General features: G+C 41.1%; 203 protein-coding genes and 3 pseudogenes (2 of these 206 only partly in view). 80 read left to right on the plus strand and 126 right to left on the minus strand.

The annotated features are described in order from the left end of the window. From A0128_RS18080 to A0128_RS18095, 4 genes are all read right to left on the minus strand, one after another. Positions 1–10, minus strand: the 5' end (the start) of a protein-coding gene (locus A0128_RS18080) for a CopG family transcriptional regulator (protein WP_069608788.1). Its footprint begins 185 nt before the window's first position; 10 of the gene's 195 nt are visible here — the first part of the coding sequence; its start codon is at positions 8–10; its stop codon lies off the left edge, out of view. Then, complete coding sequence (locus A0128_RS18085) at positions 10–558, minus strand: hypothetical protein (protein WP_083244226.1); 549 nt, start codon at positions 556–558, stop codon at positions 10–12. Before A0128_RS18085 ends, A0128_RS18080 begins: the two co-directional genes overlap by 1 nt. A 70-nt stretch (positions 559–628) precedes the next feature. Then, positions 629–2,749, minus strand: coding sequence for a hypothetical protein (locus A0128_RS18090; RefSeq protein WP_069608790.1), 2,121 nt, complete (start codon positions 2,747–2,749; stop codon positions 629–631). After that, complete coding sequence (locus tag A0128_RS18095) at positions 2,749–3,678, minus strand: hypothetical protein (RefSeq protein ID WP_069608791.1); 930 nt, start codon at positions 3,676–3,678, stop codon at positions 2,749–2,751. The genes A0128_RS18090 and A0128_RS18095 overlap by 1 nt, the downstream gene beginning before the upstream one ends. Positions 3,679–3,736: 58 nt before the next feature. Here A0128_RS18095 and A0128_RS18100 point away from each other — a divergent pair, with 58 nt between their 5' ends. Then, entirely contained in the window at positions 3,737–4,708 is a 972-nt protein-coding gene (locus A0128_RS18100; RefSeq protein ID WP_069608792.1) for a metalloenzyme, read from the plus strand. Here A0128_RS18100 and A0128_RS18105 read toward each other — a convergent pair. Continuing rightward, positions 4,705–5,841, minus strand: coding sequence for a tetratricopeptide repeat protein (locus tag A0128_RS18105; protein ID WP_069608793.1), 1,137 nt, complete (start codon positions 5,839–5,841; stop codon positions 4,705–4,707). The two genes, A0128_RS18100 and A0128_RS18105, sit on opposite strands and share 4 nt — an antisense overlap. After that, positions 5,838–7,391 (minus strand): tetratricopeptide repeat protein, encoded by a 1,554-nt coding sequence (locus A0128_RS18110; protein ID WP_069608794.1) that lies wholly within the window; start codon positions 7,389–7,391, stop codon positions 5,838–5,840. The genes A0128_RS18105 and A0128_RS18110 overlap by 4 nt, the downstream gene beginning before the upstream one ends. A gap of 162 nt (positions 7,392–7,553) precedes the next feature. Between A0128_RS18110 and A0128_RS18115 the strand changes: the two genes are divergently transcribed. Both A0128_RS18115 and A0128_RS18120 read left to right on the plus strand, forming a co-directional pair. Further along, positions 7,554–8,216 carry a class I SAM-dependent methyltransferase gene (locus A0128_RS18115; RefSeq protein WP_069608795.1) on the plus strand — a complete coding sequence of 221 codons (663 nt, stop codon included), beginning with the start codon at positions 7,554–7,556 and terminating at the stop codon, positions 8,214–8,216. Positions 8,217–8,326: 110 nt separating this feature from the next. Further along, a complete protein-coding gene (locus A0128_RS18120; RefSeq protein ID WP_156781881.1) occupies positions 8,327–8,596 on the plus strand; it encodes a hypothetical protein in 270 nt (89 codons plus the stop codon). Between the two features lie 26 nt (positions 8,597–8,622). Here A0128_RS18120 and A0128_RS18125 read toward each other — a convergent pair whose 3' ends face one another. Beyond that, positions 8,623–9,405: a prohibitin family protein gene (locus A0128_RS18125; protein ID WP_069608797.1), complete on the minus strand. Its 783-nt coding sequence runs from the start codon at positions 9,403–9,405 to the stop codon at positions 8,623–8,625. A gap of 146 nt (positions 9,406–9,551) precedes the next feature. After that, a complete protein-coding gene (locus A0128_RS18130; protein ID WP_156781882.1) occupies positions 9,552–10,862 on the minus strand; it encodes a sugar transferase in 1,311 nt (436 codons plus the stop codon). A 114-nt stretch (positions 10,863–10,976) separates the two neighbouring features. Between A0128_RS18130 and A0128_RS18135 the strand changes: the two genes are divergently transcribed. Then, positions 10,977–11,738 (plus strand): response regulator transcription factor, encoded by a 762-nt coding sequence (locus A0128_RS18135; RefSeq protein ID WP_069608799.1) that lies wholly within the window; start codon positions 10,977–10,979, stop codon positions 11,736–11,738. Further along, positions 11,728–13,785 carry a sensor histidine kinase gene (locus A0128_RS18140; RefSeq protein WP_069608800.1) on the plus strand — a complete coding sequence of 686 codons (2,058 nt, stop codon included), beginning with the start codon at positions 11,728–11,730 and terminating at the stop codon, positions 13,783–13,785. The genes A0128_RS18135 and A0128_RS18140 overlap by 11 nt, the downstream gene beginning before the upstream one ends. 475 nt (positions 13,786–14,260) lie before the next feature. Here A0128_RS18140 and mtaB read toward each other — a convergent pair whose 3' ends face one another. The 7 genes from mtaB to A0128_RS18175 all read right to left on the minus strand — a co-directional run bounded on the left by mtaB (position 14,261) and on the right by A0128_RS18175 (position 22,568). Next, positions 14,261–15,574, minus strand: a complete 1,314-nt coding sequence (mtaB, locus tag A0128_RS18145) for a tRNA (N(6)-L-threonylcarbamoyladenosine(37)-C(2))-methylthiotransferase MtaB (RefSeq protein WP_069608801.1) — start codon at positions 15,572–15,574, stop codon at positions 14,261–14,263. Next, positions 15,555–16,352, minus strand: a complete 798-nt coding sequence (locus A0128_RS18150; protein WP_069608802.1) for a tetratricopeptide repeat protein — start codon at positions 16,350–16,352, stop codon at positions 15,555–15,557. The genes mtaB and A0128_RS18150 overlap by 20 nt, the downstream gene beginning before the upstream one ends. A gap of 20 nt (positions 16,353–16,372) precedes the next feature. Then, positions 16,373–16,798, minus strand: a complete 426-nt coding sequence (locus A0128_RS18155) for a hypothetical protein (protein WP_069608803.1) — start codon at positions 16,796–16,798, stop codon at positions 16,373–16,375. A gap of 3 nt (positions 16,799–16,801) precedes the next feature. After that, entirely contained in the window at positions 16,802–19,351 is a 2,550-nt protein-coding gene (locus A0128_RS18160) for an ATP-dependent Clp protease ATP-binding subunit (RefSeq protein ID WP_069608804.1), read from the minus strand. A 138-nt stretch (positions 19,352–19,489) separates the two neighbouring features. Beyond that, positions 19,490–20,278 (minus strand): ATP--guanido phosphotransferase, encoded by a 789-nt coding sequence (locus A0128_RS18165; protein WP_069608805.1) that lies wholly within the window; start codon positions 20,276–20,278, stop codon positions 19,490–19,492. A gap of 237 nt (positions 20,279–20,515) precedes the next feature. Continuing rightward, a complete protein-coding gene (locus A0128_RS18170) occupies positions 20,516–21,193 on the minus strand; it encodes an ABC transporter ATP-binding protein (protein WP_069608806.1) in 678 nt (225 codons plus the stop codon). A 1-nt stretch (position 21,194) separates the two neighbouring features. Beyond that, positions 21,195–22,568 (minus strand): ABC transporter permease, encoded by a 1,374-nt coding sequence (locus tag A0128_RS18175; protein WP_069608807.1) that lies wholly within the window; start codon positions 22,566–22,568, stop codon positions 21,195–21,197. A gap of 124 nt (positions 22,569–22,692) precedes the next feature. Here A0128_RS18175 and A0128_RS18180 point away from each other — a divergent pair, with 124 nt between their 5' ends. Together A0128_RS18180 and A0128_RS18185 are read left to right on the plus strand one after the other, a co-directional pair. Next, on the plus strand, positions 22,693–23,730 hold the full coding sequence (locus tag A0128_RS18180; protein WP_069608808.1) for a hypothetical protein: 1,038 nt from the start codon (positions 22,693–22,695) through the stop codon (positions 23,728–23,730). Positions 23,731–23,737: 7 nt separating this feature from the next. Continuing rightward, positions 23,738–24,745 carry an LIC_10230 family protein gene (locus A0128_RS18185; protein ID WP_069609389.1) on the plus strand — a complete coding sequence of 336 codons (1,008 nt, stop codon included), beginning with the start codon at positions 23,738–23,740 and terminating at the stop codon, positions 24,743–24,745. A 466-nt stretch (positions 24,746–25,211) separates the two neighbouring features. Here the strand turns inward: A0128_RS18185 and A0128_RS18190 are convergent, their stop codons facing one another. The 4 genes and pseudogenes from A0128_RS18190 to A0128_RS18205 form a co-directional block, all read right to left on the minus strand. Next, positions 25,212–25,436, minus strand: coding sequence for a hypothetical protein (locus A0128_RS18190; RefSeq protein ID WP_069608809.1), 225 nt, complete (start codon positions 25,434–25,436; stop codon positions 25,212–25,214). Between the two features lie 4 nt (positions 25,437–25,440). Then, positions 25,441–26,193, minus strand: coding sequence for a toxin-antitoxin system YwqK family antitoxin (locus tag A0128_RS18195; RefSeq protein ID WP_069608810.1), 753 nt, complete (start codon positions 26,191–26,193; stop codon positions 25,441–25,443). A 35-nt stretch (positions 26,194–26,228) separates the two neighbouring features. Beyond that, positions 26,229–26,768: pseudogene (locus tag A0128_RS18200) on the minus strand (hypothetical protein); the annotation flags it as partial. A gap of 205 nt (positions 26,769–26,973) precedes the next feature. Then, positions 26,974–27,750 (minus strand): ParA family protein, encoded by a 777-nt coding sequence (locus A0128_RS18205; RefSeq protein ID WP_069608812.1) that lies wholly within the window; start codon positions 27,748–27,750, stop codon positions 26,974–26,976. Between the two features lie 119 nt (positions 27,751–27,869). On the opposite strand from A0128_RS18205, the gene gatB reads away from it, so the two are divergent. The 3 genes from gatB (at position 27,870) to dnaE (ending at position 34,101) form a co-directional block, all read left to right on the plus strand. Further along, positions 27,870–29,330: an Asp-tRNA(Asn)/Glu-tRNA(Gln) amidotransferase subunit GatB gene (gatB, locus tag A0128_RS18210; RefSeq protein WP_069608813.1), complete on the plus strand. Its 1,461-nt coding sequence runs from the start codon at positions 27,870–27,872 to the stop codon at positions 29,328–29,330. 83 nt (positions 29,331–29,413) lie between these two features. Next, a complete protein-coding gene (locus A0128_RS18215; protein ID WP_069608814.1) occupies positions 29,414–29,950 on the plus strand; it encodes a hypothetical protein in 537 nt (178 codons plus the stop codon). A 632-nt stretch (positions 29,951–30,582) separates the two neighbouring features. Continuing rightward, on the plus strand, positions 30,583–34,101 hold the full coding sequence (gene dnaE / locus A0128_RS18220; RefSeq protein WP_083244178.1) for a DNA polymerase III subunit alpha: 3,519 nt from the start codon (positions 30,583–30,585) through the stop codon (positions 34,099–34,101). 214 nt (positions 34,102–34,315) lie between these two features. On the opposite strand, the gene A0128_RS18225 is transcribed toward dnaE, so the two are convergent. Further along, positions 34,316–35,215 (minus strand): M23 family metallopeptidase, encoded by a 900-nt coding sequence (locus tag A0128_RS18225; RefSeq protein WP_069608815.1) that lies wholly within the window; start codon positions 35,213–35,215, stop codon positions 34,316–34,318. A 35-nt stretch (positions 35,216–35,250) separates the two neighbouring features. Here A0128_RS18225 and A0128_RS18230 point away from each other — a divergent pair, with 35 nt between their 5' ends. From A0128_RS18230 to A0128_RS18245, 4 genes are all read left to right on the plus strand, one after another. Then, positions 35,251–36,156 (plus strand): RNA polymerase sigma factor, encoded by a 906-nt coding sequence (locus tag A0128_RS18230; protein WP_069608816.1) that lies wholly within the window; start codon positions 35,251–35,253, stop codon positions 36,154–36,156. Between the two features lie 35 nt (positions 36,157–36,191). Further along, complete coding sequence (locus A0128_RS18235; protein ID WP_069608817.1) at positions 36,192–36,920, plus strand: hypothetical protein; 729 nt, start codon at positions 36,192–36,194, stop codon at positions 36,918–36,920. Positions 36,921–37,066: 146 nt separating this feature from the next. Beyond that, positions 37,067–38,896 (plus strand): CHAT domain-containing protein, encoded by a 1,830-nt coding sequence (locus A0128_RS18240; protein ID WP_069608818.1) that lies wholly within the window; start codon positions 37,067–37,069, stop codon positions 38,894–38,896. 3 nt (positions 38,897–38,899) lie between these two features. Beyond that, positions 38,900–39,586 carry a YkgJ family cysteine cluster protein gene (locus A0128_RS18245; protein WP_069608819.1) on the plus strand — a complete coding sequence of 229 codons (687 nt, stop codon included), beginning with the start codon at positions 38,900–38,902 and terminating at the stop codon, positions 39,584–39,586. A 319-nt stretch (positions 39,587–39,905) separates the two neighbouring features. Here the strand turns inward: A0128_RS18245 and A0128_RS18250 are convergent, their stop codons facing one another. The 11 genes from A0128_RS18250 to A0128_RS22280 all read right to left on the minus strand — a co-directional run bounded on the left by A0128_RS18250 (position 39,906) and on the right by A0128_RS22280 (position 50,155). Beyond that, a complete protein-coding gene (locus A0128_RS18250) occupies positions 39,906–40,229 on the minus strand; it encodes a phasin-related domain-containing protein (RefSeq protein ID WP_069608820.1) in 324 nt (107 codons plus the stop codon). 678 nt (positions 40,230–40,907) lie between these two features. After that, on the minus strand, positions 40,908–42,500 hold the full coding sequence (gene pckA / locus A0128_RS18260) for a phosphoenolpyruvate carboxykinase (ATP) (protein WP_069608822.1): 1,593 nt from the start codon (positions 42,498–42,500) through the stop codon (positions 40,908–40,910). Positions 42,501–42,562: 62 nt separating this feature from the next. Beyond that, on the minus strand, positions 42,563–43,597 hold the full coding sequence (locus tag A0128_RS18265; RefSeq protein WP_069608823.1) for a PIN/TRAM domain-containing protein: 1,035 nt from the start codon (positions 43,595–43,597) through the stop codon (positions 42,563–42,565). A gap of 38 nt (positions 43,598–43,635) precedes the next feature. Then, positions 43,636–44,184 carry a CarD family transcriptional regulator gene (locus A0128_RS18270; RefSeq protein WP_069608824.1) on the minus strand — a complete coding sequence of 183 codons (549 nt, stop codon included), beginning with the start codon at positions 44,182–44,184 and terminating at the stop codon, positions 43,636–43,638. An 85-nt stretch (positions 44,185–44,269) separates the two neighbouring features. Beyond that, positions 44,270–44,944 carry a hypothetical protein gene (locus tag A0128_RS18275; RefSeq protein ID WP_069608825.1) on the minus strand — a complete coding sequence of 225 codons (675 nt, stop codon included), beginning with the start codon at positions 44,942–44,944 and terminating at the stop codon, positions 44,270–44,272. 87 nt (positions 44,945–45,031) lie between these two features. Next, complete coding sequence (locus tag A0128_RS18280) at positions 45,032–45,730, minus strand: hypothetical protein (RefSeq protein WP_069608826.1); 699 nt, start codon at positions 45,728–45,730, stop codon at positions 45,032–45,034. A gap of 141 nt (positions 45,731–45,871) precedes the next feature. Further along, a complete protein-coding gene (locus A0128_RS18285) occupies positions 45,872–46,522 on the minus strand; it encodes a cytochrome c oxidase subunit 3 family protein (RefSeq protein WP_083244179.1) in 651 nt (216 codons plus the stop codon). Next, entirely contained in the window at positions 46,509–48,113 is a 1,605-nt protein-coding gene (gene ctaD, locus A0128_RS18290; protein WP_069608828.1) for a cytochrome c oxidase subunit I, read from the minus strand. Before ctaD ends, A0128_RS18285 begins: the two co-directional genes overlap by 14 nt. A 9-nt stretch (positions 48,114–48,122) precedes the next feature. After that, positions 48,123–49,124, minus strand: coding sequence for a cytochrome c oxidase subunit II (gene coxB / locus A0128_RS18295; RefSeq protein WP_173662779.1), 1,002 nt, complete (start codon positions 49,122–49,124; stop codon positions 48,123–48,125). Between the two features lie 10 nt (positions 49,125–49,134). Beyond that, on the minus strand, positions 49,135–49,974 hold the full coding sequence (locus A0128_RS18300) for an SCO family protein (protein WP_069608829.1): 840 nt from the start codon (positions 49,972–49,974) through the stop codon (positions 49,135–49,137). Positions 49,975–50,002: 28 nt separating this feature from the next. After that, a complete protein-coding gene (locus A0128_RS22280; protein ID WP_156781883.1) occupies positions 50,003–50,155 on the minus strand; it encodes a hypothetical protein in 153 nt (50 codons plus the stop codon). Between the two features lie 184 nt (positions 50,156–50,339). On the opposite strand from A0128_RS22280, the gene A0128_RS18305 reads away from it, so the two are divergent. Then, positions 50,340–51,293 (plus strand): COX15/CtaA family protein, encoded by a 954-nt coding sequence (locus tag A0128_RS18305; protein WP_069608830.1) that lies wholly within the window; start codon positions 50,340–50,342, stop codon positions 51,291–51,293. 18 nt (positions 51,294–51,311) lie between these two features. Further along, complete coding sequence (cyoE, locus tag A0128_RS18310) at positions 51,312–52,181, plus strand: heme o synthase (protein WP_069608831.1); 870 nt, start codon at positions 51,312–51,314, stop codon at positions 52,179–52,181. Between the two features lie 84 nt (positions 52,182–52,265). Here cyoE and A0128_RS18315 read toward each other — a convergent pair whose 3' ends face one another. Both A0128_RS18315 and A0128_RS18320 read right to left on the minus strand, forming a co-directional pair. Further along, entirely contained in the window at positions 52,266–53,393 is a 1,128-nt protein-coding gene (locus A0128_RS18315) for a sensor histidine kinase (RefSeq protein ID WP_069608832.1), read from the minus strand. 111 nt (positions 53,394–53,504) lie between these two features. Continuing rightward, positions 53,505–54,608, minus strand: a complete 1,104-nt coding sequence (locus A0128_RS18320; RefSeq protein ID WP_069608833.1) for an AraC family transcriptional regulator — start codon at positions 54,606–54,608, stop codon at positions 53,505–53,507. Between the two features lie 111 nt (positions 54,609–54,719). Here A0128_RS18320 and A0128_RS18325 point away from each other — a divergent pair, with 111 nt between their 5' ends. Then, positions 54,720–55,895 carry a DJ-1/PfpI family protein gene (locus tag A0128_RS18325; protein ID WP_162274119.1) on the plus strand — a complete coding sequence of 392 codons (1,176 nt, stop codon included), beginning with the start codon at positions 54,720–54,722 and terminating at the stop codon, positions 55,893–55,895. Between the two features lie 118 nt (positions 55,896–56,013). On the opposite strand, the gene A0128_RS22390 is transcribed toward A0128_RS18325, so the two are convergent. Next, positions 56,014–56,415, minus strand: a complete 402-nt coding sequence (locus A0128_RS22390; RefSeq protein WP_069608834.1) for a hypothetical protein — start codon at positions 56,413–56,415, stop codon at positions 56,014–56,016. After that, on the minus strand, positions 56,412–56,939 hold the full coding sequence (locus A0128_RS18335) for an ankyrin repeat domain-containing protein (RefSeq protein WP_083244180.1): 528 nt from the start codon (positions 56,937–56,939) through the stop codon (positions 56,412–56,414). The genes A0128_RS22390 and A0128_RS18335 overlap by 4 nt, the downstream gene beginning before the upstream one ends. A 289-nt stretch (positions 56,940–57,228) precedes the next feature. Here A0128_RS18335 and A0128_RS18340 point away from each other — a divergent pair, with 289 nt between their 5' ends. The 3 genes from A0128_RS18340 (at position 57,229) to A0128_RS18350 (ending at position 60,502) form a co-directional block, all read left to right on the plus strand. After that, complete coding sequence (locus A0128_RS18340; protein WP_069608835.1) at positions 57,229–57,756, plus strand: helix-turn-helix transcriptional regulator; 528 nt, start codon at positions 57,229–57,231, stop codon at positions 57,754–57,756. A 45-nt stretch (positions 57,757–57,801) separates the two neighbouring features. Then, positions 57,802–58,389, plus strand: coding sequence for a DUF4269 domain-containing protein (locus tag A0128_RS18345; protein ID WP_069608836.1), 588 nt, complete (start codon positions 57,802–57,804; stop codon positions 58,387–58,389). 133 nt (positions 58,390–58,522) lie between these two features. Beyond that, positions 58,523–60,502: a M48 family metallopeptidase gene (locus A0128_RS18350; protein WP_069608837.1), complete on the plus strand. Its 1,980-nt coding sequence runs from the start codon at positions 58,523–58,525 to the stop codon at positions 60,500–60,502. 127 nt (positions 60,503–60,629) lie between these two features. On the opposite strand, the gene A0128_RS18355 is transcribed toward A0128_RS18350, so the two are convergent. Then, positions 60,630–61,169 (minus strand): DUF1564 domain-containing protein, encoded by a 540-nt coding sequence (locus A0128_RS18355; RefSeq protein ID WP_069609394.1) that lies wholly within the window; start codon positions 61,167–61,169, stop codon positions 60,630–60,632. A gap of 158 nt (positions 61,170–61,327) precedes the next feature. Between A0128_RS18355 and A0128_RS22585 the strand changes: the two are divergent. The 5 genes and pseudogenes from A0128_RS22585 to A0128_RS18380 all read left to right on the plus strand — a co-directional run. Continuing rightward, positions 61,328–61,540 (plus strand): annotated as a pseudogene (locus A0128_RS22585) (macro domain-containing protein); the annotation flags it as partial. Positions 61,541–61,761: 221 nt separating this feature from the next. Further along, on the plus strand, positions 61,762–63,072 hold the full coding sequence (locus tag A0128_RS18360) for a 3-hydroxyacyl-CoA dehydrogenase family protein (protein ID WP_069608838.1): 1,311 nt from the start codon (positions 61,762–61,764) through the stop codon (positions 63,070–63,072). Positions 63,073–63,092: 20 nt separating this feature from the next. Next, the gene (locus A0128_RS18365; protein ID WP_069608839.1) at positions 63,093–64,358 is read left to right on the plus strand and encodes an acetyl-CoA acetyltransferase; all 1,266 of its coding nucleotides are present in this window, start codon (positions 63,093–63,095) and stop codon (positions 64,356–64,358) included. 1 nt (position 64,359) lies between these two features. Beyond that, positions 64,360–64,797 carry a hypothetical protein gene (locus tag A0128_RS18370; RefSeq protein ID WP_069608840.1) on the plus strand — a complete coding sequence of 146 codons (438 nt, stop codon included), beginning with the start codon at positions 64,360–64,362 and terminating at the stop codon, positions 64,795–64,797. Positions 64,798–65,581: 784 nt separating this feature from the next. After that, positions 65,582–66,439: an LIC13305 family lipoprotein gene (locus A0128_RS18380; RefSeq protein ID WP_069608842.1), complete on the plus strand. Its 858-nt coding sequence runs from the start codon at positions 65,582–65,584 to the stop codon at positions 66,437–66,439. A gap of 63 nt (positions 66,440–66,502) precedes the next feature. Here the strand turns inward: A0128_RS18380 and A0128_RS18385 are convergent, their stop codons facing one another. After that, positions 66,503–67,048, minus strand: a complete 546-nt coding sequence (locus A0128_RS18385) for an MORN repeat-containing protein (protein ID WP_069608843.1) — start codon at positions 67,046–67,048, stop codon at positions 66,503–66,505. A gap of 316 nt (positions 67,049–67,364) precedes the next feature. On the opposite strand from A0128_RS18385, the gene A0128_RS18390 reads away from it, so the two are divergent. Next, positions 67,365–69,347, plus strand: a complete 1,983-nt coding sequence (locus A0128_RS18390) for a gamma-glutamyltransferase family protein (protein WP_069609395.1) — start codon at positions 67,365–67,367, stop codon at positions 69,345–69,347. A 4-nt stretch (positions 69,348–69,351) separates the two neighbouring features. Here the strand turns inward: A0128_RS18390 and A0128_RS18395 are convergent, their stop codons facing one another. Genes A0128_RS18395 through A0128_RS18430 form a run of 8 tightly spaced genes read right to left on the minus strand, consistent with a single transcriptional unit; the run spans position 69,352 to position 77,532 of the window. Further along, entirely contained in the window at positions 69,352–69,774 is a 423-nt protein-coding gene (locus A0128_RS18395) for an acyl-CoA thioesterase (protein ID WP_069608844.1), read from the minus strand. A gap of 1 nt (position 69,775) precedes the next feature. Beyond that, a complete protein-coding gene (pheS, locus tag A0128_RS18400; protein WP_069608845.1) occupies positions 69,776–70,801 on the minus strand; it encodes a phenylalanine--tRNA ligase subunit alpha in 1,026 nt (341 codons plus the stop codon). Further along, positions 70,798–72,195, minus strand: a complete 1,398-nt coding sequence (locus tag A0128_RS18405) for a UDP-N-acetylmuramate--L-alanine ligase (RefSeq protein WP_069608846.1) — start codon at positions 72,193–72,195, stop codon at positions 70,798–70,800. Before A0128_RS18405 ends, pheS begins: the two co-directional genes overlap by 4 nt. Further along, positions 72,192–72,809: a hypothetical protein gene (locus A0128_RS18410; protein WP_069608847.1), complete on the minus strand. Its 618-nt coding sequence runs from the start codon at positions 72,807–72,809 to the stop codon at positions 72,192–72,194. Before A0128_RS18410 ends, A0128_RS18405 begins: the two co-directional genes overlap by 4 nt. After that, complete coding sequence (locus A0128_RS18415; RefSeq protein ID WP_069608848.1) at positions 72,806–73,903, minus strand: hypothetical protein; 1,098 nt, start codon at positions 73,901–73,903, stop codon at positions 72,806–72,808. The genes A0128_RS18410 and A0128_RS18415 overlap by 4 nt, the downstream gene beginning before the upstream one ends. Continuing rightward, positions 73,900–75,870 (minus strand): motility-associated ABC transporter substrate-binding family protein, encoded by a 1,971-nt coding sequence (locus A0128_RS18420; protein WP_069608849.1) that lies wholly within the window; start codon positions 75,868–75,870, stop codon positions 73,900–73,902. The genes A0128_RS18415 and A0128_RS18420 overlap by 4 nt, the downstream gene beginning before the upstream one ends. Beyond that, a complete protein-coding gene (locus tag A0128_RS18425) occupies positions 75,867–76,595 on the minus strand; it encodes an ABC transporter permease (protein ID WP_069608850.1) in 729 nt (242 codons plus the stop codon). The genes A0128_RS18420 and A0128_RS18425 overlap by 4 nt, the downstream gene beginning before the upstream one ends. A 7-nt stretch (positions 76,596–76,602) precedes the next feature. Beyond that, complete coding sequence (locus tag A0128_RS18430; RefSeq protein ID WP_069608851.1) at positions 76,603–77,532, minus strand: ABC transporter ATP-binding protein; 930 nt, start codon at positions 77,530–77,532, stop codon at positions 76,603–76,605. Positions 77,533–78,013: 481 nt separating this feature from the next. Here A0128_RS18430 and A0128_RS18435 point away from each other — a divergent pair, with 481 nt between their 5' ends. Beyond that, a complete protein-coding gene (locus A0128_RS18435; protein ID WP_069608852.1) occupies positions 78,014–78,424 on the plus strand; it encodes a DoxX family membrane protein in 411 nt (136 codons plus the stop codon). Positions 78,425–78,683: 259 nt separating this feature from the next. On the opposite strand, the gene A0128_RS18440 is transcribed toward A0128_RS18435, so the two are convergent. Both A0128_RS18440 and A0128_RS18445 read right to left on the minus strand, forming a co-directional pair. Then, positions 78,684–80,588 (minus strand): AMP-dependent synthetase/ligase, encoded by a 1,905-nt coding sequence (locus A0128_RS18440; protein WP_083244181.1) that lies wholly within the window; start codon positions 80,586–80,588, stop codon positions 78,684–78,686. Positions 80,589–80,630: 42 nt separating this feature from the next. After that, positions 80,631–81,770 carry an AraC family transcriptional regulator gene (locus A0128_RS18445; protein WP_156781885.1) on the minus strand — a complete coding sequence of 380 codons (1,140 nt, stop codon included), beginning with the start codon at positions 81,768–81,770 and terminating at the stop codon, positions 80,631–80,633. Between the two features lie 219 nt (positions 81,771–81,989). On the opposite strand from A0128_RS18445, the gene A0128_RS18450 reads away from it, so the two are divergent. The 9 genes from A0128_RS18450 (at position 81,990) to A0128_RS18490 (ending at position 90,615) form a co-directional block, all read left to right on the plus strand. Next, positions 81,990–83,147 carry an ACP S-malonyltransferase gene (locus tag A0128_RS18450; protein WP_069608854.1) on the plus strand — a complete coding sequence of 386 codons (1,158 nt, stop codon included), beginning with the start codon at positions 81,990–81,992 and terminating at the stop codon, positions 83,145–83,147. A gap of 311 nt (positions 83,148–83,458) precedes the next feature. Continuing rightward, positions 83,459–84,712: a DUF2779 domain-containing protein gene (locus A0128_RS18455; RefSeq protein ID WP_245667260.1), complete on the plus strand. Its 1,254-nt coding sequence runs from the start codon at positions 83,459–83,461 to the stop codon at positions 84,710–84,712. A 90-nt stretch (positions 84,713–84,802) separates the two neighbouring features. Continuing rightward, positions 84,803–85,360 carry a hypothetical protein gene (locus A0128_RS18460; RefSeq protein WP_245667176.1) on the plus strand — a complete coding sequence of 186 codons (558 nt, stop codon included), beginning with the start codon at positions 84,803–84,805 and terminating at the stop codon, positions 85,358–85,360. 293 nt (positions 85,361–85,653) lie between these two features. Beyond that, positions 85,654–86,298, plus strand: a complete 645-nt coding sequence (locus A0128_RS18465) for a hypothetical protein (protein WP_069608855.1) — start codon at positions 85,654–85,656, stop codon at positions 86,296–86,298. A gap of 168 nt (positions 86,299–86,466) precedes the next feature. Next, on the plus strand, positions 86,467–87,678 hold the full coding sequence (locus A0128_RS18470; protein WP_069609399.1) for an argininosuccinate synthase: 1,212 nt from the start codon (positions 86,467–86,469) through the stop codon (positions 87,676–87,678). Then, positions 87,675–88,157, plus strand: a complete 483-nt coding sequence (gene coaD / locus A0128_RS18475; RefSeq protein WP_069608856.1) for a pantetheine-phosphate adenylyltransferase — start codon at positions 87,675–87,677, stop codon at positions 88,155–88,157. The genes A0128_RS18470 and coaD overlap by 4 nt, the downstream gene beginning before the upstream one ends. Before the next feature lie 9 nt (positions 88,158–88,166). Continuing rightward, the gene (locus A0128_RS18480) at positions 88,167–88,580 is read left to right on the plus strand and encodes a nucleoside-diphosphate kinase (RefSeq protein ID WP_069608857.1); all 414 of its coding nucleotides are present in this window, start codon (positions 88,167–88,169) and stop codon (positions 88,578–88,580) included. Between the two features lie 195 nt (positions 88,581–88,775). Beyond that, complete coding sequence (locus A0128_RS18485) at positions 88,776–88,958, plus strand: hypothetical protein (protein ID WP_069608858.1); 183 nt, start codon at positions 88,776–88,778, stop codon at positions 88,956–88,958. 190 nt (positions 88,959–89,148) lie between these two features. Next, complete coding sequence (locus A0128_RS18490; protein ID WP_069608859.1) at positions 89,149–90,615, plus strand: NADP-dependent isocitrate dehydrogenase; 1,467 nt, start codon at positions 89,149–89,151, stop codon at positions 90,613–90,615. A gap of 547 nt (positions 90,616–91,162) precedes the next feature. Here the strand turns inward: A0128_RS18490 and A0128_RS18500 are convergent. From A0128_RS18500 to A0128_RS18515, 3 genes are all read right to left on the minus strand, one after another. Then, positions 91,163–91,552, minus strand: a complete 390-nt coding sequence (locus A0128_RS18500) for a response regulator (RefSeq protein ID WP_069609400.1) — start codon at positions 91,550–91,552, stop codon at positions 91,163–91,165. A 1-nt stretch (position 91,553) separates the two neighbouring features. Then, a complete protein-coding gene (locus A0128_RS18505) occupies positions 91,554–93,092 on the minus strand; it encodes a PAS domain-containing sensor histidine kinase (protein ID WP_069608861.1) in 1,539 nt (512 codons plus the stop codon). A 399-nt stretch (positions 93,093–93,491) separates the two neighbouring features. Continuing rightward, complete coding sequence (locus A0128_RS18515) at positions 93,492–93,725, minus strand: ferredoxin (RefSeq protein WP_069608863.1); 234 nt, start codon at positions 93,723–93,725, stop codon at positions 93,492–93,494. Positions 93,726–93,811: 86 nt separating this feature from the next. On the opposite strand from A0128_RS18515, the gene A0128_RS18520 reads away from it, so the two are divergent. The 5 genes from A0128_RS18520 (at position 93,812) to A0128_RS18540 (ending at position 98,375) form a co-directional block, all read left to right on the plus strand. Next, entirely contained in the window at positions 93,812–94,381 is a 570-nt protein-coding gene (locus A0128_RS18520; protein ID WP_069608864.1) for a hypothetical protein, read from the plus strand. Further along, entirely contained in the window at positions 94,378–95,943 is a 1,566-nt protein-coding gene (locus tag A0128_RS18525) for an FAD-dependent oxidoreductase (RefSeq protein ID WP_069608865.1), read from the plus strand. Before A0128_RS18520 ends, A0128_RS18525 begins: the two co-directional genes overlap by 4 nt. A 155-nt stretch (positions 95,944–96,098) precedes the next feature. Next, positions 96,099–96,830, plus strand: coding sequence for a hypothetical protein (locus tag A0128_RS18530; protein ID WP_156781886.1), 732 nt, complete (start codon positions 96,099–96,101; stop codon positions 96,828–96,830). Between the two features lie 91 nt (positions 96,831–96,921). After that, entirely contained in the window at positions 96,922–97,161 is a 240-nt protein-coding gene (locus tag A0128_RS18535) for a DUF2905 domain-containing protein (protein ID WP_069608867.1), read from the plus strand. Next, entirely contained in the window at positions 97,158–98,375 is a 1,218-nt protein-coding gene (locus A0128_RS18540) for a pyridoxal phosphate-dependent aminotransferase (RefSeq protein ID WP_069608868.1), read from the plus strand. Before A0128_RS18535 ends, A0128_RS18540 begins: the two co-directional genes overlap by 4 nt. Before the next feature lie 110 nt (positions 98,376–98,485). Here A0128_RS18540 and A0128_RS18545 read toward each other — a convergent pair whose 3' ends face one another. The 9 genes from A0128_RS18545 to A0128_RS18585 all read right to left on the minus strand — a co-directional run bounded on the left by A0128_RS18545 (position 98,486) and on the right by A0128_RS18585 (position 106,495). Next, a complete protein-coding gene (locus A0128_RS18545) occupies positions 98,486–99,478 on the minus strand; it encodes a M14 family zinc carboxypeptidase (protein WP_069608869.1) in 993 nt (330 codons plus the stop codon). A gap of 12 nt (positions 99,479–99,490) precedes the next feature. Continuing rightward, complete coding sequence (locus A0128_RS18550; RefSeq protein ID WP_069608870.1) at positions 99,491–99,916, minus strand: LA_2478/LA_2722/LA_4182 family protein; 426 nt, start codon at positions 99,914–99,916, stop codon at positions 99,491–99,493. A 10-nt stretch (positions 99,917–99,926) separates the two neighbouring features. Then, positions 99,927–100,655 (minus strand): OmpA/MotB family protein, encoded by a 729-nt coding sequence (locus A0128_RS18555; RefSeq protein WP_069608871.1) that lies wholly within the window; start codon positions 100,653–100,655, stop codon positions 99,927–99,929. Further along, complete coding sequence (locus A0128_RS18560; RefSeq protein WP_069608872.1) at positions 100,652–101,302, minus strand: FFLEELY motif protein; 651 nt, start codon at positions 101,300–101,302, stop codon at positions 100,652–100,654. Before A0128_RS18560 ends, A0128_RS18555 begins: the two co-directional genes overlap by 4 nt. Then, positions 101,299–102,381: an LIC13341 family surface-exposed protein gene (locus A0128_RS18565; protein ID WP_173662798.1), complete on the minus strand. Its 1,083-nt coding sequence runs from the start codon at positions 102,379–102,381 to the stop codon at positions 101,299–101,301. Before A0128_RS18565 ends, A0128_RS18560 begins: the two co-directional genes overlap by 4 nt. A 119-nt stretch (positions 102,382–102,500) precedes the next feature. Further along, a complete protein-coding gene (locus A0128_RS18570) occupies positions 102,501–103,337 on the minus strand; it encodes a DUF455 family protein (protein WP_069608873.1) in 837 nt (278 codons plus the stop codon). Between the two features lie 2 nt (positions 103,338–103,339). Then, positions 103,340–103,927 carry an ATP-binding protein gene (locus A0128_RS18575; RefSeq protein WP_069608874.1) on the minus strand — a complete coding sequence of 196 codons (588 nt, stop codon included), beginning with the start codon at positions 103,925–103,927 and terminating at the stop codon, positions 103,340–103,342. Between the two features lie 73 nt (positions 103,928–104,000). Then, on the minus strand, positions 104,001–105,566 hold the full coding sequence (gene gltX, locus A0128_RS18580) for a glutamate--tRNA ligase (RefSeq protein ID WP_069608875.1): 1,566 nt from the start codon (positions 105,564–105,566) through the stop codon (positions 104,001–104,003). Then, the gene (locus tag A0128_RS18585) at positions 105,563–106,495 is read right to left on the minus strand and encodes an LIC_13346 family putative lipoprotein (protein WP_069608876.1); all 933 of its coding nucleotides are present in this window, start codon (positions 106,493–106,495) and stop codon (positions 105,563–105,565) included. The genes gltX and A0128_RS18585 overlap by 4 nt, the downstream gene beginning before the upstream one ends. Before the next feature lie 202 nt (positions 106,496–106,697). Between A0128_RS18585 and A0128_RS18590 the strand changes: the two genes are divergently transcribed. Both A0128_RS18590 and A0128_RS18595 read left to right on the plus strand, forming a co-directional pair. After that, a complete protein-coding gene (locus tag A0128_RS18590) occupies positions 106,698–108,086 on the plus strand; it encodes a DNA gyrase subunit A (RefSeq protein WP_069608877.1) in 1,389 nt (462 codons plus the stop codon). Then, a complete protein-coding gene (locus A0128_RS18595) occupies positions 108,083–110,218 on the plus strand; it encodes a toprim domain-containing protein (RefSeq protein ID WP_069608878.1) in 2,136 nt (711 codons plus the stop codon). Before A0128_RS18590 ends, A0128_RS18595 begins: the two co-directional genes overlap by 4 nt. A gap of 490 nt (positions 110,219–110,708) precedes the next feature. Here A0128_RS18595 and A0128_RS18600 read toward each other — a convergent pair whose 3' ends face one another. Then, on the minus strand, positions 110,709–111,359 hold the full coding sequence (locus tag A0128_RS18600) for a TetR/AcrR family transcriptional regulator (protein ID WP_069608879.1): 651 nt from the start codon (positions 111,357–111,359) through the stop codon (positions 110,709–110,711). A 158-nt stretch (positions 111,360–111,517) separates the two neighbouring features. Between A0128_RS18600 and A0128_RS18605 the strand changes: the two genes are divergently transcribed. Next, entirely contained in the window at positions 111,518–112,189 is a 672-nt protein-coding gene (locus A0128_RS18605; protein WP_069608880.1) for a DAPG hydrolase family protein, read from the plus strand. A gap of 135 nt (positions 112,190–112,324) precedes the next feature. On the opposite strand, the gene A0128_RS18610 is transcribed toward A0128_RS18605, so the two are convergent. Continuing rightward, positions 112,325–113,671 carry a flavin monoamine oxidase family protein gene (locus A0128_RS18610; protein ID WP_069608881.1) on the minus strand — a complete coding sequence of 449 codons (1,347 nt, stop codon included), beginning with the start codon at positions 113,669–113,671 and terminating at the stop codon, positions 112,325–112,327. A 473-nt stretch (positions 113,672–114,144) separates the two neighbouring features. On the opposite strand from A0128_RS18610, the gene A0128_RS18615 reads away from it, so the two are divergent. From A0128_RS18615 to A0128_RS18645, 7 genes are all read left to right on the plus strand, one after another. Then, entirely contained in the window at positions 114,145–114,708 is a 564-nt protein-coding gene (locus tag A0128_RS18615; protein WP_083244229.1) for an LIC13354 family exoprotein, read from the plus strand. 60 nt (positions 114,709–114,768) lie between these two features. Beyond that, positions 114,769–115,611, plus strand: a complete 843-nt coding sequence (locus tag A0128_RS18620; protein WP_069608882.1) for an LIC_13355 family lipoprotein — start codon at positions 114,769–114,771, stop codon at positions 115,609–115,611. Between the two features lie 13 nt (positions 115,612–115,624). Then, positions 115,625–116,230, plus strand: coding sequence for a DUF6580 family putative transport protein (locus tag A0128_RS18625; RefSeq protein WP_069608883.1), 606 nt, complete (start codon positions 115,625–115,627; stop codon positions 116,228–116,230). Further along, positions 116,227–117,261: a nicotinate-nucleotide--dimethylbenzimidazole phosphoribosyltransferase gene (gene cobT, locus A0128_RS18630; RefSeq protein WP_069608884.1), complete on the plus strand. Its 1,035-nt coding sequence runs from the start codon at positions 116,227–116,229 to the stop codon at positions 117,259–117,261. Before A0128_RS18625 ends, cobT begins: the two co-directional genes overlap by 4 nt. 47 nt (positions 117,262–117,308) lie before the next feature. Next, entirely contained in the window at positions 117,309–118,061 is a 753-nt protein-coding gene (locus A0128_RS18635; RefSeq protein ID WP_069609403.1) for an adenosylcobinamide-GDP ribazoletransferase, read from the plus strand. Continuing rightward, the gene (gene cobC, locus A0128_RS18640; protein ID WP_069608885.1) at positions 118,046–118,633 is read left to right on the plus strand and encodes an alpha-ribazole phosphatase; all 588 of its coding nucleotides are present in this window, start codon (positions 118,046–118,048) and stop codon (positions 118,631–118,633) included. The genes A0128_RS18635 and cobC overlap by 16 nt, the downstream gene beginning before the upstream one ends. A 121-nt stretch (positions 118,634–118,754) precedes the next feature. Next, entirely contained in the window at positions 118,755–119,789 is a 1,035-nt protein-coding gene (locus A0128_RS18645; RefSeq protein ID WP_083244184.1) for a vWA domain-containing protein, read from the plus strand. A 3-nt stretch (positions 119,790–119,792) separates the two neighbouring features. Here the strand turns inward: A0128_RS18645 and A0128_RS18650 are convergent, their stop codons facing one another. The 7 genes from A0128_RS18650 to A0128_RS18680 all read right to left on the minus strand — a co-directional run bounded on the left by A0128_RS18650 (position 119,793) and on the right by A0128_RS18680 (position 130,548). After that, positions 119,793–121,487: a mucoidy inhibitor MuiA family protein gene (locus A0128_RS18650; RefSeq protein WP_069608886.1), complete on the minus strand. Its 1,695-nt coding sequence runs from the start codon at positions 121,485–121,487 to the stop codon at positions 119,793–119,795. A gap of 1 nt (position 121,488) precedes the next feature. After that, complete coding sequence (locus A0128_RS18655; protein ID WP_069608887.1) at positions 121,489–123,606, minus strand: DUF4139 domain-containing protein; 2,118 nt, start codon at positions 123,604–123,606, stop codon at positions 121,489–121,491. A gap of 99 nt (positions 123,607–123,705) precedes the next feature. Beyond that, positions 123,706–125,007 carry a sterol desaturase family protein gene (locus A0128_RS18660; RefSeq protein ID WP_069608888.1) on the minus strand — a complete coding sequence of 434 codons (1,302 nt, stop codon included), beginning with the start codon at positions 125,005–125,007 and terminating at the stop codon, positions 123,706–123,708. A gap of 211 nt (positions 125,008–125,218) precedes the next feature. Continuing rightward, positions 125,219–126,742 (minus strand): OmpP1/FadL family transporter, encoded by a 1,524-nt coding sequence (locus tag A0128_RS18665; protein ID WP_069608889.1) that lies wholly within the window; start codon positions 126,740–126,742, stop codon positions 125,219–125,221. A 180-nt stretch (positions 126,743–126,922) separates the two neighbouring features. Continuing rightward, entirely contained in the window at positions 126,923–128,797 is a 1,875-nt protein-coding gene (locus A0128_RS18670) for a chloride channel protein (protein WP_069608890.1), read from the minus strand. A 69-nt stretch (positions 128,798–128,866) separates the two neighbouring features. Further along, positions 128,867–129,640, minus strand: coding sequence for a hypothetical protein (locus tag A0128_RS18675; protein ID WP_069608891.1), 774 nt, complete (start codon positions 129,638–129,640; stop codon positions 128,867–128,869). Continuing rightward, positions 129,637–130,548, minus strand: a complete 912-nt coding sequence (locus A0128_RS18680; RefSeq protein ID WP_069608892.1) for a CPBP family intramembrane glutamic endopeptidase — start codon at positions 130,546–130,548, stop codon at positions 129,637–129,639. The genes A0128_RS18675 and A0128_RS18680 overlap by 4 nt, the downstream gene beginning before the upstream one ends. 62 nt (positions 130,549–130,610) lie before the next feature. Here A0128_RS18680 and A0128_RS18685 point away from each other — a divergent pair, with 62 nt between their 5' ends. Both A0128_RS18685 and A0128_RS18690 read left to right on the plus strand, forming a co-directional pair. Beyond that, on the plus strand, positions 130,611–131,531 hold the full coding sequence (locus tag A0128_RS18685; protein WP_069608893.1) for a LysM peptidoglycan-binding domain-containing M23 family metallopeptidase: 921 nt from the start codon (positions 130,611–130,613) through the stop codon (positions 131,529–131,531). Then, positions 131,524–132,606: an SMP-30/gluconolactonase/LRE family protein gene (locus tag A0128_RS18690; RefSeq protein ID WP_069608894.1), complete on the plus strand. Its 1,083-nt coding sequence runs from the start codon at positions 131,524–131,526 to the stop codon at positions 132,604–132,606. Before A0128_RS18685 ends, A0128_RS18690 begins: the two co-directional genes overlap by 8 nt. 5 nt (positions 132,607–132,611) lie before the next feature. On the opposite strand, the gene A0128_RS18695 is transcribed toward A0128_RS18690, so the two are convergent. Genes A0128_RS18695 through A0128_RS18720 form a run of 6 tightly spaced genes read right to left on the minus strand, consistent with a single transcriptional unit; the run spans position 132,612 to position 138,642 of the window. Further along, positions 132,612–134,297, minus strand: coding sequence for an NADPH-dependent assimilatory sulfite reductase hemoprotein subunit (locus A0128_RS18695; RefSeq protein ID WP_069608895.1), 1,686 nt, complete (start codon positions 134,295–134,297; stop codon positions 132,612–132,614). A gap of 42 nt (positions 134,298–134,339) precedes the next feature. Beyond that, positions 134,340–134,942 carry a precorrin-2 dehydrogenase/sirohydrochlorin ferrochelatase family protein gene (locus A0128_RS18700; RefSeq protein ID WP_069608896.1) on the minus strand — a complete coding sequence of 201 codons (603 nt, stop codon included), beginning with the start codon at positions 134,940–134,942 and terminating at the stop codon, positions 134,340–134,342. Then, on the minus strand, positions 134,932–135,735 hold the full coding sequence (cobA, locus tag A0128_RS18705; protein WP_069608897.1) for a uroporphyrinogen-III C-methyltransferase: 804 nt from the start codon (positions 135,733–135,735) through the stop codon (positions 134,932–134,934). The genes A0128_RS18700 and cobA overlap by 11 nt, the downstream gene beginning before the upstream one ends. Before the next feature lie 5 nt (positions 135,736–135,740). After that, positions 135,741–136,991 carry a sulfate adenylyltransferase subunit 1 gene (locus A0128_RS18710; protein ID WP_069608898.1) on the minus strand — a complete coding sequence of 417 codons (1,251 nt, stop codon included), beginning with the start codon at positions 136,989–136,991 and terminating at the stop codon, positions 135,741–135,743. Further along, positions 136,991–137,896 (minus strand): sulfate adenylyltransferase subunit CysD, encoded by a 906-nt coding sequence (gene cysD / locus A0128_RS18715; protein WP_069609405.1) that lies wholly within the window; start codon positions 137,894–137,896, stop codon positions 136,991–136,993. The genes A0128_RS18710 and cysD overlap by 1 nt, the downstream gene beginning before the upstream one ends. Positions 137,897–137,904: 8 nt before the next feature. Further along, positions 137,905–138,642: a phosphoadenylyl-sulfate reductase gene (locus tag A0128_RS18720; RefSeq protein WP_069608899.1), complete on the minus strand. Its 738-nt coding sequence runs from the start codon at positions 138,640–138,642 to the stop codon at positions 137,905–137,907. A gap of 414 nt (positions 138,643–139,056) precedes the next feature. Here A0128_RS18720 and A0128_RS18725 point away from each other — a divergent pair, with 414 nt between their 5' ends. Continuing rightward, on the plus strand, positions 139,057–139,968 hold the full coding sequence (locus tag A0128_RS18725; protein WP_069608900.1) for a CPBP family intramembrane glutamic endopeptidase: 912 nt from the start codon (positions 139,057–139,059) through the stop codon (positions 139,966–139,968). Between the two features lie 338 nt (positions 139,969–140,306). Here A0128_RS18725 and A0128_RS18730 read toward each other — a convergent pair whose 3' ends face one another. Beyond that, positions 140,307–142,157, minus strand: a complete 1,851-nt coding sequence (locus tag A0128_RS18730; protein ID WP_069608901.1) for a hypothetical protein — start codon at positions 142,155–142,157, stop codon at positions 140,307–140,309. On the opposite strand from A0128_RS18730, the gene A0128_RS18735 reads away from it, so the two are divergent. The 7 genes from A0128_RS18735 to A0128_RS18765 all read left to right on the plus strand — a co-directional run bounded on the left by A0128_RS18735 (position 142,156) and on the right by A0128_RS18765 (position 149,889). Next, positions 142,156–143,268: a lipocalin-like domain-containing protein gene (locus A0128_RS18735; RefSeq protein WP_069609406.1), complete on the plus strand. Its 1,113-nt coding sequence runs from the start codon at positions 142,156–142,158 to the stop codon at positions 143,266–143,268. The two genes, A0128_RS18730 and A0128_RS18735, sit on opposite strands and share 2 nt — an antisense overlap. 117 nt (positions 143,269–143,385) lie before the next feature. Next, positions 143,386–144,396 (plus strand): ABC transporter permease subunit, encoded by a 1,011-nt coding sequence (locus A0128_RS18740; RefSeq protein ID WP_069608902.1) that lies wholly within the window; start codon positions 143,386–143,388, stop codon positions 144,394–144,396. Then, positions 144,393–145,436, plus strand: coding sequence for an ABC transporter permease (locus A0128_RS18745; protein ID WP_069608903.1), 1,044 nt, complete (start codon positions 144,393–144,395; stop codon positions 145,434–145,436). Before A0128_RS18740 ends, A0128_RS18745 begins: the two co-directional genes overlap by 4 nt. Next, positions 145,433–146,428, plus strand: coding sequence for an ABC transporter ATP-binding protein (locus tag A0128_RS18750; protein WP_069608904.1), 996 nt, complete (start codon positions 145,433–145,435; stop codon positions 146,426–146,428). Before A0128_RS18745 ends, A0128_RS18750 begins: the two co-directional genes overlap by 4 nt. Positions 146,429–146,437: 9 nt before the next feature. Next, complete coding sequence (locus tag A0128_RS18755; RefSeq protein WP_069608905.1) at positions 146,438–147,400, plus strand: ABC transporter ATP-binding protein; 963 nt, start codon at positions 146,438–146,440, stop codon at positions 147,398–147,400. Then, on the plus strand, positions 147,397–149,445 hold the full coding sequence (locus A0128_RS18760; protein ID WP_069609407.1) for an AsmA family protein: 2,049 nt from the start codon (positions 147,397–147,399) through the stop codon (positions 149,443–149,445). The genes A0128_RS18755 and A0128_RS18760 overlap by 4 nt, the downstream gene beginning before the upstream one ends. 18 nt (positions 149,446–149,463) lie before the next feature. Beyond that, the gene (locus tag A0128_RS18765) at positions 149,464–149,889 is read left to right on the plus strand and encodes an LIC_13387 family protein (protein WP_069608906.1); all 426 of its coding nucleotides are present in this window, start codon (positions 149,464–149,466) and stop codon (positions 149,887–149,889) included. A gap of 219 nt (positions 149,890–150,108) precedes the next feature. Here A0128_RS18765 and A0128_RS18770 read toward each other — a convergent pair whose 3' ends face one another. Together A0128_RS18770 and A0128_RS18775 are read right to left on the minus strand one after the other, a co-directional pair. Continuing rightward, positions 150,109–151,941, minus strand: a complete 1,833-nt coding sequence (locus tag A0128_RS18770) for a MutS family DNA mismatch repair protein (protein WP_069608907.1) — start codon at positions 151,939–151,941, stop codon at positions 150,109–150,111. Beyond that, entirely contained in the window at positions 151,938–152,174 is a 237-nt protein-coding gene (locus tag A0128_RS18775; protein WP_010573237.1) for a hypothetical protein, read from the minus strand. Before A0128_RS18775 ends, A0128_RS18770 begins: the two co-directional genes overlap by 4 nt. 176 nt (positions 152,175–152,350) lie before the next feature. Here A0128_RS18775 and A0128_RS18780 point away from each other — a divergent pair, with 176 nt between their 5' ends. Further along, positions 152,351–152,557, plus strand: a complete 207-nt coding sequence (locus tag A0128_RS18780; protein ID WP_069608908.1) for a hypothetical protein — start codon at positions 152,351–152,353, stop codon at positions 152,555–152,557. A 221-nt stretch (positions 152,558–152,778) separates the two neighbouring features. On the opposite strand, the gene A0128_RS18785 is transcribed toward A0128_RS18780, so the two are convergent. From A0128_RS18785 to A0128_RS18800, 4 genes are all read right to left on the minus strand, one after another. Then, positions 152,779–154,401 (minus strand): caspase family protein, encoded by a 1,623-nt coding sequence (locus tag A0128_RS18785; RefSeq protein WP_069608909.1) that lies wholly within the window; start codon positions 154,399–154,401, stop codon positions 152,779–152,781. Between the two features lie 384 nt (positions 154,402–154,785). After that, positions 154,786–155,676, minus strand: coding sequence for a porin OmpL1 (locus A0128_RS18790; RefSeq protein ID WP_069608910.1), 891 nt, complete (start codon positions 155,674–155,676; stop codon positions 154,786–154,788). Positions 155,677–156,437: 761 nt separating this feature from the next. Beyond that, complete coding sequence (gene ilvC, locus A0128_RS18795; protein WP_069608911.1) at positions 156,438–157,439, minus strand: ketol-acid reductoisomerase; 1,002 nt, start codon at positions 157,437–157,439, stop codon at positions 156,438–156,440. Positions 157,440–157,822: 383 nt separating this feature from the next. After that, on the minus strand, positions 157,823–159,412 hold the full coding sequence (locus tag A0128_RS18800; protein WP_069608912.1) for a methyl-accepting chemotaxis protein: 1,590 nt from the start codon (positions 159,410–159,412) through the stop codon (positions 157,823–157,825). Between the two features lie 313 nt (positions 159,413–159,725). On the opposite strand from A0128_RS18800, the gene A0128_RS18805 reads away from it, so the two are divergent. Next, on the plus strand, positions 159,726–160,172 hold the full coding sequence (locus A0128_RS18805; RefSeq protein ID WP_069608913.1) for an OsmC family protein: 447 nt from the start codon (positions 159,726–159,728) through the stop codon (positions 160,170–160,172). A 13-nt stretch (positions 160,173–160,185) separates the two neighbouring features. Here A0128_RS18805 and A0128_RS18810 read toward each other — a convergent pair whose 3' ends face one another. The 3 genes from A0128_RS18810 to A0128_RS18820 all read right to left on the minus strand — a co-directional run bounded on the left by A0128_RS18810 (position 160,186) and on the right by A0128_RS18820 (position 166,856). After that, complete coding sequence (locus A0128_RS18810; protein WP_069608914.1) at positions 160,186–163,353, minus strand: SpoIIE family protein phosphatase; 3,168 nt, start codon at positions 163,351–163,353, stop codon at positions 160,186–160,188. 191 nt (positions 163,354–163,544) lie between these two features. Continuing rightward, a complete protein-coding gene (locus A0128_RS18815; protein ID WP_069608915.1) occupies positions 163,545–165,005 on the minus strand; it encodes an NAD-dependent succinate-semialdehyde dehydrogenase in 1,461 nt (486 codons plus the stop codon). 72 nt (positions 165,006–165,077) lie between these two features. Beyond that, the gene (locus A0128_RS18820; protein ID WP_069609408.1) at positions 165,078–166,856 is read right to left on the minus strand and encodes a GMC family oxidoreductase; all 1,779 of its coding nucleotides are present in this window, start codon (positions 166,854–166,856) and stop codon (positions 165,078–165,080) included. Between the two features lie 118 nt (positions 166,857–166,974). Here A0128_RS18820 and A0128_RS18825 point away from each other — a divergent pair, with 118 nt between their 5' ends. The 4 genes from A0128_RS18825 to A0128_RS18840 all read left to right on the plus strand — a co-directional run bounded on the left by A0128_RS18825 (position 166,975) and on the right by A0128_RS18840 (position 171,704). Continuing rightward, positions 166,975–168,414: a flavin-containing monooxygenase gene (locus A0128_RS18825; protein WP_069608916.1), complete on the plus strand. Its 1,440-nt coding sequence runs from the start codon at positions 166,975–166,977 to the stop codon at positions 168,412–168,414. Next, entirely contained in the window at positions 168,395–169,432 is a 1,038-nt protein-coding gene (locus A0128_RS18830) for an alpha/beta hydrolase (protein ID WP_069608917.1), read from the plus strand. The genes A0128_RS18825 and A0128_RS18830 overlap by 20 nt, the downstream gene beginning before the upstream one ends. A gap of 114 nt (positions 169,433–169,546) precedes the next feature. After that, a complete protein-coding gene (locus A0128_RS18835) occupies positions 169,547–170,872 on the plus strand; it encodes an alkaline phosphatase D family protein (protein ID WP_069608918.1) in 1,326 nt (441 codons plus the stop codon). A gap of 7 nt (positions 170,873–170,879) precedes the next feature. Beyond that, positions 170,880–171,704, plus strand: coding sequence for an alpha/beta hydrolase (locus A0128_RS18840; protein WP_069608919.1), 825 nt, complete (start codon positions 170,880–170,882; stop codon positions 171,702–171,704). Between the two features lie 7 nt (positions 171,705–171,711). Here the strand turns inward: A0128_RS18840 and mtnP are convergent, their stop codons facing one another. From mtnP to folE, 8 genes are all read right to left on the minus strand, one after another. Beyond that, the gene (gene mtnP, locus A0128_RS18845; protein WP_069608920.1) at positions 171,712–172,575 is read right to left on the minus strand and encodes an S-methyl-5'-thioadenosine phosphorylase; all 864 of its coding nucleotides are present in this window, start codon (positions 172,573–172,575) and stop codon (positions 171,712–171,714) included. A gap of 100 nt (positions 172,576–172,675) precedes the next feature. Continuing rightward, positions 172,676–174,244 carry a methyl-accepting chemotaxis protein gene (locus A0128_RS18850; RefSeq protein WP_069608921.1) on the minus strand — a complete coding sequence of 523 codons (1,569 nt, stop codon included), beginning with the start codon at positions 174,242–174,244 and terminating at the stop codon, positions 172,676–172,678. Between the two features lie 133 nt (positions 174,245–174,377). After that, a complete protein-coding gene (locus tag A0128_RS18855; RefSeq protein WP_069608922.1) occupies positions 174,378–175,946 on the minus strand; it encodes a methyl-accepting chemotaxis protein in 1,569 nt (522 codons plus the stop codon). Between the two features lie 135 nt (positions 175,947–176,081). Next, the gene (locus A0128_RS18860) at positions 176,082–177,191 is read right to left on the minus strand and encodes a poly(ethylene terephthalate) hydrolase family protein (RefSeq protein WP_069608923.1); all 1,110 of its coding nucleotides are present in this window, start codon (positions 177,189–177,191) and stop codon (positions 176,082–176,084) included. A 118-nt stretch (positions 177,192–177,309) separates the two neighbouring features. Next, positions 177,310–178,149 carry a bifunctional helix-turn-helix domain-containing protein/methylated-DNA--[protein]-cysteine S-methyltransferase gene (locus A0128_RS18865; RefSeq protein WP_069608924.1) on the minus strand — a complete coding sequence of 280 codons (840 nt, stop codon included), beginning with the start codon at positions 178,147–178,149 and terminating at the stop codon, positions 177,310–177,312. A 332-nt stretch (positions 178,150–178,481) separates the two neighbouring features. Then, complete coding sequence (locus A0128_RS18875; protein ID WP_069608926.1) at positions 178,482–179,255, minus strand: cobalamin-binding protein; 774 nt, start codon at positions 179,253–179,255, stop codon at positions 178,482–178,484. Between the two features lie 11 nt (positions 179,256–179,266). After that, positions 179,267–181,231, minus strand: coding sequence for an acetate--CoA ligase (gene acs, locus A0128_RS18880; protein ID WP_069609409.1), 1,965 nt, complete (start codon positions 181,229–181,231; stop codon positions 179,267–179,269). A gap of 117 nt (positions 181,232–181,348) precedes the next feature. Beyond that, positions 181,349–181,900 (minus strand): GTP cyclohydrolase I FolE, encoded by a 552-nt coding sequence (folE, locus tag A0128_RS18885; RefSeq protein ID WP_069609410.1) that lies wholly within the window; start codon positions 181,898–181,900, stop codon positions 181,349–181,351. Between the two features lie 192 nt (positions 181,901–182,092). Between folE and A0128_RS18890 the strand changes: the two genes are divergently transcribed. After that, the gene (locus A0128_RS18890; RefSeq protein WP_069608927.1) at positions 182,093–183,304 is read left to right on the plus strand and encodes a glycosyltransferase family 4 protein; all 1,212 of its coding nucleotides are present in this window, start codon (positions 182,093–182,095) and stop codon (positions 183,302–183,304) included. A gap of 124 nt (positions 183,305–183,428) precedes the next feature. On the opposite strand, the gene A0128_RS18895 is transcribed toward A0128_RS18890, so the two are convergent. The 4 genes from A0128_RS18895 to A0128_RS18910 all read right to left on the minus strand — a co-directional run bounded on the left by A0128_RS18895 (position 183,429) and on the right by A0128_RS18910 (position 186,799). Beyond that, a complete protein-coding gene (locus tag A0128_RS18895) occupies positions 183,429–183,626 on the minus strand; it encodes a DUF1289 domain-containing protein (RefSeq protein WP_083244185.1) in 198 nt (65 codons plus the stop codon). A 1-nt stretch (position 183,627) separates the two neighbouring features. Further along, positions 183,628–185,391 carry a cation:proton antiporter gene (locus A0128_RS18900; RefSeq protein WP_069608929.1) on the minus strand — a complete coding sequence of 588 codons (1,764 nt, stop codon included), beginning with the start codon at positions 185,389–185,391 and terminating at the stop codon, positions 183,628–183,630. A 320-nt stretch (positions 185,392–185,711) separates the two neighbouring features. Beyond that, positions 185,712–186,257, minus strand: a complete 546-nt coding sequence (gene hpt, locus A0128_RS18905; RefSeq protein WP_069609411.1) for a hypoxanthine phosphoribosyltransferase — start codon at positions 186,255–186,257, stop codon at positions 185,712–185,714. Further along, the gene (locus A0128_RS18910; protein ID WP_156781940.1) at positions 186,254–186,799 is read right to left on the minus strand and encodes a SixA phosphatase family protein; all 546 of its coding nucleotides are present in this window, start codon (positions 186,797–186,799) and stop codon (positions 186,254–186,256) included. The genes hpt and A0128_RS18910 overlap by 4 nt, the downstream gene beginning before the upstream one ends. A gap of 48 nt (positions 186,800–186,847) precedes the next feature. Here A0128_RS18910 and A0128_RS18915 point away from each other — a divergent pair, with 48 nt between their 5' ends. Beyond that, the gene (locus A0128_RS18915) at positions 186,848–187,528 is read left to right on the plus strand and encodes a hypothetical protein (protein WP_069608931.1); all 681 of its coding nucleotides are present in this window, start codon (positions 186,848–186,850) and stop codon (positions 187,526–187,528) included. Positions 187,529–187,573: 45 nt separating this feature from the next. Here the strand turns inward: A0128_RS18915 and A0128_RS18920 are convergent, their stop codons facing one another. From A0128_RS18920 to A0128_RS18950, 7 genes are all read right to left on the minus strand, one after another. Next, on the minus strand, positions 187,574–188,143 hold the full coding sequence (locus A0128_RS18920; protein ID WP_069609412.1) for a hypothetical protein: 570 nt from the start codon (positions 188,141–188,143) through the stop codon (positions 187,574–187,576). Between the two features lie 34 nt (positions 188,144–188,177). After that, positions 188,178–189,623 (minus strand): M43 family metalopeptidase leptolysin, encoded by a 1,446-nt coding sequence (locus tag A0128_RS18925; RefSeq protein ID WP_069608932.1) that lies wholly within the window; start codon positions 189,621–189,623, stop codon positions 188,178–188,180. 116 nt (positions 189,624–189,739) lie between these two features. After that, entirely contained in the window at positions 189,740–190,861 is a 1,122-nt protein-coding gene (locus A0128_RS18930; RefSeq protein ID WP_069608933.1) for a quinone-dependent dihydroorotate dehydrogenase, read from the minus strand. Between the two features lie 26 nt (positions 190,862–190,887). Beyond that, complete coding sequence (locus A0128_RS18935) at positions 190,888–191,970, minus strand: ABC transporter permease (RefSeq protein WP_069608934.1); 1,083 nt, start codon at positions 191,968–191,970, stop codon at positions 190,888–190,890. Further along, positions 191,967–192,920 carry an ABC transporter ATP-binding protein gene (locus A0128_RS18940; protein WP_069608935.1) on the minus strand — a complete coding sequence of 318 codons (954 nt, stop codon included), beginning with the start codon at positions 192,918–192,920 and terminating at the stop codon, positions 191,967–191,969. The genes A0128_RS18935 and A0128_RS18940 overlap by 4 nt, the downstream gene beginning before the upstream one ends. A 70-nt stretch (positions 192,921–192,990) precedes the next feature. Next, on the minus strand, positions 192,991–193,722 hold the full coding sequence (locus tag A0128_RS18945; protein ID WP_069608936.1) for an SDR family oxidoreductase: 732 nt from the start codon (positions 193,720–193,722) through the stop codon (positions 192,991–192,993). Between the two features lie 61 nt (positions 193,723–193,783). Continuing rightward, on the minus strand, positions 193,784–194,674 hold the full coding sequence (locus A0128_RS18950; RefSeq protein WP_069608937.1) for a fructosamine kinase family protein: 891 nt from the start codon (positions 194,672–194,674) through the stop codon (positions 193,784–193,786). 109 nt (positions 194,675–194,783) lie between these two features. Here A0128_RS18950 and A0128_RS18955 point away from each other — a divergent pair, with 109 nt between their 5' ends. Then, entirely contained in the window at positions 194,784–195,713 is a 930-nt protein-coding gene (locus tag A0128_RS18955) for a glycosyl hydrolase family 18 protein (protein WP_069608938.1), read from the plus strand. Here the strand turns inward: A0128_RS18955 and A0128_RS18960 are convergent. Then, positions 195,710–196,420, minus strand: a complete 711-nt coding sequence (locus A0128_RS18960) for a hypothetical protein (protein WP_069608939.1) — start codon at positions 196,418–196,420, stop codon at positions 195,710–195,712. The genes A0128_RS18955 and A0128_RS18960 overlap by 4 nt on opposite strands. A gap of 344 nt (positions 196,421–196,764) precedes the next feature. After that, a complete protein-coding gene (locus A0128_RS18965; RefSeq protein ID WP_069608940.1) occupies positions 196,765–197,745 on the minus strand; it encodes a GlxA family transcriptional regulator in 981 nt (326 codons plus the stop codon). 159 nt (positions 197,746–197,904) lie between these two features. Here A0128_RS18965 and A0128_RS18970 point away from each other — a divergent pair, with 159 nt between their 5' ends. Beyond that, on the plus strand, positions 197,905–198,291 hold the full coding sequence (locus tag A0128_RS18970) for a DUF1304 domain-containing protein (RefSeq protein WP_069608941.1): 387 nt from the start codon (positions 197,905–197,907) through the stop codon (positions 198,289–198,291). 140 nt (positions 198,292–198,431) lie between these two features. Here the strand turns inward: A0128_RS18970 and A0128_RS18975 are convergent, their stop codons facing one another. The 8 genes from A0128_RS18975 to A0128_RS19010 all read right to left on the minus strand — a co-directional run bounded on the left by A0128_RS18975 (position 198,432) and on the right by A0128_RS19010 (position 208,967). Further along, entirely contained in the window at positions 198,432–199,253 is an 822-nt protein-coding gene (locus tag A0128_RS18975; RefSeq protein ID WP_069608942.1) for an NADH-quinone oxidoreductase subunit B family protein, read from the minus strand. After that, entirely contained in the window at positions 199,250–200,659 is a 1,410-nt protein-coding gene (locus A0128_RS18980) for a hydrogenase large subunit (RefSeq protein ID WP_069608943.1), read from the minus strand. The genes A0128_RS18975 and A0128_RS18980 overlap by 4 nt, the downstream gene beginning before the upstream one ends. Beyond that, positions 200,660–201,868 carry a proton-conducting transporter transmembrane domain-containing protein gene (locus tag A0128_RS18985; RefSeq protein WP_069608944.1) on the minus strand — a complete coding sequence of 403 codons (1,209 nt, stop codon included), beginning with the start codon at positions 201,866–201,868 and terminating at the stop codon, positions 200,660–200,662. After that, on the minus strand, positions 201,865–202,485 hold the full coding sequence (locus A0128_RS18990; protein WP_069608945.1) for a formate hydrogenase: 621 nt from the start codon (positions 202,483–202,485) through the stop codon (positions 201,865–201,867). The genes A0128_RS18985 and A0128_RS18990 overlap by 4 nt, the downstream gene beginning before the upstream one ends. Positions 202,486–202,502: 17 nt before the next feature. After that, positions 202,503–203,390 (minus strand): NADH-quinone oxidoreductase subunit H, encoded by an 888-nt coding sequence (locus tag A0128_RS18995; RefSeq protein WP_069608946.1) that lies wholly within the window; start codon positions 203,388–203,390, stop codon positions 202,503–202,505. After that, a complete protein-coding gene (locus A0128_RS19000) occupies positions 203,357–205,078 on the minus strand; it encodes a proton-conducting transporter transmembrane domain-containing protein (protein WP_069608947.1) in 1,722 nt (573 codons plus the stop codon). The genes A0128_RS18995 and A0128_RS19000 overlap by 34 nt, the downstream gene beginning before the upstream one ends. 21 nt (positions 205,079–205,099) lie before the next feature. Next, positions 205,100–207,109: an alginate export family protein gene (locus A0128_RS19005; protein ID WP_083244186.1), complete on the minus strand. Its 2,010-nt coding sequence runs from the start codon at positions 207,107–207,109 to the stop codon at positions 205,100–205,102. Between the two features lie 193 nt (positions 207,110–207,302). Continuing rightward, positions 207,303–208,967: a SulP family inorganic anion transporter gene (locus tag A0128_RS19010; protein ID WP_069608948.1), complete on the minus strand. Its 1,665-nt coding sequence runs from the start codon at positions 208,965–208,967 to the stop codon at positions 207,303–207,305. Positions 208,968–209,727: 760 nt separating this feature from the next. On the opposite strand from A0128_RS19010, the gene A0128_RS19020 reads away from it, so the two are divergent. Both A0128_RS19020 and purT read left to right on the plus strand, forming a co-directional pair. Then, positions 209,728–210,885 (plus strand): FecR family protein, encoded by a 1,158-nt coding sequence (locus A0128_RS19020; protein WP_069608950.1) that lies wholly within the window; start codon positions 209,728–209,730, stop codon positions 210,883–210,885. Between the two features lie 121 nt (positions 210,886–211,006). Next, the gene (gene purT / locus A0128_RS19025) at positions 211,007–212,170 is read left to right on the plus strand and encodes a formate-dependent phosphoribosylglycinamide formyltransferase (protein WP_069608951.1); all 1,164 of its coding nucleotides are present in this window, start codon (positions 211,007–211,009) and stop codon (positions 212,168–212,170) included. Here the strand turns inward: purT and A0128_RS19030 are convergent. Continuing rightward, positions 212,167–214,590: a 1-acyl-sn-glycerol-3-phosphate acyltransferase gene (locus A0128_RS19030; protein WP_069608952.1), complete on the minus strand. Its 2,424-nt coding sequence runs from the start codon at positions 214,588–214,590 to the stop codon at positions 212,167–212,169. The two genes, purT and A0128_RS19030, sit on opposite strands and share 4 nt — an antisense overlap. Positions 214,591–214,754: 164 nt before the next feature. Between A0128_RS19030 and A0128_RS19035 the strand changes: the two genes are divergently transcribed. Continuing rightward, positions 214,755–215,480, plus strand: coding sequence for an LIC13411 family adhesin (locus tag A0128_RS19035; protein WP_245667261.1), 726 nt, complete (start codon positions 214,755–214,757; stop codon positions 215,478–215,480). On the opposite strand, the gene A0128_RS19040 is transcribed toward A0128_RS19035, so the two are convergent. After that, the gene (locus A0128_RS19040) at positions 215,477–215,848 is read right to left on the minus strand and encodes an LIC13410 family lipoprotein (RefSeq protein WP_069608954.1); all 372 of its coding nucleotides are present in this window, start codon (positions 215,846–215,848) and stop codon (positions 215,477–215,479) included. The genes A0128_RS19035 and A0128_RS19040 overlap by 4 nt on opposite strands. 128 nt (positions 215,849–215,976) lie before the next feature. Between A0128_RS19040 and A0128_RS19045 the strand changes: the two genes are divergently transcribed. Continuing rightward, positions 215,977–216,951 carry an NAD-dependent epimerase/dehydratase family protein gene (locus A0128_RS19045; RefSeq protein ID WP_069608955.1) on the plus strand — a complete coding sequence of 325 codons (975 nt, stop codon included), beginning with the start codon at positions 215,977–215,979 and terminating at the stop codon, positions 216,949–216,951. On the opposite strand, the gene A0128_RS19050 is transcribed toward A0128_RS19045, so the two are convergent. Continuing rightward, positions 216,948–217,391, minus strand: coding sequence for a MarR family winged helix-turn-helix transcriptional regulator (locus tag A0128_RS19050; protein ID WP_069608956.1), 444 nt, complete (start codon positions 217,389–217,391; stop codon positions 216,948–216,950). The two genes, A0128_RS19045 and A0128_RS19050, sit on opposite strands and share 4 nt — an antisense overlap. A gap of 37 nt (positions 217,392–217,428) precedes the next feature. Next, positions 217,429–217,914: a glutathione peroxidase gene (locus A0128_RS19055; protein WP_069608957.1), complete on the minus strand. Its 486-nt coding sequence runs from the start codon at positions 217,912–217,914 to the stop codon at positions 217,429–217,431. Between the two features lie 147 nt (positions 217,915–218,061). Between A0128_RS19055 and A0128_RS19060 the strand changes: the two genes are divergently transcribed. Together A0128_RS19060 and A0128_RS19065 are read left to right on the plus strand one after the other, a co-directional pair. Then, positions 218,062–218,817 carry a type 1 glutamine amidotransferase domain-containing protein gene (locus tag A0128_RS19060; protein WP_069608958.1) on the plus strand — a complete coding sequence of 252 codons (756 nt, stop codon included), beginning with the start codon at positions 218,062–218,064 and terminating at the stop codon, positions 218,815–218,817. 48 nt (positions 218,818–218,865) lie between these two features. Beyond that, on the plus strand, positions 218,866–220,662 hold the full coding sequence (locus A0128_RS19065; RefSeq protein ID WP_069608959.1) for a monovalent cation:proton antiporter-2 (CPA2) family protein: 1,797 nt from the start codon (positions 218,866–218,868) through the stop codon (positions 220,660–220,662). A gap of 698 nt (positions 220,663–221,360) precedes the next feature. On the opposite strand, the pseudogene A0128_RS19075 reads toward A0128_RS19065, so the two are convergent. From A0128_RS19075 to A0128_RS19100, 6 genes and pseudogenes are all read right to left on the minus strand, one after another. Beyond that, positions 221,361–221,991: pseudogene (locus A0128_RS19075) on the minus strand (LA_1326/LA_4305 family lipoprotein); the annotation flags it as partial. 50 nt (positions 221,992–222,041) lie between these two features. Next, positions 222,042–222,296 carry a carbon storage regulator CsrA gene (gene csrA / locus A0128_RS19080; RefSeq protein ID WP_069608962.1) on the minus strand — a complete coding sequence of 85 codons (255 nt, stop codon included), beginning with the start codon at positions 222,294–222,296 and terminating at the stop codon, positions 222,042–222,044. After that, a complete protein-coding gene (gene fliW, locus A0128_RS19085; RefSeq protein ID WP_069608963.1) occupies positions 222,297–222,749 on the minus strand; it encodes a flagellar assembly protein FliW in 453 nt (150 codons plus the stop codon). Positions 222,750–222,797: 48 nt separating this feature from the next. Beyond that, entirely contained in the window at positions 222,798–224,063 is a 1,266-nt protein-coding gene (locus tag A0128_RS19090) for a flagellar hook-associated protein 3 (RefSeq protein WP_069608964.1), read from the minus strand. Positions 224,064–224,102: 39 nt separating this feature from the next. After that, the gene (gene flgK / locus A0128_RS19095) at positions 224,103–226,013 is read right to left on the minus strand and encodes a flagellar hook-associated protein FlgK (protein ID WP_069608965.1); all 1,911 of its coding nucleotides are present in this window, start codon (positions 226,011–226,013) and stop codon (positions 224,103–224,105) included. A gap of 30 nt (positions 226,014–226,043) precedes the next feature. Continuing rightward, entirely contained in the window at positions 226,044–226,571 is a 528-nt protein-coding gene (locus tag A0128_RS19100; RefSeq protein WP_069609414.1) for a flagellar protein FlgN, read from the minus strand. Between the two features lie 364 nt (positions 226,572–226,935). On the opposite strand from A0128_RS19100, the gene A0128_RS19105 reads away from it, so the two are divergent. Beyond that, positions 226,936–227,301 carry an alpha/beta fold hydrolase gene (locus A0128_RS19105; protein ID WP_156781890.1) on the plus strand — a complete coding sequence of 122 codons (366 nt, stop codon included), beginning with the start codon at positions 226,936–226,938 and terminating at the stop codon, positions 227,299–227,301. Between the two features lie 132 nt (positions 227,302–227,433). Then, positions 227,434–228,498 (plus strand): M23 family metallopeptidase, encoded by a 1,065-nt coding sequence (locus tag A0128_RS19110; RefSeq protein WP_069608967.1) that lies wholly within the window; start codon positions 227,434–227,436, stop codon positions 228,496–228,498. A 65-nt stretch (positions 228,499–228,563) separates the two neighbouring features. On the opposite strand, the gene A0128_RS19115 is transcribed toward A0128_RS19110, so the two are convergent. Further along, complete coding sequence (locus A0128_RS19115; RefSeq protein WP_069608968.1) at positions 228,564–229,661, minus strand: hypothetical protein; 1,098 nt, start codon at positions 229,659–229,661, stop codon at positions 228,564–228,566. Between A0128_RS19115 and A0128_RS19120 the strand changes: the two genes are divergently transcribed. Further along, a complete protein-coding gene (locus tag A0128_RS19120; RefSeq protein WP_069608969.1) occupies positions 229,660–230,256 on the plus strand; it encodes a hypothetical protein in 597 nt (198 codons plus the stop codon). The two genes, A0128_RS19115 and A0128_RS19120, sit on opposite strands and share 2 nt — an antisense overlap. A 1-nt stretch (position 230,257) precedes the next feature. Here A0128_RS19120 and A0128_RS19125 read toward each other — a convergent pair whose 3' ends face one another. Then, on the minus strand, positions 230,258–230,587 hold the full coding sequence (locus A0128_RS19125; protein WP_069608970.1) for a hypothetical protein: 330 nt from the start codon (positions 230,585–230,587) through the stop codon (positions 230,258–230,260). A gap of 23 nt (positions 230,588–230,610) precedes the next feature. Further along, positions 230,611–230,686: the end of an ornithine--oxo-acid transaminase gene (rocD, locus tag A0128_RS19130; protein WP_069608971.1), read on the minus strand. It continues 1,166 nt past the right edge of the window; only the last 76 of its 1,242 coding nucleotides appear in the window; its start codon lies beyond the right edge, outside the window — the gene reads right to left on this strand; the stop codon is at positions 230,611–230,613.

Here is a 230,686-nt window from a genome sequence, read left to right on the forward strand (position 1 = left end):
CTCTCGCCATCAGTTTTCCTCTCTCATTTCTTTATCATTCTTGAGATACATTCTAAAATAAATATCGGCGTCCTTCAACTGACCGATCGCTTGATAGATACTCGCGATGTTATAGTTTGCTTCGTTGAGTCGGAAATCATATTTGAAGGACTTTTTAAAAATTTGAATTGCCCTATCGTCTCGGCCCGCATACCACTCCGCCATTGCCCATAAAAAATGCCACTTACCAAGATCGGGATCTCGTGGAGTCGCTTGGGAAAGATATTCCAAAACTTCCTCGAATATCTTCGCTGAGTTAAGATAGTTTTCTCGAATCTTTTTTAGCTTTTCCATTCTCGAAAAAACATCCTCTGCGTGTCCAGGTAATTCCAAATCCTTACGATAAAATAAGGCCCTTGCATACCAGAGTTTAAACGTTAGATCGGATGGATTTTTTTCTACGTATTTCGCAAGATAAGGAATCGATTCGGTCTCTTCTTCCTTCTCATTCATCTTGAGAATTTTTTCTTTAGCCGCCCGATTCCATTCTTTTCGATTTTCCTCGTTGGCAACGAACATTTGAAAAGAAGATAAGTATAGAATCAATAGAATCGCGAAACGAGAAAAGTTCATTGTATCAAAACAAATCTTAGAGATATGTGAACAGATTCTTTCCGTTTCCGGGATAAACATCGACTACAAAATCGTAAGTGTGGCCGGTTTGATCCAAGAAAGAACGAATCTGTCCTTCCAAATCCTTTCTCGTATACATTCCAAAAGCGCCGACTCCGATTCCAAAACACATATCTTCCGGTCCGATGATTTCTGAAATCTGAGCCATCACTTTTTTCCGATACGATTCGAGTTTTTTAAAATCCTTTCCGTGAAATTCCACTTTGAAGGATTTAGTAACTCCTCTTTCTCCATCAGTTGCAATTCTCATCATATGAATTCGAGAAGAAACGATATCGCGTTTGTCGCGAAAAAGTTCCCCCAAAATTTTACGATCGTATTCTTCGAAGGCTTTGATCACGGGTTCCAAAGAATGAAAGATAAGATTTTCGATCTCCTGCGCGTTCTCTTCCGTCGGCGGGTCCTTATAGAATAAGAAAAAGCGAAATGGAATTCCAAAGTTGGAAAGCGGAATCGTCAAAATGGAAATACAGGATTCTAAATCCGCAGGATCGAATTTTTTACGAAAGAATCGATCCGTCTTTCTTTCTTCGGTGATTCCTATCAGAGAATAACTTCCCGATTCTTTCCCTATGTATTGATCGTCATAGAGAAAGATCATGTTTTCCGCGGTTTTTTCCTTCAAACCGTAAGTTACAAAAGGACTATAACTTCCGTTTCTTCTATCGTAATAATGGATCGCAAAACCGCTCAGTTTTAGAGACGAGAATACGGAGATATAGTATTTTAGAATAAATGAATATTCGGATTCCAATCCGTAACCTAGTTCGTCCAAAACTTCCAGGATCTTTCTTCGATCACGAATCGGTAGCGAGGTCAGCCATTTCATATAACCGGGGCCCAAATCCAAATGTTTGTTTTGAACAGGCTCTTCTACCGGAGCTTTGGGTGGAGTTCTCTTTGAAACGTCGGATATCTGTGGAGTTTCTGCGGATGGCGGTTCGTTAACTTTTGAAATCAGAGTTTGTAGTTCGGTATTGAAGATTTCGGATCGTTTCTTTTCGATCTCGGGAGAAACGATCGGATGAACTTTAAATTTTTCGGGATCTCGAAGATATGCCGGAGAAATATATCCTTCTCCTTTGAGTTCAAACGGAAGAACAAAAATAGAGGCGCCACCCTCCCTTTTCACTTCTTGAAGATTGATCGGAAGCGTTTTCAAATCCGTATCCACCTCTTCGGAAGAAAGCGTTCTGATTTCGTCTTGTTTGTCTTTATCGACTAATTCCAAGGCTTTTTGTTTTGCGAGCTGAAGACCGTTCACTCCCTTGGAAATTTGTCCAACGAGATCCTGGATTTCTTTTCCTTCTTTATCCGAAAATAAATCCTTCTTCATTCTCAAAATGCGAATCATAAGATCGATCAGAAATAGAAATCCGAGAAAACCGGATAAGAATAAGAATGGAAGACCTTCGTTTCCCGGCTTTAAGATCAAAATTCCTTTTAGAAATCCATAGGTATTTTCCGGAGTCGCATAATAATATCCGATAAAAGGCGCGGTTCCAATCTGAATTCGGTTTACCGCGTTTTCCGAATGATTCCATCCTTCTATCAACAAAGAAGAAATCTGATCTCCGCTCAAACCGTGGTATTTTTTTCCGGGTTCGATATAACCGCCGAATTTTAGATCCGGGATCAAAATCGATTCCGTTCCGGAAAAGGAAACTCTCAGACGATCCTCTCTCAGTTCGGCAAGAATGAGTCTTTTTTCCGCGGTGACGGGAAGACAAAGAACCAAAAACGGTTTTAAAAAAAATAAACGACTTCCGCCTTCTTTTAATGTTTCCGCTAAAAGTTTCCCATCGGCGTCTTTACGGGTTGCAAGATCGGCCTCGGTGATCAACTTCAATCCGGAAACCATCGGAAATTCCAACTGAAGATTTTCTAAATCGGAAACGGACTTCACATCGCTGAGACCGGATTCTAATCTATGGAGTTCTTCGTTAAAATTTACAAAGATAGAATTGATTCTATTTTTGTAATATACTCCTTCCGGAAAATACGGAACTATCAAATAATAGAAAAATGAAAGTATGGATATCGATAAAAGGGAAATTCTAAGTTTTAGTCCGGTCATCAGCTTTCCCTCCGTAACAACAGCAAAATTCTTAAAAAGACGTCTCTGAGTCTGAGAATTTTTTCCTTATTATCAAACTCTTTTTCCACTACGATGGAATGCACCAATGTGGAAGAAATGATTCCCAATCCGCACACGCCGAGTAAGAAGGCAAAAAACACAAGGACTTGAAAAAGTTGTCTCATTCTCGATCCCTTATCATAGGAAAGAAAAATCGTATTGTTTCCGATTTTGTTTTTTTCCCAGAGAGGACGATCCTTCCATTCTGCGGTTGTTTTATTAAATTCTGCTAATATTTCTTCGATGTTATCCGGATAATCCAAAGATCTTAGATCGTTGGATCCGATCAATGAATCGGTTCCGTTTTTTCCGGATTCGAAAATCCAATACACTTGTTTTTCTCGGATATTAAACGGTAAGGACATATGTTTTCCCAAAGCGAAACCTTTCATCCAGAGAAACCATTCTCCATCCTGGCTTCGATAGATCGGAACACCGGAGCCGTCGAAGTTGATCCCGGAAGGTTCGATTCTTAAATCGCCTAACCGCAAATCGCCGTTAAAAATTTCTTTTGTCTCTTCGCTCGAATAAATCAAACGATAGGAAGAATCATAGATCTTGATCGACTTGAGTTCTAAATTCTTCAATAGACTTTCGCCCAACTCTTTTGCGCTTTTTGGAAGAGGATCGTTTCTAAGTCCGTATTCTATCTTTGAACCTGCTTCAAAAAGCGGAGCCTTTCTCGCTTCCATCCAAACTTTTAGAAAATTTTTCCGTTTTAAGAAATTCTCATTTCCGACCGGGTTGAGCGGAAACGACATCGAGGACTCTTTCCATTCTTCCCTGAAAAAAGGGATGGAAACAGGAATCAGCCCTAATAGAATGAGTGTTAGGGCAAAGACGATTTTTCTGTAAAAGTTGGACGTCACTGTTCTTAGTATCGGCCCTTTTGGTCTAACCTGAAAGAAGAAAACCAGACAGAAAACTATGATCTTTTATATGTTCATTGACGGGATCGGCTTTGGGCCCAATGATCCGGAAAGCAACCCCTTTGCTCGGTACGCAAAATCCTTCTTTTTACCTCTAGCAGACAAACCGATTCCGGAAGAATCTTCCGAGATTCTTAAAAAGACCGTATTTCTCAAAACGGACGCTTCTTTAGGAATCAAAGGTCTTCCTCAGAGCGCCACCGGCCAGACTTCACTCTGGACCGGAATCAATGCCTGTAAGGTGCTCCAGAGACATTTGAGCGGATTTCCGACATTTACTCTAAAGAAGATTATCAGTAAATATTCCATGATCCGGGTCTTGGATGAGCACGGTTTCAAAGTCGATCTTCTAAACTGCTACTCTCCCGCATTTGCAGAACATATCAAAAAAAATCCCCGTCACGTCTCCGCTTCGACTCTCATTCAAATGGCGAGCGACCGTCCTCTCAAATCGATGGAAGATCTGAGAAAAGGCAAAGGCCTTTATATGGACATAACTCACGAATATTTAAGAGAATTCTCGCAAGGGCTTTTGGAAGAATCGGACGACCTCCTTCGTGTTCGCGATCCTTATGAAACCGGAAAGTCGATCATTCAAAATTGTAAGAACGACGATTATACTCTTTGTATCTATGAATTTTTTCTGACCGATAAGGTCGGACATAAGATGAACTGGGAAGCCGCGGAAAAATATATCGGAGAATTGGAATCTTTTTTAAAAGGTGTGACGGAAGCTTTGGATCCGGAAAACGATCAATTGATCATAACTTCCGATCACGGGAATTTGGAAAATCTTACCGTGGACGTCCATACCGTAAATCAGGTGCCGACCGTTCTTTACGGAAAATATACGCAGATCTTAAAGGAAAAAATCAAAGCGATCGTAGATATCCCGCACGCGATCTATGAAATCCTCGGAATTAAAATAGAACTCAAAGACGAAGAATTTATTAAGACGGAAGCTTCTTAGTCGAATCTCTCAGTTTCGAGATCTTCCTTACTCTTCGCTTTGTCCGATTCTTTATAATGAAGATTATCTTCCACTTGATCTAAGGATTCTTTTTTCCAAGCGCTTGCTTTTCTTCCCACTGGAGAATCCGGATATTTATCGGTTGCTTCTTGGAATAACGCGGCAGCCTTTTCATACTTTCCATTCTTAAAATAAACGGTGCCTTTTCGAAAGAGCGCTGTTTGATCCAAAGAACCGTCTTGGTTTCCAAGAACACGATTCAAATATTGAAGTGCGGAATCCGATTTGCCGATGGCTTCGTAACTTTCAGCCATGTAGAATAACGCGTGTTCTTCGGCTTTTGGACTGATTCCCATTTCTAAAGCTTTTTTAAACGTCTCGATCGCGCCGTAATACTGTTTGCGAACATAGAGTTGTCTCGCCTTTTCCAAAATTCCGCTTCTGAATTCGGAACTCACTTTTTCTTTTTCAGGATCAAAGTAGAATCCGGCTTGTGCGTAATCGTCATAGACGTCGTAGGCGGACCAATCTTTTCCCATTCTCCGTAAGGATTTTCCCCAGCGAACCCGTGCCTTTACGTTTTCCGGATCTTCCTGTAATGCGAGTACGTAGTTTTTGCGGGAAAGATCATAGTTCCCTTTCTTCATATAATAATCTGCGATGGCAGATAACGCACTAGAACGAAGTTTTGCTTCAGCGGAAATACGAAGGACTTCTTCGAGATGTCCTTTTCCTTCCTCGTCCCGATTGAGCTGAAGAAGCAGATTTCCCATCGAGTAGGCGACCTTGGATCTTTCGTCCCTGGATAAACCTTCTTTCTGATTCAGTTCTCTATAAATTCCGAGTGCAAGAAGACTATCTTGGTTTCTTTCCAAGGCTCTTCCCATATCGTATTTTACACGAAAGGAATGTTCATCCGGAATTTCGCGAGCGGAAAGTTCGGAGAAAATATCCACGGCTTTTTCCGCGGACTTTGCATTGGATTGTTTTAAGTATTCTTCGCCTTCTTTGATTCTTTCCAAAACGCCTTTTCGTTTAGAATCCTCGTCTTGAATCGTGGTTTGATAAACCCCGGTCAAAAGCCCAGCGCATATAAATAAAAATCCCGTAATGAGTATAATAGAACGATTCATGGATTTCCTCCGGAGATCCGAGACAGACAACGCTTCGACCAGAATTCCGAACGTTCTGCGTTGTAAAATTTACTATCTTTATTGATCAAAAACTTTAGCGCTTCCTTATAATTGCCTTTTCTATAGTGAGAGAGTCCAGTGAAAAATTTTGCCTTCCCTCTTACTTCGGACGAATTTCCGTTTCCTGTGAACGGTTTTAAGTCCTGAATCGCGTCCGTATAAGCTCGTTTCCAATAAGTTTTTTTGAGAACTCGGTCCACTTCGTCGTCGGTTCCCGAAAATTCTTCTTCTTGTTTTTCCGGTTTTTCCTTGTTTTCGTCTTGGACTTTTGTGTTCTCGTTTTCCTTTTTCTCAGTTTCTGGATTATCGGTAGCGATCACATTCGGATCTGCGTCTACAAGTACGAAAGATTCATTTTCAACAAGGTTGAATTCTTCCTTATTCTGACGTTTTACCGTAACTCCGAAGTAGATCGGAACGTTCCGTGATTTTAGGCGAATTTGTGCGGCCGTTTCAGGATGATTCACTTCTCCTAATTTTCGAACGTTTCCGCCGAGAAAAGTTCCCGTTCCGCCGCTCAGAGGTTTGACGGCTTGGTAAATCGTATAAATCGTATTCTCATCCGCTTTCTCGGGCGCCTTCCACTCCAACTTGACGTTTAATTCTGCCGGAGCCGCCGTCAAATCTTTGACGTGCATTTCATCGTAAGGATATTCCGTATTTGTAATATTCTCCGGATTATCCTTATTCGAATTTCCTATATAGAAAAAACGAGTAAAGGATTGTCCATTGACTAACGGAAGAACTTCTTTCGCGCCGGACCGAACGCTGACTCCGTAAAACCAAGTCTGAGACTTTCCGAGATCCTGATCCAAGAACGTAGTCTCCGGATGGCTCAGCTCCGTCAGTTTCTCCGCTTTTCTCATCAATGATAAGGAAGACATAGGTTCTAAGGAACGATAAACCGTATAAACGGTCGCGTTAGGAATCGCTTTATCATAAGGAGACCAGTTTAATCTTAGATACTTTCCTTCTTTCTTAACAGTTAGATCCGTAATTCTTGCATCGTCCGGAAGTTCCGGAGTTTTATTTTCAGTGTTTGTATTTCCGGGAACTAACGCTTGTTCGACGATCACCGGAATCGTAGTAAAGTTTCTTCCCGGAATAAGTTTGACCGTATTCTTTTTTACGTGATGGGCTAAGATGACCGCGTAATAATAAGTTCCCGGTTTGAGATTATAATCAAATATCTGAGTTACTCCGCCTGCGATTCCACTCGGATATTTACCCAAAGAATCGGCGACCATACATTTTTCAGGCGTGTCGATCATGCTCGAAGAACGAGCGATGATGATTTCTCCGGTTTCTCTCGGGGCTTCCCAAGAAATGCGAATCGAGTTCTCGTCCTTTTTTAAAACTTCGGCGTGAATTAAATTGGCAACGCTGTAGTTCTCTACTTGCGTATTATTCAGAACGGAATCCTGAGCTCCCGGAAAGGAAACCAACGCCAAGAATGAAAATAATAGTATGGTCCGGGTTATAATTTTCATAAAAGGAATGTCTTGGTTATTATATCGTCAGCTCAAACCGCGTAATTTAATAAAGAATCCCTTTTGAACCCGTTTTGAGAGAAAGCATCCGTTGAATCGATCGATTTCGGGTTTGACTTTTCTTATCAGATCCATTAGACATAATTCTGAAGTGAGAAACGTATGAGCGACCTGGATTATTATGAAAACCCCGAATATCAGAATTTTCTGATTTCCAGTAAACGGCGTGAACTCACTCCTCCGGAAGTGGTGTTCAAACATTTTAACTTTAAGGATGTCAGTCACCTTGTCGATTTCGGGATGGGTCTTGGCTTCTTTACTTTAGAATTAAAGAAACAACTTCCGAAAGAAGCTTGGATTTGGGGTGGAGAATGTCAGCAAGAGTTGATCGATGAAATTCTTCATTGGAAAAATCGAGACGAGATCTCGAACTTTACGCCCTTCTTTATCGAAAAATCAGATCACCCCCTTTTGCCGGAATGGGTGCCAACACCCGACGCGGTCTTTGCCTCCTTAGTATTATCCACTTTTCCAGATCCTGGTCTTGCAATGGACGGCCTCATTCGTTCTATGAGAAAAGGCGGAAAACTCGTCGTCTTAGATTGGGTCAAAAATGAATTCACGATCGGACCAAAAATCAATGATAAGATTTCTTTGGACAAAATGAAATTTCTCGCCGAGATGTATCATCTTGATATTATTAAGAATGTAAGAATTTCCGAACACGTCTACGGTTTGGAAGTGGTCGCGGGAAAAGATTTTGAATACGGTTTTTACGATCTCAAGGAAGAAGAAGACACAACTGACGAGTTTATTCGGTCTTAGAATAAATCGAATTCATATTCAGAATTTATTATATTTATGAATTCAAATTCATCGATTTCAAACGGATTGCAGTATTCATTATAACTACGATTTCTTCTACCGGATGCAACTTGATATACGATCGAGGCCCCTACTTGTTGCCTCCGATCGCAGTCGAATTCTTTGAATGCCAAAAGTGTAATAGTTACATCGGCGGAATTTTTGGGAAAGGCCCTCTCCTAAAATACAAATCTGAAAACGCGAAACAATGTATTCATCACTGGGAAAAGACGACGGCTTCGAAATTCGAAGAAGAAGTCCGTTCCCATTTTCAAATCGACCTTCAAAAAGATGAATGGTTTCAAAGAATCAAAAGCTCGAATCTTTCGGAAGAAAGATAAACAAACGTCTTCAAACTTGGACTCATTTACTTAATTTGAAATAGTGTATTCGCACCTCCGCCAAGATAAGTGTCCGGATATTTACCGTCCCATTTTTTTATTCGTTCCATCTCGACCATCATCGGCGTAATCTGTTGTGATTTCAGTCTCAAGGTTTCCGCCTCGGCTCTTGCGTTTACGATTTGTTGTTCGGCTTCGATCTTCACCCTTTCCAATTCATTTTTAGCTCGAAGCGCGTCCTGTTCCGCTTTCTGTTTTAACTCGATCGATTCCGAAAACGTTTTAGAAAATTCGAAATCCTTCATAGACACTTCGTCCACGAGAATATAAAACTTACCTAATTTTGTGTGAAGAAGATCGTGAATTTTCAAAGATACGGATTCTCTTTTGATTACAAGATCCGAAGCGGTAAACTGAGCCGTCACGTGTTTCATCGTTTCAAGAATCGCGGGAACGATAATTGTTTCTTCGTAATCCATTCCAATTTCTTGATATAGTTTATTTACCTGGTTCGGAGAAAGATGATAAGTCAGGGTGATCATCGTATGAATTTCCTGCAGATCACTGGAAGGCGCCGTTGAATTCGCGTCCACCTTCTGAATCCGAACGTCGATACTTTTTACCGACTGTAAAATCGGAGCTACAAAATTGATCCCTTCGCCGAGAATTCTGTCCGATACCGACCCGAGATTGGTCACAACCCCTCTGTGACCGGGACCGATACAAACGATCGGATTTACGATCAGAAGTAAAATCAACCCGACTCCTTTTAACCAATGTTTTTTAAAAATCGCAACAATCTGTTCCATAACAGGCTCCTCTTTTGTAAATTCACTGGATTCTCTTCAAGACGTATGTCTAACATCAATCGAAAAAGAGAATCCTAAGAGGATAATCGAAGTAAATTTTCATTTCATTCGATAGCGTGACGAGAAATGTAAAACGCTCAACGAAATCAAAATTCTATTCGAGTAAGAATAGGCAAACGATTTCCGTTTAGCTTCCAATCCAGTCCTTCTATAATAAAATTTTCGGTAGACTTTGCGATTTCTTGAAATTTCTGAAAAGTAGCCCAATTAGAAATTCCTAATACTTTGAATGTTTTTCTGTGATCTAAGATTACCGTAATACAAGCTGCAAACGAAATCAATCTCCAGAGGGTTCTAAAAATAATTTTTGTAAAAAAGTTTCGAACTCGGATTCTAAAAAAATCGCTGTGAAATTTCAGATGTTTTCCTTCGTCTTTAACAACTTCCAATAAAGCCGACTTAACAAAGCCGTTCGGAATTTTATCCGCGAGCCTTTTGTAAAAACAGATTCCGATTACTTCAGCCGCGAGTAAGACCATCAACTTTAATCGAACTCCGAGAAGTCTTCTTCCAAAATAAAACAATCTTTCCGTCCAGTTGGATTCGATCAGTTCTCCTTTGAGCGCTCGAACACATTCTCCTAAAATTCTCGCGTGTCTTCCTTCTTCCTTTACAAAGAGTTTTAAGGCCTCTCTGTAAAAATCATCAATACCGAAAAGGATAGTCTTATCGATTTGTTTTGCGATCCTGCCTTCACCCGCTTCACCCAATTGAAAGATAGCGAGAGAATAGGCGATCGAACTCATTTCATTCGGATTTAATTTTAAAACTTGAGAATCGATTTTTGGAAGAGGACGATTTTCATTTTTCCTAAAATGTTCTCTCCAATGTTTCCAACGAACTGATTGTTTTCTATTTTTAAGAGAAGATTTTAATTTCTCTCTAATTCTCTTTTTTCCGAATACGTTTATCACAAATGTTAAGAGAATAATCCTAAGATCCAAAGCGATACTTCTGCTTTTTTGATAAGAGCAATCAAAACAAAAGGAAACCCGAGAACCCATTCCCGCGTATAACTGCGATAAGCCGGTAATTCCCGGAAGTATGGTCCAACGAATATCGTAGAATTTTCGATTCCAACCCAATCGATCGATATCAAATTGTGTGAGCGGTCTAGGACCTACAATGCCCATGTCACCTTTGAAAATATTCCAGATCTGCGGTAATTCGTCTATGCCGGTAATTCTTAACCAAAATCCGAGATTTGTAATTTCGTCGCTTTTCATCGTTCTGAATTTGAGAATTCGAAACGGCTTTCTGTATAAGCCGACTCTCTCTTGGAGAAAAAAAATCGGCTGGCCGTCGAGGATAAGAACTAACAAACTCACTGCGATAAAAACCGGAGAGAATAACGCAAGAGCAAAGGAGGATAGTGTGACTTCAATGATTCTTTTCATGTTGAAAATCATACAAGGTTTAGAAAGGCAATTCATCCCTCCGAGTGTACAAACCCAAGCACTCAAGTGCTTGACAGAGACATACAAAAAATCTTAGAATCTGCTTCGTCAGTCATGAACTCAAATCCGCTCCAACTATTTATTGTCGAAGATAACGAGAAGTTAAGAAAAGCCCTCGTCGCCGGTCTAAAAGAAACCGGCAAATTCAAAATCGTTCACGAAGGAGCGAGTGGAGAAGAAGCGATCGACGTTTCTTTAAAGAAAGAATTCGACGTGATTCTGATCGACGTTCGTTTAGCCGGAACGTTAAACGGCATTGAAACCGTAGTTGCGCTTAGAAAAGAATTTCCAAGAAAACCCGTCGTAATCTATTCCATTCAAGACAGCGACGAATACTTTCGAACCTTTCGAAAATCCGGGATTCTGAGTCATTACGCCTACGTCCGTAAATCGAATTATCTTTTGCCGCAGATGATCGTTCCCTTGATCCAACTTGCATACGAAGGAAAAAGTTTTATCGATCCCGAAATCGAATCACGAATCGTAGAAGTCAAGGATCAAGATGATAATTCTCCAATGGCGATCTTAGAACCCAACGAAAAGATCGTAGCGAAAATGTTAGCCGCGGGGCAAAGCAACGAACAGATCGCGACACGTCTCGGCTTTAAGGATAAACGGACAATCAGCAGAATCAACGGACAAATCTATGCCGCATGGGATCTAAACGAATCGAGCTCCGATGAAAAGGTCGCAAGAATCAGGGCCGCATTGATCGTAAGAGAAAATCGTTTTCTTCAATGGGAAGAGGACGGTAGCGCGTATTACAAAAATGGGTCCGGAGAATGGATCCGATGGGAAACAAACATTGAATCTTGATCCTGAGATTTTTATTTGTTCTATTTTTCTTTTTTTATCTTCACTTTTACTTTGGCTATCATCGACGACTTACGTAAATTTAGAGAAAAGAGATAGATCCGCGACATTTACGATTTCGATTTTAATCTCTGCGTCCCTTCTCTTCGGATTCTTTTCGTGGATCGGAGAATTCGGATTGTTCGAAGTTTCTAGTTATCCGGCGGTTTATTTTTTTCCCGGAATTTTCGGATTGATTTTGATTCCTTTCGGTTGGTTTTTTATCATCATCTGGTTCGTAGGTTTTTTAAAACAAAAAAGAATCTATCGATTTATCTTTCGATCTTTGATATTAGCTCAAATCTTTGCTTATCTATTTTTTATTCTTTGGGCTCGTAAATTCGATCCGAACTTATCTTTATTCAATTTTTGGAATGCAGTCCCCTTTTCTTTTCGTCTTTCTTATATAATCTATATTCTGATTTGTATTTTAACTCCGATCGTCGCTCTGAAATCTTTTCGAATTTCAAAACAGATACTACCGGAAATCGCCAGACAAAAAGCGGTTCCTTATTTGAATTCCACTTCGTATCTTCTTCTTGGAGTTTTGATTCTTGTTTTCTTTTTGTTTTTGGGAAAAGGCTTAGGAATATCCGAAGACCCTGTCTTACAATCCCAAAGAAGCCCCATTTTGTTCTATGGATTTTTAATCGGAATCCAGTTGTTCGTCGCTGCGGCCATCTTGGTTTTAGGAAAGGCTTTGATTTCTTACGAAGTTTTTACGGGGCGAATTTTACCGAAGATCAGCTTACGTCGAGAATGGAGAAATGCGATTTTCGGATTAATAATTCTTTCAGGAATTTATTTGATTCTCGCGCTCATTGGATTTCAGAAAATCGAACTCTTTCTTTCTGCTTCTTATGTTTATATTCTTTCCCGAACTTTTCTTTTAAAAAAGAACAAGGATCTGAGATTAGAGGAAAATTCGATTCTAAGATCGATCATGATTCCGGAGGAAACTTCTAACAACACGTCTTTCGACGGAAAAGAAATTCAGATCCGCTTCCGGAAATCCTTTGAAATCTTATGTTCTAAAATTTTAGAAACCTCGAAAGCATTTTTCGTAAACGACAATAGAATCCCGTTTATACCGGATCTACTATTACAATATCCGACTCTAAACGACTCCTCTCAAAAAACTGAATTCAAATATTCTAATTTAATTTTTGAAAAAGACGGAATCGCCTATTTGGATGACGAGAATTCTTACGGTTATGTTCTCTGTTTAAAAGTTGAGAACGATCATTCCGGAACTGGATTTTTGTTTTTGGGAGAAAAGGTCGACGGAGGGCTTTATGCAGAAGAGGAAATCGAAATCGGAAAAGCTGCGATTTCCTGGATGTTAAATTCTCTTTTTGTGGAAAGCAACGCTCAAACTTTAAGTTCCCTGCAGAGAAAACACATGGAAGAACAAAGAATTGTGGATTACAAAACCAGACAGATTCTTCACGACGAAATTCTTCCCGACATTCATTCTTCTATATTAGAATTATCTCAAGTAGAAAAGAACCCGGCTATCGGGGAGCAGATTCAGGTTTTGACAAATCTTCATAAAAAGGTCTCCGGCTTTTTGAGGGAATTACCCGATACGAGTTTGGAAATTCAGAGACTTGGTTTGATCGACGCTCTGATTCGACTTACGGGTTCGGAATTTGAGATTTCTTGGTTTGAGTGGAGCTACGATCCCATGCTCAAAGTGAATTTTCCGATCACAAAGCCTGAAATTTTAGAAATTCTTTTTTACGCGTGCAGGGAATCGATTCGAAATGCGATTCGTTATTCGGGCGAAGGAAATGAGAAGAAGGTTTCGATTTCTTTTCAAGAAAAGGAAGGAATTCTGATTCGAATCAAAAACAAGATCTCAAAAAAGGAACCGGAACTTATCGAATCCGCCGGACAAGGATTGAAAATTCACAGTGCGCTTTTGAAAGTTTTTGGCGGCTTTCTTACATTAGAATTTCCTAATTCAACTGATGCCATTGTAGAAATTTATTTGCCCTTTCAAAAATGAGGAGTAACTATAAAACTTTTAAGCTACAAGATCCAGAATGAAAACATAGATTCTACTTTGTTTTAAGAATTTTGATTTATAGGTTATTCAAAATCTGAAAGAAGAAACTGATTAGAACGCTCAGCCTGCCGTAATCAGAACGCAGGAGTTCCTACAGATTACGTCCCTTAGGCGACTAATTTTCTTTTTTGGAGTTCCTACATTCTAAAGTTTTTGGAAAAGCTCTTATCCTTTTTAGTAAATTCATGTTCAAAGGCATAAATTCCGGGAATTAATTTTCATAGATTCAGTGTAAATCTTGATTTTTTTAAATTCGGAAAGGTCGAGAGCTTAAATACTGTAAAACAGATTTTGAAAGCGAAGCTGATTCGTATCTGTAAATTGAAAATTTATACAGGAATCGGAAGTGAATGTTCCAATTACGGATTTGAAGTTTAGGAAAGACTCAAACTTGAGCACGGAGAATATAAAATTCTTATCTAAAAACTCGACCTAAAAAAGTTCCTTCTTTATCGGCTTCCGTTTGATATTCCAAAAGCTCCACATTCAAAAACTGACCCGTTTTTAAATTCTTTAAATCTTCTTCCGGAATTCTCACTTTGAGATAATTATCGGTGACGGCGGTTCCACCCTGCTCCAGAATCGCTTCTCTCACTTTACCAACTTCACCAAGGGAATAATTTTTATGAAGATCTCTAGAAAGAGAGTTTAAAATATGAACCCTTTCTTTTTTGATTTCTTTGCTCACGGAATCAGGAAATGTTTCGGCTAACGTGTTTCTCCGAACCGAAAAAGGAAACGTATGGATTTTTGCAAACCCGAGTTCCTGAGCCATTTTCACGCTTTCTTGAAACATCTCTTCCGTTTCACCCGGAAAACCTACGATCACGTCGGTTCCTAAAAAGAGGCCGGGAATTTTTTCTTTAGCGGTTTCCACTCGTTTGCGAAACGTTGACTGAGTGTAAGTTCGTTTCATTCTCTTTAAAATCTCATCACTTCCACTTTGAAGAGGAATGTGGAGAAAGGGAGTAAATCGAGGATGAGACATCAGTTCCGCGAGTTCGCTTCCCACATCGGGCGGTTCGATCGAGGAGATTCGAAGTCTAGAATATTCTAATATACTTAAGATATCTTTCAAAACGCGGTTAAACGCCTTTTTATTTTCAGAATCTCGATACCAGCCAAGATTTACTCCCGTAAGAGTGATCTCTCCGACTCCATGATCTTGTAAGAATCGAACCTGATCCAAAACGTCCTGATAATTTCGACTGACTCCCAAACCGCGTGCTTGCGGAATTTTGCAATAAGAGCATTTTCGATTACAACCGTCTTGAATTTTAAGATAAGCGCGAGTATGTCCGTTCGGCAAAACGTCGGAATAAGAGAAGCGATCATAGGTAACTCCGAGCAGATCCTCTGCGTCGAGCAGACCTTTTTTTTCAAGAATCATGGATGGAAGTTTAGATTTTTCCGTATTACCGACAACACCCGCGACACCCGGTATCGCTTCGATCGATTCACGATCGGTTTCCGCGTAACAGCCCGTCACCCAGATCTGAGAGCCCGGAAATTTTTTGATCGCGTTACGGATTGTGTTCCGATTTCGAGAATCGGCCTTATTTGTAACGGTGCATGTATTGATGATCACAACTTCGGGGTGTTCTTCCGCTTCTGCGGAACGATATCCGTGTTTTGTAAGAGAAGAAAACAAACCGTCGGACTCAAAAAAATTGAGTCTACATCCGAGGGTATTAAAAAGGACGGTTTGTTCAGCTATTGGAGAGGGCATTGAGTTTTGCTTCGATTCTTCTGAGATTACCTTTGAAGTGAGAATTTTCGGGTTCAATCTTCAAAGCGGATTCGATTTGTTCTTTCGCGGAATTGAGATAATTCTTTGCATTCGAAAACTTTCCCTTTTTGTTTTCTTGGTTGGACGCCTTTTCATAAACCAGAGCCAAGTTGTTCAGAACGTTTGCGTTATTGGGAACCAAAGAATTTGCCCATTTCAAACTTACTTCCGCTTTTTCTATACTTCCCAGATAATAATAGATCTGACCTTCCAAAACAAGAGGGCGATAATCGTTGGAATCTTCAGCTTTTAGTTTTTCGGTAATACTCAGCGCGTCTTTTGCCTTTCCGTTATAGAGAAGAGCCGTTCCAAAAAGAAGTCGAACGTCTTTGTTGCGAGGATTGAGTTCATAGGCACGGGCGATGATATCAAGTCCGTCGTCTTCTCTTCCGTTGTTCAAAAGATATCTTGCAAAGTCTAGACTGACGGCGGGATCTCCCGGTTTAATAGAAAGCGCTTCGGACCAATGAGTGCCCGCGGATTTAGTTCTTCCTGCTGAAAAATGACAATGACCGGCGAGATAATGAGATTCGTAAGACCTTCCTCCCTTTTCATGAAGGGCGCGGATGATCTCCAGACATTTTTCGTAATTCTTACCTTCGAATTCTTTCAGAGCGGAAGAATATTCCTGGCTGGGCTGCGCGTATATTAAAGAAGAATGAAATACGGCAAGGGCGCTCAGAATGAGAAAGATAGAACGAAATTTTCGAATCAGCATGTTGATACTCTCTTGAATCTTTAGGCGGTCATTCTCATCGACTTTGCATTGATACAATCAATGAGAGAATGAAACGGTTCTACGGGATCAATATAAACGATGATACTAGGATACTTCTGCATTAGAAAATGCTCGATCTGTTCTTCGGAAAGAACGACTTGGTCTTCCATTTCGAGAACCGGGAGACCGTCCGTATTTCGATAGATTGAGTATTCTTCCTGACCGAGGAAATCGGTCAAAAGCATATAACCCGAGCCGTAGTAAACTCCGCCCTGAAAGTAATACTTGTAGAAGACCCGTACCTCGGGAAGAAATAAATCGGGGTGAAAAACGCAGAGAGAGATTTTCTCAATCCCTGCAATGGTTCTGATTTTCCTCAGATGGAACCAAATCCTCCGAATCAGAAGATAGGAAACCAGAATCAATACAGGGATGAGAATCGGCATCCTTTAGACTAAGGCAATTTCTTCCGACCTTTCGGGATTACCAGAAGAATTGTCGTCTCCTCCGGCTTTCGCGTCAGCCGGTTTATAGTCCGTCCACGGGGTTTCCGCAAAGTCAAGTTTCCCTTCTTTGAAATCGATTTCGATTTTAGTAGGTTCCTTGTAAGCGCCTTTGAGGGTTTGAACCGCCATATGATCTTCGAGTTCTCTTTGGAAAACTCTCCGAAGAGGTCTCGCTCCAAACTTCTCATCGTAACCGATATCCATGATATGATCTTTGGCCGCACCGGTAATCGAAACATGAATCGCCTTTTCGCGGAATCTTTTGTTCGTATCGATCACCATAATATCGATGATATCCATGATATTTTCTTTGGTGAGAGATCCGAAGTAAATGACTTCGTCCACGCGGTTTAAGAATTCCGGATTGAAGTATTTTTTCAACTGATCGCGAGTTTGATCGGACTTATATTTCGCAGCTTCGTCCTTACGATCTTCGAAACCAAGTCTTCCACCGGATTGAATTTCTTTCGCTCCGATATTGGAAGTCATGATGATGATCGTATCTCTAAAGTTGACTTTTCGTCCTTTCGTATCGGTCAAATTTCCTTCTTCCATGATCTGCAGAAGAATATTGAAAATGTCGTGATGCGCCTTTTCAATCTCATCCAGAAGAATGATAGAATAAGGTTTCTTTCTGACAAACTCGGTCAACTGACCTCCGTCATCATAACCTACATAACCCGGAGGAGCTCCGATCAAACGGCTGACAGCGTGCGGTTCCATGTATTCGGACATATCCACACGGAGCATCGCGTCGTCGTTTCCAAAGAGGAAGTTTGCAAGAGCTTTTGCAAGCTCTGTCTTACCAACCCCTGTCGGTCCGAGGAAGATAAAAGATCCAGTAGGACGTCTTTCGCTCTTGAATCCTGTTCTCGCACGACGCACCGCTTTCGCGATTTTCTCGATCGCATCCGTTTGACCAACGATCCGCTTCTTCAACTCTTCTTCGAGTCTGAGAAGTTTATCGGATTCGGATTCCTCCATTTTTTCCAATGGAATTCCGGTCCACAATGAGATCACGGAAAGAATATCGTCTTCTTCGATGTTGACCGCGAAGTCTTCCATCTTCTCTTGCCAAGAACGAATCTTTTCTTCCATCGCCTGTTTTTTCCGGTTCACTTCATCGCGAACTCCGGCGGCCTTTTCGTATTCTTGAGCGCGAACCAATTCTTCTTTTTTGCTCGCAAGAGATTTGATCTCTTCTTCCAGATCCTTGATCGTTTGAGGACGAGCACAGTTCGCCAAGCGGGCTTTTGCTCCGGCTTCGTCGATGATATCGATCGCTTTATCAGGTAGATAACGGTCGTTGATATATCTGTGGGAAAGTTTTACGGATTGTTCCAAAGCCTTATCCGAATATCTCACTTTGTGGTGAGCTTCGTACGCTTTTTTCAAACCTTGGAGAATCTGAATCGCGTCGTCCACGGAAGGTTCCGCAACTTTTACGACTTGGAATCTTCTTTCCAACGCAGAATCTTTTTCGATGTATTTCCGATATTCCGCGCTCGTAGTCGCGCCGATGCACTGGAGTTCTCCTCTCGCTAATGCAGGCTTGAGAATGTTTGCGGCATCCACGGCGCCTTCAGCAGCTCCTGCTCCGATCAAAGTGTGAAGCTCGTCGATAAAGATGATGATGTTTGTGGAAGTTGTAATTTCCTTCATGATCTTTTTGAGACGTTCTTCAAATTCTCCCCTGTATTTGGTTCCTGCGATCAAAGACGCAAGATCCAAAGAGAGAACTCTTTTTTCGAATAAAAGATCCGGAACACTTTTTTCAACGATCGCAAGAGCAAGCCCTTCTACGATTGCGGTTTTACCCACACCGGATTCTCCTACAAGAACCGGATTGTTTTTTGTTTTCCGAGATAGAATTTGAATGACTCTTTGAATTTCAATCGCTCTTCCCACAACAGGATCCAACTTCTTATCCTTTGCAAGTTGAGTGAGGTCGCGTGCAAACTCATCTAAGATCGGAGTTTTTGTTTTCTCCTGACGAGGTTGAGTTCCTTGCGGACCGGATTGAGCGGCAGAGCTAACTCCAACGGAACTTGTAGGTGGAGCTCCGAGCAAACGAAGAATTTCGCTCTTTATAACATTATAATTTACGCTGAAAGAATAGAGAGCGCCGCCAGCGATATTATTGTTATCTCTCAAGAGAGCGAGCAAGATGTGCTCCGTCCCTACATAATTGTGTTTGAGACGTTTTGCTTCTTCCTTGGAGAGTTCGATAATTTTTTGATATCGATCCTGACCTCCGGCTACGTCCATGAGCAAGGCTCCGGATGCTTCGCGCGTTCTTCTTTCTACCTCTTTACGCAACTCGTTGAGGTTAATGTTGAGGTTGTTCAGGATTTTGATAGCGACCGAATCTTCTTCTTTGAGAAGACCGAGAAGGATGTGCTCCGGCCCGATATAATCGCTACCAAGACGCTTCGCCTCATCCTGAGCAATCTCGTTGATGACTCTTTTGGCTCTTTTTGTAAATTCCAGCATAACAGCGCCTTTGTGTTTTATTTGTAATGATTAGACTGAATTCGCTTCCAATTTCCCACCCGAGAGTGAGGTTCTGCTTTTAATTTCAATATCGGAACGTTTTCAAAAAAGGAACGGAAGTTAGAGTAAAATTCCGGGCTAAAACCCCGCTTCCACCTGTAAGACTAAATAATAAACTAAATTTAAAAAGGAATTTTTTTGAGAATAAGCAAAATTTTTCAGATAAAAAACGGCGAATTCTGAAGAATTTTCAAGGTAAAACTCTAAAACGCCGGGGACCTTAAAAGTAGGAACTCCCTCTTTTTTCCAAATCTTTGTGGAGAATTTCAGACTGATTTTGGTTCCCAAGCCCGCATTTGTGGGACAAGAAGTGACATAACCCAATTCCTGATCGTAATCAAAAAAATTTTGATTCTGCATTTTTTCCAAGGGAGTTTTCTCGATTTTAAGGAACAATTCGCCCACCGAAGAAGAGAGAATTTCCCAACGAATATGATCTTCATCGCCCAAAAATAAATTTCCTTCTCCCCAAGGGATCCTCGCTGGAAGGTCTTTTGTTCGGAAGTGCATCGGATCCACCTCTAATTTTTCGAGTAAGAATTGTTTTAAGATTTGGGTCGGAACTCCGGAGGTTGCAGGGTAAATTCTTCCTGAAAGATTTCGGCTGATTCTAAAACGAAAGGTAAAAGGCGGAGCGATTTGATCCAACTCGCGAATCTTCTTCGACTCCGAAAGGGACTCAAAACGGGAAAACCGCTCAAACTCAGCGCCTTGGAGGTAGCGAGAGGAAAAATCGATATTCTCATCCCTCAGATGATCTCGATATTCTTTTCGAAAGAGTTTCAAACAATAAATACAACCGATCTTTCCGCGTTCGTTCCAGATTGAGTGATTGGTTCCGCAGTGCAGACAGGTTTCCGAAAACATCCGCTGATCATTCTCCATAACTTCTTTTCAAAGATATAACCAATCTTCTCGAATCCTTTCGAATCTTCTTTTTCAAAGTCGAAAGATTTTGAAACGATAAGCGAAGTGGTTTTCTTTGAAGTTCAGTTTTACCGATTTAACTTGAGGACGGACTGAAATTCTCTTACAAGCCAATTTTTTCTTTCATTTGTCGATCGGAACCAAGAACGAAAAATTCTCCATTTCCGATTTTGAAATTCAGGAAATCGGCTGCAACTTTCCTCCGGCCATCGTATTTCTTCGATGAGCCAGAGCCGCGAGCTCCATATCGTGCGTAACGATCACCATGGAAAAACGGAATTCTTTCTGAAGTTCTAAAATCAAAGCCATTAGATTTCTTGAATTCTCACGGTCCAAATTTCCAGTCGGCTCATCCGCAAGAACGAGTTTCTTTCCGGCGACAAGTGCTCTCGCAACGCCGACTCTTGCACTTTCTCCTCCGGACAACTGAGAAGGAAAGTTATCGTGACGATCCTTTAAACCGACTCGATCCAACATCTCTATCGAAAGTTGTCTTGCCTTTCCAGGTTGAACTCCGTTGATCAAAAGAGGAATGCTAACGTTTTCGAGCGCGGTAAAGTCAGGAAGAAGAAGATGATGTTGAAAGATAAAAGAAACTTTCTCAGCTCTGAACTTCTCTTTTCCAATTTCGGAAATTTGATCCAAGGAAACTCCGCAAACACTCACTTCTCCGGAATCGTAAGTGTCCATGGATCCGAGAATGTTGAGAAGAGTAGATTTCCCGATTCCCGATTTTCCTTCTACGGAAACGATCTCCCCTTCCTCGACGTCCAGATCCAGATGATCCAGAATCTTAAATTCCTTATCCAGAATATGATAATTTTTTACTAAACTTCTTACTTGTATCAGACTCACGTTAGTCGTTCCTTATTGTGTCCACGGGATTGAGTCCGGCGGCCCATCTTGCTGGGAAATAACCCGCGATTCCGGAAAGAATCGTAGCGGCGGTCGTCACCATAAAGATAAATGAAATGTCTATATCGACCGGGATATGATCGAAGTAGTAGACGTCCTTCGGAACCAATTCTACGTTCGTCCACTCGGAATGATAAAAATAAAACCCGACCATATTGATGAGTTCGGAAAGCGCGTTTACGATCGTTTCCAAATTACTCGCGATAAAAATTCCGGAAACGCCGCCGACGATTGACGCCAAAATTCCTACAACCATCGCGTTTAACGTAAAGATAAGTAGAATGCCGGAAGAAGGCAATCCGAGAGCCTTTAAGACACCGATCGATTTTCTCTTAGCTCTCACTAAACTGTAAACGCTGGCGACCATTCCCAATGCCGCGAGAATGATAAATAAGAAAACTATAATAGAGATGATCGTCTTTTCCAACTTCAGAGCAGTAAAAAAGTTTTCCTGTTCTTCCGCAATCGTTCTTACCCCGAAAGAAGCCGAGTAACCGATCTCATTTTCAAATTCAGGATCTCTAAATTCTTTAAGAATTTCTCTTTTGCAATTTTGCAGATCGTCAAGAGATTTTACTTTGATCGCGATCTGATTCACCGAATCTTTTAAGCTAAAGAATCTCTGTGCTACCGGAAGAGAAAGAAAAACGTAATGTGTATCGTAGTTATAATAACCAGTCTTAAAGAATCCTACGGTACGAAAGGTTTTGATCGAAACGTCCACACCCTTTCCAAGAGAAAATCTTCCGCCCGGAACGGCCATTGTAAGATTCGCCCCTAAATCAAAGTTATAAAGCCCGGCCATTTCCTTACCGATCAACACTTGATTTTCCGAATTATAATTCATTATCTCTTCGCGGTTGTGATGAACAATCCTTGGAAAGTTCGGAAGACGATTTCCGATTAAATCTTGAATGTTCTCGACGGGAAGCGCGCGAACCATGATGGGAATAAACGAATTGCTGTTTTGAATCAGACCGTGGCTTGTGATACTTCCACCGATGGAAACGATTCTATCTTTTAAGTAAGGATTCTTACTGATCCAAGCAACGACCTTTTCGTAATTCTTGATATCACCCGAATCAAAATTATTTTCTATGGTGATGTGAGGGCCACCTTGCCAAAGAGATTCTTTTACCTGTCTTTGAAATCCATTGAATATAGATAAGACTACGATCAACAGTGAAACACCCACCGCCATCACGATAAACGAAAGTCTAGACTTTAAAGATAGGAGACCTGCGACCCGGGACCCCCGTATATAGCGGGAGGTTACCAGAAATATCAGAGAACCCCGGAACAAATTTGACTTCATCAAAAAACTCTTAAATTTAGAAGGTTAAAACCTTCCTTAGTTTGACAATTCTCTGAATCCGAACCAGAATGTCAAAAATAAAGAAGAAAGTTTCCAAAACGGAGCCTTCTTAAGTTAAAAATACATGAGCTCCAATCAGGTCTATTCGTTTCAATTCATCTCTCGTGACACCGCTTCTTCCATACACATTCTCTTTACAAGCGTTATCGATATTCAGAACGCAAAGATCGATAAATTGGAAGTAGTCGCAGTAGGCCAGTCAGATAACATCGCTTCCATACAACTTTCAGTTTCCACTCATAAAGACGTTGTAAATCTCTGTCAAAAGTTAAAGTACGAAGGGAAACAACTTAAGAATCTTACAAACAAATTGAGCGAGCTTTTTCAAACCAATGGGAAATCGGATGATTTCATGGAACAGCTCATGCACTATTTCAAAAGTAAGGACAACGAAAAAATTTCCTACATTCTAAATCAGATCATCAATCAAGCGGCGGGAAATTCTAAACCTGATATTCAAATTTTTTATATGATTGTAGATCGAGCGCGACTAGAGGAAGAGAACAATCCGAGCAGCGCCTCCGAAGAAACTTCTTCCGATGCTTCCACAACTGTGGACGAAGATTTTCCTTCTTTAGAATCCTCTTCTTCGTCGCCTACTTTAGAATTTGGAAAACCGTCTGAATCGGTAGAACAATATATCCCTTCCGGTGCAAGAGTGATTCCGATGAAATTTGTTCTTTCTCCTGTTTCCGGAGTTCAGATCAACTCGCTAAAATCCGGCGACAAAGTTATGATACAACTTTTAAAAGCGGATACTTCTTCTCAGGGCATTATCGAATCGATGAAATTAGAAACTCCCGAAGGACAGATTCGTCCCGTGCCGGGAACCGTTGTTACTTCCAAAAACAACGGAGTAGAAAACGAAACCGTGGTTCAGATCGGCGCCGATATATTTGGAAAAATCTATGAAGAAGAAAACTCAATCAAAGTAAAACCATACACAGGAGAAAAAACGATTCCAACAACGGGAAAACAGTCTTCTAAGACAACGTCCCAGAGTTCTCAAACGACCGAAGATTCCGGATTGTTGATAACGATCCTTGTTGCACTCGGCGTTTTAGGAATTGCGATGACCGCAATTTTTGTATTCCTCCTCTAATCAAATTATGAAAACACCACTCGCAAAATTACTTCCTTTTATCATTTTATTATTCTGTCTGATTAATATTTCCTTCGAACCCGTCTTTTACGATCCGAGAGATATGGATTCCATGGAAGCGCTCTTGGAAGGCTCCGGAAGAGAACTCGCTCCTCAGTGGGGAATCGAAAGAGGATTGATATCCAAGATTATTCTGACTTCCAAAGTCATGGAAGAATTGAACGAAAAGGCGATTCCCGCCGACGCACAGTTAGACGCCACCGTAGATCGATTGAATAGAATTCTTCTCGGTCATAAGATCATGCTCTTTATTTACGGATTTCTAATATTCCTTTCCGTAACTTCCTTTTTGAGTCTTTACTATCGGGCCTGGTTTTATACTTTTTTAAACCGAAGCCTTTATTTGATTTCGATTCTTCCGGTATTGATGTCTCTTCAACACCCGATAAGAAGCGTTTCTCAGACTCCGATCATAGGAACCATTTCTTCCCTAAGCTTGTTCACTTTAACCGGATTCCTCGTTTACATGTGTTTTGCGATTCCCAAAGTTTACGGGAAAAAAATCGCCGATCGTTTTGGCGTTTTGGAAACGGCTCAGAATGGAGAAGAAGGAGAATTTCAATCGAATTCAAATTCTAAAATTTCTTGGATTCCGATTCTATTCCATTTCGTTATTATCATGGTGGCGGGAATCATCCTGGGAAATCTCGTCTACATTCCGATTTTTCTTCTTCAAAAACACTATTCTTTCGAATTCGGAATCTTATTACTCGTACTTATCTTTTTCCTTATGCTGTTTTATATTCGTAACTATTTTAGAATGGGAAAGAGCGACGAACTGACCTCTGCGGGAAACATTACGCTTTCTATCAGTTATCTTCAGTTTAGAATCATCCGCAATACGATCTTTATCAGCTTTTCGATTTTAGGAATCATTCTGTTTGTCGTGCTTCTTTTTACGGTCCTTTCCATGAACACTTGGATTTTGGATTTTACTTCCGGAAAAGCCGTTTAAGGACAAGTGCCTCTTTAATAGGTTAGAATTTTAGAATATTCTAACCTATTAAATTTTCTGTTCGAACTTCCATTTCGTTCAATACGTTTTTGTCTGCCAAAACCTGAACCTTGCGGCTCGACAAATTCTACCGTAATTTTACTGAGAACGGACTTAATTCCGTTTTCAAGTCTTCTACGATTGTATTTCATCTGTAGGAACTATTACAAATTACTGAAATGAAAGAATGATTTTTGTTTCAAAAATTCTTCAGTTCGAATTTTTCCGAGTTTGAGTAAAGAAGCTTCCACGAATACAAACTTCTTTAACCAATTCCTCTCGTTCTCTCATTTTCATTTTAGAATCAAGATTTGTTCAAAGGTATAAATTTCGGAAGAATTACCTTTGATTTATAGAATTGGATTGTCTGTTTGTAAACAATCGAGACCGCGAAGAAAGCATTAAATCCCAGTTTTGACCGACAATTTTACGTTTGTCGGAAATACAAATTCATCAGAAGTATGCTCAGAAGATGAAGGATAGAGCAAAGAAGATAAAATTTCAAACTTAGACTTTCTCGATAGGCTTGAAAAAGACCGATATGAACGACTGAAAATGTGGAAAGAAGAATCCAGAGATTGGAAATTGTAAGAGAAAAGTAAACGCTTAGATAGACTACGAAAAGAAATAAAATTCCAAGAGTAAACTTCACGAATTTACTTTTTAGAAGAAGCTAATGTCTCGCAGATCGTCTGAGAACCTTTTTGCATCTCGCAATTTTTTATTCCATCAGGAAGGTAAGTAGTTCTGGAAATAAAGCCGCCATTCTCGTCAAAAACTTCGATCGCTTCCGTTTTATGAGTAGGATAGTAATAGAACCAAGTTCGAATTTTTCTTCCATTCTTATAATAGCCGGTGTATTCCAATTCTCCGTCGGGATAAAATTTTTGCCAAAGGTTGTTTCGATAACCGTCCGAATAACTTCCCTTTAACTCCACCTGACCGTTTACATAAAATCTTTCGTAGGAACCTTCTTCGTTTCCTTCGTCTCCACTCATCAACACTTCGGATTTTCTATTTCCTTTTCCGAAGTTCTGTCGAATGTAAAGATTTCCGCTGTCAAAATTCCAAATCCATTCCCCACGACGAACCGCATTCTCAAATCGGCCGGTGGACAACAAACGATCGTCGTATTTAGAATAGAATTTACAGATACCGTTGTCTAAACCCAACTCATTGATTTCACAGTCTTGATAAATCTTTCCGTTGTCGTAATAGATTCTTCTTCTTCCGGGTTCTGTGAAAACGTAGGCGTTGAATTGTTTTTCAAACTTTGCGCCCGCGGGAATGTTTGCCGGAATCGGTTCTTTGGCGCAGTTTTCCAAAGCAAAAAATAAAGAGCAAAATACGAACGTCTTCAAAACAAAAGAAGACATTTTGTTTAAAAAGGATTTAGATTTAAAGTTCATTCAATTTATATTATATAAGAAGACGTTTGAAAAACTCAATCGATCGTAAACTTCTTGTTTACGAGGAGTTCTCCGTCTTCGTCTCGAATTTCCACTTCGTAGGATCCTTGTTGATCGAAAAAAGTATCGTCGTAGTAAGTTTGGAACTTCTCGAAACTCTTCCGAAAGTCTTTTTCCTGAACTGAAAATTCTTCCTTTCCGCCGTCAGTTTTGTAGATCGAAAGACGAACTCTTTTGGGAGTGGACCAACCCTTCTTATAATAGATAAAGAAGTCCTGCCCATGAGAGAAATGATATTCTTTTTGAGAGCTCATTCCCGAAACCTTCTCAGGAGTCATCTTATCGATGTCCATATAGATCTCGTGTTTCGCGGGCCAAAAAAACCAAATCGCGAGCGCGAGTAGAATCACTCCGGCAATCTTTAAAAAACGTGAGGATCCTTCTCTTTCAGGGGATTCCGGTCTTGTATAATCTTCCAATCTCATGACACTGCTTATCCTGTGGAGGTGGTTCTTTTTGGGCAAATGTTTTTCCTCTCTTGCCTCGGAAGAGGATGAATTCTGAATCGATGAATTTTCGGTTTTCTCCGGTTCCCGTTTGAAAACGTTCTCTTCCAAACGAACCTCGGAAGGTTGTGTAACAACGTCTTGGGAAGAATCCGTCGAATTCGATTCCTGGGGAGCCGTCGCGGTATTATCCTGAGATTCGCCTTCGGGAGAATTGTCTCCTCCCAAGGTTTTACGAACGTGAGCCCCGGCTGCTTGTTTTAGGAGATCCTTTTTAGCCAAGAGCCAAAACCTCTTCTACTAAACCTTGATAACACTTGGAAGCCTTTCCTTTTGGCTGGTATTCAAAAAGAGTTTGTTTTAACATATGAGCTTCTTCCACGCTTACGGACGGAGGAATTCTTGAGGAAAATAATTTCAAATAAGGTTCGATCATCGGTTCTAAGGTTTGAGAAAGAGTCGTCCTTGGATTGAACATCGTTAGAACCGCTCCTAAAACTTTCAGTGAAGGATTAAAACGTTTCACCGTATTCTTATGAGCTTCTAAGATCGCTTCGATTCCGTCCAAGGAAAATTTGGAAACCTGAAGGGGAACCAATAACCCGGTCGATGCGACAAACGCATTCAATGTGATCATGGAAAGACTCGGAGGACAATCAATGATGACATAATCAAAATCATCTTTGATTGTTTCCAAAGAATCTCGAAGTTGAAAAAATCCGTCGATCTTTCCGGAAAGCATCACATCCACTTCCGCGAGCGACGGATGAGAAGGACCGAGTTTCAACGTTTCCATTCTTGTAGAAATCAAAACGTCGGTAGGATTTCCGCCGTCTCGAAAGATTCTATATAAACTTTTTTCTCTTCCGTCTTCGGAAGAAGAAGGAACCGACTTTTCTTCAGGGAAAACCGAAGTTGCGTTTCCCTGGGCGTCCAAATCCAAAAGAAGAACACGTTCTCCTTTCAGTGCAAGACCAAAGGCAAGGTGAACCGCCGTAGTCGTTTTGCCTACTCCGCCTTTCTGGTTTGCTATACATAGGATCTGTTTCATAAAAAATCCGTTGCCCGTAGATTCCGCTTTCCCGAGACTACATTTAGAGATCGTCTTCCAAGGATTAGGGATAGAATCCCCGATCGGTTTGGGATGACAATCCGGAAAAGGAGATACAGTTGGCAGAATTTGAAACGGTCATTGGACTGGAAGTGCACGCACAACTCAATACGGAATCGAAGATATTTTCGACCAGCGCTACCAAGTTCGGCGCTCCTCCGAACTCTCAGACAAATCCGGTTTGTTTGGGTCTTCCCGGAGCCCTTCCGGTTCTCAACGAACTGGCTCTGGAAAAAGCGATTATGGCCGGTCTTGCTTTCGGCTGCGACATTACTCTTTTTACAAAATTCGATCGAAAGAATTATTTTTATCCGGATCTTCCGAAAGGTTATCAAATCTCCCAGTTCGACAAACCGATCTGCACGGGCGGCGGCGTTACCTTTACGATCAAAGGAGAAGAATCTTCACGTTATGTGCGTTTGACAAGAATCCACATGGAAGAAGACGCAGGAAAGTTGATTCACTCCGCGGATCCGAACGTTCCACAATCCTATGTCGATTTAAACAGAGCCGGAACTCCACTGATCGAGATCGTCTCCGAACCGGATATGAGATCCTCTGACGAAGCATACTATTATCTAAATTCTTTAAAGTCCGTTTTGAAATACATTCGAGTTTCGGATTGTAACATGGAAGAAGGCTCACTCCGTTGTGATGCGAATGTTTCCATTCGTCCGAAGGGATCGGATAAATTCGGAACAAGAGTGGAAATCAAGAACCTCAATTCTTTCAAAGCCGTGAAAGCGGCGATCGACTACGAAGTAGAATGGCAAAAAGAAATGGCTCTTGAAGGAAAGACCTTTCAACAACAGACAAAACTCTGGGACTCAGTCGCGAACAAAACCGTAACGATGAGAACCAAAGAAATGAGTCACGACTATCGCTACTTTCCGGATCCCGATCTTCCGGTAATCATTCTCCAAAGAGAGACGGTCGAACACGTTCGTACAAAACTACCCGAACTTCCGAACGAAAGAAAAAATCGTTTTGTGGAAAAGTTGGGACTTCCGAAATACGACGCTGAAGTTCTCACGGCGGAAAGGGAAATCGCGGATTACTTTGAAGACGCCCTGAAGGTTTCCGGCGATGCGAAAAGAACTTCGAACTGGGTGAAAGACGAAATTCTCGGAATCGTAAACAAAGAAAGCATTACAATATCAGAATTTTCTGTTTCTGCGGAAAGAATCGGTGCGCTTGTAAAGCTCATCGCGGACGGAAAAATTTCCGGTAAGATCGCAAAAACCGTTTTTGAAGAATTATTAACTTCCGATAAAGATGCGGAAACGATCGTAACCGAAAAAAATCTTCTCGTCGTGAGAGACGACAAGGAAATCGAAAGAATCGTAGAAGAAGCGATTGCAAACAATCAAGATGCGGTCGCAAAATACAAAAGCGGAAAAGACCGTGCGTTAGGCGCCATTGTCGGCTACGTAATGAAGATCTCCAAAGGGAAAGCGGATCCTGAATTAGTCAACCAACTCCTTTTGGACAAATTAGGCCCCCTTCCCCCAAAAGCCTAAGAATCTTTCGCGTTTTCCAATTCCGATACAATTCTACTTGAAATAGGCTCCAAAGCCGAATTCAAGTAGAATATCGAGAAGCGGTGTTCCACCGAATTCTTCCCTCGGACAATTTCTTAGAAAGAATCGCTTCCAAACCAAAAATGATAACTTCGAAAGAATACGAATGGATTCGTGAATTTTACGGTGGGAAGGCCGCCGTTAGATCCAAGGTTCCATTGATACAACATATTGACGAAGGACTAAAAATTCTTTCCGAAATCGGAGCGAGCGAGTTTGCAAAGAGAGCCTTTTGTCTTCATCCAATCTTTCAATCCGACTCGGATTTAGAGGCGAATTTCCGGAGGGCAAAAGACGTGGATGGTTACGTGATGATGCTCGTTATGGAATATCGAAAAACGGCGAACTCATATCTTTCCAAAAGAATCATTCAATCCATTGAAGAAATTGAACTTTCTCCGATCCTGGAAGTAAATCAGATGCTCTATGCAGATAAAATTCAAAATCAGAAAGATTTTCAAATTCATCACGCGAACTCCCACCCCCGATCCCAAGAATTAGAAACCTATTTTAAGAATTGGCTTCAACGATTAGAGCCGGTCATTTTTTCAAAATCGTAAAAGTATAAACACCGCCGACATACTACTCCATTTCGGACTTAAAGTCCGGAGCAAGCTTTTTTCAAAAAGATAAAATTTGTCGGAAGAATGAAAACACGGATTTAAGACAAGATCGCGAGCGAAGCGAAGATTTTTTTTCTGCTTAAAAGAATAGATTCAATTTTTATAATCTACTTCTTTCAATCCAAACCGGCGAGAACGGATAAAATTCTCGAATCCATAAAAGCAATTTTTCTCAATTTGTCGTTTGAATCGGAAAATCCGTTTCGTACGGAACTTCAAATCCCAAAACGATCAAAGATCAAAACGACTATTTACACGCAGGGAAAAATTCTTCTTCCATTCTCTTTTCAAACAAAGCCGATGATCAAAACTAAGAAAGTAAAAACGAAGTAAATTCTTAGAAATCCAAAAAAGGGAAACAAAAATGCCCCCATTTTATGAAACGAAGAGAATCTTTTCAAAGACCCGTTTGACCGTCTGATTTTTCCCTAAAATCCGCGCTTCCATTTTCTATGAAGACCTCGAAATTTCTTCTTAGCAAAAAGTTTCAGAATTCGGTCTAACTTATAAATTTCGGATGATTAGACTCTTGACGTCGCGTTCGCCGAAATTCTATTATGTCCCTTACAATGCAGGATTTCGCCCACCTTCATCTGCACACAAACTACTCCATGCTTGACGGAGCGATCCGTATCAAAGAGCTCATGCAACACGTCAAGGAATTGGGCATGACCTCGGTTGCAATGACCGATCACGGAAACATGTTCGGAGCCGTCGAATTCTATAACGAGGCTACAAAACAAGGCGTAAAACCTATCATTGGAAGCGAATTCTACGTTTCTCCCAACCGCAAACAAGAAACGGAAATGGTAAAAATCGCGGATGGAAACGCATACCATCTTATCCTTCTTGCAAAAAATGAAGAAGGTTACAAAAACCTAATACGTCTTTCCAGTAAATCTTATACCGAGGGTTTTTATAAAAAGGCGAGAATCGACTACGATCTTTTGGATCGACACAGCGAGGGCCTCGTTTGTTTGACCGCCTGTCTCGCAGGCGAAGTCAATCGTAAGATTCTCGAAGGAAAGATTGATGAATCTTTTCAACTCGCAGGCAAACTTCATGAAATCTTTCGCAAGGAAGATTTTTACTTGGAGATTCAGAATCACGGAATCCCAGAACAGATGGTCGTCGCGAAACAGATTTACGAGTTCGGTAAAAAGACCGGCATTCCTTTAGTCGTTACAAACGATTCTCACTTTTTAAAAAAGACGGACCAGGAAGCTCAGGATATTCTTCTTAGAATCGGAATGCAGAAAAGAATCACCGATCCGATGGAATTCGGATTCAACGGTGAATTTTATGTTAAGAGTCCGGACGAGATGGCGAGAATTTTTCCCGAAATCCCGGACGCATTTCATAACACATTAGAAATTAGTAATAAAGTAAATCTTAAACTTACGTTCGGAAACTATCTGCTTCCGGAATTCGAGGTCCCCGACGGTTTTAACGCCGATTCTTATCTTGAAAAATTAATCTGGGAAGGAATCGAAAGAAAGTATCCAAGTCTAACCCCGGTGATCAAAGATCGAGTCGTATTCGAACTCAATACCATCAAGAATATGAAGTTCGCGGGTTATTTCTTAATCGTTCAAGATTATATCAACTACGCAAAAAGAAACGGAATTCCGGTCGGCCCCGGAAGAGGTTCCGCAGCAGGTTCCATCGTAGCATTTGCGCTCGGAATCACAAACGTAGAACCTCTGCAGCACAATCTCCTCTTCGAAAGATTCTTAAATCCGGATCGTAAGGACATGCCCGATATCGATACCGACTTCTGCGTGGAACGAAGAGAAGAAGTGATCAACTATATCCGCAGACGTTACGGCGAGGATAGGGTCGGACAGATCATCACCTTCAACTCCCTCGCCGCTAAGGCCGCTCTCAAAGACGTAGCGAGAGTTTTAAATCTCCCTTTTGGAGAAGCCAACGATATGACCAAAGCATTCCCGAACAAATTGGGAATGTCTATCGCAGAAGCGCTCAACACTTCTTCGGAGCTCAAAAACTTTTCCGAAAAGGACGATATCAATCATAAGATCTTTGCGATCGCTCAAAGATTGGAAGGAAACTATCGTCAACCGGGAAGACACGCCGCCGGTGTTGTAATTTCCCCTTATCCTCTCGAAGAAGTAGTTCCTCTTTCAACAGTCGCGGAAAAAGAAAGGCCCGGTTTTCGATCCATCGTAACTCAATACGATAAGAACAATCTGGAAAGTATCGGACTGATCAAGATGGATATCTTGGGTCTTAAAAACTTAACGACCCTGGATCACGCAATCAAACTCATAGAACAAAGAAGAGGAAATCGAATCAACCTGGATGAGATTTCTTACGAAGACCAGAACACTTATGCTCTTCTTCGAAAAGCAAACACCCTGGGAATCTTCCAGTTAGAATCCACGGGTATCACGGATCTAGTCGCTAAAAGTCAGGTCAGTAACTTCGACGAAATCGTAGCCTTGATCGCGTTGTATCGTCCCGGTCCGATGGGGGAAGGGATGTTGGACGAATACTTGGATCGTAAATCCGGTAAAAAACAAGTTACCTATCCGCACCCCGCTTGCGAACCCATCTTAAAAGAAACCTTTGGTGTTCCCGTTTATCAGGAACAGGTGATGAGTATCTCCCGCGTTGTCGGAGGATTTTCAGTCGGTGATTCCGACATGCTTCGTAAGGCAATGGCGAAGAAAAAAGCCGACCTTATGGAAAAACTGAAAGGACAATTCGTAGAAGGCGCGGTTAAACAAGGCACTCAAGAAAAAGTCGCCAAAGATATCTTCGAACAATTGGAAAGATTCGGTGGTTACGGATTCAACAAATCCCACTCCGTAGCCTATGCGATGATTACGTATCAAACCGCGTATTTAAAAGCAAACTATACGATCGAATACTTGACGGCATTGCTTGCTTCCGACCACGGAAAGACGACCGACATCGTAAAATATATCAACAACGCTCGGGAAATGGGAGTTCGAATTCTCAACCCCGACGTCTCCGAATCCCAAACTTCCTTTAGCGTAATCGACGATACTACGATTCGTTTTGGTCTTTCTGCGATGAAGGGCGTTGGAGAATCCGCGGGCGATAGTATCATCCAAGCGCGTGCCAAGGCCGGCGGTTTCAAATCGATTCAAGACTTTGCGCTCAACATCGATACAAGACTGATCAACAAAAAAGTATTCGAAGCTTTGATCCAAGCGGGCGCTTTGGACTCCTTCGGTTTTACGAGAAAATGTCTTTTTGAATCGGTGGATTCGATTCTTACCTTTGCTCAAAAAGAACAGGAAAGAACAAACGAAGGTCAGTTTTCTCTTTTTGGAGGAAACGAAGGCACCTTTACCCTCAACCTTCCCAAGGACGCTCTTGAATGGGAAATAGACGAGAAATTAAAAAGAGAAAAGACGGTCGCGGGACTTTATCTTTCCGGTCATCCATTAGATAAATATGAAAAACAACTCCAGAGTTTACGAACGATTCCGATTGAAAAATTCGACGATCTCAAATCAGGAACCAAGGTAGAAGTAGCCGGAGTTATCTCTTCTAAAAACGTAAAACTAAGCAAACGCAATGAAGAATTCGCAAACTTCAAGTTGGAAGATAGAACCGGCGAAATCGAATGCGTCGCATTCTCGAGAACGTATCAGAAGTATAAGGATTTTATAAAGGAAGATCAGGCGATCTTTATCAAGGGCGACCTCGATAAGATAGAAATCGGAGACGCGGAACTTCGTGGTCAGATTAAAGTCAATAGTATCGAAATCTTAGACGACGCGACGATTGAGGAACGATTGGAAAAGTCGCTTCATCTTCGTCTGGAAGAAAGACATACGGAAGATCAAGAATTGATTCCAAAACTCTACGCGCTCCTTGCTTGTTACAAAGGAGAATCTCCCGTATTCTTTCACATCGTGGAAGACTCGGAAGAAAAAAGAGTCATTCGAGCGCACGACACGTATTCGATTCAACCGGTGCAGGAACTTTTCCTAAGACTCGCAGACTTGTTGGGAGATAAATCCGTTTTTTATTCCATTGGGGAACAGCTAAAACCGATTAACAAAAGTAAAATCGCAGGCAACGTCGGTTAAGAATTTTTTCTTTTTTTTCAAACTCTGTATTTCATCGTGATTTTATCTCAAACGGACTTCAAGTCCGGAATCAAGCTTTTTTCAATAAGGTTTTTGTCGGAACAAATGAATTCCGACAAGGGTCGGCTTTACAAAAAAAACTTTTTCCTTCTTCTCGAAACCCACCTAACAATCATTAGCTGGCACTCTTTCGAAAATTCTTAGAAGTTAGAATCTAAAGTCTGCTCACGTAAAAAGTAAAACTTCTCTCGTTTACGTTCCCTCGAAAATCCCAGGCGACAACTTTGATTGTATTCTCACCTGATTTTAAATTGAGATTTCCGACTAGATACTGATCTTTATGATAAAGATTCGTAAACGCAAAACCGTCCGAATTCTTCCATTCAGATAAAGAATATTGCAATGATCCGAAATCCGCAGAACGAAGAGCTTCTCCGTTTAAGAAATACTGAACCTTAGTGATTCCCCTTCTCTGCGATTTTTTCTCCCCTGCGTCCACGATCGAAACCGTAAAAGGAAATTCTTTGGAGAGGTTGATATTGTCCCCGTCGTTTATATTGGTAAACTTTCCATTTACGTGAACGAGAAGGCTGGAGATTTCGGGAACGGAGGAATCCGGAATCGGAGAAAGAAACTTAAGCGGGTCCAAAATTTCCAATCCGTATTTTCGAAGTACAACAAAGTGGAGGTGCGCTCCGCTTGAGTGACCGGAATTTCCCGTGACCCCGATTTTTTCTCCGGCTTTAATCAAATCAGGTTTTAATAATTTAGAAATTCTTCCATCCTTTAGATGGTAATAGGCCGTAAAGTTACCCGCCCCGTGATCCAGCCAAACCGAATTCCCAGTCCCGAGTTCATCCTCGAAAGGATGATCTTCCGCATAACGACTATATAAGACTTTTCCATCCGCCATCGCAAGAACCGGCTCATTCACTGAAGAAATATCCATTCCATTGTGAAAATGGTCGCCCCGAGATTCTCCAAACGTTGAGGTAATTTTGTTTTCCAGTTGATCGGTTTTGACTGGGACAAGATAATTTATTACTTTATTATTTTCCGCTTCCATGCTCAGATGGAACGCGGTCCAGATTACGATAAAGAGAAATCTTTTCATTCGGACTTAAACCTAGTGCAAGTAACTCATACAAAATGAATTTGTCAAAAGATAAAACCCTAGACCTCGTCACCCGTTGTGGAGAAGGAGATGAAGAGGCGCTCAAGCAGTTTTTCGAAATCTATTCGGAAGATATTTACAATTTTCCGATGAAGATCTTTCATCTGAGCGAGGACGACGCGGGAGACTTTTTCATCTATGCCTTCGAAAGACTAAAAACCGGCTCCAGATTCGGAAGCTTCCGTGGAAAATCCAGTTTTCGAACCTGGTTTTATTCCGTTTTACGGAATATGCTCATCGATTGGCAAAGAACCAAACGAGAACTGAAAGTTACCAACCTCGGGAAAATCAGCAAAGAAGGGAAAGAATACGCCACCATCGAAGACGAACCGGATACTCGTCCCGAATTGCACGAAGAGGCAGTTGAAATCTCGGATCGATTCAACCAAGCTCTGGAAGAAATCGGCGTCGATAAAAGGGTCATTTTTAAACTTTCTTATATCTATTACCTGAATCTCAACGAAGACGAAATTCAATATCTCATAGATAAAACCGGACTGACGGCTCAGTCCCTCAAAGACAAAATTCTCGATCTCAGATCGGATCTTTCCAATCGGGAAGAGGAGAACATTCGGATGGAGGACAAAATTACGTCCCTTTATTTGAATATTCTCGATCTCAAAGAAAAACAGCAGAATACTGCGAAGATTGCCCCCATTCTACCAATGGAAGTGGATAAGACTTCGCACGCATTGAAAAAGAAATACGAACAGCGTAAAAAGCTTCTGGATAAGAAGAAAAAGGGACATTTCCTCGCAAGAACCCCTTACAGAGAGGTTGCCGATTTGATTGGAATTTCGGAAGGAAACGTAAGTGTCACTCTTTTACGTTTAATTGAAAAAATTCAGAAAAAGCTAGATTTTAGTGATTTGGATTTTTAAAAAATTCCGTCTTTTTAAGCTATTGGAGAACCAAAATGGATTCGGGATCTGAAATGAATCAAAATAACGAGCTTCTGCTCTCACTCTTGAACGGAGAGGCGAGCAATGCGGAAACAGATATAAATCTGCAGAACCAGCTCATACAAATGGAAGAATCGATTCAAGCAGGCATTCATTCTGCTACTGTGTCGTATTTAAACCAAGCCGCTCAACAAGGAAAGTATTCTGAGTTTCAGGAAGCTATAGATCTGCAAAAGGCGGATCTCAATGGATACCTGACGAAAGATGTCCCTGAGTATTTGAAACGTTATGTCACTCTGGAATTGGCGAGAAAATCTCCGTCCAAGGAATCTATCGTTGTAAAACTGGGGAAGTCCGGCGCCCGTATCTTTGAAAGTCTGGTAGAATCTCTACAAATCAATACGAGAGTAGACTACGCTCCTTCCATGAGATCTGTGGTAACAAAAGATCCGTCTGAATTCGTAGTTTTTGAAGAAAAGGTTCTCGATAACTCCAAGTTCACGTATCAATTGGTCCAGGAAACTCCGGAAACTGCGTTTCTAAGCGTGAAGATCGAATCTCCGGACGCGGATTCTTTCCAACGAGTAAATCTCTACAAAGATACAAGATTTATCCTTTCTAATCAGTTCAATAACGACGGAATTGCAAATTTCTCAGGACTGAGAGAAGGAAAATATACCGTAGAATTTCAAGGAAAAAATCATTCCAAATCTTTGGATTTGTTTATCCTCCTCGAAGCCTAAAATTTTAAAAAGAAACTCCCGAATACAACCTCCACTGCAAGGATTCAAAACCTCGCGGTGAAGGTTTTTGTTTTTTATTTCATTCTAAAAAAAGAATTTCTGGAAAAATCGCTCCATTGTTATAATCTGATCTTGGATTCACATTTATGTTAAACTTGATCATAGACAGAGTCGGGACGGTAAACGTATTTAATATCTTAGATACGTCCGGAAGCGGATCCGAGTCTCACCTTCAGTCTACTATCGACGAAGATCTCATCTTAGAGTATATTAAAGAAATTGAAAATTTAGTAAGAGTTTCAAACGCCGTAAACTCGAAAGGAATGAGTCAAAAGACTCTCGAAACCGAAATTCTTCACGAATTGAAGATCCTCGGAGAAACCTTTTACGATCAATTCTTCCCCGCTTCGATTCAGGAAAAGCTTCGCCTTACTACTGAAAAGTATCTTCACTTGAATATCGATCCAAAACTCGGCGTGATTCCGTGGGAACTATTACACGATGGAACCTGTTTTTTATCCGATAAATTTTTTATCGGAAAAACGGTAAGAGGAGAATCGAGCCAAGGTTCTTATAAAGAAAAAGAAAAACTAAGAATGTTGATCATTGCAGATCCGACTGAAGATTTGGAGTGGGCGCAAAAAGAAGGAGAACAGCTCTTCAAAGTATTGAGTGAAAAAGTTTCTCCGTCAAGACTTGAAATCGAATTTATCGGCGGGAAACAAGTTACCAAATTGAAACTGCTTTCTTTGATTAAAGGAAAGAATATCATTCACTACTCGGGACATCTCTTTTTCTCCGATGATCCTTTGGAAAACGGATGGCAAATCTCCGAAGGCAAAATTCTGAAAGCAAGAGAAATCAAAAATTCGGGATTCAATACGGATCTGGTTTTTAGTAATTCGTGTCAGTCAAATTCAAACGCGTCCAGAACTCTCAACTCCGATTTGATGAACAACTTTGCCGGCGCGTTTCTCATGTCAGGGATTAAAAGTTTTATCGGAACCAATTGGGAAATCATCGATAATCAGAATACGATCGACTTTACGATTCAATTTTATTCTTACTTATTCAGCGACAGAAGTATTGGAGAATCCTTATTCTTAGCAAAAGAATACGCGAGAAGAATCTTCGATACAAACGATTTGACCTGGACCAACTATTCTCTGCACGGAATCCCAAACCAACAGGTAATGACGGATCCTACGAAAGGAAAGCCGATTCAAAAAATTATCAATCCTTCTCTGATTTCAAAATTCTATCCATCCAACATTGCGGCTTCGTATTACAGCTTTACCCAGAAACAAAAGGAAGAATCGGAAACACCTTTTGAACTCATACAATCTCTGATTTATTCCTTTGAAGAATTTTCTAAGATCGTCGGTGGAATTATTTTTAGCGATCACCAACATCATTCTTTAGGAAAATATATTCCGAACAATCCCGATGACGCCGTTGAAATCAAAAAGTGGTGGGATTTAATATATCAATGTTTGAGCGATTTCAAAAAATTAGAAATCAGCCCTTTGATTAGCAACATTCAGGAAGTTCTTCAGATCAATAAAGATACGATTCAAAAAATGATTCAGTGGATAGAACTTTATAGACGCGGTCAAATTCTAAAAGATTCCGCGGACGGTTATCTGATTTCATTTCAGTATTATTATGAGAATTTGCTAATGGAGCTGGAAGAATTGGAAAAGACCAGCATCTTCCTTGTCTCCACGAATTCTAACAATCATCTTTTCTTTCGCGGAATCAAACCCGAGACTTCTCTCGTAGTAGCGCCGGTCGTAAAACAGGATTATATCGGAGAACAGATAGAAAAGTTTCGAGGAAAGGTGATCGTATTCAATGAAAATAGAATGACGATTATTCCTTTGCTCTGTAGCGTCATAGAAAATCCGGAAACGAAAGAATTAGAGCTCAGTTTTCCCGGATTCAAAACTGAAAAAAATTCCATACAGAATCATTAATCTTTGAGTCTTTGCCAACCCGATAAAGGTAATTTTTCCTGCGGCTCCTGTTGCGGGATATTCAATCTGGACTTAAGTCCGGATGAAATACGAAATCTCATCTCCGAGAGAACAAAAGAATTTAAAACCTCCGTCGATTTTAAAAATTCTTGGACCATGGCCGAGTATCGAAAAGTCAGGGAGAAAAAAGAAGAAAACATAAAGCGAAAAGACGAACATACTTATAATTGCCCCTTTCTTGGCGCTTTTGATAAAAGAATCGGTTGTATGATTCATCCGATTTTTAGCGGAGATCCGTTGAGTCAGAATTATTCCTTTTACGGAACGTCCATCTGTCAAGGTTATGAATGCAGAAACATGGAACGTAAAACGGCCAAACTCTGGGAGGCGCTTCTTGAAGAAATGGAACTGGATTCTTTTACATACTCCGCAATCGCTTCCGATTACAAGACGATCGATCTAATCGAAGAAACATTTATGAACTTAGGAATTTCCAAAGAAGAATTATTTCAGAAAAAGAAAGGAACTCTGAAAAAACTGATTCAAAGAAAAATCGATCAAAACGTAGCGATGATGAATACGTCCTTTGAAATTCCGATGGAAGAAGAAAAACTTTCTCCGAGAGAAGCCTTAATTCTAAGATTAGATTTAAAATCTACACCGGATCTAATCGCCGAGATGGAAAACTAAAATTTCTATCACTTGTATTGATTTCAAAAAGGTCGTTTAAAGGAATCGAAAAAATCCGGATTCAGTTTTCAACGAGAATCTGATGCGAAGAACTTCTTTCGAAAAATAAATTCCAAAAAAACATTCTAATTTTAGAATATACTAAATTTACTCACCTTGAAAGAAATAAAATAGAACAAAAACCTTTGATTCTGTTTTCAAGTATAGAGTTTTCTATAGAACTCGATTGGACGAAAGGAAAATTTTTGAAATTGAATTTATGAGGAATTGGAGAGATCAAAATCCTTCCTGCATTTCAAGAACGCAGGAAGGAAAACGATTAGTTTTTAGGGGCAGTAGAGTCTGCTTTAGACTTTGAAGTTCCGTTCAAAGTTGCTTTTGCAGATGAAACGCCTTGACCTACTTTTGATTTGACTTCCTCTACCTTAGAGTTGACTTGACCCGCAACACCCTCGACGGAGTGAAGAGCATCTTCGATATATTTTCTGAGATTTGTAGCAACCTCGGATTGATCTTGAGCTCCTTTCGATGCAAGTTCTTTGAATTCTTTTTCAACTTTTAGGAGAATGCTGTCAGCTTGCTCGCGGAGGGATTTTGCCGCTCCAATCGCAAAGTTAAGCGCTTCCTTTATTTCTTTTTCCATAATTCTTTCCTCTGTTTTCTTCACTGAGAATAGACCAATTTTATGCAGCGCACAATAAGTTGTCAAGTGAGATTTCCGGGACTGGAAAAGCCCTAAAAAAGACCCGATATTATCCAAATTTCGATCTTAGCTTATTAAAATTGCTTACTCTTCTTACTTTCTTTGGTTTTAGAAGGAGCTCGTAACTAAAAGAGACATAATGATATTTGAATAGAGAAAGTTCTGCTGGAGACTTAGGATTTAAAGAATGAGAATACCAAAGGTGAGAATCCTTTTTCTGTAGGAATTCCGACAAATGGGCGTTGAATTTCTTATTGAAAAAAACTTTTTTTGTGATATAGAAAAATTCTCCAATTATTTCCCACGAGCCCGCCTCCTCCACCCAACAAGGGTGGGGCCGAAAAAAGTTTTTCGGAAAAACGTAGGACCTACTACAAAACAAAATTCACCGAGACATCTTTACATTAGCATATTCAGAAATAAAAATATACCGACTTGGAAAAAACGATTCTCATCGATTAAATACAGGAGTCGGCTCATCCTATTTTTATCGAAATTCTAAACACAATTTGGCTTAGAGAAGAAAACAGTGCCTAAGTAAAGAAATGCAAAAGGTGGGGTAAAAGGGCGGGAATTATAGAGGAGATCGGACGATCTCCTCTATTCAGAAATTCTAATTTAGATTTTTGGGCCGAAAGCGGTAAAGTCGTAGTCTTTAGAACCTTCAGCATACTGTTTAAAGTTCTTAATGAACATTTCTCCCAATTTCTTGGCAGTCTCGTCATAAGCACCCTTATCAGTCCAAGCTTCTCTCGGATCCAAGATCGAACTATCTACACCGTCGATCGTTTTTGGATACTGAACTTGGAAAACCGGGTGAGTTACAAACTCGGACTTCTCGATGTTTCCGTTGAGAATTTCATCGATGATCTTACGAGTTGATGGAAGATTCATACGTTTTCCAACGCCATAAGAACCACCCACTAAACCGGTATTCATCAAATAGGCTCTAACATTGTGTTTCTTCATCTTTTCACCTAACAACTTAGCATAAGAAGTTGGGTGAAGAGTCATAAACGCCGCTCCAAAACATGCGGAGAAAGTCGCCGTAGGTTCTTTGATTCCTCTTTCAGTTCCTGCAACTTTTGCAGTATAACCTGAAAGGAAGTGATACATCGCTTGTTCGATGCTCAGCTTGGAGACAGGAGGAAGAACTCCAAACGCATCATACGTTAAGAAAATGATAGTCTTCGGATGATCACCTTTCGAAGGGACTTGTATATTGTTGATATGGAAAATCGGATAAGAAACACGAGTGTTCTCGGTTTTAGCCGCAGAAGAATAATCTACAACTTTTGTCTGAGGATCGTAAACCACGTTCTCCAAAAGAGCATCTTTGCGAATTGCTTCGTAGATGTCCGGTTCGGTCTTCGGATCTAAGTTGATCACTTTCGCGTAACAACCGCCTTCAATGTTGAAGATCCCGTTGTTATCCCAACCGTGCTCATCGTCACCGATCAGCTTACGATTTGGATCCGTAGAAAGAGTCGTCTTTCCAGTTCCGGAAAGTCCGAAAAAGAGAGCCGTATCTCCGTCCTTACCAACATTCGCAGAACAATGCATACTAAGAATGCCTTGCAATGGAAGTTTATAGTTCATTACGGAGAAAATACCTTTCTTCATCTCTCCACCGTATTCGGTTCCACCGATGATACAGAGTTTTTTAGCAAGGTGAAAGATCACAAAAACTTCGGAATTCATTCCGTGTTTTTTAAAATCTTCATTCTTCACGCCGCAGGCATTGATGATCGTAAATTCAGGATCTAAGCCGGCCAATTCTTCTTTTGAAGGGCGAAGAAACATGTTCGTGCAAAAGTGATGTTGCCAGGCTTTTTCAGAAACGACGCGCAAGCTCATTCTTGTTTCTGGGTTCGCACCGGCGAAACCGTCAAAAACATAGAGCTTCTTCTGGCTCAGGTAATTGACGCATTTTTTATAGAGTTCGTCAAAGATAGATTCGGATACTTTAAAGTTGATGTGACTCCACCAAATATTTCCGTTAGAAGAAGGTTCATCTACGAAATATTTATCTTTTGGGGATCTACCGGTAAAAATTCCGGTATCTACCATCATGGTTCCATTGCTGGATACTACGGTTTCTCCATTCTTTTTCTCATGCTCATAAATTTCGTCATAGGAAAGGTTATGGAAAATTTCAGTAGGTTCGAGTCCGAGTTCCTTCAAACCTTTTACCTGAGTCTGGGCCTGCATTTGATTGCTCCTTGGGAATTCTATTTCAATTATTTTACGATAAAGTGGAAAGTCAACTGGATTCAAGAGGAATGCGGTTGACGGTTTCCCTTCTCTCCAGCCCCGTTCGGGTTGGCTTTTGTAAAAATCATTTTTCCAGCGGCGGTTTGGATGATAGAAGTTACTGTCACTTTGACCTCTTTCCCAACCAGATGTCCGCCGTTTTCAATGACAACCATGGTTCCGTCTTCCAGATAACCAATGCCTTGATTCTCATCCTTTCCTTCTTTGATTACTTGGATTCCAAGTTCTTCTCCCGGTAAAACGACCGGTTTAAGGGCATTCGCGAGGGTATTCAGGTTGAGAACTTTTACACCTTGAAGTTCGGCAACTTTGTTCAAATTGAAATCGTTCGTCACGATCTTCCCGCCGGTATCTCTGGCTAATTTGATCAGCTTTGCATCCACTTCTCGAGTATCAGAATAGTCTTTATAAGTAATTTTTACTTCGATGGATCCTTTGCGTTGAAGTTTGTTCAACATCTCGAGACCTCTTCTCCCTCTGGCTCTTTTGATCGGATCAGAAGAATCGCTGATCAATTGAATCTCTCTCAAAACGAAGTTAGGGAGAATCAGGGGACCGTCTAAGAAATGCGTATCCGCGATGTCTAAAATTCTCCCGTCGATTACGACCGACGTATCGAGAATTTTGTCTCGAACTTCTTCTTTTTCGATTCCAACTCCAAATCCGCCGCCGGCTCCACCGCCACCCCCGAAAATTCCAAGACCTGGTTCTTTCGCAAAAGAAATTCCGGAAAGAATTCCAAAGAGCGCGAAAAGGAAGTAAAGAGCGGTATTCAATTCTTCAAAATGAACGACTGCGCCTACAAACCATGCGATTGCAAGTCCGAGTAAAGCCCCAAGTCCGGCACAAAAAAGTACATCGGCTTTGAGTTTAGGAAAGAGGTTGGATTCTCCATAGAGAAGAATTAAAGAAATTACCAGAACGACTCCGGCTATAGGACCGGATAAGTAGACGTCAGCGGATTGCTTGTGAGTAACTGCAAATGTAATTCCGGAGAGGAATAGAGAAGTGAGTACTTTATAGAGATGAATCATAACTCAAATCCTTAATTGTATTTGAGTTTTGGCGGAATTTATTCTTCTTCGTCTGACTTTTTTTCACCAGGAGAAAGAGTGCTAGCGAGCACGTCGGAAACTAAATTTCCAGCTTCTTCCTGGGTAACACCTTTGCTTAAAGCAACTTCCATTTTCACAAGATTATAGGCGCTTTCGTACAGCTTTCTCTCCATGATGGAGAGCTCTTTTCCATTTGCTCTACGAAATAGGTTTCTGCAGACTTCTCCGACCTCATAAATCGACCCGGATTTGATCTTGTTGAGGTTATTTTGGTAGCGGATCTTCCAGTCTTCTTCTGTATCGACTTCGTCCTTTTTCAGGAGCGCGATGACTTTCTTGATCTCTTTTTTATCGATGATAGGGCGGATTCGAACCTGTTCTGCTTTGTCAACAGGTATCATAACCTTCATCTTACTACCCTGGATTTCGAGAACGTAGCAATCCTTCTTCTTACCAAGGATATTCTTCTTGGAGATTTCCAGTATCTCTCCAACTCCATGGATGGGATAGACTACGTAGTCGCCTACCTTGTGTTCGATTTCGGAATTTTTCTTTTTGGCAGCCAAGTAAGTATGATAACTTCCGTTAAAACTCTGCTTAAGAAAATAGCACAAATTTGACGAAAGTCAACAAAATAATCCCAAAAGACAACTAAAGTTTGATTGAGCGAACTTTTGCCGAATGAAACGCAGGATCATTGAGAGGTTGAATTTTTTCCAAGGCCTCTTTTGCCTCTTCTTCCGAGTAAAAATAGCCTAAGTAGAGCTCACCTTTGGAGGAACGGAATATTCTTCCTTTAAATTCGTTTCTTGCCATCAAAAGTCTCTTTCCCAATTCCACAGCTTTTAACGAATCCGAAGTTCCGATGACGATCAAATAGTTTGTCTCTCCGGTTTGCGGAGGATAGAGAATTTTAGAATCGTTTGTGGAAGCAGATTCCTGCTTTTTAATCTGAGTAAGAGATTCCGGATTCTTTAAAGAATCAGTAGAATCCGTTTCGGACGATGAAAACAAGGATTTGATTCCGCCGGACTCATTCTTCTTTTCTTGAGAAGAAACGTTTCGGAAAGTCTGCAGTTCGTTTTGTGCAAACGTTTCTTCTTTCTGATCCAACTTGAGACCTACGACGAGTCCCGCCGTAAAAAGGGAAATCGAACCTAATAATAGAATGAATACGGAACGAGTGGAGGAAAAAATCTGAATCGGTGAACCGGACTTTTTACTGTGTTGAACCATCTGAATCGTTCTGTCGAAATCAGCGGGTTCCCGAACCGGAGTTCGGATCGAGGATTGTTTGAGTCTTCTGGAATAATCGATATTTTGCATTTAGCAATCCTAAATTCTATCTTTAAAATCGGCTTAAATGCCCAAATTCCGTCGAAAAAAATTGAAATCTGGTGAGAAGATTCGATTTCAGTTCTTCGGCTTTCGAATTGCGTAATACCAAAAAAGCCAGAGAAACCCACCTCCAATCGAAAGGTAAAAACCGATGACTCCGGTTTTTCCAAAAAGATCGTAGAGAAGGCTTAATTTTCCAAAATATAATCTTTCCTTTTCTCCGGATTCCCATTCTAAAATCCAACGATACCAAAAATAGGCGTATGGAAAAAGAATCAAGGTCGGAAGCAAATATAAGAATGGATATTTACAAACAAAGACGATCCAACTTGGGGAACCCGGTAACGGTTGAACTTCGTGATTGATCCAACGAATTTTCATAAAATCTTTTAGCGAGAAGGAAGAAGCCGTCGGTTGTAATTTAGAATCGAATTTTTTGGACATTTCTATCGCTTCTTCGACAGTGATCGTTCCTGCCGGTTTGCTCAAAGCGAGAACCCAAAAAAGCCAGAAAAAAACTCCGCTTACGATCAGAAATATTAGAAAAAATATTAAAAAATTATTATAATCTAATGAGCTTTTGCCTGAATTCAATTTGTTCGGAAGCCATTCGTATTGGATTCCGTAATAATACCAATAAAAAAGAAAATATCCGATCCCGCCGTTGATTAGCCCGAGCAAAAGAAACGTAATCGGATATTTGCAACCGAATAGGATCCACTTTGGAAAAGTTTGTGGAAGATATTGAACGTTATTTACCCATCTAATTTTCATATTCGGATATTCTAAGCAACAAATACGTTATTCGCCTTTGATTCTTTTTTAAAGGATTCTCCCTAAAATAAAAAACCCCGGCAGAACCGGGGTTTTTTCTCTGAAAGAAGTTTCAGATTTTTTGAATTCTTAGATCGGACTTTAACCCACCAAATAGAGAAGAGGGAAAAGATAGATCCAGATCAAGTCGACTACGTGCCAGAAAAGACCCACACCTTCTAACGGAGTGTAATAAGAAGAATTCAATTCTCCTTTGATTACCTTGATCATCACCCAGATGATGAGTCCCGCTCCGATCAATACGTGAGATCCGTGAATCCCGGTCATTACAAAGTAAAAACCGAAAAACATCGCTAAGTTCTTAATATCCGGCGTCTCGGTGTTTGTAAAAAATTTACCCGGAAGAAGTCCGTGATGGATCTTCGCAGTATATTCAAAATACTTCACAACCATAAACGTCAGGGCGCAAAGAACCGTAATGACCAATGCGATCACGGCTTCTTTCTTTTTATCAACCTGAACGTAGTGAATTCCAAGCGCCATCGTAAAGGAGCTAAAAAGAAGAACTACAGTGTTGAACGCTCCCATAGGAACGGACAAGTGATGACTTCCTGCGTGAAAAACTTCAGGATACAATGAATGGTAAATCGTATAACCCACAAAGAGGGCGCCAAACATTAGAATTTCCGTTACAAGGAATAACCAAATTCCTTGTTTAGAAGCGTCATACTGATGCTCAGCACTGTCAAAGTGATGAGCATGGTGGAATTCCGCGTGCTTAGCGGTACTCATAAGGTCCTCCTGAGACGACTGGAGTTTTTTCAAAATTTTCGTGAGTTGGCGGAGAAGGAATGGTCCACTCGAGAGTTTTACCACCCCAAGGATTGTCTCCCGCTTCTTTTCCTGCGATCAAACCGTGAATCACGGCCGCAAGTCCTACTAAGAATCCAGCCGCGATCAACCAAGACCCAACAGTGGAAATTTGGTTTAAGCTGGTGAATTCAGGTAAGTAGTCGTAGTATCTTCTCGGCATTCCCATCGATCCAAGGATGAACTGTGGAAAGAAGGTTACGTTAAATCCGGTGAAAATAAAGATCCAAGAAATTCTTCCTAAAAGATCGGAAGTCATTTTACCGGTAACTTTTGGAAACCAGTAGATGATCGCACCCATAACGGCCATCAAAGTTCCACCCACCATTACATAATGGAAGTGAGCCACTACGAAATACGTATCGTGAAAGTGAACGTCCATACCGGTAGAAGCGAGGAAAACCCCGGTCAAACCGCCGATCGTAAAGAGAAACATAAATCCGATTGCAAACAACATAGGAGCGTCCAGACGAACGGATCCTTTATACATCGTTGAAATCCAGTTGAAGAGTTTGATCGCCGTAGGAACTCCTACGAGCATCGTGATGAAGGAGAATAAAACTCCCGCAAACTCAGACTGACCGGATACGAACATGTGGTGTCCCCAGACCAAGAAAGAAACCGCGGCAATCGCAAGAGAAGAATACGCAATCGCAGTGTATCCAAAAATGATTTTTCTCGAGAAAGTCGCCACGAGTTCAGAGATCACACCCATCGCAGGGAGAATCATAATGTAAACCGCAGGATGAGAATAGAACCAGAAGAAGTGCTGAAACAGAACCGGATCTCCACCGAGGGTTGGATCAAAAATTCCCACACCGAGAGTTCTTTCCGCAACAAGAAGAAGAAGCGTAATCGCCAAAACCGGAGTTGCCAGAACCTGAATGATCGAAGTCGCATAAAGCGCCCAAACCATCAAAGGAATTCGGTTCATCGTCATTCCGGGAGCTCTCAGCTTGTGGGTCGTAACGATAAAATTCAACCCGGTCAGAATGGAGGAAAATCCCATCACAAACGCGCCCATGACCAACAAGATAACTCCGTTGGAAACGGAGTTAGAGATGGAATACGGAGTATAAAAGGTCCAACCGGTATCCACTTTTTGGGTAAAAAGGGAGAATGCTGCGATCGCCGCGCCGGACATAAAGATATACCAGCTCGCTAAGTTCAATCTTGGAAAGGCAACGTCCTTTGCTCCCAATTGGATCGGAAGAATAAAGTTTCCAAAAATCGCAGGAATTCCGGGAACGATTACCATGAACACCATGATGGCGCCGTGATAGGTCATCATTCTGTTGTAGATATCCGGAGTTACAAATCCGAGAGTTTGTCCCGGTGTAAAAAGTTCGATACGAACCAGAAGCGCGAAAATTCCACCCAAAAGGAAGAATGACATAATCGCAAAGAAATACATGATCCCGATCCGCTTGTGATCGATTGTCGTGAGCCAGGACCAGATTCCCTTTTCGTGGTTGAGGTAGTTGTCAGTATGACTTGCAGTTGCTGTAGACATATTCCTCTCCTATTTAAGGGTTTTAATATACTCGATCAGAGCGTTGATTTCGTCGTCGGAAAGCTGTCCTTGGTAAGAAGGCATCGCAGGCGGATAACCTTTTACGACCTGAGCAGTCGGTTGCAGAATGGATTTACGAATGTAGTTTTCATCTGCGTTTGCGCCAGGACCGGCCTCGAATTCTCTCGCACTTCCAAAAAGACCTTTGTAAGAAGGACCGACCAGACGAGAACCGTCGATCGAGTGACATCCCGCACAAGCTTTTTCAGCGTAGAGTTTTTTTCCGAGTTCAGCAGGAGGAACCTTAGAAAGATCCACGTTACCCGCAGCCGCATACCATTTGTCATAAGTCTCGGAATCTACAACACGAATTGCGGAAAGCATATTCGAGTGAGAAGTTCCACAAAACTCGGTGCAATAAACTACGAAGTCGCCTTTTTCAGTCGGAGTAAAAACAAGCGTAGTATAACGTCCAGGGACCACGTCCATTTTGTTCCGGAAGGCTGGAACATAAAAAGAGTGAAGAACATCCTGAGAAGTCATAACAAGACGAATCGTTTTTCCAACGGGAACATAGATTCCGTTTGGTTGAAAAAGAGTGTTTAGTTTTTCAGTGGCATTTGGAGAAACAACGGTCACTCCGTTCGGATATTTGAAAGTCCACTGCCACTGTCTTGCAGTAACGTGAATTTCAATATCACCTTTATCATGCACTTTTCTGAGGTCCGCGAAAATCACCCAACCCCACCAGAAAATCACAATCATGATTACTAAGGGGATGAAGGACCAAAGAAATTCTGCCAATGTATTATGTGTAATATAGGCAGTCTTATCAGTGTCGGTCTTTCTCCTGTATTTAAAAATAAACCATGTCATTCCCCCGATGAGAATGACAAAGGAGATCAGACTGGACACGAGTAGAAAGAGATAGAGGTTATCTACATTCTTAGCTACTTCGGAAGCCTGAACCGGCATGAAACTTGTTGCCGTAATGAGGTTCAACCAGGTCATTTGTTTGAAGTTACTCCTTCCTAATGAGTTCGGAATTTCTGTTATGCCTGATCCAGAATGGGATCAAGAACGCCGCCAGAATGAGAAGAGTGAAGAAACCACCCAGCTTCATCATATTATAAGCGTACAAAGTATATGTATTTTTTCCTGGGTCAAATTGAAAGCAAAAAAGGGCGAATTGATCTGTGAAATCCCCTATTTTACCGTCGGAAGCTTCCAAAAGAGAAAGTTTCAACGTTCTTTCATCGAAAGTGATTCCATGAAGATAACGAGAGATCTTTCCGGAAGGTGTAATAACATAAGCAACGGAAGAATGAATCCATTGTTCGTTCTCAGGATTCCATTTGTAAGAAAATCCAACGGAGTCCGCAAGAGCCGTGATTTCTTTTTGATCGCCCGTGAGAAAATGCCAACCGTGTCCATCGCCGCGCGCGTATTCTTTTAGATAAGAATTCTTCTTAGCAAAAGCTAAGTCGGGAGTTTCTTTGGGATCAAAGGAAACGGCGACGTATTCAAATTCATTTCCCACTTGCCAAGGAAGTTTTTTGAGAGTGTCCGTAATTCCATTGAGATGAAAATTACAAAGTGTAGGACATTTGTAGTAAACAAGAGAAAGAAGAACCGGTTTGTCTTTTTTGAAGAAGGAACTCAGTAAGATACGCTTACCGGTTTCATCGCGAAACGTTAAGGAAAGATCGAGTTGGTTTCCTAACTTCTCCTTAACTCCAACTCCCTCCAGCTCTTTTGGTTTTTCGTTTTTGTCAAACCGAGCGGCAGGATCATAAGAATAAAGAGAAGCCGTTGAAAGGAAAAGTAAAATCCCCAATAGAGAGGAAGTTTTAAAAACCAAGGTTTAGCTCCTGGGAATTTCCCAGATATTATTTAGCCTGTGTATTCCCAGGAAGATTGAGAGAGTGTTCTTTCACTCCCGGATGAAAAAAAGAAATGTAAGTAAAGAATACTAAATTTCCTACGAGAACGATTACGAAAGTCCAGAATCCTGGTTTATTATATCCTTCTTTTTGTGCCATTGGAAAGGGGCTCCTGTAGTTGATTCTCATTCTCTTGAAAGAAGAAAATCGGAAGATTCAAGGACAAGATCGGATGAATCTGTTTTTTTGGAAGTAATATTTAAATTTTACTTTCACATTGCCCTTAAGAACCATTTTTCGAGTATGGTAAATTCAGAACCTCTTTCGAGGTCTTAAGGAAAGAATGAACTCTAACTTGGACCTTTCTTCTAAATTTCGTCTATTTTATAAAATCTCTCTGTTCCTGAGCATTCTCATTTTTTTAAATTTGCTCTATGGCCCATTGGTGAGAGCGACCGGATCCGGTCTCGCTTGCCCGGATTGGCCGTTCTGTTTTGGAAAAATTTTTCCCACTTTCGATTTTCAAATCTTTATGGAAGTGTCCCACCGTTATTATTCGGGCTTTTTGGGTTTGATTCTTTTAGGTCTTACGATCTGGACCTTTGCGGATAAACTTTTAAGAAAAGAATTCGGAATTTATTTAGGATTGGCGGTTCTGCTTCTCATATCTCAGATCAACTTGGGAAGGTTGACCGTAACTTTAAAGCTGGATCCTACTTCGGTGAATCTGCATCTTCTCAACGCGATCGCATTCTTTCTTGTCATACTGACGGTTTCTATCGACGCAAGAAACAAAGCACAAGATCGAAAAGAATCGTTTATCAAGCCGGATTCTTTATTCAGAAAAGATAATGTGTTTCTTTTTCTTCTTCTGATTGGAATCGTAATCCAGATCATTCTCGGAGGACGCGTTAGTTCTCATTACGCGGGTTTGGCTTGTCCCGATTTCCCGACTTGTTGGGGCCAATGGATTCCGGATCATCCATTAGAAATCGTTAAAATTCAAGTGTTTCATAGATTTGGAGCCTATTCCGTGGCGCTCCTTCTCGCAATCGCACTTGGATTCGCGATTTGGAAACAATTTCCGACTATGAGCAGGAGATTTCTTCAAATATCCATGTATCTTTTGGTCGCTCAGATCATTTTAGGAATTTTGAATGTTTTCTTCGGGCTCCCAAAATTGGTGACCGCTCTGCATACCGGCTTTGCGGTTTTACTGCTGACTTTTTCATATCTTTCTTTAATCTCCAGAGCGATCGTTTTAACCTCGGAGACAGAACGGAGGCCTGAAAGATAATTTCAGGATATTAAAATCATGGCAAGCTCTACTTTCCTTTCCGATTGGAATCAAATGATCAAACCGAGAGTTACCACTCTCGTTTTGGCAACCATCATTCCCGGCTTGTATCTTGCAGGGAACCAGTCTCCTTCCGGTTTCTTAATCGCAATTACTCTCATTGGAACTTTCTTTATGTCTTCGGCTTCTTTTATTTTCAATCAAGTGATTGAAAAGGACAGAGACGCAAAAATGAAAAGAACTTCCAACCGTCCGATCCCGGCAGGAAGAATCGGAACTCTGCAGGCCACGTTAGTCGGCTTTGCTATGACTGGATTTTCTTTTTATCTCCTTACCGCTTACGTGAACCTTCTCACGGCGCTCTGCGCCTTTGCGGCGTTAGTTTCCTACGTGTTTTTATATACGATCCTTCTCAAACCTAGAACGCCGCAGAACATCGTAATCGGCGGTGTAGCGGGTTGTGTGGGGCCTTTGATCGGATATGCGGCGATGGGAAATTCTCTCCCGATCCAGGCTTGGATTCTTTTCTCGATGATATTTCTGTGGACTCCGGCGCATTTCTGGGCGCTCGCAATTTTTCTAAAAGACGACTATTCGGACGCAGACTTTCCGATGTTACCCGTTGTAAAAGGAATCGAACAAACGGCGCGTTCCATTTTCTTTTATACCGTTCTCTATTCTATTTCCTGCGTTAGTTTTTATTTTTTTGAATCCTCGATGGGACTTCTCTATTTGATTTCTACGGTTCTTGTTTGTATTTGGATGGGAATTCTTTCCTTTCAACTGATGAAAAATCCGGAAAGACAAGCCGCAAGAAAATTCTTTTTCTTTTCCATCTTTCATTTGTTTTTGATCAACGCGATGATCGTAATCGATCACAGTCTTTGATCTAAGAATCGATCTTTATTGGGTTCACAACCGGCGATATTATTTCAATTTCTGAATATACAAAATTCTTAAACCTTCGGGATTCTAAGAATTAAACTCAAGAATACTTTTAGAACCGGATTCCGTAAAAATTCTAAAATTTCCCCGTATCTGCTTTGTAAGAATTTGGATTAAAGTAAATCCGGCCGTATTCGGTTTTAACCAAACCCTGGAATCTCGAATTCCGGAACCGTTATCCGCAACTTTTAGAGAATAAATATTTCCTTCCTTCTTAAAAGAAATCTCAATCGCACCTTTTTCAGTTGGGAAAGCGTGTTTTAGAGAATTGGAAAGTAGTTCGCTGAAAATGATCGCACAGGGGATCGCGTTTTCGATTCTTATAAAAGTTTGCGGAGTTTCATTTTCAATCTGAATCGTTTGTTTTCCGAGCTTGTTCAAAAGATTTACCGTGATTTTTTCGATCACTTCGGCAAAATCAATCTCGAAATAATTTTCAGATTTATACAGATAATTATGAACTTCAGAAATCGCTAATATTCTATCTTGAAAATCGGAAAGTATGATTTGTAAATTTCCCTTGTCCGAACTGCTATGAATTTCCAACAAGCCGGAAAGAACTTGTAAATTATTTCTGACTCGATGATGAATCTCCGAAATGAGCTCGTTTTTTTCCTGAACCGATCCGTGCAATGTTTTCACGGCCAAAATCGAAATCACGGTAAACATTAGAAACAATCCGATTCGATCGGCGATAAAAAGAGGATCGTGTTCCTCTTTGATATAAAACTCGTCCACTATAATCAGAAATAAACAATATAGAGAGACTATAATTGTCTTTTTGATATCCGAGAAATATAAGAAAATCATAATAAATATATAGAGCACCTGACTTTTTCCAACCCTGTCCAAACCTATGCTTGGAGGAGGAAAAAACCAACCCAAGGTAACTGAACAAACGCTTGCGACCAAAATGATACGAAGGGCGATTTCGAATTTTTTTCTCAACAAAAAGATCAACGAGAAAACGGAGGAAGCGGTCATCAGCAAAAAGCCGAAACGGAGAAATTGGCCTTTGAAGAACCAGAGAAAAAGATAGGACGATACGCTTAATAGAATGAAGGATACGTTAAAAACAAAAAAATGAAGGGCGCGGCTTCTTGTCAGATAATCTCGATCTTTATAAATTCCATTGATCCACGCGGAGATTTTCATGTTCTTCTTTCCAAGCAGTAAAATCCGATCTATGAGCTTTATTCTACATTAAATCGGCAAAGGTGATAGAAAAATATATTTCCCCGCGAAAATATAAAACCTCGACGGAATCTATTTTGATCGATACGAAGAAGGAGAACAACCGAATCTTTCCTGAAAGAGTTTGTGAAACGCAGACTTGGAATTGAATCCCGACGCGTAAACAATCGAAAGCACGGAACGATCCGATTCTTCTTTTAATAATCTTGCGGATTCTTCCAAACGAAACTGCGTTATGTATTCTCGAAACGTTTGCTGCAATCGGGTGTTGAGAATTTCGGAAAGCTGATGTGCGTGAATATCCAAATCCTTTGCAAGTTTTGCAAGAGTGAGAGCTTCGTCCAAAAATATTTTTTTGATTCTCATCAGATCATCCAAACGAATCAAAATGGCGTCCACGTCCAAACCGATCACCCGACTTTCTTTGTAACGAGCTTCTCTGGATTCTTTTTGAAAGTCCGTAACTATCGAAGAATGAGTCGCACTGATAAGGAAAATCGCGGAAATCAAAATCGTTAAACCGTCGGCCGCGATCAAAAACAAAGGCATATAGAATATCTGCGCGACTACGAATAAAAATAAAATCGTCAGAGTTCCTGCGAAAAGAATTAAGAATGGGGAGAATGTTTCGCGTAGAACGTCTTGTGTTTTTTTTCTCCATCTCCAAACCTTCAAAAACAAAATTGCAGGATAGAGAAAATTGGAAAGGGTTCCAAAAATCAAAAGCGAAAGAACGATCCAGTAATAAATATCATCGGAGGTTTGATTTTTCAAAAATGCTTTTTTAGATTCTTCATCGCGAAGATAAAACGGAAACATTAGAATCAGGGAAACTGCGGTCGGTAAAAAATGAAAGAGTCGAATCTTTGTTTGTCTGGCCCCGCTCAATTCTTCAAAATAAAGATAGGTAAGAGGTCCGATTAAAAAAAGAATCGGGACATTCCATTCCGCGAACCAAGAAACGTTATTCAATTCTTCGGAGAGTTCTAAATAAATATGAAATTGAACGACCGCTATTGAGATAAAAAGAACCGAAGCTGAATTTTGATTTAATAAACGAATCCATGGATTTTCGCGTTTTGAATTCTTAAGATAAAATTCTTTTCTATCGTTAATAAAATTTGCAAGAGCGAGCAAGAACGCAAGCCCCGAGCCAAACGCCACAAAGATAAGCATAGAATGAGTGAAGGGAATCCTTACACTCTGTCTATATTTTTTTCCGTTCTAAAAAATTTAGGTCCTTCCGTATCCGGACGGACGACTCGATCGAAAAGTTATGAGAAACTAATGAGTATGAAACAAAACGATAAGAACATTCCATCTTTTAAAAAATCAAATTCAAAAAGAATTTTATTCCTTCTCGTAACTTTTCAGCTCGCAGGAATCGGATTCTTTCTGAACTGCACAAACTCTTCGGAAAGAATCGTCGAACCGACTTTGCAACCAATCCTGGAAGAAAAAATTCCGACCTTCCAACCGAGATTCAACCGAAAGCGTCCGGTGATCGCAGTCATTGGTGAAAATAAATACACGGAACTTTCAGACTTTATAGTTCCCTATGGAGTCTTAACGAGATCACAAACGGCCGACGTCTATGCGTTAGGAACCAATTCAGGTCCGATGAGAATGTTTCCCGCGTTGCAAATTGAAATTCAAACAACGCTCTCGGATTTTGATCGATCCTTTCCGGACGGAGCGGATTTTGTTATCGTTCCCGCAGTTCACGATTCTGAAAATTCCACTTTAATCCGCTGGATTCAATCACAAGCTTCGAAAGGTGCGGTTATCGTCGGAATCTGCGACGGAGTTTGGCTCGTTGCAAATTCCGGTCTTCTCAGTGGGAAGCGCGCCACAGGACACTGGTATTCGCTTAACAATTTGGAAAAAAAATTCACCCAAACAAAATGGATCCGAAATCGACACTATGTTGTGGATAAAAAAATCATAACGACAACCGGTGTGACGGCTTCGATTCCGGTTTCAATCGCGCTCGTTCAATCGATCGCCGGAAAAGAAAAAGCGGAACGAATTGCAAAAGAATTCGGTGTAAACGACTGGGGAACCGAACACAATACGTCGAATTTTAAATTTGAAAACAAACACTATTGGATTGCGGCAAAGAATCTTTTGTCTTTCTGGTCTTACGAAAACATCGCGATGAAAGTTTTTCCGGGAATGGACGAAGTGACGCTAGCCTTAGTCGCCGATTCTTACGCTCGAACCTTTAAGACAAACGTATTTGCAATTTCAAACTCCGAACAAACGATTCGAACTCGAGGCGGAATTTTTTTGATTCCGGAAAGGACTTCGAAGGATGAAAGTGCAAACAATCATTCCATTCAATTTTCAGAAAATCAGAGCTCCGTTGCGGCGCTCAATCAAGCCCTGGCTCACATCGCCGATTTGTATGGAAAAATCACTTCTTCTTTTGTGGCTCTTCAAATCGAATATGATGTTCGATAAGGAACGTCTTAAGTCTAAACCCTTTAACTGTTATTATACGAAAGTGTTATCGATGGTGAAAGGGTTGAAACACTTTCTAAAAATAAGAGTTAAAACAGAATTTAACTCTATTCTAAAGTTAGAATATAATTCCTCCGCCTCCATGTCCACCTCCCCCGTGACCGCCTCCGCTTCCACCACCGCCGCCGCTATGGCCTCCTCCTCCACTACTCCCCCCTCCGTGTCCCCCGCCTCCACCGCTACTTCTTCCGCTGCTGCCTCCACCCGTTCTTGTACTTGGAGATCTGCTGGAAGTTCCGGAAGAAGATCGGGAAGTGCAGTTATTTTTGCAAGCGTCACAAAGTTCATAACAAATAAGCGAAACCGTCATGGAATGGGCGGGAGTTTGATCGTTTAGCGCAATGAGTAAACAAGTAGAGAGCTGTTGATCGCAGCCGTTTTCACAGTGCGCAGTATCTACATTGCAATTTTCCAAAAAAAGAAAAACGATCGGCATTAAGACAAGTTTTAACGCTTTCATTGTCTTTTACCGGCGCCAGCCTGCAAAAGAATCTCCTGAACTATTTTAGAGTCTTCTAATGTGCTCTCACTCCATGCGTTGTGTCCTTGAACGCTTGTGGCATGAACATCCGCTCCGGAACGAATTAAAAGTTTTACGATTTCGGGATATCTGTTCGTAGACGCCATCATCAAAGCGGTATGACCGTCTCTTGTTCTCGCGTTTACGTCCGCTCCGTTTCGAATCAGATATTCCGCAATTAAGTATTCGCCCTCTCGAGCCGCAACCATCAGAGGCGTGAAATTCCTAAAAAAAGGATCTCTTTGATTGATTCCCTGCCCGCTTCGAAGAGAATTCTCCAAACCCTGAAGATCACCTTTATAAACGTAGTCGGTCGGACTTAGAATCTGCGCTCCGTATCGTTCTTGAGGGATAATACAACCCGTTAATCCGACGAACACAGCGGCAACACAGAAGAGCGCATATTGTTTCCTGAAAAATAATATCTTTCCAATACGTTTGAATGTCAACTGAAAGCGTTTCATGAATTTTATCCTCGAAAGTCCTTTGAGAATACTCGTTTTAGGAATCCAAGCAATAGGTAGGGACAGCAACTGCGGTAATTACCTACGAACCATTGACGGCTTAGTGGTTTTTACCTAAGGAAAGTAAGAATCTTTTATCCGACTTGACTCGTGACTCAAAAAAATTCTTACTTTCCCTTACATCCGAAATCCGATCGAAAATTTGTTGAACGAATTCAGATTTTACTAAAACGATTTGAATTTGAGATCGGAAAAAAACGTTCGTTGTGAATCTTCTTAGAAGGTAAAAATGAGACTCTGGTTTCCTCAAGAAAAGCGGTTTTACTTTTTTTCAATTTATGTTTTTCTAATTTTGCTTTGGATCCTCGAAGAAATTTTAGTCTTCGCTTTCGATATCAATTGGATCGAAAGATCTCAGGCATTTTTTACAACGATGGAAATCGCAGTGGGCATCCTTTCCATCATCGGAGTTTTTTTTCTCTTTCAAGAAATCAGACACACTCAATCCGAGATTGAATCCGCAAAAGTAGCGATCGAAGGTCTCAAGAGCAAAAACCAACTTCTCATCCATACCAATCAATCCTTCTGGGAATCTTTACAAAGACAATTGGAAGAATGGGATCTTTCCGATAAGGAAAAAGAAATTGCAGTATTACTTTTGAGAGGAATGTCCAATCACCAAATAGCGGCGATTCGCGGGAAAAGTTTAAAAACGATAGAGAATCAGACTTTTTCTATTTATCAAAAATCGGGAACGACCGGAAAACTCGAATTCATCGCATACTTTATTTCCCCACTTCTTCCCGAAGAGGATTGATATAAAATCTTCCAAAAGATCAGACCCACGTTAAACAACCGTTTTATGAGTAAGCCCTTCTCAGCGGATTCTCTCCAGCATGGAAATCGAAAACAAAAACTTCTCTGGAAAGATCTGAACGAACATTCTATTCTAAATAAACTTGTCGATTATAACCCTTTTTTAGCCGGCACGATTCCTTTGGATATCGATCATGGTAAGAGCGACGTGGATATTCTCTGCGAGTATTCGGAGAGGAAAGAATTTGTTTCCTCTTTAGAATCGTCTTTTGACAATCTAGAAGGATTTGAAATCATTGAAAGATATTTCCAAGAACTTCCTTCCATTCTTTGTCGATTTAAGACCGAAAAATTCGAATATGAGATTTTCGCTCAGACGCTCCCGGTATCTCAACAGATGGGCTACGTTCATTTTACAATAGAAGGTAAAATTCTTTCTATTGCCGGATCGGAGTTCAAGGAAAGAATTCAAACTTTAAAAAGAGACGGCTGGAAAACCGAAGAAGCTTTCTGTAAACTTTTAGGAGTTCGAGAAGATCCTTACGAGTTTTTATTCGGATTAAATTTTTTTCCTCCCGAAAACCTCATAAAATTCGTTTTAAAGTCCGAGTTCTTTTTAAAAAAGGATAAATAACCATACAAGTGTTAGCAATACTAAAGGAGAGGATCGTAAAGAAATTGTTGTCCAATTCAGGCTTGACATTTCAGATTTTTTAACGATCTTAGTGGTCCGTCCCTTCTTAAATATTTTTTAAGGTTGCGAGAATATGTTTAGAACTTTTAAGAACATTCTTTTTTTCTTATCCATCCTCGGTTGTTTCTCCCTCAGCGCTCAAAAAAACAACACCATCAATTTTGATTCCGAACTCTACGCGCAAATCGTTCGTCAGAGCGGTCACCAATACAGTGCGATTCTAAAATCCAGAAAAGTTCTGAAAGATCATAATCACTGGAAAAAGCCGATCGATGCGGCCTTTCGAAAACTTGCGGATTCTTCCGGAAATCCTTCGTTTCCAATCGTGTATAACGTCATTCAGGATAATTCTTTCAACGCCTTTGCGATGGCGGGTGGACAGTTTTGTATCAACTCAGGAACGCTCGATATTCTCGATCAGGTAATTGCAAACTCGGAATCCGATGCAAAAGACAAAATAAATTTTTATAGAGAAAGATACATCGCGGGAGTTCTCTCTCACGAATTATCACATTATTATAATAAACACACATTCAATTCGGTAAAGAAATTCTATCAGCTCAAAGAAAATCCGACAAGCGAAGCCGTTTTGGATAATCTAAAATTCTCCCAAGAACAGGAAGTAGACGCGGATCAAACCGGCTTTCAGCTTTTAAATAAGGCAGGATACGGCGGAGAATATATGATCCGAACTTTGGAGCTAATGAGCGATATCGACAACCAATATAAAGAATACATCGTAAGCAAAAAACTGGACAAGGTAAGTCCGGAATCGATGACTTCTCTTTATTTCACGAGTCATCCTTCTCCAAACGATCGCCTTTCTCGTTTTAGCGGAGACAAACAAGAACTCTATTCTATGCTCGCGACTCTGGAGAAAACGTACGACGATATTCAGTTTGGAAAGAATTTAGATCAGGCGAAATCAAATATAGAAAAGGCGCTTTCTAAGTTTCCGGGAAACACTCATTTAGAAAAATCTTATGCCGTTTGTCTCCACAAGATTTGGATGGCGAGCGCGAGCAACGACGATCTTAAATTAAAGCCAGTAATTGATATGCCCTCCTTTCGAGATTCCATGGTTTTTCCGGGCGGCCTTCGCAAAAGAGCCGTTATGCGAACTATCCCCGGCAATCAAGCGGCCTATGAAAAAGCAAAGGAAGCCTATAAAAAAGTAATTCTAAAAACGGACGATCCTTACTTCATTTCAAACTATGCGGTTCTTTTATCTTATTCCACAGAAGAAAACGATATGAACGTAGCCAAGTCCTTGGCGGGAAATACCGTAAGAGCTGAAAATTCGATTCCTCTCGCAAATAACCTAGGAATCGTTTTCTACTGGACAGACGATCAAGAAAAGTCCTTAGAAGTTTTTAAATCCGTAGCTTCGATGGTGGACAAGAGGGTACAATCTTTTGGAGAAAAGGCAAAGACGAATCCGGAGATTCAGGCGTATCTGCAAGGAATCGGAAATTCGATCCGTCAAAAAACTCAACTCGATCCCGATTACGTTTACGAAAATTTTACCCCGATTCTAAATTACGTCCTCTTAGAATCTTATAAAGCAAAGACGCCTCAAACAAAACAACTTGCGATGTATTATTTGGAGAATTATGATTCTTCTTCCGGATGGGCAAAACATCTGGCTGAGTTTCACGGAATCACTCTTCCGGATCCTTCGCAAGCTACGAAACAAAACGTTTTCAAAGTGGGAGGCGTTGGCCCGGGAGATAAGTTAGAAGACTTATTAAAACTCTGGGGAAAACCGGATAAAATCCAAGTGGATAAAAGTTCCGGAAGTGAATTCTACATTTACAATAAAAAAGAAACTTCCTTTCTTCTCAGCATCGGCTCCGTTCTTCAAGTGAACGTTTATGGAGACAATAGTCCCGGAATCGACAAAGGAGTTTCCATCGGTTCCGATCGGGGAAGCGCCGAAAGAGTTTTCGGAAAACAATTTCAAAAAAGCGGTCCCTATCTTGGATATACCCAAAACGGAAACGCTTTTGTAAAGTATCGGAAAAACAGGGTCGATCAGATCATTCTTCAATAATCTTAAGACATTTTAGAATGGAATTTACATTTATGGAAATGAAGGATTTCTCCGAGTAAATTTCTATTTCGGAGGAATTTATCGTTTTCATAAATGGATCAGGTATTTTTAAAGATTAGTTTGTTTTTTATGAATCGAACCAATCTCGATAGTCCAAAACGTAAAAATAATATTCCGGTTCACATTTCAAGGATCGTTTGATCCGATTATTTAAAAGATCGAACTCGAATGTATATTTGTAATTCCTGTGAAACGTAGGACCTCCCTCATTCATAACGTTCACGATAGAATCTCCCACACCAAGCTCATCGAGTTGCAAAAGAAAATTAAAGAGAAAGCAACGGGAAACGCCGTGAACCTGAGCCAACAAACCCAAAAGCGCCCAGCTTCCTCTGCTCACTCGAACATTGATCCGTTGCATTTGCTCTTTTCCCGGACTCGGTTGATACAAGACTTTCTCGGCCTTTCTTCCTAAACGTTTTATCGAAGTAAGATATTTCGCATATCTTTTCAAAAGAAAAGGTATTCTTCTAGAAAGATTTCTCCGTTCTTTTTCACTGAATTTAAGTAAAGTATGTTTCGGGACGAGCAAGGTTGCCACTTCCATTCGATTGTTTTGAAGAATGGAATGAATTTCGTGATCCGAATTTAAAAGTAAAATTCCCATACTAAGAACGTTTCCCGAATTCACCGGCAAGGAGCGTTTTCAGAAAAAAAATCATAAAATTATAAATTTTTTATCGATAAACAATTTGGAAATTTTGTGAAACATCGGATCCAATGATACCCACGCTTAAGAAATGATCCGCAAGCAAAAACAAGGAAGATCGATTATTAGCAAATGCTTATACAACCAGTCTGCGATTCGCAAAGGAAAACTCGCTCCGTACGATTGGATTTCCGAACATCGGCGCCGAAATTTGTAATCTTCCGAAAGGAGGGGCCACAATTATGGCTCATTCCGTTCTTGAGTTTCTAAAAAATGATGACGCCATGGAAGGAGAATTCTTCGTCTTTCTTGATTCTAAAATTTTTTAAATTGATAAAGCTCTGCTTCCAAATTAGATTCTTCTTAAAATTTGAAGAGAATTCATTGATTTGTTAACGAATTTCAGCCTTTTTGAGTAAGTTTAAACAGAACGAATGTTCTGTTTTAGAACAATTCTACAACCATTCCGTTTGAAAAAAACCTTTCCTCCTCGCATAGCTGTTTTAAACAGGTTCTATTCCATTGAAAATCCAAGAATTGGTATAGTTTCATGAGAGAGATAAAAACAGTAACAGTATTAGGCGCAAACGGTACTATGGGTGCCGGATCAGCCGCAATCGTTGCCTCCTTTGGGAAGGCAAAAGTCCATATGCTCGCAAGGGACATAAGCAAAGCGAAAGAAGGTATTGAGAAAGCAATCGGTTCTGTGAAGACAGATACGATCCGACCAAGACTCATTCCAGGCTCGTATGATGCAGATCTTGAAAAAGCGGTAGCAGAATCCGACTGGGTTTTCGAACTCGTTGCGGAAAGTTATGAAGTAAAAGAACCGATCAACAAAAGAATCGCAAGCTCCAGAAGACCTGGGACTATCGTTTCCACTGTTTCCTCCGGACTTTCTATTGAAAGACTTTCAAAGGCATTCGATGAAGACGGACAAAAGCATTATTTTGGAACTCACTTCTTTAACCCTCCTTACAAGATGATTCTTTGCGAACTCGTTTCGCATAAAGGATCCGATAAAAAAGTTCTCAAACAACTCGGAGAATATCTGGATAAGGTTTTAGGACGCGCGGTCGTTTATACAAACGATACTCCTGCGTTTGCCGGAAACAGAATCGGATTTCAGCTCATCAATGAAGTCGCTCAACTCGCTGAAAAGTATTCCGATAAAGGCGGGATCGCTCTTATGGATGCGATCATGAGCGGTTATACCGGAAGAGCAATGGCTCCTCTCGACACTGCGGATTTCGTAGGTCTGGACGTTCACAAAGCTATCGTTGACAACCTCTATGAAATGACTAAAGACGCGGCTCATTCTACTTTTAAAATGCCGGGTTACTTTCAAAAGTTAATCGATAAGGGCGATTTAGGAAGAAAGGCGGGCGGCGGACTCTATAAGATGTCCAAAACTCCGGACGGCAAGAAAGAAAAGTTAGTCTATAATATAGGCGCCGATCTTTACGAACCTCTTCCTAAGTTTGATATCGATTTTATTCGTCAGGCTAACAGAAGAATTTCCGAAGCGGATTATATCGGCGCTATGAACGTTGTTAAAGAAGCGAAAGGCTTTGAAGCGGACCTCGCGAGATACTTCATCGCAAGATACGTAAGTTATTCTCTTTCTATCGTAGGAGAAGTCGTAGACACAAAAGAAATGGCGGACCTCGCAATGGGAACCGGATTTAACTGGGCTCCTGCATCTGCGTTCGTTGATTTCTTAGGCGGACCTAAGGATACGATTCAATTGATCGAAAAAGCAAAACTTCCGGTTCCTGAGGTATTAGCAAAAGCGAAACCGGGGAAACCGTTTTACGAGCTGAAGGAAAAACTTGACGCTCGATCACTTTTTAAAGGATAATTAGGGAGGCAGGTATCACCATGAGCGAGAAAATTTACATACTCGGCGGGGAACAGACCGATTTTCAAAGAAACTGGACTAAGGAAGGAAAGACCTTCATGTCCTTGATGCGCGAAGCCGTTCAAGACGGATTAGCTGCTGTCGGAATCACGCCCGATGAACTCAAAAAACTGAATAAACAAAATAGAATCGGAATTTTCGTAGGAAACTTCGATGCGGAACAATATGCAACTCAAGGTCACTTGGGTGCATTCTTAACCGAAGTCGATCCTGCGTTCTACGGAATTCCAGGCGGACGTTTTGAAGCAGCTTGTGCTTCCGGCTCCATCGCTCTCGATGCCGCTGCTACGAAAATCCGCGCGAAAGACTACGACGTTGCCATCGTTCTCGGAATCGAGATCATGAAAACCGTAAGTTCTTCCATAGGTGGGGATTTCTTAGGAACTGCCGCTTATTACGAAAAAGAAGCGAAGGGAGTTCAATTTCCTTTCCCAAAACTTTTCGGAAAACTCGCGGACGTAATTTTGGAAAGATACAAACTTCCGGAACAAAGATTCATGGGAGCTCTTGCTGAAATTTCAAGAATCAACTACGACAACGCAAAGAAAAACCCAAAAGCACAAACTCGTTCTTGGTTCATGAACAAAGAACACGCAAACGCAAGAGGCGGAGAATACAATATGGCAGTCGGAGGAAGACTCTGCATTACCGATTGTTCTCAAGTTACCGACGGCGCTGCGATGGTAGTTCTCGCTAACAAATCTTATACTGAAGAATACGCGAAAAAAAGAGGGAAGAAGATCAACACAATCCCAAGACTGAAAGGTTGGGGACACAGAGTTGCACCGATCACTTTTGACGCGAAGGTTGCAGAATCCAAAGGGGACAAATACATTCTCCCTTGGACAAGACAAACCGTAAAAGACGCGTATGACAGAGCGGAACTCGGAGTGAAAGACATCGACGTTTTCGAAACTCACGACTGTTTCACTTCTTCCGAATATGCAGCGATCTCCGCTTTCGGAATCACTCAACCCGGAAAAGAACACGAAGCAATTGAAGACGGCGTGATCGATCTGAAAGGTAAGAAACCAATCAATCCATCCGGCGGACTGATCGGAGTCGGACACCCGGTAGGAGCTTCCGGAGTTCGTATGATGCTCGACCTTTACAAACAAATTACCAACACTGCCGGTAATTACCAAGTAGAAGGCGCTAAAAACGGATTGATGCTGAACATCGGCGGATCCGCAACGACTAACGTGGTTTTCATCGTAGGAAAGTAAAATGAGTTTAAAGACTGCAAAAGACTGGAATCAATTTCTTCTAAGGCTGTTTATCGCCTTTGGTTTTTGGGAAGTGATTTCCGTACCTCTTCGCAGTCTTTTGTTCTCTCGCTTTTACTACGACCCTGCCTATAAATCTTTTTTCCAGTCCGTTGGAATGATTTTATGGGTGGGGCCGATCGTAGCCGATCTCATTCAAGTTTTCTTTTTAGGAATTATCATCCGCCTTGCAAAAGATTCGCTTCCTACGGGAATCGTCGGGGGATTGATCGTTGCGGTTTGCTTTTCGTTAGCAGCTTATGTAGGACCGGCAATTTCCATTTTGAACTTTGTAAACGTTCTACCAAGCATGATCGTTTGGCTCTGGGTATTTTCCCAATTTCTACTTACATTAATTTCTTCTTTGATTTTGACTTATTCCGCAGAAGAAGATCTCTAAAAATTCTTTCCGCACTTTTAAACCTAAGATTCATCTCTAAAAGAATCGATTCTTCCCTTCGAAAAAAAGGGGAGAATTAAACTCTAAATAAGCCTTATTTCAATTCTGAAATGTAGGATCTCCCACGAACCAGAAACCCGTTATTCATTCTAAACTATTTTTTTCAGTAGAGTCTCCAGTCGGAATAACGATACTTTGTCGGAAAAAACTTCGTTAAAAGACGCAATAATCCATTTCTAAAACGAAAGTTCAAAAGGATAATTCTGATAAATCGGATTCTAAAATACATTCTTGGAACTTTTCTTAGGTCTAAAACGAAAAGCTTCAATTCAAGTTTTCAAATGATTCATAATAGAATATGAGTTCATGATATTAACTTGGGTGACTCCACCAACGTTTTACGAAAGTAAGTTTGAACGGAATCAGACGGACCGGGCTCTCCTCTTTGGTCAAGTGATTGAAAATTAAAATAATTAGATCAAATTTTCTAAAACCCTGTAACTTACCCCGCCTCGATCTCTTCTGTAGCGAATATAGATATAGCCGCGGCATTGAATTTCTTCCGCATCAATTGAAACCAAGACCGAGAAAATGTAGGAACTACCGTAGATTAACGTTGAAGGTTGAGGAACGCTCAAAATAGCTTTTTGTTTTTTGGACTGATCGGAGTTCTCATTATAATCTGAAATCTTTCGTCCAAATTTTCTCAGGATTTTTTGACCTAACTTGAATGATCTTTCAGTATATTGCTCCAGATGTTTGGAATACATCTGGAGCAATATACATGATAATAAACGTAAAATTAGTTTTAAGTCTTTTGTTTGTTTTTACCTTTCTCTCCTCTTGTTCCATTGAAAAAGAGGATAAAAATACCTCTGATCTTCTTTTGTTTTTATTATTTCAAGATCGCGTTGAAAACTACGATCGTGATGTTCAAATCTTAACTCATACGATCGTATCATCCCCCTTTGTTTCTTATGATACCAACTATTCTGATGAAGATTTAAACTATTATAAAGATCTGATAGTAGCTGAAATTGCAAGGTATCCAAGAGGGTATTTCATTAAAGCACGAGCTGAAAAAATAATATTCACTCGAAATCTTTATTTAGAATCGATAGGTTATAGAGGAGGTCTATCCAGACCCGAGGAAAATATTATATTTTTGGATATTCCAGACGGATTGAAAGCCATGGGGATGATAAATCCTAATTTTGGAGAAGACAGGCTATCAAATGGAATACATCATGAAATTACGCACAATATAGATAATGTTATAAGATATTACTGGGATCCAAAATGGACATCGTTAAACCCGATTTCATTTCAATATGGAAGTTATCAATTTTCATCCAGTCCTCGTCGTTTAGATAATCCCAAAGTCCCTTTAACTCCATTTTGGAATCCCATTGACGGTTTTGTGAGCGAATATTCCACAACAAATTTTGCCGAAGATAGAGCGGATATCGGCGCTGCAATTCAAGGACGTCAATTTTCTTATTTGAATGAAATTTGTGCCGTCGATTCGATCGTCGCTGCGAAAGTGCGTCTGACGATCGAAGAAATGAATCGTTTTTGGCCTTTTCCCGGAGCGGAAAACACAGCCTGGAAACGTAGATTCTCTGAGATTGAATGTCATTGATCGAATTCGTTAAAAATGACTCAACGTTCCCTTCATAAAATGGCTAATTTTTAAGTTAGCCTCCTACTTACTAATCGGATAACCGTTTTTAAATTCTCCTTCGTAAAAACTTCCGTCGGAATATATTAATTTTCCACGCCCATTCGCAAGATCGTTCGCGTAGATTCCTTCAAAACGTTCTCCGTTGAGACAGATATAACTACCCTTCCCCACTTTTTGATTTCGTCGAAATGTTCCCTGAAAAATACATTCTACATTCGAATCCGGGATAAAATTTGCCCATGTTTTACATCCCTTATCATTACAGTCCCCGTCTTCGATCCAAGTCCCATAGACGACTTTTCCAGTCTCCGGATCGATCCGTTGAGCCTTGCCTCTTATGGAAAGACGCTTACGAATTCCTGAAAACATTTCCCGGTTTTTGAATTTAACTTCCGCATATCCTTCTAAGGTTCCGTTTACAAAAGTTCCTTTGGATTCGTTTCCGCTAGCATCGATGAGAACACCTTTTCCATTCTTGCAGTTTCCCGATAAACAACTTCTTGGAGATTGAGGAAGAATGGAGATGAAACTGAAACAAAAGAGAACAAATACATTGATCCTAAACATAGAAACGTCGATTGTCCCTGGAATTTTCAAAAATCAGAACCTCATAACTTGAATGAACCGATTCCGCACCGAGAGTGATAAAGGCAATCCTAGGACCGGAAAAAAGGAGCCGGATTACTTGCAAATAACTCGAAACAAAACAGATTTTCAATCTGCAAAAGTAGGAACTCTCACATTTCCTACATTTACTCGTCATTCATTCGGTTGCAATTTTTTCACTGGAATCGTTTGTAGGAAGAATTATTTTGTAACCAAAAACGATTTGCTTAAATCGAAAATCGATGTCTACAACGGAAAGTTCAAAAGGAGAATACGGATGAATCGGATTCTAAAATACATTCTTGGCAGTTTTTTTAGCTTAATCGTTCTTCTCTCCGTCCTCTACTTCGTTTTTTCCAGACCCAATGAAATTTTAGAATTCGACGACCCTTATCAGCAAGACCGCCCTCTCGCAGAAGGTTCCAAAATGATGGTGGCCTCCGGTCATCCCCTCGCGACAAAAGTAGCGTTGGAAATTTTGGAAAAAGGAGGAAATGCGGCGGACGCGGGAGTGGCCGCATTACTCGTGTTAAACGTTACCCAAGGAGAAGAAGCTTCCTTTCCAGGGGTAGCCCCTCTGCTCTACTACGATTCAAAAAGTCAAAACGTGGAAAGTTATACTGGCGCCGGGAAAGCTCCTTCCAAGGCTACGATAGAATACTTTCAATCCAGAGGACACAAATACATTCCAACTTTAAAATATAGTTCGCAATTGGTTCCAGCCTCGCCGGATGTGATCGTTGCGCTTTTGAAAAAATACGGAACGATGAGTTTTAGTCAAGTCAGCGCTCCCGCAATCAAGATCGCAGAAGAAGGATTTCCCGTTCATAGAATTCTTATGCGAAACCTAAACATCAATCTTTTCAAAAGGTTCGGATTTTCGATCCTTCTTCCATACAACGCGGAAGTTTATCTGGATAAGAAATGGTGGAAACCTCTCTACCACAAAGAAAAATTCGCTCGTCCCGCATTAGGCAAAACGTTACGCGAAATTGCAAACGTAGAATCCGGAGCGATCAAAGCAGGTCTTGATAGAAACAAGGCCTTAGACTCAGTACGAAAGTATTTTTATGAAGGCCCAATCGCAGAGAAGATCGTAAGAGCTCACGACTCAAACGATGGAACAATGACCAAATCAGATCTCGCGACCTATTCCGGAGCTTGGGAAAAACCTCTCCAAGGAAACTACGGACCCTATACGATCTTCTCCAATCAAACTTGGAACCAGGGAGCCGTAGTTCCTCTCGCCCTTCAGATCCTCGAGGGAATCGATTTAAAATCGATGGGCCATAATTCTCCTCAATATATCCACACCGTCGCTCAAGCGATCGAACTCGCGATGGCTGACAGAGAAAAATATTTCGGAGATCCTGCATTTGTAAACGTTCCGATCAAAGGACTTCTTAGCAAAGAATATGCGACCGAAAGAAGAAAATTTCTGCAATCGAACGCCTTTGGTAAAACCCCTCCTTTCGGAAATCCAATTCTTTATCAAGAGAAGAAATTATCGCGAGAATCCGACTTTCATTCAAAGAAAAATTCTTCGTTTCAAGATAAAGATAAAATCTCAGAACATTCTTCCTTAAATAGAAATCAAAATGAAAACAATTCTTCCCTTGTATTGAATTCTTCAGAAGACAATCGGCAACTTTCCTTTTGGGAAAAAACCGGAAAAGTGGGACGTGATACTACTTATCTCAGCATCATTGATCCGAAAGGAAATTCTCTCTCGCTTACTCCCAGTGATTTTCCACAATCACCGATGATCGAAGGAGATATCACCTTGGGCATTCGTATGACTCAGTTTCGATTGGATCCAAATCATCCTTCGGCATTACTTCCCGGAAAACGACCCACGATCACTCCGAACGCATCCATGGTTTTTAAAGACGGAAAATTCTTTATGAGTTTCGGAACTCCCGGAGGCGACATGCAGACTCAGGCAACTATACAAGTTTTTTTGAATATGATTGTGTTTGGAATGAATCCGCAAGCCGCGGTAAACGCGCCTCGTTTTCGTTCTTTAAATTGGCCTGACGCTTTTTCACCTCACACGTATTATCCGGGACGTTTGGAATTGGAAAAAGAAATCAATTCTAAACACGGGAACGTGCTGAAAGAATTGGGTTACGACGTGATCGGAAGAGATGTCTGGGAATATGATTTCGCCGCGCCTTGTATCTCCATGAAAGATCCTAAAACCGGAAAACTCTACGGAGGAGCCGATCCAAGAAAAGAATCCTGGGCGGAGGGAAGATAAAAAATCAACCTTCCTTATTTTGTCTCTGGAATTCTTTTAAATCCTCTTCTAAAATTCTTCTGATTTTTGGAGGAATAGGAATCGTAGCCTTTGTCTTGTGATCAAAGGTAACTTGGACGGTCTTCGCCACCGCGAAGACTTCTCTTGTATTGGATTCTAAAATGACGGATTGAAAATCCCAAGAGCTGTTTCCGATTCGAATCACGGAAGTTTGTACTTCGACAACGTGATTCATTTCGATCGATTTTTTAAGATCGATTTCGATTCTCGCAAGAATAAAAGGGACTTCAAAAACGTCCTTCACCTCAAATCGACGACGACAATAGTCCACTCTTCCGATTTCCAAATAAGAGACAAAAACGGAATTACTCACGTGAGCAAAGGGGTCCATATCCATCCAACGAGTTTGAATCGGAGTGGAAATCATATTAGAATTGTTTTAAGAATCTTAGATTACCGGATTGAAAGTAACGAATATCGTGAATTCCGTAGCGCATCATCACGAGGCGGTCCAAACCGAGACCGAAAGCAAAACCGCTCCATTCCTTCGGATCCAAACCCGCGTGAGTAAGGACGTTCGGATGTATCAAACCGCAAGGCAAAAGTTCTAGCCAACCGGATTGTTTACACACGGGACAACCCTTTCCTTCACAAACCAGACAATTGATATCGAGCTCAAAACCCGGTTCCACAAAGGGAAAGTATCCCGGTCTAAGTCTTGTTTTGATTTCTTTTTCAAAAATTCTGGAAAGCAAAACCTGCATCGTGTCGATCAGGTTCGCCGCTGAAATATTTTTCCCAACGACCATTCCTTCGATCTGGTAAAACGTATGTTCGTGAGAAGCGTCGACTTCTTCGTAACGAAACACTCTTCCCGGAGCGATAATTCTAAAAGGAGGTTTGAGATGTCTCAACGTTCTCACTTGAATCGCGGATGTATGAGTTCTCAGAAGATTTCCATTCTCAAGATAAAACGTATCCTGCATTTCTCTCGCAGGATGATCTTCAGTAAAGTTCAGAGCGCCGAAATTATTCGTATCGGTTTCTATCTCGGGTCCGTCCATCACGCTAAAGCCCATCGAAGCAAAGATGTCTTCGATCTCGTATTGAATCTGAGTGATCGGATGTAAACTTCCGTTTTCCGGTTTGGAAAGCGGCCGCAGCGTATCGAAGAATTCGGAAGCGGCTTGGGACTCGAAAAGTTTTTTCTTAAGAGTCGTTTTTGTATCGGAAACAAAAGCCTCGAGTTTTTTAGAAAGCTCGTTCGCCTTCTGGCCTACGGTCTTTTTTTCTTCAATGGAAAGAGAAGCTACGTTTTTGAGAACCGCAGTGAGCTTTCCTTTTTTACCGATAAAATCATTCTTATTCTTATCTAAATCCTCTTCGGAGACGGAGGAACCGATTTTTTGAATCGCTTCCTCGTAGATAGAATCGAGTTCTTGAGATAAATTCATGTGTGTTTCCGAGCCAGTTCTACAAGTCCCGGATAAATTCCTCCGAAGGAGCCGTTAGACATGGCTAAGATAAGAATTTTTTCTCCCGTAAATTGGGGAATCATTTTCTCAAGTTTTACAAGCAACTCCTGAGGATCCTTTGCATAAACCGGAATGGTTTTTGAATTCTTCAAAAGCTTTTGAACCAGCTTTTTCACGTCCAAACGGATATCTTTTGAAACCTTCTTTAGATTATGAATCTCGGTAAGGATGGTCAAATCCGCTCCCAAGAAAGAATACGAATATTCTTTCTGAAAAACGTTTCTGTGAGAAGTCGCGCTTCTCGGTTCAAAAAGCGCAACGATCTTGTAACCGTGAAACCGTTTTTTGATCGCGTGAATGGTCTCATGTACGGCGACCGGGTGATGCGCGAAATCCTCCATCACGATTGCCTTTGGAGATTCAAAAAGAATATCCTGTCTTCTTTTTACTCCCGGAAACGAATCGATCGCCTTTGCGATTCCTTCTTTGTAGCCGCTTGGATTTTGTTCTTTCAGAATCTCGGAACAAACTCGGATCGCTACTTCGAGATTTCGATAGTTATGATCTCCGAAAACAACAGGATCGAGTTTTCGATCGTCCCAAAAGAGTTCGTGTTTTTTCCAAGAGAGCGAAGAATCTTTTCGATTCCACTCAAAACCCTCGATCTTTGTAAACTTAACGTGTTGAACCAATTTTTTTAAAGAACCTGATCCGCTCCAATAGAAGATCTTTCCGTTCCCTGGAACCAAATTGATCAAACGTTTGAACATAGTTTCAATCGCTTCAATGTCCGGAAAGATATCAGCGTGATCGTAATCCAGTGCGTTTAACACGGCGTAGGTGGGTCGGTAGTGTAAAAATTTCGAAGACTTATCGAAGAAAGCGGTGTCGTATTCGTCTCCTTCTATCACAAAATAAGAACCGTCTCCGAGTTCAAATCCCGGAAAACCGTCCTTACGAATCCCACCCACAAACAATCCGGGTGAAACTCCGTTCTCTTTAAGAATATGATGAATTAGGAATGTAGTGGTTGTTTTCCCGTGAGTTCCCGCGACCACGATCACCTTCTTTCCCTTGAGAAAAAATTTGCTGATTGCGGCGGGCATAGAAAGATAATCCACTCCGGAATTGAGCATCTCTTCAACTTCCGGATTTCCTCTGGAAATCGCGTTTCCAACGATGATCAGATCTTGGCCTTGAATGTTTTCGGCTTTAAATCCTTCGAAGTAAGGAATTCCCCATTCTTTCAACTTGTCCGACATCGGAGGATAAACTCCCGTATCCGAGCCGGAAACCTCGTGTCCGTTTTTTTTGAGCATGTGAGCGAGATTGCCCATGGCTATCCCGCCGATTCCGATCAGAAAAATTTTCAATTGAGAATGGTCCTAATTAAATTATAGATTACGGTTAAAAACAGAAGTCCCGTCAGTAAATAAGCCAAGCCTGACAAAAAGAATATTATAATTTCCTTATCATTCCAGTTTAGAATTTTTTTCAAACTTCTTACCGACAAAGCGCAGGAAAGAAAAAAAGAAATCGTTACGAACACGGCTTGAAACGGAGAAGGTAAGATCCAGAAGATCGAAGACGCGCTGAAAGGCAAAAAGGATAATAAAAAAATATTCGCGGGTGGAAGGGTTTCTCCTTTCGTACGATCCGCTTTTTTCTGAAAGATTCTAAATACGTCAAACTGCACGACTAAAAATAAAACGACCGGATAAACAAAGAAAGAAAACAAAACTCCCGAGAAGATGGTCCATTCTCCATCGTCAAAACGAACAAAGGAAAGGACTGAAAATATAAGATTGGAAATAAATTTTCCAGCCGGCGCCAAAACCCAAAGAAGAAAGTGGGTTCTTAAAATTTCGGCGTAACCGAAGCCGTCGGTCTTTTGATAGATTTCATACGCATTCTCCGGAGATTGAAAAATTCTTTGGAGAATGCCGGATCTTATTTCTGAGAATTCTTGTTCTTTATCTACGATCATCTTTTGGGAAAAGCGGAAGTTGGATTTTTGGAGGCCGGGTTCGGAACCTCTGCCGGTTTTTTCTGCTCCGCTTTATCCAAATTCCCCACATTTTCTTTTATCCGCAAGAAACTATCTTCACGGATGTAAAAAGGAGGTTCGGAAAATTTATCGTTTAGAATTCGGATCGCAGGTCTGTAGTCTACGGAATTGATATTTGTTTTCGGATAGTATCTGAGAGTAATCCAATCCCCGTTTGTAAGACGCAATTTGAGGGACGCTTCCGCAGGCACGTTGGTGAGACTCTTAGCCACGGCAAAACCGGCGCCGCTCGGATCGTCCGGATAAAGATCCACTCTCTGTCCAACGATCTGATTGTTCCAATTGTCTCCCAAATGCGGTTCGATCGCCACGATCTTACCGGACAATCTTCTCCAAAAATTCTTCTTAATGTTCTCTTCCTTATACGGATGATTGTCTAAACGAAGAGTTTTTCCTTCTTCGTCCCAGATCGTTTCCACTATAGACTCGTCTTTAAGATTGACGAGTTGTCTTTGTCTAAATTCCGTAATTCCTCTTGCAAATCGATCCAGGATATGACTTTGAGTAATGAGAATATTATTTCCCTCTTTTACGATTCGAGTAGAATCGGAAGATTTCTTTTTGCCGATGAAAATCTTTTTGATCAATTTTCCGGAAGACTTAAGAAGAATCTCGGGGGATCCATCGTTGATTTTCAAAGTGGAAGAATCCTTTTCGTCGCCGATCGGTTCCACACCTTTTACTTTGAGAACGGACAACTCTCGAAATAGATTGTCCGCGTTGTATCCGCCCTCGAATACAAGAGAAGCTCCCGTTTCCAGATCGATCGATTTTACGGAGAGAAACTCACCTGTTTCGCTTAACGTCTTTTCTTTTTTGAGAACAATCGAACTAGGATAAAAACTCATCGCGTCTTCCGCGTTCCAAGAAGACTTCGGAGGTTGGTATTCGATTTCATCGATATCGATGTCCCAAAAAGAAACTTCGGTTTGATCCTCTTTTTTTTCTTCCAATAAGAAGAAGCTCGCGATCAAAAACGCCAACACTATAACGAAAAGAAGTCCTCTTTTCAAAATTCTTCTCCTTCGTTTCTTTTTTTACGTATCAAAACGATGGAAGAAACGAGCGCGATCAAACCCGGAAAGAAAAACATTCCTAAAATCCAGACGATCCTCTTTTGTGTGTCCGTAAGAGAAACGGTATTTACTTCTTCTTTTTTGGGTTGGATTGAAGAAAGAGAAAGATCTTGATACATCCAAGTAATGGCCGAAGTTGCAAGTTCGTAATTCGTTCCGTAAGAAATGAATTGATCCGTAATCCAAGAAGTTCCGGAAAAAATTACCGCACGTCCTTCTCCTTTCGACTCCGTGTTGGCAATCGGGGAGGGAGTTTCGGGTTCAGGACTGAGTCCGGGAACGAGTCCCGATGTCGGATTGGTTTCCGTCTTTGCGGCGTTTGGCGCTCCTTCTTTTTTAGCCGCGCTTTTGAGAATCAAACCGAGTATTACGTTTCTCTTATCTTCTCCGGTATCGATTTTACCGTTATTATTTTTATCGAGAATCGATTCTCCGCCGGATTCCATCAGAGGAAACGATTCCAAAGATTGACTTCCGGGACTGGAAACGGCTTTCGGAAGGAAAAATCCTCCGAACGGAAACATCGCTCCCATATCTTTCCGAGTCAGAGTTTCTTCGATCGGATGTTTTCGAAAGGACTTAGCAACGATGATCCCCGGCTGGCTTGGGATCTGAGAAAGCGGACCCTTTGCAAACTCATAACCTGATTTTTCAAGAAGCCAATCGAAGTTTTCAGTTCCCTTCGGTTCGATCGTGATGAAAACCTTTCCTTTTTTTTGTTCGATAAAATCCAAAACCGCATCACGCGCTTCTTTCGAATAAGTTACGGTCGGCCCCGCGATCACGAGAACGTCCGCGTCTTGCGGAATTCTTCCAGGCCAACCTTCCGCGATTCCCAGACCTTTTACTTTGAAGTTGAGAAAACTAAGAGAATTGGTTAGAATTCCTACCTTCTCGTTCGGAAGATTTTGAAAGATCGGAGAAAATCGTTCTCCGTTCGATTGAGTAAAATATATATTCTTTTCTTCCGTCGTGATGTTCACAACCGCTTGTACAAGTTTTCTTTCCAAGTCTTCGAGATCGTTTTTTTCTTTGATCGAAAGCCTTTGCTCCGCGTATTGTTTTCCATCGTTGAAGAAAGGTTTTTTAGTTCTCACGAGAATGAGACCGTTGGAAACCTGACCGAATTCTCCCAAGTCGTCCAACTCAACGTCCGCGTTGATAAAACGAACCTTAAATTGAGGGCTCAAGGATTGTAACTGATCGAGATAAATTTCTAAATCGGGACGAATCCTTCTAAGCGAAAAAGAGTTCGCCTTATCACTCGCAGACGAATTCTCCAGAGGTCTTGGATAAAACGCGATCACTTCGACTTCTCGATTTACACTTTTTAAAATTTTCACCGCGGTCGGACCGAAGGAATATTGTCCCTTTGAACTCAGATCGAAGTTGTGATTTCGCATTACGGAAATGTAATTTATAATCACCAATGCAACGAAGACGATCGCAAGATTCAAGATGAAATATCGAACCAAAGCTTGTTTGGAAGTTTTAAGAACGCTCTGCGCTCCGGCGGAATCCTTTCCCAATTCTTTCAATAAGGTAAGAATCAAAAACCCGACCACGGAAAGAACGAGCAACACGAGAAGAATTTCCCTAAAACGTTCGTTTCCCGAGTGAGAGCCGCTCGACTTTAAGGCAAGGTCTTCCAGAAAAACTCGAAGATGATAGATTCCAAACGCGAGCAAACCAAGACCCGCGGAAAGATACGAATTCCATTCTTCTTTTATATTTTTCTTACGAATAAATCTAAAAACGGGTTCGAGGACGAGAACCGCCAATACAAAACCCAACCAGAGCCAACGAGTTCCGGGCGTCTGAATACTATCTCGAACCGGAAAGTATAAGAAAAGAGAAGCGAGTGAAATCCAAGGAAAAATTCTGAATAAAATGGATTCTTTCATCCTCTCCACCTCCTAGATTCCAAAACTTTCACAGTAAGATAAAGAAAGAATAATGTTCCACTGACAAAGAAAACGATACCGTTCAAAGGGAGAACTCCTTTACAAAACCCGATAAAATGGGAAAAAATATGAAGGTGATAAAGAATCTTTCGAGTCACCGAATCAAAAAGATAAGAGAAATAACCCGAAACCCAGAGCGTCAAAATGATCACGATGGAAATCAGAAGAGAAGTCATCTGATTCTTACCGAGGCTACTTCCAAAAAGTCCAACCGCGAAAGAAAAAATTCCCAAAAGAAAAACTCCGATCGTTCCGGAAACCACGATGTAAATCGGAGCTTTCCAAAAAGAATATAAGAAGATCGGAAACAATCCGTTTACAAAGACTGCGATCAAAAGACAAATCAAAGCGCCGAAGGTAAATTTACCGGCCACAATTTCAAGATCCGTGATCGGAGCCGTAAAAAGAAATTCGAGAGTGCCTCGGTTTCTTTCTTCCGTGATACTTCCCATCGACAGGATCAACATCGCAATGATGATCGTGGACATGAAGGAAAGAAATGTAATCACGGTCGTATCTACGTAGTTCGTACCCGCGTTAAAATTTAAAATGAGCACGAAAAGAGAATTCAAGAAAGCGGTTCCGCCGAAAACCAACGGAGCCATAAACGTTCCGAAGAACACTTTCACTTCTTTAAAAAAAATCCATTTGATATTTTGGAACATAGTTTCCTTAAACCTGATTCATAAAAATCTGTTCTAACGTAACTTCCTGTTTGCGGATGTATTCCAGACGAGGAGAGGAGGACGCCGACGCAAAGAGTTTCTCTTTAAATTCTTTTTCCGTTGATGTAGAAACAAGAAAGGTATTTCCTTTCGCATCTTCTCCGAGCGCCTGCGTCTTATCGGCGATCACTCCCGGAAGAGAGGAAAGATATTTCTTACCGGATTCCGGATCGGTTCCGGAAAGGGTTACTTCCAATCCGGAAAGTTTTTCCATTTCTTCTTCGAGTTGTTTTCTATCTCTTTGATAAACCATTCTTCCCTTATGAAGAAAAAGAAAACGCGTGCAGGTTTTATAAACTTCGGGAAGAATATGACTCGAAAGAAGAATCGTATGTCCTTCTTTCAAGGAATGAATTAAATTTCTGATTTCAACGATCTGTTTCGGATCAAGTCCGGAAACGGGTTCGTCCAAGATAATGATCCGAGGATTTCCCAAAAGCGCTTGTGCGATTCCAACTCTTTTACGAAAACCAAGCGAAAGAGTTTCGATATTATTTCTTCGAACGTCTTTTAAGTTCGTTCTTTCGCATACCCTCGCTATCTCAAAATCAATCGATTCGATAGGAACCTGTTTGATCCGCGCCGCGAATTTGAGATAATCTTCGACGGACAACTCCGGATAAAGAGGCGGAGTTTCCGGAAGATATCCGATTTTCTTTTTTACTTCGAGGGGATTTTCAAACGTGTTGGTTCCGTCGATCTCACAGATTCCATCGGAGGCGATTAGATATCCGGTGAGAATTCGGATCGTTGTCGTTTTTCCCGCGCCGTTCAAGCCGAGAAGTCCGACAATCTCCCCTTCTCCCAATTCAAAATTCAGACGGTCTATGGCGAGTTTTTTACCATAGAATTTAGATAGGTTTTTGACTTTGATCATCTTTGTTTAAACTGCTCACAGGGACAAGGTTCTCATACCATAAAATTTCCGGTGGAAGCTTTCATCGTATGAATGTGGTTTTGGGAGTCTCTTAGGAAACATTCTTCCTATAAGTTTCCCCAAGGAAAGAATAGAAAAAAATTTGTAGATAGGGTCAACCCTTTTCTCGGTTAAGAAGTATAAGACGTCTTTCGTATTATAAAATTCATCGAAGAGCCTTCTTCGACCACTCATAACTTTAAAACTGTTCCACTTGCCTTGAACGATTTTTTCAAAATCAAAAATGCCTTAGCTCATCGACCCTTCTCTGCCGGAAAACCATCGAACTACTCGGATTAGAAATTTTTGATTCGCTCAACCGAGTCCTACGGGAGTTCTATTTTTGAATTTTATTTGTTCGAACAAATAAAAAAGACTTGCCAAATTTTCAAAATGGTTCTTAGGTAAGAATTACTTGTTTAGACAAGTAATGGAGATTCTTATGAAAATCTTAGACCTTTTCTTTCGATTCACACTCGGAGGGGTGTTTCTGGCGTTTGGAATCAACAAATTTATCACGTTTATCCCCTCGCCTCCAATGCTTCCTCATGCTGCCCGCTTCATCAGCGCGTTGTTGGAAACTGGTTATCTCTGGCAAATTCTCGGGATCATGGAAATCATCGGAGGAGCCTTGGTGGTTTCTGGAAGATGGACCGCGCTCGGTCTTTTGGTTTTGGTTCCGATTGTCGTGAATATCGTTTCTTATCTTTTGATTTTACAATCGGGAATCGGCTTTCCCCCGTTTGTGATGAGCGCGTTCTTATTGAGCGCTGGCTTTTATTTAGCGTATCGTCGGAAAGAATCTTACCTACATTTCTTTCGAGAATTAGAATCCGATTCAAACAGAGAGTAACGTTACCACGAGAAGGGATTCTCTTGCAATTCTTCGATGAGGACGAAATGACAAAGAGCGATCCACATTCTTAAAAAAGAGGGCTTCCTAATGGAAGCTCTGATTTTGATCGAATTCAATTCTCATAAAGTTCCTTTAAATAAAATGAAAAATACTTTATAAAAATATAATATTTAGCCATCGAGATTCAATGCGGAAGATATGATAAAGAAACTGAAAGTTAAGTTTTATTCTTAAACTCAGCATAAAACCTAAAATTTTATTTTCCATTTTCATAGATTTGATCTATTTGTTTGGAATATTTCTCGGTAATCAAGAATCTCTTGAGAGAAAGTTTTGCCGTCAGCTCTTCTCCCTTTTCCCAAGAACGATCAAGAAGACTAAAACCCCCGATTCTTTCAAAAGATTTAAAACCGTTTTGATCGCTGATCATCTTCGAAATTTCAGTTCGGATTAACGTTTTTACTTCCGGATGTTTGCAAATGGCGGCGAGATCTCCACCGTATTCTTTTAAATTTTGAAAATTGGGAACTACCAACACTCCCGGAAATTTTTTATCCTGCCCGACCACCATACAAGATTCGATAAAAGGGGATTCCTGCAATTTCGCTTCGATCGGAACCGGCTCTAAATTTTCTCCGTTAGAAAGTACGATTGTTTCTTTGATTCTCCCCACGATCTTTAAACAAAAATTTGCGGTTAGTACTGCGAGATCCCCCGTCTTGAACCAACCGTCTTGTAAAACTTTTTCGGTAGCCTCGAGATTCTTATAATAACCTTTCATAACTTGAGGACCTCGTACTATCAGTTCCCCTTTTTTACCGAAAGGATTGGAACCCGGATAAATATTTTTCCCGGTGTTGATGTCCACGATTCTGATTTCAGTCTGCGGAAAAATCTTTCCAACCGTTCCTACGATCAGCTCCTCCGGAGTTCTCATAGAAAGAATCGGGCTCGTCTCGGTTAAGCCGTAACCTTCCAATACCGGAATTCCGATCGAGTTAAAAAGTTCGTCTACGTGCTCTGGAAGCGCCCCTCCTCCGGAAACGCTGGCCTTTAAATTTCCACCTGTCGCCTGTCTTACTTTTTTTAAAACGATCCGATCCAAAAGTTTCGCCGGAACCGTTACGATGGAGAATATTAGAAAAGAATAAAGTTTTTTAATAAATGAGATCGCCAACGAGTCAGGAAGCATTTTTAGTTTTAAATTTTTTAAAACCGAGCCGTGTCTATATCGAGTTCGATTGGTCTTAAGCGCAGCGAGAAACAACAATTTACTAACACCTTCCATACCTTGAAGTTTGGATTGGATCCCTTGAAAGATACTTTCCCAGAGCCTTGGCGCGGAAGCCATAAACGTCGGCTTTACGATCTGTAAATCTTCCTTTAGAGATCGAATATTTGTGTAATAGGTCTTACAACCGAAAGTGATGGAAACGATTTCAAAAATTCTCTCGAAGATATGCCAAACCGGAAGTATGGAAAGAATTTTGTCTTCCCTCTTTAAACCCAACGGTATGTTCCGAATTTGCGAAAGAATATTCGCGTGAGTCAACATCACACCTTTCGGATTGCCCGTGGTTCCAGAAGTATAAATCAGAGTGAGCAGATCTTCCGATTCGATCTCGTCGATCCTCGACAAAACCTTTTGTTTGGAAAGTTGAGTTCCTTCCTCTAAAATTTTTCGAAAGGATAGCGTTTTTCCTTCTCGAAAAATTTCGGGAGTTCCTTCGATCAAAATGACAAATTCCAACTTCGGAAGTTTGTCCCTAATCGCATTCAATTTTTTGTATACGTTCTGATTTTCGAGAAAGACGATTCTACAATCCGCGTGGGAAAGAATGTATTCCATATCCTGTATGGTCGCATCGCTTCCCCTCGGAACATCGGCCGCTCCGGAAAACAAAACCGCCAGATCCGTTTTGATCCATTCCAATCGATTGTCCGCGATGATTGCGACATTTTCCTGCGGCTTTAAACCGCATTTTTCGATCAAGTAAGAAGCCAAAGACAAAGCGTCTTCGTAGAGTTCTCCATAGGTCGGGCCTTCAAAGATTCCCTTTGAATTCTTCGTTAGAAATGATTTTTCGTTTTTGTTAGTCTGAATCGAATCTCGAAACAACTGAGCGAGATTTTTATAATTCTCAAAGTTTGCATTGGACATGCAAGAGAAGATAACGTGAAATTCAATTTGAGTCGACGGGATTCATGATTCCATACTCTTTTTTTTAAAATATTCAGTCGGAGTTGTTCCCGTTTCTCTTCGAAAGGATTCGTTAAACGAACTCTTGCTGTTAAATCCGCAACTCATCGCAACGTGAATGATCTTCGCGTCCGGATCTTCTTTTAAAATTCGAATCGCTTCCTGAATTCTATAATAGTTTAGAAATCGATTGAAGTTCATTCCATAAGAATCGTTTACTACCTGTGAAAGTTGATCCGGCCGAAGGGAAAGTCGGTTTCCTAAGGACTTCAATGAAAGATCGTCGTTGAGATAGATTTTTTCGACTTCGAATAAATATTTTATTTTTTCCAAAGCGGATTCCGAAAGATCCGAATGGATTCGATTTTGTTTTCTTTGAATCTCTCGAATATCTCTGCTTACGAGATCTAAGAAGTCCGGATAACGGGAAAGAAGAATGAAAACCAAAAAAACTCCCGTCGAAAAACCTACGGCCCCGATCGCTTTTAAGAACGTCAAGTCCATTCTAAATCCGGAAAATGTAAACGACATCGAGACGGCAAAAATTCCAAGAATCACATAAAATACAAAAAGTGCCTTCTCCTTCCCGGCCGAGAAAAGAATTCTCGTGTTCAATAATAAACGAAATGAAAACGCGATATATATTCCTGGAACTATATAGCTCATATTTAAGAAAAATAGAATATAGTATTTGAGAGCCGGAGATATCACCGAAAGATTTTTTTGAAAGAGTTCGACCTTATCTTCCTTAGGTATCAGAGCGATGGGAAGAAAGAAAAAAGACAGGATCAAAACGAAAACGATATGTATCCACTGAGTTCGCTTCCACAAAAATTCTTCTTCAAAAACGGATTGGATAAACAAATAAAACAAGGGACCGGAAAAGATCGCAAAAGGAACGTGTAAGAAGACAAGTTCCGGAAATCGAATCAAGGTTCCCGAGATAAAAAGGTGAAGCTGTACCAACCAAATGGAGATCGAGATAAAAAGAAACGATCCGATCTTTAAAGAGAGAGAATTCCTTCGACTCACTCCCAGCATCACCCCGATCAAAAAGGCGCAAAGAGAACTCGCATATCCATACAACTCGATCCACTTGGGTTCCACGATTCGCAAAACTAACGCCCGTTTCTTATCTGCCAATTTTATTTTTACTGGAGATTCGATCCTTCCTCGGCCGTAGTAAATCGATGAGGCTTCTCTAAAAAGAGCCGAATTTTCTTAAATTATTCTGATTTCTCATTAAAAATGAAAAGAGTTATGTCAATTCATCCTCTTAAGAACTCTAACGTGCAAAAAAGAATTGCGGAACCACCTATGAAACGGGATCCATCCTTAAACACCTAAGGAAAACAAAAGTTCATGGCAATCGCAAACTTTCTGACTCAAGTCAAGACAGGAGGAGGCAAACTCTTTCTGCAATTTGGAGGACAAGGATCTCCGTTCTTGAAAGAACTCTCCAAACTTTATGAATCCGAGCCGTCTCTTAAAGAATTCTTCGACATTTCTTTTAAAACTATCGCTGAAGAAGTTCCAAGTCTAGATAAGAAGATCATCTACGGCGGTTACGATTTCGAAAGCTGGGTAAAAAACCCCGATACGGCTCCCGATGAAAACTATCTCTGCAGCGCTCCCGTTTCTATCGTCGGAATCTTTCTTACCCAAATCGCAAACTACGTCGCGTTCACTAACAAAGGGTTTCCAGTTTCCGAATTGATCTCCAATTCGATCGGAGTCACCGGTCATAGCCAGGGAGTTATCGCTTCCGCACTGATCGCGCTCGGTAAAGAAGGAGCCGACTTCTATTCTGCATATGCAAAATTCTTAAAGTTCGTTTTGTATATCGGCTATAGAGCGCAAGAACTCGTCGGACCTTACAATCCTTCCGAAGCTCTTATCAAAGCAAACGAAGAAGTCGGAGACAAACAACCTTCACCGATGGTTGCGGTAATCGGTTATTTACAAAAAGAACTAGAAGACAGAGTAAAACAAACAAACGAAGCTCTGGGTCTTAGCGGAAGTAAGGCCATTTACGTAAGTCTTTTCAACACTCCGGATTCCAACATCGTTTCCGGAACCCCGGAATCTCTTTTAGAACTTCGTAAAAAGTTCAAAGCGGAAATGGACGAGAAAAAAGTGAAATTCGTTTATCTGAAAACGACCGCCCCTTTTCATTCTCCTCACATGGAAGATACGAACAAAACCGTTCCTTTGGATATGGAAAGAATCGGATTCGATTTTAAAGGTTCCGATCTGAAAACTCCCGTCTTCTCGATCTTTGACGGAAGAAACATGCAATCCGACGACGGAATCGGTCTTCCCCTCTTCAGAGAAATGTTGATCAAAACTCTTTATTGGGACAAAGCCGTAAAAACTTTTGTAAACACGCCTAACGTTACCGGTATCGACTTTGGACCGAGTGTCGTGAGTCAAAAACTGACTCAGGCAAACATGGGAACTTCCGAGAATAAAATCTACGCGGTTTCCAGTCCTAAGGATATCAAGGTTCTTCTGGCCTGAACAGCCGGGGATACTCGATTTTAAAATTGATTTACCCGTTTCGGAAGTTTCTTCCGGAATGGGTTTCCATCCTTCTGTCTTTAAAAAGACCGGAAGGGGAAATTCCAAAACTCACCAAAGCTCATTTCACAACCGGTCTTCACTGCGAATACCATCTTTGGTTAAATACTTACGAACCTCGTCCCGACTTCGATCCTTACGAATACCAATACATTTCTCCGAAACAAAAATCCGCGCTTAGAGATCTTTCTCATCTTTTCTATCCGGATTCCAAAAACGTTCGATATTCCGAATCCGAAACCAGAAGAATTTTGAATTCCGGAAAAGGAGTTCGATCCGCCTGCTTGGAAACTGACAAATTTTCTATGAAGACGGAATATATTCTTCCAAATCAAGAGAAACCCGGAACTTATGAAATTGTCATCCTCAAGGCGTCCAGTTCATTCAAAAAACAACATATTCAAGAAATTGCATTTCAAAAGTTCGTCGCGCAAGAGGCTGGTTTTCCGATTTCAAAATGTACTTTGATCTTCGTAAATTCTAAGTATTTTTACGAAGGAAAAATTCAAGCCGAAGGATTTTTTACACGAAAGGATGTAACGGCGGAAACGGCGTTAAAAGATAAAGAAACAAAGGAACTCGCGTATTCTTTATACGACCTTTTATCCAGAAAAAACCGCCCCGCTCGTTATATGAGTCGAATGTGTTCCCATCCCAGAAACTGTTCTTATCCGGAAATCTGTCTTACGCCGAAGATTCCGGGGGATATCTTTACGCTTCGTGAAGGAAAAGACGAATCGGGAAGACTTTACGAAAAAGGAATCTTAAATCTAAAGGACATTCAAGAAACGGAGAATCTTACACACCGTCAAAAAACGCAGATACAGGCCATGCAAACGGGCAAACCGTTTACTAATCAAAAAGTTTTTTCCGAATTTTTGAGCAAGATTCGATATCCGATTTACTTTTTGGATTTCGAATCGATCAATCCGCCGATTCCGGTTTATCTGAATTCTTATCCGTTCCAACACGTTCCGTTTTTATTTTCATTACATATCCTTCGTGAAGATCTTTCCCAAGAACCGGAAAGTTTGTTTTATATCGACGACGGGATCACGGATCCAAGAAAAGGAATCTTAGAAAAACTGGAACAGTGGATGTTGCCCGGCGGAACGATTCTTTGTTTTAACGATAAGTTTGAAAGAAGATGTCTGGAAGAATCGGCGACTGCGTTTCCCGAATACAAACCTTGGCTCAAAACGATCCAAGACGACTTTGTAGATTTGGCAAAACCGTTTTGGGAATACGATTACTATCATCCCGATCAAAAGGGAAGCACCTCTTTAAAAACGATTCTTCCCGTGATCACGGGAAAGTCGTATAAGGATCTTGGAATCAAATCCGGTCAAATGGCAAATTCCGAATTCTTAAGAGTCAAAACGGAATCACTTTCCGATTCCGAAAAACAAGAGATCGAAAAAAATCTGATTCAATACTGCAAGTTGGATACATACGCGATGGTCTTGATTCTTCGCAAAATCAAAGAATGGGCCGAAGCCGTCTGATCCTATCCGCATTATAAAATCATAATGAACTCATTGATCCTTCTTTTCGAAACTTCAGGAAAAAATTTTCCTTCTTCGGAAGTCTTTGATTTGGAATTTAAAATCCGTTTTGAAAATCCTACAAAGGATCCGATAGAAATTTATCCGAAGATTGCTACGTTTCCTCAGACGATCGGTTGGGGCGGTCCTCATTTCAGATTGGAAATTGAAGACGCAAAAACCCAAGAACTCCGTTCTTATTATGGCCCGCCCGCTCAACCGCCCACGCGAAATTACTACGAAAAAAATCTAAACCTTTTACTTCCGGGAGAATTTTTGGAACGCGTCGTTTCAGCGTGTTGGATCCCGAATTCTAAAATTCCAAAACGCTCTCTTTCCAAAAAACTCCTGGATCCGGAAGGATACGACGGAATTGATGAAACTCTTTTTGAAAAATCATCGATCCTCGTGCTCAATCGAAATCGTTCTCAACTGCTCTCGGAGATCGATCAAAGAGAGGATTTTTTGCGACCGAATCATCTGATTCTTTTCCCGCGCTCGGGAGAATATAAATTCTTTCTTATTTATTATCAAAACTCTTGGGTGGATTTTAAACCGAAACAGTCCTTTAGTCTGAGATCGGAAGAAAAAATCTTTTTTGTCGAATGAGATGAATTTCTAAATTTTTGTCCGCGTTATATTTTTTGGATCGATTCTCTTCCTCCTTCATTTCTTCCGAAAAAGTGTTTTTCTAAAAAGACGGCTTGCACCGTACTTTAAGTCCGTACTCCGTTCCTATCAGGCGAAAACTCGGCTTTAGAAAAGTCCGCGGTAAAATTTTCTCCTCTGGCCGTTTAATAAATAATTTATAAATTTCAATTCCTGGATTGAAATCTAAAATAATTCGTCTATTCTTTCTCGTTACGGAATTCATTTCCGAAAATTCTATCTTTGGAGAAACTATGAAAAGACATTTAGCGTTCTGTTTGGCGGTTGTCTTATTTACGACGGCAATTTATTCGGAGACTCCGGCGCCACCGAGTGAAGAAAAAGCAAAAGCGGATCTACGGTCTCACTGGAATAAAAAATACAAAGGTGAAACGATCGAATCCATCGAAAGCGGTGGAGAACCCGTTATCTTAGAAAAGACGGACGCCAAGGGGAAGGTCGTAGAAACAAAATATAAAATTCCTTTTATCGTAGTTTCTAAAAAGGGAAGCGCCAAAACAAAATTCGAAGCGGGCGCAAATTACATTCTCAGCAAATCCAATCAGTGGAATTTTTCCGAAGTCGGAGTTGGTAACGTTGAAAAGATGGCCGGCGGGGATCAAGCGGCTCCGGCAAAACCAAAGGTAAAAGAGATCATTCTCAAAGCCCTCAACGATAAGTATTCGGGAGAATATACTTTTTCCGATCTCAAAATCGACGATGGAGAATTTGGAAGTTCCGGAGAACGATTCTGGTATCGATACCAAGGCGATATGAAACGGAAATCCGCGGACGGTTCCTCAAGCACTTGCAACGATTCGGATTTTACGATTCAAAAACAAAATTCGAGCGCAGATTGGACGGTGGACATTACGTCTCTTGGAAGAGGTTGTTACTGACTTTCAAAAACATTCGATTGCCGGTTCTTACCGGCAGTTGAAGAATCATTTTAGAATCTTGATTCTTCCCTTTTACATCCGTAAACTTTCTGAGATCCTTAAATCGTGTTTCAGAATCAGGAAAATCCGGTTGTCCACAGACCTGGACCGAATTTCAGTGTTCTCAGAATGGCGCAAAGCAAACCAGTTAAGAAAATCGTCCTAGCTTACTCAGGCGGGTTGGATACATCCGTAATTCTAACCTGGCTGAAAGAAACATACGGCTGCGAAGTAATCGCTTTTACCGCGGACGTAGGTCAAAAAGAAGAACTTTCCGGATTGGAAGAGAAAGGAATTAAAACCGGCGCTTCCAAGGTCTACATCCAGGACCTCCGTTTGGAATTCGCGAGAGATTTTATTTTTCCAGCCATTCAAGGCAACGCCCTCTATGAGATGCGTTATCTTTTAGGAACTTCTTTAGCAAGACCTCTGATCGCAAAAGCCATGGTAGAAGTTGCCGAAAAAGAAGGCGCGGACGCATTCGCTCACGGAGCGACCGGAAAAGGAAACGATCAGGTTCGTTTCGAACTCGGAGTTAAGTCCTTGGCTCCCGAAAAAACTATCATCGCTCCGTGGAGAATTTGGGAATTCGGCGGAAGAGCCGATCTCATCGAATACGCTAAGTCAAAAGGAATTCCAGTTCCCGTTACGGCTGAAAAACCGTATTCCATGGACAGAAATCTAATGCATATTTCCTACGAGGGCGGCATATTAGAAGATCCTTATAGAGAACCCGATGAGAAAATGTTTCTTTTGACAACTTCTCCCGAAAAGGCTCCGGACTCTCCCGAATACGTAGAACTCGATTTTCAAGAAGGAAACTGCGTCGCGGTCAACGGCAAAAAATTAAATCCTCTCGAAGTAATGGAAACGCTAAACACGATCGCGGGTAAACACGGAGTGGGAAGAGTTGATATCGTGGAAAATAGACTCGTTGGTATCAAATCGAGAGGCGTCTACGAAACTCCGGGCGGAACCGTATTATTCATTGCTCATAGAGATTTAGAATCCATCACGATCGATAGAGATACACAACATCATAAAGATAAGTTGTCCATAGAATTAGCGGAACTCATCTACAACGGACACTGGTTCTCTTCCAGAATGAAGGCGGTTCGCGCTTTTGTTTCCGAAACACAGAGATACGTAACCGGAACCGTAAAGGTGAAAATGTACAAAGGAACTTGTTCCGTTGTGGGAAGAAAATCATCAGTTTCTCTTTACAATCCCGAAATGGCAACCTTTGAAAAAGAAGAATTGTATAACCAAAAAGACGCGGAAGGTTTTATCAATATCTACGGACTCCCAGCGCAAGAAACGGCTAGGCTTCGGAAAAAATGAATCGAGTCGCGATTTATCCGGGTTCCTTCGATCCGTTGACAAACGGGCATTTGGATATTCTACATCGATCTCTGGCCTTGTTTGACAAGGTGATCATTGCGATCGCCGTAAACTCAAACAAGACGACTTTGTTTTCGATCGAGGAAAGACTCGGGTTTATCAGCGAAGTTACAAAAGGAATGAAAGGCCTGGAAATCGATACGTTCCAAGGTCTTACCGTCGATTATTGTGCCAAGGTCGGAGCGACCAGCATCATTCGAGGTTTAAGAGCCGTTACCGACTTTGATTACGAATATGCAATTTCTTTAATGAATAAAAAACTCGCACCTGAAGTGGAAACCGTTTTTTTGATGTCTTCAAACGAGTATTCTTTCATTTCGTCGACGATCGTGAAGGAAGTTGCAAGACACGGACGAGACGTAAGCAATCAAGTTCCCGGAATTGTCAGCAAAGCATTACTTAAAAAACTCTCTCAATAAGGAAAAAAAATGTCCAGAACGTTTATCATGATCAAACCCGACGGTGTTAAAAACAAACACGTTGGAGATATTCTCGCAAGAATTGAAAAAGAAGGATTCAAAATCCTGGGTTTAAAATACCTCAAGTTATCCCTCGAAGATGCAAAACAATTCTATAAGGTTCACTCCGCTCGCCCGTTCTACAACGACCTTTGCACATACATGTCTTCCGGTCCGATCGTAGCGGCCGCTCTCGAAAGAGAGAACGCCGTTCTTCACTGGAGAGATGTAATCGGTGCGACCGACCCGAAAGAAGCGGCGGCAGGAACCATTCGTGCTCTTTTTGCTGAAAGCAAAGAAGCAAACGCAGTTCACGGATCGGACTCCGATGATAACGCGGCCTTGGAAATTTCTTTCTTTTTCAAAGGAAACGAACTGTTCTAAGAATTACCTCCGGAGTCTGACGCTCGTTAGGCTCCGCATTTCCCTTCTTTCTCGATAACCTAGCGACGATTAAAACATAACTTCGGTTTAAACTATTGCAAAAATAAACAGAATTTCTCTTGTACTTTTAGAAAGAAATTATTTATTCTTACCAAATTCTGTCATTTAAAGGCCGTTTCAACCGACAATTCTAATATGAACGCAAGCACAAGAGACCAAATTCAGAAGCACAGCGAAATCATGAGACAATATAGAGCGAATGATCCTTTCGGAGATCCAAATCACGGCACGCCGGATTGGATGGACGACGTGATGGAACTTATTTATTCCCGCGAAGAATTTCTTGTGGATTCGGAATCTGACTTCGAAATCGAATAAGACCGATTCTTCGATTCGAAATTCCTTTATTTTTCATTACAAAATTCTCCTTTCTCAGTCTCGGAATTTTCATCCCGAAAGGGATGGCCTCCTCTCAATTCACATTTTCTTCCCTTTCAATACGAGCCCGCAGGAAGGGAATTGACCTCTCTCTCGATTCTCTTTCTATTTGAAGTATTAGGAGACGAGAATGTCCGAAAAAACTAAAATCGCAATCGCTCACGGTGATGGAATCGGTCCTGAGATTATGGACGCGACTCTCAAAATTCTCAACGCGGCGGGAGCCAAGATCGAACCGATCGAAATTCAGATCGGAGAAAAAGTTTACAAAGAGGGACATTCCTCGGGAATCAAACCGGAAGCTTGGGACATCTTAAGACAGACGAAAGTTTTTTTAAAGGCCCCGATTACTACTCCACAAGGCGGCGGTTACAAAAGTTTAAACGTTACCGTGAGAACTACGTTAGGCCTTTTCGCAAACGTTAGACCCTGTTTTTCTCTTTATCCTTATGTCGAAACCAAACATCCCATTTTAGATATCGTGATCATCCGCGAAAACGAAGAAGACCTTTATACGGGGATCGAACACCAGCAAACAAACGACACGGTCCAATGTCTCAAGCTGATATCCCGTCCCGGCTCCGAAAAAATCATTCGTTATGCTTTCGAATACGCAAAGGCTTACGGTCGCAAAAAAGTAACCGCCATGGTAAAAGATAATATCATGAAGCAGACCGACGGATTGTTTCATGATATCTTCAAAGAAGTTGCAAAAGAATATCCCGACCTCGAATCCAATTCGCAAATTATCGATATCGGAGCGGCCAACCTCGCTGACAGACCTCAAAACTTCGACGTCGTAGTAACCTTGAATCTCTACGGAGATATCATATCGGATATCGTTGCACAGATCGCCGGATCGGTAGGAATGGCCGGATCTTCCAATATCGGTGAAATTGTTTCTATGTTCGAAGCGATTCACGGATCCGCCCCGGATATCGCGGGTAAGAATCTTGCAAATCCGTCCGGACTTCTCAATGCCGCCGTGATGATGCTGGTTCACATCGGACAACCCGATATTGCCGCAAAGATCAACAACGCCTGGTTATTAACGATCGAAGAAGGAATTCATACGGGAGATATTTTTAAACCCGGTGTGAGTAGAATCAAGGTCGGGACTAAAGAATTCGCGGAAGCAGTGGTCGGAAACTTGGGACATCTTCCCGAAAAATTCAAACCAGTTTCTTTTGGAAAAGCAAAGAAAATTATAATTCCTGAATATAAGAGAATCGTTCAGAAAAAGGAATTGGTTGGAACCGATGTATTCTTGGATTGGATCGGAAATGATCCGAATGAACTCGGAAAAAAATTGGAATTGATCGCGGGCGATCTAAAACTAAAACTCATCACAAATCGAGGCGTGAAAGTGTATCCGGACGGACAACCGGAAACCTTCTTAACCGATCATTGGAGATGTCGATTCGTAAACAAAGAAGCTTTAGTACATCATGAAAATCCTACATACTATCCGATTGCACATAAACAAATCGCAGAGTTACTTTTGAAATTGGACGAAGCAGGATTCGATTCAGTGAAAACTGAAAATCTTTACTACTTCAATGGAAAACGAGCATTCTCCTTAGGTCAGGGAGAGTAATCAATCTAAAAGGAAAAACCGCCTGGATCATGGGAATGGGCGGTTTATCTGAAAACGCCTCGCTGAAATTGTAAAAAAACGAGAAGTTTATGTTCGAAGAATCGAACTCGATCCTACAAGAGTCGAAACTCTTCGCAAAGAAGGTTTTACTATTATCCAAGGAAGTACCGGCGATCCCCAGGCTTTGTGAGAAGCCGTTTCCGAATCCGATTACATAATTCATACGGCGGGCATCGTACGCGAAGGTGGTTCCTTAGAGGAATTCAGAAAAGTGAATCTAAATTTTAAAGAATGCTTTTACAAATTGGCGGACGCCGCAGAACTTTCCAAACCTCTTTCCGCATCGGCCTGATTGTTAAAAGTTTTTGATCTTTGTGATGGGAATTTTTTACAAATCGATCGGGAAAGAACCCGTGCCACCGCGGAAGGAGTGAGTTTTATTCTTAGAGAATGCGGTTTCTATCGAAAAGGCAGAATCAATTTTAGATTATCAACCCAAGGTAAAAACAAAAGTGTATTTGCAAAAAACTCAGGCTTGGATCAGAGCTTACGTTAAATCGTTATAAAGCCTTTGAATATGATCTTGTGTAAGCGGTTTGGAAAGATATCCCTTTACTTCCGGAAAAGAATTTGCTTTAACGATATCTCTTTCATCCACGGAAGAACTAACCATAAAGATGGTAATCTTCTTAGCAAGACCGCCTTGGATTTTCTTAAACTCGTCTAAAAACTGCCAACCGTCCATAAACGGCATGTTGATATCCAAAAGAATCGCATCCGGAAGTTCTTCCGAATTTGTAGATAAGGTTTGAAGTTGTTTTAACGCGACTTCACCGTCTTGAAAGTCCCTTAACTTTTTTGTCCTTCCGTCTTTCGCTAAGAATCGTTTTGCAATCATGATATAAATGGTATCATCATCTATTAACCAGAAATTCATATTATCGTTGTTCAAAATCATTGTATTTGTTAAAATTTATGACAAAAGCGGTTCCCCGCCCGATCGTACTATCCACAGTAATTTCACCCCCCAAAGATTCGATTTGATTCTTTGTCATAAATAAGCCGATTCCTTGCCCCTCTTTTTCACGATGAAACGTTTTATTCATTTTGAAAATCTGATGTCCGTACTTTCGAAGATCAATTCCGAGTCCGTTGTCACGAGCCACTAAGAAAACTCTATGATCCTCGACAAATGAGACGAAGGAAATTTCCAATTTACGACTTGGATCAGAATATTTCAGGGAATTACTTAGTAAATTCAAAAGTATACTTTCTAAATATACCTTAGGATAAAGAATCTCCGGGGCCGCTGTAAAATCAAATTTGATTTCGGCGTTAACTTCCTTAATCTGCGCGGAAAGTAGATTCTTTACTTTCAAAAAAGCTTCCTGAAAAGAAACCATCTGTTTATCTATATTTAGATTTTTTCTAATTTTGATCACTTCGACAATGTCGTTCAAAGTCGACATCAAATCGTTCGCACTGATCTCAAGAGATTGAAGAAGATCCTCTTTGTCGGTTGCGTCCTTTTCCAAAAGCATATTGACTAAAGTAAAAATATTTCCGATCGGAGCCCGAAGATTATGCGACACGATCTGATTGAATTCTTCCAGTTGAACGTTTCTTTCCGTTAGGCGATTACTTAAAGCTTGTAACATTTCGTTTTTTTCGATTAAAGCAGAAAGCATGTTTTTTCGATCCGTAATATCCTGAATCTGGGAAATAAAAAACAGGGGTTTCTTTTTGGGATCCGTTACGATCGATACGATCAGAAGAATCCAGATCGTACTTCCATTCTTATGAAAGTATCGCTTTTCCAGTTTATAACTTTCCCTTTTACCATCCAGGACCTCTTGAACAAGATTTAGATCCTCCTGCAAATCATCCGGATGTGTGATGTCTTGGAACGTAAGCTTCAGAAGTTCTTCTCTTGTATATCCGAGAATGTCCAAAAGATGAGGATTGACTTCCAACCACTTTCCATCCAGAGAAACCAAAGCCATACCGACGCCGGAATAATAAAAAGCATTAAAAAACTTTTCTTCTGATAAACGAACTTCCTCTAACGCTTGTTTCTTTTCACTTTCATCTACGATCGAAGTCAATCCTATATATTCTCTTGAGCTGGTAAGAATACCGGTTACTTCCTTTTTTTCGTTGAGAACCGGCTGTGAGATCGTTTGTAACCACACATATCTCCCGTCTTTTTTAAGAAACTGATATTCTATATGTCCGAAGCTGGAGCCTTTTTGAATCGGTTCATGAGAATTTTTAAATATACGTTCCTTATCCAACGGATTGAAAAAATCATAAGGATTTCTTCCGATCAATTCTTCCGGCTGATAACCTAACATCGAAGTTACGATTGGACTGACATAGATATAAGTGCCGTCCGGTTTGTGATAACAAATCAGTTCCGGACTTCTTTTAACCAATAGTTTATAAAATTCTTCAGATTGAATATTCAATTCGCTCAAAATAGGTTCCGCCGTTCGTTACCCGAAAATAAACTTTTTATACAAATAACAATCCATACAAAAACGAATTTAGGAATCCTCTCGTTTTGCAAAAGATGATTAGGCAAAATAGGACGGATTCTTTTAAGAATTTACGTTTTTTAAAAAAGAAAGAATTCGATTCTATCGTGAACGTAAAAACCAATTACAAACGCTTAGGATTCAAATCCAATGCGAACGATTTGCAATCATTAAACGGGATTTACAAAATCAAGGGAAGGACGTTTCGGAGTTGATTCGGGTTTAGGAAAGGCGGTTAGATTCTTAATTGAAAAATGTGAAATGGAAAAATAAAGATTGGAGAGGATTTGAGGACGACGTTCGCCGAACTCAATGCTAAGTTCGGCTTATTTGAGAATCTTATTCTCCGTCGTCTCCGAGCGCTTCCACGGGACAGATCTCCATAGCTTTTTTTGCGGCTACTTCTTCTTCCGGGTTTGTCGGTTGTCTATGAAAGTAAACTTTAGATTCGTCGTCCGTATATTTCAAAAGCATAGGCGCTTCTTCCACACAATCGTTACACGGAACACAGCTGTTATCGATATAATATTTACCGGGAGCGTTTTGTTTGACTTTGTCGTTTTTGTCAGCCATGCTTTACAAAGTTAATCGAACGATTGTTTCGTCAACCCTGTTTTCAGAATTGACACCGATTCTAATATTAGAATACTCACGGAACGATGAACGTGTTTTCAGAAAAAATCTCTAGACGCAAACTCTTCGGCTTTGGTCTCGGAGGTTTGCTGAGTGTCGGCATCGGGACCCTGCTCTTTCGCGGATCGCATTCCGTCGCAGTTCCAAAAACTTTATTTTTTTCAGAATCGGAAGCCGAGTTTTTAACGGCTTATTCTCAAACCCTTTTACCTCCTGAAAACGGATTCCCCGATATAGAAAAGGCGGAAGTCATTCGAAGGCTGGACGAAGAATTTTTCTTCGTTGATCCCGGCATTACCGATGATTTTAAATCTCTCATTCTTATCTTAGAATACCTTCCCCTCGTTAGCGGATACTGGAGTCGATTTTCCAGATTAAACGAAGAAAACAGAAAGAGATTTTTACATTCCCAGGAAACGACGGAATCGGATACGATTCGAGCTGCATTAGCAAATCTTAAAATGCCCATCTTTTTGATGTATTACGGACACGAGTCTTCGTTCAAAGCGATTTCGTATGACGGACCTTTTGCCAATCCTCCTGAAAAATTAAGCGAATCCAGAATCTATTATAAGAAAATTTTGGGGGAATCATGAGCGGTCGCGTTTACGAATGGAAGAATCTCGGTGATTCAAGAACCATCAAAGCCGACGTTGTGATCGTCGGGACCGGTTGCGGCGGTTCCACTCTCGCTTACGAACTCTCAAAAAACGGAAAGAAAGTAGTCCTCATTGAAGAAGGCGGCTACTACCATACCGGAACCTTTGACAATCACGAGCTGAATATGGCCGGAAAAGTTTCTGCCGAAAGAAATATGGCCACCGATGGATCCGGAACCATCAATCTAGTGTATGGAAAGAACGTTGGCGGTGCATCGGTTCACTATTGGGCAGACAGCTACAGAACTCCGGATGATCGGTTAAATCTTTGGAAGGAAGAATACGGAGTTCACGGACATTCTCCCGAAGATCTCAATCCTTATTGGAAAGAATTGGATGAAACTCTCAACGTACATCCTGCTAAAGAAGAATATCATAATAAAATGAATCTGCTCGTCCGAAAGGCGTGCAAGTCCCTTGGATGGGAAGGCAACCCGGTTCCTCAGGCAAGAAAAAATTGCCAAAAGTCCGGTCACTGTATGCAAGGATGTATGTTCGGCGCGAAACAAAGCCAGTTGGTCACTCACATTCCAAAGGCAATGGCTTACGGGGCGGATATCTACGCGGACTGCAAAGCCGTTCGCTTAGAACTCAAAGGAGATAAAGTAGAATTTTTAGAAGCGGTGATGATGGATCGTCCTTCCGGAAAAGAATCCGGGATCACTCTAAAATTTGAAGCTCCTGTTTTCGCGATCGCTGCCGGAGGATTCGGAAGTTCCACATTCTTACTCAGAAACGGATGGAAAAATAAATTGCCGGCGCTCGGGGAACATCTCGCCATAAACCCATCTCCTTTCGTTCACGCGATCTACGACGAACCGATCCTACAATGGAGAAACATCCCGTCCGCATTCGGTGTGGAAGAATTTCGACTGGCCCGTTTTAAAGAAGGACAGTATGTCGAAGGCGGATTTCTGATCATGGCAAATCAACTACAACCGGGAAGTCTTGCGGCATTGATTCCGGGCTTCGGATCCGAACACAGAGAGATGATGAAAATTCTTCCTCATTTTGGAGGAACGATCGGATGGATCGACGACGTTCCTTCGGAACTCGGAAATATTTCCGTAAATTCTTCCGGTAAAAGAACTGTAACGTATAACTTCGGTAAGTTGACAAAAGCCTTTCTTCGAGATTGTATCCGCAAACAGGTTCAGTTGAATTTGCGAGCGGGAGCGAAATGGATTCTACTTCCGGATCTAAAAAGAACAAAGATCGAATCCGAGAAAGAAATTGACAAAGTAGATCAACTCGAATTAAGCCCGGCGTCGATGATGATGGCCGCGCCGCATCCCGCGGGCGGCTGTAGAATGGGACAAGACCCTTCTCGCTCCGTGGTCGACTGGAAACACCGAGTTCACGGACTAAAGAATCTCTATGTCTCCGACTCAAGTGTATTCCCTACGGGAGTTTCGGTGGATCCAAGTTATACGATTATGGCGTTCAGCAAACAAGCGGCCAAATTTATTCTCGAAGATTTCTCCGCGCCGGCAAATTGACACAAAGAATTTTATTTATCAGATTCCTTAGGTAAGGGAATTCCAAATCTTTATCTTCTCTTTCAGTCGATCTCAAATTAGAATGCAAGAAACAATAATTTCTTGCATTTGAAAAGGGAAGGCTTAACATTTTGCTCCGTCATCTGCAAACAATCATGAAAACTTTTCGCTTCCAGAAAGGGACAACGCTCCTAATCCTATTCTTTTATATTATAACAGGAAAATCATACGATCTTTCTGCAACGCCTACACCCAAACAAGACCTGAGTCAGGTCGTCGAAAGGATCAGACAAAATTCTAGAAATGCCATCGCGAAGTTTAAGGGGATCGACTATAAGCGAGACTTGACGATCACAGAAACTGATTCGAAAACCGGAAAACAAATCTCCGTTTCAAAGGTCACTACAAGAAGAGTTGAATATTACTACGATCGACCGGTCATCGTGGTCCTTAGTTATTTTAAGAACGGAGAAAGTCTTCCGCCAAAAGATTACGAGCCGGAAAAATCATCCCCCACCTATCCAATCTTTGACGATCAGTCCGAAGATCATTATTCCGTACAAATCAAAGGACCGATCATTTTTAAAAACCGAGAAAGTTACGTGGTCGATGTGACTCCTCTTCAGCTTTCTCCCCGCCACTTCAAAGGAAAAATTTATTACGATAAAAATTCCCTACGTCCATACTATATAGAAGGAACAACCTCCAAATGGAAGTTCGGCGTGAAGGATATGTATTTTAAAATTAATATGGAATTGACTAAGGATAAAGTTGCGATTGTAAGATCCGGTGAAGTTTTTGTTAAAACTCATATACCGCTGCTGAGTTCTGAAAAAGACATTCATATTCACTTGGATACGGTAGAAGCGGTTCCGATTCGAAAATAATATCATACAATTCGCATACGTCTAAGACTCCAGCGTTCAACTCGAATGCTCCTTGACTGAATCGTTAAACAAAATAAGATCGAGAAAGCAAATGGAATCCTTCGGAAAACCCTTTCTCATCCTAGGCGTTTTGTTTTTACTCCTCGGAATCTTTTTTCTTTATGGAAATAAACTCCCGTTTTTAAACGAATTGGGGAAACTTCCCGGGGATATTCGAATTGAGAAGGAAAATTTTAAATTCTATTTTCCTCTTTCCACTTCGATCCTAATCAGCGTCTTGATTTCGATCCTTCTCTTTTTGGTTCAAAGATTTAGAAACGGTTCGCCATGAAAAAAGGATTTCGTTTTAGCGCGCGTTTCTCTTTTCAAGACGGAGAAAATGAATTCGGGGAAATCCTTTCCGACTTAAAAAAAAAGAAAATTCCTTATATCGATCTAACAACCTCCAATCCGACCCAGGCCGGATTTCAATATCCAGAGGAAGCGATCCGTCATAGTTTTCATACAAGCGATCTAATCACTTATAGTCCCGATCCGCAAGGGAACCTCGAAGCGCGTAACGTGATTTGTGATTACTATCGATCCAAAGGATTACAAATCGATCCCGAAGATTTGTTTTTAGTTTCCTCTTCCTCCGAAGCCTATTCTTATTTATTCAAACTCTTTTGTGACGCCGGGGATTCGATTTTAATCCCGGCACCGGGATATCCTTTGTTTGAATTTCTTTCCGCGATGGAAGGTCTTCAGACGATTTCCTATTACACAAAAAAAGAAAATTTTTGGAGTCTGAAAATTACCGATTTAGAGCCGAAGGATTTGGCGAAAAGTAAACTTCTTTTGATCGTTAGTCCTAACAATCCGACCGGATCCGTATTCAGTCGTGCCGATTTTGAATCAATGAAGAATGAATTAGTAATTTATAATATTCCTTTGGTTATAGATGAAGTTTTTTCGGATTACGTATATGATGGAGAATCCCATTCTACTTTGATCGATTTCGAAACGCCGGTGATTTCCGTAAACGGATTATCTAAAATCCTAGGAATGCCCGGAATGAAACTATCTTGGATTCTTCTCAGCGGTCCTTCCGATTGGAAAAAGAAAACAAAAGAATTTCTCGAATTAATCTCGGACACTTATCTTTCCGTAAATACGCCGGTTCAAAACGTTCTTTCCGATCTGATGAAATGGAGAACGATGATCCAATCTCAAATTCTGAAAAGAATTCAGAGAAATCTTACGATATTAAAACAAGTCCTCTCCGAACCAAAGATCGCGCAAAGAATCAACTGTGACCTTCCTAAAGCAGGCTGGTATTGTATTTTAGAAAGTAAGGATTTTTTTCCGGAAGATCAATTTTCACTTCGTTTATTAAAAGAAAAAAAAGTATATGTTCATGCGGGAGAAATGTTCGGCTTTCCGGATACTGATAAGACAGGAAGAATCATTCTTAGCTTGTTGACCGAGACCGAAGTTTTCGAATCGGGTTTAGGAAAAATTATAGATTTTGTGGATGAGATCAAACCGCTACAGTCGACCGAGTGAAAGAAAATATTTTCTAAAAATCCCACCTTCTCCGGAAATCAAATCCGATCAAAAGTCATTTTCAGCAAACGACCTTTGTTAAAATAAACATTCAAAAAAGAAGAGAGATTCTAATCAAGTTCCCAGTCTTTTGGCTTTGTAATACCAAGCTTTACAAAATCCCTTAAAAAACCTCTGTATCTTCCCACTGTTTCAATTTTGTTAAACGAAGCAGGATTGAAAATTCCTCTTTTTCGAAACAACTTAGAAGGATCTTCCTTTATATCGGACCAAGTCCCAACTTCAAGCGTTAGTGGTAAAAATTTAGAATTCCAAGATGATTCTTCTTTGTGATATTCAAGATAGTGATCGTAAAATTTATCCCAGAGATCCCCGTGAGTAGTGTAGGTTTCACTTTGAGGTCCGTATTGAAAATGAATATGACCGCAGTGATTTTTGAGATGATCTCCAATCTTCTGATATAAAGGAGTATCGGGGCAGGGAGCCTTTGTATAAGCATAAGGCCACCAAACATTATCTACCGTTCCAAAGCCGGAATGAAGATCAAGAACGGGCATGATCGCATCTTTCACGTCAAAAAAAGATTCTTGAACCAATCGAAACAAGGCTCTTGATTCGGGTTCCAATCCTTGACCTCGATAGTAAGGAAGTCGTTTAGAAATTTTTTGACCTCCAAAAAAAGGCAGAGCTTTTACGGCGTCGATTCCCGAGTTTCTCATAAGATCGACTCCGGCAGGATTCGATCTTTGTTTTAAAACGACGCCGCCAGGATTTACGATCGGCAAGATCACGATTCCCAATTTTCCTTTCTTCAATTCGGGAAGATATCCGGTTGAATCGGGATGTAAGATATATTCTAAAAAATCGAGTAAGATAAGAATCCCGATGGTCTCCAAACCGTGAACTCCTGCAACGATTCCAACGGGATGTTCTTTGAGACCTTTTTCGGTTCCAAGCCGAAGTGCATGAATCGGAAATCGAAAACCTTCCGCGGTTTTTCTCGAAAATCCGATCTGATTCAAACTAGCGAGTTTGCCTCCCAGCTTTAATATTCTGAGAAGTTTTTTATCGTATCGATTGAGTCTTTTGTAACCGCCTAACATAGATTTGACGAGTTATCGTTTGGATTGAATCGTTTGAAGCTCGTTACAGTCTTCCGAAAGTTTCAACACACCGCTTTGAATTTTTTCGCAGGGCTCACTTGCGACGATTTGAAAACAATTTCGAACCGCCTTTTTAATTTTTTCAGAATCTTCATTGGCGAGTAGATACGCGTTCGATTTGCGAAATTTTCCAGCGCAGTTTGCGGGATTGAGTCTCTCTTGGATCAGGCTCTTTGTAGAATCTTTTAAATTCTTAGAGGACTCTTCGGCGCAGCTCGCAAGTTTTTGACAATAAGATGAGACCAATTCGGAAGATTCCTCTCTCCACTTATCGTCTACGATTCCTTGCGGTAAGGAATTCTTTTTGCAGAACGCGAAGTTAAGAATAAAAAAAACTCCAAGAATGCTCAATAGAAAACTTCTGTATTTTTGTTTCATAGTTTCTCGATCAGTGTTCCGATTTTTTACGAATAAAAATTTCAACTCTTTCTCCCGAAGCCTTTCCCTCGGGCGTGGAAGAGGAATTCTCAATTGCTTTGTAGGCGCTGGACGCTTCGATAGAAATTTTATCTTTCGGGATTTTATAATTTTTTGATAGAGCATCCGCGATGAGTTCGGCTCTGTATGCGTTGTATTCCCAGGCGTTTCTAAAACCTTTTTGTGCGGCTTCGTTTCCATAAGGAATTTGCACTTTTAAAACGATATCAACGTCCATCGCTCCGGAGAGTTCCGATATTTTTTGAAACGCAAAAGTCATGTCTTCGTCCGGTCGGAATTGACCTTCTCCTAAAGAAGATCCGAAAAGGACGATCTTGATTTCTTCGGTTTCTTGAATTCCGATATTGAGTTTTGCTTTCTCTTTGAGTTTTTTCAAAGCATAGCTGACCCGTTCCCAAAAACGATAGAGTTGGGTTCTCGGTTGCAACAAAGGATCTTCTTCGATGGAGACCGTACTTCCTTGAAAAAAAGATTCTCCTAAACCGAATCCGCCTCGGATCACGTCCGCGACCTGCTTCAATTTGACCTGATCCACCTGGGAAATCGAATACATAATGATAAACAAACCCAAGAGTAAAGTAATCATGTCGGCGTAAGTCAACAACCAGCGTTCGCGGTTTTCGTTAGATTCGTCCTTACGACGCCCTCTTTCCAAAAGCTGTCTTCGAAAACGACTCAAGCTTCCTTCCGATGATTGCCGAGCAATGATTCAATGTATTCGGTCTCTCTCTTTTCCACTTCTTCATAGAAAGAATTAAAGATGTTGGAGGAAACCGGTAGTGTTGCGTTATACGCTTCTTCCACGCTTTGAAAAAGAGCGGAGACCCCGAGCATTCCGGCCATAAATCGAGCAGGACGAATGAGATACGCGCTGATCGGTTTGTGTGCGAGCTCGTAAAAAACTTTCAGGTTGCGAAGAACGATTTCAAGTTGTCTGATTCTATCTTTATAATGGCCCATTTGACCGTAGTGAAGATCGTATTCTTCTCTTGTGAGACGTTTCCCGTCCCAACCCGCATCCACGAGATGTTTTGCAAAAATGGTATCCATTTCTTCGGTGAGATTGTTCAGCTCGATGAGATATTCAATATTCTCTCTCGAACTTTCTTTCATCATACCTTTTACTTTTTGGTATGTGTCCATCGCGAGTTGTAACCAAACGTCTCTTCCATCTAAGTTATAAATCTTCTCAAAGAAATATTCCACCATAGGAATGGTTTCTTCCAGATGAAAGTAGTTGGCATAAAAAACTCGAAATCGTTCCACTTGTGCGCGAACAACTTCGGCTCTCGCCGCTTTTAATTTTTTAAGGGCCAAATCGCTCATTCTTTTTTTGGAATCAACTCCAACCTGTAAGCGGAAAAACCCTGTTGGTCTGTTTGCTTTTGTACGGAACCGAATTGGTTCGGAAGATTTACGACATCTCGTCCCATACGAGTAGAAGATCGAAATAGAATGGTCGGAATTCCGTCCTTCTCCGGAGTTATGGTAAAACGAATTCCGTATTTATGATTTCTTCCCCATCCGTCTTTTGTAATTTCAACGAGCGGAACCGCAGAATTGATATACTTACCTGCGGATGAAAAAATGCTAGAACCGGGCGAATAGATTCTTTGTCCCTCTTTCGTAGTATCGATACTCACCTTTCCTCCATCCGGAAACGAAAGAGAAAGATACGTCGTTCCTGCGTAAGAACCTCGATTCTTAAACCAGAGAACGGTTTCGCCGGGAACGCCCTTTTTCCATTCTATAGGGGCTTCCAAAGAAAGAAGCGCGGGTACGGCTACCCTTGATATATCGGGAACCATTTCCCAACCGTTGAAAATAAAATTTTGCGCGTAACTTCGATTCGACGGAAAGATCGTTATATTCTTTTCCGTTTTATTGTAATCAAAGTCGATTCGTTTTGTCTTTATTAGAAATTCATGATCTTTCAGAGACAAGAGACCGTCCAAAATTTTTTGTCCTTTTCGAATACCGTAAGGAACCGAAAAAAGTCCGAGAGGCGGCTCTTCGCTTAACACTTCTAAAAAGAGAGAATTGAACCCGTCGCCCGGAAGTTCTTCCATTAGAATTCTCTTAACTACAAAACCGGCTTCCTTTGTTTGAGGGTTTTCACCGTCGCCCGGAAGCCAAGAGTTCTTGGACGCGTCGTAGTGAAGAGGGCCGATGTTCAAAAGGGAAAAGGAAAATTTATTTATCAAAGACCATTCGCCGTTTTTCTTTTTGAAAACGCCCAGAACTTCCTCGGTTCCGTTTCGAACCAGAGCGAAAGATTCTAAATCCTGATCTTCGTCGAGGTTTCCCACCTTTTTCAGGACGACGTCGGGGTTCTTTTGATCGGAAGGGGATAACAACAATTCTACGATTCGGGAATCGGAAGGAGTTTTTGAGGAACAACTCATCGCGATAAAAATCAAAATCAATAATTGAAGAATTTTTTGAAAACGAAATACGACTGGATTCATGGTTCGATAACAGAATCCGGGAGGGAAAAAAGCCTGTCTATGATTTTCCGATGCCCCTAATTTAGATCTAGAACCTCTTTCAAAATTCGAGAATTCACTCGTCCCGTAAATTCATCTTCGTATCTTTCCAATTCTGTTACAAATTCCTGCGAAAAACCCGCTTCGATCCTCGTTTCCGGAAAGTAATGATATCCTTTCGCTCTTCGAGGTGTAAAAGGAAATTCGATGAGAGAAAGATAGTGTTCCCATTCATTTTTAGAATCGGGCATTTGTTTTCGAATGTATTGATACCCGCGACGTACGTGTTTGATCTCGTCTTCGTAGACCTTCTTCATGATCTCGGCCTTTTGTGTATCACCGAATCGCTCGAAAGCCATCGTATAGATTTTTGAAAAGTCGAGGTTCGCCCCTTCGAAAGAAATTGCCATAATTGCGTAAAACTTCTCTAACGTTTGCATTCTTGGAATTTGCTTCCAAAAAATATAATTAAGCGGCCGATCTCCGAGTTCCATTCCTCCGTTTTTCATTTCCGAAAGATAAAGCCGGAGATGATTCTGTTCTTCCAAAAGAGTTCGATACAAACCAAAACGGACTGAAGAAGGCGCTTCTTGAAATTTAAGAATCGCGTAAGCAAAGAGTTCGATCGCCATCAACTCGTGATTGGCAAAATGATGAAGAGTAACGTATCGATTCTCATCCAGAAACAATTGTTCCAATCTGGGGATCTTGCTTTTATGATCGCTGATTTGAATTTTTTTTTCACGAATTGGAAGATTTGGTAAATTAGAAATTTCGAATGATCGAACATCTTCCGGCGGAATTATAGGGGAGAATAATTTATCTTCGAGGCCGGCGCCGTAGAGCACCTGCTTTGCGAATTCATTCAGAGTCATTTTTAAGCGGGATGTTTAGAGGCGTCGAATCCGAGTTCGATGATGGAACCTTGAATATTCTTTTCATCCGGATTGAGAGAAATTTTTCCTTCTCCGCAGTGATACATGATCTTAAACGTATCCATCAAAGATTGAATGATCTGCAATCCTCTTCCGATATTTCTGTGAGGAACTTGAGATCCTTTCCAGGGAAGAACTTCACATTTCTTTTCTTGGTGTTTTTGGATACAACTGATATAGTCTTTGAGGTTGGAAGGTTCGGAAGAAGTCGTAAGCGATTCTAATTTTTCAGCTTTGAGACCGGAGCCATAGTCCATGATCCACAAAGTGAATTTACTATTCTGAATCACCCATCGACAGATGATTGTTTCGTCCGAACTGACTTTGACGTTAGCCGAAATTGAGTTCGTGAGGGCCTCGTCGGCGGCTAATTCGATCTGTGTAATATCTTTTTTGGCGAAAGAATTCTCTGAAAGAGAATTTCTCAGGGCGTTCCTAAGTTCTCGGATACTGGTTAGATCCGTTGGGAGGAACATAACGTAGGATCCCCCGTGATGTTTAACCAGCAATGATTCATCAGAATCTCTCATTTCCGTTCCCGGTACCCACTTCCAAGATTAACAGCCCAAAGCAGGCGATTTGAACAAAATATGCCGGTTTTTTTCAGGACGACAACGAAATTCCTGCTTCTCCGGCGGTTTTTTCAATTCTCTGGAGGAGTTTTTCCTTCCCCAAAAGCGGAAAAAGAATCGGTAACTCCAAACCAGCTGACTTTCCGGTGGTTGCGGCCCGGATCGGCATATAGAGAGTTTTTCCTTTCTGACCGGTCGCCTCTCCGATCTTGGACATTGAGTTCTTATAGTCCTCATCGGTCTTTGGATCAGAATTCTTCAGCATTGCATAGAATTCTTTTACTACCTTGGGACCATCGCCCTCTTTTAGGTAACCAGCCGCTTCTTCCGACTGAATCTTCAGGTCCGTAACAAAGAATTCTGCGATGTATTCCGGAGCCTGAGTCAGGTTATCCAGATACACTCTAACAGATTCGACGATGGAAGTAAGTACAGGGTTACTTATATTTTTTACTTCTTCCGGAATATCTTTTCGATCTTTGAGAAAAGGAAGTAGGTTTTCTAATACTTTCGATATATCTAAATCTCGAATCGTTCGATTTGACAACCAATTGAGTTTGGATTTTGGATTCATCGCTTCTGCGATCTGGGAAAGATCGGAAAAATTTGTGACCACTTCTTCGTCTCCGCCTTTCGGTTTTTTAAAGACGTCGAAGGTGGAAGGAGATTTCGAACAACGATGCACATCGAAGATTTTTTCCAACTCGTCGCTCGGAAGGAACTCTCGTCCGTCCGGAGAAGTCCATCCTAACAGAGCCATGTAGTTCCGAAACGTTTCCGGCAGATAACCTAAATCACGAAACGCAAGAATCGAAGTTGCTCCCGCTCTTTTCGAAAGTTTTTTACCGTCCATCCCTACGATCTCGGATGCGTGTGCGAACTCTGGCGTTTCATAACCCAGAGCTTCGTATAACAAAATTTGTCTTGGAGTGTTCGAGAGATGTCCGACTCCGCGAATCACGTGACTGATTTTCATGAGCGCGTCGTCTACTACGACCGCGTAGTTGTAGGAAGGAAACCCGTCCGACTTGACGATGATAAAATCGCCGATCAATTTCGTTTCGAACTTTACCTTTCCTTGAATGATATCGTTGACGATTAAAGTTTTCGAAGGAGTTTTAAATCGAATCGAATACGGAATTCCCTGTTTGATTTTTTCTTCGACTTCTTCGTCGGACATGTTTGCGTGAAGGCCGTCGTAGACATAGGGAACTCCCATCGCCTCGGCTTGTTTTTTCTTTGCCTCTAATTCTTCTTGAGTACAAAAACAACGGTACGCTTTTTTTTCTTTGAGAAGTTTATCCGTGTATTCTTTATAGATCGAAATTCTTTCGCTCTGAATGTAAGGACCGAATTCTCCGCCGGCGCCCGGACCCTCGTCCCAGTGGATTCCCAACCATTGCAAAGATTCTAATATGATTTTAAAAGATGCTTCCGTGGAACGGTTTTGATCCGTGTCCTCGATTCTTAAGATAAACTTTCCGCCTTGGGACTTTGCGTATAAATAATTGAAGAGTGCGGTTCTCGCTCCGCCTACGTGGAGAAATCCACTGGGGGAAGGTGCAAATCTGGTACGAACTTCTCTGGTTTGATTCATGGGGATTGGCTTTTCTCGTTCGAAATTCTTATGATAGGATAATTTTTGAAATTAGCCGTTGTGGTAAATGGTTTATTTGTGGAGAGATCGTAAAATGAAACGGATTTTTTGAGTTCGTTCTTTCTCAATGCGAGAAGGTCCACATCCGAAGGAAAGTCCAAACAATAATAATCGACATAAGATTCTCCTTTTCTCAAAGGAAGGATCGGAATCGTTCCCGTAAGTCCGATCGCCGGCGGGTATTCCAAAGATTCATAGTCGTAGTCGCGAGAAGAAGTCAGAGTTCCGTTTGCGGAAATAAATTCCGTCTGCATGATTCTTACCAAAATTCCCCGGAGGCCGTGTTTCCATTTCAGAATCCCGATTCCCGGAACCACTCTTGTCTCTTCGGTTTCTCGGATTCCGCCTTCGTCTCCGATCACGAATTCTTTTTTAATGTCTTCGAGAGGTTCGTTCTTTGGCTGAGGATTTATAATCTCCGGTAAGGTTTTCGAATTGGATTTTTCAAATCGTTTGGAAACAAATTTCGGCGTGAATTCAAGTTTGTGTTTGTCGCTTGGATTTCTCTGAAAGTTTCCCTTCCATTCGGAAACATCCAAAAGAATTCGTTCCGTCTGTTCGGTCTTCCCGGACAATTCCATATATTTTAGAATCCCTTGAACCATTTCTTCTTTCCCGGCTTGGTTTCTTAAAAAGATATAACGCGCCTGAAAGCTGGAGCTTTCGTAATACGGAGAAACAAAAGGACTCGAAACAAAATAAATCTGAGAGGAATACTTCTCCGAAAGGCTCTTCGAAGTTTCAAACCAGTGCATCGGAAAACTTCCACAATGAAAAAAGAAGAAGGAAATTCCAACTTGGAATAGGAGAAAGAGCCGAAATTGAGAACGGATTAAAACCGACTTTGAGAACCTGAAAACTTTTTTCATCTACTTGTAGATCGTGCTTTTCTCAAAAACCGGCAAGGAAAAACCCAAAAATTAAACTTTCTTTACAAAAACCGGGGGTCAGATATGCAAATGTCCGAAAGGGAATTGTTCCCTCTTTCACTTGAAAAACCCTGTAATTAAATCCAGTCAACTTTTTACAGTTGACAGGATAGTGTTCTAGAATTTCGTTGGCCAAAACTGTATGAAGAATTCCAATCCACCAAAGCCAAAGGATGCGTTCCCAAAACGTCCTTTTGAAGATCAGGTCAATGACGACCAGAGAAAATATTCGCGTTACGTTTGCGATTCCAGGGCTATTCCCCATGAAATCGACGGCCTGAAGCCAGTTCAGAGAAGAATTCTCTGGGCTATGTGGAATTCAGACGCGAGAAACCGTTATACAAAGACGGTGAAAGTAGCCGGTCTCGCGATGGGATATCACCCGCACGGGGATAGATCGATTCAAGACGCGCTTTCTCAGATGGCTCAAGACTTCACTTTTGCCAATAACATTCCTCTCGTTTCCGGTGAAGGGACCTTCGGAGACGTTTTAGATCCGAGCGCGATCGCATCTCCTCGATACACTGAAGTAAAACTATCCGACTTTGCAAAAGATTTGGGATTCTTTGAAAGTTTGCCGGATATCGATTACGTTAAGAATTATGACGAGACCGAAGACGAACCGATTCACTTTGTAGGAAAGGTTCCGATCGTATTACTCAATAATATTCAAGGTATTGCAACCGGTTTCCGTTGTTTTATTCCGGCTCACAGACTTGCGGATATCGTAAAATCCCAAGTCAATTATCTAAAAACCAAAAAACCTCTCCCGTTAAAACCTTGGTATAGAGACTTCGGCGGCGAAGTGAGAATGGCGGAAACGGAAGCCGGAAATATTACGATGGCGACTTCCTTTGCTTTCAAATGGGAAGGAGATATTCTTTACCTTACCGATTCACCGATGAACTGGAACCGTGAAAAAGTGGTTTCTCTGATCGACGATATCATCGAGAGAAAAGATTCCTGGCTAAAAGACTACGTCGACTATTCAAGCCAGACGTTTAGAATCGAACTTCAATATAAGAAGGGAGAAAAACCGACTCAAAAAGAAATCATGGCCCTCTTCAATAAAGAAGACGTTCAAACACTCGCTATGAACGTGATTACTTACGACGGTAAGTTAAAAAACTTCAAACCGGAAGAAATCATCAAACGATTCTGCGATTTTAGAAAAACTCATTTGATCCGAAGATTCAAACGTCTTTCCGGATTGGAAGAAGAGAAAATCGAAAGAAACTCCGAACTGATTCGTTTTATTAAAGAGAAATGGAACGAGAAAGTAATCGGAATCAAATCCAAGAAGGACTTTGAAGACAAACTCAAAGCCTCTAAGTTTAAATATTTCGAATGGTTGTCCACGATTCCCGTCTATAGAATGACTATCGACGAAGTAAGAAAGTGCGAAGAAGCGATTGTGGAAGCAAAGACCGCTCTCTCACGTTATCAAGGATTGGTCAAAGAAGACAAAAAATTGACCGACTTCATGATAACCGAATTGGACGAACTCCAGACAAAATGGGATAAAGTATGAGCGCAGATAAAACAAAAGTAAAAGAAAAATCATCCCAAGAAAGAAATTTTAAAAAACTCTCCAACGTAGAACACGTTCGGATGAGAACCGGTATGTGGTTGGGACAAAACTCCTCATCCACTTTTGAACAACATTTTTTCCGTAAAAACAACGAAGGAAAATACGAGATCGTTCACGAGGAACTCGAAGACGTTCCCGCAAAATTAAAATGTCTCGACGAAGCTTGTATGAACGCGGTGGACGAATACCGTAAAAATCAGAAAGACAAATCGATCCCTGAAAAAGATAAGATGTCCAAGCTGATCATTCAACTTTCTTCGGACAGAAAGAGTGTGACGATTTCGGATAACGGAAGAGGAATTCCTGCGGCGAACGCGGAAGGCGTTTATCTTCACTTGATGTATGGCGAGAATTTTGACGATCACGTAAAACAAGATCACGTCGCCGGACAAAACGGAGTCGGGATTTCTCTCGTGAGAATGGTCTCGAACTATTTTAAAGTAAAAACCGTAAACGGCGGAACCTCTTTTAAAAAACTTTTTACCGTTCACGACGACGTAAAAAAACAAATCCGCTCTTACAAACTTTCGAAAGACGAAACCGATCGGATATTTCTCTATTTTGACGAGCACGGAAAGTTTACGGACTGCCCTCTTCTAACAAAGGACCAGATCGAAAAGTTAGGCCCGTTCCTCAAAAAAACGAATATGCAGGAATTGATCGAAAAGGCTTCCAAAGAAGATCACGGCACTTCCGTAGAATTCGAACTCAATCCTAAATATTTCAACAATCTGGACGTTTCGTTTAACGTGGATTTGATGAAACAATATCTGCAAGATATCGCGATGACCAATCCGGGTTTGGAAGTTCAGTTCGTATTCAAAGGGAAAAAAGACAAATACAAGTTCAAAAAAGGACTCGATGAAATCTTTTCTCATTCCGATCTCGTTTACTACAAAATGGATTTCAGCGCTCCGGGTTCGGCTTCGCAGCTTCACTTGGAAACGTATCTCGTAATCGGACAAAACAAAAATCTTACTTGGGTCAATTCGATCTTCGCTCCTCAAGGCGGATCAGCGATCGAGTATCTCGAAAATAGAATCTGCGACGAAGTTCGTAAAAAAAGTCAAATCGTTGCATTAGAGAAAAAGCTCAAAACAAGCTCTACAAGAAACGACGTAAGAAATTGTTTTCACATGTATGTGAACGCAAGACTTCTCAATCCTCGTTTTAAATCTCAGGATAAGTCTTACTTGATCAACGATCTTAACGAAGACATTCGAAACGCGGTCGACAAACATCTTGAAAAATTTATCAAGAAGACCGGACTTTTGGAAGAGATCAAACTCCAGATGGAAAAAAGAACTCAGCTCAAGGCTTTTGAAGACGCGCAAAAAGGTCTTAAAAAAGCGAGCAGAATGAACATTCCGAAACTCATGCCTCCGACTGGAAAGCCAGGCGATCCGGGAAGGGTTCTGTTTGTTGCGGAAGGAGATTCTGCCATCGCCGGTTTGCGTCCCGCAAGAAATCCGAAATTGCACGGGCTCTTCCCGCTTCGTGGTAAACCGCTCAATTGTAAAGGTATGAGCATCGCCAAAGCAATCGCTAACGAAGAATTAAAAAACATCGTCGCAATCGTTGGACTTCCCCTGGATCAAAAAGTAAAGTCAATCGAAGAATTGAATTACGAAAAGATCAGTATCATTACCGATGCGGACTTCGACGGTTATGCGATTCGTTCTTTGATGTTGTCTTTCTTTTACGAATACTGGCCGGAACTTTTTGAGTTGGGTTTTATTCATATCTCCAGCGCGCCGCTTTATGAAGTGGACGTGAAGTTCAGCGATAAGAAAAAAGAAACGATCTTCTGCATAGACGATAAAGACTACGACGATCTGATCAAACGTGTGGAAAAAGGCGGCGGAGAAATCACCCGCAAAAAACGGAATAAAGGTCTCGGAGAAACCGGAAAAGAAGCCATGAAATTTGCTGTAGATGAGTGTATGACTAAGATCACCATCGGAAGTAAAAAAGAAGCTTCCAAAATTCAAAATCTTTGGTTTCACAAAGACTTTGCAGAACAAAGAAGAGATGCAATTTCCGAATACGCGATGAGCGTAATCGAAGACTGATTTTTTCTTCGCATAACATTTCCAAACGACTTTCAAAAACGGTCGTTTGGAAATTCTCCTATTTCAATTCTAATTTTAGAAGAATCCCGAAAGTCTCCTTTTGCATGAATGCAATTACTTGAAAAACTGAACCCGTCTCAGTTTGATTGCATTCTCCATTGAATGCAAAAAATTCATATCCGGCGGAACGCAAAATTCAGATTCGAATCGATAGTCAATTCTTTTACGCCCACGGCGGTCGTTACGACAAACTGTCTCCTTCTGAAATTCTACTTGAAAACGGACTTTAAGTCCGATTGAAGTAAAATAGTACGGAGATTTTTTGTTTGTTCGGCGTGAAAGACCAATTTCCTCTGCCGCTTTGAAAAACATACGTACGAAAACTTGAGGATTTGAAATAAATTCAACTTTTAGAATATTCTAAAATATGATTAATCTGTTTTATTCCTAATGAACTTTTAATTCCACATTCTGAAACAAAAGCTAAGAATCAAATTCCGATTCCTTGTGTAATTAAATTTAGAATCTTCTTTAATTCTTTTTCATCGTCGAAGTGGTCGTCCCTGCTAAGGACAAATCGATAGATCAAATATGAGACGTTGATGCTATAAGAAGTTTTGACGAGTGTCTCCGGATCGATCTCCTTTCTGATTTCCCCTTTCTCTTGAAAATAACGGATCGCCTCCAGAGCGGGAACGAAGAGATTTTCTTTCCAGATGGAACCAAAATACTCCGCAAAGGTGGAGTCATGAAGAATCGCGGAGGCAAGGATCCGAATTTTATGACGATTTTCTTTCGCAGCTTGAATTCGATTTCTCATGATCGAAAGATACCATTGTTCAAAGGAGACATTTCTTTCTTCTAAGAATTTTCGAAGTTCGGGAATCTGTTGGGCGAAAGCGGTTTCATAGACAATGGAAGATAATATTCTTAAATAAAGATCCTTCTTCGTTGGAAAGTATTTGAATAAGGTTCTTTCCGTCACCTGCGCTTCTTTCGCGATCTCCGAAGTCGTAGTTCCCTCAAATCCCCTTTCTCCAAAAAGTTTTTCTCCCGCTTGAAGAATGTCCTTTTCCTTTTCACTCGCCGGCTGGATGTATTTACCGTATTCGATCAGTATTTTTTTTCGGTTTAGTTTCAAGTCGTTCCCTACACTCGATTCTTAAAATCAAGCTAAGAATGAAAGTAGAATTCCAAATCAGATTTTTCTTTTTTTAATTTCTTTGAAAAAAAATGCTTGTATAGTATCCACTATATTTATATTTTGAAAGTATAGTATTTACCATACTTGAGGCTTTTATGAAAAATGTAGATTTGACAATTCCGGAAATTCTCCCCGTACCCTGGCTCAAAAAGGGGATCGAAACCGCCTTGTCCGGCACGAGAACACTTCCGGACGGAAGAGTTCAATTCTGGATTCGACATTCTCCGGTAAAAGGAGTTACTCCCAAGATGCTCGTTTGGTGGTTTTCCCATCTGGAAGGAAAGATAGAATACGAAGGTGGTATTTATGAAAAATACAGAGTCTGGCATCCAGAAGACCACGTTCACGCGAGTTACGAAACGAGACTTCCCGACGGTTCGATCGGCCCCGGAGCTTCGATTCGTTTAGTGGAATATCTGGGAAGAAATAAAAATTACATCGTAAACATCGTGACCGAAATTGAGAAGTTAGACGAAACAGGCTATATCCACAATCCAAGGCTGGAAGGAAAATACAAAGTCGCAAGAATGGAATACACTTTTGAAAAATCAGGAAACGATACGATCTACGAAAACTCTCTGATCATCGGTTGGAAAGGCTGGACGTGGAAACTCGTTCGTCCCCTATTTTTAAAATTTGTATTTAGTAAAAAAAGAGGATTAGCTTGGATTCGTCACAACATTGAAGAAGTGGGTCAATTTGAACGATTTCTTCCGGAACTCTATCGAAAAGAAAATTCTCAGAAATTGGAACAGAACGCCGTATAATCAAAAGTTGTTTCGTTTGAAAATCGTTACGTAGTCGAGAAAACAAGAATGTTAGAAAATTCTTATACAATCTTTTGCTCTGTTTTAAAAACGAGAAAGGAATTTCGTTTTTAAAATTCCTTTCTTATATTCTTTTCAGACTTGATTGACGGCTCGGATCGCAGACGCAAGAGCGCCTTCTACGGTTCCGTTTAATTCCGCAGTGTGTTCTCCGGCAAAGAAGATTCGATCCATCGGTTTGAGCAAGGATATGATCGACCCGTAACTTCCAGGAGGGAAGGTCGCAATTCCGGAAGGAACATATTTGGAATGAGAAGATTCGCTGCTCTGAATTCGAAGTACTTGAAGATCCTTCTTTTGACTCAATCTTTCCAAAGCAAGTCGAATGTATTCCACTTTCAAAGCGTCAGTGGAAGTCGCCATTACGTCGTAACGATCTCCCGTTGAAATCATTCCTAAAACCTTATCTTCCGAATTTGATTTTGTCCCCGCGTCGTAGAGAAAACCTGCGGCAGAATCCGAATAAGCCGAAAAGTTTTCTCTCGTCCAAGGGGCTTCTCGAAGCATTAGAAAAGTTTTATAGATTCTTGAATAACGAATTCTCAGGGCCGAAAGTTTCTTTTCCTTATCCAATTCCGGATCCCATTGAATCGACGTAAGTTGGTTCGCCGGTATCGTCGAGATACAAGCGCTTCCTTCTATCTTCTTTCCGGACCCGGTCGTTACGGAAACCTTTCCTTCACCTTGAAAAACCGAAACTACCGGATCGGCAAAGATCGTCTCCGTATTTTCCAAGGAGAACACGAGCGCTTTTGCAAGCGCTTCCATTCCACCTTCGATTCTCGTGTTGTATTTTGGAAAGTTGATAAGATCGGATAAAACCTTCTGCGCGGAAAGCGAACGAAGAGAATCTCCATAATATAAGGAATATTTAAAGTTTAAAATAGCAAGATCATCGGGTGTCATTCCCTGATAGATTGAAAAATTATAAAAGCTGATTCGATCCAACTCTTGTTGTTGCACCGAGTTGATTTTTGAATTCATCTGCACGAGTTTATTCAGAATTTCTTGGGACTTTGAGGAGATCTCCCAGGTTCCGGCTTTTTGATAGGAGCCGAAAAAAAGATCGGACTGAACTTCAAAATCTGTGGTCTTCAATCCCAATTCTCGAACTAAACTTTTCGCGGTTCGATGTTCCGCTTGAATCCATTCCGCGCCAAGATCCAAAAAGTTCCCGCTCGAATCGGCAACCGTCCGGATTCTTCCGCCCAAACGATCGGTCGCCTCGATCAATTTTACCTTGATTCCGGTTTTGCCCAAAAGATAAGCCGCATACAATCCGGAAATTCCACCTCCAAGCACAATCACTGTCTTTTGTGGCCCGGATGATCCTTGCGCACGTAAATTCATCCCAGGAAGGCCGGAAATGCCTGCGGCGGTCAAAATTCCAAGTTTGATAAACTCCGATCTGCTAATTTCCATTTTTAAGTCCGAATTGAATTAGGGAATTCGATCCCAATCTTTATTTTCGGCAATTGCCCTTCTTTCCCGAGGAAAGATTTTGACTGAAGGCCCGGAAATCTCTTACATTTCCATCCCGGAAAAAATCTTGCCCGGAAAGAGTCGAAATTTTCCCCTGTCCCTAAGCTTTCAGGGAGGAAGTTGGGTGTAAATCCCACGCTGACCCGCAACTGTGATTTCGATTTTTGAAAGAAAATCGATAAGCCAGATCTTCCCCGCGAACACCGTCCTCGAGGTAGGGACAGTTCGAAACTCGCCTATGCATTTTCATGCTTCCGCGATGGGGTCCCGAAAGACGAGAACGTCGGGGGACCCGAGTGGAAAATCTAACTTTTACAATCCATTCGTTTAGATCGGATTCTGATTTGAATTCAACGATTCTAAACTTAGAATCTTATCTACCCCGACAAAAGACAACTTTTGTAGGAAACAACATGAAACGTAACGTACTTTGGAAACTTTTAATAGCGACCGTTCTTCTTTTTGGAACTGTGAATTGTTTTGAAACAAAGCAGGAAGATAACAATGATCAAGTTAGCAGCATCTTAACGATCATCAATGCTACAAATTTACAAATCGCGGGAACTTGGAGCGCATACAATGGAACTCCTTCTTACGCAGGGGACGCATTTAACTCCGCGGGTACAGTTAAGACCGGTGAATACACATTAACAAATTATACCTTCAAACAAGTAAGCGGTTCTTCCACTTACGAAGGAAACATTATGGCTTATGATAACGCCAAACAAGTTATGTATGTTCAATTTACCGTCCATCCGTTCGGCGCTGTTGGAAAATTCTCTGCATACTATTGGAATTTTTTCACGGATAATAAATTTTATCTCTGCGGTGATTTAACTGGAAATAAAACAACTTTAGACGCGATCAAAGCAAGCACTCAGGTAAACGACAAAACAAATATGAATACCGGTTGTTATACGAATAACACGTTTACTCCGGGAACAGGTTTTGTTTGGAATCGTTTCGAAGCTAAGTAAATTTAAGAGCGAGGTAAGTAAGTCTCATCACGATTTGATTTACTTACCTCGAATGAAATTATGATAAATATAAATTCAAACAAGAGACGAATCCTTGTTTTTTCCCTTCTTTCCTTTTTACTTTTTGGATGTAAAGAAACGAAGACCGAAGATTCGGATTCCTTTGCGGCCCTTCTTTTCTTAGCGCAAACTAACAATAATACCGCTTATACAAATCCTTGTAGAACTCGTTTGGCAATCGATCAAGTCGGAATCTTCAACGCCAAACAGATCGTCAGCGCTCCCGCCGATACCGGAACCGGTTTTCAAGATTCTTCTTGTGCATCGGATGGAATCTTAGGACTCGGAAGCTTCAACGGATCACTGGACGTCTTTACTTTAGATACAAACGGCGCAGGCGCATCCTTGACACTCGGTTGGAATGGAAAAAAGGTTCAGAATACGACGGGCAATGACTTTATCGTCTTCGAAAATCCGTTTCAACAAAACAACAGCCCTACAAACGTATTTTTAGAACCTGTGATCGTAGAAGTAGGAAACGATCTTACCAATTGGTGCGGATGGAATCCGACTTATACGGGCGGCGGCACCTTCTCTACAAACCCTGCGAGCTGGCTTCGATTTGCCGGACTTCGTTACGTCGATTACAATCAAGATAAGAATCCGTTGGATTCCGCTACGCTCTTTGCTTCCGGTGGTGGTGATGGGTTTGATCTTCTCGACGCAAACTTTGGAGCTTCGGGGAACGGTTGTAACGGAGCCTTGACGACAAATCTTCAGACCAACGGATTTCTCTACGTCAAACTCACTTCGGCGAAAGCGATTCAGACGACTCTACCGATTCCCGGTGCGAATGAAAATCCGGATATCGACGGCGTAATAGCAAAACAACTCAGCCCTTAATTAGGAAAATCGAATGCAACAAATCAAACTCTTTCTTCAAAAATGGAAATCTGCTTTCACTCAAAATGACGGAGTTTCTTCGTTAGCGGTTATATTCGCGGGAATTTCCCGCTTTCTTCCGCATCCTTCCAATTTTACTTCCGTCGGCGCGATGACGGTTTATTCCGGTGCGCGAGTTCAGGGTTGGAAATCGTTCGCGTTTCCGATGATCCTAATGTTGATCACGGACTTTATTCTTTCGCGAATTCATGGATTTGAAATGTTTTACGAAGGGATTTCAATCGTTTATCTTTCTCTGATGATAAATGTTTTTCTCGGAAAATTCTTTCTTAAGAATCAAAAAAGACTTATTTTTGTTTCTGGAATCGCATTTTTTGCGAGCGTTCAATTTTTTGTCCTTTCGAACTTTTCGGTCTGGGCGTTTTCTTCCCTCTATGCAAAAACTTGGGACGGATTATTGACTTGTTATTTAGTCGCAATTCCTTATTTCGCAGGCACGTTGTTAGGTGATTTGCTTTACACTTCCGTGTTATTCGGTATTTTAGACCGAGTGGAATTGAAGGTAAAGGAAAGAATTTCAATCCCTAAAAACCAAACGAATAAGGAACTCATTGTTTGAATCTAAACGAGCTACATTCCAAGATACAAAGTAAAATCGATCTAAAGACAAAACCTCCCGGTTCCCTGGGAACCTTGGAAACTCTCGCTCTTCAGATCGGATTGATTCAAAATACCGATTCTCCGGAACTCAGAGAACCTCACCTTTTGGTTTTTGCCGGAGATCACGGTCTTGCAAATTCGGGTGTAAGCGCGTATCCCAAAGAAGTTACCTATCAAATGGTATTCAATTTTCTGAATGGAGGCGCCGCGATCAACGCCTTCTGTAAACAAAATTCGATTCATCTCAAAGTGGTAGACGCAGGAGTCGACTTTTCCTTTCCTCACGATTCCGTTTCTAAAAATTCAGATTTTATCAGCGCCAAGGTCGGCTTTGGAACCAAAAACATTCTGATGGAACCGGCGATGACCATAGACGAATGTAATCAAGCGATCGAAAGAGGAGCTTGGGTATCAACCGAATCCGTATCAAAGAATTGTAATGTGATCGGCTTCGGTGAAATGGGCATCGGAAACACTTCCTCTGCGAGTTTGATCACTGCGAGCCTCTTGGATAAGGATCTCAAAGAAGTTACAGGACGAGGAACCGGCTTAAACGATCAAGGTTTTCAAAAGAAAATCGTAATTTTGGAAGAGTGTCTTCGCAAATACAAATCGGATATAAAAACTCCGTTCGATACTCTTCAAATTTTCGGCGGATTTGAGATTGCGATGATCGTCGGAGCGATGATAGATTCCGCAAAAAAAGGAAGAATCCTTTTGATAGACGGCTTTATCGCGAGTTCCGCATTCTTAATCGCACAAAGAATGGAACCTTCCATAATCAAAAACGCGATCTTCTGTCATAGATCGGTAGAACCGGGTCATGTTTATATATTAGAAGAATGGAATGCGAAACCTCTGCTGGACTTAGGGCTCAGGCTGGGAGAAGGAACGGGTTGTGCGATTGCATATCCTATTATACTTTCTGCGACGACATTCCTAAAAGAAATGGCCTCCTTTGAATCCGCGAAGGTAGATCAAAAAATTTGATCTTTTCTTTTCTGAGAGAAGAATGGAATCGTTTCTGCGCCTCGTGGATGTTTAACACGAGACTTCCCGTTCCTCCCTTTTACGTCTATTCAGAAGCCTCTGTTGCCCGATCTTCAAGATACTTTCCTTTTATAGGTTGGGTTGTTTCCGCCGGTGCTTCTTTTTCGAGCTATGGTTTAGCGCAAGTCCTTCCTATCGAGATTGCAATCCTTCTGGGGATGATCGTAAGCGTATTGATCACCGGAGGTTTTCATGAAGACGGGCTCGCAGACGTCTGTGACGCGTTTGGCGGAGGTTGGAGCAAAGAAAAAATTTTAGAGATCATGAAAGACAGTCGTATCGGAACCTTTGGTTCGATCGGTTTGATTCTTGCGTTAGGATTAAAATTTTTTCTTTTGGTGGAATTGTTCAAACTCTCGCCTTGGATTTTTTTACTTACCTCTTGGTTTGCACACTCCGCGAGCAGATGGTCCGCTTTGGTTTTGATGACGTTGATTCCTTACGCAAGGGACAACGATCTTTCCAAATCAAAGCCGATCGTTAAAAAGTTATTTGTTTCCGATTTTATAATTTCCACTTTTTTCGGATGTTTCCCCGCGTTCTATTTTGTCCAAAAATATCCGGATCAAATTCTTCACGTCGCTCTTGGTTTTGGATTTTCCTTTCTTATGATAACCTATCTAAGATCCTATTTTAAAAAATGGATCGAAGGTTTTACGGGTGATTGTCTCGGGTTCACACAACAAGTCACCGAATTACTTTTTTATCTTGGAATCCTAATTTCTTGGAACTCTTTTTAATACGACATTCGACTCCCGACGTTCCGAAGGGCACGTGTTACGGAAGAACCGATCTTCCTCTCGTTTCCAATTTTCAAATAGAATTCGATAGAATTTTTTCCAAACTGGAGCCCCAATTCGACAAACTCTATTCGAGTCCGAGTAGACGTTGTAAAGAGTTAGCCGAGTTTTTATCGAAGAATTCAAATCAAACAGTAGAATTTTCTAATTTACTTATGGAGTTGAACTTCGGTTTCTGGGAAGGAAAACTCTGGTCGGAAATTTCTCAAAAAGAATCCGAGTATTGGATGAACGACTTCGTAAACCAAAGAACTCCAAACGGAGAAAGTTATCTCGATCTTTCAAAACGAGTTTCCGATTTTTTAAAAGAGATTCTTATATCTTCAAACGCAGACTTGAAAATCGGAATCGTAACTCACGCCGGAGTAATCAGAGCCTTTCTCTCTAATCTTGTTTCCATTCCCTTAAAAGACGGAATTCAATTCGATTTGGATTACGGCTCCATCAGTAAGATTTCGGTTGATAAGAATGGGACAGAATTTTTTTCCAAAGTTTCTTACTGGAATCGATAGAAGATTCGCACGACTTGATCGGATTCCGATTTTAGATTAGCGATTCTCATCCGAGAAAAATTTCTTTTTTTGATAATTTCGAATTCTACCCTCGATAGATTTTTTGTAAATAGCCGATAGAATGAATAGTATGCGCTTGAATCTCAAGACAGTGTTCACCCTTTGTCTTTTACTACTTTTAAACGAAGGCCAGAGCGCGTCCGAAATTCCCGAGCGTTCAAAATTATTCATCATAGATGCATCCGGTTCGATGAACGAATATCTCGGAATTTATCAAAAGATTCATCTGGCCAAAAAACACGTTAGTCGCTATGTCTCGTCGCTTCCGGCTCAAACTGATATCGGTTTTTTAGCTTATGGAAATAGGGTTCCTGGTTGTTCGTCTTCGCGTCTTTATCATCCTTTAGAAGCGGGAAATCCTGATACGTTTAAGAATCGTTTGTTCGGCCTTACTCCGGCGGGCGCGACTCCTTTAGCGGAATCGATTCGGATCGCGGGAAATCTTATTTCTCAGAGAAAAAAAGAAACTGAAATCATCTTAGTCACTGACGGTGTGGAAAGTTGTTACGGGGATCCTAAAAAAGAACTCCAAATATTAAAACAGAAAGGGATTCCGTTTAAATTTCACGTTTTGGGTTTGGGATTAAAGCCGAACGAAGAACAACAAATGAAAATGTTAACCGAAGAAGGGGATGGAACTTACTTCGGTATCGAAGATGATTCTTCCTTTCATCTTGCTTTAGATTCTCTGAAGAATCATTCTTCTTCCACGGCTTCCACGCCCGCTCAAAAACAAGAACCTCAATCGGACACGATGGTCTGGTTTGAAAAAATTCATCGTAATCAAGAATCGGATTCCAAGACCGTTTACACGATCGACTTTGGATACAAGACTTTGAAGAATCCGAAAAACTGCGTCGTCTTTAATCTAAAACAAGCGCCGATTCGTTCCAATCCGAGTTTAGGTTCGAAAAGAATTTCCTCTCCGGAAAGTTTGATTTTGAGTAAAAGTGAATGTTTTGATCTCAACGCCGGTCGAGGGACGTTCATCGTCGAAATTCCAAAACAAAGTTCTTTGTATGGAGCTTTGGAACTCTGGGATATGACGGAAGTCCCTTCTCCTCTTGCGGTTTCAAAAGAAGAAGAACTCCGTTAGACGTCACAGACTCAAATCGAATTCCGAAGGAAAACTTACCTTGTATTTCAATTTGATTTCTTGTTTCTGGTTCGGTTTAATATCGATTTTCCATTCTAAGATTCCGGAATCTTTTCTTAGCTCCGAATAATTCGGGGTCGTGGAAGAATCAATCGTTACCTGAACGCTCTCCACTCCGGAAACCGGAATCGATTCTTGAAACGAGATAGTTCTAGATTCCTTACCGAAGTTTTCTATTTCTACTCGTATCAACTTTTCTATCACCTTTGTTCCGGATAAAAGTCCTTCTTTTGTTTGATTGGATTCTTTCCGATAGATGGCACGGATCTCGTTTTCGGACCCGAAAGAAATCTCAGCTTTTTCGCCCGGACTAATATAACCGAAACTGGAAGTTCCCACCATTCCCGCCTGACGAAACACGGCAGCTTCTCCCGGTAGAATCGGAAAACCTGATAAATTTTTGAAACTCCCTCGAATGAGCGGATAACGTTTCAAGCTCGGAACATAAAGGGCGCTAAAAGCCGCGTCCGTCGTAAAGGAAGCCAATGATAGTTTTTTTGATTCCTTTCTGGATAAAAGTGTAACCGGTTTGGAATAGCGAAACAAAAAGCCGCTTCCGGATTCTTCACTGCTTCCGGTTGTCGGCTCGGTATTTGCTTCCGGCGCTTCGGCTTCGGGAGCCGCGCCGGCTTCCCCCGCGGTGCTTTGACTTTGAAAAGTTATTAGATTATCTTTGTCGGTTTGTCTTTTCTGATCGAATAATTTTTGACTGGAGAGACGAGGTCTTCTTCCGCTTACATTGGGACTGGAAGTAGATAATAAAAGATTAATATTACTCCAATCTTCTCCGCTCTCTTGAACGATATCGGCTAAATATTCCAGTTCGATTTTTTCGCGTCCCTCCATACGAACTGAATAAAACGGCTTCCAAGAAACTCCACCGGATTGATACGTGAGATTCAACTTAGCTTCTTTTTTTTCAGCTCCGTTAAAACTCACGAGAACCTTCGTGATACGAGACGCCTTTTCGGAAAGGGAAAGAATCACGCTCAACTTATCTCTCAAATCGGAAAGTCTTTTGCGAAGATCTTTGATCGAACGATTTATTTCCTGGTTCGAATTCAACGCGGTTTGAATCGCTTGGCGATTATTGTTAAGCGACAAAAACCACTTTTTGGATTCCGCTTCGTTCTTTTTGTAGAAAAGATTTTTGGAAACCATTTCGGAAATTTTTAATCTCGTATCGGTAAGAATTTTTTTCAGATTTTTTAAGTTTGAATCCTTTCCTTCGTAGACTTCGATTTCTTTTTCCAAAATTCTAATCCGCTTTTGAAGATCCAAAGCCTCTTCGTTGTGAATGATCGCACCGGTTTCGATCCACGTGCTCGATCCGACGACCGAAGCTCCGGCCGCGTCGACGGAGGCAACGAGGGACTCGTCTTGAAGCTGGACTGGAAGATTTCGAATCAGAAGTTCGTTCACTCCCGGCTCCAATTGAATCTTTCCACTTCGCAAAACTCCGGCCGAAGACTCATACAAGGTTACGTCTTGAACTTTCAGCTCGATCTCTCTCGCTTCTAACGCAAAAGTCTGTACGAAAATTCCGGATAAGAGAATCGTCCAAATTCTTAAAAGTTTAGAATCGAAAAATCGACTTTGTCTTAGAGAGGTTTTCATAATTATTTGTAACCGATTCATCTTAATATCCTCCCAATCCGGGCGTTCTGATCAGGCGATTTTCGGCGGGATGACTTACCGAATATTCAAATTCTATAATTTTCTTTCCGCCGGCCGGAAGCTCTAACTTGTAAGTTAAAATTCCTTCCACGTTCTTTTCGGGAATATCTTTTCCCGGTTCGAATTTGATATCTACGCTATCGTCGACCGTGTATGGGATTCTATCGATCAAAGTGATAGCGCTGGCTCTCTTTTTGCGGTTCTTAACTTCGATGCTGACCTTGTATTTGATTTTTGTTCGAGAAGAGATCACACCTTCTTTCTGTTCAAAAGATGTCTCTCTTCGATTGACGAGAATGTCTCGATCCTGGCCGAGCTCCATCCGAATCGCCTCACCGGGTTTACTCACGCTCAATACCGTATTTCCAAGAAGAGTATTACCGGAAAAAACTTCCATCGGTCCAGCGAGTAAAGGTTCGCCTTCGGAATTCGAAGCCTCAACGGTAAGATACGCGCCCGGTCCCGCGATGGGAGAAGTCGCATAACCCGGAACAAGCGAAAGAGATTTCTTTTTTAAAAAGACTTTATTGAGAGATCGATCCGAAGGAATTGTTTCCTGAATACCGGAAGAGTATTGATAGTCAAATCCTTCCAATGGAGAAGGAGGAATCAAACCGCCGGGAATTTTTTGCGAGGAAAGAATCACACTTCCTTTCCGAAGTAAATCCTCCGTGTAAGTTTCGATCGAGTTTAATTCTTTCCTGGAAAAGTCCGAAAGCTTGGAGAATTTTTTTAGAGCTTCCTGCCCGTAGTAATTCGCCTGATCATACTGACCGCTCTTAAAGTTATATTGCTGATTCGCCAAATCCGTTTTTAGCTGATTGAGATTGTCTTCGGTTCGAAGCGAGTTTGCACGATTGGAATAATTCTGTTCTATGATCTGACGCGATTGTTCCATCGGAGCTTGTACCGGTTTTCCGGAGCTTATCTCCTGAGCATAACCGTCAGCTTTGGAATTGGCTGAACGTTTGATTCTTTTTTTAGATTCTTCTTTTTTCTCTTTTACAACGGACCCCGCCATAGGAGCAGAATTAGGTGCGGAATCTTGATTTCGAAACGTCGTCTCATCGTTCTGTTCGTTGTATTGTTGTTTGGATTCTTCTACGGTAGCTTGCGTCTGAATTCTCCACTCTCGAACAATCGGAAGATCGATGTCGAGATCCGGATTGGAAGCGGTAAAAAATAATTTTACCTTATCCCAATCTTCTCCCGTATCATTTCTTACGAGTGCGAACCAACTCAAATCACCGCTTCTGGATTCGTCGGTCAATTGCAAAGAATATCGAGGAAACCAACTCGCGCCCGGAATCAAATATTTATATTCGATCAAAGCTTCCACATCTTCAGTCGTTTCAGTTTCGAGATAGAGTTCTTTTCTTTGTTTTGCTTCGAGTCTTCCTAAGTGATCAAGACGCGCGTCGACGACCAGACCTTCTTCTCGAACCTGATCTAAAGATTCCAATTTCTTTTGTCTAAGAGAAGAAAGTTGATTGAGATGTTCTTGATATTGTTTTTGAAATCCGGCTAAGAATTCAGGATCCGCGACTTCCTCTTGAAGCGCGTGATCCCCTCTTAAGACCGGAGAAATTCTTACGATCGTTTTTTCTTCATCGATCAACTCTTGAATCTCTGCGCTTAACAATTCGATCTGATCGTTAATCGTTTCTTGTCTTTTGAGAAGGGAAGCGATTTCTTTCGTTCTTGCTCTTCTTTCAACTTTGATCTTTCCGCGAATTCCGCGAATCTTAACCTTACGAGAAGAATCAGGAAAACGAACCGAAATCGTTCTTTCGGAAACTTGATCGGGAATTTCGCCGAGATAAATCTCCGAACTTCCGGCTTTAATCTTCGCACGAAGATTTCTCGTTACATACCCAAAGCTCGAATACAAAACGACGGATTGAATCCGAGACGGATCCGCTTTGTCGACGGAAGCGGCAATCCGTTCTCCGGAAGGTCTTTCCGGTTCTTCGCCGCCGTCCTCTTGACCTTGAGCGGAAGTCGTCAAGACGAGAAAAATAAGAAGCAGATATAGAAATAATTTATTTTTAGTCCGTAACTGCGGAAGGGATTTTTGCATACGGTTTTCTCCAGTTTATCCGAGTTTCTTCTCCACGAAAAGAAACTCGGATAATCGGCTTGGGTCAACCGTTTTCCCTATGGTTTCAGGACTCGAGTTTCAGAATGTATTTTGTGGCTGAGGCTTTTGACCTTCCACGCTGAAGAATCGTTTCTGACTGAGTAAAAAACTTCCCAATACCGTCAAAGAAACGATGGATCCGATCTGAAGAATTCGAGGCAAAGCTACGATCCATTCCTGACTTAAGACCATTCTTAACTTTTCGACGCCGGTAAAATCCATCGGAAATAGGAAAGAAATTGCAACGATCGAACTCATTCTTACAATTTCGGAAATCATACCGCTGGTCTTTGTTTCAAAGATCGCGCTGATATTCCAAAAAGTCCAGAGAACGTAAAATCCAAGAACCAACATCTCAAAAAGAGGAAGTTCTTTTTTAAATTCTATGTAGATCATGGAAGCGCCGATTCCAAACGCAAACTGAACGGCGGAGTAAGTCATCAGAGCGGCCGGTATTTCAGTATTAAATTTTTTGTAAGTTTTTTTGTCGATTTCAGGCGGAGAAATAAATTTACCAACGTCGGCGGGCATCCAGCCTGGGGGCTTCAACCAGACCAAAATCTTATCTTTCCAACTTTTTGTTTTCCAAGAAATCTTCGCTAAATCTTCAAAATGATGAATTTGTGCGTGAATCGGACTCCAAGTCTGAAGAGGTTTTACGATTCCGTAGATCGGTTCGTCTTCTTCTTCGATAAAAGTTCCGAGCATTCTATCCCAGATGGAAAAGGTTCCTGCGTAGTTTTTGTCGATGTATTTCGGATTTCTCGCGTGATGAACGCGGTGCTGAGAAGGAGTATTGAAAATATATTCAAAAATTCCCAACTTCCCGATCAATCGAGTATGAATCCAAAATTGATAAGCGAAATTGACCTGAATACAGATCACAAACATCATCGGTGAAAAACCTATGATTGCCAGAGGAAGATAAAACGGCAGTGAAAAAAGATTTTGAAACATACCCTGTCTCAAAGCCACGGTGTAGTTATAATCTTCGCTCTGATGATGGGCGACGTGCGAGGCCCAGAAAATATTAACTTCGTGTCCGAGTCGATGGTACCAATAGTAGCAAAAGTCGGCTAACACGTAGCAGGCGATCCAACCGAAAACTGAAGTTTCTGAAATTCGGAAAATTCCAAAATTCTTATAAACCCATGCGTAAAAAGAAAGTAGCACTACGGTTACAAAGACCGTAAACACCTGCATATAAATTCCCGCTGTCAGATTACTCACGGAATCCTTAAATCGATAAACTGGTCTTTTGATAACATACCCGGTAATCAGTTCCGCTATGAGCAAAACGAAAAAAACGGGGGTGATCAATTCGATGAGATTTTTTTCCATTGTCGGTTCGCTTCCTATTCTCTTCTTATAGATAGATCTGCTCTAACCGATGTCAGTCGATCGGTGAACAAATCCTTTTCCAAAATTGATTCTGTAGCGAACGCTCTGTCAACAAAAAAGGAACGAAAGCGAAGATATACTGTATCGTTAAAATAACACTCGTTACGAAATGGCGCTCTTTCCAAGATCAAAAAGAGCGCTTGAGTATTGTTTAGAAGAAGATCGTCATCGAAACGCCGACGGTCCAGATATAACCGCCGTAGGAATAATTCGGATTTCGTTCGGTCGGATTGTATTTATGAACTTCATTCGATTTCAATTGATGATTTTCGATCACGATGTCAAAGATCAGAGGTTTTCTAAGACGGTTCATAAATTTGAAAGTAGTAGGACTGAATACATAAGAAAAACCTAAACTATAAATATTCCGATCTGAATCCATCCAGTTATTTGCGCCCGGCATCGCGGGTAGAGGGGTCGGCTTTGTCGCAAATCCGAGTCTCGTTTTTAAGAATTTGAAGAGAGCATATTCGGCGCCGATTCGAAAGTTCGTGGTATCGTGAAGATATAAGGGTTCGGAATATTTTTCTTTGATTCTCGATAATTTGAATTGGCTCCAAATTTCACGGTTTATATCGAAACTAAGCACCAAACGGTCGTTAGGTCTAAATCCAAGTCCGTAAGAAAAAACTCTAGGATTGAATCCGTCCAAGATCGCAAGATCAAAATCCAACTGAATTCCAAGAAGAGTAGTTTGCGCTCTCGCAGGAACCGGATCCACTTGCATTACTGTTTCTCTTTTGTAAGAAGCTCCTAAACTAAATTTACCGTAAGAAAATTGAAGACCATAGGTAGGATTGATCAAAGGTTTAACGGTAAGAATTACTTGTGAATTCGCAGAAACCGGATCCGGAGAAATGGGAACGTCTTTCATCAAAATGCTTCCAGTTCCTCCCGCAAGTGCGGTAAAACCCACTCCTGCAAATAGACGGTCTTTCCAAATTTCAAGTCCAAGTCCGCCCATAATGGTCGGTCTTTCATTGCTTACGCCCTGTTGCAGATAACGTGGAACTGTAGGATTTTGATCGTTAAGGGTGAGCAAATTTCCACTTCCGGGTACGATCGCGTTGATCCCAAAACGAAAACCTCTGCTCATATCAAACATGTCGTTTAGATTGAGGGTAAGACCCAAACCCACAAAACTATCCCTGATCTTATTTAGATTTTGATTTCGAGGCGCGGTCGTGTGAGAAGTCGGATTCGCGTACATGTATTGAAAGGTAACTTCGTGTACGCTTCTTTCAGGACGGTTCGCGGGTTTATATTTAAAAACGTCTTTTGTAAAACCTTCTTTTGTATCAGCCCAATATCTTTTGTACCAAGGACCGACTACTGCGGGTTGCTGATTGGCGGGATCGTTCGGATCCACGTTAGGCGGTGTTGTGGAAGAAGCGTCTTTGTTTTCCGGATTGGGAATCTCTGGATTATTAGTTCTTGCTTCCTTTTCAATTGCCGCAAGAATCAAATCGCCCTCGGAAAGTCTTCCTAAACCGGCGGGATTATAAAAAACAGCGGAAGAGTTGTTTACGATAGCGGTGACCGCACTTCCCATCCCTGCGGCTCCGGGATGAGCGCCGTAGATATCGCCGTAACTTCCGGCGTGGACATTCTTGTGAAAGCCAAAGCCCAACAACAAAGCGATCCCTATCGTTCTTTTTAACTTAAAAATTTTCAATTTCGCCTACCCTCTTTCCACCCAATCGATGAAGGAAAGATACCTTTTTGCTTCTACGATCCACTGATATTATTATTAAATATCAGTTATTTTTAAAAAGTTCGGATTATTTTATAAAGGAAGGGGCAAAAAGTCGAGAAAAATATCTAAAAAATTAGAGCGTACGTTACAATAACCTATTTATGATCCCTTTTGGGGAGAAGAATTCAATGATTTGGCACTTTTAGGGAACGTATTTTCGAAATATATTTTCATGAGATCTGCAAAACGTAAATATCCCAAAAATTCTCCCTGATCTATAATTGCGATTTTATCCAAATCCTGATCTATCAAAAGCCTCAATACGCTCGCCAAAGAATCCTCCAGTTTTCCAAAAGGGGCGGAAGTATCCGTTACATCTCCGACGGTTATCAGGTTTCCGGCGACGTTTCTCGATTCCAGAGTATGTCTAACTTTTCGAAGAGAAAGAATTCCTAAATATCGATCTTGTTTATCCAAAACGACGTAATCGCTCGCTTGAATTTTTAACGCTTCTTCTTCCAGTTCGGAAAGAAGAAAATAATCTCTCGTAACGGCGATGGTCCTCAAACGATTCTTCCAAGTCTTTACTTGAATCTCTTCCAGAAAGTCTCGGTTCATATCCCAGAAATGAGCCGGCGACTGAAAACGAGTTTCTTTTTGCGCCTTATATAAACTCAGCTTATGACTTAAAACAAAAGTCAAAATCGACACGACCATCAAAGGAGGAAGAAGCGTATAACTTCCGATCATCTCACAAATCATAATCATCCCGGCGATAGGTGCACTTGCAACTCCGGCGTAAAAGGCTCCCATTCCAACCAAGATAAAAGAAGTAACGGAAAGATCGGGATACATTAAAACTTTTGCAAGTGTTCCCACTCCTCCACCCAACATTCCTCCGATAAAAAGAGAAGGACCGAACATTCCGGCCGAACCGCCTGTTCCGATCGTAAACGAAGTAGTCAGAATTTTCATTCCCGCCAAAATAAAAAATAAGACAACAAGCCAAAGACCGGTTCCTTGATAAACAGAAGAAAACAATCCTTGAGTTCCAATCGGATCCTTTCCGTCCAGGGCGACTTGCAATATTCCCGCTCCGGTTCCGATCGTTTCCGGCAAAAATAATCCGACGGTTCCCACAAAAAGACCGCCTAACGCAGGTTTTAGAATCGGAGAAATTTTAAGAGCGCCGGAAAATGTTTGGACCTTTCTAAAAATTCTTATAAAAATATCTCCGCATAAAAAACAAAGAACACCCAAGGCCAAATAAAAAATAAGATCTGTATAACGAAAGAATTCGTTGTCTGCAACTCGATAGACGGTTCGGAAGCCGTTGAGACTCGAATAAACGAGATAGGCTGAAACCGAAGAGATAATACAAGGAATCAAAGAATCACTTTCAATATCTTCTCTGTAAATCATTTCCACGGATGTAAGTGCTCCGCCTAAGGGTGCGTGAAAGATTGCGCCTAAACCTCCCGCAGTTCCCGCGAGCAACAACGTACGCCTTGCTCTCGCGCCTGCTTTTAATAGAGTTGCGAGCAAGGATCCAAAGCCTGCTCCGATCTGAGAGATCGGACCTTCCTTCCCGCCGCTTCCACCACTCGCAAGCGTAAAGACGGTGGCAACCGATTTGATAAGCGACACGACCGGATTCATCTTTCCTTCCTGATTGTGAAAGGAATCGATCATAGCATCGGAACCGGTTCCGCCCGATTCAGGAGAAAATCGATTTACGATCCATCCGGTCAAAAGGCCGCCCATGATCGGCAGTAAAAAAACCAACCAGGGACGGTATTCATCGGAGAAAGGTATTCCCCAATCCAATGTATCTTTCGACTCGATGAGAAATTCTCCAGAGGCATGTGGTAGAGCTAAACCGGCGGCTCGGTCCAAAAACAAATATTCCGAGACTGCGAGAATTCTTGAAAAAAGATAAGCTCCCAAACCGGAGACGATTCCGGTTAGAATGCAGTAGAAATATAAGGATCTTCTTCCGCTGATTCTGAATAAGGGTTGTTTTACTTCTTTCATCTTGATAGCAGAATGAGATCGTTCCGTTAAAACAAAGAACGATCCTTTTGAAAAAGAAATTCTCTAACTTCAGTATTTAAAAGAATAAGACAATTCGAATAGACGATTGTGTGTCGTGGTATCTTCCAGAGCGCCGGTTGCGCGATACAACCTCGGAAGTGCAATAGCTGCGATAAAAATTCCGCTGTATTTTGCATCGAAGACATTACCGCTGGGACCGTGTTTGTTAAGAAGATTGTCCACAGAACTTTTTTTATCGTTATTGCTCATTACAAAATAATAAGCGAGTCCGCCGATGAGTAAATCCGTAAGTAAATAAAAAGAAGATCTAGAAAATGCGTCTCCCGAAGTATAAACTGGAGATTTTCGAGCGTTGTACATTACCGAAAACGCGGGTGAAACTAAATTTAAACCTTGAGAAATAAGATGAGATTTCTTTTCCAATTTTTCGAAACGCTCTTCGCCCGTCGAAGAAGCCCCCGTCACGGACCCGATTCCATTCGCATCCTTTCTCTGTAATTCTTCCTGAAAATAATTCCGAAACGCTTTTTCCATTCCTGCTTTGGGAGCTTCGATCCGCATAATACTTACGTTATCACGTTTTGCGAATTCTCCCAAATAAACGTTAAACGTATACTTTGAATACCAAGGATTCGTATAATGATATTTAAAACCTTTTGTCTTTTTGCTGAGTTTAACGGAGCCTTCCGCAAACTTATTCAATGCCGCGAAAACTCTCATGTTATTGTCTTCGATCTTTCCTTCGATCTCAATGACTTCGGAAGCGAACGCCGGTGCCGTTACCAAAAAGAATAGAATCGAAACGATATAAAAACGTATCACTGAATATCTCCCCCTTTGATAAAGGCGATCAATAACATGATGGAATTGTAACTAACGTGCGCGGAGATAGAATACCAGATATTTCCGGTTCTCAGATAAAAAAGTCCGAAGAACATTCCTACAAAACTCAGTAAGATAGGAACGCTGATCGAAGATTGTCCGCTGTAGTGAACGAGCCCGAATACTACGGAAGTAAATAACAAACCCGGCATCTCCAAACCTTTGGCCTGAAATTGTTTCAGGTAGAATCCTCTAAAGAAAATTTCTTCGACGATTCCGGTAATCAATCCCACGCTGTATAAGGACCAAAGCAACAAGGAACGGTTTCCTTTCATCTCTCGAAAGAGAACTTCTTGAAATTCGTTCGGAGTTTGTTTTCCAAAAATTTTGGTTAGAAAAAAACCGAAGACAATTACAAAAAGAAAAACCAAGGCTCCCAGACCGGCTCCCGTAAACATCGTCTTTAGAGTGAACGGATCACTGAGATTGGAATATTCGGCTTTGAAAAAACGAACGAGTATAAAGTAAGCGGGAAGAATAAAACAGAGCGCCCAAATCAAACGATCGACGATCAAAAGCCAAGGTTTTTCCTTTACCATCACTTCGATATAACGTTGATAGATTTGCTTGGTATCGGTTTGAATTTCTTTTTGAAATTTCTCAGTGGTTTCTTTGTAGATCTCCGCTCTGGTTTCAGCGTCCAAATAAGGAAAGTCGCTCGGTAATTCTTTCGAAATCAATACCGTGAGAACGATCGAAGTGGCGATCAAAGGAAGAAGGACATACGTCCCGAGAATTAAAACAAGAAGCTGTTGAAATGCGATAAACACCGGCTCAAACGGTCTGTTTTTCGGCGTGCCGGTATTTTCTAAGGATTCCATTGGATCGGGAGTCTCGGTTACAAGCATTTCTGTCTCTTTTTTTGCGTCATTGTTTTTTTAGAATCAGCCGATTCTACAAGTATAAGACCATGATACGATCTCTCAGGTATCCAATCGGAATGATTACTGTGATCCTCGCGGTTATTTTTTTCGAGAATCCAATCCACTCCCGTCAAAAATCGGAGCTTCTTCGAAATCTTGATTACAACAACCAATCCATCAAACGTCTTAGGGAAGACGTGAAGAACAATCTTAGAATCTCGGTTTCCAATTTAGAGAGATCGGAACTGACGTCTCTTGAATTCTATCGATACGTAGTGAAGAAAGAAGATAATTTTTTCAAGATCATGGCCAGAACGGGAATGGATATCGATACACTTTCTTCCGTAAATAGCCTCTCTTCCCCTTATGATATTTATCCTGGAATGGAACTCATGATTCCGAACATGCGCGGAATCTACGACTCGGACGAAAAAGATAACTCTCCTTCCGTTCAGAAAAAACTTTCCAAAAAATACAATCTCGCCGAGAAGTTTGTCAATTACGACGAAACCAAAGGAATGTGGTTTATCCCGGGAAAAGGACTTCCCAAAGAAGAAAGATCTTTCTTTTACGGAATGGCTTTTTTTCGTCCGCTCGGAGACGAAGGAATCATATCTTCCCGTTTCGGAAAAAGAAAAGATCCTTTTACGAGAAAGGAAACGTTTCACGGGGGAATGGACATCGCCGCGGAAGAAGGTACTCCCGTTTTTGCTTCCGCGGACGGAGAAGTTTCCTTCTCCGAAAAAAAGGGCGGTTACGGTAATTTAGTAGTTTTGAATCACCGACTCGGCTACGAAACGTTATACGGTCATTTGAGTTCGATCGCGGTTCGTCCCGGTGAAAAAGTCCGCAAGGGTCAGAAGATAGGAGAGGTCGGTCAAACGGGAAGAGCCACTGGAAATCATTTACACTTTGAAGTAAGAAGATTCAACCAAAGACAAAGACCCGTTTTCAGAGATCATGCTTAAAAAAATTACCCTCTTTCTATTCGTCTTTATACTAACCTCGCTGGCATTCTTAGGAATTTTATTTTTTCGTTCCGGCAAAGTTGTAACGGAAAGTTATCTCCCGGATTCTCCCTTTGATACTGAAAAAAACAATCATCTTCTCGAAGCGGAATGGATCCATACAGAAGTTTTAGAACAACCTTACGGAATCGCCGTTGATACTTCGGGTTTTATTTATACCGGAACCAAAGACAAAAAAATAATCCGAATTCGTACAAACGAAAAGGTGGAAGTTTTTGCAACCGTCGAAGGAAGACCCTTAGGAATGAGTTTTGATCGACAGGGAAATCTTTTGGTCTGTGTGGAAGAGGTAGGAATCGTTTCCATTCATAAAGACGGGTCCCAAAAGATTCTCATTTCCAAACTCCCCGACGGAAGTCCCCTGCGTTTTCCCCACGCGATCGACATCGCTCGAGACGGGAGAATCTACTTCACCGTTTCCAGCAAAACTCATTCTTACAAAGATTCTTTTTTGGAAGAATTGTCAGCGCTTCCGAATGGGATGATTCTTACGGCGGATAAGAATTTAAACTCATTAGAAATCTTGAATGAAGAATTGTATTACCCGACCGGGATCGCCTTGTCTTCCAATGAAAATTTTCTATTAGTCGTTGAACCTTTTCGTCACCGAGTTTCTTCCGTTCCACTTTTCGGTTCTAAACGAGGAATCGAAAAATTCTTTCTAACGAATATGCCGGGCATTCCCGGGCTGGTTTCGAGCAATGGAGGATCGTTTTGGATCGGAGTTCCGTTTTATAGAAACGAAATCTTGGATAAAACACAAGAATATCCGGAGATCAAAAATCTTTTGGTTGGACTGCCGAGTTTTCTATATGCGAGAAATTCGCCGAGAGGATTCGTGATCGCAATGAATGAGTTTGGAGACATTACCGCAAACTATCAAGACGTTATCGGAACTTCGATTAGTGGAATTACGGCGGTTTTAAATCATGCCGGAAATATTTACTTAGTTTCTTCGACTCAGGGAAAAATCGCAAAGATGAAACCCGTTGTCGAAGAAATTCGTTTTTTCTAATATTCTTACATCGATCCTAAAGCTTCTCTAAATCTTTCGAGAGGAAAACGGTTTACGAAATCGCCGAATTTTTCACCCGGAGTTCCTTCTTCTTTCCAAAGAATAAAGGCCTTTTCGAGTTGGGCCGGGATATCCGTGAAAGCAACTTTCTTAGCTACGTATTCCCCTACTTTGGTTCCTTCGGAATCTGCTCCGAAAAACAAGGAATACTTTCCACCAGCCTGCTGACCTACGATTCCAACTTCCGCGGAATAAGGTCGCGCACAACCGTTCGGACATCCGGTCATTCTTACAACCGGAGCACGATCGCTGAGCCCGTGTTTTTCTAATACCTTCTGAATTCCGTTTAATAACTCCGGAAACGTTCTTTCGGATTCAGTAAGAGCCAAACTGCAAGTTGGAAGCGCGGGACAAGCAAGTGCGCGATCAAAAAGAGGATGCGGACTTTTCGGACTCACATTCAATTCTTCTAATCTTTTTTCGATCTTTGTTTGATCCGCTTTTTGAACTCCGATCAAAATCAAATCTTGATCCGCGGTAATCTGAACGCCGAGTTTATAATTTCCGATAATTTCTTTCAGAGCCGATTTAAGAGGTTTACCCGGAAAGTCTTTGATACGTCCAGCGAGTGTATGAAATCCGAGAGACAAAGTTCCGTCTTCTCTTTCAGTCCAACCTAAATAGGAAGGAGTTTCCCATACAGGAAGTGTCTTGTTTTGATCGAACTTTGTATTAGAGCGGGATTCAACTTCGTTTCTAAACCATTCCACGCCTTTATCAGCGAGAACGTATTTTAAACGTGCGTGTTTACGATTGGTCCGATCTCCGAAATCTCTATGCGCGGTCACGATCGCCTCTGCAACAGCGACTAACGCGTTTTCCGGAATCCATCCGAGAGGACTCGCTGCGCGGGCAAAAGTTTCCGGTTTGTTGTGAGTCATCCCAAACCCGCCGCCCGCAAAAACGAAATAACCGTCGATCTTGCTTCCGTCCGAATTCAAGGTAGCCGCAAATCCCATATCGTTTGCGTAGATATCGACCGTGTTGTTTCCGGCCAGTGTAACAGCGATTTTAAATTTTCGAGGAAGATAGGTTTTGCCGTAGATCGGATCGTCTTCGTCCTTATTGATTTGTTTATCGCCTAACCAGACTTCTGCGTAAGCGTTCGTCTTAAATTTAAAATGGTCGGATAAGAGTTGAGCGACTCCGTCCAAAAGTTGAAGACTTTTTTTACCGTGTGGATTTACGGCCTGGGTTACGTTTCTAACCACGTCGCCGCAAGCGCCCATACTGGAAAGATTGATCTTATTGATTTCCTGCATCACGTCGCGGAGATGAAAAATTCTCAGAGTATGAAGCTGAACCGATTGTCTCGTTGTTAAACGAATTGCACCGCCGCCGAATTTGTCTCCAAGCGCGTCCCAAACCAAATACTGTTCCGCAGTAAGTCTTCCGCCTGGAATTCTACCGCGAATCATAAAGGTGGTAGGAGCTTCGATATCATTACCATTTTCGTCTTTCTTACGATCTCTGTCTTTTTGCTGATAGAGTCCGTGAAATTTTAGTAATTGTTTTTCATCTTCTTCATAAGAATCGATGTTCTGATCGATACCTTCGGCGATTTTACCTCTCAGATTATTTGAGTTCAGTTTAGTTTCTTCAACCGGAGATAGTTCTTTTGTTTCTGACATGATTTAGATTTTTTCCTTTTTCGGGTTTATGATTTCGTTCTTCTATTTTTGATTTGTGGAAGCGCTGAAATATTCTTCCTTGAGAGTTTGTAAAAGATTTTTTAAAACTCTTTTTCTGCGATCGGCATCGGGCAGTATCGATTTGAGTTCTTTTCTAAATTCTATCAACTCTTGAAAATCTTCTTCGTGATCGTTTGGAATCAGTTCATCCAACGCGGATTTAACCACGCCTGACAAACCCGCAAAATTGCCTTCGGTAGAAATCGCGATTCTCAAAGGACCACGATCCAAAACCGCCGCCGAATAAAAATCGCAGTTGGAAGGATCGTCTGCGCAGTTGATCCAAATCTTCCAGGAATGAGCGTATTCACAAAGTCTACGATTCAGTTCGGAATCGTTAGTCGCGGAAAAAACAAGAGCTCTTCCTTGGAGATCGGAAAAATCCACGGATCTATATTCAATTTTAATTTCGGAATGTTTCTCTAAAATGGAAGTCACTTCTTTACAAGCTTCCAGAGTGATTATCGTAATCTTCGCTCCACAATCAATGAGATGAGGAAGTTTCTCAAGAGCGACCTTGCCGCCGCCGATCAAAAGAATATTCTTATTTTCTAAATTAAGAAACGCTGGATACTTACGACTCATTCTTTTCCTCCGAAATTTGCGAAAAGAATGCCGTAGATTTGTCTTTTTCTAAAAACTGAACTACCTTTCCGATATAAACGATGCCGGGACCCTTGGTTCTTTTTTCCAGATAAGAATCTGCCGCTTCTTTGAGAGTGCAGATTTGAACCTTACACGTTTCAAGAGAAGCGTTTTCAACGAGGGCGACGGGAAGATCTTCCGAACTTCCGTGTTCTAAAAGTAACTTTGCGATTTTAGGTAAGGAAGTCGTTCCCATAAAAAGAGCGATCGTTCCTTTGAACTTTGCAAACCATTCCCAATCCGTCTCTTCATTGAGAACGGTATGTCCGTCCATAATCAAAACCTGACGAGACAAACCTCTGTGAGTCAAAGGGAATCCCGCGAAAGAAGACCCCGCATTGAGAGAACTCACACCGGGAACGATTTCGTATTCTATATTATGATTGATTAATGTGATTAATTCTTCGCCGCCGCGACCGAAAACAAAGGGATCTCCTCCTTTCAGACGGACTACGTTTTTTCCGGAGAGGGCGTAAGAAAGAAGAAGTTGGTTGATTTCCTCTTGTGTGGCGGAGTGAGCGCCTGAACGTTTTCCGACGTAGTGAACCACAGCGTCCTTCGGAAAAATCTCCAGAAAAGAAGGATCCAAAAGCGCGTCATACAAAATGACTTCCGCCTTTGTAAGAATCCGATACGCGCGCAGAGTCAAGTCTTCCGGATTTCCGGGACCACCCCCAACGAGAAAAACCTTTCCCGGTTTTATCTGATCGGATTTAGAATCGGAGGCCAACATGAAGTTTATGCTCCAACTCCGGTAATCATACCGGCGCCGACGGTAGAATTGGTTCCCTCGTCTACGAGGATAAAACTTCCAGTGGTACGATTGATTCTATATTCATCAAAGCTCATAGGCTTCGCAGTTCTGATTTTGATCTTTCCGATTTCGTTTAACGTGAGACCTTTTCCCGCGTCTTGTTTTTCGTGAGTATCGGGAGCGACTTTGAATTCGATCTCTTTCACGATCGCCTTTACTGCGTTTGTTGTTTGACGAAGAAGGTATTTATTTCCCGCCAAAAGAGATTTGGAATCCATCCAACAGATATTGGCTTCGATATCCTGTGAAACGATCGGAAGATTGTCCGATTTTACGATCATATCTCCACGCGAAATATCGATCTCATCCTTCAGACGAATCGTCACTGACATCGGAGGAAACGCTTCTTCCACTTCGCCAGCGTAAGTATCGATCGCTTCAATCGTGCTCGTAAAACCGCTTGGTAAAACGGTGATTGCATCGCCCTTCTTAAAAATTCCACTGCGAACCTGACCGGCATAACCTCTGTAGTCATGATGTTCGTCGGAAAGTGGACGGATGACGTATTGTACAGGAAAACGAGCGTCTTCAAAATTCTCATCACTCTCGATATAAACTTCTTCGAGATGAGAAAGAAGAGTTCTTCCTTCATACCAGGAAAGATTTTCGGATCGATCTACGACGTTGTCGCCGTTGAGGGCGCTGATCGGAATAAATTCAATATCCTTAATATCCAAGCGAGCAGCGAAATTGAGATACTCGGCTTTGATCTCTTCATATCTAACTTGGGAAAACTCCACGAGGTCCATTTTGTTGATACAAACCACGAGATGAGGAATTCGAAGCATCGAAGTAATATAAGAATGACGATAGGTCTGTTCGATCACACCTTTTCTCGCGTCGATCAAGATGATCGCAAGATTGGAATTGGAAGCTCCCGTCACCATGTTTCTCGTGTATTGAACGTGACCCGGTGCGTCCGCGATGATAAACTTTCTTTTCGGGGTAGAAAAATATTTATAAGCGACGTCGATCGTAATTCCTTGTTCTCTTTCGGCTTTGAGGCCGTCCGTAAGAAGAGCCAAATTGATCTGGCCGTTGTTTCCTCTGCCGGTTTTTTCAATCGCCTCGAGTTGGTCCTCGAAGATCGATTTGCTATCGTAGAGAAGTCTTCCGATCAAAGTGGACTTCCCGTCGTCCACACTTCCCGCGGTAATAAAACGTAATAAATCCATCAGAAGTATCCTCCTCTCTTTCTATCTTCCATAGCGGCCTCGGAACGTTTGTCGTCCAATCTGGAACCGCGTTCCGTAGTTCGAGTCGCCTGAATTTCAAGGATGATATCGTCGATGTTATCCGCTTGAGAATCGACTGCTGCAGTGCAGGTCATATCGCCTACGGTGCGAAAACGAACGACCTTGTCTTCCACGCGATCGTTTGCGTCGATCGTGATAAACTTAGAAACAGGGAAGAGAAGATTCTCGCGATAGATGATCTGACGAGTATGAGAAAAATATAAAGAAGGAAGATCTATGTTTTCCTTACGAATGTATTCCCAAACGTCCAACTCCGTCCAATTGGAAATCGGAAAAACGCGAACGTTTTCACCGGGACTGATCTTGCCGTTATAGATATTCCAGAGTTCGGGTCTTTGCAGTTTCGGATCCCACTGACCAAACTCGTCGCGAACTGAAAAAACTCTTTCCTTCGCTCTGGCTTTTTCTTCATCTCTTCGAGCGCCGCCGATACAAGCGTCAAATTTGAATTCAGCGATTGTATCGAGAAGCGTTACGGTTTGAATACCGTTTCTACTCGGGAACTTGCCTTTTTCTTCGACAGCCTTTCCTTGATCGATAGAATCTTGAACGTAACGAACGATCAGCTTCTCACCGATTTTGTTAGCCAGTTCGTCTCTGAAGTCAAGGGCTTCTTGAAAGTTATGACCTGTATCGATATGCACCAGAGGAAAGGGAAATTTCCCGGGACGAAACGCCTTGAGGGCAAGGTGAACTAACGTGATGGAATCTTTTCCGCCGGAAAACAAAAGAGCGGGTCTTTCAAATTGGGAAGCGGTTTCACGAAGAATGTAAATCGATTCCGCTTCAAGTTGTTCGAGATGTGTAAGTCTGGATTTATTCATAGTTGAATTCATATTGCTCTTTTAGGACCGGACTTCTGACGGACTAATTTTCCGTCGACTACGTGAAGTCCGCATTCTTGATTGTCTTCTTCCCACCACCATCTTCCGGAACGAATGTCCTCTCCGGGCGCAACCGCACGAGTACAAGGCGCACAACCGATCGAAGGAAATCCTTTGCTGTGTAAGACGTTCACGGGGATTCGATACGTCGCGATAAAGTCCTGGGTTCTTTCCAAACTCCAATCAAGGATCGGATGGTATTTCAAAATATTACGAGAAGAATCCAGTTCCACTTTTGTGAGAGATCCTCTGGAATCCGATTGTTCGGAACGAATTCCGGTGATCCAAAGTTTGGTATCTTTTAGAGCGCGATTGAGAGGCTCCACTTTACGAATGTAACAACATTCTTTTCTGTTATCGACGGAATCGTAAAAACTATCCGGTCCCTTTGTATTGATCAGATTTTGAACCGAAACTGTATCCGGGAAAAAAGTTTCTATTTTTTTACCGTAACTTGCATTTGTAAGTTTGTGAAGATCGTAGGTTTCGTTAAAGAGACGACCGGTATCTAAAGTAAAGACTCGGATTTTTAAATTTCTAGAAAAGATAACGTGGGTAATAACCTGGTCCTCAAGGCCTAAGCTCGTAGAGAAGGCCGCAGACTCTCCGAACTCCTTACTAATCCATTCTAAGGAGTCTTCTAGGCTCAGAGATGCAAGTTTTTGTTCTAATTCTTGCGGTAACATGTTCGTGATATCTCAGTCTCGAATTGGATGCTCCCGCATCCAGCTTGATTTTAAAATTGAACCAAGAAATAGCTCAAATTTCAGAAAAAAGAGAGCTATTTTTTTACCAAAGTCCTATATATTGGAATTTTTGTAAACTATATTTGATATACGACTCTTCTTTAGAACAATTTCTCGGTATTACTGGAAATTTCAGAGATTAAGATAAGAATTTTGTAGGAACTCCTACATCACCCGTAAAACGCGCGCCCCCACCCTGATTGGGCGGAGGAGGAGGGCTCGCGGGAAAAATTCCGAAATTTCTCCCTATCACAAAATCACGCCCTTTGCAACGAAAAAGACGAGGGCCCATTTGTAGGATCTCCTACGGAAAGTATTGGAAATTTTTATTCGACAAACTCCAATCAGTTCTAAATGGAAATCATTTCGATTTTAAGAGGTTTCTTCCGGAAGAATTCAAAAATCTACATTCTTCTTTTTGGACTCTACGGTTCCGCTTTTCTCATCCTCTTTCTAAATGAAGAATTCGGATTCCCTCTTCTTACGTCGAAAGATTTTTGGACAAGGGCAACCGGCGTTGTACTATTGTACGGAATTCTAATATTTTTATTTTATTGGAATCTTTCCAAAAAAAGAAAACGTCTTTTGCGGAAAACGGGAGCGATCGGTTTTCTTTTTGTATTTTGGATTTGTCTGATCGCCCTCGAACTTTTCGATCTACCGTATGAAAAAATTCTAATATATCTTCCGAACGACTCCATGTTCTGGTCTTGGAAGGTTCTCAAACAGATGGTTCAATTGTTTCCGCTTCTCTTGATTCCTTTGATCTACGATTTTTATAAAAGCAAAACGAATCCGATTCCATTCGAAAAAAAGAAAACACCGTCTTATTATCCGATCTTGATAATAGGAATTGTTCTTTCTGCGATCGGATCTTTCATTCCCGGATTTAAAGAATTTTATCCGAGAGCGCCTTTGAGTACGGAACAATTTTTATATCACGCAACTTGGATCAAAACTCTGATCTTTGAAATCGTTTATCTCGCGACGTTCTACTTTACGGAATTCTTTTTTAGAAAGTTTCTCATAAGATATCTTTCCGCGGCGGGAAGATATCATGCAGTGGGAATGAGCGCTCTAGTTTATGGATTGGTCCACTTTCAAAAACCAAACGGAGAAATTCTAAGTTCTTTTTTTGGAGGATTGCTCATGGGAGCGTTGAGCATTCGAACTCATTCGATTCGAGGCGGCCTTTACGCGCACATCGCACTCGCGGCGGGAATGGAATTTTTTACCGGAATTTATGTTTGGGAAAAATTATTTTAGATCTCAATCTCAGGGCGACTCCTGCGAAGCCGAATTGTAAAGAGGAGTTGTATCGAGATTTCGCAGGACCGGGCTCTTCATTGCAATCTGCAAAGCGCCATTCGACTTATCCGTAAAAACAAAACTTTAAAAAGGGGATGGCGCATCGCAGGATTTCCATTTCGATCCCTGTCGCGGAATTCTTTTAAAAAACAAAATCAACCCGATTCAAAATTCTTTCACAAAACCGAATCCATTTTAGAATGTTAAAATCGAATGTAAAGACCTCCAAATCACTGTGGATGAAAAGAAGATCTAATTAAAATACGATTGATACGCGCTGTTCACATTCTTGAAAGTTATTGAGAGCCTTTCACTTGAACGATACAAGCCCCGCGAATCGGAAACTGTTCGACTTCTTTCGAAAACTTGATCTCCTGAAAAGAAGACCAGAGATTTCCTTCGATCTCTTCACAGGATTTTGCCGCGATAAACCAATCCGGCTTTGTCAAAGAAGTCTTCTCCAAATTGAATTCTTCTTTCTTTAATTTTTCCCTCACTTCCTGGCGATTGATAAAACCCGCGCGATAAAAGGAAAGAGTTAGGTCCGGCCGATTGTGATGTTCCAAAGGCAATCGATTCCAAAAAACAGAATTCCGTTTTACGTTTTTCATAAAAACGTCTTCTGCATCCTCCGCCGTGTAAAACAAACTCCGGTCCACTCCGGAAAAACAAAGATTCGTTTTTTCCCAGACACTGAACTGATTGTAAACCAAATAGACGGCCGTAAATATTATAAAAACAAAATATACTCCGAAGGAAAGAATCCGAAACTTCTTGGAAACAAAGGTTTCATAACAGAAAATTCCAATCGCGACGAGCATCGAGGGATACAAATGATAGACGTGTCGGCTTTGATGATTCGGAGTCATCAGCGTCAATCCGAGAATCGAAACCAAAATGGAGAGTATAAGAAAAAAAGACGCACTGATTTGTTTTTCCTTTCTATATTGAAAAATTCCGAAACCGAATCCCAAAAACAAACCGAATAAAAGAAAAGCGCCTCCGTAAGGAGCGTAAAACGAATTCTCAAAAATCTCTTGAAAATACGTCAGGGTAAAAACGGAACCGTCGCCTTGTCCCGGCAATAAACCCGCACCCTGCGCGTGCCCGATCGTACTGCTGGAACTGGAAAAACGATCCGGATGTAATAAAACCCAGGATCCGATCGGAAGAATTGAGTAGGTCCAAAAATATTTCCAAACAGGCGAAAGACCTTCAAAAGAAAACAAAACATCTTCTTTCTTTGCTCGAGAAGGATAAAATTCTTTCCAAAGAGAATAGCTGATGCTGATCCAAAAAATCAGTGATCCCACATAACGCAAAAGCCCTTTTGTTTTTCCGGGTAAAATTTCCTTTGAAAAAACCACGGAAACAAAAATCAGAAAAACTCCGATCAAAATCGAAATCGATTTATTTCCATTCTTCCGATACGAATTCAAAATTTTGAAAGTAAGATCTTTCGTTTCTTGAAAACGAAAAAAGGATAAATACAAGGATCCGAAAAAAATAAAAATATAACCGTAAGGATACTTTGTATGAAACAAAACGTTCACGCTAAAAAATAAAAACCACGGGGAATACGATTCTTCTATTTTAAATGGATGTTTTTGCAATTCCCAAAAAGCAAGAATTGCGGGAAGATAAAATAACCCGCCTTGGATCTCGAGCATTCCGGAAAAAGTGTAATGCATCCATCCGGGATTCTGCAACAGACCACCCCAAACGAGCGGAAACAAAAATGCGGTCGCGATCCAAGATTTTTTTTCAGTAAATCGAAAGAGAATCCAGGGAACGAGACAGAACAAAACGATCAATTCCGCAAACGTAAACAAAGACACCGGAGTTCCTCCGGGACCGAAAAAGAAAACGATCAGGGCTTCGGGAAAATTTCGTAGCACGGGCCAAGTCGGAGAATCAAAGGACAATTTCACAACGGTCCAAAGATCGAAGGAACGAAATGCTTCCGCAAATCGAATCGAAGTAACCAATCTTGCATCGGGATCCCAGGTCAAAAAGTTTTGATTGGGACAAAAGGTAAGAAATTTAAAATAGAGTTTCCGGAAATAGATTCCTAAAATGACGAACTGCGGAAGGAAAAGTCCGATGGAAAGTAGTTTTGAAAATCGAAGAATCTCGGAGAATCGCATGATGAATAAAAGGAATCAATACAACTTCTTCTTACTCGCAGCCAGAAGTCGAATCGGAATCTATCTTTTATTCTTCTTTTTTTCCCCGCTTCTCGCGGACGATCGTCCTTTTGTCTTTCCCAAAGATCATTCGTTTCACTCCAAATACAAAGTAGAATGGTGTTACTTCGTCGGAGTTTTAAAATCCTCGGAAGGAAAAGAATACGGATACGAGCTGAGTTTTTTCAAAGGGACGTTTGGAAAGAATAAGGAAGTTTTCCCGGTTCATTTCGCGATTTCGGATTTCGAAAATAAAAAACATTTCATCTCGCAGACCATCGAACGTAAGTTAGGCGGAATGGCCGACTATGACTCGGGACAAATTTATAGCGGCGAATACTCGATGAAAATTCTTGGAAAAACCGATTTCCGTTTAATCGCAAAAGGCAAAGGAGATTCTTCCCTTTCCTTAGATTTAAAATTGAACGCGAAAACTTCCGATATTCTTTTGCACGGGGACAACGGAAAATCAATCAAGAGCCGAAAGAATCCTAATTTCTATTCTTATTATTATAGTATCCCCGGACTTTTTACAAAGGGAGAACTTACGATCGGTGAAAAAAAAATCCAAATCGTAAGCGGGGATTCTTGGATGGATCACGAATGGAGCAGCCCGTTTGATTCTTCCCAAAACGCGGAACTTTCCGATCGCGCCAATTCCTGGGATTGGATCTGCATTCAACTCGAAGACGGAACTAAAATCATGGCATTCAATTTTAGAGAATCTCCAAACTCAAAATCGGAATCTTTCGCCACCGTAAAGTTAAACTCCGGAAAAAAAGTCGGCTTGGACCAGGAAGGAGAAGTTTCCTTTTCCCATAATTCTTCGAAATGGAAAAGCGCAAAAACTCAGAAAGAATATCCTCTTCTTTGGAATTTATTTATTGACTCTTCCGAAAAAGAGGCCGCGCTCGATCTGAAAATCGAACCCGTTTTTGAAGATCAGGAATTCGATTCAAGATCGACGACGGGATTTAGTTATTGGGAAGGAGCCGTTCAAATCAGAGGGACTCGAAACGGAAAAAAAGTAAAAGGAACCGGATATCTCGAACTCAAAGGAAACCAGAATTAGAACAAAAAAGGAAGATTCGAAGATTTCTCTTATCAATTATTGAAATTCTTTTTTTGAAAAAGACTTTGTCTTGTGATCTGATTCTTCGAAACTGTTTATCCGGGAGACGGAAATGAAATGAAAAAATATTTCCTAAAACGATTTCTTCTCATCATTCCAACGTTATTGGGAATGACCTTTATCGTTTTTTTAATCTCTCATTTTGCGCCGGGAGGACCGCTCGAAACCGAGATCGCTAAGATCCGAGGTTACGCAAACGCACAAGGGGGAAGCGCAAAAACGATTTCAGAAGAAGAAATCGACATCATAAAAAAAAGGCTTCATTTGGATAAGCCCGTCGGAATCGCTTATCTTTATTGGCTCAAAGAAATTCTTACTTTCAATTTGGGAGAATCAAGACTTCACAGCCGTCAGGTGACGGATTTGATTTTAGAAAAACTTCCAGTCTCTCTCACGTTTGGCCTTTCCGGATTCCTACTTTCATATCTGATTTGTATCCCTCTTGGAATTTCAAAAGCCCTTCGAAACGGAGAAAAATTCGATATTACGACGAGCGGAATTATCTTAATCATCTATTCCATTCCTGCGTTCGCGTTTTCGGTTCTTCTTCTTTATACGTTTGCTTCCGGGGAACTTCTTTCGATCTTTCCGCTCGGGCACGAAGTTTCCGACGAGTATGAATCCTTTTCCGCGTGGGAAAAGATAAACGATAGAATCCAACACATGTTTCTTCCGGTAATTTGTTACGTCTCCGGTTCTTTCGCAGTCCTTACTTTGTTGATGAAAAATTCTCTCCTCGATCAAATTTCGAAAGAATATGTTCGAACCGCTCTTTCTAAAGGATTCAGTTTTAAAGATGCGATTTTCAAACACGCGTTTCGAAATTCTCTGATCCCCATCGCGACCGGTTTTGGAAACAATCTCAGTATTGTTCTCGCGGGTTCTATTATCATCGAACTCGTATTCAATATCGACGGAATGGGACTTATGAGTTTTCAAGCAGTTACCGAAAGAGATACGGAACTGATGATGGGACTTTTATTGGTGCAGAGTTTTCTTTCTCTGATCGGAAATATTCTTTCGGATTTTTGCTACGTCTTGATCGATCCAAGGATTCAGTTCGAATGATCCTAAGTCCGATTCTTAAAAAAAGATTTTTAAAGTTCAGAGCCAATCGCAGGGCCTGGTATGCTTTAATCACATTAATTATTTCTTATGCGATTTCTCTATTCGCTCCACTGATCGCAACAAACCAGCCTTTGATCGTAAGTTATCAAGGGAAATGGAATTATCCCGTTTTTTCTTTTTATCCGGAATCTCAGTTCGGAGGAGAGAATCTAACTCCTCCCAATTACAAAAAGTTAGCACTGAGAGAAGACTTCAAATCCGGACCAAACTGGATTCTCTTTGCTCCGGTTCCTTACGGATACAACGAAGACAATTTAGAAAGTCTGGACGAAGGCGATACTCCTCCCTCGGCTCCCAATGCCAAACACTGGTTAGGAACGGACGATCGAGGAAGAGACGTGTTCACGAGAGTTTTTTACGCGTATCGAAACGCGCTTAGTTTTGGATTGATTCTCGTATTTTTAGAATTGGCAATGGGAACCTTGATCGGCGGTATGCAAGGCTACTTCGGCGGAAAGTTGGATATCTTAATGCAGAGAATCATCGAAATTCTCTCCGCTATTCCTTTTCTATATTTGATCCTGATCGTAGGAGCTTTTTTCGGAAGAGGTTTTACGGTTCTTCTCATCACATACGGGGCATTGAGTTGGATCGGAATTTCCTATTACATGCGTGGAGAATTTTATAAACTCAAACAGTTGACTTACGTCGATTCCGCAAAGGCCCTCGGTGTGAGTTCGTTTCGAATCATGGTAAGACATATTCTTCCGAATGCAATCACTCCGTTAGTCACCTTCTTACCATTCACTCTGATCGGATCCATTTCCATCTTGAGCGCCTTGGACTTTTTAGGTTACGGAATCCCCGCCCCCAATCCTTCTTGGGGAGAAATGATCGGACAGGGAAGAGAAAGATTGAGCGCTTGGTGGTTGATTACGTTTCCATCCGCGGCGCTTTTTCTGACGATCCTTCTGACTTCTTTTATCGGAGAAGGTTTACGCGATTCTTTTGATTCAAGAGAGAAGGCGGTGTACGAATGAGTTCTTCCGTTCTCTTACAAGTTAAGAATTTTTCGCTCGATCTTTTTTCTGAAAATCGATGGCTCCCGGTTCTTCAAAACTTGACCTTCGATATAAAACAAGGAGAGATTCTTTCTTTGATCGGGGAATCGGGTTGTGGAAAGTCTCTGACCGCTCTTGCGCTAACAAGACTCATTCCTTCCAATATATCCAGAGTCAAATCCGGAGAAATTTTGTATCAAGGAAAAGATCTCTTAAAACTTTCACCGAAAGAATTGAGAAAGATTCGTGGAAAAGAAATTTCTTACGTTTTTCAAGAACCTTTTGCGGCGTTAAATCCTTTGATGAAAATCGAAGATCAGATGATAGAAGCGTATCTGATGCATATTTCTCCCAATCGAAAAGAAGCGATCGAAAAAGCGGAATATCTTCTTTCTTCGGTCGGAATCACCGATATCAAACAAAGACTCTATTCTTATCCCAATCAAATGAGCGGGGGAATTTTACAAAGGATCAGCATTGCGATGGCCCTGATGTGCGACCCATCCCTTCTAATCGCGGACGAACCGACAAGCGCGATTGACGTGACGATCCAAGCGCAACTGGTGGAACTTCTTTTAAATCTTCAAAAACAAAATCAAATGTCGATCCTCTTTATTTCGCACGACTTCGGACTCGTAGGAACCATCGCGCACAGAATTGCAGTGATGTATGCGGGAAGAATCGCCGAACTCGGAGATACGGATTCCGTGATCGATTCGCCAAACCATCCTTATACGATCGACTTGCTCAGATCCATACCATCCCTCGCCAAATCGGTTCATGATCTTCTTCCAATCCAAGGAATCGTACCTTCGCCGGATCAATATCCTCTTGGATGTCATTATTCCACGCGATGCGGATCCGTGTTCGATATGTGCAAAGAAAATAAACCTGAATTGTTTTCAATACATTCAAGCGGAGAATTGCATCAATCGGCTTGCTTCCTTTCAAAAAAACAGGACTCAAATTAAGAGCATTCCATGATTCGTATTCAAGATCTAACAATCAGCTTTTATTCCAAGTCTGGATTCGGGTTTAAGAAGAATCGAATCGCAGCCGTAGACGGAATCAATTTAGAAATCGAAAAAAATGAAATCCTCGGTCTCGTCGGCGAATCCGGCTGTGGAAAATCCACTTTAGGTAGAGGACTTGTAAAACTTTTACAACCCGAATCCGGCAAGATCTATTTCGAAGATCAAGAGATCACTTCTCTCTCTTCCTCGGAATTTTTTCCTTATAGAAAGAATATTCAGATCATCTTTCAAGATCCGTATTCTTCCCTAAACCCTCGTATGACGATTTCGGAAATCTTAAAGGAAGGATTGGAGATCCACGAAAAACTTACGGAAGAAGAAGCTGTAAATAAGATCAAAGAAATTTTAGAACGAGTCAATTTGTCTTCGGATATCTTAACTCGTTTTCCTCACGAATTCTCTGGAGGGCAAAGACAAAGAATCGCGATTGCAAGAGCCCTGATTTTAAAACCGAAATTTCTTATCTGCGACGAATCCGTTTCCGCTCTGGACGTTTCCACGGGAACTCAAGTTTTAAAACTCCTTGTCGAATTAAAAAACGAGTTCGGGCTCTCATATTTGTTTATCTCTCACGATCTGGGTGTGGTAAAATCTATCTCGGACCGAATTGCTGTTATGTATCTGGGAAAAATAGTGGAAATCGGCAAGACGAAGGACATCATTTCATCTCCGGCGCATCCTTATACAAAGGCGCTTTTTCAATCCACATTCGACGTTTACGATAGGAAAAAAGTAAGAACTCCTCTCAAAGGAGAAATACCGAGCACGGTCAACAAACCATCCGGTTGTCATTTTCACACTCGTTGCCCGATCGTACAGGAAATCTGCAAATCCGAATTCCCGAGTTGGAAAAATAAAGAAGCCGATCAAAAAGTATTGTGTCACTTTCCTTTGGAACGGGAAAAATGAAATTCATTCATCGCGTTAAAGATTTCTTTTATAGCAATCGAATCAAATTTCTCGCGATTCTTCTTTTTCAAATTCTATTTCTCGCTCTTTTTACAATTCTTCCCATTCTTTCTCGCCAGGATTTTTATAAGGATTTTATTCTTACTGAAATTGAAAAATCAACGGGCCTAGAAATTCAAGTCGATCAATCGGATCTTGTAATCTTTCCTTTTCCTGGCATCGAACTAAATTCCGTCGTCATAAGAAAGGGAGACTTGATCGTCGGCATTAGCGATCAGATCAAAGTTGATATCTCTTGGTTCGGTTTGTTAGGACAAAAAGTTGAAATTCGAGACGTTTATATTTCCGGCGGAAACATAAATCTTCATAAATCCAAAGACGGCTCGATCGATTTGATTGAGTTTTTACAAAATGGAAAAGAAGATTCAGAACATTCTCACAAAACCAATACGATCCGGATCTTTGATCCGACGTCTGTAAAAAATACTGCTCCTATCAATCCGAAAGAAATACTGAAGATAGGGCTCAAAAACATTCACATTGAAAATTTTTACGTCAATTACCAAGACGATACTCACACTCGAACCTATGGAATTTATCTTTGGAAATCTTCTTTCGAAATATCCTTTTACGGAGATACTTTAGATCTATCCTTGATCGGAAAATTGGACGGACAGAGTTTTCAAATTTACGGCAGCGCAGGTTTGGACGAATTTCCGACCACTCTGGAAAAACTCCAATTCCAAACTACGATCATTTTTGATAACTGTTCCTTATCCATCTTTCGAGATTTATTTTTTATTTTCCCAAAAGCCGACTTTTCAAAAACCGTTTTTAACGGAACCGTCCAGATCAAAAAATCCGTTTATGAAACGATCAATTTTAACGTTACCGCTCAAGCGAAAAACTTCGCCTATAAAGGTGGGACTCCGTTCGGAGATATAAAATTAAACCTCGGCGTAAAATTGGACCTCCCCATTAAAAAATTAGAATTTCCTTATATATCCATGACCTGGCCCGGGGTTGCGGAAGGAACCGCCAAAGGTTCAGTTCTATGGAATCAAAAAACAAACGCCTCTTTTCAGATCACGGCCAACTATCTGGACTATCATAGCGTTTTCCGTTTAGCAAAACTTTTCGAATTTACTACGGCCTTCGACGATCCTAAAAGACCGGACGGAGTTTTTTATTTCACCGCAGATCTTAGAAACGTTTATGCCTTAAAACATAGATTTCCAGTCTTAAAGGCGGACGTAAAATACAACTACCCTTGGGTTACTGTTACGAGTTTCCACGCATACATTTACAACGGAGAAATATTAGGAAAATCTAAAATTAATCCGTTTAAATCCCAATTTGAAGTACAAGGCGAAGTCTATCGTGTTCTTTTGGATCGAATTCTGATGCCTTATGTGAGCGATAGAATCATCAATGGAAATCTATTTAGCAAATTTAGCTTTGTGACTGAAGTCGGAAGTCGATCTACGGATTTCTCGGGGGATTTTTTTAGAAATATGGAAGGATCCGGAAGTCTACAAGTTTTAAATGGAGAACTTTTGGGTTACGCAAACTTCATGGTTCCGGTTTTGAATACACTCGGAAAAATCATATCCTTTAGCGGAATTGACGGTCGTAAGGTCGAATTTTCTTCTTTAAAATCCGATTTTAAAATCGATAACAATCGATTCTATTTTCAGAATCTAAAACTGCAAGGCAACGGACTCGAAGCCGATGGAAGAGGAAGTATTAGTTTTGAAAAGAACGTAGACGTTTTAATCAATTTACGTTTGGGCGGAAACATTGTCGGAAGGGCGCTAAAAATTCCGATTATCTATAAAGGTATTTTTAAACAATCCATTCCTTATGTAGATCCGATCTGGTTGGGTTCTGTCTTTGCGGGAAGTACGATTCTCGCCCCATTTTTCACCCCTTTAGGAGTACCTTACGGGGGAGGAATCGCCGGATCGGTCGTATCGGAATATGTCCGCGACGCCTGGGAAGGATTTAAAGGCCTCTTCTCATCCAAAGAAGAAAAGAAAAAATAATTACATTCAGGAAACGTTATGAAGCCAAAAATATTAATCCGAATTGCATCTATTCTTATGTTGATCTTTGTCTTAGGTCATTCCATCGGACATTTTACACGTTACAATACCGCCGACATTCGTGCAATCAACACGATTACCGCTATGCAAATGACTAAGATTCCTATGGAAGGGGTTGATAAAACATACGATCAATTCTATTCCGGGATGAGTTTAAACCTAAGCGTCACCCTACTCTTTTTGGCGACTTTGCTTTGGTTACTATCAAATCTTGTAGAGTCCAATCCGAAAACGGTATTAAAACTTCTGATTCCGATCTTCTTTTGTGTATTTTGTTTTTCGATCACCGGCTTTCTTTATTTTTTTCCGGTCCCCACTCTCATTTCCTGCTTAGGAGCTTTGTCCATCTTAGCGAGTATTTTTCTTTTGAGAAAGGAATCATAACGTCCTCTTATCTTTGTTCTTTTGCATCGAACTTCGCTACAAGGACAAAGAGTCCAACGATTCTTGAGTGTAGCTTAGAAATATAGAAAAAACATTTCGGAGTTCCGACCAGAGATTGAAGTCGAAAAAAAAAAATCGGTTGTAGAGAAAGAATTTCGAAAACGGGCGAAGTAGAAAAATTCCAAAAAAAAATTGTGTCGAATTTGACTGTTGCAGTTTTTAAGTGAAATCGAGATCCATTCCTTCTTGAATCAAAATTCTGAGAGCATTGCTCGTTTCCACAAGTCCGTCTCGAATTTTGTAATCGAAATGCATCGTTCCATCCACAATTTCTTCCTGAAAGTGTTTTAAAATCACACCTTCCACTTTGGCTAATTCCAAATCGTGACTGGTTACGAGGCCCATCACTCGATTCTTTTTTAATTCTTTTAAAATTCCTTTACAAGCAAGAGAACGTTCACGCGTATTTGTTCCTTTTAAAATTTCATCAAGAAGAACAAGATGAGGCCGAGTTGGATTCTTAATCTTGCGAACGATTTCCGAAAGTCGTCTCACTTCCGCATAAAAGAAAGAAATCCCCTCCTCTAAATTATCTTCGTTCCTCATACTCGTATGAATATTCAAAACGGGAAGAGTAAACTCCGAAGCGGGCGCGGGACCTCCCGCTAGAGAAAGAATGGAAGCGACACCGATCGTACGAAGATAAGTTGTCTTACCGGACATGTTGGACCCGGTGATCAAGACTACATCCTTTTCTTTTACCGAATCAAGAACGTTAGACACCTTGGATTCGAAAGGAATCAGCGGATGATGAATATTTTTGCCGGTAATCGAAGCTGGAGAATCTTCCGGAAGAATGTTTGGAAAACAATAATCCGGAAACATCCATTTGAGATTTGCAAAAGGAACGAGGGAATCGAATACGATCAAATCCTCCATAGACCTTTCTAAAAGAATGGAATGTTTGTTCCGCCACTTCGAGATTCTCTGCAAAATCCAAAGATCGTATAAAAATAAATTATTAAGAATCAGATGAAGAAGGGGCGCCTCGGTCAACGCCACACGTTTTAGAATCCGGTCCAGATCCTCGTATGCGGATTTTAATTCTTCTTTAGAGATTTCTTGCAAAAGAAATCTACCATTTCGATCCTGAATTCTCAATCCTTTTAGATAGATTAGAATTTTCTGAAGACCGATGATACTTCCGGAAAGCGAGTAGTATTGTTGAAAGACTTCTAAAGAAAGCGATCGATAGAGTCCGAATAAAATCAAATTTAAGAATAAAACCGAAGCGGGAAAAGGAACTCCTAAAAGAATATTCGCAGGAATTAAAGTGAGAACCAGAATTGTAACCGGTTTATAAATTTTCGAGAGCCAAGGATATTTCTTCCAAAGATTTGACGATAAATCGGATTGAATGAGTTTCGGGCTGGTTTTTACAAACGTTTCGGAAGAATCCTGATTCTCCCCGAGATAAGACGCCAATCTAAGTATTTTAGGAATTGCTAATGTTTTTTCGGATATCGATTTTACGATCGATTGTCTCTGTAAAACATTCTCCCTTTGAAAATCGGAAGGTGATTCATTCGGGTCCAGCAAGGAGATTAGCTTTTGTTCCGAATTCGTAGTAAACGTCGTATCCAACCAAGAAAACAAACCGGTTTCACGAAAAAGATCCAAATCCCTGGCAAGAGGAGAAATACTTTCTAAGGAAACACGAGTTCCGTATTTTTTTCCAAAACCCTTGATCTTGATTCTCGCGACTTCTCTTTCTAAAACGAATTGCCAGAGACGAATCCGTTCTCTGGAAGAAAGAGTTTTCTTATATCTTCTTACAAAAAAGAAAAATATAAAAAGAATCAGCAAGGAAGGAAGATAGAATATCGATTCTGTTCTAAGATAATAAAGAACGGAAACCCAAAGAACGAAGGCCGAGAAAAAGAGAAGTCGAAATAAGGAAAGTTTTGAGAGAAGGCTGGAAACCCGGTCGTGAAGTCGTTTTAATTTTCCGCTCCTACGCTCGAGCAATACGATCTTAGAGGAAGAAGTCATCCTGTAAGAGAGTTGATATTTTCATAGTGTTCGTTTTCTCGTTTATAAATCTCAAAATCCAACAAACGAACCAAAGATCCGAGGTCTGGCATTACCCAACGAGAGACGAGTTTTCCCCGTTCCTTTCCTTTGATCTTATCCACATATACGTATCCGAACAGATCCGTGCCGTATTCGTAGGCGACGAATCTTCCTGTTCTTTTACCAGTGTTGTTGATCAACCGAATCTGCATTTTTTTGCAATTTTACCGTTTTGGGAAAAATCGTACAAGAAAAAAAATACTCAAGTATTTTCCAATTTCAGCGATATGTAGTTTAGGGAGTCAATTGCTTTCTCAAGGATGAGAACGAGGCAAGCTCCTAATACATAAAACTCGAACCAAACCAGAAAGTCGCATGGAGGCGCAAAATGTTTTACCCAGAAATGGATCCCGAACTGAAAAGTTCCTTTCTCTCAATCGGCAAAACCACCGCAAATCTCGTAAACAACACAATTCTCCCTCAATCCGGGTTAAAAGCCGGCGCCTTACTCAATTCCGCCCAAATGGAAAAGTTAAAAGAAATCCGTAAGCGTAGATTTCAATCCAGCGAGTGGAAGAATTTTCTAAAAGACTGAACAGGAAAAATAATCCCGCTCAATTTTATCTCGAACGGACTTGAAGTCCGATTTCAAGTGATTTTTGCTGCGAAAACTTTGTCGGTAGAAATACAAAGACGGATTTTACGACCAACGAAAGTCGGAGTTTTAGAAATCGGATCTGAAATTCTTTCGAAGATCCTTTAAAACAAAAAAGCCTGCTAAATTAGCAGGCTTTTTCTTTGGTACGAAATACTTGTTTAGTATTTCGTTTTGGTAGAAGGCATCTTCACATTGAGAATTACATCCACCTTTGTAACATCGCCTTCTCTTACACTGATCATCGAATTGTTGAGATTCAGATCCTCTGCAAAAGAAGCCTTGATTTCGTAATCGCCAGGCTTGAGATTTGTGAACCAAAAATTTCCTTCGCTGTCCGTATTCAATTTTTGAATCCCGGTAACGCTGGAGATCGTCGGCATAAAAATCGGCTGATTGATCACAGGGTTGTCCAAGGTCTTGTAAAAAACCTTTCCCTGAATCGCTCCAAAACCGCTCATCGAAGCGTTGATCGCAAGTTCGTTCTTCTTATTTGGAAGAACGGCAAAAGTCTCTTGGATCTCGGGATAATCATCCGCCTTGATCGTAATCTTATGAACACCGGCAGGCACCTTGCTCAAATTGATCGTATAAATATTTCCCGGAATCAGCTGCCCCTGTCTTTTTACCGCACCCCAAAAATTAGATGGAGAAGCGGAAACTGAAGAAGTAAATTCTTGATCGTCGATAAAGACTTTTACGTTACGATTTCCTTTTCTTTTCTTCTTCGCAAAGATCAAAACATCCGGAGGAAGATCGGAAAGTCCGTAAGCACGATCTTGAATGATCGTCGTTTTCAAAACCAGATCCCCTCTTTCATTTGTAGGAACCACGGGAGGTTCTTGCGGAGTTACTACTGGTTGAACTGGATCAGGTTTCACAGGATCGGTATCCGGTTCCACAGATGGAGGCGGAGGTTTTGGAGGATCGACCGGCTTCGGAGGTTCCGGATTCTTTTTACCGGAAAGAAAAATTCCCGACGCGTTTCCTGAAATTTGCGGAACCTGCTCGTGCTGAAACTTCTTCGCCATCTGAACCGTTTCATCTTTGGATTTGAAGAAGGCTTCTAAAGCGGTAACAACGTTATCTTTGTTTAAGTCGGCGGTACTCAGAGCTCTACCGAAGTTATAAGTAAAAATACCGTGGTTGATACTTCCACCGACTTCGATCGCAGTTTGGTTATCGTCCGCCGAAGAAATGATCGCTTTGTCTTGAAAGAAAAAGTCTTCGGAATCTTGTTTTACAGTTCCGTTGCTTCCGTCAGGAATCGGAACATCGGCCGAACCTCTGGTTGCCTTCCCTTTCTTAGCGATACCGCCTGAAAAACAACAGTCAAAGATAAATACCGTTTTAGGAGATTTTACTTTTTCTAAGTATTTGTTTAACTCATCGTCCTGGAGGTGAGGCCGATCATAACAGATGATCAAGTTTCTCATTCCGTTTTTTGCGGACGCGTCTCTTTGAAAGGCACCATGACCTGAGAAATAAAGAAGAACGGTGTCATCATCGCCCGCTTTTTTTCCTAAGGCTTTGATCTCTTTTTCAATATTATCCTTTGTTACGTCTTTACCGAGGATAATTTTTACCTCGTCGAAATTTCCGACTCTTCGAATTTCATCGTTCAAATACTTTGCATCTGCTTCGCAAAGATTGAGTTCCGGAATTCCTGCTTTATTTCCGGTATAGTTCGAACCGAAAATGAGCCCGTATCTTTTTTGTGCAAATGCATCCGTTGCAAAAAATAAAATCAAACAGACGCTGATTGCCGATAGCTTGGATTTCAAACCTGGCCTCCTGGGATGATTGAGAATGGAATCAGGGTAACAAAAGAAATCCTTTTGTCATTATTTTTTTACGGAAAGAATTCTTTCTTAAGAATTTAGGAAAGAATTTTCCATTTCAAAAAGAGACTAAATTTTTTGAAATTCTAAGAAACCGGGAAAGATTTTTTATGGATGTAACTTTTTATGTCCGCGTTTATAAAAAAGGGAATATTATTTGATACTCGTTTTATTCTCTTTTTTACGAATGAGTTCAGTTGAATTTATTTCCTAACAATAGACAAAATCAACTGTTAGAATCGGTTACGCATTGGAAATGGAAAATGCCTAAGAGATGAGGAAACGGTCCTTTTGAAAAAGGACCTGTTCCCAAAATTGAAAAGAAGATTAGAGTTCGTGTTTGTATCCGACACGATATTGAGTTCCACCCAATACAATCGGATAGGAAGGAGACGGAGCCAAACTCACAAGTCCACCTGCGGATTGTGTGTGACCGGTTCCTAATTTTTCAGAATAAAGAGTTTCTGCTTCCATAAAAACATAACCTTTTTCTGTAACTCTTGTCTGTGCACCGACCAACCAGTTGGGAGCAAATCCGCCAACGCTGAAACGTACGTCTTCCCATACTGCGGAAGGAGAGGTTCCATCGGCCACCAAATTTGCAATCGTAGAAGGCGCGCCGAGCATCACCAATCCGTCATGTAGTGTTCCAGAATTGTTTGAACCCGATAAACTCCATCCACCTTTGAAATAGTGAAAGCCGCCGCCTATATAAACGGAAGTATCTTCGGAAACGGAGGCTTTGATTCCAAAGTTTACGGGAATCTGAACCGCATTGTAATCCCAAACTATATCATAGAATTTGAATCCAAGAGCTTTTGCTTCCGTATCTCCGCCCATTACCTTTCTTGTATAGTTAGCCGCGATTCTAATAAAGAAATTTTTTCCGAGATCGCGTTCATAACCTGCCGAAAAAACAAGACCGGACATCGCCCCACTATGTTTTACGTTGATCATCCCTGCCGTAGTATTTTCCAGTGTTTGGAGACGATTTTCAGGGATCACTGCTCTTCGAGTCGCAACGCCGGGTGAACCGTCGGTTGCCGTAACGGGATAATAGTTCGCCGCGTCCAAACCATCTTTCTCGATCGTTCCACCTAACTGGCCCAAATCAAACTGCATCCCAAGACTACCAAAGGCGTATGACTTTGCGCTCACGCCCTGTGTTGAGAAGATCACAGCGAATACGATCCCCGCTTTAATAAAATTTTGAAACATTCAGATACTCCTATTTTTATTCAACTCGATTGTTTTATCAAAAAGAAAACCATATTGCACAGATCCCTTTTACTACGGGTAAAGCTTGGAAATTTAATAAGCGAAGTCAAACACGTTTTAAAGACGTTTATTTTTAATATCATTTCAAAAAGCTTACGTCATGAATTAAAGAAACATTATATACTAATAATTTAAAACGATTGTGATTTTAACTTTGCCTTAACTGATAACAGTTTTCATCTAAATAACGAAACAAAGCCATAAATTCAGAAATGATTTTTATTTTTCGAATCGAAGAGAAAGATCAATTGATCGTCCTATAAAACAAACGAATACGAGCAGGAATGGAATCTTTATTTGTATGCTATCGAACATACAGACAACAAAGAGGAATAAAACCAATGCAGTATTTGAAACGGAATGCTTATAAATTTAGAAGAGTCGACAATTTGATAAAACGGATGACTCAAAAAGAATTCGATTTCTGAAAACTTCATAAATAGAAAGAGCATTCGTTACAAAAAGTGGAATATCTCAGTTTGTACTGCATGACTTATGGGTTCAGAAAGAATTCTGAGATTGATAGAATCCTAAATTGGATCCGTAAGGCATGGAAATTCTAAGTAATGATCCGGATTGAACCAGATTGAAAAGACAAGTCCGTTTGTTCCAGAGAATTCTATTTTGATTCTTCTAAAATAAAAAACCCGGAAAGATTTCTCTTACCGGGTTCCATTACTAAAGAGCTGAGCTAAAAATGATTATTTAGATAACCATTTCATCATACTTCTCAATTTTTTACCGACCGATTCGATCGGGTGAGCCGCATTTTTTTCTCTCATATTCTTAAAGTTTGGATAACCTGCTTTTGTTTCGGCCATCCAGTTGTTTGCAAATTTTGCGCCCTTATCTTTTTGAATATCGTTAAGAACTTCTTTCATTCTTTGTTTTACGCCTGCGTCGATCACTCGAGGACCGCTGACGTAATCTCCGTATTCCGCAGTGTCGGAAATGGAGAATCTCATTCTTGCGAGACCGCCTTCGTAGATCAAATCGGTGATCAATTTTACTTCGTGAAGACATTCAAAGTATGCGATCTCAGGATCGTAACCCGCTTCCGTCAAAGTTTCAAATCCCGCCATGATCAAGTTCGAAAGACCTCCGCAGAGAACGACTTGTTCTCCGAAAAGATCCGTTTCGGTTTCTTCGCGGAAAGAAGTTTCTAAAATCCCAGCGCGTCCCCCGCCTACTCCGGCAGCGTGTGCGAGAGCTCTTTTCTTAGCTTCTCCCGTAGAATCTTGATAGATTGCGATCAAACAAGGAACTCCGCCACCTTCGGTGTAAACTCTTCTTACAAGGTGACCTGGTCCTTTCGGAGCCACCATGTAAACATCCACATCTTTTGGAGGTTGGATAAAATCGTAATGAATGTTAAACCCGTGAGAGAAAACGAGCGCATCGCCTTTTTTCAGATTCGGTTCGATGTCTTTTTTGTAAAGATCCGCCTGAATCGTATCCGGCGCTAAAATTTGAATGATGTCTGCTTTTTGAGAAGCTTCCGCGACGCTATATACTTCGAAACCGGCGTTTTTCGCGTCCTGTACTGATTTGGATCCTTCTTTCAGACCGATAATAACTTTGAGTCCGGAATCCTTCATGTTTTGAGCCTGGGCGTGTCCCTGGCTTCCGTAGCCGATCACTGCAATGGTTTTACCTTTGAGTGAACTTAAATCACAATCGGCGTCGTAATAAATATTTGCCATTTTCCCTTTCCTCGAGTGTTCCTTTTTACTAAACATTTGAAAAAGGGTAGAATGACAACTGAAATAAACAGACGTATTCTCTTCAAAAGAGCCCGTTTGTAAGAATCGAATTCTCTTTTTTAGAAAGATATTTCTCCTTCCAAAAACAAAATCAAAACGGAATGTACTCGCTTCCAGGTTCTTGAAAGAAAGCGGTTTTCATTTTAAAATCTTAGAATCGATTTTAAAAATTATGTATCATAGGAATTTAAGAAAGTAAGGAAGCTGCTTTTCCCGATCACGAATGAGTTTCTCTAAAAAACAAAAATCAAAGACATTTGAGAAGAATTCACTTCTTTGCAAACAAAGTGATTCTTCCCAAAATACCTTTGGGTCGGGAAGGATCAAAGCCCTTCTGATTTTGTAAGCGTGTCCGCTTGGACTTCGAGTTCTTTTACGATCTCGGAAAGGTTCTCGCTCTTTTCCATCAGGGATTCCATCGAAGACTGGAGCGACGAGATCGCCTCTACAATTCCATGAAGTCCTAACTTTTGTTCCGAAGAAGAAAGTTCTATTTCGGAGGACAAGGACCGGAGACGATCCAACGTCGAAAAGAAGAGAGAATTTATTCTTTTCTGCTCCTCGAACATTTTCGAAAACTCATCGAACCGTGCGAATAAGTCCTGAAATAAAGTATCCTGTTCTTTGACGTGGCCCGCGGTTGTTTCCGCCGACTTCTGACCGGTGACAACGTGATTGGAAGAATCTCGGATGATCTTGGAAATCAAATCCGCATTTCCCGCGCTGCTCTCTGCGAGTTTCGAAACTTCTTGCGCTACAACCGCAAATCCTTTCCCGGCCTCGCCTGCTCTTGCGGCCTCGATCGAAGCGTTGAGAGAAAGTAAATTAGTTCGATCCGCGACCTCGGACATGATCCGGTTTACTTCGCCGACACTTCTAAAAGAATCTCCTAAAGAAGAAAGGGACTTAGAAAGTTCCTCGACAAATCCGGTCACCATCGATCCGGATTTTCGAACCTTTTCCAAACTCTGATCCAACGTTTGATTGAACTGTGAAATTCTTTCGATGATGGATTTTAAATTGGAACTGTGATCGATTAAACTTTCAATATTGCTAAACTGATTTTTTACGTTATCCGCGGAGCTTTCCGTTTGTGACTGAAATTCTTCCATCGTCGAACTGATCTCTTCAAAAGAGGAAGCGTGTGTCGAAACGAGAAGAGAAAAATCGGACATGAATTCTTTTAGATTCTTAGATGAATCCTTGAGATACATCGCGGATTCTCGCATCTTATTGCTTCTCTCCGCGATCATCTTATGAGATTCTTCTAATTCTCTTTGTCTGTATTCCGAGTTTCCTCTTAAGCTAATAAAAAGTTTTACGAGAGTTCTTATAATTAAAGCGCACGCCATTATAAAAAGAATTTTCGTGACTTGTTCCGAAACCGACGCATATCCCAATGAATTTGCGAGTTTGATATCTTCTGTTAAAATTAATCCGTATTGGATTGCCGTCGAAACGACAATTATATTCGAAAGTACGGATAAGGCCCCGATTAATAAAATAAAATTCGGCGCCAAAAGAAGACCGGAAGAAATTATATAAAGATAACTGATTCCATAAAGAACCGGGCTCTTTACCATCCCCGTAGTAAATTCAGGAACATCCATCGCGGCGCCAACCATCACAAGAAACAAAACTAAAACGTCAGCAACTACGAAGATTCTACTCAAGAGATGAGAAATACTTCCGGTCGTTCTAATTTTAAAAAAACTGTAGAGAAAGTAGAACAACATGGCCGTAGTTCCGACCAGATACAACGTATTCTGAACTGCATTGGTTCTCTTCCAACCGATCGCGATTGAGGAATAATAGAGTAAAATGAGACCGAGGCGAATCCAATTGATGTACGCCGGACCGGATGCAATGATTTCTTCGTCTGTTTTTCTTTTCGATTCTTGCTTCGAGGACATGTTACTAATGACGAGCATTTACTTTGAAAAATCAATGGTTTTTCTAAAAACTGCAATTTATAATTTATAACAATGACCTTGTTCTTTCTTGAATTAAAGAAATTGCATTTCGAAGCCGACACTTTTAGGTATTCTTAACTTTGCTAATATTTTCATTTCTCAGATTACTTGAAGGACTCGAATCGAAAAAATGAGTTCCTGATTCTCCATCCTGAATTGAAAATCAAAGAATGAAATGGGATTTTTGGGAAAAAAATTATCCTTGAATTGAAGTTAGTTTTTGTTGTTTTTTTATAAATAAGAAGGTTTGAGCATGTCTGAACACACAATTGGCTTACATTGGAAAAAAGGTCCCGAAGAATTCAAATATGATTCTTACGATCGAACTCATACGATTGAATATGCGGGTGGACAAAAATTAAGCGGTTCTTCTACAACGGAAACTTTCGGAAAATCCGAATATGCCAATCCGGAAGAGCTGTTAGCCTCCTCCGTCTGCAGTTGTCATTTTCTCACCTTTCTCGCGGTGGCGGCGAAGAGTCGTTATATTGTATCTGCTTACGAAGATAAGGCGATCGCTCTCCTCGAAAAAAACGCCGAAGGCAAGATGGTCGTCACAAAAATCGATCTCTACCCTAAGGTAACATTCGAAGGAGAAAGAATCCCCGATAAGGAAGCCTTAACCGAACTTCATGAAAAAGCGCACAGAAATTGTTTCATTTCCAATTCAGTAAAAAGCGAAGTAACGGTTCATCCTTAACAGCAAAACGAGCTCAAGACTCGCTTTCCGCAAGATTATGAGAATACTTTCTTAGGATCTCTTGGATCTTTAATATGACTTCGTGATTCGGATCCACCGTCAAAGCGATTTCGACCATCTCCATCGCTCGTTTATAGTTTTTCAAAGCGATATAGATTTGCGCAAGGTTCACCAAATTTTTGATATGCGTCGGTTCGCGAAGTTTAAGTCTTTCGCCAAAGTCCAGAGCCTTTTGAAAACTTCCCGACTTTCTTGCGGCTGTCGAGGCGATGTAAAGAATTTCCTTATCCACGGGTTTTAGATTCAAATAACCTTCCGCGTAGATGGCGGCGTTTCGATAGTCCTTCTTTTTAAGAAATAGACTTACGAACAATTTTTTTACTTCCGGAATTTGGTTATTCAAAGTCTCCGCTTGTTCCAGAAAGGAAATCGCTTCTTCGATTTCCTTATTGTTTGCCCCTTCCTTCGCTTTTTTTAGAAGTTCACGAATCTGATCTCTTTCGTGGGCCAGTGCAATTTTGGATTCGCTCAGGTTCTCTTTAAAAGAAACTCGAACCAAGGAAAGGTCATCGGTGAGAGCCCCGTGATTGTGAATTCCTTCGTAGATTCCCTGCAATTCTCCGCGCGCTTCTTCCACTTTTCTTAAAAACTGTTTTTCATCGTCGTTGATGATTCTTCCACCTTCGCGATCCGTTCCGAGAAGAATATCGTCTCTTCCGTCCGAACCCGCGATGATGATATCTCCCGGTTCCATTTGAAAGGTTTTGATAAAGACGGTCCCTTCCATTCCGGTCGTTCCCAATTTACGAAACATCAAATCGTCTTCGATAAAACTTGCGATTCCGTCCCTATACAAAACGGTCCAAGGATGTTCGGCGTTGATAAAATACATAAGCCCAGCCTCGTCGTCCACAACACCTAACACGAGAGAGACGAGCATCGAACCATCGAAACTTTCGAAAACCTTATGCAATTCTAAGAATGCGTTTTTTAACCAACGTTCCGGAGATTGTTCCTTCATGATCGTCGCCATTCTCGTTCTTTCAATGATCGATTCGAAGACGGCTCCAAGAACCAAGGCTCCCCCGGCTCCCTGCATCGATTTTCCCATCGCATCCGCGTTTAAGAATACGGTATAAAAACGATCTTGCAGATCGATAAAATTGGAGATATTGATATCGCCTCCGATCTCATCGTTAAATCTTCGGAAGGAAAATTTCTTTTTCTGTTCGATTAAAAAGTCGACCTTGACGTTCTCCTGACGCGCCTTATTGGAACCGAGAGGTTTGATCAGAAGGGAAGTTAAGAAATAATCTCCGTCTTGTTGTTGTTTTAATTCCTGCACTTCTTCCAGAGTTTGCTGGAGTTCTTTCGTTCGTTCTTGAACTTTTTCTTCCAACTCCTCCGCGTACTGTTGCAAACGTTTTCTCGCGGCTTGGATCGAACGCGCCATTCTGTTAAACGAACGTGCGATAAATCCGATTTCGTCTTCGACCTTTACTTGAAGTCGATAATCCAAGTTTCCGGAGTTGGCTTCTCTCAGACCGATAACGACTTCCTCCAGAGGATTGAGAAGAGCGCCTTGAAAGAAAAATCGAAATCCTAAAAGTACGAGAAGAATGATACAAAGTGCGGATATATAAAGAATTTTTCCCGTTGGATGCAGATATTCTCTTAAGGATTCGTATCGAAAGCCGACGTCGTAGATCTTTCCGTTCGAAGGAGAAACATAAAAATAAGCGATATAGTGTTTTGGAATCGGTCCACCGAGTTCATAGATTCTTTCGCCCTTATACGTTCTTTCATCCTGTTTGCGAACCTGAGTGAGAAGGTTGAGAAAGATTTTTTCCCTTTTTGCTGGATCGGAACTATTCACGGCTAAAGCGTTCTTTTTTAATTCTTTGAGATAAGCGGAAATCCCCGGTTGATCGGAATGAAAGAGTTTTTCAAGCGCAACGGGATCGTTTTTTTCTTTCGGAGGCAAGTGAAAGTATTTGTTCCTAAAAACGACTAACTTCTTTTCCAAAGTATCAAAGAAGAATTCAACGTCCTTTCCGGAAAGTTGCGCCTCTTTTTTAGAAGAAAAATATTCTCTCACCCCGGCGCGATACGCTTCAAAACCTTCCGGAGATTTTTTTAAAATCGATTCTACTCTTTCACCGAAATCTTTATTAGAAAGCTGCGGGAGTTCGAATAAACTATGTGAAATTTTGAAAAATCTAAATTCTCGTAAGACTGATTCGTTCGGCTGAAGCGAACTATGGGAAGAATAAGGCCGGGCAGAATCCAATTCCGCGTCATACTCGAAAACATATTCCGCGTCACGCGACACATCCAAGCCAGCGACGGAAAGTCTGACTTCTTTTCTTTTAATCAGATCGTAAGAATCTTCGTATTCATTGAAGATAAACAAACTTACGATCTGTAAAACGAGAAAGAAAGTCGCGAGAGTGATTCCAGTAATCCTAGATAGGATAGAGGTTTTCTCGCTCGTATAATTGATATAACCTACAAGAATTACAAACAATCCGATGACAAGGGCTATGTCCAAAACCGTCTGATACAATTCTCTTGAAACCGCTCCGTCCCGACTCATCGCATTTAAAATTCCCGGGATAAGCGTAATTAACGTTAAAGGAATCAAAATGATCGACGTGATGATTCTTTCCTTACCTTTGAGCTTGAACATTCTCCACGTTCCGATCCCCATAAAAATGACCGTATAGAAAATGACCATTACCGAATAAATTTTATAAAAGAGATTGATCTGAAAGTCCCAGTAGTGTCCTGAAAAATAGAAAACTCTTTTGGCGCTTAAGGACTCATAGAAATACCAAGCACAAATAACGATAACGCCGACGAGCGCGCTGAAAAAAATCGAACGTACTATTTTTTTCGAGACCGGTTCCGGGTAGTGAAGAAAAAACATGATGAGAAAAAGAAATCCTAGGAACGGAGACGGAATGACAATCCATCTGTGAAAGACGGACCAAGGTCCGTAGAACGGAAATCCGACCATATAGCCAAGGTGAAAGATCCCGAGACTGAACAATCCGATGCAAAGATATATCGTGCCGGAGGCTTTTTCCTGAATCGAAAAGAAAAAGAATACGGTAAAACCGATAAAGAGGACTCCGATCAACGAAGCCAGTGAGAAATAATTTAAATAGATAAGATCCATATGGCAGGCACTCTAATAACTTCTTAAAATTTATATCGTCAAGCAAAAAGGAATTTCAGTAGATTGTATCGCTTGCTATAATTTACGCAAAGCATCAACGATTTAAGAGAAAAATCAAAAAGTTATCTCATAATCGAACGTTGCTCTGCATAAAGTATGCGCGCCCTAAACTAACTACGATTGTTTGCTACCTAAAAACCACCAATGCAGACATATTTGACGTTAAGATATTCCTGAATCCCGTACTTAGATCCTTCTCTTCCAAAACCGGATTCTTTCAAACCGCCAAAGGGAACTTGCTCGGTGGATATCAGTCCTTCGTTGATTCCCAACATTCCGGCTTTTATATTCTCGGCAAGAAATCGCATCTTACGATAATCTTCGGTAAACACGTAGGATGCTAAACCCGAAGGTGTAGAATTTGCCACTTGCAAGGCTTCTTCCATCGATTCAAATCGATAAACGGGAGCTACGGGACCAAAAACTTCTTCCTGCATAGAAAGCGAATTTTCCGGAACTTCTGAAATCACCGTTGGGGAAAAAAATAATTTACCTGGCTCGATTCTTTTTCCGCCTAATTGGAGTTTTGCTCCCTTATCCAAAGCATCCTTAACGTGGTTTTCAACCTTCTGAACCGCCAATTCGCTTATCAACGGGCCGATCGTTATGTCCTTTTCGAGACCGTTTCCGGTTTTTAATTTTAGCACCGATTCTGAAAATAAACTTACAAAATCATTATAAATTCCTTTCTGAATCAAAAATCGGTTCGCACAAACGCAGGTTTGTCCCGCATTTCGAAACTTAGAAAGAATCGCACCTTTTACCGCGGATTCCAAATCGGCGTCGTCAAAAACCAAAAAAGGTGCGTTTCCTCCGAGTTCGAGAGAAAGTCTTTTCAAAGTCTTAGAGCTTCTCTCCATGATCAACTTGCCAACGCGAGTCGAACCGGTAAAACTGATCTTCCTTACTTCGGAAGAATCGATCAGTGTATTTGCGATTTCTTCCGGATAACCCGTTAGAACTTGAAAAACTCCCTCTGGAATTCCAGCCTCTTGTGCAAGAACGGCTAACGCGAGTGCGGAGAATGGCGTGAGCTCGGAAGGTTTGCTGATAACGGTGCAACCGGCGGCTAACGCGGCTCCCACTTTTCGAGTGATCATGGAAGAAGGAAAATTCCACGGAGTTAAAATTCCACAAACGCCGACCGGTTCTTTGATGACTTCTATCTTTGTGTCTCTTCTATGACTCGGAATGATATCTCCATAAACTCTCTTCCCTTCTTCCGCAAACCATTCCAAAAAAGAAGCCGCGTAGTCGATTTCTCCTCGCGACTCCGCCAACGGTTTTCCTTGTTCCAAGGTCATAAGAACCGCTAAGTCTTCCCGATTTTTTTTCATCAGATCGGACCAAGTTCGAATTAAAATCGAACGTTCCTTTGCGGGTCTTTTTGACCAGTCTTGAAAAGCGTGAAGAGAAGTTTGAATCGCTTCTAAGGTTTCTTTCCGTCCTAAAGAAGGAACTCTACCAAGTATTTCTAAATTCGAAGGATTGGTGACTTCGATTTTGAGATCCGGATTACCTTTTCTCCAAGCCCCACTCCAAAATGCGTCCTGTCTGAATAATTCTTTTCTTTGAAGAAGTTCTAAACTCAATGGAAAACCTCGAGTCCTTTTATAATCTCAAAAGAAAGAATGGAAAGAAGAATCTCTTTCCAAATTCCAATTTTACTTACGAATCTTTGCTTTTTTTGTTAAAACTTTTTTAACCTTTGGTTTCTTATTCAGTTTAGAATTCTTAGTTATCGGACTAACGTTCAACAAGGGAGTAATACCGAATTTTTTCTCAAAATGAAATTGCACGGGTTTAAAGCCGCTCTTAGGAGGAATTAAGGACATCGCTCTTTCCGTTAAAGCGGTGATAGAAAGACTCGGGTTGACTCCGAGGTTCACCGTAATCATAGAACTATCACAGACTCTCAGATTTTGATAACCGAAGACGCGATTTTCAAAATCGATCACACCTTCTTTCGGGGAATCTCCCATAATACAGCCGCCCATGATATGACCCGTGATCGGTGCATTTAACAAAACGTCGTTGATTGAGCTTCTCGGAATTCCGCCCGTTTTCTGCGCGATCCTTCTTGCGGTTTCATTTGCGATGGGAATATACGCGGGAGTTTTTTCTCCTTCCGTAAGAGTAGAACTCATACTTTTCTCAAACGGCCAAGCAAATCTTCTGGTGCGAACCAATCGAATCTTATTGTCCAAGGTCTGCATAACCAAAAGAATCAAAGATTTTTGAGCGAATCCAAACGGCCAGGACGCTTTGAAAAAATAAACAGGATTGGTGAACAACGTGAAGAAATATTTGAGAGGTCTTGGAAATTTTCCACCGCCGTCGGTAAGAACCGAAGCGATCGTTCCGAAAAAGTCGGAGCCTTTCGGATAACGCACCGGTTCCATGTGAGTGTGTTCATCCGGATGAATCGAAGAAGTAATCGCCACTCCGCGGGAATAATCGACGTCCTTTGTAAAGTTTGTAATCGCCAAGACCGTTTCACTATTCGTACGGACGCTGTCTCCGAGCGCCGGCGAAAGTCTTGTCATCTTTCCCTTTTGTTTCATCTTCAAAAGAAGTCCAACCGTACCCATCGCCGCCGCGGAAAGAATTACATTTTTTGCATATAATGTTTTTTTAGGGAATCCGAAAAATCCGGTTGTGGAACGGGTTTGAATTTGATAACCGAATTCTCCAGTCGCAGAAGAATCAGGTTCTCCCTGTTCGTTGACCGGAATCAGAGAAATCACTTTTGATTCGGGAAAAATTTTCGTTCCCATTTTCTCCGCAAAGTAAAGATAATTTTTATCCAACGTATTCTTAGAATTGAATCTGCAACCTACCATACAACCGCCGCAGTGATTGCAGGAAACGCGATCCGGACCTTCCCCTAAAAAGTAAGGGTCCTTTGAAAGTTTACCGGGTTTTTCTCCGAAATAAACTCCGACCGGCGTGGGGCGAAAAGTTTCTCCTCTTCCCATCTCTTCCGCAATTTCTTTTAGAATATAATCCGATTCGTACAACTGAGGATTTTGAGTTACACCGAGCATTTTCGATGCTATAGAATAAAAAGGCAGAACTTTCTCTTTACCGCCTAACTTTCTAAAGGTGGCAGAATTGAGAACCTTATCTCCCGGAACATAAAGTGTATTTGCGTAAACGAGACTTCCTCCTCCGACTCCCGCTCCGCTTACGAGAAAAAAGTCTTTTAAGAGGTTTAATCTCTGTATTCCGTAAAATCCGATTCTTGGCATCCAGAGATATTTGTTAAGCGACCAATTTGATTTTGGAAAGTCTTCGGATCTCCATCTTTTACCGGATTCTAATACTGCAACGGAGTATCCTTTTTGGCTCAGCCTCATGGCGGACACACTTCCACCAAAGCCGCTACCTACTATGACGTAGTCGTAATCATAGTGAACATTTGTTCTCTTATTTTGTTCCATAAGCATTCATTAATAATCGGATGATTTATAAATTCAAAACTTTTTTTAATTGACTGTCTCATATTTTAAAGCCGTATCATAATTCCTAACGTATTGTCTAAATAAATAGGAGAAGGATATGTCTTCATTGCCTCGTGTTTGTGTGATAGGAGCAGGTTCCAGTGGAATCGCGGTTTGCAAAGCTCTCAAAGATAAAGGAGTTCCTTTTGATTGTTATGAGGCGGGAAGCGAAGTAGGTGGGAACTGGAGATTCAACAACGACAACAAGATGAGTAATATTTATAAGTCTCTTCATATCAACACTCACAGAGATAGAATGGAATACAGAGACTACCCGATGCCTCGGAGTTATGCCGATTATCCGGGACATCAAAAAATCTTAAAATACTTTATCGATTATGTAAATCATTTCGGATTTCGAAAGAACATCCACTTCAAAAACCCGGTGGTTCACGCGGACTTCCAAGACGATGGAACTTGGTTGATCACTACTGGAGACGGAAAACAAAAATTCTACGATGCATTGGTAGTTTCCAATGGACATCACTGGTCGCAAAGATGGCCCGACCCTCCGTTCCCCGGTAAGTTTACGGGAAAGATCATCCACTCCCATTCTTACGTAGATCCCGATAACCCGATTAAACTCACAGGAAAAAGAGTCGTGGTTTTAGGAATGGGTAATAGCGCGATGGACATCACCGTCGAACTTTGCAGACCGGGGGTTGCTTCTAAAGTTTTTCTGGCCGCGAGAAGAGGGGCTTACATCATTCCAAATTATCTTTTTGGAAAACCATTGGATAAGTCCACGGAAATGATTCCGGTTCATACTCCATTCTGGATTAAGAGTTTTATCATGGGTTTAGTTCTTCGTTTTGGAGTGGGAAAGGTTGAAGACTTCGGTTTACAAAAACCGGATCACAAACCGGGAGCAGCACATCCGACGATTTCTCAGGACATTCTTGTCCGCTTAGGAAGAGGAGATGTAACTCCAAAACCGAATATCGAATCATTCAACGGAAACAAAGTTCGCTTTGTGGACGGAAGCGAAGAAGAAGTGGACGCGGTTATTTATTGCACGGGTTACAACGTTAAATTCCCGTTCTTTGACGAGAATTTAATCGCCGCTAAAGATAATCACTTACCTCTGTTTCATCGTATGGTTAAACCTGAGTTTAAGAATCTATTCTTCGTCGGTCTATACCAACCCTTAGGAGCTATCATGCCTCTGGCGGAATTTCAAGGTAAATGGATCTCCGAGTATCTAACGGGAAATTATCAGCTCCCGACCGCGGAAGAAATGAATCGAACGATCGAAAAATACGAATCGCAAAGGAAGAAACGTTATGTGGCATCGACCAGACATACGATGCAAGTCGACTTTGAGGATTTTCTCTACGATATGAAAAGCGAACTCAAAAAAGGGACTCAGAGAGCAAAGAAGAATGGAAACAAAGTAAACGTGGAAGCGATCGCGGAACACAAACAAGTTTCCAAAAACGGAGTCGGCCCAAACAAACACGGAGTCAAAAAGAAAACGGGTGTTCTTGCAAAAGTTTGAACGCATCCTTCTTCGATGGATCCTAAAGCTGCCGGAGGGACTTCTCAGAAGAATTTCCGGCGGCATTCTTCAGAAACGAGGAAGAATTTTGGATGCAAAACTCCAGATGTCCTTGTATCTCGCAAGAACGAAACCACGTGTTGAAACCCTCGCGCCAAAAGAGGCCAGAGAATTTTTTAAAACATCCATGCTTCTGTTCGATCTCGAACCGGAAGAATTATTTCAAGTTGAGAATTTTACAATTCCAGTTCCGCAAGGAAGAATCGGAATCAGGCTTTATAGACCGATAAAAACGCTGGAACTACAACCCGCTCTTGTTTATTTTCATGGAGGCGGATTTGTTATAGGCGACTTGGATTCACACGATCGTCCTCTGCGTTATCTTGCAAAAAAAACCGGCTCAATGATTCTTTCCGTTGATTACAGACTTGGGCCCGAGCATAAATATCCTACCGCGGTGGAAGACAGTCTTGTCGCTTATCAATGGATTCTTAAAAACGCAAAGGAGTTAGGAATTCTTTCCAAAAAATTCGCGGTCGGCGGAGACAGCGCCGGAGGCAACCTTGCGGCAAATCTTTCCATTCTATCTAAAAAGAAAAGAATTCAATCTCCTCTTTTTCAACTATTGATTTATCCTTATTTAGATCTTCTTCGAATGAGCGCGAGTCGAAATGAATTTGGTCGCGGTTATGCTCTAACGAACAAGTTATTGGAGTATTTTAATTTTCACTATTTGAAAAATCCGCTCGATGCAAAAGAGATCTCCGCGTCACCGATTCTTCATAAGAAAAAAACGGACTTCCCAAAAACTTATATTCAATTGGCTGGATTTGACCCGCTACAGGACGAAGCGTTGGAGTTGATCAAATCTCTAAAAAAAGCGAAGGTTCCGGTCACTCATAGTATGTATGAGAGTTTAGTTCACGGGTATTTTAATTTTGCAGGAGTGATTCCGGAAGCGAAGAAGGCTTTAGACGAACTCACGATTTTTATAAAAGAAGGATTTCAGATAAAATAAATGTTCGTCTCAATCGGATAAAATCGTTTTTTAGAGGAGAAACAAAGGTCAAAAGTTTCTCTTGAATTTTTTAAACGTTCATGAAATGGTTTGGATTGCAGGGGAAATTTCTTTATGAAATCCAAAATCAAATCGATCCAAAAACTTCTACTATTCTTTTTTATTTTTTCTCAATCCACACTCAACGCCGATTCTTCCGGAATCTCTTCCGGTCCCATCGTAGGTTATTCCACACTAAAAGAAGTTTTGGTCTGGGTTCAAACGGAAAAGAAGGCTTCGGTAATATTAGAATATTCTGAAATTGGAAATCCAAAGCGTAAATTTCTCTCAGAGGAAATTCAAACACAATCCAAAACCGGATTTGTCGCAAAGCTGATCGCGAATCAAGTTCAACCCGGAAGACGTTACGCTTACAATCTAATCTTAGATGGAAAAAAGATCGAAGCAAAACATTCTCAAACCTTTCAAGCGCAGCCTTTTTTTGCGGCCGGACAAAATCCTCCATCCTTTACGTTTGCACTCGGAAGTTGCGCCTATGTAAACGAAACGGAATATGACGTTCCCGGAAAACCCTATGGCGGAGATTACTTTGTCTACAACTCGATTCTTTCCAAGAAACCGGATTTTACGCTCTGGCTCGGAGACAATATCTATCTTCGAGAAACGGATTGGGATTCAAAGACTGGATTTTTACACCGATACAAACATCAGAGAGGAATTCCTGAGTTAGGTCCTTTGTTTGCTTCTCTTCATCACTATGCAATTTGGGACGATCACGACTTTGGGCCGAACGACGGAGATTCTTCTTTTTGGATGAAAGATACCGCGGAAGAAATGTTCAAACTTCATTGGGGAAATCCAAACTACGCCAAAGAAGGAATTTACGGATCCTTTACTTGGGGAGACGCGCAATTTTTTCTTCTCGACGATCGAACATTTAGGACGGCTAACAATAACAAGGTGATCGGTCCGAGACAAATCTTAGGTGAAAAACAATTTCAGTGGCTCGTCAATTCTTTGGCGTTTTCCAAAGCGACCTTTAAATTTGTCGCCATCGGTGGACAATTTCTGAATCCAAACGCGGTCTATGAAAACTATGCGACGTATCCGGAGGAAAGAAATAAAATTCTTTCGGCCATTCGCGAATTGAAAACAAAGAACGTAATTTTCTTAACCGGAGACCGTCATCATACGGAATTGAATCTTCTCAAAGAAGACGGTGTCGAACCGATCTATGATTTTACGGTTTCTCCATTGACTTCGGGAGCTTATCCCGTTACGGAGAAGAATCCTTTGAGAATCGAGGGAACCCTTGTCGAACAAAGAAATTTCGGACTTGTTTCCGTTAGCGGAAACCGAGGAGAAAGAAAATTGTTGCTCCAGATATTCGATGTAAACGGAAAAGAACTCTGGAAAAAAGAAATCATTCCAAGTCCTTGAAATTCTTATGAAACAAACTATGACGATCTTCTTGAGTATTCTTTTTTCGTTCCTATCCCTGATCCTTCTGCTCGCTTGGTGGAATCAGGATAAATTGATATTCTTCCCTGAAAAACTACCACAAGATTACTCGTTTCGATTCCCATCTCAATTTCAGGAAATAGAACTTTCAACACGCGACGGAGAAAAAAGTTACGCTCTTTATTTCAAAGCAAGGAACAACATTCAAAACAAAACGATTCTTTTCTTTCATGGAAATGCTGGAAGCCTTAGAAGTTGGGGAGGAATTTCGGAAGATTTTGTTTCCTTAGGCTGGAACGTTCTGATAAGCGATTACCGAGGTTATGGAAAAAATACAGGAAATCTTTCCGAGAACACAATGTATGAAGACGGAGAACTCTGGCTCAATCATACAATCAATAAATTGAATATTCCGAGAAAACAAATCGTTGTCTATGGAAGATCGATCGGAACCGGAGTTGCGGTCGACTTGGTTTCCAAAAACCCGGATCTCAATTTATTTTTAGAAACTCCGTTTACGGATCTACCGTCTTTGGCTAAGAATTATTATCCATTCTTACGATCTTGGATGTTACGCTTTCAGTTTGAGAATTTAAAAAAATTAGAGCTGATCAATTCAAAGATTAGAATTTTTCACGGAACCGAAGATGAAATCATCCCATATCGGAATTCGGAGATTATATTCGAAAAGTTGAAATCGAAAAATAAGGACGTGATTCTTTATACGATCCAAGACGGAACGCACAACGACTTGACGGTCTTTCCGGAATATCACCAGGCTTTGAAAAAAAGCCTGAATGAAATTCGTTGATTCTTTGTTAGAAATATTCGGGGAAAAGAACTTTGAGTTTTTTAACGGTTTCCGGATTTCTTTTTTCCGGAGCCGTTATGATGGAATACTTCGTGCTGTTTTTCAGACTCAGGTCATCTCCGTTTCCGATAACGTCGATGAGTTCTGCGAGTAGTTTCTTTGCGGTTTCGGCGTTCTTAGTGAGGTTGGCGATTACCATCTCCAGCGTAACGGATTCTTCCCCTTCTCTCCAACAATCGTAGTCGGTGGACATACAGATCATCTGATAGGCGATTTCAGCTTCTCTTGCGAGTTTTGCTTCCGGAAGTACGGTCATGTTGATGATGTCTGCTCCCCAAGAACGATAGAGATGAGATTCCGCTTTTGTGGAAAACAACGGGCCTTCCATACAAACGAGGGTTTTGTTCGTATGAATTCCCAAACCTATCTTCTTTGCAGTCGCTTCAATACGTTTACTCAGATTGGATGAAAAAGGTTCTGCGAAAGGAGCGTGTGCAACGACTCCATTTCCAAAGTAAGTAGCGTTTCTAAGTCGAGTTCGATCGATCACCTGAGAAGGCAAAACGAAATCGAGAGGTTTGATTTCTTCTCTCAAACTTCCAACGGAACTGAACGCGATGATTTCTTCCACGCCTAGTTGTTTTAAGGCGCAGATGTTCGCGTGATTCGGAACTTCAGGCGGCAATAAAAAATGTCCGACTCCGTGTCTTGGTAAGAATGCGATGAGCTTTCCTTTGTAATTACCGATCTTGATTTTATCGGAAGGTTTTCCCCAAGGAGTGTCCGGATAGATCTCTTCGATCAATTCCATTCCGTCGAGACTATAAAGCCCCGTTCCTCCAATGATAGCCGCTTTTACATGATGAGGCATGAATCCATACTCCTAAACGAAAGTTCTCACATTCTTTAGGGTCAGTTTTGGAAGATGGACCTAAATTGTAAATCGGAAGTGCTTTCTAAGCTTAAGAGATTTACGTCGTGCTGAGATTTTTTAATTCCAAAGATTGAGTTCTAATTTTTTCGACTTCGATTTGAAGTTTACCGGATTCTTGATTGATCTCGTTGATTTCCTTTTCGAGATGAACCATAGTCTTTACCATTTCTTCCTGGCCGACCATCTGTTCTTTTGTAGATTCGAAAATTTCGCCGGAGAGTTGTTTGATACGTTCGACTTCCGATACAAAGTCTTGGATAATCCGTCTTTGCTCTTGATAAAGTTTGCCCATCTCTTCGATCCGATTGACCGTCTCTGAAATCTTCAGTTTTTGGCGATTGGTCAAATCCCCGGTATCATTCGAAGCCTTGTTTGCTTCTCCGATAAATTCTCTGGATTGTTTTACGATAACGGAGATGTTCTTCGCGTTTTCCGAAGTAAATTCTGCGAGCTTGCTGACTTCGTTTGCAACGACCGCAAATCCCCTACCCGCGGCGCCCGCCCGAGCGGCCTCGATGGAAGCGTTGAGTGCGAGCAAATTGGTTTTATCTGCGATCTCACCCATGATCTGATTGATCTCATCAACTCTATTAAAAGAATTTGATATGTTTTTTAGGAAGTGCGTCGTCTTTCCCGCGGCTTCGGATACGTTATCCATATCGACTTTGTTTTCGTTTGCATAGGAACCGAGATCCTTTGAAAACTGAGCAATACTTTCGATGATCTCTCCGAGGTTCTTGGATTTTTGATCGAGGTCCACCAAACTATGATTTTGCGTTTCGATCGAACCGGAAGTGCTCTGTGAAGCCGCCGATAATTCTTCAATCACCGCGTTTACTTCCTCCAAAGAAGCAGCCTGCGATTCCATTTTTTCCCCTGTCGTATTGATGAACTCCGCAAAGTTTTGAATCGACGTCTCCAGACTTTCCGCAGAAATGTGGATGGCCTTTTGATTGGATTCTAATCTTGCCAAAAAACCCTTACTTTCTTCGGAGAGTTTGACCGCTTGATCTGCGAGCTTCGTAAAAAGATTCATTAATTGGGAAAGAATAATCCCCGCGACAAAAACGAATACGATCTTAATAATTTCGACACTGGTGGTCAACATTCCAGGTTTGTTTGCAAGGTTCGGATCTTCGGACAATTCCACTCCGAATAAAACGGCGACGCTTAGCGCAATCGTAGATCCTAAGGCTCCCAAAAAACCGATTAAGATTACGAATCTTTTTTCGCCTAAGAGTCCTGCGTAGATGTTGATATAAAAATAAATGAAAAATAGAATTACGTTTTTCATTACTCCGGATGCGACCTGCGGAGAAATCATTGCGTCAAAAATCAAAGTGCTGCTGAGAATGATCGAATCCAGTATTACAGAAGTTTTATGTACCCATTTTGGAACTTCTCCAAAACGATTCCAAATAAAAATCCCGATACAATAAATCCACATCGCGAACGTTCCACTGGAATGAATTATAAGCTGCGTGGGATTGAAAACTTTAAGAGCGCCGAGGATCGAAAGCGTAAATAATATGACAAGGCCGAGACGGATTCGATTGATCAAGATCGCACCATTCTTTTGAATGAGATCCAGAGAAGTTTGACTCATATTCCTATGGGAAGAATGAAATTTTGTATTTCAAACAGATTCCCAGCGAGAAATGAGTTTTTACAGCATCAATTCCGTTTTATAAAGATGTGAAACGAATATTGAATTTGCGCATTCTTTAAATAACAGAAACTCAGACGATGCTGAGAGCCTTGAGGTCTTTTGACTGGGATTTGATACTCAAAACCCCGTCTTGGATTTTACCTGATTCTCGAGTAATCTCATTGATTTCTTTTTCGAGCGCAAACATCGCCTTCATCATCTCTTTTTGTCCGACCATTTGCTCGTGAGTAGAATGGAAGAGCTCGTCTGAAAGATGTTTTACTTTGCTCAAACTCCTCGCAAAATCCTGAACGATCTTCGTACCCTGTTCATACAAGCGAGTCATCTCTTCAATACTGGAAACTGTACTGTTCACTTTCATGCTTTGTCCTTCAGTAAGATAACCGGTATCCCTTGAGGAACGGTTGGCCTCTTCGATAAACTGAAGAGAATCGTGAACTACTTTGGAAATCATCTTTGCATTCGAAGCGGTAAAGTCGGCGAGCTTACTTACTTCTTGCGCGACGACTGAAAATCCTCTTCCCGCAATTCCTGCTCTTGCGGCCTCGATCGATGCGTTCAAAGAAAGAAGATTTGTTTTATCCGCAATTTCTCCCAAGATACGATTGATCTCATCGACTCTCTGAAAAGAGTTCGAAATGTTTTTAAGAAACGTATCCGTTTTTTCAACCGAATTCTTAACGATCTGCATTTCGATTTTACTTTCGTTTGCGTTTGTTTCTAAATTCTTAGAAAGTTGCGAAATTTTGGTTATGATTTCCAGAAGCGCCTGCGACTTCGCATTGAGTTCGATTAGATTTTCATTCTGAGTTCGGATCGAATCGACATTGTTTTCGGAAGAAGTAGAAAGTGAAGTAATGACCGCGTTTACTTCTTCCAAAGAAGCCGCTTGAGATTCCATCTTAGAACTCGTTAAGCTCGTAAATTCCGAGAAATTAGAAACTGAAATTTCCAAAGTTTCGGCGGAAGAATGGATTACCTTTCGATTGTTTTCCAAACGTGAAAGAAAGTCTTTGTTTTCTTTAAAGTAAGACGCGGCCTCTCGGTAAAGATTATCAAACAGATTCATCAAACGATAGAGAATAAAACTGACGGCAAACATAAAAATGATCTTTGTTATTTCGGAACTTAGTTTTACGAAACCCGGAGCCGTGTTGATCGTATTGTTTTCAGAAAATTGAAGTCCGTGAACGGTCGCGTTAACCAAACCAAGCGCATAGCCGCAGGCGCAAAACAAACCCGTTATCAAAACAAACCCCGGTCTTCCGAGTAACCCGGAATAGGCGATGATAAAATAATAAACGGAATAAAGAATCGCATTTTTCAAAACGGGAGCTATAATTTCAGCCGAAACCATTCCATCCACAAAGATCGTTCCGCTCAAAAGAAGAGTATCAAATATAACAAATATCTTATGCGCCCAATGGCTAACGTTGTATTTTTTATACAAAGTAAATCCGATCAGGGTGTAAACGCACATAAATCCCGCTGCGGCTGTATGATTGATCAGAATCTGAGGATGCAAAGTTTTATAACTTGAGACAAGAGAGAAAAGCATCATGATCATAATCCCTATTCTCGAATAATAGGTAAGGGTTTCTCCCTGCTTGCGGATCGATTCGATGGACTGTTTGGACATAGACCAATCGTCTGCAGAAATTCATTTAAGTAAATGAAAAGTACTCCGGGGAGGCCGGATTAGATAACTTTATTATAAGAAGACATGTTTTCGTTCCGAAGAATCAGTTTCTCATTCCCATCTTTGACAGCTTGGTCAAAATCTTGGATTTAAAGAATTGGAAAATGGATGGATGAAAAAGCTTTCCGGATGCAAAGGTGTCGGTGAATCGGAAACGGTCATAACTTTCACAGATTGTCCATTTGGATACACACCCATCGTAGTTTGATTATTTGATCCGTTCCCCAAGGCAATATCTTTAGCTGCTGCGGTATTATGAAAACTATAATCGGCTAACGCGTCCAATTGCCTCCAAATTCCGTAGTAGTCCAAGGTATCTAAAGATCCAAGTCCTATGACCGTATTCTTAATCGGAGTATAATGGTCAGCATTCAAAGTGTAACCGTTATTTGCATCGGAATATACAACTTCAAAGTCCTTCTCGGAATTTGCGATACCGATCTTTGTAAAGATATCAATCGCCATTCGATTATCGACTTCGTCGTCGTTATCGTAAATTTGTGCGATCATCTTTGTTGAATTGGTAAACTGCGCGAGCTGAGTGTTGCTGATCAAAAAAGAATACCAAGGCGCCAAAAGAAAAACGAACGAACCGTTACTACCCCATCCTTTTTGAATGATTCCTTGATGCGCCAAATACGGAGTCGCCCCTCCTCCATAGGAATGTCCCATATAACCGACGCGAGTCGTGTCGATAATATTCGCAAACTGCTCCACCGCAAAATTGATTCCATCCAACATAAATTTGTAATTTTCGGTCGGATCTCTTCGATCGGAAATATAAATAGGAAACACTACCACGTAACCTTTCGAAACATAAAAATCAATCAGTGGGAAATAGGCTTCCGCAGAAGGGGAACTAAAACCGTGCATTAAAAATAGGACGGGCGCTTTCGTCGTTTGGCCGGTTGGATAGTAGACGCAAACGTTTCGCGGAGCGCTTGGATTGGGGAGAGCCGTGACCGAAACACTAATTGTACCGCGCGAACCGTATCCTTGCGAGATCGACGGAATCGGACCGTAATACCCGACAGGGGTGATGGCGCAGGTGTTGATCAAATAAGGATAACTTAGAATCAAGAGCGTTTCAACGAGAGGTTCCAGAGTTTCCTCTTGAAAACTTTTTGAATTTTGCTTACAAAAGAAAAGCCCGAGTATAACAAAAATTCCTATCAAACGTTTCATATACTCTCCGAAGATCCTTCTTTCTATTCGATAAAATCAAATTCTAAAACTCTTCTCAGATTGAAAAACGAATTTTAGAATCCAATCCAAACTCCATTCTAAAAATCAAAATCGGAATTCAAGCGGAAAGTGAATTTGTTTTACTGACTTCCCATCCGATCATCGCCATCTTTCTTTCAGAACCCCATCTGTATTCTCCAATTCCTCCGGTACTCTTGATCACACGATGACAAGGAATCAAATATCCGATAGGATTTTTACCGATGGCAGAACCGACTGCTCTGGACGCGTTTTCTTGATCGATTGAAGTCGCAATTTTAGAATAAGAAGACAAGTTTCCTTCCGGGATTTTAAGTAAGGCTTCCCAGACCTTGATTTGAAAATCGGTTCCTTTTAAGTGGAGTTTGATTTTGTCTTTGGTATTCAAGGTATTATCGAAAAAACGAACGACCCGTTCCTGATTCTCGTCCACTTTTTGTATCAAATTGGCTTGATCCCATTGCTCCCGGAGCTCCGAAAGAATTTCTTCTTTCGGAATATCATAAAAGAATAAATTACAAATTCCTTTTTCAGTCGAAGCCACCAAGTATTCTCCGAAGATTCCTTTTTGAAAACTATAACGGATCGTGAGTTTTTCTCCTCCGTTTTTGTATTCGCCGGGAGTCATTCCTTCTATCTTTACAAATAGATCATGAAGTCTACTTGTTCCGGAAAGTCCGGTTTCAAAGGCCGCATCAAATAAGGTCGATTGAGGTTTGGAAAGAATTGATTTTGCATTTTGAAGCGTGAGGTATTGTAAGAATTGTTTCGGACTAACTCCCGCCCATTCCGTAAAGAGTCTCTGAAAATGGAACGGACTTAGATTTACGGATTTTGCAATCTCTTCTAATTCCGGTTGTGACATGGAATTTTCTTGGATGAATTGAATGGCTGTTGCTATTTTTTGGTAGTGATCCATATCAAAAAGAATATATCAAAAGAGATTTTTTAAAACCCGATCCTTGCTGTTTTCAATTTTTTACATTCACTTTTGAAGATAATTTTAATTCTTTCGCAACCAAAAAAAGAAAGGTCCATTTGTTCCGACAAACTAAATATTCCCGTAAAAATTCCTTGAAACGGACTTTAAGCCCGTTTTGAAGTAAGATGGCGGCGCAAAGCTTTTTAAATTTTTCCTCCTCCGATTCGGCCTCTTCCCAAAAATAGAAGATTGAAAAACTCAATCTTCTATAAATGAAGTTATTTGCGAACGTTCAAATTGAAGAAAAACAAAATTCTCCGCTTAGGAATTTAAGAATGGATGAATTTTACGAGTTGGTCAATCCCTTCTTCAAAGAGAGCAGGTCCGGGTTGAAGAATGATAGAAGGATCCAATTCAAAGATCTTTTGATTTCGAATGGCGTTTGTTTTTTGCCAATCGGGATGAGTTCGAACCCAATCAAAGTTTACGGGTTTTCCGCACCAAGAACCGAGATAAATATCCGGATTTTTTTCGGCGACGTCTTGAGAAGAAATGATTCTTTCCTTCGCCATAGATTTATTTCTGAGATTATCGAAACAATCCTTTCCGCCCGCAATCTCAATCAATTCTCCCACCCAAGAAATTCCGGTAATGATCGGCTCATCCCATTCTTGAAAAAATACGCGCGGAGGTTTTTCCGTTCTGTTCTCCATTTGAATTTTTTCTAATTTTGTTTTCCATCCGTCGATCAGAAGTTCCGTTTCTTTTCCCTTACCGACGATCGATCCGAACAAAAGCATCGTTTCTAAAATTTCAGAGATCGTTCTTTGATTGGTTACGAGGACATTCAATCCTTCCGCAATCAAATCCTTCGCGAGGTTCGCTTGGATATCGGAGAATCCGATTACAAGATCCGGTTTTAAATCTTTGATCTTCTTTATGTTCCCGTTGATAAACGCCGAGACTTTTGGTTTTTCAGTCTTCGCTTTTAGAGGACGAACCGTATACGCTGAAATTCCAACGATACGATCCTGTTCTCCCAAAAGATAGAGTAACTCCGTGGTTTCCTCAGTAAGACATATGATTCTTTTCGGACCGGCCAGATTCTTTTTCCTTAACTATGGAATTCTTTCTTATCATCGATTAACTTTTGTACAACCGAAGGATCTGCAAGCGTCGAAGTATCACCGAGCCCTTCGAATTCCGCAGAAGCAATCTTTCTCAAAATTCTTCTCATGATCTTTCCGGATCGAGTTTTAGGAAGCCCCGGCGCCCAATGAATCACGTCCGGTCTGGCGATCTTTCCGATCACTTTTTCAACGGTTGCTATGAGTTCTTTTTTGAGTTCGTCGTTAGTAACAACGCCTTCTTTGACAGTCACGTAAGCGTAGATTCCCTGGCCTTTGATATCGTGAGGAAATCCTACAACCGCGGCTTCGGCGACGGCTTTGTTTTCAACAAGAGCGCTTTCTACTTCGGCGCTTCCGATTCTATGACCGGAAACGTTAATCACATCGTCAACGCGTCCCGTGATCCAATAGTAACCGTCCTTGTCTCTTCTCGCTCCGTCTCCGGTAAAATAATAACCTTTGAACTGAGAAAAATAAGTATCGAAGAATCTTTTGGGATCTCCGTAAACTCCTCGCATTATCGAAGGCCAAGGACCTTTGATACAAAGATTTCCGGAAACGTCCCCTTTCTCGTTGAGTTCCTTTCCGTCGTTATCCACGAGAATCGGCTGCACTCCGAAGAATGGTAATGTAGCTGATCCCGGTTTTTGTGGAATCGCTCCCGGCAACGCAGAAATTAGAATCGATCCCGTTTCGGTCTGCCACCAAGTATCCACGATCGGACACTTACTCTTTCCAATATTCTTAAAATACCATTCCCAAGCTTCCGGATTGATCGGTTCTCCCACGGAACCTAAAAGACGAAGAGAACTCAGATTTCTTTTTTTGATATGGTCCAGACCTTCTCTCATCAAAGCTCGGATCGCAGTCGGAGCCGTGTAAAAAACGTTAACTCCGTATTTGTCGATCACATCCCAAAATCTTCCCGCGTCCGGATAAGAAGGAACTCCTTCAAACATCACCGAAGAGGCTCCGTTAGAAAGAGGACCGTAAACAAGATAGGAATGACCGGTCACCCATCCGATATCCGCCGTACACCAATACGTGTCTTCCGGTTTGATATCGAATACATAATGAAATGTTAAATTAGCCCCGAGAAGATAACCTCCGGTCGTGTGTAAGACACCTTTTGGTTTTCCCGTGGATCCCGACGTATAAAGAATAAAAAGAGGATCTTCCGCGTCCATCGGTTCCGGTTTACAATATTCAGGTAAATCCGGATCGTTCATCAAAAAATGATACCAGTGATCTTGACCGTCTTTCCAAACGAGCCCCGATTCGTTTCCCGTCCTTCGAACTACAATTACGGTTTTTACTTTTTCCGTGGCCGTGTTGATTGCAACGTCCACATTTTTTTTGAGTTCAACAGGTTTTCCGCCGCGATAACCTCCGTCGGCGGTAACGATCAATTTCGGTTTGCAGTCGTCGATTCTGCTTTGAAGCGCTTCCGGAGAAAAACCTCCGAATACAACGGAATGAATCGCACCAATGCGGGAACATGCAAGAATCGTAATGGCTAATTCCGGAATCATCGGAAGATAAACAAGAACTCGATCTCCCTTTTTCACTCCGTATTTTTTTAGAACATTCGCAAAATGATTCACTTCTCTATAAAGATCATAGTAAGTGAGAACTCGAGATTCGGAAGGGTTGTCTCCTTCCCAGATTAAGGCGGCTTTGTTTTTAAGAGGAGTTTCTATAAAACGATCCAAACAATTATAGGAAACGTTGAGCTTCCCACCCTTGAACCATTCTACTTTTGCATTTTTAAAGTCGTGACTGAGAACCTTAGTCCATTTTTTAAACCAAGTAAGACGGTTGGCTTCTCTTCCCCAAAACTTGTTCGGGTTCTCTATAGATTCTTTATAAAGCGATTTATAATCTTTGAGACTGAGGTTAGCTTTTTTTTTGAAATCTGCTGACGGGGGAACGATCCGTTCTTTTGCCATGACTTCCTCCAGATTCGGTAAAGAATGTTTCTTTTTTTTTCTCTGTCTACCAAATTGCAGAAAATCGAACGAGAAACCTCCTCGCAAAAAAAATCTTACGGAGGAGGTCTTCGTTACTTAGGTGGAGCCGGTTCGAATCAAATCTAAGAATTCGGAGCGAGTGACCATATTGTCCTTAAATGCTCCTAACATACACGATGTGAAAAGTTCGGAGTTTTGTTTTTCGACTCCTCGCATCATCATACAAAGATGTTTTGCTTTGATCACGACTGCGACGCCTTGCGGATCAAGAACCTCTTGAATGGCGTATGCAATTTGTTCGGTGAGACGTTCTTGCACTTGAAGTCTTCTCGCGAAAACATCAACGATCCTAGGAATTTTGCTGATTCCGATGATCTTTTTATTCGGAAGATAAGCAACGTGGGCTCTTCCGTAAAAAGGTAAAAGATGATGTTCACAGAGAGAATACATTTCGATGTCTCTCACAAGAACCATTCCTTCGGTCGGCTCTTCGAAGATGGCCCCGTTTACGATCGTAGTAATGTCGGCTCGGTAACCCGAGGTCAGAAATTCATAAGACTTTGCTACTCTTTTCGGAGTGTCACGAAGTCCTTCTCTATTCGGATCTTCGCCGATCGATTTTAAGATTTTTACAACTTCTTCTTCCAATTTAAAACTCTCTTCAGTTATATTTCCCAAGATTGGATAAGGGGCCTCTTGTTAGATTCCATACTGACGATTTCGGTTAATTTTTTTAGAATCCAAAGAGAGAACTTTCCCATTCTCAAAAGAGGCTATAGAATCTTCCATCGGATTTTCATTTTCTTGCGGATTTCCCACCGCGAGCGATTTTGTCCTTTCATGAGCGCCGAGAATTTCAAGACAAAGCGAGATCGACCCGTAAAAGTCGGGTTAGACGCCCGAATGATCGCGCATTCCGGCATCGGAATGAGAATCCGAGGAATCTTAAAAAACATCGGGCCATTGGCGTCGAAAGAAAATTTTCAAATCTATCTTTTTGGAAACCGAGAAACGATTTTAAAAGAAGGAATCTCCTGCCACGAATTTTCCGGTTTTGAAAAGGAGCAACAGCTTCTAAAACCTTCCGGCTCCCGTGGAAAAAAAATCGAATCGTATTCTTATCCCGTGATTTCTTACGAGATTCCGATCTATTCTTTTCGAGAATTTTGCGGGCATCCATTGATGAAAGAAATGGATCTCCTCGACGTCCCGCATTTCAACGCGCCCATCCGTTATCTTTCGAAATCCGTCGTAACGATTCACGACATCATTCCTTTTCGTATGAAAGAATTTCATTCGAGCTTCGCAAAAAGAATTTATTTACAAGTTGTCTTTCGATTGATTCGAGCGTTTTCAAAAAAAGTCGTTTCCGTTTCTGAATACACGGCGAAGGATATAGAATCCGTTTTTCATTTTTCGAAAGATACAATCCAAGTGATTCCGAACGGAATCGATGAATCCGTTTTTTATCCGGCGTCTTCCGAAGAGAAAAAGAAATTTTTAAAAAGATACGAACTCAAAGAAGGATATTTACTCAGCGTCGGAATCGGAAAAGGCCATAAGAATTTAAACTTTGTCTTAAACGTTTTAAAATCCTTTTGGGATTCTAAGATCTTAAAAACGAAATGGGTTCTCGGCGGAGCCTCGGGAAAAATTCCTGATTATCTTGAGCCGGACGTTCAAGATTATAAAAATCGAATTCTTCCCATGCAACGACTTTCATTGGAAGAACTGCGTTGTCTTTATTCCTGCGCGGGAGTTCTTATTTTTCCTTCAAAGTATGAAGGTTTTGGATTTCCCCCGCTTGAAGCCCAATCCTGCGGTTGTCCCGTGTTTTCTTCCAACTCGACCGTAATGCCCGAAATTCTTGGTGAAAGCGTATTTTACTTTTCTCCGGATCAACCGAAAGAACTCGAAATTCTTCTAAATCGTTTTATAAAAAGTCCGAAAGAAATAAAAACTCTGATTCCAAAGGGGAAGAAAAATTCAAAGAAATTTTCCTGGAAAATCGCAGCCGAAAAAACATTAGAAAATTATAAAGTAGTTTATTAAGACGATTCTGCCGTATTTTACTTTGAAACGGACTTCAAGTCCGGTTTCAAGAAGTTTTTACGATCGATCTCATTTGGCGGAAAAGCAATTAGCTTAGAAATCAATGAAAAACGAAATTCTAAACTCAGAATTCTCTTTTAACATATTTTTTCTTGGAAAGAATCTCTTCCTTCCTGGTTTGGATAGTTAAAAAAAGGTTTTCTCTTTCTATGTCGGAATAACGGGACCAATTTCCAATTTCTTCGATCGTACGAAAACAGCCCTCGCAATATCCAGTTTCGAAATCCATCGTACAGATTTTATTACAAGGCGATCGGACCACTTCATTTGCCTCGAACTTTAGACTTCGCCGCGGCTTTCTTTTCCGCAGGTTTTTTCTTTGTTGAGGCGCTTCCTTTTTCATGGCCATTCTTAGAATGGTCTACGATCGTTTTCATTTCTTTAAAAAGAGACATCCCACTGATTCTTCCGGGAACGATAACGTGCGCCGCCCCGCTCTCTACAAGAACGTCGGCTTCTTTTGTGTCATCCGTCGTGAGGATGATGGAAGGTTGTGTATGATGGCAGATCGTTTTGAGAGATTCCAAAAGTCTTCGATTGGTAGTACCTTTCAGAATCATATCGGAAATCGTACAGATCACGTATCTTGCGTCTTCGATTCCTAAATGATGAAGAGTTTCCGGATTTGCGAGATCCCCGTAAGCCCAACGAATTCCTTTGGCTTCCAAGGCCTGTCTAAAAACTGGATTAAAATCCACGATAAGAATCCGATTCAACCACTCGGGCTTTTCTCTTTCAATTCCTTCGAGAAGTCCTTGCGCGATTCTAAAATATCCCAAGATGACGATGTCGCGTTTCGGTTGACCGGTGAGATCGGACTCCGATCGATTCTCTTCTTTTTCTTTCAGACCAACCCCAGCTAACAGCCCTAAGATGAATCTGGAAATCGGATCGTTAAAAAGAATGATGTATGTGGAAACGACGGAGGCAAGAATCATCGAAGTCAACACGGTCGATTCCAATTCTTTGCTGATATGTCCGTAGCCCATTCCCAGAGAAAGAATTACGAGTGAGAATTCGCTGATCTGTGCCAAATTTAAACCGGTTACAACTCCGGCTCTCAATCCCTTTCCGGAAAAATAAACTGGAGTCGCGACCGTGATAACACGACTGACGATAACAAATGCCACCGCGATCAAAGAAACGCTGATAATCTGAATCGATGGAATCGGAATTTTCATTCCGAGTGCAACGAAGAAAAGGGTAATAAAGAAATCTCTGATTCCGGAAAGTTTCGCGATTACGTCGGCGCCGTACGGAAACGCTGCGATGCTTACTCCCGCAATCAAAGCTCCCATCTCTTTCGAAAGCCCGGCTCTTTCCGCAAAACCGCAGAGTAAAAAACACCAGGCAATGGATGTAATCAAAATGAGTTCCGGCTTCGAAGCGGCCGCTTCGAACAATCTGGAAAGAAAGAATCTACTGATTAAAAAAGCGACACCGATCAGAACCAAACCGATCCCAAGAGAACTTGCAATCTTTAAAATCTGAGGATCTTGAAGATTCGGTTGAACTCCCATAAAGATGATCGCCCAGATATCTTGGAGAACCAAAACTCCGATCGTAAGTCGACCGGCGATCGTACTCACTTCGAATTTATCGTGAAGAAGTTTGACGACGATCATCGTAGAACTGATCGCCAACGCGATCGCAAAGTAAAGAAGGTCGAACTTTCCGGTGGATCCAGAAAGAATCCCTTTAAAGAAAATCAAACCGAAGAGAACACAAAAAACAAATTGGCTGATCCCTAGAATAAACATGGACTTTCCCATCCGCGCCAATTCTTTCAGATCGATTTCAAGACCGATGATGAATAATAAAAGAATCAGCCCAATCTCTGAGATCAATTCGATACTTTCTTCGTTTACGACAAGACCGAGACCCAAATTCGGTCCGAGCAAAAGACCGCCCGCAACGTAACCGAGAATCAGAGGTTGTTTCGTAACTCTAGCAATATGAGAAAAAAACGTGGCGAAGATGATACTTAACGCGATGTCATTTAAGAGAGAAAGAGAATGATGCTCCATATTAACGGTTCGTCCTAAAATCTAATTTCTTTTTTTAAGGAAACCCGGAAGCGCAGACTCCAACCAAAGCAGGAGCAGACGAATATTCTTTCTCTGGTTTCTTATAAGCGAACGGCAGAATCTTATAAAAAGCTTCTACTTACTAAACTAAAGAAGAATCCTTTAGTAAAAAACATTTTTTTTATCAATCTGGTAAAAACTTGAAATTGCAAATGGAACCATATCATCTCATGTAATTCCAAAAATTCTTTGCTGTTAAAGAAGCAATTTCGCAAGAAAATAAATCAGTTCTTTGAAATTGATAGCAACTCCGGGGTTGTCTAAACGGAAAAATCACCCGGTTCCAAAACGTGGATATCCGGAAGATTTCGATATTTCCCATCAAAATCGAGACCGTAGCCTACAACAAATTCATCCGGAATTCTCCAGCCCACGTATTTCACTGGAAATTCGAGAATATTTTTTCTTTCCTTTAAGAGAAGCGTTACGATCTCAAGGCTCGCTGGATTGCGCGTGAAGATATGTCTCACGAGATATTGCAAGGTAAAACCAGTATCTAAAATATCTTCGACAAGAATGACGTGCCGATCCGAAAGATCGGTGTTGATATCTTTTAACAAATCAATCTTTCCCGTGGAAACAGTTCCTGCATACGACTTCGCCTGCACAAAGTCGATCTCGACAGAAAAGGGAATCTCTCTTGTAAGATCCGAGAAAAAATAAACTCCACCTTTTAATACGCAGATAAAAACAGGATTTAGTTTTTTATAATCCTTTGCAATTTCGGAGGCTAAGGACTTAACTCTTTTTGAAATTTCTTCCCTAGAAAAACGAGGATGGAGAACATCAGAATTTTTTTGGATCATCCCGGTATCCAAAATCGAATTATTTTGCCCGGAACCTTTCCCAGTTCTTTCCAAGAATCGATCTCCGCATGTATACTTAAAAAGCCGGAAGTGGGAAATTTAAAAAGAATCGATTCTGAAAGAGATAAGTCTTCGTTCCCGCGGATCAGACGATTTGCAATTTCTTCGATTCCAGGATTATGCCCCAACAATGCCACACTCTCAAAATTAGAATTCAATTCTCTGAGCTTAACTAAAATATCTTCGCTATCGGATTCGTATAATTCTTCGGTTACTTTGATCTCGGAAGAGACATCCTTATTTTTAGTAAGAATTTTATAAGTGTCCATTGTCCTTTTAGAATCAGAAATTAAAAACAAATCTGTTTTGAATTCAATTCTTTCCAAATACTTCCGAAGAGTGCGAGCGTTTTTCTTCCCTCTTTCTGAAAGCGGCCTTTCTCGATCCGATTTAAATTCGGATTCCCAATCTGATTTTGCGTGTCTGACTAAATGAATTTGTTTCAACGAACTTTGTCTCTCGTTTTCCGTTTCTCCGGTCAACTTTAAATTCATTGACAAGAGTTAAAAGATCTCTTTAATTATGGTGCTATGAAAAAGGTCTCCGCGTTAGCAGGAATTGCTTTGCTCATTCTAATGCCCACTTTGTTAAGTGCACAATTAGCGGGCCCGCCGGACGAAGATAGAGCCAAAAAAGACGTTCAAATTCATTGGTTGAAAAAGAATCTCGGAGATAAAATTCAATCGATCGAAAGCAACGGCGAACCCGTTCTTATAGAAAAAGAAGAATCCAAAGCCAACGCCGATATACTTTACAAATTTCCATTCTTAGTTACCACAAAACGTAAGGACGGCAGCGTCACAAGAACCGAAGTCGGTGCGAATTATATTTTTGTACGAACGAAGGGCTGGTTGTTTTCGGAACTCGGACTCGGTAAGAATATTGTATTATCCGATCCGGGTAAAGAATCACCCGATAAAGAAACCGTTCTTAAGTTAATCGAAGAAGGCCTTCTGCAAGATCGCTGGAAAGGAAAGACAATAGAAAATTTGAAAATCGGAGAAGCGATCTCGGGAAGCGATTTAGAAGTTCATTGGTTTCGTTACTCGGGAGAATACGAAGTTTCGACAGACAACAACCTTCGTTATTCGTGCACGAATTTTATCGTTCGTCTTCTCAAAGATGATTCCGCGACGGAATGGAAGTTAGATTGGAAAGAAAAGGGACTTTGTAGACAGACGACTACAACTTCTAACGATTCTTCTCCTTGAATGTAAACTTCTCGTCTAACACTCAAAGAGAATTTTGTATTCTGATCAATCGTTCTTGTTATTAGAATCCGGTTTACGAAGATTCTTATCTTTGAGACTTTCTAAATTTGATTTTTTTAAACGATCTGAAAATCGAACCGAACTAATTTTTCCTGCTCTCAGATCTTTCAGCGTATTCTGAATAGAACTTCCAATTCCAGTATGATGCTCATATTGTTTTAAAAAATTTTCAGTCCGAGTTTTATCCAAAGAATAATACGATTTTCCGTAAGCAAAGGCCGCGGCGTTTCGAACCGACGGATGAGAATTCTCATTTGAAATTGTAGATTCTAAATAATTCTTTGCGGAGTTTCCGCCAAAGTCCGCGATCAAGTCGTTGATCTGCGAGAGCGCATATACTCTCAAACCGGGTTCTTTAGAGATAGCGATCAGATACTCCTGGGGATTTGGATTGATCGCATAAACTTCTTTTACAAGGGTTTCTTTATCGATATGTCCCGTTTGAAGCACAACGGATTTTATTTTTTCGTATTGATCTCCGTTGAGAGGGTCGGCTTGAATTGCGGAAGCAAGCGTCAACAAGCCGAGCATACATGTTAAAAGAGTTTTTCCCATTCTTAATCCGATTTGATTCTTATTTGTTTTCATATTAGTACACCAATGGATGCGATCGAAGCACCCAGCCTTGTTCTCCAGTCAGTTGAGTTTGATTGATCGTCGGATTTCCAGCCCAGAACATAAGATTCAGCCCGCCACTATTGTAAAAACCGGTTCCTAAACATTCTCCCAAGCCGACAAGATTGTTTCCATTTTGATCCTGACATTCCGGAGTTTCGGGTAACGGATCCAAAGAATAACGTCCCTTGATTACATCCTTTTCAACGGGATGATAAAGTCCTAAGTAATGAGCGCCTTCGTGAGCGATTGTCTTCGCTAAAAAGATTTGATCTGACGCACAAGTTAGATCGGATCCAACCGCACCACATCCGGTCGCCGTTCTATGATTTTCGATAAACACAATCATACCCGACTTAGGAGTGCTTGTGACCGGGATTCCCGGAATTCCCGATGAGATTCCCAAGATTCCCGCCGGAGCGCTACTCGAAACGGTATAATCTCGCGTTACATAAATATTCAAAGAATTTGAATCTTGAACGCTGGCCGGATTTGTTTTATACAAAGTCGCGAGTGAACCCGCTACGTCTCCGTAATCATCGGATATATTTGCAATTGTAAGAAAATTTGTATTCGCTCCGGTTGCGACGACGGCCGTTACGGTAACGTCTATCTTTACAGTGCTCTGCGCGTAGATATCTTTCAAGGTTTGGATCATCGTCGCCATTCCAACAGTGGTCGGCGTCGTTACCGCAGTTGGAACGAAGATCAAATTGATATTCAACTTCTTTCTAGACTGCCAAACCTTTGCTAAGCCGGATGCTGAACTTCCAAAAATTCCGTTTGGCTCGGCGCGAAATTTATATTCTTCACATGTATGAGGAGTGTTGTTCGTTACTCTTCGAGTTGGAATCGCAGGACTTGGAATGGCGGGTAAAATAAAATCCACACCTAAGATATTACTTCCGAAATTATTATAACCGGCGCTCGGAGCATAGTAACCCGGAGTCGCGCCGATTGGAAACGCGGTTGTTACGGACCGAGACCCCGCGGCCTCACTCTTACCATTGTCTTGAATTAAATTGCGCGCGGCATTTTCCCAGAGCGGATAGATAAAACGATTTGAGTTGGATGCAAAGGCATGATTCTGCTCGGTATAAACGATTCCAACAGGATTGTTTTTTCCAAGACCGGCAAAGTTGACGGTTCCCGAAAGATAAGCGGTTCCACCATCAGCATAGGCATTGCTCTGCGTCAGCAGAACTTGACTCAGCGTCGAAGATGAGATACTAAAGTTCGGAGCGGCTCCGGAAGTTCTTTCATTCTCCGTCGGCTCACAACGATAAAGAGCTTCGTTGAATGCGTATAAACCAAGTAAAAGATTTATGTTTTCCGATGTTTTATCATTGTCTTTATGAATAGGGCAACCCCAAGAGAACATACAGAGAATCAAGACTAGAACGAAAGATTTTCTCAACATATCGCTAATTTCCCAACGCTTCTTTTAGAGAGCGACTCTATTACAATTTTATAAGATATATTTCTTTTCTTAATTTCAAATCCAAGAAGAGATTTTTCTTTTTTCGGGAACCATCGTCAATTTTTTAGGATCCAATCGAATTCCTTTTCCTTTCCCACCAACTGAGAAATAGAATCGCAGCGATTCTTTTTCAAAAATTGATCTAAGAATTCAAGAATCCGCAAAGGTAGAAAAGGGCCCTGATAAATATAACCGGTATAGATCTGAACTAAGTCAGCTCCCGCGAGAATTTTTTCCAACGCCGCCTGTCCTGAATCGATGCCACCGACTCCGATAATCGGAATTCTTCCCTTCAATTGATTATACGCAACTCGAATGAATTCGGTCGCTTTTTTTCTAAGAGGTTTACCGGAAAGTCCTCCTTCTTTCTCCACATTCGGATATTTTGATAGAAGCGATTTATCAATTGTTGTATTTGTAAGAATGACTCCGTCTAGTTTCAGACTCAGAGAAGTTTCCAATAAGGCTTCTAGATCCTTCTGCTCCATATCGGGTGCAAATTTTATAAAGATAGGAATTTTAAAATCTTTTCCAAGTCCTGAACGAATTCCTTCAATCAAAGAAACAAAATTCTCTTGCTTCTGAAAGTTTCTGAGGCCCGGGGTATTGGGAGAACTGATATTGATGACCGTATAATCCGCGTAAGGTGATAAACGTTTTAAAGTGTAAACGTAGTCTTCCACTGCCTTGTCTTCCGGAACGATCTTTGTCTTCCCGGCGTTGATACCGCGAATCTTCCCTTTGGTTTGTTTCGAAAGAATTTTGAACGCGAGATCCGCGCCAGGATTATTAAAACCCATACGATTGATAAGCGCTTGGTCTTCCGGATAACGGAACACTCTTGGTTTTGGATTTCCGGGTTGCGCCTGTCCAGTGATCGTTCCGACTTCCACGTGACCAAAACCCATTCTACTCAAGAATGGATACAACTCACCCGTTTTGTCAAAGCCAGCGCCCATTCCTAAAGGATTATCAAACTCTAAACCTGCGACTTTCGTTTTCAATCGATCGCTTCGATACGAAGTCATCGATTCCATCACGGAAAGTGCGCCGGGAATTTTTCGACTCACACCAAGAAGAGTTTTCGCGAGTTCATGCGCCGTCTCCGGATCTAAGGAAAGAAGAAAAGGTTTTAGAAAAGCGGTATAAGCGCCTTGTCTCAGTGAAGAAGAAATCATCTCTGAAACTATTTTCTCCGCTTAGATCAAGACCAGCGAAAAATTCTACTCCCCGCAAAAAGAAATAAGATTCCGTACGCGAGTAAACCGGCGACCGCGGGAAGCGCCGTAGCAAAACCACCACCTTCAATAAAGACCGCACGCAAAGAATCCGCCATCAATGTAAGAGGAAGATTTCGAATGAAAGGCAAAACGACTTCCGGAAAATTTTGATAAGAGAAGAAGATTCCGGACAAAACCATCATAGGAAACGTGACCGCGTTTACCAAACCGTTTCCAACCTGAGAACTTGCGGCTCGAGATCCGATAAACATTCCGATACAAGCAAACGCAAAATTGCCGGCGAGATAAATGAGTATGGCCGCGCCGACGGAACCTTCAAAAGAATTTTCGAACGTCAGCGAAGTAAAACTCAGGAGAATCAGAGATTCAACTGCGGTAACTACCAATCTTGTAAAAAAGAAAGAAAGTAAAAAGTAGAGCTTATTCATCGGAGTAGCGGACATTCTTCGTAAGAGTTTTTTCATTCTCATTTCGATCAGATTCCATCCGACTCCCCAAAGACAAGAATTCATCACACCCATCGCGAGCATTCCGGGAACAAGATAATCGATATATCTCGTTCCTTTCGAATCCAATTTTTCTACTTTAAATTCGAGTTCGGATTGGCTTGAACGAATTTTTGCAAGAATCAAAAGATAATCTCTTTGTCCGTTCGGATTTTCCGGATCAAAGGAAAAATGAATCTTGCCGTCCGCAGTCTTTTCAAGTATAAGATTTAACTTTCCTCTTTTGAGATCTCGAACCGCTTCCTCTTTCGAAAGAACCAAAAATTTGAGAGAAGGCAAGGATTGAGACGAAGAATTTTGTTCCTGTAACTTTGATTCTTCATTTAAGGAATTACCAACCCCTAGAGTTCTTTTGAGTTCTTCTACTTGATAAGAATTTTCTAATACTGCAATTTTTACCTCTTCGGATCCGCGATTTTTGAATGCGATTCCGAGAACTCCCGCCATTGCGATCGGAAATACAAAGGCCCAAAAAAGAATTCCAGGTTCTCGATAAAATTCTTTGAGCTGAATGCTCACCAATTGAAGGATTTGTTTCATTCTTCCAGTCCCCTTCCCGTCATGCTGAGGAAAAGATCGTCTAACGTTTTTTTATGACATTCCAAATTCTTTAACTTTTTTCCCGATGCGGAAATCGTCTGGATCAATTGGGGCAGATAATCGGTGATCGCGGAAACATAAATTCTCGCCTCCGATTTAGCTCCGTCCCAATGATACTTGTACATTCCGGCGGAAGGAATCAAACTTTCAGGATTGGATCCGTCCTCCACGGAAAAACGAATGATCTCTCCACCGCCGGTTCTTCCTAAAAGATCCGGTAGAGTTCCCTGATCCAAAATTTTTCCCTTGTCCATAATGATGATTCTTTCGCAAAGAGTTTCAGCTTCTTCCATATAGTGAGTGGTAAGAATCATCGTAGTTTTACTTTGTCGAAGACGATCCAGGATTTTCCATACGTCCCTTCTCGCTCCCGGATCCAGACCGGTCGTAGGTTCGTCCAAAAAAAGTATTTCAGGATAATTTAATATAGAAACGCCGAGTGCCAGTCTTTGTCTTTGACCGCCGGAAAGATGACTTACATAAGCTTTTTGTTTGTCTTCTAAGTTGATCAGTTCTAAAATTTCGTTGAGTCTTTCTTTTTTACTTTTATAAAATGTTCCGAAAAGATCGAGAGTTTCTTGAACGGTGATTCTATCCATAAACCGAGTTTCCTGTAAGGCCAATCCGATTTTGGATCGAAGAAGAGTTTCGTTTTCTTTCCAAGTCGTTCCCAAAATGAAAATCGATCCTTCGTCCGGTTTTTGAATCCCTTCCAACATTTCGATCAGAGTTGTTTTACCGGCTCCGTTCGGACCTAAGAGCGCGACAAACTCGCCCCTGTGGATTTCCAAGCTCAGATCGTTTACCGCGGTCGTATTTTTAAAACGTTTGATTACGTTACGAACGTCGATGACTACGTTTGTAGATTCGTTTGAATGTGTTGGATTCAAGAGAACATCCTTTTGGTATGGATTTTAGAATTAAGATTTCATTTTTCGAATTTCGATCTTACCAAAATGCTCATGCATTTTTTACGACCCTGTAAATCAAAGAAGGAAAAAGACGAAGCAAAAAACGAAGATAACGAACGACTCCGATTCCTATATAAACCTTGTCTTTTTCCAGAGCGGCTAAAAATTGATCGGTCAATTCTGCCGTTGTCAATTTATTCTTCCCTCTACCCGCGGTCATCGGCGTATCTACTTGTGGAGGCAACATTTCGATCACTCGGATATTCGATCCTTCCAATTGATAACGCAGGGCCTCAGTAAACAAATGAAGCCCGGCCTTTGTTCCACAATACAAGGGCGCGGATTTTTTCGGCACCAATGCCAAACCGGAAGTAACATTCACAATCGCTGAATCTTTATGTACTTTTAGAATCGGAATCAAAATGGAAATCAATCGTATTGGGATTGTTAGGTTAGTCTGAATTTCTTTTTCTACGTTCCCACTTTGATCCGGGTCTTTTAGAAAATCGGGATTGAATTGAATTCCCGCGTTATTGATCAAAACATTAAGAGAAGAATGTTTCTTTTTGATAAGCGAAATGAGCCTATCAAAATCGGCGGGTTTAGTAAGATCGCACCGAATCGTTTGAATTCCTGAAATGGAAGATAACTTGGAAAGCGATTCTTTATTTCTCCCCAAAGCAAGTACCGTGTTATTTAAGGAGGCGAATCTTTTCGCGAGTTCAAGGCCGATTCCCGACGTAGCGCCGGTGATTAAGATCGTATTTCCTGAAAGTTTCATGATCCGCTTATCTTCTTTTTTGAAACGGATCGATCAAGCAATTCCCAAATTGAAGTTGGAATTAACTTTTACCGTAATAACGTAAAATCTGTCTGAGTGAGGAAAGATAAGAAGGACCGAAAAGATTGATGTGAACCAGAACCGGATAAATTTGCCAAAAAGGAATTCTATCTTTCAAATGTCCGGGATCGTCCACGCCGATAGAAGAAAGAATCTGCTGCATCTCTTCCAGATTCAAAGGACTTCCGAATAAACTCAACATAGCAAGATCTTGTTCCGGATGAGAAAAGGAGATCGAGGGATCAATCAGATAAGAATGTCCGTTCTTTCCGGTTAGAATATTTCCGGACCAAAGATCCCCATGAATCAACCTGGGTTTGGAACGATTGAGAGACCATTCCTCCGTAAATTTTCGAAAAACGTCGGTAACACCTTCCACGTCCTTGGGAGCTATTAATTTTCTTCCAAAGGCCAAATCCAACTGCGGTGATAAACGACATTCCCAAAAAAATTCTTCAAACGAAGAAAACCACTGATTCTTTTGAGATAAGGTTCCAATGAAATTATTCCGCTTCCAACCCCAAGAGTTAGAATCCTTCTGGTAGAGCAGTTTCAGACTTCGAATCAAATCTTCTCGTGCGCTCGAACTCGATCCGACTTCGATATAATCCATTACGAGAAACCAAGAATTTCCGGCCTGAACAGTTCCATAACATTCAGGAACCCGAACTCCAACTCTATAGAGTTGCTCGAGAGATTCTTTTTCGGTTTCCGCCATTTCTCGACTGGAAATGACTTTTACTGCAAAGGAATGGGCAGGCGCCGTCACGAGATAGATTTCATTGAGACTGGATGATTGTAGAGCGATTCTAGGTCTTGAGCCGGAATTCAGAATCCCCAGCCTTTCCAGACCGTCATAGATCGCCTCTTCTAATCCTGCTTTGATGACCACACTCGCTTCCTCCCGGATAAAGTCCGGTCCTTTCGTCTGATTAAAAAATCGGTTCGAAAGGTTCCCGGATTGATTGAAATTTAAGAAAACGTATTATATTCCGTAAGACGTGATCATTCTTCGAATTCTTACCTTACTTTGTTTCTTTGATACTTCCTATCTTTGGGCCAAGGAACCGACGCCAATTTGGAATTATACGATTCACCAATCGATCGAAAGGGAATCTCCTGCTTATTGGACAGAAATTTTTTCAAAATCGCATACTCTTTGTTTTACGGGAACTTATCTGCGAGCGGATGGCAGCCTCAAGTCCATTCGGCTTCCCGAAACTTTCTTTACCTTGGGTCAGAAACACAAGGTTCGATTGATTCCGCTTGTTACAAGCTCTCATCCCCATGGTTGGTACTTCTTAAAAACGGAATCTGGAATTCAAAACTCAATCGAAAGCTTAATCCATTTTATAGAACAAAATCCTAATCTATCAGGATTGCATTTTGATATCGAATACATTTCAAACTCACAGATACCGAATTATAAAAGATTTCTAAAAGAACTAAGAAAGAGACTTCCCCGAGATAAAGTTTTGACCTTAGCTCTTTTTCCTCAGATAGAATTTCCGAATCTCAATTCTAAGATTCATGCAGAGCTTTTGGACGCGGACTTTATCGACGAATTTGTGCTGATGAGCTACGATTTTCATTCTTCCAAAACAAAACCCGGCCCGGTAACTTCGCTTTCTTGGACCAAGAAGAATTTGGAATTTTTATCCGGTAAAATTCCTTCTTCTAAACTTTGGTTGGGGCTTCCCCTTTACGGATATTTTTGGAAAAAAGACGGCAAAGTAAAAATCATCGATCAAAGGACATTGGCAAAAAATCGAAATCGTTTTGAAATCACATACGGAGAAGACGGTTTTATGGAACTGAAGGATGAAACCGGAATTGGATATATCTCAGACGGAAAATCTTTATATCAATTACAAGGTTTAACCGAAAGATATCAACTCAAAGGAACCGGCTTCTGGAGAATCGGGTTTTAACGAAAATCATAGACGATCTTTACGTTCAGACTTTTTCCCTTCTCATCGTTGATATTGGAGGTTCCTTTATACTCCATGATTCTTTTTGATTCGATATCATAGACCATGTCGATCGGCGATACAAAAACGGCCAACACCGCATTGTCAATTTTCATTCTTAAGAATAAAGCCGGCTTTCCTTTGTAATCTCCGACTTTTGTTTTGGAAACGGAAAAGGCAAAGATATCTCTTTCAACTGGAACCAAAAATCGAAAACGAATCGTTTTTCCATCGATTAAAGATTCCCAATTATTTTTTACAAAATAATCAAAACCTCCGTCCATCGAAGCCGGCTCCGAGAAGGAGATCGTTTTTTCCTCTAACGGTTTTTCCGAATTCCGTCGTGCGAATAATTTTGCGGATCCGGATTTTAAAAAGGTTCCACCTTCCAGATAACCGTCCCGTAAATCGTCCAATTGGAAATCGGGGATGGAGGGATTTTTGGAGAATTGGATTTTCTTTTTAGCAAAAACCTTTCCCTGCGGATCTTTATATTGAATCCTAGAATAGGAATGATTTCCGTTTTCCCAAATCTCTTCGTGATGATCGTAATAGAGAATTTTCCCGGATTCTAGATCCGTCGCCGTTCCAAAAAAATGCACCTTTTTTGTTTCACCAAAAATCGAAACTGATAAATTCAAAATTAAGAATGGAATGATGATTTTCATTTTATTTCCTTTCGAATTCGTTTTCTTAGACTTAAAAGACGGGATTTAGAAATTTATTTTTGACTCTTAAAAATATAAGAGTGAGTCCACTTTCGGATTCGAAAGAATTTTGGTAAGATTTGTTTTTCCCAAAAGCGAATGTCTTTGAGTTTAATTGGAAAATTCCTTCCTTGGAAGAATGAAAATTTGTCGGTCGGACCCCGGATTTTTGCTTTCAGAATAAAAATCCGAAGAGTGAATCGACCCTACGTTTCGAATTTTATAAAAGGAAATTCTAATGAAATCAGTTCTTCTTGTAGAGTTGAAAACAGGGATCAGCTTTACACGATCCGGAAAATGAATCGTTATTTAAACCGAACCGGGATTTTAATCGAATGCCGACGCCGATGTTCCAGAGGAGTGATTCCGACGTATCTTTTAAAAAGGACTCGAAAAAATCCGACGTTTTCATATCCCACCGCGTAACTGATCTCTTCGATGGAATCTCCGGTTTCTTCCAGACGACGCCTCGCCCATTCAATTCGAAGTCGTTGCAAATAAGTGGAAGGTGGATCGCCCGTGGCTTGTTTAAATCTTCTTTTTAAACTTCGAGAACTCAGGCCCACTCTTTGCGCAAGGGTTTCCATCGAGATCGTTGTGGTGAATTCGTTTTCAAGAATCTCCTGAGCCGTCGCGACCGATAAATCGTCGTGATGTTTCTGAGCCGCGAAAGTCATAAAAGGAGTCTGTGAAATTCTATCGGAATCGAGTAGAAAATGTTTGGCACATTTGAGCGCAACTTCTCTTCCAAGAGATTGTTCCAGAACGTGAAGACTTAGATCGTAGAAAGCGTTACTTCCTCCGGATGTCAAAAAATTGCCTTGGTCGATGACTAGTTTATCTACTTCTAAATGAACGGAAGGAAACATCCTTCGAAAGAGCGAGGCGAACTGCCAATGAGTTGTAGCCGATCGACCTTCCAGTAAACCCGTGGAAGCGAGCAAAAAAGCACCCGAGCAAACGCTCGCGATTCGAACTCCTTGAGCCGCGGCTTCTTTGAGCCATTCTATCTCGAGTCCACATCTCCGTTTGATTGCGACAACATTGGGTCCGATTGCCGGCACGATTACAAGATCCACTTTTTCGCAACGACCAACGAGATCGGGTTTGATCTGGACGTTTCCATGAAGTTGTACGGGTTCGGATTGAATCGCAGCTGTACGCACACGGCAAATCGGAGGTTTCCGACGGTTCTCGAGATCCATTCCCGCAAATTCAAAGAATTCGAAAAGGCCGGTAATGACGGAGGCCGGGGCGCCGGGAATCAGAAGAATGACAACGTCCATATTTGGCATTCCGACAACGCTTTGGCGGAATCGCAACGAAAACATCCTTTCGGCGCTCATTCAAAAGGCTGAATCACGTCGAAAATTGGCGTAGATGCACCTTTACAAATGGAAACCCACCTGCTAAACTACCGAAACAAATCTTAAGGAGATAATGGAATGATTTTAGCCGCAAGAATTTTGGCTGGCATAGTAGGCGCGCTTCACGTGTGGATTTTTCTTATGGAAAGCGTTCTTTGGATGCGTCCGACAATCCACAGACGCTTCGGTGTTACGGATAAAAAGTTAGCGGAAGCTATGAAAGGGGTTTTTCTAAACCAAGGTTTTTACAATCTCTTTCTGGCAATCGGCGCATTGTATGGAGCGATCTTCTTCGAACTTCATCCTGCCTACGCTCCGGCGATCATGATCTTTTCCTGCTTTTCCGTTTTTGGCGCCGGTCTCGTTCTTTTTGCTTCCAAACCCGCTATGGCTCGCGCAGCAATCATTCAGGGTCTACCACCTTTGATCGCGATCATACTCATCGGGGTTTCTATCAACGGTTGATCGGTGAAATAATCCGGAAACGGATTATAAATTCTAAATCAGATTAGAACAATTTGGATATTTGTTTTCAATCCACTCGGATACATTAGAATTTAATAATTCTCTTGTGATCCGAGTTTTGAACATTCTTTCTTTTTGAGTTACTTTTTTTCTCTTAAATTTAGAACGTGTTTCGTCAATTCCGCACGAAAGGAAAATTCTCTAATTCCCATCAAGTAGCGAAACGCCGAGATCATCACGTCCGGTCTAGGCGGATCCCCGCCGATAAAAAGATCCGGTTCCTTTGGAAGTTTTCCCCGTTTGAACAATCCGCCCGAAACGGCTTCCGTTCCGCATGCGATCAATGCTTTTGGCGAAGGCATCGTTTCCCAAGCTGTGTTCAAAGGGCCTTCCATATTCTGACTGACCGGACCGGAATATACGAGTGCATCTGCGTGTTTAGGAGAAGCAACCACACGAACTTTACTGGCTTCGCTGTCAAAAAGCGCGTTGAAACTCGCGTTGATTTCCGCTTCCGTCGTATTGTTTCCACCGGCCGCGATTTCTCTGTATTGAAAACCCGTTCTTTTTGTGATCCTTTGAAATTCTTTCACTTCGTCCGAAACGTTTTCGTCTTTTTCTTCGGGAATTCCGTCGGTATAAATCACCTTAAGAGAATCGCGATCGAAAGAATAAACATGAACAAAACCTGAATCTACGATCTTTCCATCGGAACATACTTCCGAACATCTTCCACATTGAAGACAAGCGCCGTAATCAAAACTCATCTTTTCCTTGGAATGAATTTTGAGGGAATGGGTCGGACACACTTGTTCGCAGGATTTACAGGATAAACAGGACTCGTTGGACTTTAAGACCGGAACCGGAATTCCTCTCGCATTCGAATTGATCGGCGAGACTTTTTCATAGTTCATCGTTTTTGCACGACGAAAGATATTCAAAATTTCGTATATTGCTTTCATAGGTCCACTCCGACGTAACTGAGGTTGAACGATTTATTATTTAGCGGGAAATCTCCGATATATTCGTCTCGAACCGCTAATTCCAGAGCGTGCCAGTTGGGAACGGAAGGATCCCTAATATACGCGTCTTCGATCGTTCCGTCGTCTTCCAGATCGAGAGAAACCAATACCGGCCCTCTCCAACCTTCCACCGCCGCATGATAAGATCCTTTTTTTACGGTTTTAGACGCGCCTATTTTTCTATCTCTAAAATCCGAAAGAGCTTCTATTTTAGGAATGGCTTCCACCAACCATTTACTGCTTCTCAGCAATTCTTCATATCGTATGTAAAATCGAGCCCAAGCGTCACCGTTCATATGATCGTGATTTAATTCCAAGTTGATCGGCGAGCTGAAGTCATAGGATTTTTCCAACTTGCGTAAATCTCGGTTAAGGCCGGTGCATTTTTCCACCATCCCGATAAAACCAAGCTGCCGAACTTGCTTTTGTAGAATGACTCCGCAGGTTTGTAATCTTTCACGATTGGTTGAAACGGAAGCGGCTCTTAGAAAATGTCCGGATACGTCAGCCGTCACCGATCGAATCCTTTCTGCCAACTCGGCTAATTTTTCGCGAGTCAAACCCGGCCTTAAAGAAATCTTTCCCGGCGACAACGCGCCTCGTCCGAATCGATTCCCGGTCAACGCCTCCATAACACCGAGCGGAACTCCCCTTTGTAAGGAACAAACCCCGTGTAACGGATAATAGCCGATGTCTTCCGCAATTCCACCCATATCGCCGATATGGGTCGCGATTCTTTCTAATTCTAAAAGTACCAATCTTGCAAAATCTATTTCTTGAGGAACTTCGATCTTCTGAGCTTCCTCAAAAATTCTTGAAAAAGCGATTCCATAAGAAATCGTACTGTCCCCAGATATCGCCTCGGCGTAAGGGAAAGAATTTTTCGGACCTTTTCCTTTTATCATTTCGATCAAACCTCGTTTTTGAAAACCCAAACGAATGTCCAGATTCTTAATCAATTCACCTTGAACGATAAAACGAAAGTGCCCCGGTTCTATCACGCCGGCATGTATCGGTCCGACTGCATGGGAATAGTGGTCAGCGGGGATCGGAACTTTCAATCCTTTATATGATAAATCCTTAATCCCTTTTTTTGTTACAAATTTCTCGAGATCCGTTTTGCGTCCAATGCTGATGTATTTTTCAAAATCAAAAGCCGAATAATCTTCCTCTCCTTGATCGACGCCTAATGAATGCCGTAAAATCCAGATCGGATTTGCAGAATCCTCGAAGATTTCCTTTTGAGTGTGTTCGATAACTTCGCGTTCGATTCCATCGTTGGAAATCCAAAAGCGATGATATCCTTTTTTTCCTTTTCTCGGATGTAAACCTGTGACAGTACGCATTCAAAATTCTCCTTGCAACAATCGATAGAATCCCCAAATTCCGAGCCCTATGACCGTGAAACAGAGAAGTAAAGAATCGATCAGTCGAACGTTCAACGTGAAAGCGAAGTTTGTTGCGAAAGGTCTGTGTTTTAGATTAAACAACGGAACGGTTTTATAGATGGTAACTCCAAAAAAAACTAAACCGAAAAACGGAACTAAAATTACAAACCATTGCTTTTGTGCCCATCCGGCCTTTAGAAGCAAAAGATCGCTCACAAAAATCGGCGACCCCGGAAGTACAAACGCAAGAAACAACGCGATAGTATAAAGGGAAAGAGCTCGTTTATTGATCGCTTCCGAAAGAAATATCTTACTCAACTCTCTACCGCCCGAATCCATCCTCACGATTCCCATAGTTAAAAAGAGAAGCGATTTTAAGACGATATTGCCCGCCATTATATAATTGAAAGTTGTCTCCGGTAGATCCATCCAAAGAAAAATAGCAAGCGCACCGCTGTGAAATAATGCTACTTTCGCGGTCATCATTCGTAAGTCGTTCCTTTGATACAAAGCGACGATACTCTGAAGCATCGTCGCAATTCCTAAAATCAACAATCCGTCGGCGGCGCTAAAAGTGGTCGGGTACAACTTATGGTCCATCTGAACAAAAGGACGAATCGCAAAACATACGGAGACGGGAATGAAGGCCGCAATGAGAGCGGAAATTTGACTCGGGCTATCGCCATAGGTATCCACGACCCAAACGTGATTCGGAAACAATCCTAACTTCGCCGAATAACCGAAGATCGCCAACCATAGACCGATTTCGATCCATAAGTTTTCCGGATGTTCGGAAATACGACCGGCGAGAATTTCCACTGGATGATCGATACCGTGTAACGTCGCCGTTACGATGATAATGCCTAAAAACGCTAGACCCAATCCGAACGAATTGATTAACAAAAACTTCCAGGCGATCGGGAATGATTTCGAAGTTCCGCTGGAAGAGACGAGTAACGTTCCCGTAAACGTAGTGGCTTCAATGAGCACCCATTGTAAAGCTGAACCTTCCGAATTCCAAGCGGCAAAACTCAAACCTGCACAAAGCAACATCAAAAACGACCACATCGTAATATTACTCTGACCTTTGGTCGGTGCGAAAATATATGCGATCAGAATGAAAAGAAGAACAAGCGCTCCGATACTGTTTAAATAAAGTAAACTCACGCGGAAACCTCCTCTTTTTCGGATTGAGGATCATTCTGCATACTGACTCGAAGCGTAGAAGCCGCGCCGATAATAAACACAGCGTCCAGGAAGGATCCGAATTCTATCCCTAACGGTAAACCGGTCCGTAAAATTTGAGTCAACAGAAACGTTCCATTTTCAAAAACGCCGAAAGAAGCGATCACAGGAACCCAATGACGACGAACCACAAAGCCGACCATTCCAACATACAAAAGCAAGAATGTATAAAGAAAGGACATTTGGTTTACTTCACCAAATCGATATTTGGTGAAGCCGAACATCAAGAATCCTATCAATGCGCCGACAGAAAGAAGAGCAAAAGTTGGTATGTAGCCGATTTTCGGAAATGTGGATTCTACTGAGTTTGTCTTTCTCGCCGTCCAGAAAAGGATAAGGGGCGTCAAGATAACCTTAAAGAAAACGATCATCCCCGCTAAAAAAAGACTATGAGTGTTAAAACCCGAGTCTTCAAAAAGTGGGACTAACAGAAAGGCACTTTGAAAACCGAGAAGTAAAACTAAACGTTTTATCCTATTTTCCAGTAGAATCACAACTCCTATCAGAAGGAGAATTAAATAACTAAATTCTGTTCCCATATATTTTCCTTAGGATCTCATCCTAATTTGAGGAGAATGCCCAGAAAGAGCATAAAGATAAAATTTAAACCCAATAACTCGGGAATCCAACGCCAACGTCTTCTTGTGCTATTCGATTCTATATAGCCGACACAGACGGAGACAAAAAGCGCACCAAAAATCGCAACGACGTCCAACCAAAATTTCGGGATGGTATGATTTATAAAAAATTCCCCGTGATAAATTCCGATCTTTGCGACGAATAAGAATAGAGAGCTTGTTTTGAGTTGTTGAGCTAATTCGAAAAATGCACGCCTACTTCCCGAAGCTTCCAAAAGCATTGCTTCGTGAACCATCGTTAACTCGAGGTGGGTTCTTGGATCGTCAAACGGCGGTTTGGCGATCTCGGCGAGAATTACGAGGGAAGTGCCGAGCAAAAATAGACCGCCGAATGCAAGACTTGCGAAATTCGCGTTTACTACGATATGGGACTCGAAAACGACCAAAACAAGAATCAGAACCGGTTCGCAGAACACAAACAGGATCACTTCTCTTGCCGATCCCATTCCCGCAAAGGAGGTTCCGTTCTCCACAGCATACGCCAACAAAGCGAATCGGATGATTCCTATTAAGAATGGAATCAAAAGAAAAGGAGCCCATTCGTAACTGACCAAACTCCAAAGAACCAGACCCGCGACAAAAGCGATGATCGGAGAAGCTTCCGTAAAAAACCCGGAAAACGGACCATCCACCGGTTTTTTACGAATCATCCGAATCGTATCGTATAAAATCTGCAGAACGGGAGCGCCGATTCTTCCCTGTGCATAAGAACGAATTTTGAGAACGATTCCTCCGCAGAGAAACGGAAGAAATAGAAATGAAATCACTCGAACTATTGAGTCAAGGTATCTAAGAATAATTTCCATAAATCTCCTTCGGCCAGTTTCAAGCCAATGATCAAAAATAAGAGCAAGACAACCGTTGCTGATGAAAATGCGAGATTGATTGATATCGTTTCTTCGTCCGCTTCGTTAACCTGCGTTTTAAAGGTGTCTAACAATTTTACGATTCCTTTCAAAATCGCTTCATCCAGCCTTGAACTTCCGTCTTCGTTCGTAAAATATCTCCCTAAGGAAGCGAACAACGGATTGGAGACTCCCTCTGAAGGAATAGCCACATCGGGTCCTTTATAATTTCCGCCGCAGTCCCAAAGTTTTCTACGTTCGATTTTTGTCCTTAAACCGAATATTCCGATCACCAAAAACATTAAGAACCCGATCAAATTCACACTCGCCAAACCTCGATACCAATTCTCATCCAACCAAACTTTGGTCGGAGAATAATAGAGCGTATAAGCGGAAATACCAAGTGATACTCCGAGAATCAACAAACCGCTTACAGTCAAGGAGTATCGAACAAGTCTCGGGGGAACGTTTTCCGGCCAATTCACTCGAGGCCTGGAAACCACCATTCCTAAAAAAATTCTCAGATGCCCAACGGCGCCTAACGCTATTCCGGAAGAAACCAAGATCAAAAGAGGAAGAATTAGAATTGCACTTTGTCCCGGGATATCCAAAACTCCGGCGACGAGTTTCACAAAAGTCGCCTCGGTTAGAAATCCCGTTGTTCCGGGTAACGCGAGAAAGCTGATCGTTCCCAAACTCAACAAAGCTGTCGACAGTCCTGAATTCTTACCGATTCCGGTATTGTGATCTATATTAGAACTTCCTGAAAGTTTAAGAAGATAACCGACTGATAAGAATTGAAAAGTTTTGCTTATACTATGGTGGATGAGAGAAATAAAAAAGAGAAAGGAAAAGGATCTGCTTAAAACCTTGAGTCCTTCGACGTCGCTTTCTTTCCATAGTGCGGAAAGTAACAAACAAAGCATTAGAAAATTTGTATTTTCAATCGTACTGTAAGCGATAGCTTTTCTTACATCCTTCGCGAATACCGAACTTAGTCCAGCCCACAAAACCCCAAAACCCGCCAAAGGAATCAATACTTTTATGATTGCCGAACTTCCGATCCAAGGAACAGCGAGTTGATGAAAAAGAATCAGCGGAAGATTGACTAATATTCCCGAATAGGCCGCGGAAGCGTGAGGCGGAGCACCGGCATGCACTTCCGGAAGCCAAAAGTGAAAACCGAAAAATTCAGCCTTAACCAGCAAACCTAAAACTAAGAAAAATTTTCCCAAGTCGTCGTCAGGAGAATAAATCCAATAGGTAAAACAGAAAATTCCGATCCCGCTCGCAAGCAGAAGCGCGATAAAACTTTTTGCCGAAGAAGAAGTCCACTTTTCTCCTTGATAAAGAAGAAATCCGCTGACAGTGGACAATTCCCAAAACAGAATCAACCAAAGCGTCTTACCTGCAAAAAAACAAAGGCCCGTGCTCAGAAAGAAAATCGCGTATCCCAAAAGAACTGTCTTCTTTTTAAGTCCTTCATACCCGACTACAAAAACTGAAATTATTAAACCGACTACCGCTTGAAGACTCAATCCAACAAGAATAGCCCCTTCATGATCAAAAAGACTCTTACCGAAAGCTTTTCCAATCAGAAAAGGTGCGATAAGACTTATTAAAACGAGTAAATAAGATACAATGACCATCGATTATTAAACCTCCTTTGTTTACAGTGCCGCGTTCACTTGGAAAAAATAAACGCTCGCGTTGTTTGCGGACGTATGCTGTTTCGTAAACGCCGCCCCGTTCAATTCAAATTGATTCGTGCTTCCGTTATAGAGTAGAGGACTATTTCTATAATTTCGCACAGAATTTCCTGCGATTAAAAATCCGCCGCCCATCCAAATGGAAACGTTATCGTTCAGCTGATACATCCAAGTTAAGTCCAATTCGTTGTAAATATTCCTTCCTAATGAGTAAGATTGTGTATAAGCGTTTCCGGTATAATTCTCGGATGATCCCGCAGTCGCCGGTTGTCCCGCCGCATTTGTTGAGACCGCAACAGGCGATGCGAGCGCGGAACCCGCTATTGAATTGGCGCCACCGTTGATCGCATACCACGCGTCGTTCTTTTGTACCTTATCATTGATAATATACGCCACCTGAAACGTTCCCCATTTTTCAGATTTATAGGTTATATTCAAATTCCACGAACTTAGATTTTTTGTATCGATATTCTCCGATAAACCGGCTACGTTATTCCAATAAGGAATCACGCCGAATCTCGGATTAACAAGAGTTTGAAACGTAGACGAGGTTCTATCGGCGCGATTATTGTCACCCGATGCATACGTATATTGAAAACCAAAACGAACTTTTTCATCGAGAGTATATCCGGTTTGAAAAACATGAAAGGAACCCGAGTATTTCACGCGTTCGGTTCTCATATCCGCTATTTGAGCGGAACCGATCGTGCCAGAAAGATCACTTCCTAAAAATTGTTTGTGAATTCTCCTTCCGTCATAACCGTTTTGCCAGGCACTTTCGATGGTCCAGTCCCAGGCTTTTCCCTTTGGGAGATTATTCTTTGCGGTTCTATTTGTAAGTCGAAACCCGGTCGTGTAAAGCTCGTCGTTTTGTCTTTTCCTGTTCGTAGCCAAAACATCGTCCGTGGTCGAAGCCGGTGTCGAATTAGGAATCCATTTTTTCACAACATCTATATTATAAACATCTAACGTTACTTCGTTTAAGATATTAAAACTATTATAGGTTCCGAATAAAGTCGTGTCCGATTGAGTAGCGGAAGGATTCGAATTTCCGACGGTGGAATTGAATTTCGGGTCATTAGAGGATAAAACCCCGTTCACTCCGCTTTGAGTCCAGAACGGCCTCGCCGCAAAAAAGTGAAAGTTCACTTTCTCATAATCAAACATCAGTCGTGCGCCGTCGAAAGAAAGTCCGTTGATCGTCCAGTTTGCTCCTCCGATCATTCTTTGATCCCCGTAAGCCCAAATCTGTCGACCGATCTGAACCTTCGCATCGAAAGGAAGTTTTTTTAACATCACAAACGCCTCACGAATACTCGTGTTATTCTGAGAAATGGAGTTATTTGTTTTTCCGGGTGTATTCGGATCCGAGCTCAAAGTTGGAGTGTTGCTAAAAAAACCCGAGCGAATATCTCCCACGTTAGCGGGTGATTCCCCTCCCCAAACTCGGGCGTCTTGCACCGTAATCTTAAAACTTACATACTGACTGGGATCCATTAAAAAATACAGAGCAGACGTCTGCATGATTCGATCCGTGTAAGCATGATTCGATCGATCAAAGTTCAGATTATTTCTGGACTCGAATCGAGGACGAATGTAAACTCCGATGCGAATCCAATCGTTCAACCACATCTTATCGGAGAAATTCACTTTTTTAGATAATTCAGGTTCTAAGAACGAATGACGTGTGTATTCCGCAGTGAGTCCGTTTTTTCTCAAGGGAGAAACGTATTTTTCGGAATTCTCTTCATCGGTCGATTCTACGGTTTTATTTTCTACGATCGGATCGGCGGACAGAAGAGTCGTTTGTGCGAAAACGGAAAACTGCAGACTTAAAAAAACCATACAAAAAAGGAATGAATTCCAATCTAAGCTTTTGAACGCGAATTTTTTCGGATTAAAATAACGACCCGACGTCGTATTCGGATTTTCTTGGAACAAATCCGTAAAGTCGAAAAGTATCTTTCTCATACATTTACCCTAATTGATTCAGTTAAACTTAAGAAAGAGCGTCTTAGGAAAAAAGAATCGATACACTTGAACCGCTGAACTAGTTTGAAACGATCAAGACGCATTCTTTAGCGAAAGAGTTTCAAATTCTTTTCGTCAAAAATTTCGATTCTTCTCTCCGCAACGCTCGTAGTCGGCGAAAGATTTTAAACTTTTACCAGGTTACGTTCTTTCTTCCGGAAGAAGGATGGTTTGAAAGGGGTTTCAATTTTTCCAAACCCACAAGTTCAAACTTTCCGCCTTCCTCTTCATACTTTTCAGAGAACGTCAGTAAATTCTCCATAACGGAATGATCGACCAACAGAACTCCCGACAAATCAATTTGTACACTTTTGCTTTTCGGAATAGAATACAATACTTTTCTAATGGATATAAAATTCAGGAATATCGCTAAACCGTAAAATTCGATTCTAATTTTTTGATTGGTTTCATGCAATTCCGATCTGATTCTAAAAAAGTCATTCAGAGTAATCCCTTTCGGAAGAATGATATTCAAGATGTGAATCGCAAATTTTGCGAGAACTCCAGCAAAGATACCGACCAAAAGGTCGTCTGCGATCGTAAAATAAATCGTGATAAAAAAGAGGAATACTTGGTCCATTCCCACTTTCCAAGTTTTTTTCAGCTCGGGAATTGCAAGTCGATATCCCGTCACCATAAGAATGGCCGCGAGCGCGGCGAGCGGAATCATTCTCACGATATCAGGCAACGCAAGAATGAAAATGAGAAGGAAGGCTCCGTGAAAAAAATTGGACCATCTAGTTTTTGCGCCGTTATTGAGGTTTGCGGAACTTCTCACAACTTCGGCGATGATCGGTAATCCGCCGATCCAACCCAGAATGAAGTTACCTACACCCTTTGAAAAAAGGTCTTTGTTTAAGTCGGAATTCCTTCGATAAGGATCCAATTTATCGATCGCGGCTACCGTAAGTTGTGATTCTAAACTCGCTACGAGAAAGATCGCCATGACCTGAGAAAAGAATTCTACCGTGTTGACCCTGCTAAAATCTGGAAATGTAAACCCATCCAGAAAACTCGCCGGGATGGAAACTAAACTTTTTGGTCCGACAGTAAAATCGTTTCCCATGAACGAATACGCGTGTTCGACGTTGAACTGAAAGAAAACTCCCATCGCAATACCAAGCGTTGCTACCACCAACGGACCCGGCACTTTTTTCAATTTTGGATTCGGTAAAAAAGGAATACTTACCAAAAGAACAATGCTGATCAAACCGATGATCGCGATTTCCGGATTCAGATGTATCAAACCGATCGGAAGTTCGTTAATCAATCCGATGATCGTCTTTGTTGCCGGAACATAGCCGACAGCGACAAAGAATTGTTTCAGGAAAATGATTACACCGATCGCCGCCAACATCCCGTGGATCACCGCAGATGGAAAGATCGTAGCCAATATTCCGGCTTTTAAAAAACTAAAGAAGATCTGCAACGCTCCCGCGATTACGGTGGCGGCTAACGTATATTTAAAACCCGCCGCGATATCGCCGTGGCCCAAGGTTTCAATCGATCCCAGAACGATCACGATCAAACCGGCCGCAGGTCCGTTGATTGTAACGTAAGAACCGCCTAAGATCGATACAACCAATCCGCCCACGATGCCGGATAAGATCCCGGCCATCGGAGGAGCTCCGGAAGCGATTGCAATTCCGATACAAAGCGGAAGTGCGATTAAGAAGATGATAAAACCGGATACAATGTCCGACTTCCAATTTTCCAGAAGTCCTGGAAAAAAATCCTTTGGAGTGGCGAGTTTTGTTTCCCCGGAACGAGGTGAATTTTTATTTGCTGATGATTCCATATACTTATCCTAAATTTCAGAGTAATCAAGGTATTACCTGAAAATCTAGGGTAAGATTCTCAGGTAGCGAAGTAATACGGAGGAGGAATGTTCAATTTCTCAATTCTGAGAATATTCGATACCGAGAAAGCACCGGAATCGCACAGAAATAATTCTCTGGTCTTGACGATCAGTATATTTATAGAGTTCGAAAGTGTAAGCGCCGAAAAAACAAGAAAGAAAACAAAGATGATCTCTAAGGATTGAATTTCGGATTCTGAAATGGATTCAGAAGATTCGACACCTGGGTTTTTATCCAAGTATCCGGGATTTTGAACCACACTTACTGAGAAAATAATTAAAGAAAGGAGAGTAATGGAGAAAACGACAGACAACGCTACTTTTCTAGAGAAAAATATAGAATGTCTAAACCAGTCGTTCATCCGTAAGGTAATCTTCGAGCAAAACCAATTTGGTGTCAACTGAAATCAATAGACTCTCAAAACCTTCTATTTCAGGAAAATTATGGAGTAAAAACCGCCCTGTAGAATTTTTTTAAAACATCCAATTTGCGTGAAATTCAAAAGAACCGCAAATTTTTTAAACATCTTTTTTCCGAAGCCCAAGGCATTAAAAATAATTACTGAATTCAAAGACCCGAAACGGGACTCGAATTTTCCGAGAATTCCGGAATATTCGCGACGATTAGGGAAAAATGAAAATCATATATGTTATATTCATCATAGAAAGCTAAATCTTTAAGCTCCTCAGGACAATCTCAATGCCAAATAAAAATTTTAAATTGATTCTTTTTACTTCGTTCTTCCTGTTTTCATTTGTAACTTGCAGATTCATTTCTTCTCTTCTTTTAAAAGACGATCCGACTCCTTCCGGAATAATCGTTATCTTTCAAAATGGAGACGTGGCAATCGAACGAAACGGAAAAAGAATAAAATCCAGCATTGGATTGATTCTTAGAGAGAATGACACGATCAAAACCGCTTCGGGTTCCATCGATATTCAAACCGGTAAGGGCGACTTAATAAGAATTAAATCTTTCAGTCAAATCACCTTGAAAGAAATTTCAAAGAGCGGAAAACCAAATACGAACCTCTACGTCCAAGCGGGTGAGTTGCTCATTAAAACGAACAAACTCAAATCAAAGGATTCTTTCCTTCTGACGACTCCGACTGCAGTAGCCGGAGTTCGCGGAACTACTTTTTCTTTTGAACTTACAAATGGAAAGCCGCCTAAAGTAAAAGTTTACGAAGGCGCGGTTGCGATCACGTTTAAAGTTCCGAAAGAGATTATTGAAAACAGCAAAGCCCTCGATAAAGAACTCTATAGCGAATTTGTAGAATTTCTGGAAAAGAACGAAGTCGTTTTAGAAAACGGGGAAGAATCTTATGTGAAGCCTAGTTTGGATGAAATGATTCAACTCGTTTTAACAAGAATGGAACAAGACGAAAGTATTGCAAAAGAATTTGATCAAATCAAAAAGTCGGAAAACCCGGAATTTCAAAAAGAGGAATTTACCGCAACTCCGCAAGAAAAAGCTGAGGTCGAGACGATGGTTTCAGTAGATCAGAATCTTTTGGACAAAGCTTTGACTGAGGATTCGAATTCTCCTCAACCCGTAATTGCTTCCATCACCGCAGATATAGAACAGAACCACGAATCCAAATTGGATCAGGCTTTAAAACAAATCGAATCGGACGCACAAGCAACCGATCTCAAAGATGAAGCCAAAATTAAAGAATACTATAATATTCTTGAAGTCGTCGTAAAGACGGATGGAAACAAACTTTCTGGAGCCATCGTTACCCAGATTGGAGACAAACTGATTATTCATACGCCATCCGGCGTAATTCGGTTGAATAAGAACGATATCGATTACGTCGATTATCAATCGTTTCAAATCAAGACGAAGAAAAAATAACTTTCAAAAGAGGTTTATTCAGACCTGGATGAACCTCTCCTTTCCATTCTTACGAAAATCCTTCTTGCTCCGATTTTCTTTTTGATCTTTCGGAGAAATTTTTCATTCTGCCAGCAAGACTATGAAAAAGAAAATTCTTCTCCTCGGTTCCGGGGAACTCGGTAAGGAATTTGTAATCGCCGCTCAAAGATTGGGACAACACGTCATCGCGGTCGATTCCTATGACAACGCTCCGGCGATGCAGGTCGCACACGAAAAAGAAATTATCAATATGCTCGATGGAAATCTTTTAGATCAAGTTGTAGCAAAACATAAACCCGATCTAATCGTTCCCGAAATCGAGGCGATCAGAACGGAACGTTTTTATGATTATGAAAAACAAGGCTATCAAGTCGTTCCTTCCGCAAAGGCAGCTAACTTTACGATGAATCGAAAGTCGATTCGGGATTTAGCCGCAAAAGATTTGAAGGTGCTCACTGCAAAATATCTTTACGCCTCTTCCGAAGAAGAACTTCGTAAAGCAGTAAAAGAATTAGGACTTCCTTGTGTAATCAAGCCCCTCATGTCTTCTTCCGGAAAAGGACAATCCGTTATTAAATCCGATGAAGATATCGCCAAAGCTTGGGAAGCTTCTCAGACAAAAGGTCGCGCAGGCGCAGCCGAAGTAATCGTCGAAGAATTCATCCGTTTTGAATCCGAGATCACCTTATTGACCGTTACACAAAAAAGCGGTAAGACTCTCTTCTGTCCGCCGATCGGTCATAGACAGGAAAGAGGCGACTATCAAGAAAGTTGGCAACCCACTGAAATCTCCGAACCTCAACTCAAAGAAGCTCAGAGAATGGCTGATCTGGTAACGAGAGAATTAACCGGAGCTGGAATCTGGGGAGTTGAATTTTTTCTCACAAAGGATCAAGTTTATTTTTCAGAACTTTCTCCAAGGCCTCACGACACCGGAATGGTCACGTTAGCCGGAACACAAAACTTCAACGAATTCGAACTTCATCTTCGTGCGATTCTCGGTATTCCGATTTCCGAAATCACTCTGGAAAGAAAAGGGGCGAGCGCCGTGATTCTCTCTAACTCCGACGGAAAAGTTCCATCGGTAAGCGGGTTGGACATCGCGTCCGGAATGTCGGAATCGGATTTTAGAATATTCGGAAAACCGATTACAAGACCGTATCGAAGAATGGGTGTAACACTCGCTTATTCAAATAAGGGAGAGGAAATCAGCTCGCTTCGGAAACGAGCTGCACTTTTAGCTTCTAAGATTAAAATCGATTAAGAAATCTCATCGGAACACATATTTCCATAGTATTGGACCAACTGCGGGTCCAATACTTTTACGATTCCATTCTCGACGGAAATCATTTGTCTTTGTTTCAAAACTTTGATTCCCTTTTGCAAAATTTCCTCTGGGTCTTCCGTAAGATAATTTTGTTTCTTTGATTGAATCGTATCTTTAATCAAATTTTTTAATTCGGTTATTCCGATATCGGATTCCGCTTCGGTTAACAATCGAGCTACCAATTGATTCGGTAAAATTCTGCGATACTTTTTCCAACCCTGAGTGATTTCAAATCCGATCGATCCTGTTGGATCTTCTTCGTGTATGTATCTCGAAACGGGTATTGGTTCGCAGAGATCCATATAAACTTCAGTTCTTTTATAGAAAAAATCCCGGAATCCCGGCTTCTTATCTTTACCGGAGAATTCTTCGTCTTCAGGAACGTTTTCGTAGGAAAGTGCGATCGGTACCACGATCACTTCGGATCCCGTGTGTTTATACGCTTCTACGGATGTGGATAGAATACCTGTTTTGATCGGAATGATTCCTCCAGTGCGAGAACGAGTTCCCTCAGGATAAACAAGAGTAGGAATTCCTGCTTCAAGCATCATCGTGGAATACTGAGTTAAACATTCCAAATATAGAATATTCCGATTTCTTTTCCTATCGACCATATAAGCGCCCAGAGACTTGAGAACGCTCGCAAGACCCGGAGTCGCCATTACTTTTTTATCGGCCGCGTATCGCGGAACGGGAAGACCGAGCCATTTTAGACCGAAAGCGACCTCGACAGAATCCAAATGAGATCGATGAGTGGGAGTATAAAGAATATCGTATCTGGAAGCAAGAGCCTTCACTTCCTTTACACAACCTCCGATTTTTGGTAAACCGGCGCCCGGCTTAAATCCGCTGAGAATGTAACGAGTCGGTGCAATCAGATGAATCAGGGTATCTCTCAAAAACGGTTTATAATCGTCGGCGATCTCAGAAACATAAAAATCTAATATTCTTGATAGATCCTTACTTCCTTTTTCTTGAAAGTTTCCTTCTATCTCCTTCCAAAGTTGAATTTCCTTTGGAATCTGCAATAGATCGGTTATATCGTTTGACTCTTGCGCTTCCCTATAACGTTTTTCTAATGATTTTACGATCAAAGTCGATTGTTTGATCACTCGATCCGTCATTCCCGGTTGCCCGTTGATATGACGAAGAACATTCTTTCCAAGGGCTTGTTGAAATTTTTTACCGGAAGCCATTCCCAAACCGGAACGTTTGGTCGCGGTCTTCGAGATATGTTTATCTTCATCCGATGTCGATTTGGAAACAAATCGAATCAATTCCGTCGGCGATACTCTTCTCGTAAGAATTTGAAACAAAGTGTTATAGAGTGGAATTTCGACTTTCTTCTCTTCTGCGAGCGCAAGGATCGACGCGAGAGCAAACGCACCTTCTACATGACTTTCGCTTTGACTAACCTCTTTCTGAATAAACTCGGCCGGATTGAAAAACAATTCTATCCTTTCAATGAGATTCGGTTGATCTTCACCCGATATCAGCTTTCGAACAAATCGATGTCCATAAGCTTTATTTCTACTATAACGAGATGTGCATGAAGCGATCAAATCGGCCAGACCATATTCTTGAACAGGCTGGATAGGAATTTCCAGAGCTTTTAAGAGTGTTGTAATTTCGGAATAACCCAGACTGATCAACTCCCCTTCAAAGTTACTTCCGCACTCAGGAATTCCGGAAGCAATGCCGCAAGCAATCGCGATCGGATTTTTCATCACTCCGAAAATTTCCAGACCGACCAAATCTTCATAGGTTTTTGTGTGATTTCTCGCACCGTTAAAAAGTGTATCGAATATTTCTATTGATTTGGGCCCGGATGTGGAAAGGCAATAAAAACTATGATGACCTCGTTTTAGTTCTCCGAGTAAGTTTGGACCGTTGACAGCCGTATATTCGATATCTATAAAGCTGGCTGCGGAAGAAAGTTTCTCAATATATTCAGAATAAGTAATGCAATTACTTTTACGTCTTGTGGACGCCGATAAAAGACCTTTTGTAAAAGTGAAGATCGAGTGTGATAAATTCTCATCAAGCATCTTGATCAATTCTTCTAAAATTCCTTCCATAAGACGGGATGGAACCGCGATAATGATAATCCAAGAACCGCTCTTTAAAAATTCAAACTCGCTCGTAACTCGAACGTTTTCAGGAAGCGTAATCGAATCTTCCAGCAGCGAGGTAATTCTTTCCTTTTCGATTTTCTCAGCGCGTTTACGATCGTCATACCAGAGAAACATTTGTTCCGCTTTCGGAGAAAGATAAGTGGAGAGAAAGACTCCCATCGGTCCTCCTCCCAAAACGGCGATATTTTTTAAAATTTGTTCGGATGGTTTTATTTCTTCCATTCTAATTGCTATTGAGAGCTTAAGAATTTCTGGAACAATCAGAAAACGTCCGATTTTGTTTTCTTTTTCCGGGTTGCCTAAGTAGTAAAAGAAAAGAGAGTGGGCTTGTGATTTTATACAAATCCAAAAATCAGCGCAAAGAATTCTTATTTTTTTTCTTTGTCATATTTATTTTTTCAATCGTAAGCAATTGCTCCACGTATCTTCAAAACAGAAAGAATGATTTTAAAGACATCTTTACGGCAGGGGTGGAAGATCCGGGTTACGGAGCGGGTTTACGAATCGGTCCCTTGGCAGCGGGTTTTGTTTTTCAAGGCGGAGAATCTTCACCGGGTAGAAGAGATTTGGGAAAGGGTTACGGTTTAAGAGGCGGGCACTTCGGAGCGTATCGATCTCAACAACTTATCTTTGGAATTCTTGGAAGTGATACATTCTTTCCGTTGAACGTAGAAACTCAGACTTCGGAATCAAGCGAAGAAGAAGTATCGCCCGAACTGCAGGAAGAACTTAAGAATTTGGAAAACACAAAAGTCCCCGGAGACAAAGTGCCTGAGTTCTTAAACGAAAGATATAATATCAAAAGTCAAAAACTCCGTTATCTTTCCTTTTATCACATTCCGGTTGCAGAAAGAAGAAAAAGAAAAAAAGAAGAATTCTATAGAAGATTTATAGAAGAACAAAATTTTGATCGAAACGATCCTTCGATTCAAAATGCTCTGCAAGCTCTCAATAAAAAGAAAGACGGTTATCCGAAGAGTTTTCTCTTTCAGATAGAAGTTTATTTAGGAATTTATTATGGAGTTAGAATCGGAGTCAACCCCGCGGAGCTGGTAGATTTTTTACTCGGACTCGCGGGATTGGATTTGTTAGAAGACGATACTGCCGATTAGAGTTTGTATTCCATCTTTTTGATGACGCCCTTTTTATCGATCGTCAGCTTGATGAATTTTGTATCGTCAGTGATACTCGCCGGTTTCTCCGCCAATGTTTTATAAGAATTTTTTTGATATTCCGTAGAAACAAGATACCACTCTAAAACGGCCCCGTCTTGTGTATTCAATTCCACTGATGGAGTTCCCAAGACCGCCTCCGCTTTCAAACGTTTATCTCCTTCCTTGATCATTCCGACTTCGAAAGTTCTGATATCCGAATTTGGCTGATATTCCTGTTTAGGAGGTTGTTTCTTATCCTCCGATTTACAAAACGAAAGAACGGAGAGACATGCTAAAATCATAAGCGCTGAAAATATTTGTTTCATCGTAATTTTCTCTAAGTTTGAATTTTGAACTGCTATACTTATCTCTATTTTAGGTCTGTCGAGATTAAAAAACGAATTAAAATTTAAAAAATTCTTCTTTAACACCGCTTAAGAATCACGATGGTTCCATGAAAGAAAGGGGAGATACGATTCAAACGATTCTTCTAACCGGTGGAAGCGGATCATTGGGTCTTGTCCTTTTGCCGAGGTTATTGGAAAAATACAGAGTCGTCTGTTTAGGGCGAAATTTATCTTCTTTCCCAAACTCGATCCGCTTTAATCCTAACTTTGTATTTTACGAATTTGATCTCGAAGGATCGAAAGAACTTAGTCTCAAGGAAGAGCCGGAATTTATAGTTCATCTCGCTGGAAAGGTCAGCGGCGAAGGATCGAGTTACGAAGATTACAAAAGAGGAAACGAATTAGCGACACAAAAGATTCTTAACTTCGCATCTAAACGCAAAAAGACCGGAATACTTTTTTCCAGTTCTACTTCAGTTTACGGATTTTCCGACTCACCCGTTGCAGAAACTTCTGCCTTGCATGGAAAGACCTTCTACGCTATTTCCAAAATCGAGTGTGAAACACTCATACAAAAATCAAAAAACAAATACGTCATCCTGCGGATCGCTTCCGTCTACGGTCCGACAAACAAAAGTTTTCTAAATAAGTTGTTCCGAATTTTCCAATACGGAATCTTGCTTTGCTCGGGAAATTCGAATTTTAAAAAATCGATGGTCTATTCTTCCGATGTAGTCGATGTAATCTTCCTCGTTTTAGAAAAATGGAAAAAAGCATCTGGAAAAATTTACAACGTGGCTCATCCAAAACCTTTTTCCTTTTCGGAACTTGAAAATTTATTTCGAAAAATCTTTCCGGGAAAATTCTATGTCCGGTTTCGATTTAAGGGAATCGTTCTATTACTCTTCCACATTCTCAACGCGGCTTATTCTAAATTTACCAAGCGAAAGATAAACTTAGAATATATACAAGAGTCGTCTATCGTGGATTCTTCCCGAATTCAAAAAGATCTTGGGTTTGAATTTAAAATTTCGTTCGAAGAGGGAGTTCGCGAAATCTCCCAAAGAAAATTGAAAGATTAAGAATCCGCTTTTTCAGAAAGAATTTTTAACAAATGCTCAAGATCATTCTTAAGATCCGTTAAATTCCTTTTATCAACGTCTAAGTTTTCAAGAAGCTTGTCCGGAACACAGACTGCTTTTTCTTTTAGTTTTTTTCCTTTCGAAGAAAGAAAAATCTGAACGGAACGTTCGTCTTCCGATGATCTCTTTCTATGAACCAATTCGGATTCTTCCAAACGTTTTAGAAGTGGGGTTAAGGTTCCGGAATCTAAGTATAATTTTTTTCCGATCTCCTTTACGTTGCATCCGTCTTCTTTCCAAAGAATCAAAAGTACCAAATACTGAGGATACGTAAGACCCAGTTCTTCTAGGATCGGTCGATACAACGAAGTAACTGCCCTGGAACAAGCATACAACGGAAAACAAATTTGATTTTCTAAAAAGAGTTCTTTAGCGATCATAAATACTCCGTCCTGAATTTACAAGACGGGGTTATCCTTATTTTTTTAGAAGGTCTTGGATTTCTTTTTCGATTTTTTCAGGCGTAGTAATCGGCGCATAACGTTTGATCACCTTTCCATTTTTATCGACCAAAAATTTCGTAAAATTCCATTTGATCGAATTCCCAAAAAAACCGGAAGCTTCGTTTCTAAGAAAACGAAAGACAGGATGAGCGTTGTCGCCGTTCACGTCGATCTTTTTGAAAATCGGAAATTCCACTCCGTAATTTCTTTGACAGAAACTTTTGATCGCCTCATCCGAACCGGGTTCTTGGTGTTTGAATTGGTCGCATGGAAATCCTAAAACTTCCAATCCTTCGGAGTTATATTTCTTATAAAGGTCTTGAAGCGCAGCATACTGAGGAGTAAACGCGCATTCGCTGGCTGTATTTACGATTAAGAGGACTTTTCCTTTGTAATCTTCTAATTTCTGTTCTTTGCCGCTATTCAAAGTAGCTGTCAGGTCATACAATTTCTGGCTCATTTCAATCTCCATTTAGATTGTGCACAATTTAATTTTACAAAATATAATTTCACAAATTCGGTCAAGAAGATTTTATTATTTTTTAGGAAACAAAGCCGAAGAACTCTAAGGGGTTGATTTTTTACAGATCCACTTAGAATGAATCCTATGAGTTCTAAGCACAAAATTCTGATTCCGCTCCCTTCGGAAGACTTCGATCCTTCGGAAGCCGCCATTCCTTGGAAAGTTCTTAAAGAGAATGATTTCGAAGTGGTTTTCGCGACTCCGGACGGAAAACCGGCCAAAGCTGACTTTAGAATGCTGACAGGCAAAGGACTCGGAATCTGGAAACTCATTCTGATCGCTCATAAGAACGCAAGAGCAGCGTATCAGGAAATGTCAAAAGATTCTAATTTTTTAAATCCTATTTCATACAAAGATCTGAAACCCGAAAATTTTTCCGGCGTGATTCTTCCCGGAGGCCACGCGCCTGGAATGAAGGAATATTTAGAATCAAAGATTCTCCAGAACTTTGTAGGTGCTTTTTTTGCTACGGGGAAACCACTCGGCGCAATTTGTCACGGCGTTGTGTTGGCAGCGAGAAGCAAACTTCCTGGAACCGATCAGTCGATTCTTTTCGGTAAAAAAACAACGGCGCTTTTGAAGTCTCAAGAAATGGCTGCTTGGAATCTCACTCGACTGTGGTTGGGCGATTATTATAGAACCTATTCTCAATCCGTGGAAGACGAAGTGAAAGCAAACTTAAAAGATCCAAAGGATTTTCACTTCGGACCAAAGCCGATTTTCAGAGACAATCATAAGAAAATCAAAAGAGGTCATTCTCTTACGGATGGAAACTATGTTTCTTCTCGATGGCCCGGCGACGCTCATTCTTTTGTAAATTCTTTCATGAAGTTATTTTAACATTCTCAATTTGAGCGATTCCACAGTCTAAAAAATTCAGGAAATAGAATGCAAGATCATAGCTTACTGATAACCCTCATCGTTTTTCTTTCGGCGGCCGTCATCTCGGTTCCTCTTTTTAAAAAAATGGGATTGGGTTCGGTAGTCGGTTATCTCATCGGAGGAACGATTATCGGACCTTGGGGAATCGGACTTATCACAGATGTGGAAAGCATTTTACATCTTTCAGAATTCGGCGTGATTCTACTTTTATTTCTGATCGGTTTGGAATTAAAGCCGCAGAGACTCTGGGTATTGAGAAGACCGGTTTTCGGGTTAGGCGGTCTCCAAGTAATTCTTACTTCGTTGATCTTCTTTGGAGTGTTATCACTGCTTGGATTGACCAACGCGCAAGCGATCGTAATTAGTATTAGCATTTCCTTATCTTCTACCGCGTTCGCGCTTCAAGTATTAGGTGAAAAGAATGAACTAAATACAGCTCACGGTAGAAGCGCATTCGCGATTCTTCTTTTCCAAGATTTAGCGGTGATTCCAGTGATGGCGATCCTTCCTTTTTTAGGAGAACCTACGGGAGAGGCCGGGAACCAAAACGGGCTTATGCCCATTCTCATAGCGATTGGAACGATTCTCGGAGTTATCCTCGCCGGAAGATTTTTAGCGAGGCCGTTGTTTCGACTCGTAGCTTCCTCCGGAAATCACGAAATCTTTACTGCGCTTTCTTTGTTAATCGTAGTCGGTCTTTCTCTCTTGATGGATCAGGTCGGACTTTCCATGGCTCTCGGTTCCTTTTTAGGCGGAGTTATTCTCGCCGATTCGGAATACAGACACGAGTTAGAATCGAATCTAGAACCGTTTAAAGGTTTGCTCTTAGGTCTTTTCTTTTTGGCTGTTGGAATGTCGATTAATCTTGGAGAGGTCCTAAAAGATCCGATCCTTGTGATTCTTTTTGCGTTAGGCCTCATGTCGATCAAAGCGCTCGTCCTTTACTTTCTGGGAAGAGTTACCAAACAAACTGAGGAAACGTCTCTCAATCTCGCTGTTACGATTTCACAAGGCGGCGAATTTGCCTTTGTCATTTTAGGAGTCGGAGTTTCTCTTTCTATTTTGCCGAGAGAAAGAGCCGATCTCGTAATCGCCGTAGTAACTCTTTCTATGGGCCTGACTCCGATTCTTGGTCTCGTCAAAGACAAGGTTGTCGATTTATTTTTTAAAAAATCGGAAGAACAAGAAGATGATAATATTGAAGAACAAAATCGTGTAATCATCGCAGGCTTTGGAAGATTTGGACAAATCATCGCAAGGATGTTATTCGTACATAGAATCGGATTTACCGCTCTGGAACACAATCCGGACCAAGTCAATGTCGCAAGAAAATTCGGATATAAGATTTACTACGGCGACGCGAGTAAGCTGAGTCTTCTACGCTCTGCGGGTGCGGAACAAGCAGATCTTTTTATATTAGCAGTTCAAGATATAGATATTTCGGTAAAAATTGCAGAGACCGTAAAAAAACATTTCCCGAATCTCACGATCATCGCACGTGCTCGAAATAGAGAACACGTTTTTAAATTGTTGGAGCTCGGTGTAAAAATTATTCGCAGAGATACTTTCGCTTCCGCACTTGAATTGGCAGGCGAAACTTTGAGCCACCTGGGTTTTATGGATTCGGAAGTGGAACAAAAAGTTAGAAAGTTCCGCGCTCACGACGAGCTTACTCTCAAAGGACAATATCAAGTCCGACACAATGAAAAAGAGTTTATACAATTTTCTAAGAACTCGATTCGTCAGTTGGAGGCCGCTTTCGAGGCCGACCGTTTAGAAAAGGAAGGAAGAACTGGCAGCTGAACTTGACTAACAGGATTCAGTTGCCTCAAAACGAACGATTTGATAAAAAAAGAATCAAATCGAATGCAAGTTATTCAATAAATTATTCTTCGTTTATTTTTTAACTCTATTTCCCTTCAAAAATATAACCCTAACCCGGTTTTTCTCTGTCTTTTAGATCCCGTTTGCCGGATATGTTCAATATAGGAAACTTTTCTGGTTCGGACTTCCCATAGAGTTCGGATCGGAGAAATCCAATTCTCTTCACTATTCTCTCCGGAGTGGCTCTTTATCGAGCCGCTCCGATTTTTTGAATACAAAATCCAATTCCGGTCTGTTTAGTCTTTTTATAAAGAAGCCAATCCCTTTCCGATATTTTCCAAATTTAGAATTTTGGAAGAATCTGCTTTTCCCTTACAAAATGCGTTATGCGTCCTTTCGAAGGTGGATTCTAAAAACAGAAGTCATAAGCTCAACGGGGCGGAAGTTTTTTACAAAAGATAAGCAATGGCAAATTATAATTTGACCTTTAGGAGTTTTTTTCGAATTTTTTTAGAGTGATTTTAAAATTTCTTCTCGTTTCTTTCTATATTCTTCTTCCGAGATCAATTTTTTATCAAACAGTGCCTTCAGTTCAATCAATCTCTTTTCGGAATCACTGATGTTCAATTTTTTTGGCGGATTCACTGGCTCGGAAGCTATAGCTGATTGAGTTCGAAAAGGGACAACAATATGAAACTTTTTGAATTCATTTTTTACTTCGTCTTTAAAGTAAGTCAATTTGCCGATCGCGGAGTCCGGAATAAAAACTTCCAACGACGGTTTGGAATTCGATTCCGAAAGAGAAAAATTTGACCAGTCTTGAAATGTGTACGGAGTCTGAAAATCTATAAACTGATTCAATTCAAAAAAGACAAAATGAATCGTGTCCAAAGTTGGATAGAGAAGAAAAACGGTTCTTCGAATTCTTCTTCCCGGATTGATCGAATCTTCTTTTTTTAGAATCCAAAGTTGGTAACTCTGTTCCGAAGATTGTTCAAATTTTTCAAAAGCACGATTCGCGATTTCTTTGCTAAGCTCTTTTGGAAAGATTCGCAGAGCGGTCTCGTTCACCAAAGAATCGTTTCTATTTCCCAGTTGAAATAAAGATTCTTCTAAAATTCTTTTAAAAGCTTCGGGTTCTACACTCGTCGGATATTTTGCATCTGTTTCGATCCAAGACGGAATCTCAGAACTTTTTGCAAAAGAATAGAATGCGATGGAATCGGTGGAATAGTTGAGCTCTTTACGAATACCGGAAAAGCAGGAAAGAAGACTAAATGTTATGGCGACTGTGATAAAACGATTCATGCACGAACTCGGAGGAATTCTCCTTCAAAACTGGAATCGATCAAGAAGAATTATTCTTTTTTACCCGAGTCTTTCTTTTTAAGAATGTTCCCTATCTTTCCGAGATCTTCCGGTTTGATCTTAGTTCCAGCGGCCTTTTTATTTTCTTCCTGGATATCCTTGTAAACTTCCGCTCTATGAACGGAGACGTTTCGAGGAGCCTTGACGCCGATCTTTACCTGATCTCCTTTGATATCGACGATGACAATTTCTATATCATCGCCGATCATTATCGACTCGTTTGTTCGCCTTGCAAGGACCAGCACTTAACTCATCTCCACGGCTGCGGTCTCGAGAATTTTTTCGCGGACCGAATGTGACTCGTTTCTAGAGATAAACTGCTTTCCTACAAGACTCACTTTGTTAATTAGAATCGGACCTTGCATGTTCGCGGTCATCAAAGCAGGATCTTCACCTGGAATCGTAACGATGACAAGAGTAAGACCTTCTTTGATTTCTTCGATTCCAATCAATTGAAGCTCTTGTTCCGGAATCAACGGTTTGTATTCTTTCTTAAAAAGCGAAGGAGGAATTACCACGAAGGCTAAGTCCACTTCTTCCGTTGATTGCAACCATTTGAAAACAGATTCCTCTTCTTCTTCGATCAAGGCGAAGTTTTTATAATCTTCAAAGCCAAGAAGACCTTCCGGAAAAGAAAGGATTTGTTTTTCCGATATTTGTATCTTTCCAAACGGTTTTGTTTGAATCTCGATTCCCATTTTAAATTCTTACCCCAGAGCTTTCCATTCAGAATATTCTATCTATTTCTATCTCAGAAAATCCATCAACGTCGGTTTAATGATTTTTGATCCGACGTTGAGCGCATACTGGTGAACCGTTTCCAACCACTTCATGTTCATGATCGTTTCCGGAAAATCCACTCCTTCGTTTTTAGCAAGAAGCTCAGTCATGTAGGATTTATCAAAGTCGACCCTTTGCGCGTGTTCTTCCATCCGATTCATTCTCGCGCCGACGACGGCACGGAAACGAAGAATATTCTCCATCGCCAAATCCAAATCCTGAAGGTCTCGACCTGAAATTCTTTCCTGATCTTTTTGGATCAAGTCGTTTCGAAACTGGATCATCACGTCGAAAACGGAAAGCCCTGTGACCGTGGCGGACTTAGAATAATTGTTCGGAGGTTCGGAAGTGGCAGAATCCACAAGTCCGATATCTCTAAGAATCGTTCCACCTTCGGTGTCTTCCATCCAGATCTGATGCGGAGCCGTTGAACTCAAACTGATATTGTCCTGCGCGAGTTTGTTTGCTTTTACTTCCAGCGGAGAATTGTTGATCTTATCGATGATATCATCAATCGTATCTCCTGCGGAGACGTGAATCTCAACTCCGTCGATCTTAAATTTCTGATCCGAGGTCGCGATGTATCCGGAGTTATCAACTTTACTCGTGATACTCATGTTTGTTCCCCAGAAAACTTTGTTTCCGGGAATCGTTACGGGAATGTATTCTCCCTTTTCAATTTCGCGAAGTTGTTCACCGATATCGCCTCGATATTCCACTCCGATAAATTGATTTTTGAGTTCTATCCCTTGAAGACCTTTGATCTTAGATTCGATCGGTTCAAAAGGTGGTCTTTCAATAACGTGTCCGCCGAACAAAGGCCTGCCGGTCGCATCTCTTGTATTTGCAATATCGACGAGTGCTCTCAAAATTTCATCGATCTCTTTTCCTATCGCAATCTCGAGTTCAAATCCTTTATCACCCTGGTAGATACCGTTCGAAGCTTGAACCGCAAGAACTCTTGCTCTCTGGAAGAGAGATCCGATCCGATCCAATTCTCCGTCGATTTGTTGCAGACGAGAATTTCCGTCGTCGATATTTCTTTGAAACGTATCCAGTTCATTCAATCTAGAACGAAAGAACATTTGATTGGTTGCACGCCCAGGCTCGTCGGAAGGAAGACGAATCCTTTGTCCCGTTGCTAGTTGGTTCTGTGTTTCATCCATTTGTAGCTGGTGTCTGTTTAAATTCTTAACCAAGCTGTTGTTCTGCATCATATTCGTTATGCGCATCATAAAATATACTCCTTACTCACCGATTTTCCCGTGAGCTTACACACCGAGGCGATTGATGATGGTATCTAGAATTTCATTCATAGTGTTGATCATCTTTGCCGAAGCGTTGTAAGAATGCTGAAACTGCACCATGTTGGCCATCTCTTCGTCGAGATTGACCCCCATAACGGATTGTCTCATGTTTTCCAATTCGGACATGAGATCGTTTTGAATACCGAATTCTTGCTTTGCTTCTCTTGCTTCCGTACCTAATTTAGAAATGAGAGTGTTGTAGAAATCATCCGTGGTTTTTGAATAATCCACCATAACCGGATTGTTTCTCAAAGCGGATGCGACCATCAAAGCGTTGCGTCCGTCCTTATGCCCTCCGGGAGAATTATAATCGCCCGTTCCTCCTACATCCTTTCCTCGAGCCGCCGCAATGTTCGCCACGTTATTTGCGATTGAATCAGAGATTCTAAAATGAGAAGAGGGATGAAAGTGCGGAGTCAGAGTAATGTCTTCCGGACGAGATTGAAGCTTATTGATTTCTCCGAGACGTTTGTAATCGTACGCTCCGGACGGACCGGAAGCCATCAAGATACCCGTCATTCCGACTAAAAGATCTCCTGAATCTTCGATATGTCTTAGGATGAAATTTTTATTCGGATGATCGTCAGCAACGGTAGCCTTCAGAGCCAATTGGTTGTCATGGTTCATATAGGCCACAACACCTGAACGTGACGCGTTGATTTTTTTGATGATCCCGTTCAACGTATCATTGGAAGAATAAGGAATCAATACAGGAGCTTCTTTCGCGTCTGATTGATTGAAGCTGATCGTTCCGTTAATGCCGACCGGACGATCCGGATCGATCGTATTTCTACCCGATACGCGAAAGATAGCCGTGACATCGTTTTGTCCGTCCCCGTTGGAATCATATTCACCAAACGTGTTGATAGAAAGGGATCGGATATTGAAGAAGGCTTGGTTCGTGTTTCCATTGATTCCAAAACCGTCTTTGTGGATTTCGTTCACCGCATCCATAATGTTGATGGAAAGAGAGTCCACTTGATCGATTTTTTCACGGATAATCTTATCGCGAACTTCGATCAAACCTTGAAGTCTTCCCTTTCTTAAAAGAACAGGATCGCCTGTGGAAGACCAATAAAGATCCAGTAGTCCGTCTTTAGAAGGGTTTCCAAGAATATCGATCTTGTTTGCTTTATTTCCTTGTACAAGGATCTGCTGACCGATGAATACCATCAGTTCATCTTCGTCAGAACGTCCGATCGTAACGTCTACGAGCGAGGAAAGTTCTTGGAGGAGCGCGTCTCTTTTATCATAGAGGTCGTTCGGTCTGTCGCCTAACGCTTCCGATTTACCGATTCTATCATTTAACGTACGAATGTTTTCCGCGATCGTATTCATGTGATAGGCTTTAGTTTCGATTTCCCGGTTCGCCTGATCTTTTAATTGCGCAAGCTTACGATAAACGTCTTCGGTTCGGCTGCCGAGTCCGTTTGCTCTTTCTAAAACCACGGAACGATGCGCGTTGTCTTCCGGATAATTTGCAAGATCTTCCCAAGAAGACCAAAACTTATCCATCAGAGTCCGAAGTGTAGTTCCATTCGGTTCATTAAAGACGGTTTCTAATTGATAAAGATATTCGTTGCGAGCGGCCCAGTAGTCTTTGTTTCCGGATGTTTCGATGATTCTATCGTCTACAAAGTTATCTCTGATTCTTTCGATCGAAGCGATTTCCACACCTTGACCGATTTGTCCCGGAAGATTGGAACGATTGAGAGAAGGATCGTACAAAGGATCCATTGCAGTCATCGTGACTCTCTGTCTCGCATACTGCTTGTTATCTGCATTGGAAATGTTATGACCAGTTGTCTGAAGCGCCTGTTGGTGAGCGGTTAAACCCCTCTTTCCGATTTCAAGACCTGAAAATGTGGATCCCATGGCATCCTCCTATTACGAAAATACTATCGATTACGCCGAAGCGTTCAGCATAAGAGCAGGTCTCTTAGCTTGTTTTCGTTCCGGATTTTTTCCGGAACCGTATGTGCTCAAACCCGATTCAGAAGCCTTTTCTTTTACAGCCTCAATCGTACGAGTAAGAATTTCTTGACGAGTGATGATTAATTTTTCGTTCGATTTGATTTTCTCTTTCAAACGATGAAGGATTGTTTTCAGAGAAGATCCGTATTCTTTTAAACGAAAATTGGACTCGCGATCCAGTTGGTTTAAAAAATCGGACAGGGTCGGAGCTCCGTTTTCCGGAAGAGCGAAATTTTTAGAACGATATACTTCTTCGATGGATTTCATTCGAACCCTTTCGATTTCAGATGCCATCACGAGAAGTTCATAAGTTTTTTTAGTAATTGTTTCGAGAGACTTTCCATCCGCTTGAACTACGGCGGCGGACTTTTGTGTTTCCAATTCCAGGACATTTGAGTAGAGATTGATCTCTTCCTGAAAAAGTTTCGTAAGTTGCTCCAACCATTCCTCTTGTTTCATCTGTTTTATCCGATCCCTGCTATGAAGAATCGGTAAATTCGGAAATTTGCTTAGGTAATTTTCAAAGAAAAAGAGGATTCTCTCGAACGCATTTAATAAGACATAATTAAAAAGCGCTCCAGGAAGAATCCGATTCAATACTTCCTGGATCGAGATTACTTTCTGATTTTTTCCGATCAAAGAGGTTATGCGAAATCGGATAAACCTTGGTTTTTTCCTTCCTACAGACTTTCCTTACTTTCCCGCGATATCATTTCCATTCTGGATTCTTTGAAAATTGAAAGAACAGATTGTATCGCCCATGACTGGGAGCGGCCGCAATTTGGAATTCTTTGTATCAAAGTCCGGATCGCTTCCGCAAACTTTGTGTCTTAAATATGCCGCACTTGGAAACGATAAAACAATCGATTCTCACAGACAAATTACAAAGAAGAAAGACCTCGAACCGTATCAAAGGGCGTGGTCTTATCCCAGATCGATAAGATCGATGTTAAACTGGTATCGGGCTGCAGTCTTATTTCCGCCGAAACTTCCGAAAAACAAAAAGATCTTAAATCCGGTTAAGATTTTTTGGGGAGAAAGAGATCCTTTTTTGAAAACGGAAATGGGAAGAAACTCACTTCGATTTTTGGAAAATGGAGAATACCAGGGGTCTACCGCGACTCACTGGCTCCATCACGATATTCCGGAGATTCTCAACCCGGCTATCTATGAATTTTTGCAAAGATAGAAATTCCGTAAAAAAAGAGTCTGATTTAGAAAGACGACCTTGTTATTGAATTGTAGATAACGCGCTTCCATAATTTATTTCCAAATAGCTCCCATTGTTCTTATATGGATTTTAAAACCTTAGCAGGATCCGATGCAAAAGTATCTTAGAATTTTTCATATTATTCTAATCTTCATTCTTCTCTTTAAAAACGAACTCCTCTTTTCTAAGGACAAATCTTTATCAAAAGAGAAAGAAACCAAAGTAGCGTCCACGATTTCCGCGAACCCTAAAAAAGAATCGGAATCGATTATAAAGACAAAGAAGGAAAACAAAAAGGAAACCCGCGGCTTCGAAATCGTAAATAAAAAGGAAGCGCTGTTTGTATTTTCGATTCAGGGTAGAAAATTTGCACAAGGTGAACTTCTACTCTTAAAACTTACTCCCGAAAAAACGATTCTTTCCAAATTGGATAGAATCAAAATTTTATGGGAAAAAAAGGAAATCCCTTACACAAAAAAAGAATCCGTATTTTATGCTTGGATCCCGATTTCACCTGAATTTGATAAGAAAAGTGGAATATTAGAAATTCAAGATAAGAATCTCTTTCGAAAGAATGACTTTAAAGAATACGAAATTCCGATCCAAAAAACGAATTTTTCCGAAACAAAGGTCTCGTCATTGACGATGGATAAAAAATACACCTCGGAAGTTTTACCTCAAGAAACACTCGATTTTATCGCAGACTGTTCTAAGTCAAAAGCAGAAGCCTTTCAGACAAAAACCGATCTCCAGATTGAATCGGATTTTGTTTTTCCCGTGCAAGAGGTTCACTTTACCAGTCCTTTCTACAAACGCAGGGTCTATAACAAAACAAAAGGCAAAGCCCACGGCGGCGTGGATTTCAAAGGCGGAATCGGTACACAAATATACGCGATCAACGATGGAACCGTAATCTTATCCAGGCCGATGTACTACGAAGGAAACTTTACAGTGATCGATCACGGCCTCGAAGTTTATTCTCTTTATATGCATCAGTCCGAATTGAATGTAAAAGTCGGCGATAAGGTGAAAAGAGGAGATCCAATCGGCAAAGTCGGCTCCACGGGAATGTCGACGGGACCACATTTGCATTTAGGAATGCGAGTCCGAGGAACCTTGGTCGATCCGCGTTCCGTTTTAGGGTTACGTTTTTTTGAAGGAAAAGAGAAACTTTAGAGAAAATTTTGATTCTTCGTTGAAAATAAAAAATCCAAAATTGATTTTATAATATTCAAGAATCGTTATTCTCTCTTTACACTTTGAAGAATCTTTTCTACCGATTCTTCGTGTTGTCTTCCTTTTACAAGACTTTCCGAAATATGAAAGAGGAGAGAATCGGGAAGTTTATCTCCTGAAGAAATAAAAAATCCGGTCTTTGCATATCTGGGCCTTAAATTATCATAATAAGTCCAGAAAACCCCATCCATTCTTTTCTCAAAGTTCTCTTCGCCTAACTCGTGTACTTCGACCATATCTCCTTGATTGATGGCAAGATCTAAAAACTTCAGAAACTCCGGCTTGATCTTATCTATTTCCAAAAACGGCTCCGGAAAATAAAAAATTCGAATGGAAGGATAACGGTTCGGGTCCGTTTCACTCGAAGAAATGATACCCGCAATTTGACCAGTGCCTGTTTGATCTTTTAGAGTTAGGTTTTTCGGGTTGTGAAAGTAAAAATCTTCCGGTAAAACAATTTGAACCTGGATGTCCGCATTCTTAACGGTTCTCGATTCTGAATCGTAGTTCCAGTTTGTAAGTTCTTTCTCTTCCCAGTTCGGTTTAAAAAGAATATAAGAAGTCAGGATCTCGACCTTTTGAAGGGCTTTAAAACTTAACAAACCACCTGTCAAAACCATCAAGCCTAAGAGAAAAATTCTATAGAAAACGGTGCTTTCTAAAAAACGAAAACTCAGGCCGACGCAGGAATATATCGCGATAAAAAAGATTCCAGATCGATTGGAATAAAAATCGGTTAATGATAATAAAAGAACACAAGCTACAAAGGCGGAAACTTCCACGATAGGATTCAAAACGATTCGAGTCGTATCAATCGTCTTTGCAGAATCCGGTCCGATTTGATATTGTTTGATCGATTCTTCCTTTAAGAGTTTCCCGAAGGCAAACGAGATCAAAAAGAAAAATCCGGTGGCAACCGCATAGGCGCCCAAAACCAAAATTAAGATAAAGAAAAGAGGAAGATGACTTTCGTGTAAGATAAGAAACGAAATTCCTACGATCGAATAAATGAGGAAGAGCTTTCTTAGAAAGGAAAGTTCTTGCAGTTTCAAACGGAAGGTTTGGAGTTTCTTCCAGCCAGGAATTTTTTGGAGTAATTTCATGAGTCAGATTACCGGATTTTTTTCAGATCTGAAAACGAGTTTTGACAGCCTATCTCAGTCAATCCAATCATTTCTAGAAACCGTTGGAGTAATTACTTCGTTTTTGAAGATCCTTTTCTCTATCGTTCCTTTAGATCTCTTCTTAGTTTTGATTTTTTCCCTGATCTTGGTATTTTTATTCAATACTATTTCCCCGAGTACGAGCCGTTTCAACTATACTTTAGGAGTTGCAATCGTATCCGTTCTTCGTTCCTTTTTTCATCATTCCATTTCGCAGACTTGGAATCTTGGTCCCGTACTTTTAACTGCATTCTATCTATTGATGCCCGCTTACTTTTTCTTTTTACTTCGGATCGGATTTGTATTTTTGAAAAAATTCTATCAAAGAAAGAAATCTATCCATCCTAATGATCTGGAAAGTGCGCTTGCGAATGTGCAAAAATCATTTCAGAATCTTATGGCAAACGGTTATGCGAAATTGTATGTTTCGGATTCTAAGACGATCTCTGATCCGAATTCTTTAAAGGAACATATAGAGGAGATGGAACGAACGGTTCAAGGGTTGAAAAATATTCTAAACTCAAAAAAAGAATAAATTATTCTACGGGTTTGAATAGATCCTTTACCGCGTCTTTTGCTTTGGACTGGTTGAAGTCTTCGCGGTCGATGAGAATCAAATCCAAACCTTCCTTTTCTATTCGGTTTAATATTTTTGCAATATCGGTCGCAGATTTGGAATTTGTGGCTAAGTATCGAAATTGGGTTTTGCATTCCGGGCAAACTTTATCTTTCGTATAATTTAAGCCGAGGTGTTTGCAATTTCCGCAGGTTCCATACAAGTCGTCGATCAACATCAGTTGCGATGAAACGCCCGAAACGCTTAATTTTTCCCAGACCCGTATGTATTTTTTATCGTCAGCTTGCATTTTTCTTTTGGATAATCGAATTTCTACTTTGAGTCAAGACAAAACTTCACAGCCTTTTCAATAATGTCGCAAGCCTCGTTCATCTCTTCCGATTGAATG

The organism is Leptospira tipperaryensis, from assembly GCF_001729245.1.
In the GTDB taxonomy this organism is placed as follows: Bacteria; Spirochaetota; Leptospiria; order Leptospirales; family Leptospiraceae; genus Leptospira; species Leptospira tipperaryensis.

What these genes read in the sequence shown, in the direction of transcription:
- hpt (WP_069609411.1), bottom strand. Translation starts at nt 186,257, where the DNA reads ATGATCCAAAAAAATTCTGATGTTCTCCATCCTCGTTTTTCTAGGGAA.
- A0128_RS19050 (WP_069608956.1), bottom strand. Translation starts at nt 217,391, where the DNA reads ATGATCGCTAAAGAACTCTTTTTAGAAAATCAAATTTGTTTTCCGTTG.
- A0128_RS18735 (WP_069609406.1), top strand. Translation starts at nt 142,156, where the DNA reads ATGATGAATAAAAGGAATCAATACAACTTCTTCTTACTCGCAGCCAGA.
- A0128_RS18150 (WP_069608802.1), bottom strand. Translation starts at nt 16,352, where the DNA reads ATGCTGATTCGAAAATTTCGTTCTATCTTTCTCATTCTGAGCGCCCTT.
- A0128_RS18370 (WP_069608840.1), top strand. Translation starts at nt 64,360, where the DNA reads ATGAGTTTAAAGACTGCAAAAGACTGGAATCAATTTCTTCTAAGGCTG.
- A0128_RS19120 (WP_069608969.1), top strand. Translation starts at nt 229,660, where the DNA reads ATGAGTCAGATTACCGGATTTTTTTCAGATCTGAAAACGAGTTTTGAC.
- A0128_RS18130 (WP_156781882.1), bottom strand. Translation starts at nt 10,862, where the DNA reads ATGAAAAGAATCATTGAAGTCACACTATCCTCCTTTGCTCTTGCGTTA.
- A0128_RS18340 (WP_069608835.1), top strand. Translation starts at nt 57,229, where the DNA reads ATGAGACTCTGGTTTCCTCAAGAAAAGCGGTTTTACTTTTTTTCAATT.
- A0128_RS18990 (WP_069608945.1), bottom strand. Translation starts at nt 202,485, where the DNA reads ATGGGAACAGAATTTAGTTATTTAATTCTCCTTCTGATAGGAGTTGTG.
- A0128_RS18810 (WP_069608914.1), bottom strand. Translation starts at nt 163,353, where the DNA reads ATGGATCTTATCTATTTAAATTATTTCTCACTGGCTTCGTTGATCGGA.
- A0128_RS19110 (WP_069608967.1), top strand. Translation starts at nt 227,434, where the DNA reads ATGCAAAAGTATCTTAGAATTTTTCATATTATTCTAATCTTCATTCTT.
- A0128_RS18565 (WP_173662798.1), bottom strand. Translation starts at nt 102,381, where the DNA reads ATGAGTTGTTCCTCAAAAACTCCTTCCGATTCCCGAATCGTAGAATTG.
- A0128_RS19000 (WP_069608947.1), bottom strand. Translation starts at nt 205,078, where the DNA reads ATGGTCATTGTATCTTATTTACTCGTTTTAATAAGTCTTATCGCACCT.
- A0128_RS18680 (WP_069608892.1), bottom strand. Translation starts at nt 130,548, where the DNA reads ATGCTTGTAACCGAGACTCCCGATCCAATGGAATCCTTAGAAAATACC.
- mtnP (WP_069608920.1), bottom strand. Translation starts at nt 172,575, where the DNA reads ATGCCTCATCATGTAAAAGCGGCTATCATTGGAGGAACGGGGCTTTAT.
- A0128_RS18425 (WP_069608850.1), bottom strand. Translation starts at nt 76,595, where the DNA reads ATGTTCCAAAATATCAAATGGATTTTTTTTAAAGAAGTGAAAGTGTTC.
- A0128_RS18225 (WP_069608815.1), bottom strand. Translation starts at nt 35,215, where the DNA reads ATGAAAAGATTTCTCTTTATCGTAATCTGGACCGCGTTCCATCTGAGC.
- A0128_RS18480 (WP_069608857.1), top strand. Translation starts at nt 88,167, where the DNA reads ATGTCCAGAACGTTTATCATGATCAAACCCGACGGTGTTAAAAACAAA.
- A0128_RS18110 (WP_069608794.1), bottom strand. Translation starts at nt 7,391, where the DNA reads ATGAAAATTATAACCCGGACCATACTATTATTTTCATTCTTGGCGTTG.
- acs (WP_069609409.1), bottom strand. Translation starts at nt 181,231, where the DNA reads ATGGCAAAAGAACGGATCGTTCCCCCGTCAGCAGATTTCAAAAAAAAA.
- flgK (WP_069608965.1), bottom strand. Translation starts at nt 226,013, where the DNA reads ATGGGATCCACATTTTCAGGTCTTGAAATCGGAAAGAGGGGTTTAACC.
- purT (WP_069608951.1), top strand. Translation starts at nt 211,007, where the DNA reads ATGAAAAAGAAAATTCTTCTCCTCGGTTCCGGGGAACTCGGTAAGGAA.
- coaD (WP_069608856.1), top strand. Translation starts at nt 87,675, where the DNA reads ATGAATCGAGTCGCGATTTATCCGGGTTCCTTCGATCCGTTGACAAAC.
- ctaD (WP_069608828.1), bottom strand. Translation starts at nt 48,113, where the DNA reads ATGTCTACAGCAACTGCAAGTCATACTGACAACTACCTCAACCACGAA.
- pheS (WP_069608845.1), bottom strand. Translation starts at nt 70,801, where the DNA reads ATGAATTTATCTCAAGAACTCGATTCTATCTACGAGGAAGCGATTCAA.
- A0128_RS18625 (WP_069608883.1), top strand. Translation starts at nt 115,625, where the DNA reads ATGCAACAAATCAAACTCTTTCTTCAAAAATGGAAATCTGCTTTCACT.
- A0128_RS18385 (WP_069608843.1), bottom strand. Translation starts at nt 67,048, where the DNA reads ATGTTTAGGATCAATGTATTTGTTCTCTTTTGTTTCAGTTTCATCTCC.
- A0128_RS18725 (WP_069608900.1), top strand. Translation starts at nt 139,057, where the DNA reads ATGGAAATCATTTCGATTTTAAGAGGTTTCTTCCGGAAGAATTCAAAA.
- A0128_RS18690 (WP_069608894.1), top strand. Translation starts at nt 131,524, where the DNA reads ATGCTTAAAAAAATTACCCTCTTTCTATTCGTCTTTATACTAACCTCG.
- A0128_RS18645 (WP_083244184.1), top strand. Translation starts at nt 118,755, where the DNA reads ATGAATAGTATGCGCTTGAATCTCAAGACAGTGTTCACCCTTTGTCTT.
- A0128_RS18550 (WP_069608870.1), bottom strand. Translation starts at nt 99,916, where the DNA reads ATGAAACAAAAATACAGAAGTTTTCTATTGAGCATTCTTGGAGTTTTT.
- A0128_RS18965 (WP_069608940.1), bottom strand. Translation starts at nt 197,745, where the DNA reads ATGGACGTTGTCATTCTTCTGATTCCCGGCGCCCCGGCCTCCGTCATT.
- A0128_RS18635 (WP_069609403.1), top strand. Translation starts at nt 117,309, where the DNA reads ATGTTTAACACGAGACTTCCCGTTCCTCCCTTTTACGTCTATTCAGAA.
- A0128_RS18235 (WP_069608817.1), top strand. Translation starts at nt 36,192, where the DNA reads ATGGATTCGGGATCTGAAATGAATCAAAATAACGAGCTTCTGCTCTCA.
- A0128_RS18860 (WP_069608923.1), bottom strand. Translation starts at nt 177,191, where the DNA reads ATGAAACGTTTGATAGGAATTTTTGTTATACTCGGGCTTTTCTTTTGT.
- A0128_RS18570 (WP_069608873.1), bottom strand. Translation starts at nt 103,337, where the DNA reads ATGACTCTGAATGAATTCGCAAAGCAGGTGCTCTACGGCGCCGGCCTC.
- A0128_RS18750 (WP_069608904.1), top strand. Translation starts at nt 145,433, where the DNA reads ATGAGTTCTTCCGTTCTCTTACAAGTTAAGAATTTTTCGCTCGATCTT.
- A0128_RS18165 (WP_069608805.1), bottom strand. Translation starts at nt 20,278, where the DNA reads ATGTTTTCGGAAACCTGTCTGCACTGCGGAACCAATCACTCAATCTGG.
- A0128_RS18185 (WP_069609389.1), top strand. Translation starts at nt 23,738, where the DNA reads ATGAAAACACCACTCGCAAAATTACTTCCTTTTATCATTTTATTATTC.
- A0128_RS18945 (WP_069608936.1), bottom strand. Translation starts at nt 193,722, where the DNA reads ATGAAACTTTCAGGAAATACGATCTTAATCACCGGCGCTACGTCGGGA.
- A0128_RS18175 (WP_069608807.1), bottom strand. Translation starts at nt 22,568, where the DNA reads ATGAAGTCAAATTTGTTCCGGGGTTCTCTGATATTTCTGGTAACCTCC.
- A0128_RS18465 (WP_069608855.1), top strand. Translation starts at nt 85,654, where the DNA reads ATGAAAAGACATTTAGCGTTCTGTTTGGCGGTTGTCTTATTTACGACG.
- A0128_RS19040 (WP_069608954.1), bottom strand. Translation starts at nt 215,848, where the DNA reads ATGAAACAAATATTTTCAGCGCTTATGATTTTAGCATGTCTCTCCGTT.
- fliW (WP_069608963.1), bottom strand. Translation starts at nt 222,749, where the DNA reads ATGGGAATCGAGATTCAAACAAAACCGTTTGGAAAGATACAAATATCG.
- A0128_RS18660 (WP_069608888.1), bottom strand. Translation starts at nt 125,007, where the DNA reads ATGGAAAAAAATCTCATCGAATTGATCACCCCCGTTTTTTTCGTTTTG.
- A0128_RS18995 (WP_069608946.1), bottom strand. Translation starts at nt 203,390, where the DNA reads ATGGAAATTATTCTTAGATACCTTGACTCAATAGTTCGAGTGATTTCA.
- A0128_RS18155 (WP_069608803.1), bottom strand. Translation starts at nt 16,798, where the DNA reads ATGCCGATTCTCATCCCTGTATTGATTCTGGTTTCCTATCTTCTGATT.
- A0128_RS19100 (WP_069609414.1), bottom strand. Translation starts at nt 226,571, where the DNA reads ATGAAACAAGAGGAATGGTTGGAGCAACTTACGAAACTTTTTCAGGAA.
- A0128_RS18775 (WP_010573237.1), bottom strand. Translation starts at nt 152,174, where the DNA reads ATGCAGATTCGGTTGATCAACAACACTGGTAAAAGAACAGGAAGATTC.
- A0128_RS18195 (WP_069608810.1), bottom strand. Translation starts at nt 26,193, where the DNA reads ATGAACTTTAAATCTAAATCCTTTTTAAACAAAATGTCTTCTTTTGTT.
- A0128_RS18545 (WP_069608869.1), bottom strand. Translation starts at nt 99,478, where the DNA reads ATGTTAGGCGGTTACAAAAGACTCAATCGATACGATAAAAAACTTCTC.
- A0128_RS18850 (WP_069608921.1), bottom strand. Translation starts at nt 174,244, where the DNA reads ATGAGTCAAACTTCTCTGGATCTCATTCAAAAGAATGGTGCGATCTTG.
- A0128_RS18380 (WP_069608842.1), top strand. Translation starts at nt 65,582, where the DNA reads ATGATAATAAACGTAAAATTAGTTTTAAGTCTTTTGTTTGTTTTTACC.
- A0128_RS19010 (WP_069608948.1), bottom strand. Translation starts at nt 208,967, where the DNA reads ATGGAATCATCAGCAAATAAAAATTCACCTCGTTCCGGGGAAACAAAA.
- A0128_RS18105 (WP_069608793.1), bottom strand. Translation starts at nt 5,841, where the DNA reads ATGAATCGTTCTATTATACTCATTACGGGATTTTTATTTATATGCGCT.
- A0128_RS18275 (WP_069608825.1), bottom strand. Translation starts at nt 44,944, where the DNA reads ATGCAAAATATCGATTATTCCAGAAGACTCAAACAATCCTCGATCCGA.
- A0128_RS18700 (WP_069608896.1), bottom strand. Translation starts at nt 134,942, where the DNA reads ATGAGTCGTAAGTATCCAGCGTTTCTTAATTTAGAAAATAAGAATATT.
- A0128_RS18530 (WP_156781886.1), top strand. Translation starts at nt 96,099, where the DNA reads ATGAAAACTTTTCGCTTCCAGAAAGGGACAACGCTCCTAATCCTATTC.
- A0128_RS18765 (WP_069608906.1), top strand. Translation starts at nt 149,464, where the DNA reads ATGAAGCCAAAAATATTAATCCGAATTGCATCTATTCTTATGTTGATC.
- cyoE (WP_069608831.1), top strand. Translation starts at nt 51,312, where the DNA reads ATGGCAAGCTCTACTTTCCTTTCCGATTGGAATCAAATGATCAAACCG.
- A0128_RS18865 (WP_069608924.1), bottom strand. Translation starts at nt 178,149, where the DNA reads ATGGATCACTACCAAAAAATAGCAACAGCCATTCAATTCATCCAAGAA.
- A0128_RS18615 (WP_083244229.1), top strand. Translation starts at nt 114,145, where the DNA reads ATGAAACGTAACGTACTTTGGAAACTTTTAATAGCGACCGTTCTTCTT.
- A0128_RS18755 (WP_069608905.1), top strand. Translation starts at nt 146,438, where the DNA reads ATGATTCGTATTCAAGATCTAACAATCAGCTTTTATTCCAAGTCTGGA.
- A0128_RS18205 (WP_069608812.1), bottom strand. Translation starts at nt 27,750, where the DNA reads ATGAAACAGATCCTATGTATAGCAAACCAGAAAGGCGGAGTAGGCAAA.
- mtaB (WP_069608801.1), bottom strand. Translation starts at nt 15,574, where the DNA reads ATGCCCTCTCCAATAGCTGAACAAACCGTCCTTTTTAATACCCTCGGA.
- ilvC (WP_069608911.1), bottom strand. Translation starts at nt 157,439, where the DNA reads ATGGCAAATATTTATTACGACGCCGATTGTGATTTAAGTTCACTCAAA.
- A0128_RS18520 (WP_069608864.1), top strand. Translation starts at nt 93,812, where the DNA reads ATGAACGTGTTTTCAGAAAAAATCTCTAGACGCAAACTCTTCGGCTTT.
- A0128_RS18090 (WP_069608790.1), bottom strand. Translation starts at nt 2,749, where the DNA reads ATGACCGGACTAAAACTTAGAATTTCCCTTTTATCGATATCCATACTT.
- A0128_RS18395 (WP_069608844.1), bottom strand. Translation starts at nt 69,774, where the DNA reads ATGATTTCCACTCCGATTCAAACTCGTTGGATGGATATGGACCCCTTT.
- A0128_RS18825 (WP_069608916.1), top strand. Translation starts at nt 166,975, where the DNA reads ATGTCTTCATTGCCTCGTGTTTGTGTGATAGGAGCAGGTTCCAGTGGA.
- A0128_RS18280 (WP_069608826.1), bottom strand. Translation starts at nt 45,730, where the DNA reads ATGAAAATTAGATGGGTAAATAACGTTCAATATCTTCCACAAACTTTT.
- A0128_RS18085 (WP_083244226.1), bottom strand. Translation starts at nt 558, where the DNA reads ATGTTCGTTGCCAACGAGGAAAATCGAAAAGAATGGAATCGGGCGGCT.
- A0128_RS18790 (WP_069608910.1), bottom strand. Translation starts at nt 155,676, where the DNA reads ATGTTTCAAAATTTTATTAAAGCGGGGATCGTATTCGCTGTGATCTTC.
- A0128_RS18115 (WP_069608795.1), top strand. Translation starts at nt 7,554, where the DNA reads ATGAGCGACCTGGATTATTATGAAAACCCCGAATATCAGAATTTTCTG.
- A0128_RS18125 (WP_069608797.1), bottom strand. Translation starts at nt 9,405, where the DNA reads ATGGAACAGATTGTTGCGATTTTTAAAAAACATTGGTTAAAAGGAGTC.
- A0128_RS18470 (WP_069609399.1), top strand. Translation starts at nt 86,467, where the DNA reads ATGGCGCAAAGCAAACCAGTTAAGAAAATCGTCCTAGCTTACTCAGGC.
- A0128_RS18970 (WP_069608941.1), top strand. Translation starts at nt 197,905, where the DNA reads ATGATTTTAGCCGCAAGAATTTTGGCTGGCATAGTAGGCGCGCTTCAC.
- A0128_RS18800 (WP_069608912.1), bottom strand. Translation starts at nt 159,412, where the DNA reads ATGTCCTCGAAGCAAGAATCGAAAAGAAAAACAGACGAAGAAATCATT.
- A0128_RS18560 (WP_069608872.1), bottom strand. Translation starts at nt 101,302, where the DNA reads ATGAGCGATTTGGCCCTTAAAAAATTAAAAGCGGCGAGAGCCGAAGTT.
- A0128_RS18685 (WP_069608893.1), top strand. Translation starts at nt 130,611, where the DNA reads ATGATACGATCTCTCAGGTATCCAATCGGAATGATTACTGTGATCCTC.
- A0128_RS18975 (WP_069608942.1), bottom strand. Translation starts at nt 199,253, where the DNA reads ATGAAAGCAATATACGAAATTTTGAATATCTTTCGTCGTGCAAAAACG.
- A0128_RS22390 (WP_069608834.1), bottom strand. Translation starts at nt 56,415, where the DNA reads ATGAAAGCGTTAAAACTTGTCTTAATGCCGATCGTTTTTCTTTTTTTG.
- A0128_RS18345 (WP_069608836.1), top strand. Translation starts at nt 57,802, where the DNA reads ATGAGTAAGCCCTTCTCAGCGGATTCTCTCCAGCATGGAAATCGAAAA.
- A0128_RS18900 (WP_069608929.1), bottom strand. Translation starts at nt 185,391, where the DNA reads ATGGAGCATCATTCTCTTTCTCTCTTAAATGACATCGCGTTAAGTATC.
- A0128_RS18920 (WP_069609412.1), bottom strand. Translation starts at nt 188,143, where the DNA reads ATGGGAAAAACTCTTTTAACATGTATGCTCGGCTTGTTGACGCTTGCT.
- A0128_RS18960 (WP_069608939.1), bottom strand. Translation starts at nt 196,420, where the DNA reads ATGAAAATCATCATTCCATTCTTAATTTTGAATTTATCAGTTTCGATT.
- A0128_RS18500 (WP_069609400.1), bottom strand. Translation starts at nt 91,552, where the DNA reads ATGAATTTCTGGTTAATAGATGATGATACCATTTATATCATGATTGCA.
- cobA (WP_069608897.1), bottom strand. Translation starts at nt 135,735, where the DNA reads ATGTTGGCCTCCGATTCTAAATCCGATCAGATAAAACCGGGAAAGGTT.
- A0128_RS18695 (WP_069608895.1), bottom strand. Translation starts at nt 134,297, where the DNA reads ATGTCAGAAACAAAAGAACTATCTCCGGTTGAAGAAACTAAACTGAAC.
- A0128_RS18595 (WP_069608878.1), top strand. Translation starts at nt 108,083, where the DNA reads ATGAGCGCAGATAAAACAAAAGTAAAAGAAAAATCATCCCAAGAAAGA.
- A0128_RS22280 (WP_156781883.1), bottom strand. Translation starts at nt 50,155, where the DNA reads ATGGCACAAAAAGAAGGATATAATAAACCAGGATTCTGGACTTTCGTA.
- A0128_RS18730 (WP_069608901.1), bottom strand. Translation starts at nt 142,157, where the DNA reads ATGCGATTCTCCGAGATTCTTCGATTTTCAAAACTACTTTCCATCGGA.
- A0128_RS18650 (WP_069608886.1), bottom strand. Translation starts at nt 121,487, where the DNA reads ATGAATCGGTTACAAATAATTATGAAAACCTCTCTAAGACAAAGTCGA.
- A0128_RS18655 (WP_069608887.1), bottom strand. Translation starts at nt 123,606, where the DNA reads ATGCAAAAATCCCTTCCGCAGTTACGGACTAAAAATAAATTATTTCTA.
- A0128_RS18605 (WP_069608880.1), top strand. Translation starts at nt 111,518, where the DNA reads ATGAAAAATGTAGATTTGACAATTCCGGAAATTCTCCCCGTACCCTGG.
- A0128_RS18820 (WP_069609408.1), bottom strand. Translation starts at nt 166,856, where the DNA reads ATGGAACAAAATAAGAGAACAAATGTTCACTATGATTACGACTACGTC.
- A0128_RS18435 (WP_069608852.1), top strand. Translation starts at nt 78,014, where the DNA reads ATGAAAATCTTAGACCTTTTCTTTCGATTCACACTCGGAGGGGTGTTT.
- A0128_RS18980 (WP_069608943.1), bottom strand. Translation starts at nt 200,659, where the DNA reads ATGCGTACTGTCACAGGTTTACATCCGAGAAAAGGAAAAAAAGGATAT.
- A0128_RS18610 (WP_069608881.1), bottom strand. Translation starts at nt 113,671, where the DNA reads ATGGAAATTAGCAGATCGGAGTTTATCAAACTTGGAATTTTGACCGCC.
- A0128_RS18780 (WP_069608908.1), top strand. Translation starts at nt 152,351, where the DNA reads ATGTTTTACCCAGAAATGGATCCCGAACTGAAAAGTTCCTTTCTCTCA.
- A0128_RS18420 (WP_069608849.1), bottom strand. Translation starts at nt 75,870, where the DNA reads ATGAAAGAATCCATTTTATTCAGAATTTTTCCTTGGATTTCACTCGCT.
- A0128_RS18540 (WP_069608868.1), top strand. Translation starts at nt 97,158, where the DNA reads ATGAAAAAAGGATTTCGTTTTAGCGCGCGTTTCTCTTTTCAAGACGGA.
- A0128_RS18410 (WP_069608847.1), bottom strand. Translation starts at nt 72,809, where the DNA reads ATGATCGTAGATAAAGAACAAGAATTCTCAGAAATAAGATCCGGCATT.
- A0128_RS18485 (WP_069608858.1), top strand. Translation starts at nt 88,776, where the DNA reads ATGAACGCAAGCACAAGAGACCAAATTCAGAAGCACAGCGAAATCATG.
- A0128_RS18440 (WP_083244181.1), bottom strand. Translation starts at nt 80,588, where the DNA reads ATGTCCAATGCAAACTTTGAGAATTATAAAAATCTCGCTCAGTTGTTT.
- A0128_RS18925 (WP_069608932.1), bottom strand. Translation starts at nt 189,623, where the DNA reads ATGTTGAGAAAATCTTTCGTTCTAGTCTTGATTCTCTGTATGTTCTCT.
- A0128_RS18515 (WP_069608863.1), bottom strand. Translation starts at nt 93,725, where the DNA reads ATGGCTGACAAAAACGACAAAGTCAAACAAAACGCTCCCGGTAAATAT.
- A0128_RS18930 (WP_069608933.1), bottom strand. Translation starts at nt 190,861, where the DNA reads ATGATTTCTTCTTCACTGAGACAAGGCGCTTATACCGCTTTTCTAAAA.
- A0128_RS18805 (WP_069608913.1), top strand. Translation starts at nt 159,726, where the DNA reads ATGTCTGAACACACAATTGGCTTACATTGGAAAAAAGGTCCCGAAGAA.
- A0128_RS18335 (WP_083244180.1), bottom strand. Translation starts at nt 56,939, where the DNA reads ATGAAACGCTTTCAGTTGACATTCAAACGTATTGGAAAGATATTATTT.
- A0128_RS18720 (WP_069608899.1), bottom strand. Translation starts at nt 138,642, where the DNA reads ATGTTACCGCAAGAATTAGAACAAAAACTTGCATCTCTGAGCCTAGAA.
- A0128_RS18230 (WP_069608816.1), top strand. Translation starts at nt 35,251, where the DNA reads ATGAATTTGTCAAAAGATAAAACCCTAGACCTCGTCACCCGTTGTGGA.
- A0128_RS19060 (WP_069608958.1), top strand. Translation starts at nt 218,062, where the DNA reads ATGAGTTCTAAGCACAAAATTCTGATTCCGCTCCCTTCGGAAGACTTC.
- A0128_RS18285 (WP_083244179.1), bottom strand. Translation starts at nt 46,522, where the DNA reads ATGAGTACCGCTAAGCACGCGGAATTCCACCATGCTCATCACTTTGAC.
- A0128_RS18390 (WP_069609395.1), top strand. Translation starts at nt 67,365, where the DNA reads ATGAATCGGATTCTAAAATACATTCTTGGCAGTTTTTTTAGCTTAATC.
- A0128_RS19065 (WP_069608959.1), top strand. Translation starts at nt 218,866, where the DNA reads ATGCAAGATCATAGCTTACTGATAACCCTCATCGTTTTTCTTTCGGCG.
- A0128_RS19115 (WP_069608968.1), bottom strand. Translation starts at nt 229,661, where the DNA reads ATGAAATTACTCCAAAAAATTCCTGGCTGGAAGAAACTCCAAACCTTC.
- A0128_RS18325 (WP_162274119.1), top strand. Translation starts at nt 54,720, where the DNA reads ATGAGTATGAAACAAAACGATAAGAACATTCCATCTTTTAAAAAATCA.
- A0128_RS18745 (WP_069608903.1), top strand. Translation starts at nt 144,393, where the DNA reads ATGATCCTAAGTCCGATTCTTAAAAAAAGATTTTTAAAGTTCAGAGCC.
- A0128_RS18160 (WP_069608804.1), bottom strand. Translation starts at nt 19,351, where the DNA reads ATGCTGGAATTTACAAAAAGAGCCAAAAGAGTCATCAACGAGATTGCT.
- A0128_RS18620 (WP_069608882.1), top strand. Translation starts at nt 114,769, where the DNA reads ATGATAAATATAAATTCAAACAAGAGACGAATCCTTGTTTTTTCCCTT.
- A0128_RS18365 (WP_069608839.1), top strand. Translation starts at nt 63,093, where the DNA reads ATGAGCGAGAAAATTTACATACTCGGCGGGGAACAGACCGATTTTCAA.
- A0128_RS18360 (WP_069608838.1), top strand. Translation starts at nt 61,762, where the DNA reads ATGAGAGAGATAAAAACAGTAACAGTATTAGGCGCAAACGGTACTATG.
- A0128_RS18740 (WP_069608902.1), top strand. Translation starts at nt 143,386, where the DNA reads ATGAAAAAATATTTCCTAAAACGATTTCTTCTCATCATTCCAACGTTA.
- A0128_RS19030 (WP_069608952.1), bottom strand. Translation starts at nt 214,590, where the DNA reads ATGGAAGAAATAAAACCATCCGAACAAATTTTAAAAAATATCGCCGTT.
- A0128_RS18355 (WP_069609394.1), bottom strand. Translation starts at nt 61,169, where the DNA reads ATGGGAATTTTACTTTTAAATTCGGATCACGAAATTCATTCCATTCTT.
- A0128_RS18240 (WP_069608818.1), top strand. Translation starts at nt 37,067, where the DNA reads ATGTTAAACTTGATCATAGACAGAGTCGGGACGGTAAACGTATTTAAT.
- A0128_RS18305 (WP_069608830.1), top strand. Translation starts at nt 50,340, where the DNA reads ATGAACTCTAACTTGGACCTTTCTTCTAAATTTCGTCTATTTTATAAA.
- A0128_RS18915 (WP_069608931.1), top strand. Translation starts at nt 186,848, where the DNA reads ATGAAAAAGGTCTCCGCGTTAGCAGGAATTGCTTTGCTCATTCTAATG.
- A0128_RS19005 (WP_083244186.1), bottom strand. Translation starts at nt 207,109, where the DNA reads ATGAGAAAGATACTTTTCGACTTTACGGATTTGTTCCAAGAAAATCCG.
- A0128_RS18180 (WP_069608808.1), top strand. Translation starts at nt 22,693, where the DNA reads ATGAGCTCCAATCAGGTCTATTCGTTTCAATTCATCTCTCGTGACACC.
- A0128_RS18320 (WP_069608833.1), bottom strand. Translation starts at nt 54,608, where the DNA reads ATGCTTATCTTTGTGGCGTTTGGCTCGGGGCTTGCGTTCTTGCTCGCT.
- A0128_RS18450 (WP_069608854.1), top strand. Translation starts at nt 81,990, where the DNA reads ATGGCAATCGCAAACTTTCTGACTCAAGTCAAGACAGGAGGAGGCAAA.
- A0128_RS18670 (WP_069608890.1), bottom strand. Translation starts at nt 128,797, where the DNA reads ATGAAAGAAGTAAAACAACCCTTATTCAGAATCAGCGGAAGAAGATCC.
- A0128_RS19090 (WP_069608964.1), bottom strand. Translation starts at nt 224,063, where the DNA reads ATGCGCATAACGAATATGATGCAGAACAACAGCTTGGTTAAGAATTTA.
- A0128_RS18250 (WP_069608820.1), bottom strand. Translation starts at nt 40,229, where the DNA reads ATGGAAAAAGAAATAAAGGAAGCGCTTAACTTTGCGATTGGAGCGGCA.
- gltX (WP_069608875.1), bottom strand. Translation starts at nt 105,566, where the DNA reads ATGAATCAAACCAGAGAAGTTCGTACCAGATTTGCACCTTCCCCCAGT.
- A0128_RS18135 (WP_069608799.1), top strand. Translation starts at nt 10,977, where the DNA reads ATGAACTCAAATCCGCTCCAACTATTTATTGTCGAAGATAACGAGAAG.
- A0128_RS18935 (WP_069608934.1), bottom strand. Translation starts at nt 191,970, where the DNA reads ATGAAACAAATCCTTCAATTGGTGAGCATTCAGCTCAAAGAATTTTAT.
- cysD (WP_069609405.1), bottom strand. Translation starts at nt 137,896, where the DNA reads ATGAATAAATCCAGACTTACACATCTCGAACAACTTGAAGCGGAATCG.
- A0128_RS19125 (WP_069608970.1), bottom strand. Translation starts at nt 230,587, where the DNA reads ATGCAAGCTGACGATAAAAAATACATACGGGTCTGGGAAAAATTAAGC.
- A0128_RS18835 (WP_069608918.1), top strand. Translation starts at nt 169,547, where the DNA reads ATGAAATCCAAAATCAAATCGATCCAAAAACTTCTACTATTCTTTTTT.
- A0128_RS18535 (WP_069608867.1), top strand. Translation starts at nt 96,922, where the DNA reads ATGGAATCCTTCGGAAAACCCTTTCTCATCCTAGGCGTTTTGTTTTTA.
- A0128_RS18100 (WP_069608792.1), top strand. Translation starts at nt 3,737, where the DNA reads ATGATCTTTTATATGTTCATTGACGGGATCGGCTTTGGGCCCAATGAT.
- A0128_RS18585 (WP_069608876.1), bottom strand. Translation starts at nt 106,495, where the DNA reads ATGAAAAAAGTTTTCAGGTTCTCAAAGTCGGTTTTAATCCGTTCTCAA.
- A0128_RS18265 (WP_069608823.1), bottom strand. Translation starts at nt 43,597, where the DNA reads ATGATTCATCTCTATAAAGTACTCACTTCTCTATTCCTCTCCGGAATT.
- A0128_RS19020 (WP_069608950.1), top strand. Translation starts at nt 209,728, where the DNA reads ATGCCAAATAAAAATTTTAAATTGATTCTTTTTACTTCGTTCTTCCTG.
- A0128_RS18840 (WP_069608919.1), top strand. Translation starts at nt 170,880, where the DNA reads ATGAAACAAACTATGACGATCTTCTTGAGTATTCTTTTTTCGTTCCTA.
- A0128_RS18430 (WP_069608851.1), bottom strand. Translation starts at nt 77,532, where the DNA reads ATGATCAAAGTCAAAAACCTATCTAAATTCTATGGTAAAAAACTCGCC.
- A0128_RS18855 (WP_069608922.1), bottom strand. Translation starts at nt 175,946, where the DNA reads ATGTCCAAACAGTCCATCGAATCGATCCGCAAGCAGGGAGAAACCCTT.
- dnaE (WP_083244178.1), top strand. Translation starts at nt 30,583, where the DNA reads ATGCAGGATTTCGCCCACCTTCATCTGCACACAAACTACTCCATGCTT.
- A0128_RS18525 (WP_069608865.1), top strand. Translation starts at nt 94,378, where the DNA reads ATGAGCGGTCGCGTTTACGAATGGAAGAATCTCGGTGATTCAAGAACC.
- A0128_RS18760 (WP_069609407.1), top strand. Translation starts at nt 147,397, where the DNA reads ATGAAATTCATTCATCGCGTTAAAGATTTCTTTTATAGCAATCGAATC.
- A0128_RS18710 (WP_069608898.1), bottom strand. Translation starts at nt 136,991, where the DNA reads ATGGATTTATTACGTTTTATTACCGCGGGAAGTGTGGACGACGGGAAG.
- A0128_RS18890 (WP_069608927.1), top strand. Translation starts at nt 182,093, where the DNA reads ATGAGCGCCGAGAATTTCAAGACAAAGCGAGATCGACCCGTAAAAGTC.
- A0128_RS19045 (WP_069608955.1), top strand. Translation starts at nt 215,977, where the DNA reads ATGAAAGAAAGGGGAGATACGATTCAAACGATTCTTCTAACCGGTGGA.
- A0128_RS18590 (WP_069608877.1), top strand. Translation starts at nt 106,698, where the DNA reads ATGAAGAATTCCAATCCACCAAAGCCAAAGGATGCGTTCCCAAAACGT.
- coxB (WP_173662779.1), bottom strand. Translation starts at nt 49,124, where the DNA reads ATGACCTGGTTGAACCTCATTACGGCAACAAGTTTCATGCCGGTTCAG.
- A0128_RS19055 (WP_069608957.1), bottom strand. Translation starts at nt 217,914, where the DNA reads ATGAGCCAGAAATTGTATGACCTGACAGCTACTTTGAATAGCGGCAAA.
- A0128_RS18770 (WP_069608907.1), bottom strand. Translation starts at nt 151,941, where the DNA reads ATGACTTCTTCCTCTAAGATCGTATTGCTCGAGCGTAGGAGCGGAAAA.
- A0128_RS18575 (WP_069608874.1), bottom strand. Translation starts at nt 103,927, where the DNA reads ATGAGAGATTCTGATGAATCATTGCTGGTTAAACATCACGGGGGATCC.
- pckA (WP_069608822.1), bottom strand. Translation starts at nt 42,500, where the DNA reads ATGCAGGCCCAGACTCAGGTAAAAGGTTTGAAGGAACTCGGACTCGAA.
- A0128_RS18315 (WP_069608832.1), bottom strand. Translation starts at nt 53,393, where the DNA reads ATGAAAATCTCCGCGTGGATCAATGGAATTTATAAAGATCGAGATTAT.
- A0128_RS18350 (WP_069608837.1), top strand. Translation starts at nt 58,523, where the DNA reads ATGTTTAGAACTTTTAAGAACATTCTTTTTTTCTTATCCATCCTCGGT.
- A0128_RS18490 (WP_069608859.1), top strand. Translation starts at nt 89,149, where the DNA reads ATGTCCGAAAAAACTAAAATCGCAATCGCTCACGGTGATGGAATCGGT.